The 230686-nt window shown below is 73.4% G+C and carries 201 protein-coding genes, 4 tRNA genes and 2 pseudogenes (2 of these 207 running past the window's edge); 73 read left to right on the top strand and 134 right to left on the bottom strand.

Annotated features, from left to right (window positions below; all coding sequences use genetic code 11):
- The 18 genes from rplB to AC24HA_RS06030 all read right to left on the bottom strand — a co-directional run.
- Positions 1-620: the 5' portion of a 50S ribosomal protein L2 gene (gene rplB, locus AC24HA_RS06115; protein WP_425708334.1), read on the bottom strand. The gene continues 217 nt to the left of window position 1, outside the view; the window shows 620 of its 837 coding nt (coding positions 1-620); it begins with the start codon at positions 618-620; the stop codon falls past the left edge of the window.
- A 34-nt stretch (positions 621-654) separates the two neighbouring features.
- The gene (gene rplW, locus AC24HA_RS06110) at positions 655-960 is read right to left on the bottom strand and encodes a 50S ribosomal protein L23 (protein ID WP_425708335.1); all 306 of its coding nucleotides are present in this window, start codon (positions 958-960) and stop codon (positions 655-657) included.
- Positions 957-1601: a 50S ribosomal protein L4 gene (gene rplD / locus AC24HA_RS06105; RefSeq protein WP_425708336.1), complete on the bottom strand. Its 645-nt coding sequence runs from the start codon at positions 1599-1601 to the stop codon at positions 957-959. Before rplD ends, rplW begins: the two co-directional genes overlap by 4 nt.
- Positions 1602-1603: 2 nt before the next feature.
- The gene (rplC, locus tag AC24HA_RS06100; protein WP_425708337.1) at positions 1604-2272 is read right to left on the bottom strand and encodes a 50S ribosomal protein L3; all 669 of its coding nucleotides are present in this window, start codon (positions 2270-2272) and stop codon (positions 1604-1606) included.
- An 11-nt stretch (positions 2273-2283) separates the two neighbouring features.
- Positions 2284-2592, bottom strand: coding sequence for a 30S ribosomal protein S10 (gene rpsJ / locus AC24HA_RS06095; protein ID WP_425708338.1), 309 nt, complete (start codon positions 2590-2592; stop codon positions 2284-2286).
- A 638-nt stretch (positions 2593-3230) separates the two neighbouring features.
- Complete coding sequence (gene tuf, locus AC24HA_RS06090) at positions 3231-4424, bottom strand: elongation factor Tu (RefSeq protein WP_425708339.1); 1194 nt, start codon at positions 4422-4424, stop codon at positions 3231-3233.
- A gap of 119 nt (positions 4425-4543) precedes the next feature.
- Positions 4544-6658, bottom strand: a complete 2115-nt coding sequence (gene fusA / locus AC24HA_RS06085) for an elongation factor G (RefSeq protein WP_425708340.1) — start codon at positions 6656-6658, stop codon at positions 4544-4546.
- Positions 6659-6730: 72 nt separating this feature from the next.
- The gene (rpsG, locus tag AC24HA_RS06080) at positions 6731-7201 is read right to left on the bottom strand and encodes a 30S ribosomal protein S7 (RefSeq protein WP_425708341.1); all 471 of its coding nucleotides are present in this window, start codon (positions 7199-7201) and stop codon (positions 6731-6733) included.
- Entirely contained in the window at positions 7201-7575 is a 375-nt protein-coding gene (rpsL, locus tag AC24HA_RS06075; RefSeq protein WP_425708342.1) for a 30S ribosomal protein S12, read from the bottom strand. The genes rpsG and rpsL overlap by 1 nt, the downstream gene beginning before the upstream one ends.
- A 382-nt stretch (positions 7576-7957) precedes the next feature.
- The gene (locus AC24HA_RS06070; protein WP_425708343.1) at positions 7958-11854 is read right to left on the bottom strand and encodes a DNA-directed RNA polymerase subunit beta'; all 3897 of its coding nucleotides are present in this window, start codon (positions 11852-11854) and stop codon (positions 7958-7960) included.
- A gap of 58 nt (positions 11855-11912) precedes the next feature.
- Positions 11913-15410: a DNA-directed RNA polymerase subunit beta gene (gene rpoB, locus AC24HA_RS06065; RefSeq protein ID WP_425708344.1), complete on the bottom strand. Its 3498-nt coding sequence runs from the start codon at positions 15408-15410 to the stop codon at positions 11913-11915.
- Positions 15411-15837: 427 nt separating this feature from the next.
- A complete protein-coding gene (gene rplL / locus AC24HA_RS06060; protein WP_425708345.1) occupies positions 15838-16233 on the bottom strand; it encodes a 50S ribosomal protein L7/L12 in 396 nt (131 codons plus the stop codon).
- 63 nt (positions 16234-16296) lie between these two features.
- The gene (gene rplJ, locus AC24HA_RS06055) at positions 16297-16821 is read right to left on the bottom strand and encodes a 50S ribosomal protein L10 (RefSeq protein WP_425708346.1); all 525 of its coding nucleotides are present in this window, start codon (positions 16819-16821) and stop codon (positions 16297-16299) included.
- A 297-nt stretch (positions 16822-17118) separates the two neighbouring features.
- Positions 17119-17835 (bottom strand): 50S ribosomal protein L1, encoded by a 717-nt coding sequence (gene rplA / locus AC24HA_RS06050; protein WP_425708347.1) that lies wholly within the window; start codon positions 17833-17835, stop codon positions 17119-17121.
- A 92-nt stretch (positions 17836-17927) separates the two neighbouring features.
- A complete protein-coding gene (gene rplK, locus AC24HA_RS06045; RefSeq protein ID WP_425708348.1) occupies positions 17928-18359 on the bottom strand; it encodes a 50S ribosomal protein L11 in 432 nt (143 codons plus the stop codon).
- A gap of 55 nt (positions 18360-18414) precedes the next feature.
- Complete coding sequence (nusG, locus tag AC24HA_RS06040) at positions 18415-19230, bottom strand: transcription termination/antitermination protein NusG (RefSeq protein WP_425708349.1); 816 nt, start codon at positions 19228-19230, stop codon at positions 18415-18417.
- An 81-nt stretch (positions 19231-19311) separates the two neighbouring features.
- A complete protein-coding gene (gene secE / locus AC24HA_RS06035; RefSeq protein WP_425708350.1) occupies positions 19312-19563 on the bottom strand; it encodes a preprotein translocase subunit SecE in 252 nt (83 codons plus the stop codon).
- A 112-nt stretch (positions 19564-19675) separates the two neighbouring features.
- A tRNA-Trp gene (locus AC24HA_RS06030) sits at positions 19676-19748 on the bottom strand.
- A gap of 189 nt (positions 19749-19937) precedes the next feature.
- On the opposite strand from AC24HA_RS06030, the gene AC24HA_RS06025 reads away from it, so the two are divergent.
- The 3 genes from AC24HA_RS06025 (at position 19938) to AC24HA_RS06015 (ending at position 23676) form a co-directional block, all read left to right on the top strand.
- Positions 19938-21158: a pyridoxal phosphate-dependent aminotransferase gene (locus AC24HA_RS06025; protein ID WP_425708351.1), complete on the top strand. Its 1221-nt coding sequence runs from the start codon at positions 19938-19940 to the stop codon at positions 21156-21158.
- Between the two features lie 182 nt (positions 21159-21340).
- Entirely contained in the window at positions 21341-23002 is a 1662-nt protein-coding gene (locus tag AC24HA_RS06020; RefSeq protein ID WP_425708352.1) for a sensor histidine kinase, read from the top strand.
- Positions 23002-23676 (top strand): response regulator transcription factor, encoded by a 675-nt coding sequence (locus AC24HA_RS06015; protein ID WP_425708353.1) that lies wholly within the window; start codon positions 23002-23004, stop codon positions 23674-23676. Before AC24HA_RS06020 ends, AC24HA_RS06015 begins: the two co-directional genes overlap by 1 nt.
- Positions 23677-23758: 82 nt before the next feature.
- Here AC24HA_RS06015 and AC24HA_RS06010 read toward each other — a convergent pair whose 3' ends face one another.
- Together AC24HA_RS06010 and AC24HA_RS06005 are read right to left on the bottom strand one after the other, a co-directional pair.
- On the bottom strand, positions 23759-24202 hold the full coding sequence (locus AC24HA_RS06010; protein ID WP_425708354.1) for a hypothetical protein: 444 nt from the start codon (positions 24200-24202) through the stop codon (positions 23759-23761).
- Positions 24203-24367: 165 nt separating this feature from the next.
- Entirely contained in the window at positions 24368-25663 is a 1296-nt protein-coding gene (locus AC24HA_RS06005) for a phosphotransferase family protein (protein WP_425708355.1), read from the bottom strand.
- A 97-nt stretch (positions 25664-25760) separates the two neighbouring features.
- On the opposite strand from AC24HA_RS06005, the gene AC24HA_RS06000 reads away from it, so the two are divergent.
- Genes AC24HA_RS06000 through AC24HA_RS05990 form a run of 3 tightly spaced genes read left to right on the top strand, consistent with a single transcriptional unit; the run spans position 25761 to position 28542 of the window.
- Entirely contained in the window at positions 25761-26783 is a 1023-nt protein-coding gene (locus AC24HA_RS06000) for an adenosine deaminase (protein WP_425708356.1), read from the top strand.
- Entirely contained in the window at positions 26780-27766 is a 987-nt protein-coding gene (locus AC24HA_RS05995) for an alpha/beta fold hydrolase (RefSeq protein ID WP_425708357.1), read from the top strand. The genes AC24HA_RS06000 and AC24HA_RS05995 overlap by 4 nt, the downstream gene beginning before the upstream one ends.
- Positions 27763-28542 (top strand): esterase/lipase family protein, encoded by a 780-nt coding sequence (locus tag AC24HA_RS05990; protein ID WP_425708358.1) that lies wholly within the window; start codon positions 27763-27765, stop codon positions 28540-28542. Before AC24HA_RS05995 ends, AC24HA_RS05990 begins: the two co-directional genes overlap by 4 nt.
- 31 nt (positions 28543-28573) lie before the next feature.
- Here the strand turns inward: AC24HA_RS05990 and AC24HA_RS05985 are convergent, their stop codons facing one another.
- The 8 genes from AC24HA_RS05985 to AC24HA_RS05950 form a co-directional block, all read right to left on the bottom strand.
- On the bottom strand, positions 28574-29707 hold the full coding sequence (locus AC24HA_RS05985; protein WP_425708359.1) for a hypothetical protein: 1134 nt from the start codon (positions 29705-29707) through the stop codon (positions 28574-28576).
- 65 nt (positions 29708-29772) lie between these two features.
- Entirely contained in the window at positions 29773-30969 is a 1197-nt protein-coding gene (locus AC24HA_RS05980) for a UDP-N-acetylmuramate dehydrogenase (RefSeq protein ID WP_425708360.1), read from the bottom strand.
- On the bottom strand, positions 30966-31394 hold the full coding sequence (locus AC24HA_RS05975; protein ID WP_425708361.1) for a MaoC/PaaZ C-terminal domain-containing protein: 429 nt from the start codon (positions 31392-31394) through the stop codon (positions 30966-30968). The genes AC24HA_RS05980 and AC24HA_RS05975 overlap by 4 nt, the downstream gene beginning before the upstream one ends.
- Entirely contained in the window at positions 31391-31864 is a 474-nt protein-coding gene (locus tag AC24HA_RS05970; protein ID WP_425708362.1) for an FAS1-like dehydratase domain-containing protein, read from the bottom strand. Before AC24HA_RS05970 ends, AC24HA_RS05975 begins: the two co-directional genes overlap by 4 nt.
- Positions 31865-31907: 43 nt before the next feature.
- Complete coding sequence (rpmG, locus tag AC24HA_RS05965) at positions 31908-32078, bottom strand: 50S ribosomal protein L33 (RefSeq protein ID WP_425708363.1); 171 nt, start codon at positions 32076-32078, stop codon at positions 31908-31910.
- A gap of 56 nt (positions 32079-32134) precedes the next feature.
- Positions 32135-32208: transfer RNA gene (locus AC24HA_RS05960), tRNA-Met, on the bottom strand.
- A gap of 53 nt (positions 32209-32261) precedes the next feature.
- Positions 32262-32334 (bottom strand) — tRNA-Thr (locus AC24HA_RS05955).
- A gap of 174 nt (positions 32335-32508) precedes the next feature.
- Positions 32509-32589: transfer RNA gene (locus AC24HA_RS05950), tRNA-Tyr, on the bottom strand.
- Between the two features lie 126 nt (positions 32590-32715).
- On the opposite strand from AC24HA_RS05950, the gene AC24HA_RS05945 reads away from it, so the two are divergent.
- The gene (locus tag AC24HA_RS05945; protein ID WP_425708364.1) at positions 32716-33213 is read left to right on the top strand and encodes a YajQ family cyclic di-GMP-binding protein; all 498 of its coding nucleotides are present in this window, start codon (positions 32716-32718) and stop codon (positions 33211-33213) included.
- A gap of 30 nt (positions 33214-33243) precedes the next feature.
- Here AC24HA_RS05945 and AC24HA_RS05940 read toward each other — a convergent pair whose 3' ends face one another.
- The 3 genes from AC24HA_RS05940 to AC24HA_RS05930 all read right to left on the bottom strand — a co-directional run bounded on the left by AC24HA_RS05940 (position 33244) and on the right by AC24HA_RS05930 (position 36609).
- Complete coding sequence (locus AC24HA_RS05940) at positions 33244-33963, bottom strand: SDR family NAD(P)-dependent oxidoreductase (RefSeq protein WP_425708365.1); 720 nt, start codon at positions 33961-33963, stop codon at positions 33244-33246.
- A gap of 136 nt (positions 33964-34099) precedes the next feature.
- Positions 34100-35170 (bottom strand): CNNM domain-containing protein, encoded by a 1071-nt coding sequence (locus AC24HA_RS05935; RefSeq protein ID WP_425708366.1) that lies wholly within the window; start codon positions 35168-35170, stop codon positions 34100-34102.
- Positions 35167-36609, bottom strand: coding sequence for a hemolysin family protein (locus AC24HA_RS05930; protein ID WP_425708367.1), 1443 nt, complete (start codon positions 36607-36609; stop codon positions 35167-35169). Before AC24HA_RS05930 ends, AC24HA_RS05935 begins: the two co-directional genes overlap by 4 nt.
- Before the next feature lie 190 nt (positions 36610-36799).
- Here AC24HA_RS05930 and AC24HA_RS05925 point away from each other — a divergent pair, with 190 nt between their 5' ends.
- Positions 36800-37558 (top strand): hypothetical protein, encoded by a 759-nt coding sequence (locus AC24HA_RS05925; RefSeq protein ID WP_425708368.1) that lies wholly within the window; start codon positions 36800-36802, stop codon positions 37556-37558.
- A 54-nt stretch (positions 37559-37612) separates the two neighbouring features.
- Here AC24HA_RS05925 and AC24HA_RS05920 read toward each other — a convergent pair whose 3' ends face one another.
- The 4 genes from AC24HA_RS05920 to eccD all read right to left on the bottom strand — a co-directional run bounded on the left by AC24HA_RS05920 (position 37613) and on the right by eccD (position 43269).
- Positions 37613-39013: an FAD-dependent oxidoreductase gene (locus AC24HA_RS05920; RefSeq protein WP_425708369.1), complete on the bottom strand. Its 1401-nt coding sequence runs from the start codon at positions 39011-39013 to the stop codon at positions 37613-37615.
- Between the two features lie 81 nt (positions 39014-39094).
- Positions 39095-40483: a S8 family serine peptidase gene (locus tag AC24HA_RS05915; protein ID WP_425708370.1), complete on the bottom strand. Its 1389-nt coding sequence runs from the start codon at positions 40481-40483 to the stop codon at positions 39095-39097.
- Complete coding sequence (eccB, locus tag AC24HA_RS05910; RefSeq protein WP_425708371.1) at positions 40480-41928, bottom strand: type VII secretion protein EccB; 1449 nt, start codon at positions 41926-41928, stop codon at positions 40480-40482. Before eccB ends, AC24HA_RS05915 begins: the two co-directional genes overlap by 4 nt.
- Positions 41929-43269, bottom strand: coding sequence for a type VII secretion integral membrane protein EccD (eccD, locus tag AC24HA_RS05905; RefSeq protein ID WP_425708372.1), 1341 nt, complete (start codon positions 43267-43269; stop codon positions 41929-41931).
- A 382-nt stretch (positions 43270-43651) separates the two neighbouring features.
- On the opposite strand from eccD, the gene AC24HA_RS05900 reads away from it, so the two are divergent.
- From AC24HA_RS05900 to AC24HA_RS05875, 6 genes are all read left to right on the top strand, one after another.
- Positions 43652-43951 carry a WXG100 family type VII secretion target gene (locus tag AC24HA_RS05900; protein WP_425708373.1) on the top strand — a complete coding sequence of 100 codons (300 nt, stop codon included), beginning with the start codon at positions 43652-43654 and terminating at the stop codon, positions 43949-43951.
- 35 nt (positions 43952-43986) lie between these two features.
- Positions 43987-44283 carry a WXG100 family type VII secretion target gene (locus tag AC24HA_RS05895; RefSeq protein ID WP_425708374.1) on the top strand — a complete coding sequence of 99 codons (297 nt, stop codon included), beginning with the start codon at positions 43987-43989 and terminating at the stop codon, positions 44281-44283.
- Positions 44284-44419: 136 nt separating this feature from the next.
- Positions 44420-44797 (top strand): hypothetical protein, encoded by a 378-nt coding sequence (locus AC24HA_RS05890; RefSeq protein ID WP_425708375.1) that lies wholly within the window; start codon positions 44420-44422, stop codon positions 44795-44797.
- A gap of 30 nt (positions 44798-44827) precedes the next feature.
- Positions 44828-46708, top strand: coding sequence for a hypothetical protein (locus tag AC24HA_RS05885; RefSeq protein ID WP_425708376.1), 1881 nt, complete (start codon positions 44828-44830; stop codon positions 46706-46708).
- A gap of 76 nt (positions 46709-46784) precedes the next feature.
- A complete protein-coding gene (locus AC24HA_RS05880) occupies positions 46785-47141 on the top strand; it encodes a hypothetical protein (RefSeq protein ID WP_425708377.1) in 357 nt (118 codons plus the stop codon).
- A gap of 36 nt (positions 47142-47177) precedes the next feature.
- Positions 47178-48038, top strand: a complete 861-nt coding sequence (locus tag AC24HA_RS05875) for a hypothetical protein (RefSeq protein WP_425708378.1) — start codon at positions 47178-47180, stop codon at positions 48036-48038.
- On the opposite strand, the gene AC24HA_RS05870 is transcribed toward AC24HA_RS05875, so the two are convergent.
- A protein-coding gene (locus AC24HA_RS05870; RefSeq protein WP_425708379.1) for an IS3 family transposase occupies positions 47983-49169 on the bottom strand; the annotation gives its coding sequence in 2 pieces (ribosomal slippage) (positions 47983-48890 and positions 48890-49169; 1188 coding nt in all). The genes AC24HA_RS05875 and AC24HA_RS05870 overlap by 56 nt on opposite strands.
- Positions 49170-50358: 1189 nt before the next feature.
- Here AC24HA_RS05870 and AC24HA_RS05865 point away from each other — a divergent pair.
- The 3 genes from AC24HA_RS05865 (at position 50359) to AC24HA_RS05855 (ending at position 52241) form a co-directional block, all read left to right on the top strand.
- On the top strand, positions 50359-50589 hold the full coding sequence (locus AC24HA_RS05865; RefSeq protein ID WP_425709126.1) for a hypothetical protein: 231 nt from the start codon (positions 50359-50361) through the stop codon (positions 50587-50589).
- Positions 50590-50729: 140 nt separating this feature from the next.
- Positions 50730-51038: a hypothetical protein gene (locus tag AC24HA_RS05860; protein ID WP_425709127.1), complete on the top strand. Its 309-nt coding sequence runs from the start codon at positions 50730-50732 to the stop codon at positions 51036-51038.
- A gap of 63 nt (positions 51039-51101) precedes the next feature.
- Positions 51102-52241, top strand: a complete 1140-nt coding sequence (locus tag AC24HA_RS05855) for a hypothetical protein (RefSeq protein WP_425709128.1) — start codon at positions 51102-51104, stop codon at positions 52239-52241.
- Positions 52242-52370: 129 nt separating this feature from the next.
- On the opposite strand, the gene AC24HA_RS05850 is transcribed toward AC24HA_RS05855, so the two are convergent.
- Positions 52371-52859: an RDD family protein gene (locus AC24HA_RS05850; protein WP_487563589.1), complete on the bottom strand. Its 489-nt coding sequence runs from the start codon at positions 52857-52859 to the stop codon at positions 52371-52373.
- A 1448-nt stretch (positions 52860-54307) separates the two neighbouring features.
- Positions 54308-55687, bottom strand: a complete 1380-nt coding sequence (locus tag AC24HA_RS05845; RefSeq protein WP_425709129.1) for a hypothetical protein — start codon at positions 55685-55687, stop codon at positions 54308-54310.
- Between the two features lie 202 nt (positions 55688-55889).
- Between AC24HA_RS05845 and eccCa the strand changes: the two genes are divergently transcribed.
- The 3 genes from eccCa to AC24HA_RS05830 all read left to right on the top strand — a co-directional run bounded on the left by eccCa (position 55890) and on the right by AC24HA_RS05830 (position 62476).
- Complete coding sequence (eccCa, locus tag AC24HA_RS05840; RefSeq protein ID WP_425709130.1) at positions 55890-59978, top strand: type VII secretion protein EccCa; 4089 nt, start codon at positions 55890-55892, stop codon at positions 59976-59978.
- Positions 59979-60098: 120 nt separating this feature from the next.
- Positions 60099-61490, top strand: a complete 1392-nt coding sequence (locus AC24HA_RS05835; RefSeq protein ID WP_425709131.1) for a mannitol dehydrogenase family protein — start codon at positions 60099-60101, stop codon at positions 61488-61490.
- Positions 61487-62476, top strand: a complete 990-nt coding sequence (locus tag AC24HA_RS05830) for a carbohydrate kinase family protein (protein ID WP_425709132.1) — start codon at positions 61487-61489, stop codon at positions 62474-62476. Before AC24HA_RS05835 ends, AC24HA_RS05830 begins: the two co-directional genes overlap by 4 nt.
- A gap of 154 nt (positions 62477-62630) precedes the next feature.
- On the opposite strand, the gene AC24HA_RS05825 is transcribed toward AC24HA_RS05830, so the two are convergent.
- The 5 genes from AC24HA_RS05825 to AC24HA_RS05805 are packed head-to-tail and all read right to left on the bottom strand — an operon-like array spanning position 62631 to position 69824.
- Entirely contained in the window at positions 62631-64661 is a 2031-nt protein-coding gene (locus AC24HA_RS05825; protein ID WP_425709133.1) for a thioredoxin domain-containing protein, read from the bottom strand.
- Positions 64662-64684: 23 nt separating this feature from the next.
- Entirely contained in the window at positions 64685-66274 is a 1590-nt protein-coding gene (gene nikE / locus AC24HA_RS05820) for a nickel ABC transporter ATP-binding protein NikE (RefSeq protein ID WP_425709134.1), read from the bottom strand.
- On the bottom strand, positions 66271-67137 hold the full coding sequence (locus AC24HA_RS05815) for an ABC transporter permease (protein ID WP_425709135.1): 867 nt from the start codon (positions 67135-67137) through the stop codon (positions 66271-66273). Before AC24HA_RS05815 ends, nikE begins: the two co-directional genes overlap by 4 nt.
- Positions 67127-68194, bottom strand: coding sequence for an ABC transporter permease (locus AC24HA_RS05810; protein WP_425709136.1), 1068 nt, complete (start codon positions 68192-68194; stop codon positions 67127-67129). The genes AC24HA_RS05815 and AC24HA_RS05810 overlap by 11 nt, the downstream gene beginning before the upstream one ends.
- Before the next feature lie 4 nt (positions 68195-68198).
- Positions 68199-69824, bottom strand: a complete 1626-nt coding sequence (locus tag AC24HA_RS05805; protein WP_425709137.1) for an ABC transporter substrate-binding protein — start codon at positions 69822-69824, stop codon at positions 68199-68201.
- Positions 69825-70052: 228 nt separating this feature from the next.
- Between AC24HA_RS05805 and AC24HA_RS05800 the strand changes: the two genes are divergently transcribed.
- Positions 70053-70949, top strand: coding sequence for an ABC transporter substrate-binding protein (locus AC24HA_RS05800; RefSeq protein ID WP_425709138.1), 897 nt, complete (start codon positions 70053-70055; stop codon positions 70947-70949).
- 41 nt (positions 70950-70990) lie between these two features.
- The gene (locus AC24HA_RS05795; RefSeq protein ID WP_425709139.1) at positions 70991-72574 is read left to right on the top strand and encodes an MFS transporter; all 1584 of its coding nucleotides are present in this window, start codon (positions 70991-70993) and stop codon (positions 72572-72574) included.
- Here AC24HA_RS05795 and AC24HA_RS05790 read toward each other — a convergent pair.
- The 19 genes from AC24HA_RS05790 to AC24HA_RS05700 all read right to left on the bottom strand — a co-directional run bounded on the left by AC24HA_RS05790 (position 72484) and on the right by AC24HA_RS05700 (position 93434).
- Positions 72484-72927, bottom strand: coding sequence for an OsmC family protein (locus AC24HA_RS05790; protein ID WP_425709140.1), 444 nt, complete (start codon positions 72925-72927; stop codon positions 72484-72486). The genes AC24HA_RS05795 and AC24HA_RS05790 overlap by 91 nt on opposite strands.
- A 139-nt stretch (positions 72928-73066) precedes the next feature.
- Positions 73067-73399 carry a transposase gene (locus AC24HA_RS05785; RefSeq protein WP_425709141.1) on the bottom strand — a complete coding sequence of 111 codons (333 nt, stop codon included), beginning with the start codon at positions 73397-73399 and terminating at the stop codon, positions 73067-73069.
- Positions 73400-73638: 239 nt separating this feature from the next.
- A complete protein-coding gene (locus AC24HA_RS05780; RefSeq protein ID WP_425709142.1) occupies positions 73639-74634 on the bottom strand; it encodes a polyprenyl synthetase family protein in 996 nt (331 codons plus the stop codon).
- On the bottom strand, positions 74631-76220 hold the full coding sequence (nuoN, locus tag AC24HA_RS05775; protein ID WP_425709143.1) for an NADH-quinone oxidoreductase subunit NuoN: 1590 nt from the start codon (positions 76218-76220) through the stop codon (positions 74631-74633). The genes AC24HA_RS05780 and nuoN overlap by 4 nt, the downstream gene beginning before the upstream one ends.
- On the bottom strand, positions 76217-77875 hold the full coding sequence (locus AC24HA_RS05770; protein ID WP_487563614.1) for a complex I subunit 4 family protein: 1659 nt from the start codon (positions 77873-77875) through the stop codon (positions 76217-76219). The genes nuoN and AC24HA_RS05770 overlap by 4 nt, the downstream gene beginning before the upstream one ends.
- Before the next feature lie 75 nt (positions 77876-77950).
- Complete coding sequence (gene nuoL, locus AC24HA_RS05765; protein ID WP_425709145.1) at positions 77951-79918, bottom strand: NADH-quinone oxidoreductase subunit L; 1968 nt, start codon at positions 79916-79918, stop codon at positions 77951-77953.
- Between the two features lie 11 nt (positions 79919-79929).
- A complete protein-coding gene (gene nuoK, locus AC24HA_RS05760) occupies positions 79930-80229 on the bottom strand; it encodes an NADH-quinone oxidoreductase subunit NuoK (RefSeq protein WP_425709146.1) in 300 nt (99 codons plus the stop codon).
- Entirely contained in the window at positions 80226-81218 is a 993-nt protein-coding gene (locus tag AC24HA_RS05755; protein ID WP_425709147.1) for an NADH-quinone oxidoreductase subunit J, read from the bottom strand. The genes nuoK and AC24HA_RS05755 overlap by 4 nt, the downstream gene beginning before the upstream one ends.
- Complete coding sequence (nuoI, locus tag AC24HA_RS05750; RefSeq protein WP_425709148.1) at positions 81215-81937, bottom strand: NADH-quinone oxidoreductase subunit NuoI; 723 nt, start codon at positions 81935-81937, stop codon at positions 81215-81217. The genes AC24HA_RS05755 and nuoI overlap by 4 nt, the downstream gene beginning before the upstream one ends.
- 1 nt (position 81938) lies before the next feature.
- Positions 81939-83303, bottom strand: a complete 1365-nt coding sequence (gene nuoH / locus AC24HA_RS05745; RefSeq protein WP_425709149.1) for an NADH-quinone oxidoreductase subunit NuoH — start codon at positions 83301-83303, stop codon at positions 81939-81941.
- An 11-nt stretch (positions 83304-83314) separates the two neighbouring features.
- Positions 83315-85918 carry an NADH-quinone oxidoreductase subunit G gene (locus AC24HA_RS05740; protein ID WP_425709150.1) on the bottom strand — a complete coding sequence of 868 codons (2604 nt, stop codon included), beginning with the start codon at positions 85916-85918 and terminating at the stop codon, positions 83315-83317.
- On the bottom strand, positions 85915-87240 hold the full coding sequence (nuoF, locus tag AC24HA_RS05735) for an NADH-quinone oxidoreductase subunit NuoF (protein ID WP_425709151.1): 1326 nt from the start codon (positions 87238-87240) through the stop codon (positions 85915-85917). Before nuoF ends, AC24HA_RS05740 begins: the two co-directional genes overlap by 4 nt.
- Positions 87237-88052 carry an NADH-quinone oxidoreductase subunit NuoE gene (nuoE, locus tag AC24HA_RS05730; protein ID WP_425709152.1) on the bottom strand — a complete coding sequence of 272 codons (816 nt, stop codon included), beginning with the start codon at positions 88050-88052 and terminating at the stop codon, positions 87237-87239. Before nuoE ends, nuoF begins: the two co-directional genes overlap by 4 nt.
- Positions 88049-89392 carry an NADH-quinone oxidoreductase subunit D gene (locus AC24HA_RS05725; RefSeq protein WP_425709153.1) on the bottom strand — a complete coding sequence of 448 codons (1344 nt, stop codon included), beginning with the start codon at positions 89390-89392 and terminating at the stop codon, positions 88049-88051. The genes nuoE and AC24HA_RS05725 overlap by 4 nt, the downstream gene beginning before the upstream one ends.
- Positions 89392-90111 carry an NADH-quinone oxidoreductase subunit C gene (locus tag AC24HA_RS05720; RefSeq protein ID WP_425709154.1) on the bottom strand — a complete coding sequence of 240 codons (720 nt, stop codon included), beginning with the start codon at positions 90109-90111 and terminating at the stop codon, positions 89392-89394. The genes AC24HA_RS05725 and AC24HA_RS05720 overlap by 1 nt, the downstream gene beginning before the upstream one ends.
- Positions 90108-90662 carry a NuoB/complex I 20 kDa subunit family protein gene (locus tag AC24HA_RS05715; RefSeq protein WP_425709155.1) on the bottom strand — a complete coding sequence of 185 codons (555 nt, stop codon included), beginning with the start codon at positions 90660-90662 and terminating at the stop codon, positions 90108-90110. The genes AC24HA_RS05720 and AC24HA_RS05715 overlap by 4 nt, the downstream gene beginning before the upstream one ends.
- A gap of 64 nt (positions 90663-90726) precedes the next feature.
- The gene (locus AC24HA_RS05710; protein ID WP_425709156.1) at positions 90727-91089 is read right to left on the bottom strand and encodes an NADH-quinone oxidoreductase subunit A; all 363 of its coding nucleotides are present in this window, start codon (positions 91087-91089) and stop codon (positions 90727-90729) included.
- 157 nt (positions 91090-91246) lie between these two features.
- Positions 91247-92545: a geranylgeranyl reductase family protein gene (locus AC24HA_RS05705; RefSeq protein ID WP_425709157.1), complete on the bottom strand. Its 1299-nt coding sequence runs from the start codon at positions 92543-92545 to the stop codon at positions 91247-91249.
- Between the two features lie 193 nt (positions 92546-92738).
- Positions 92739-93434 (bottom strand): demethylmenaquinone methyltransferase, encoded by a 696-nt coding sequence (locus AC24HA_RS05700; RefSeq protein WP_425709158.1) that lies wholly within the window; start codon positions 93432-93434, stop codon positions 92739-92741.
- 162 nt (positions 93435-93596) lie between these two features.
- On the opposite strand from AC24HA_RS05700, the gene AC24HA_RS05695 reads away from it, so the two are divergent.
- Positions 93597-93776, top strand: a complete 180-nt coding sequence (locus tag AC24HA_RS05695; RefSeq protein WP_425709159.1) for a hypothetical protein — start codon at positions 93597-93599, stop codon at positions 93774-93776.
- A gap of 9 nt (positions 93777-93785) precedes the next feature.
- On the top strand, positions 93786-94115 hold the full coding sequence (locus tag AC24HA_RS05690; RefSeq protein WP_425709160.1) for a hypothetical protein: 330 nt from the start codon (positions 93786-93788) through the stop codon (positions 94113-94115).
- Positions 94116-94148: 33 nt separating this feature from the next.
- On the opposite strand, the gene AC24HA_RS05685 is transcribed toward AC24HA_RS05690, so the two are convergent.
- The 7 genes from AC24HA_RS05685 to AC24HA_RS05655 form a co-directional block, all read right to left on the bottom strand.
- Complete coding sequence (locus AC24HA_RS05685; protein ID WP_425709161.1) at positions 94149-95453, bottom strand: S1C family serine protease; 1305 nt, start codon at positions 95451-95453, stop codon at positions 94149-94151.
- A gap of 143 nt (positions 95454-95596) precedes the next feature.
- A complete protein-coding gene (locus tag AC24HA_RS05680) occupies positions 95597-96631 on the bottom strand; it encodes an isochorismate synthase (protein WP_425709162.1) in 1035 nt (344 codons plus the stop codon).
- Between the two features lie 353 nt (positions 96632-96984).
- Positions 96985-98004, bottom strand: coding sequence for an ABC transporter substrate-binding protein (locus AC24HA_RS05675; protein ID WP_425709163.1), 1020 nt, complete (start codon positions 98002-98004; stop codon positions 96985-96987).
- 28 nt (positions 98005-98032) lie between these two features.
- Positions 98033-98947 (bottom strand): ABC transporter permease, encoded by a 915-nt coding sequence (locus AC24HA_RS05670; protein WP_425709164.1) that lies wholly within the window; start codon positions 98945-98947, stop codon positions 98033-98035.
- Positions 98944-99723, bottom strand: a complete 780-nt coding sequence (locus AC24HA_RS05665; RefSeq protein WP_425709165.1) for an ABC transporter ATP-binding protein — start codon at positions 99721-99723, stop codon at positions 98944-98946. Before AC24HA_RS05665 ends, AC24HA_RS05670 begins: the two co-directional genes overlap by 4 nt.
- Entirely contained in the window at positions 99720-100583 is an 864-nt protein-coding gene (locus AC24HA_RS05660) for an NAD-dependent epimerase/dehydratase family protein (protein ID WP_425709166.1), read from the bottom strand. Before AC24HA_RS05660 ends, AC24HA_RS05665 begins: the two co-directional genes overlap by 4 nt.
- A gap of 28 nt (positions 100584-100611) precedes the next feature.
- On the bottom strand, positions 100612-101856 hold the full coding sequence (locus AC24HA_RS05655) for an FAD-dependent oxidoreductase (RefSeq protein WP_425709167.1): 1245 nt from the start codon (positions 101854-101856) through the stop codon (positions 100612-100614).
- Positions 101857-101979: 123 nt separating this feature from the next.
- Here AC24HA_RS05655 and AC24HA_RS05650 point away from each other — a divergent pair, with 123 nt between their 5' ends.
- A complete protein-coding gene (locus AC24HA_RS05650) occupies positions 101980-102855 on the top strand; it encodes a LysR family transcriptional regulator (protein WP_425709168.1) in 876 nt (291 codons plus the stop codon).
- On the opposite strand, the gene menD is transcribed toward AC24HA_RS05650, so the two are convergent.
- Both menD and AC24HA_RS05640 read right to left on the bottom strand, forming a co-directional pair.
- On the bottom strand, positions 102852-104570 hold the full coding sequence (gene menD, locus AC24HA_RS05645) for a 2-succinyl-5-enolpyruvyl-6-hydroxy-3-cyclohexene-1-carboxylic-acid synthase (RefSeq protein ID WP_425709169.1): 1719 nt from the start codon (positions 104568-104570) through the stop codon (positions 102852-102854). The two genes, AC24HA_RS05650 and menD, sit on opposite strands and share 4 nt — an antisense overlap.
- Entirely contained in the window at positions 104567-105559 is a 993-nt protein-coding gene (locus AC24HA_RS05640; RefSeq protein WP_425709170.1) for an o-succinylbenzoate synthase, read from the bottom strand. The genes menD and AC24HA_RS05640 overlap by 4 nt, the downstream gene beginning before the upstream one ends.
- 108 nt (positions 105560-105667) lie before the next feature.
- Here AC24HA_RS05640 and AC24HA_RS05635 point away from each other — a divergent pair, with 108 nt between their 5' ends.
- From AC24HA_RS05635 to AC24HA_RS05625, 3 genes are all read left to right on the top strand, one after another.
- Positions 105668-106636, top strand: a complete 969-nt coding sequence (locus AC24HA_RS05635; protein ID WP_425709171.1) for a 1,4-dihydroxy-2-naphthoyl-CoA synthase — start codon at positions 105668-105670, stop codon at positions 106634-106636.
- 61 nt (positions 106637-106697) lie between these two features.
- A complete protein-coding gene (locus AC24HA_RS05630; RefSeq protein WP_425709172.1) occupies positions 106698-107996 on the top strand; it encodes an AMP-binding protein in 1299 nt (432 codons plus the stop codon).
- Between the two features lie 50 nt (positions 107997-108046).
- The gene (locus tag AC24HA_RS05625) at positions 108047-108919 is read left to right on the top strand and encodes a 1,4-dihydroxy-2-naphthoate polyprenyltransferase (protein ID WP_425709173.1); all 873 of its coding nucleotides are present in this window, start codon (positions 108047-108049) and stop codon (positions 108917-108919) included.
- A 46-nt stretch (positions 108920-108965) separates the two neighbouring features.
- Here AC24HA_RS05625 and AC24HA_RS05620 read toward each other — a convergent pair whose 3' ends face one another.
- Complete coding sequence (locus AC24HA_RS05620) at positions 108966-109970, bottom strand: cation diffusion facilitator family transporter (protein WP_425709174.1); 1005 nt, start codon at positions 109968-109970, stop codon at positions 108966-108968.
- A 164-nt stretch (positions 109971-110134) separates the two neighbouring features.
- Between AC24HA_RS05620 and AC24HA_RS05615 the strand changes: the two genes are divergently transcribed.
- Positions 110135-111025: a hypothetical protein gene (locus AC24HA_RS05615; RefSeq protein WP_425709175.1), complete on the top strand. Its 891-nt coding sequence runs from the start codon at positions 110135-110137 to the stop codon at positions 111023-111025.
- A 24-nt stretch (positions 111026-111049) separates the two neighbouring features.
- Here AC24HA_RS05615 and AC24HA_RS05610 read toward each other — a convergent pair whose 3' ends face one another.
- Together AC24HA_RS05610 and AC24HA_RS05605 are read right to left on the bottom strand one after the other, a co-directional pair.
- Complete coding sequence (locus tag AC24HA_RS05610; RefSeq protein ID WP_487563613.1) at positions 111050-111262, bottom strand: Trm112 family protein; 213 nt, start codon at positions 111260-111262, stop codon at positions 111050-111052.
- 86 nt (positions 111263-111348) lie between these two features.
- The gene (locus AC24HA_RS05605; protein WP_425709177.1) at positions 111349-111792 is read right to left on the bottom strand and encodes a DUF3499 domain-containing protein; all 444 of its coding nucleotides are present in this window, start codon (positions 111790-111792) and stop codon (positions 111349-111351) included.
- Between the two features lie 173 nt (positions 111793-111965).
- On the opposite strand from AC24HA_RS05605, the gene AC24HA_RS05600 reads away from it, so the two are divergent.
- Positions 111966-112406 (top strand): metallopeptidase family protein, encoded by a 441-nt coding sequence (locus AC24HA_RS05600; protein ID WP_463649166.1) that lies wholly within the window; start codon positions 111966-111968, stop codon positions 112404-112406.
- 46 nt (positions 112407-112452) lie between these two features.
- On the opposite strand, the gene AC24HA_RS05595 is transcribed toward AC24HA_RS05600, so the two are convergent.
- From AC24HA_RS05595 to AC24HA_RS05585, 3 genes are read right to left on the bottom strand one after another with little or no spacing between them, the layout of a single operon-like run.
- Positions 112453-114018, bottom strand: coding sequence for a DUF5719 family protein (locus tag AC24HA_RS05595; RefSeq protein ID WP_425709179.1), 1566 nt, complete (start codon positions 114016-114018; stop codon positions 112453-112455).
- On the bottom strand, positions 114015-117644 hold the full coding sequence (locus AC24HA_RS05590; protein WP_425709180.1) for a glycosyltransferase: 3630 nt from the start codon (positions 117642-117644) through the stop codon (positions 114015-114017). Before AC24HA_RS05590 ends, AC24HA_RS05595 begins: the two co-directional genes overlap by 4 nt.
- A 3-nt stretch (positions 117645-117647) precedes the next feature.
- The gene (locus AC24HA_RS05585; protein ID WP_425709181.1) at positions 117648-117959 is read right to left on the bottom strand and encodes a WhiB family transcriptional regulator; all 312 of its coding nucleotides are present in this window, start codon (positions 117957-117959) and stop codon (positions 117648-117650) included.
- A gap of 127 nt (positions 117960-118086) precedes the next feature.
- Here AC24HA_RS05585 and AC24HA_RS05580 point away from each other — a divergent pair, with 127 nt between their 5' ends.
- The 3 genes from AC24HA_RS05580 to AC24HA_RS05570 all read left to right on the top strand — a co-directional run bounded on the left by AC24HA_RS05580 (position 118087) and on the right by AC24HA_RS05570 (position 120588).
- Positions 118087-118785 carry a TIGR03089 family protein gene (locus AC24HA_RS05580; RefSeq protein ID WP_425709182.1) on the top strand — a complete coding sequence of 233 codons (699 nt, stop codon included), beginning with the start codon at positions 118087-118089 and terminating at the stop codon, positions 118783-118785.
- Between the two features lie 4 nt (positions 118786-118789).
- Positions 118790-119659: a glucose-1-phosphate thymidylyltransferase RfbA gene (gene rfbA / locus AC24HA_RS05575; protein ID WP_425709183.1), complete on the top strand. Its 870-nt coding sequence runs from the start codon at positions 118790-118792 to the stop codon at positions 119657-119659.
- Positions 119660-119751: 92 nt separating this feature from the next.
- Entirely contained in the window at positions 119752-120588 is an 837-nt protein-coding gene (locus tag AC24HA_RS05570; protein ID WP_425709184.1) for a hypothetical protein, read from the top strand.
- A gap of 24 nt (positions 120589-120612) precedes the next feature.
- Here the strand turns inward: AC24HA_RS05570 and AC24HA_RS05565 are convergent, their stop codons facing one another.
- Both AC24HA_RS05565 and rfbD read right to left on the bottom strand, forming a co-directional pair.
- Positions 120613-121029 carry a hypothetical protein gene (locus AC24HA_RS05565; RefSeq protein WP_425709185.1) on the bottom strand — a complete coding sequence of 139 codons (417 nt, stop codon included), beginning with the start codon at positions 121027-121029 and terminating at the stop codon, positions 120613-120615.
- Between the two features lie 15 nt (positions 121030-121044).
- Positions 121045-121893 carry a dTDP-4-dehydrorhamnose reductase gene (gene rfbD, locus AC24HA_RS05560; protein ID WP_425709186.1) on the bottom strand — a complete coding sequence of 283 codons (849 nt, stop codon included), beginning with the start codon at positions 121891-121893 and terminating at the stop codon, positions 121045-121047.
- Between the two features lie 133 nt (positions 121894-122026).
- Between rfbD and rfbC the strand changes: the two genes are divergently transcribed.
- On the top strand, positions 122027-122641 hold the full coding sequence (gene rfbC, locus AC24HA_RS05555) for a dTDP-4-dehydrorhamnose 3,5-epimerase (RefSeq protein WP_425709187.1): 615 nt from the start codon (positions 122027-122029) through the stop codon (positions 122639-122641).
- On the top strand, positions 122638-123594 hold the full coding sequence (locus AC24HA_RS05550) for a glycosyltransferase family 2 protein (RefSeq protein ID WP_425709188.1): 957 nt from the start codon (positions 122638-122640) through the stop codon (positions 123592-123594). Before rfbC ends, AC24HA_RS05550 begins: the two co-directional genes overlap by 4 nt.
- A gap of 67 nt (positions 123595-123661) precedes the next feature.
- Here the strand turns inward: AC24HA_RS05550 and AC24HA_RS05545 are convergent, their stop codons facing one another.
- Entirely contained in the window at positions 123662-124963 is a 1302-nt protein-coding gene (locus AC24HA_RS05545) for an Rv1352/Rv1906c domain-containing protein (protein WP_425709189.1), read from the bottom strand.
- 173 nt (positions 124964-125136) lie between these two features.
- On the opposite strand from AC24HA_RS05545, the gene AC24HA_RS05540 reads away from it, so the two are divergent.
- On the top strand, positions 125137-127203 hold the full coding sequence (locus AC24HA_RS05540) for a SpoIID/LytB domain-containing protein (RefSeq protein ID WP_425709190.1): 2067 nt from the start codon (positions 125137-125139) through the stop codon (positions 127201-127203).
- Between the two features lie 36 nt (positions 127204-127239).
- On the opposite strand, the gene AC24HA_RS05535 is transcribed toward AC24HA_RS05540, so the two are convergent.
- Genes AC24HA_RS05535 through AC24HA_RS05525 form a run of 3 tightly spaced genes read right to left on the bottom strand, consistent with a single transcriptional unit; the run spans position 127240 to position 130600 of the window.
- Positions 127240-128223 (bottom strand): lysylphosphatidylglycerol synthase domain-containing protein, encoded by a 984-nt coding sequence (locus AC24HA_RS05535; RefSeq protein ID WP_425709191.1) that lies wholly within the window; start codon positions 128221-128223, stop codon positions 127240-127242.
- A complete protein-coding gene (locus AC24HA_RS05530) occupies positions 128220-129320 on the bottom strand; it encodes a glycosyltransferase family 4 protein (protein WP_425709192.1) in 1101 nt (366 codons plus the stop codon). Before AC24HA_RS05530 ends, AC24HA_RS05535 begins: the two co-directional genes overlap by 4 nt.
- Entirely contained in the window at positions 129317-130600 is a 1284-nt protein-coding gene (locus AC24HA_RS05525; protein ID WP_425709193.1) for a glycosyltransferase family 2 protein, read from the bottom strand. Before AC24HA_RS05525 ends, AC24HA_RS05530 begins: the two co-directional genes overlap by 4 nt.
- A gap of 150 nt (positions 130601-130750) precedes the next feature.
- Here AC24HA_RS05525 and AC24HA_RS05520 point away from each other — a divergent pair, with 150 nt between their 5' ends.
- Together AC24HA_RS05520 and AC24HA_RS05515 are read left to right on the top strand one after the other, a co-directional pair.
- Positions 130751-132118, top strand: a complete 1368-nt coding sequence (locus AC24HA_RS05520) for a hypothetical protein (RefSeq protein ID WP_425709194.1) — start codon at positions 130751-130753, stop codon at positions 132116-132118.
- Positions 132115-133359, top strand: a pseudogene (locus AC24HA_RS05515) (glycosyltransferase family 39 protein); the annotation flags it as partial. The gene AC24HA_RS05520 and the pseudogene AC24HA_RS05515, both read left to right, overlap by 4 nt.
- 462 nt (positions 133360-133821) lie before the next feature.
- Here AC24HA_RS05515 and AC24HA_RS05510 read toward each other — a convergent pair.
- On the bottom strand, positions 133822-136518 hold the full coding sequence (locus AC24HA_RS05510) for a glycosyltransferase (protein WP_425709195.1): 2697 nt from the start codon (positions 136516-136518) through the stop codon (positions 133822-133824).
- Between the two features lie 60 nt (positions 136519-136578).
- Between AC24HA_RS05510 and AC24HA_RS05505 the strand changes: the two genes are divergently transcribed.
- A complete protein-coding gene (locus tag AC24HA_RS05505) occupies positions 136579-136968 on the top strand; it encodes a hypothetical protein (RefSeq protein WP_425709196.1) in 390 nt (129 codons plus the stop codon).
- Complete coding sequence (locus AC24HA_RS05500; RefSeq protein ID WP_425709197.1) at positions 136965-138605, top strand: glycosyltransferase family 2 protein; 1641 nt, start codon at positions 136965-136967, stop codon at positions 138603-138605. Before AC24HA_RS05505 ends, AC24HA_RS05500 begins: the two co-directional genes overlap by 4 nt.
- Positions 138606-138614: 9 nt before the next feature.
- On the opposite strand, the gene AC24HA_RS05495 is transcribed toward AC24HA_RS05500, so the two are convergent.
- The 6 genes from AC24HA_RS05495 to AC24HA_RS05470 all read right to left on the bottom strand — a co-directional run bounded on the left by AC24HA_RS05495 (position 138615) and on the right by AC24HA_RS05470 (position 147563).
- Entirely contained in the window at positions 138615-139775 is a 1161-nt protein-coding gene (locus AC24HA_RS05495) for a calcium:cation antiporter (RefSeq protein WP_425709198.1), read from the bottom strand.
- Between the two features lie 342 nt (positions 139776-140117).
- A complete protein-coding gene (locus tag AC24HA_RS05490; RefSeq protein ID WP_425709199.1) occupies positions 140118-141482 on the bottom strand; it encodes a glycosyltransferase family 4 protein in 1365 nt (454 codons plus the stop codon).
- Entirely contained in the window at positions 141479-142861 is a 1383-nt protein-coding gene (locus tag AC24HA_RS05485; protein ID WP_425709200.1) for an ABC transporter ATP-binding protein, read from the bottom strand. The genes AC24HA_RS05490 and AC24HA_RS05485 overlap by 4 nt, the downstream gene beginning before the upstream one ends.
- The gene (locus AC24HA_RS05480; RefSeq protein ID WP_425709201.1) at positions 142858-143691 is read right to left on the bottom strand and encodes an ABC transporter permease; all 834 of its coding nucleotides are present in this window, start codon (positions 143689-143691) and stop codon (positions 142858-142860) included. Before AC24HA_RS05480 ends, AC24HA_RS05485 begins: the two co-directional genes overlap by 4 nt.
- A 171-nt stretch (positions 143692-143862) precedes the next feature.
- Positions 143863-145056, bottom strand: a complete 1194-nt coding sequence (locus AC24HA_RS05475; protein WP_425709202.1) for a C40 family peptidase — start codon at positions 145054-145056, stop codon at positions 143863-143865.
- A 338-nt stretch (positions 145057-145394) separates the two neighbouring features.
- Complete coding sequence (locus AC24HA_RS05470; RefSeq protein ID WP_425709203.1) at positions 145395-147563, bottom strand: N-acetylmuramoyl-L-alanine amidase; 2169 nt, start codon at positions 147561-147563, stop codon at positions 145395-145397.
- 70 nt (positions 147564-147633) lie between these two features.
- Here AC24HA_RS05470 and AC24HA_RS05465 point away from each other — a divergent pair, with 70 nt between their 5' ends.
- Both AC24HA_RS05465 and rfbB read left to right on the top strand, forming a co-directional pair.
- A complete protein-coding gene (locus AC24HA_RS05465; protein ID WP_425709204.1) occupies positions 147634-148956 on the top strand; it encodes a UDP-glucose dehydrogenase family protein in 1323 nt (440 codons plus the stop codon).
- Positions 148957-148985: 29 nt separating this feature from the next.
- On the top strand, positions 148986-149978 hold the full coding sequence (gene rfbB, locus AC24HA_RS05460; RefSeq protein WP_425709205.1) for a dTDP-glucose 4,6-dehydratase: 993 nt from the start codon (positions 148986-148988) through the stop codon (positions 149976-149978).
- 159 nt (positions 149979-150137) lie between these two features.
- On the opposite strand, the gene AC24HA_RS05455 is transcribed toward rfbB, so the two are convergent.
- The 9 genes from AC24HA_RS05455 to AC24HA_RS05415 form a co-directional block, all read right to left on the bottom strand.
- A complete protein-coding gene (locus AC24HA_RS05455; RefSeq protein ID WP_425709206.1) occupies positions 150138-150887 on the bottom strand; it encodes a hypothetical protein in 750 nt (249 codons plus the stop codon).
- Positions 150888-151429: 542 nt separating this feature from the next.
- Complete coding sequence (locus AC24HA_RS05450) at positions 151430-152326, bottom strand: glycosyltransferase (protein WP_425709207.1); 897 nt, start codon at positions 152324-152326, stop codon at positions 151430-151432.
- On the bottom strand, positions 152311-153300 hold the full coding sequence (galE, locus tag AC24HA_RS05445) for a UDP-glucose 4-epimerase GalE (protein WP_425709208.1): 990 nt from the start codon (positions 153298-153300) through the stop codon (positions 152311-152313). The genes AC24HA_RS05450 and galE overlap by 16 nt, the downstream gene beginning before the upstream one ends.
- Positions 153301-153364: 64 nt before the next feature.
- Positions 153365-155554, bottom strand: coding sequence for a DUF6541 family protein (locus AC24HA_RS05440; RefSeq protein ID WP_425709209.1), 2190 nt, complete (start codon positions 155552-155554; stop codon positions 153365-153367).
- The gene (locus AC24HA_RS05435) at positions 155551-157644 is read right to left on the bottom strand and encodes a DUF6541 family protein (RefSeq protein ID WP_425709210.1); all 2094 of its coding nucleotides are present in this window, start codon (positions 157642-157644) and stop codon (positions 155551-155553) included. Before AC24HA_RS05435 ends, AC24HA_RS05440 begins: the two co-directional genes overlap by 4 nt.
- A 99-nt stretch (positions 157645-157743) precedes the next feature.
- Positions 157744-159774, bottom strand: a complete 2031-nt coding sequence (locus tag AC24HA_RS05430) for a DUF6541 family protein (RefSeq protein WP_425709211.1) — start codon at positions 159772-159774, stop codon at positions 157744-157746.
- Positions 159775-161070, bottom strand: coding sequence for a nucleotide sugar dehydrogenase (locus AC24HA_RS05425; RefSeq protein ID WP_425709212.1), 1296 nt, complete (start codon positions 161068-161070; stop codon positions 159775-159777). It abuts the gene before it with no gap.
- Between the two features lie 56 nt (positions 161071-161126).
- Positions 161127-162266 carry a glycosyltransferase gene (locus tag AC24HA_RS05420; RefSeq protein WP_425709213.1) on the bottom strand — a complete coding sequence of 380 codons (1140 nt, stop codon included), beginning with the start codon at positions 162264-162266 and terminating at the stop codon, positions 161127-161129.
- Complete coding sequence (locus tag AC24HA_RS05415; RefSeq protein WP_425709214.1) at positions 162263-163372, bottom strand: glycosyltransferase; 1110 nt, start codon at positions 163370-163372, stop codon at positions 162263-162265. The genes AC24HA_RS05420 and AC24HA_RS05415 overlap by 4 nt, the downstream gene beginning before the upstream one ends.
- 32 nt (positions 163373-163404) lie before the next feature.
- On the opposite strand from AC24HA_RS05415, the gene wecB reads away from it, so the two are divergent.
- Both wecB and AC24HA_RS05405 read left to right on the top strand, forming a co-directional pair.
- Positions 163405-164469 (top strand): non-hydrolyzing UDP-N-acetylglucosamine 2-epimerase, encoded by a 1065-nt coding sequence (gene wecB, locus AC24HA_RS05410; RefSeq protein ID WP_425709215.1) that lies wholly within the window; start codon positions 163405-163407, stop codon positions 164467-164469.
- Between the two features lie 12 nt (positions 164470-164481).
- Positions 164482-164859 carry a hypothetical protein gene (locus AC24HA_RS05405; protein WP_425709216.1) on the top strand — a complete coding sequence of 126 codons (378 nt, stop codon included), beginning with the start codon at positions 164482-164484 and terminating at the stop codon, positions 164857-164859.
- A gap of 1 nt (position 164860) precedes the next feature.
- Here the strand turns inward: AC24HA_RS05405 and AC24HA_RS05400 are convergent, their stop codons facing one another.
- From AC24HA_RS05400 to AC24HA_RS05390, 3 genes are all read right to left on the bottom strand, one after another.
- Positions 164861-165211, bottom strand: coding sequence for a hypothetical protein (locus AC24HA_RS05400; RefSeq protein WP_425709217.1), 351 nt, complete (start codon positions 165209-165211; stop codon positions 164861-164863).
- A 371-nt stretch (positions 165212-165582) separates the two neighbouring features.
- Positions 165583-166059: an anthrone oxygenase family protein gene (locus tag AC24HA_RS05395; RefSeq protein WP_425709218.1), complete on the bottom strand. Its 477-nt coding sequence runs from the start codon at positions 166057-166059 to the stop codon at positions 165583-165585.
- Entirely contained in the window at positions 166056-166922 is an 867-nt protein-coding gene (locus AC24HA_RS05390) for an NmrA family NAD(P)-binding protein (RefSeq protein WP_425709219.1), read from the bottom strand. Before AC24HA_RS05390 ends, AC24HA_RS05395 begins: the two co-directional genes overlap by 4 nt.
- Before the next feature lie 161 nt (positions 166923-167083).
- Between AC24HA_RS05390 and AC24HA_RS05385 the strand changes: the two genes are divergently transcribed.
- Positions 167084-168064 (top strand): AraC family transcriptional regulator, encoded by a 981-nt coding sequence (locus AC24HA_RS05385; protein WP_425709220.1) that lies wholly within the window; start codon positions 167084-167086, stop codon positions 168062-168064.
- A 135-nt stretch (positions 168065-168199) separates the two neighbouring features.
- On the opposite strand, the gene AC24HA_RS05380 is transcribed toward AC24HA_RS05385, so the two are convergent.
- Positions 168200-169285, bottom strand: a complete 1086-nt coding sequence (locus AC24HA_RS05380; RefSeq protein WP_425709221.1) for an acyltransferase family protein — start codon at positions 169283-169285, stop codon at positions 168200-168202.
- Positions 169286-169571: 286 nt separating this feature from the next.
- Between AC24HA_RS05380 and AC24HA_RS05375 the strand changes: the two genes are divergently transcribed.
- The 4 genes from AC24HA_RS05375 to AC24HA_RS05360 all read left to right on the top strand — a co-directional run bounded on the left by AC24HA_RS05375 (position 169572) and on the right by AC24HA_RS05360 (position 172250).
- Positions 169572-169742, top strand: a complete 171-nt coding sequence (locus tag AC24HA_RS05375) for a hypothetical protein (RefSeq protein WP_425709222.1) — start codon at positions 169572-169574, stop codon at positions 169740-169742.
- 254 nt (positions 169743-169996) lie between these two features.
- Positions 169997-170440 (top strand): helix-turn-helix domain-containing protein, encoded by a 444-nt coding sequence (locus tag AC24HA_RS05370; RefSeq protein WP_425709224.1) that lies wholly within the window; start codon positions 169997-169999, stop codon positions 170438-170440.
- Complete coding sequence (locus AC24HA_RS05365) at positions 170437-170775, top strand: HepT-like ribonuclease domain-containing protein (protein WP_425709225.1); 339 nt, start codon at positions 170437-170439, stop codon at positions 170773-170775. Before AC24HA_RS05370 ends, AC24HA_RS05365 begins: the two co-directional genes overlap by 4 nt.
- A 182-nt stretch (positions 170776-170957) precedes the next feature.
- A complete protein-coding gene (locus tag AC24HA_RS05360; RefSeq protein WP_425709226.1) occupies positions 170958-172250 on the top strand; it encodes a DDE-type integrase/transposase/recombinase in 1293 nt (430 codons plus the stop codon).
- 121 nt (positions 172251-172371) lie between these two features.
- On the opposite strand, the gene gcl is transcribed toward AC24HA_RS05360, so the two are convergent.
- From gcl to AC24HA_RS05335, 5 genes are all read right to left on the bottom strand, one after another.
- Positions 172372-174147: a glyoxylate carboligase gene (gcl, locus tag AC24HA_RS05355; protein WP_425709227.1), complete on the bottom strand. Its 1776-nt coding sequence runs from the start codon at positions 174145-174147 to the stop codon at positions 172372-172374.
- 25 nt (positions 174148-174172) lie between these two features.
- Positions 174173-175051, bottom strand: a complete 879-nt coding sequence (locus AC24HA_RS05350) for a 2-hydroxy-3-oxopropionate reductase (protein WP_425709228.1) — start codon at positions 175049-175051, stop codon at positions 174173-174175.
- Positions 175052-175083: 32 nt separating this feature from the next.
- Positions 175084-175896 (bottom strand): hydroxypyruvate isomerase family protein, encoded by an 813-nt coding sequence (locus AC24HA_RS05345; protein WP_425709229.1) that lies wholly within the window; start codon positions 175894-175896, stop codon positions 175084-175086.
- Positions 175897-175974: 78 nt separating this feature from the next.
- On the bottom strand, positions 175975-176742 hold the full coding sequence (locus AC24HA_RS05340; RefSeq protein WP_425709230.1) for an IclR family transcriptional regulator: 768 nt from the start codon (positions 176740-176742) through the stop codon (positions 175975-175977).
- Positions 176743-176753: 11 nt separating this feature from the next.
- Positions 176754-178025 (bottom strand): DUF6986 family protein, encoded by a 1272-nt coding sequence (locus tag AC24HA_RS05335; RefSeq protein WP_425709231.1) that lies wholly within the window; start codon positions 178023-178025, stop codon positions 176754-176756.
- A 116-nt stretch (positions 178026-178141) separates the two neighbouring features.
- On the opposite strand from AC24HA_RS05335, the gene AC24HA_RS05330 reads away from it, so the two are divergent.
- Entirely contained in the window at positions 178142-178897 is a 756-nt protein-coding gene (locus tag AC24HA_RS05330; RefSeq protein WP_487563612.1) for an IclR family transcriptional regulator, read from the top strand.
- Between the two features lie 12 nt (positions 178898-178909).
- The gene (locus AC24HA_RS05325) at positions 178910-179395 is read left to right on the top strand and encodes a SufE family protein (protein WP_425709233.1); all 486 of its coding nucleotides are present in this window, start codon (positions 178910-178912) and stop codon (positions 179393-179395) included.
- A 29-nt stretch (positions 179396-179424) separates the two neighbouring features.
- Here the strand turns inward: AC24HA_RS05325 and AC24HA_RS05320 are convergent, their stop codons facing one another.
- Positions 179425-181020 carry a nucleobase:cation symporter-2 family protein gene (locus AC24HA_RS05320; protein WP_425709234.1) on the bottom strand — a complete coding sequence of 532 codons (1596 nt, stop codon included), beginning with the start codon at positions 181018-181020 and terminating at the stop codon, positions 179425-179427.
- A gap of 49 nt (positions 181021-181069) precedes the next feature.
- Positions 181070-182011, bottom strand: a complete 942-nt coding sequence (gene pucL, locus AC24HA_RS05315) for a factor-independent urate hydroxylase (protein WP_425709235.1) — start codon at positions 182009-182011, stop codon at positions 181070-181072.
- Between the two features lie 269 nt (positions 182012-182280).
- Between pucL and AC24HA_RS05310 the strand changes: the two genes are divergently transcribed.
- The 4 genes from AC24HA_RS05310 (at position 182281) to AC24HA_RS05295 (ending at position 187343) form a co-directional block, all read left to right on the top strand.
- Complete coding sequence (locus tag AC24HA_RS05310) at positions 182281-182784, top strand: nucleoside deaminase (RefSeq protein ID WP_425709236.1); 504 nt, start codon at positions 182281-182283, stop codon at positions 182782-182784.
- 264 nt (positions 182785-183048) lie between these two features.
- The gene (guaD, locus tag AC24HA_RS05305; protein WP_425709237.1) at positions 183049-184347 is read left to right on the top strand and encodes a guanine deaminase; all 1299 of its coding nucleotides are present in this window, start codon (positions 183049-183051) and stop codon (positions 184345-184347) included.
- A gap of 70 nt (positions 184348-184417) precedes the next feature.
- Entirely contained in the window at positions 184418-185881 is a 1464-nt protein-coding gene (locus AC24HA_RS05300; protein ID WP_425709238.1) for an NCS2 family permease, read from the top strand.
- A 109-nt stretch (positions 185882-185990) separates the two neighbouring features.
- Positions 185991-187343, top strand: coding sequence for an 8-oxoguanine deaminase (locus AC24HA_RS05295; protein WP_425709239.1), 1353 nt, complete (start codon positions 185991-185993; stop codon positions 187341-187343).
- A 58-nt stretch (positions 187344-187401) separates the two neighbouring features.
- Here AC24HA_RS05295 and AC24HA_RS05290 read toward each other — a convergent pair whose 3' ends face one another.
- Together AC24HA_RS05290 and AC24HA_RS05285 are read right to left on the bottom strand one after the other, a co-directional pair.
- Positions 187402-188781, bottom strand: coding sequence for an HNH endonuclease (locus AC24HA_RS05290; RefSeq protein ID WP_487563611.1), 1380 nt, complete (start codon positions 188779-188781; stop codon positions 187402-187404).
- The gene (locus tag AC24HA_RS05285; RefSeq protein WP_425709241.1) at positions 188733-189056 is read right to left on the bottom strand and encodes a hypothetical protein; all 324 of its coding nucleotides are present in this window, start codon (positions 189054-189056) and stop codon (positions 188733-188735) included. Before AC24HA_RS05285 ends, AC24HA_RS05290 begins: the two co-directional genes overlap by 49 nt.
- Before the next feature lie 180 nt (positions 189057-189236).
- Here AC24HA_RS05285 and AC24HA_RS05280 point away from each other — a divergent pair.
- Positions 189237-189422, top strand: a pseudogene (locus tag AC24HA_RS05280) (O-methyltransferase); the annotation flags it as partial.
- Here AC24HA_RS05280 and xdhC read toward each other — a convergent pair.
- The 5 genes from xdhC to uraD form a co-directional block, all read right to left on the bottom strand.
- Positions 189400-190296, bottom strand: a complete 897-nt coding sequence (xdhC, locus tag AC24HA_RS05275) for a xanthine dehydrogenase accessory protein XdhC (RefSeq protein WP_425709243.1) — start codon at positions 190294-190296, stop codon at positions 189400-189402. The pseudogene AC24HA_RS05280 and the gene xdhC sit on opposite strands and share 23 nt — an antisense overlap.
- Positions 190296-192788, bottom strand: coding sequence for a xanthine dehydrogenase molybdopterin binding subunit (gene xdhB / locus AC24HA_RS05270; RefSeq protein ID WP_425709244.1), 2493 nt, complete (start codon positions 192786-192788; stop codon positions 190296-190298). The genes xdhC and xdhB overlap by 1 nt, the downstream gene beginning before the upstream one ends.
- Positions 192785-194380, bottom strand: a complete 1596-nt coding sequence (locus AC24HA_RS05265) for a xanthine dehydrogenase small subunit (protein ID WP_425709245.1) — start codon at positions 194378-194380, stop codon at positions 192785-192787. Before AC24HA_RS05265 ends, xdhB begins: the two co-directional genes overlap by 4 nt.
- A 230-nt stretch (positions 194381-194610) precedes the next feature.
- Positions 194611-194949, bottom strand: coding sequence for a hydroxyisourate hydrolase (gene uraH / locus AC24HA_RS05260; protein WP_425709246.1), 339 nt, complete (start codon positions 194947-194949; stop codon positions 194611-194613).
- Positions 194946-195443: a 2-oxo-4-hydroxy-4-carboxy-5-ureidoimidazoline decarboxylase gene (gene uraD, locus AC24HA_RS05255; RefSeq protein WP_425709247.1), complete on the bottom strand. Its 498-nt coding sequence runs from the start codon at positions 195441-195443 to the stop codon at positions 194946-194948. Before uraD ends, uraH begins: the two co-directional genes overlap by 4 nt.
- 164 nt (positions 195444-195607) lie before the next feature.
- On the opposite strand from uraD, the gene AC24HA_RS05250 reads away from it, so the two are divergent.
- Positions 195608-196465 carry a bifunctional allantoicase/(S)-ureidoglycine aminohydrolase gene (locus AC24HA_RS05250; RefSeq protein WP_425709248.1) on the top strand — a complete coding sequence of 286 codons (858 nt, stop codon included), beginning with the start codon at positions 195608-195610 and terminating at the stop codon, positions 196463-196465.
- A gap of 3 nt (positions 196466-196468) precedes the next feature.
- Here the strand turns inward: AC24HA_RS05250 and allB are convergent, their stop codons facing one another.
- Complete coding sequence (gene allB / locus AC24HA_RS05245; protein ID WP_425709249.1) at positions 196469-197953, bottom strand: allantoinase AllB; 1485 nt, start codon at positions 197951-197953, stop codon at positions 196469-196471.
- Between the two features lie 200 nt (positions 197954-198153).
- Here allB and AC24HA_RS05240 point away from each other — a divergent pair, with 200 nt between their 5' ends.
- Positions 198154-198744, top strand: a complete 591-nt coding sequence (locus tag AC24HA_RS05240; protein ID WP_425709250.1) for a hypothetical protein — start codon at positions 198154-198156, stop codon at positions 198742-198744.
- A 50-nt stretch (positions 198745-198794) separates the two neighbouring features.
- Positions 198795-199883, top strand: a complete 1089-nt coding sequence (locus AC24HA_RS05235; protein WP_425709251.1) for an acyltransferase family protein — start codon at positions 198795-198797, stop codon at positions 199881-199883.
- Here AC24HA_RS05235 and AC24HA_RS05230 read toward each other — a convergent pair.
- Positions 199864-201021 carry a glycosyltransferase family protein gene (locus tag AC24HA_RS05230; RefSeq protein WP_425709252.1) on the bottom strand — a complete coding sequence of 386 codons (1158 nt, stop codon included), beginning with the start codon at positions 201019-201021 and terminating at the stop codon, positions 199864-199866. The genes AC24HA_RS05235 and AC24HA_RS05230 overlap by 20 nt on opposite strands.
- Before the next feature lie 49 nt (positions 201022-201070).
- Here AC24HA_RS05230 and AC24HA_RS05225 point away from each other — a divergent pair, with 49 nt between their 5' ends.
- The 3 genes from AC24HA_RS05225 to AC24HA_RS05215 are packed head-to-tail and all read left to right on the top strand — an operon-like array spanning position 201071 to position 203004.
- On the top strand, positions 201071-202267 hold the full coding sequence (locus tag AC24HA_RS05225) for a hypothetical protein (protein WP_425709253.1): 1197 nt from the start codon (positions 201071-201073) through the stop codon (positions 202265-202267).
- A gap of 30 nt (positions 202268-202297) precedes the next feature.
- On the top strand, positions 202298-202564 hold the full coding sequence (locus AC24HA_RS05220; RefSeq protein WP_425709254.1) for a hypothetical protein: 267 nt from the start codon (positions 202298-202300) through the stop codon (positions 202562-202564).
- Positions 202561-203004, top strand: a complete 444-nt coding sequence (locus tag AC24HA_RS05215; protein ID WP_425709255.1) for a type II toxin-antitoxin system VapC family toxin — start codon at positions 202561-202563, stop codon at positions 203002-203004. The genes AC24HA_RS05220 and AC24HA_RS05215 overlap by 4 nt, the downstream gene beginning before the upstream one ends.
- On the opposite strand, the gene AC24HA_RS05210 is transcribed toward AC24HA_RS05215, so the two are convergent.
- Together AC24HA_RS05210 and AC24HA_RS05205 are read right to left on the bottom strand one after the other, a co-directional pair.
- Complete coding sequence (locus AC24HA_RS05210) at positions 203001-204125, bottom strand: glycosyltransferase family protein (RefSeq protein WP_425709256.1); 1125 nt, start codon at positions 204123-204125, stop codon at positions 203001-203003. The two genes, AC24HA_RS05215 and AC24HA_RS05210, sit on opposite strands and share 4 nt — an antisense overlap.
- 46 nt (positions 204126-204171) lie before the next feature.
- Positions 204172-205947: an ABC transporter ATP-binding protein gene (locus AC24HA_RS05205; RefSeq protein ID WP_425709257.1), complete on the bottom strand. Its 1776-nt coding sequence runs from the start codon at positions 205945-205947 to the stop codon at positions 204172-204174.
- Positions 205948-206104: 157 nt separating this feature from the next.
- Here AC24HA_RS05205 and AC24HA_RS05200 point away from each other — a divergent pair, with 157 nt between their 5' ends.
- The 3 genes from AC24HA_RS05200 to AC24HA_RS05190 all read left to right on the top strand — a co-directional run bounded on the left by AC24HA_RS05200 (position 206105) and on the right by AC24HA_RS05190 (position 210499).
- Positions 206105-208072: a glycosyltransferase gene (locus tag AC24HA_RS05200; RefSeq protein ID WP_425709258.1), complete on the top strand. Its 1968-nt coding sequence runs from the start codon at positions 206105-206107 to the stop codon at positions 208070-208072.
- Positions 208069-209310: an acyltransferase family protein gene (locus tag AC24HA_RS05195; RefSeq protein WP_425709259.1), complete on the top strand. Its 1242-nt coding sequence runs from the start codon at positions 208069-208071 to the stop codon at positions 209308-209310. Before AC24HA_RS05200 ends, AC24HA_RS05195 begins: the two co-directional genes overlap by 4 nt.
- A 154-nt stretch (positions 209311-209464) precedes the next feature.
- Positions 209465-210499 carry a hypothetical protein gene (locus AC24HA_RS05190; RefSeq protein WP_487563588.1) on the top strand — a complete coding sequence of 345 codons (1035 nt, stop codon included), beginning with the start codon at positions 209465-209467 and terminating at the stop codon, positions 210497-210499.
- A gap of 25 nt (positions 210500-210524) precedes the next feature.
- Here AC24HA_RS05190 and AC24HA_RS05185 read toward each other — a convergent pair whose 3' ends face one another.
- The 4 genes from AC24HA_RS05185 to AC24HA_RS05170 form a co-directional block, all read right to left on the bottom strand.
- Positions 210525-211718: a glycosyltransferase gene (locus tag AC24HA_RS05185; protein ID WP_425709261.1), complete on the bottom strand. Its 1194-nt coding sequence runs from the start codon at positions 211716-211718 to the stop codon at positions 210525-210527.
- Positions 211719-212100: 382 nt separating this feature from the next.
- Entirely contained in the window at positions 212101-213108 is a 1008-nt protein-coding gene (locus tag AC24HA_RS05180) for a Gfo/Idh/MocA family protein (protein ID WP_425709262.1), read from the bottom strand.
- Positions 213109-213113: 5 nt separating this feature from the next.
- Positions 213114-214220, bottom strand: coding sequence for a DegT/DnrJ/EryC1/StrS family aminotransferase (locus AC24HA_RS05175; RefSeq protein ID WP_425709283.1), 1107 nt, complete (start codon positions 214218-214220; stop codon positions 213114-213116).
- A gap of 14 nt (positions 214221-214234) precedes the next feature.
- Entirely contained in the window at positions 214235-214834 is a 600-nt protein-coding gene (locus AC24HA_RS05170; protein WP_425709263.1) for an acyltransferase, read from the bottom strand.
- Positions 214835-214938: 104 nt separating this feature from the next.
- On the opposite strand from AC24HA_RS05170, the gene AC24HA_RS05165 reads away from it, so the two are divergent.
- The 5 genes from AC24HA_RS05165 to AC24HA_RS05145 all read left to right on the top strand — a co-directional run bounded on the left by AC24HA_RS05165 (position 214939) and on the right by AC24HA_RS05145 (position 220307).
- Positions 214939-215631, top strand: a complete 693-nt coding sequence (locus AC24HA_RS05165; RefSeq protein WP_425709264.1) for a glycosyltransferase family 2 protein — start codon at positions 214939-214941, stop codon at positions 215629-215631.
- Positions 215631-216089, top strand: coding sequence for a DUF2304 domain-containing protein (locus tag AC24HA_RS05160; RefSeq protein ID WP_425709265.1), 459 nt, complete (start codon positions 215631-215633; stop codon positions 216087-216089). The genes AC24HA_RS05165 and AC24HA_RS05160 overlap by 1 nt, the downstream gene beginning before the upstream one ends.
- A 135-nt stretch (positions 216090-216224) precedes the next feature.
- Complete coding sequence (locus tag AC24HA_RS05155; protein WP_425709266.1) at positions 216225-217610, top strand: LCP family protein; 1386 nt, start codon at positions 216225-216227, stop codon at positions 217608-217610.
- 91 nt (positions 217611-217701) lie between these two features.
- The gene (locus AC24HA_RS05150) at positions 217702-219099 is read left to right on the top strand and encodes an LCP family protein (RefSeq protein WP_487563587.1); all 1398 of its coding nucleotides are present in this window, start codon (positions 217702-217704) and stop codon (positions 219097-219099) included.
- Positions 219100-219143: 44 nt separating this feature from the next.
- On the top strand, positions 219144-220307 hold the full coding sequence (locus AC24HA_RS05145; protein WP_425709268.1) for a hypothetical protein: 1164 nt from the start codon (positions 219144-219146) through the stop codon (positions 220305-220307).
- 3 nt (positions 220308-220310) lie between these two features.
- Here AC24HA_RS05145 and purE read toward each other — a convergent pair whose 3' ends face one another.
- Both purE and AC24HA_RS05135 read right to left on the bottom strand, forming a co-directional pair.
- Entirely contained in the window at positions 220311-220838 is a 528-nt protein-coding gene (purE, locus tag AC24HA_RS05140) for a 5-(carboxyamino)imidazole ribonucleotide mutase (RefSeq protein ID WP_425709269.1), read from the bottom strand.
- A 109-nt stretch (positions 220839-220947) separates the two neighbouring features.
- Entirely contained in the window at positions 220948-222126 is a 1179-nt protein-coding gene (locus tag AC24HA_RS05135) for a 5-(carboxyamino)imidazole ribonucleotide synthase (RefSeq protein WP_425709270.1), read from the bottom strand.
- A 76-nt stretch (positions 222127-222202) separates the two neighbouring features.
- On the opposite strand from AC24HA_RS05135, the gene AC24HA_RS05130 reads away from it, so the two are divergent.
- Positions 222203-222820 (top strand): GtrA family protein, encoded by a 618-nt coding sequence (locus tag AC24HA_RS05130; protein ID WP_425709271.1) that lies wholly within the window; start codon positions 222203-222205, stop codon positions 222818-222820.
- Here AC24HA_RS05130 and AC24HA_RS05125 read toward each other — a convergent pair.
- The 5 genes from AC24HA_RS05125 to AC24HA_RS05105 all read right to left on the bottom strand — a co-directional run bounded on the left by AC24HA_RS05125 (position 222710) and on the right by AC24HA_RS05105 (position 227670).
- Positions 222710-223420 carry a lysoplasmalogenase family protein gene (locus tag AC24HA_RS05125; protein WP_425709272.1) on the bottom strand — a complete coding sequence of 237 codons (711 nt, stop codon included), beginning with the start codon at positions 223418-223420 and terminating at the stop codon, positions 222710-222712. The two genes, AC24HA_RS05130 and AC24HA_RS05125, sit on opposite strands and share 111 nt — an antisense overlap.
- Complete coding sequence (locus AC24HA_RS05120) at positions 223417-224739, bottom strand: sensor histidine kinase (RefSeq protein ID WP_425709273.1); 1323 nt, start codon at positions 224737-224739, stop codon at positions 223417-223419. Before AC24HA_RS05120 ends, AC24HA_RS05125 begins: the two co-directional genes overlap by 4 nt.
- A 1-nt stretch (position 224740) precedes the next feature.
- Entirely contained in the window at positions 224741-225427 is a 687-nt protein-coding gene (locus AC24HA_RS05115; RefSeq protein ID WP_425709274.1) for a response regulator transcription factor, read from the bottom strand.
- 100 nt (positions 225428-225527) lie between these two features.
- Entirely contained in the window at positions 225528-226592 is a 1065-nt protein-coding gene (locus tag AC24HA_RS05110; protein ID WP_425709275.1) for an adenylate/guanylate cyclase domain-containing protein, read from the bottom strand.
- 208 nt (positions 226593-226800) lie between these two features.
- Positions 226801-227670, bottom strand: a complete 870-nt coding sequence (locus tag AC24HA_RS05105; RefSeq protein WP_425709276.1) for a biotin--[acetyl-CoA-carboxylase] ligase — start codon at positions 227668-227670, stop codon at positions 226801-226803.
- A 198-nt stretch (positions 227671-227868) separates the two neighbouring features.
- Between AC24HA_RS05105 and AC24HA_RS05100 the strand changes: the two genes are divergently transcribed.
- Entirely contained in the window at positions 227869-229470 is a 1602-nt protein-coding gene (locus AC24HA_RS05100; protein WP_425709277.1) for an acyl-CoA carboxylase subunit beta, read from the top strand.
- Complete coding sequence (locus AC24HA_RS05095) at positions 229467-229817, top strand: acyl-CoA carboxylase epsilon subunit (RefSeq protein WP_425709278.1); 351 nt, start codon at positions 229467-229469, stop codon at positions 229815-229817. Before AC24HA_RS05100 ends, AC24HA_RS05095 begins: the two co-directional genes overlap by 4 nt.
- On the opposite strand, the gene AC24HA_RS05090 is transcribed toward AC24HA_RS05095, so the two are convergent.
- A complete protein-coding gene (locus AC24HA_RS05090) occupies positions 229808-230452 on the bottom strand; it encodes a hypothetical protein (protein WP_425709279.1) in 645 nt (214 codons plus the stop codon). The two genes, AC24HA_RS05095 and AC24HA_RS05090, sit on opposite strands and share 10 nt — an antisense overlap.
- 88 nt (positions 230453-230540) lie before the next feature.
- Positions 230541-230686 carry the 3' portion of a hypothetical protein gene (locus AC24HA_RS05085; protein ID WP_425709280.1) on the bottom strand. It continues 928 nt past the right edge of the window, so the window shows 146 of its 1074 coding nt (coding positions 929-1074); its start codon lies off the right edge, out of view; its stop codon occupies positions 230541-230543.

The raw sequence follows: 230686 nt of genomic DNA, 5'->3' as shown, positions 1-230686 counted from the left end.
CCCCAGCTGATGTTGGACTGCTCGGCGTTGCCGACCTCCCCGATCGTGGCGCGGCAGCGGATGTCGACCTGACGGATCTCGCCGGACGGCATGCGCAGCGAGGCGTAGATCCCCTCCTTGGCGAGCAGCTGGACCGACGAGCCGGCCGAGCGCGCGATCTTCGCGCCGCCGCCGGGGCGGAGCTCGATCGCGTGCACCGTGGTGCCGACCGGGATGTTGCGCAGCTGCATGGAGCTGCCGGGCTTGATGTCCGCGCCCGGGCCCGACTCGACGAGGTCGCCCTGCGACAGGCGGGTCGGCGCGAGGATGTAGCGCTTGTCGCCGTCCGCGTAGTGGAGCAGCGCGATGCGCGCCGTCCGGTTCGGGTCGTACTCGATGTGCGCGACCTTGGCGGGCACGCCGTCCTTGTCGTGGCGACGGAAGTCGATGACCCGGTAGGCGCGCTTGTGGCCGCCACCCTTGTGCCGGGTGGTGATCTTGCCCGAGGAGTTGCGTCCCCCGGACTTGCTCAGCGGGCGGACGAGCGACTTCTCCGGAGTGGAGCGCGTGATCTCGACGAAGTCGGCCACGCTGGAGCCGCGACGGCCCGGCGTGGTCGGCTTGTACTTACGGATTCCCATGTTCTGGTTCCCTCGATCCCAATCCGACCGGCGGTCAGCCGGCCACCTCACCGAAGATGTCGATGGTCCCGGACCGCAGGGTGACGATGGCGCGCTTGGTGTCCTTGCGCTTGCCCGTGCCGGTCCGCGTCCGGCGCGTCTTGCCCTTGCGGTTGATCGTGTTGACCGCGCTGACCTTCACGTCGAAGATCTGCTCGATCGCCTGCTTGATCTCGGTCTTGTTCGAGCGGGGGTCCACCTCGAAGGTGTACTTCCCCTGGTCGATGAGGTTGTAGCTCTTCTCCGACACGATGGGCCGGACGATGATGTCGCGCGGGTTCTTGACGGTCTCGAGGCTCACTTCGACTCCTCCTCGTCCGCGCGCCCGCCGACGAGGACGTCGAGTGCCGCGGAGGTGAACACGACGTCGTCGTTGACGAGGACGTCGTACGTGTTGAGCTGGTCGACCCACAGCACGTGGACCTCGGCGAGGTTGCGCACGGAGAGCGCGGCGACCTCGTCGGAGCGCGTGAGCACCACGAGGGCGCGACGCGTGCCGGTCAGGCCGGCGATGGTGGCTCGCGCGGCGGAGGTCGACGGGGTGTCGCCCTCGACGAGCGAGGAGACCACGTGGACGCGGCCGGCACGGGCGCGGTCGGACAGGGCGCCGCGCAGGGCGGCGGCCTTCATCTTCTTCGGGGTGCGCTGGCTGTAGTCGCGCGGCTGCGGGCCGTGGACGACGCCACCGCCGGCGAACTGCGGCGCGCGGATCGAACCCTGGCGGGCGCGACCGGTGCCCTTCTGCTTGTAGGGCTTCTTGCCACCGCCGCGGACGTCGCCGCGGGTCTTGGTGGCGTGCGTGCCCTGGCGGGCCGCCGCGAGCTGGGCGACGACGACCTGGTGCATGAGGGCCGTGTTGGCCTGGACGTCGAAGACCTCGGCCGGGAGGTCCGCGGTGCCGGTCTTCTTGCCGGTGGCGTCGTGGACGTCGATCGCGGTCATGGTCAGGCCCCCTTCGCGGCGGAGCGGACGACGACGAGGCCGCCCTTCGGGCCGGGGACCGCGCCGGCGATGAGCAGCACGCCGTGCTCGAGGTCCACGGCGTGGACGGTGAGGTTCTGGACGGTGCGACGGGCGACACCCATGCGGCCGGCCATCTTCTGGCCGCGGAACACGCGGCCGGGTGTCGCGGCACCGCCGATCGAGCCGGGCTTGCGGTGGTTGCGGTGCGCACCGTGCGAGGCGGAGACACCGGCGAAGCCGTGCCGCTTCATGACGCCGGCGAGGCCCTTGCCCTTGGTGGTGCCGACGACGTCGACGCGCTGGCCGGTCTCGAAGGTGGAGCCGTCGAGCTCCTGACCGACCGTGTACTCCTCGGCGTCGGCCGTGCGGAGCTCGGTGACGTGGCGGCGCGGGGTGACGCCGGCGGCGTCGAAGCGCTTGCGCAGCGGCTGGGTCACGCGTCGCGGGTCGATCTCGCCGTACGCGATCTGGACGGCGGTGTAGCCGTCGCGCTCCGGCGTGCGGATCTGGGTCACGACGTTGGTGTCCACCTTGACGGCGGTCACGGGGACGAGGAGCCCGTCCTCGTCCCACACCTGGGTCATGCCGAGCTTGGTGCCGAGGAGACCCTTGACGGTGGCCCCGGCGGTCTGCTGGGAAGTGGTGGTCATGGCGTCGGTCCTCAGAGCTTGATCTCGATGTTGACGTCCGCGGGCAGGTCGAGACGCATGAGCGAGTCGACGGCCTTCGGCGTCGGGTCGATGATGTCGATGAGCCGCTTGTGCGTGCGCATCTCGAAGTGGTCGCGGCTGTCCTTGTACTTGTGGGGCGACCGAATGACGACGAAGACGTTCTTCTCCGTCGGCAGCGGCACCGGGCCCACGACCGTCGCACCAGCGCGCGTCACCGTGTCGACGATCTTGCGCGCCGAGCTGTCGATGACCTCGTGGTCGTAGGACTTGAGCCGGATGCGGATCTTCTGTCCCGCCATGGCGTCGTCATACCTCTCTCGTACCCTTGCTTCGGCCGACCCCCGCGCCCGGGCGTGTCGCGTTCTGCGCACGTCCGGCCCGAGCGACCCTTGTGGGCCTGACCGTTGGATGCTTGCCGTCGCGGGCCTCCCGCCCACGCCCCGCCCCCACGAACGATGTCCGTGACGGCCGGCCTGCGGCTGACCGGGCTGACCCGGGCTCCGCAACGTCTGCCCGCCGCTGGTTGGAGTGCCTGCGGCGGTCGGCACGCGCACGAGCGCGCACCGGTGTCCGGCCGTCAACGTTACCAGCGCCGACCCGCAGGTCGGAAGCCCGGGCGGGTGCTCGGCCGTGTGAGGCTCCGCACCCGGTGCGCCGGCGGCGGCCCTGCGGCGCCGATCCCCCGTGGCCCACCTCGCCCGGTGCGCGTCGAGGTGGACCCGTGGCCCTCGACCTGGACCGTGCCGCGGTCCAGCTCGGCAGAGCGCGGTCCGGCTCGGCAGCCATCGGTCCAGCTCGGCAGAGCGCGGTCCAACTCGGCAGCGTGCGGTCCAGGCCGCGCCTCCACCGTCCGCGCACGCTCTGCGGGCATGCGGAAGGGCCCGCCACCCGGAGGGGTGGCGGGCCCTGCCCTGCTACCGGCGCGTGCCGGCTGCGATCACTTGAGGATCTTGACGACCCGGCCCGAGCCGACGGTGCGGCCACCCTCGCGGATGGCGAAGCCGAGGCCCTCCTCCATGGCGATGGGCTGGATGAGGTCGACCGTCATCTCCGTGTTGTCGCCGGGCATGACCATCTCGGTGCCCTCGGGCAGCTGGATGACGCCGGTGACGTCGGTGGTGCGGAAGTAGAACTGCGGGCGGTAGTTCGAGTAGAAGGGGTTGTGACGACCACCCTCGTCCTTGCCCAGGATGTAGACCTGCGCCTCGAACTGCGTGTGCGGCGTGATCGACCCGGGCTTGCAGACGACCTGGCCACGCTCGACGTCCTCGCGCTTGGTGCCGCGCAGGAGGAGGCCGACGTTCTCGCCGGCGTCGGCGGTGTCGAGCAGCTTGCGGAACATCTCGATGCCCGTGACCGTCGTGGTCTGCTTCTGCTCCTGGATGCCGACGATCTCGACGTCCTCGTTGACCTTGAGCTGGCCACGCTCGACACGACCGGTGACGACCGTGCCACGACCGGTGATCGTGAAGACGTCCTCGATCGGCATGAGGAAGGGCTTCTCGATGTCACGGACCGGGTCCGGGACGTTCTCGTCGACGGCGGCCATGAGGTCCTGCACCGACTTGACCCACTGCTCGTCACCCTCGAGCGCCTTGAGCGCCGAGACGCGCACCACGGGGGCGTCGTCGCCGGGGAACTCCTGGTCCGTGAGGAGCTCGCGGACCTCCATCTCGACGAGCTCGAGGAGGTCCTCGTCGTCGACCATGTCGGACTTGTTGAGCGCCACGAGGAGGTAGGGCACGCCGACCTGACGGGCGAGCAGCACGTGCTCGCGGGTCTGGGCCATCGGGCCGTCGGTCGCCGCGACCACGAGGATCGCGCCGTCCATCTGCGCAGCACCGGTGATCATGTTCTTCACGTAGTCGGCGTGACCAGGGGCGTCGACGTGCGCGTAGTGGCGCTTCTCCGTCTGGTACTCGACGTGGGAGACGTTGATCGTGATGCCGCGCTGACGCTCCTCGGGAGCGTTGTCGACCTGATCGAACGGCGTGAAGTCGTTGAGGTCGGGGTACTGGTCCGCCAGAACCTTCGAGATCGCCGCGGTCAGCGTCGTCTTGCCGTGGTCGACGTGACCGATCGTGCCGATGTTGACGTGCGGCTTGGTCCGCTCGAACTTGGCCTTAGCCACTGTGGTGTCCTCCTGGGACTCGGGTAGTTGTCTGTCTGGCGAGAACCGGATGCCCACGCCAGGGGCAGATGGATCCTACGGGTCGGTTGGGATTGGTGCTGGGGTGCGGCCCGTGGGACCTACTCGCCCCGCGTCTTCTTGATGATCTCCTCAGCGACGTTCCGAGGAACCTCGGCGTAGCTGTGGAACTGCATCGAGTACACCGCGCGGCCCTGGGTCTTCGACCGAAGGTCACCGACGTACCCGAACATCTCGGAGAGCGGCACGAGCGCCCGGACGACCTTGACGCCGGTGGCGTCCTCCATCGACTGGATCATGCCACGCCGCGAGTTGATGTCGCCGACGACGTCGCCCATGTACTCCGCGGGCGTACGCACCTCGACGTCCATCGTCGGCTCGAGAAGGACGGGGTCCGCCTTCTTCACGCCCTCCTTGAGGACCATCGAGCCGGCAATCTTGAAGGCCATCTCCGAGGAGTCGACGTCGTGGTACGCGCCGTCCAGGAGGGTGGCCTTGATGCCGACCAGCGGGTAGCCCGCGACGACACCGCCCTGCATCGCGTCCTGGATACCGGCGTCGACCGACGGGATGTACTCCCGCGGCACGCGGCCACCCGTGACGGCGTTGGAGAACTCGTAGAGCTCCCCGTCCTCGGTGTCCAGCGGCTCGAAGGACACCTGGACCTTCGCGAACTGGCCGGAGCCACCGGTCTGCTTCTTGTGCGTGTAGTCGACCTTCTCCACCGCGCGGCGGATGGTCTCGCGGTAGGCGACCATCGGCGCACCGACGTTGGCCTCCACGCGGAACTCGCGCTTCATGCGGTCGACGAGGATGTCGAGGTGCAGCTCGCCCATGCCGCCGATGACCGTCTGACCGGTCTCGTCGTCGAGGCGGACCGTGAACGTCGGGTCCTCCTCGGCGAGCTTCTGGATCGCCGTGCCCAGCTTCTCCTGGTCACCCTTGGTCTTCGGCTCGATCGCCACGTGGATGACCGGCTCCGGGAAGCTCATGGACTCGAGCACGACCGGGTCGTTCATGTCGGAGAGCGTGTCGCCCGTCGTCGTGTCCTTCAGACCGATGACGGCGTAGATGTGGCCGGCACCGATCTCCTCGACCGGGTTCTCCTTGTTGGCGTGCATCTGGAAGATCTTCCCGATGCGCTCCTTCTTGCCCTTGGTCGAGTTGAGCACCGCGGACCCGGAGTTGATCGTCCCCGAGTACACCCGGATGTAGGTGAGCCGGCCGAAGAACGGGTGGACGGCGATCTTGAACGCGAGGGCGGAGAACGGCTCCGTGGAGTCCGCGTGCCGCTCGATGACGACGTTCTCGTCCTTGGGGTCGACGCCCGGGATCGCCGGGACGTCGAGCGGGCTGGGGAGGTAGTCGACGACCGCGTCGAGCATCGGCTGCACGCCGCGGTTCTTGAAAGCCGAGCCGCACAGGACCGGGTAGACCTCCGAGCTGACCGTCAGCTTGCGGATGCCCGCCTTGATCTCCTCGACCGTCAGCTCCTCGCCCTCGAAGTACTTCTCCATGAGGGCCTCGTCGGCCTCGGCCACCGTCTCGATGAGCTGGGTGCGGTACTCCTCCGCGCGCTCCTTGAGGTCGGCCGGGATCTCGTGCACCTCGTACTTGGCGCCGAGCGTCGTGTCGCCCTTGGAGTCCGCGGGCCACACCAGGGCGCGCATCTGGACGAGGTCCACGACACCGGTGAAGTCGCTCTCCGCGCCGATCGGCAGCTGGAGCACGAGCGGCTTCGCGCCGAGGCGCTTGACGATCGTGTCGACGGTGAAGTAGAAGTCCGCGCCGAGCTTGTCCATCTTGTTGACGAAGCAGATGCGGGGGACGTCGTACTTGTCCGCCTGGCGCCACACGGTCTCCGACTGGGGCTCGACACCCTCCTTGCCGTCGAAGACGGCGACCGCACCGTCGAGGACGCGCAGCGAGCGCTCGACCTCGACCGTGAAGTCGACGTGCCCCGGGGTGTCGATGATGTTGATCTGGTTGGTCTCCCAGAAGCACGTCACGGCGGCGGACGTGATGGTGATGCCGCGCTCCTGCTCCTGGTCCATCCAGTCGGTCGTCGACGCGCCGTCGTGGGTCTCACCGAGCTTGTGGTTGACGCCCGTGTAGAACAGGATCCGCTCGGTCGTCGTCGTCTTGCCGGCGTCGATGTGCGCCATGATGCCGATGTTGCGGACCTTCGTGAGGTCGGTCATGACGTCAGTTGCCACGTCGGGTTTCTCCTCGTGAGTCTCGGTGTCGGTCGGATGCGGGGCGCGGCCGGACGTGCCGGCCGCGCTCGATCACCAGCGGTAGTGCGCGAAGGCGCGGTTGGCCTCGGCCATCTTGTGGATGTCCTCGCGGCGCTTGACCGCGGCACCGAGCCCGTTCGAGGCGTCGAGGATCTCGTTCATCAGGCGCTCGGTCATCGTCTTCTCGCGGCGGGCGCGCGCGTAGTCGACGAGCCAGCGCAGCGCCAGCGTGGTGGACCGGGAGGGACGGACCTCGACCGGCACCTGGTAGGTGGAGCCACCCACGCGGCGCGAACGGACCTCGAGCGAGGGCCGCACGTTGTCCAGGGCGCGCTTGAGGACGGCCGTCGGGTCGCCCTCGGTCTTCCCGCGGACGCCCTCGAGGGCGCCGTAGACGATCCGCTCGGCGGTGGACTTCTTGCCGTCCAGCAGCACGCGGTTGACGAGCTGGGTGACGATCGTCGAGCCGTAGACCGGGTCGACGACGACGGGACGCTTCGGGGCAGGACCCTTGCGAGGCATTACTTCTTCTCCTTCTTGGCGCCGTAGCGGCTCCGGGCCTGCTTGCGGTTCTTCACGCCCTGCGTGTCGAGCGCGCCGCGCACGATCTTGTAGCGGACACCGGGCAGGTCCTTCACACGACCGCCGCGCACGAGCACCATCGAGTGCTCCTGGAGGTTGTGCCCGACGCCCGGGATGTAGGCGGTGACCTCGATGCCGCTCGAGAGACGGACGCGCGCCACCTTCCGCAGTGCCGAGTTCGGCTTCTTCGGGGTGGTCGTGTACACGCGGGTGCACACGCCACGACGCTGCGGGCTCCCCTTGAGGGCCGGCGTGCTCGAGGAGCTCGACTTGACCGACCGGCCCTTGCGGACCAGCTGCTGGATCGTGGGCACTACTTCTCCGTCTCGTTGCTGCAATCGGTGCGACTGCCTCGGATCGATCTGATCTCTGCACCCCGCGCTCGGGCGTGGCGCACCTGCGTGACGCCGACCGGCCCCGGAGGGCCGTGGTGACGTCGCGGGCGGTCCGCCTCTGGTCGTCCGCCGCCGGCCGCTGGTCGAGGACCGGGGCAGGTGACGTGCGCGCAAGGGCCCGATCGGTCCGGGCACCGCCGTCCAGAGTAGCGGCCGCCAGTTTCTGGCGTCAAAGGACCGGGGTCGCCGAAGTGGTGTGATGTGACACGTCGACGCCTTCCGGGGCGCCGCCGGCCCCGACGGCGATGCGTCGGGGCCGGCGGCAGGGTGCTGCGGACGGGGGAGCGCCGCTCCCCCGTGGTCAGCGGAACTCGGGGTAGGTCTCGCCGCCGTAGGCGGAGAAGTCGATGTCGTCCAGCAGCACGGGCTCGCCCGCACGGCTGCCGACGAAGTCGAGCTCGGAGTAACCCAGCTCGGTGAAGGCCATCTGACGCGCCTCCTCGGTGGGCTCCACGACGACGTCGTGGTAGCGCGGCAGACCCGTCCCCGCGGGGATGAGCTTGCCGAGGATGACGTTCTCCTTCAGGCCGAGCAGCGGGTCGCGACGGCCGCTCATCGCCGCCTCGGTGAGCACCTTGGTGGTCTCCTGGAAGGAGGCCGCAGAGAGCCACGAGTCGGTCGCGAGCGACGCCTTGGTGATGCCCATGAGCTCGGGCCGGCCGGCTGCCGGCTTCCCGCCCTCGGAGACGACGCGACGGTTCTCGTCGTTGAACGCGGTCCGGTCGATGAGCTCGCCCGGCAGCAGCCGGGTCTCGCCCGAGTCCAGCACGGTCACGCGACGCAGCATCTGCCGCACGATGACCTCGATGTGCTTGTCGTGGATGTCCACGCCCTGCGAGCGGTAGACCTCCTGGACCTGCGCGACGAGGTGCTCCTGGGTCCGGCGCGGGCCCAGGATGCGCAGCACGGCCTTCGGGTCGACCGCGCCGAACACCAGCTGGTCGCCGACGGCGATGTGCTGCCCGTCCTCGACGAGGAGGCGCGACCGCTTGGACACGGGGTAGACCACGTCCTCCTGACCGTCGTCACGGGTGACGCGGAGCGAGCGCCCCTTGTCGGTGTCCTCGACGGTCACGCGGCCGGCGGCCTCGGAGATCGGGGCCTCACCCTTGGGGGTGCGGGCCTCGAAGAGCTCCTGGACACGGGGCAGACCCTGGGTGATGTCGTCCGCCGACGCCGCACCACCGGTGTGGAAGGTGCGCATCGTCAGCTGGGTACCGGGCTCGCCGATCGACTGCGCCGCGATGATGCCGACGGCCTCGCCGATGTCCACGAGCTTGCCCGTGGCCAGCGACCGGCCGTAGCACTTCTGGCAGGTCCCGACCCTCGACTCGCACGTGAGCACGGACCGGACCTTGACCTCGGTGACGCCGGCGGCGACGAGCTGGTCGATGAGCACGTCACCGACGTCGTCGCCCGCCGAGGCCAGCACGGTGCCCTCGGCGTCGACGACGTCGGCCGCCAGGGACCGGGCGTACGCCGAGGTCTCGACGCTCTCGTCGAGGACGATGCCCTCCCCCGACGCCGACGGGACGCCGATCGTCACGGGCAGCCCGCCACGGGTCCCGCAGTCGGCCTCACGGACGATGACGTCCTGCGAGACGTCGACGAGACGACGCGTGAGGTAGCCCGAGTCCGCGGTGCGCAGCGCGGTGTCCGCAAGACCCTTGCGCGCACCGTGGGTGGCGATGAAGTACTCGAGGACGGACAGGCCCTCGCGGTAGTTCGACTTGATCGGGCGCGGGATGATCTCGCCCTTCGGGTCGGCCACGAGACCGCGCATGCCGGCGATCTGACGGACCTGCATCCAGTTGCCTCGCGCACCCGAGGACACCATGCGGAACACGGTGTTGTCCTTGGGGAAGTTCGCGCGCATGGCGTCGGCGACCGCGTCGGTGGCCTCGCCCCAGATGTCGATCAGCTCCTGGCGCCGCTCGTCGTCGGTGATCAGACCCATGTCGTACTGGTCCTGGATCGCCTCGGCCTTGCGCTCGTGCTCCTCGAGGATCCCCGCCTTGGCCTCGGGGGCCACGACGTCGGAGATCGCGATGGTCACGCCCGAGCGGGACGCCCAGCGGAAGCCCGCCTCCTTGAGCGCGTCGAGGCTCGCGGCCACGTCGACCTTGGGGTACCGCTCCGCCAGGTCGTTGACCAGGCGGCCGAGCCGCTTCTTGTCCACGACCTCGTCGATGAACGGGTAGTCCACCGGCAGCAGCTCGTTGAACAGCGTGCGACCGAGTGTAGTGCGCAGCACGACGGGCTCGCCGGCGGCGGCGCTCGCGGCCTGCTCGTGCCCCTCGGGCAGGACCAGGTCGGTGAACCGGATCGAGATCTTCGCGCCGAGATCGAGCTCGCCGTTGTCCATCGCGAGGATGGCCTCGGACACCGAGGAGAAGTACCGGTCTGCGCCGGTGCCCTCGTCGAGCTCGGTCGTGAGGTGGAACAGGCCGATGATCATGTCCTGGCTGGGCATGGTCACCGGACGGCCGTCCGACGGCTTGAGGATGTTGTTGCTCGAGAGCATGAGGATCCGCGCCTCGGCCTGCGACTCGGCCGACAGCGGCAGGTGGACCGCCATCTGGTCGCCGTCGAAGTCCGCGTTGAACGCGCCGCACACGAGGGGGTGGAGCTGGATCGCCTTGCCCTCGACGAGCTGCGGCTCGAACGCCTGGATACCGAGGCGGTGCAGGGTCGGCGCGCGGTTGAGCAGCACGGGGTGCTCACGGATGACCTCGTCGAGGACGTCCCACACCTGCGTGCGCTGGCGCTCGACCATGCGCTTGGCCGCCTTGATGTTCTGGGCGTGGTTGAGCTCGACCAGCCGCTTCATGACGAACGGCTTGAACAGCTCGAGCGCCATCTGCTTGGGCAGACCGCACTGGTGGAGCTTCAGCGTCGGGCCGACGACGATGACGCTGCGGCCCGAGTAGTCCACGCGCTTGCCGAGCAGGTTCTGCCGGAACCGGCCCTGCTTGCCCTTGAGCATGTCGGAGATCGACTTCAGCGCACGGTTGCCGGGGCCCGTGACCGGGCGGCCGCGACGGCCGTTGTCGAAGAGCGCGTCCACCGACTCCTGGAGCATGCGCTTCTCGTTGTTGACGATGATCTCCGGCGCGCCCAGGTCGAGCAGCCGCTTGAGGCGGTTGTTCCGGTTGATGACGCGGCGGTAGAGGTCGTTGAGGTCCGACGTGGCGAACCGGCCGCCGTCGAGCTGGACCATGGGACGCAGGTCCGGCGGGATGACCGGCACGCAGTCGAGCACCATGCCCAGCGGCGAGTTGCCGGTGGTGAGGAACGCGTTGACGACCTTGAGGCGCTTGAGCGCGCGGGTCTTGCGCTGACCGGTGCCGGTCGCGATGGTCTCGCGCAGCGACTCGGCCTCGGCCTCGAGGTCGAAGGTCTCCAGGCGCTTCTGGATCGCCGTGGCGCCCATAGAGCCCTTGAAGTAGATGCCGAAGCGGGCGTTCATCTCGCGGTAGAGCGACTCGTCGCCCTCGAGGTCGCCGACCGAGAGCGCCTTGAAGCGGTCCCAGACCTTCTCGAGCCGCTCGATCTCACCGTCGCCCTTGCGCCGGATCTGGTTCGCCTCGCGCTCGGCCGACTTGCGGACCTTGTCGCGGGCCGAGGAGTCCGTGCCGGCGGCCTCGAGCTCGGCCAGGTCGGCCTCGAGCTTCTGCCGGCGCTGCTCGACCGCGAGGTCGCGCGCCTTGCTCAGCTCGGACTTCTCCAGGTCGATCTCGTTCTGGAGGGTGCTCTGGTCCTCGTGCCGGCCGTCCTCGTCGACCTCGGTGATCATGTACGCCGCGAAGTAGATGACCTTCTCGAGGTCCTTCGGGGCGAGGTCGAGGAGGTAGCCCAGGCGCGACGGGACGCCCTTGAAGTACCAGATGTGCGTGACCGGGGCCGCCAGCTCGATGTGGCCCATCCGCTCGCGGCGGACCTTCGAGCGGGTGACCTCGACGCCGCAGCGCTCACAGATGATGCCCTTGTAGCGCACGCGCTTGTACTTGCCGCAGTTGCACTCCCAGTCCCGGGTGGGACCGAAGATCTTCTCGCAGAACAGGCCGTCCTTCTCCGGCTTGAGCGTGCGGTAGTTGATCGTCTCCGGCTTCTTGACCTCGCCGTGCGACCACTCGCGCACATCGCCGGCGGTGGCCAGGGAGATGTGGAGCTGGTCAAACAGATTGACGTCGAGCAACGTGTCCTACTTCCTTCGTTCAGGTAGCGCTCGTGTTCGAATGCCGCTGCGCGGCGGGTCAGAGCTCGTCGACGCTCGAGGCGTCCGGGCGGCGGGAGAGGTCGATGCCCAGCTCCTCGGCCGCGCGGTACACCTCGTCGTCGGAGTCCTTGAGGTCGATGAGCGTCCCGGAGGAGTCCAGGGCCTCGACGTTCAGGCACAGCGAGCGCATCTCCTGGATGAGCACACGGAACGACTCCGGGATGCCCGGCTCGGGGATGTTCTCGCCCTTGACGATGGCCTCGTAGACCTTCACGCGTCCCGTGACGTCGTCGGACTTGATGGTCAGCAGCTCCTGCAGGGCGTGCGCGGCGCCGTACGCCTCGAGCGCCCACACCTCCATCTCGCCGAACCGCTGGCCGCCGAACTGGGCCTTACCGCCCAGGGGCTGCTGCGTGATCATCGAGTACGGACCGGTCGACCGGGCGTGGATCTTGTCGTCGACCAGGTGGTGCAGCTTGAGGATGTACATGTATCCGACCGAGATCGGGTGCGGGAACGGCTCGCCCGACCGGCCGTCGAACAGCTGCGCCTTGCCGTCTGCCCCGACCACGCGGTCGCCGTCGCGGCCCACCAGGGTGTGCCCGAGGATGCCCTCGAGCTCGTCCTGCTGCAGGCCGTCGAACACCGGGGTCGCCACGGTCGAGCCGGGCTCGGCGCGGTGCACGTGCTCGGGCAGGTTCTTCGTCCACTCCTCGGCCGCCTTGACGGCCTCGGTGATGTCCCAGCCGTTGGCCGCGGCCCAGCCCAGGTGGAGCTCGAGGACCTGGCCCACGTTCATACGGCCGGGGACGCCGAGCGGGTTGAGGATGACGTCGACCGGGGTGCCGTCGGGCAGGAACGGCATGTCCTCGACGGGCAGGATCTTGGAGATGACGCCCTTGTTGCCGTGCCGGCCGGCGAGCTTGTCGCCGTCGGTGATCTTGCGGCGCTGCGCGATGTAGACGCGCACCTGCTGCTTGACGCCCGGGGGCAGCTCGTCGTCGTCCTCGGTGAACTCCCGCACGCCGATGACGATGCCGGACTCGCCGTGGGGCACCTTGAGCGAGGTGTCGCGCACCTCGCGCGCCTTCTCGCCGAAGATCGCGCGCAGGAGTCGCTCCTCGGACGTCAGCTCGGTCTCACCCTTGGGCGTGACCTTGCCGACGAGGACGTCACCGGCGCTGACCTCGGCACCGATACGGATGATGCCGCGCTCGTCGAGGTCCGCGAGGATCTCCTCGGAGACGTTGGGGAGGTCACGGGTGATCTCCTCGGCGCCGAGCTTGGTCTCGCGGGCGTCGACCTCGTGCTCCTCGATGTGGATCGAGGTGAGCATGTCGTCGGTGACGACACGCTGCGACATGATGATCGCGTCCTCGTAGTTGTAGCCCTCCCAGGACATGAACGCGACGAGGAGGTTGCGGCCGAGCGCGAGCTCGCCCTCGTCGGTCGAGGGGCCGTCGGCCAGCACGGATCCGACCTCGACCCGGTCGCCCTCGTCGACCAGCACGCGCTGGTTGTAGGAATTGCCCTGGTTGGACCGGTTGAACTTCATGATGCGGTGCGTGTAGCTGCCGCCGTCGTCGTCGAGGACGACCACCGAGTCGGCCGAGACCTCGGTGACGACGCCGGCCACCTGCGCGGTGACGACGTCGCCCGCGTCGACCGCCGCCCGACGCTCCATGCCGGTGCCCACGAGCGGGGCCTCGGCGCGGATGAGCGGGACGGCCTGACGCTGCATGTTGGCGCCCATGAGCGCGCGGTTGGCGTCGTCGTGCTCGAGGAACGGGATCATCGCCGTGCCGACGGAGACCATCTGCCGCGCCGAGACGTCCATGAACGCGATCTCGGCGGGCTCGATGAGCGCCGGCTCGCCGCCGGGGGTGCGGCACAGGACGCGCTCCTCGACGAAGGTGCCGTCCTCGTTCAGCGGGGCCGACGCCTGGGCGATCGTGTGGCGGTCCTCGTCGTCGGCCGTGACGTACTCGATCTCGCCGGTGACCCGGCCGTCGACCACCTGGCGGTACGGGGTCTCCACGAACCCGAACGGGTTGATGCGCGCGAACGTCGCCAGCGAGCCGATGAGGCCGATGTTCGGCCCCTCAGGGGTCTCGATCGGGCACATGCGGCCGTAGTGCGAGGGGTGGACGTCACGGACCTCCATGCCGGCGCGGTCACGCGACAGGCCGCCGGGGCCCAGCGCCGAGAGACGGCGCTTGTGGGTCAGGCCCGAGAGCGGGTTGTTCTGGTCCATGAACTGCGACAGCTGGCTGGTGCCGAAGAACTCCTTGATGGAGGCGACCACCGGCCGGATGTTGATGAGCGTCTGCGGCGTGATGGCCTCGACGTCCTGCGTGGTCATGCGCTCGCGCACGACGCGCTCCATCCGGGACAGGCCCGTACGGACCTGGTTCTGGATGAGCTCGCCGACGGCGCGGATGCGACGGTTGCCGAAGTGGTCGATGTCGTCGGTCTCGACCCGGACGTCGACCTTCTCGCCGTCCCGGGTGCCGGGCAGCGTCTCCTCACCCTTGTGCAGGGCGAGGATGAACCGGATCGTGGAGACGATGTCCTGGACGCGCAGGAGCGACTCCCCCGCCGGCGTCGTCATGCCGAGCTTCTTGTTGATCTTGTAGCGGCCGACCTTGGCCAGGTCGTAGCGCTTGTGCGCGAAGTAGTAGGAGTCCAGCAGGTTGCGGCCGGCCTCGACCGTGGGCGGCTCGCCCGGACGGATCTTGCGGTAGATGTCCAGCAGCGCCTCGTCCTGGGTCTTGACCGTGTCCTTCTCGAGGGACTCCAGCAGGACGGGGTAGTCCTCGAAGTGGCCGCGGATCTCGGACTCGGTGAGCCCCAGGGCCCGCAGGAACACCGTGACGGACTGCTTGCGCTTGCGGTCGATGCGCACGCCGATGGCGTCCCGCTTGTCGATCTCGAGCTCGAGCCACGCGCCGCGGGACGGGATGACCTTCGCGGTGAAGATGTCCTTGTCCGAGGTCTTGTCCGGCGTGCGCTCGAAGTAGACGCCCGGCGAGCGGACGAGCTGGCTGACGACGACGCGCTCGGTGCCGTTGATGATGAAGGTGCCGCGGTCGGTCATGAGAGGGAAGTCGCCCATGAACACGGTCTGCGACTTGATCTCACCGGTCGTGTTGTTCATGAACTCCGCCGTGACGAACAGCGGAGCGGCGTAGGTGAGGTCCTTCTCCTTGCACTCCTCGGCGGTGTACTTCGCGGGCTCGAAGCGGTGGTCCCGGAACGACAGGGACATCGACTCGGAGAAGTCCTCGATCGGCGAGATCTCCTCGAAGATCTCCTCCAGGCCCGAGATGGTGTGGCTCGACCCGGCCGGGTCGGCCTCGGAGCGGGCCCGCCAGGCGTCATTGCCCAGGAGCCAGTCGAAGCTCTCGGTCTGCAGGCCGAGCAGGTCGGGCGCCTGCATCGGCTCGTAGATCTTGGCGAACGACAGCCTGGGCGACGCGAGGCGCTTCGCGACGAGGTCGGCGGACGGGGCGGCAGAGGTGCGCGAGGCAGCCAAAGGGGGTCCTTCCCTGCGGAGAGGTGTGCACGCGGCGCGTGTCGACTTCGTGCCCGTTCCCCGGGAGGATCACGCCTGGTGGCGCGGCTCGAGATGTCCGGAGCACATCGGTGCTCGGGTGGGTGGAGGCAGGGCAGGCGTCGGCTAACGCAAGTGTCCACCTTACACACGGCGCAGCGCCCCGTCCAGGTGCGCGCACCCGCAGGTGCCCGTGATCCCGCACTCACCCAGGTGAGTCCGTGAGACCCGTCGCAGCGACCCTGCTGCGTCGGACCGGCCGTCGGCCGCGTCCAGTGTAGGGCACGCGCGCCCGCTCCGTCCCTGGAACGCGCACGAAGGGTTCCCGGAACAGGTCCGGGGCCGGGACCCGTGCGGGTCCCGGCCCCGGGCCGGTCGTTCTGCGCGCCCCCTTCTCAGAGGGCGGCGATCACTTGACGGTGACGGTGGCGCCGGCCGCCTCGATCTGCTCCTTGGCCTTGTCGGCGGCGTCCTTGTCGACGCCCTCGAGGATGGCCTTCGGGGCTGCGTCGACCAGGTCCTTGGCCTCCTTGAGACCGAGGGACGTGAGCGCGCGCACCTCCTTGATGACCGCGACCTTCTTGTCGCCGACGGACTCGAGCACGACGTCGAACGAGTCCTGCTCGGCCGCGTCGTCGCCGCCCTCGCCGCCGCCGGCGGCGGCGGGCGCAGCGCCCGCGACGGCGACCGGGGCCGCCGCGACGACGTCGAAGGTCTCCTCGAACTGCTTGACGAACTCGGACAGCTCGATGAGCGTGAGCTCCTTGAACGCCTCGATGAGCTCGTCGGTGGTGAGCTTGGCCATGGTGGCTTTCCTTCCGTTTCGGTCCTGCTACGCGAGCAGAGGTGGGGTGTACTGCCGGGCCGGTCAGGCCTCGGCGGCTGCCTGCTTCTCGCGCAGGGCGTCGATGGTGCGGGCGGCCTGGGTGGCCGGCGCGGTGAACATGTAGGCCGCCTGGAACAGCGCGGCCTTGAAGGCACCGGCCGCCTTGCCCAGGAGGACCTCGCGGGACTCGAGGTTCGCGAGCGTGCGGACGTCGTCCGCCGAGAGCTGGACGCCGTCGAGGACACCGCCCTTGATGGCGAGCTGCTCGTTGTCCTTGGCGAAGTCGCGCAGGGCCTTGGCGGCCTCCGAGACCTCACCGTGGACGAAGGCGATCGCCGTCGGCCCCGTGAGGGACTCGCGGTCGATCTCGATGTCGGCCTTCTCGGCCGCGATCGCCGCGAGGGTGTTCTTCGCGACGACGTAACGGGCCGTGCCCGCGAGCGAGCGGCGCAGCTCCATGAGCTGGGAGACCGACAGGCCGCGGTACTCGGTGAGCAGCACGGCCTGAGCCTCGCGGAAGCCCGTCTCGAGCTCGGCGATGGCCTCGGTCTTGTCCGGCCTTGCCATGAGCCCTCCTTCCGATGTGGGACCGGCGGGTGCCCACACGGACGAAGAAGAGCCCCGTGCGCGGACGGCACGGGGCTCGGTGGCATCGGTGTGATGCTTCGGCTCGTAGCTCGCCTGCGCAGGCTCCACCCGGGTGGACTTCGGCGCGGGACACGAGTCCCGCACGACCGACGGTCTGTGGCGGGTCCATCGTAGCGGGCGGCGCCCTCCGGCGGACCCCCGCCCGGCGTGTGCCTGCTCACGCAAGCGGGCCCGGCACCCAGGTGGGTGCCGGGCCCGCGGTGCGTCAGGCTGCGGTCAGGACGCGTCCTCGCTGGTGAGGTTGCGCGTCTTGGTGGCGTCGAGCGGGATGCCCGGGCCCATCGTCGTGCTCATCGTCGCCCGCGAGATGTACCGGCCCTTCGAGCTGCCCGGCTTGAGCCGCAGGATCTCCTCCTGCGCGGCCGCGTAGTTCTCCACCAGCTTCGTCTCGTCGAACGAGGCCTTGCCGATGACGAAGTGCAGGTTCGCGTGCTTGTCGACGCGGAACTCGATCCGGCCGCCCTTGATGTCGTTCACCGCCTTGGCCACGTCCATCGTCACGGTGCCGGTCTTCGGGTTCGGCATGAGGCCACGGGGACCGAGCACGCGGCCGAGCCGGCCGACCTTGCCCATGAGGTCAGGGGTGGCGATCGCCGAGTCGAAGCCGGTGTAGCCGCCCGCGACCTTCTCGATGAGCTCGTCGCCGCCGACCTCGTCGGCACCCGCGTCGATGGCCTGCTGCGCACGGTCGCCGACGGCGAAGACCAGGACCCGGGCGGTCTTGCCGGTTCCGTGCGGGAGGTTGACGGTGCCGCGGACCATCTGGTCCGCCTTGCGGGGGTCGACGCCGAGGCGGAAGACGACCTCGACGGTCTGGTCGAACGTCGTGGTGGCGCCCTCCTTGGCCAGGCGGACCGCCTGGAGCGGGGCGTAGAGCTCGCCGTCGTGGATCTTCTCGGCGGCCTTGCGGTAGGTCTTGCTGCGCGTGGTCATTCTGCTTCTCCTGTGCTGGGTTCGAGCAGTCGTGGTCGGTCGGGCCCACGCCGGGCCCTGCCACTGCGCCGCGGTCGCGGCGCCTGCGGGGGTCAGCCGTCGACGGTGATCCCCATGGAGCGGGCGGTGCCCGCGATGATCTTCTCGGCGGCCTCGACGTCGTTCGCGTTGAGGTCCTCCGCCTTGGTGCGCGCGATCTCCTGGACCTGCTCGCGGGAGATCGTGGCGACCTTGTCGGTGTGCGGGGTCGAGGAGCCCTTCTGCACGCCGGCGGCCTTCTTGATGAGCTCCGCGGCGGGCGGCGTCTTCGTGACGAAGGTGAAGGAACGGTCCTCGTAGACGGTGATCTCGACGGGGACGACGTTCCCACGCTGCGACTCGGTCGCGGCGTTGTACGCCTTGCAGAACTCCATGATGTTGACGCCGTGCTGACCCAGGGCGGGTCCGATCGGCGGTGCGGGGGTGGCTGCTCCGGCCTGGATCTGGAGCTTGATGTAGCCGGAGATCTTCTTCTTGGGAGGCATTCGGGTCCTTCGATGGATGGAACGTAGGTCCGCGGCGGCGACCGCGGTCCGTCCCCTAGGCCTTGGTGACCTGGGAGAACGAGAGCTCGACCGGGGTCTCCCGGCCGAAGATGCTGACGAGCACCTGCAGCTTCCGGCTCTCCACGTGGATCTCGGAGATGGTGGCCGGCAGGGTCTCGAACGGACCGTCGGTGACGGTGACCGTCTCGCCGATCTCGTAGTCGACGACGACGGGGGCCGCCTCGCCGCCCTGGGGCTGCGGCGCCTCGCCGTCGGCCTCCGCGGCGCCCGCGGCGACCTGCGGGGGCGAGACGTTGAGCATGGAGATGGCCTCGTCGAGCGTGAGCGGCATCGGGTCGTGGGCGTTGCCGACGAACCCCGTGACGCCCGGCGTGTGTCGCACGACGCCCCACGACTCGTCGGTCAGCTCCATGCGCACCAGCGTGTAGCCGGGGATGCGCACGCGGTTGACCATCTTGCGCTGGCCGTTCTTGATCTCGGCCACGTCCTCGGTCGGCACCTCGACCTGGAAGATGTACTCCTCCATGTTCTGGGTCGTCAGCCGGTGCTCGAGGTTGGCCTTCACGCGCTTCTCGAAGCCTGCGTAGGTGTGGACGACGTACCAGTCGCCGGGCAGCATCCGCATCTCGAGCCGGAACGCGGCCTCGGGGTCGAGCTCGGGCTCGGCGTCGTCGGCCTGGTCCGCGCCGTCGACGGGCTCGTCGGTGGCGCCGGGGGCGTCGTCCCCCGCGGTGGGGGCGTCCGCCTCGGCTCCTGCGTCGGCGCCGTCAGGGGTCGACGCGGCGGCCTCGGCGTCCACGCCCAGGTCGTCGGTCGACGTGCTGTCGTCGCCATGGAAGTCCACAGACACGAGGGAACATCCTCCTTGGATGTGTCGGTCGCGCGACCGGTCGGTCGCACGGGTTCACGGCCCGAGGGCCCTGGTCTCGGCTCAGCCGAACGTCCACAGGGCGAGCTGGCCGAACACGAGGTCCAGCACTCCGACGATGGCCATCATCACGAGGACGAAGACGACGACGACGAAGAAGTACGTGATGAGCTCGCGCCGGGTGGGGCGCACCACCTTGCGGATCTCGGCGAAGACCTGCCGGATGAAGCGCGCGATGCGTGCGAACAGCCCGCGCCGGGGCTCGACCTCCGCCTTGCGTCCGGAGCCGCCCTCGGCGGCCGTCGTCTCGCTCACGTCAACACTGTCCCTCGCCTGTCGCCGGTGGCCCGCTCCCGGCACGGGTGCGGGCGCGCCCACCATCGGTGGGTCGGGCCCGACGGCTGTCGTTCTCCTGCGCCGTCAGGTGCAGGGCAGGAGGGACTCGAACCCTCAACCGCCGGTTTTGGAGACCGGTGCGCTGCCAATTGCGCCACTGCCCTTCGGCGGCGACCCACCACCGTGCGGGCACGGGGAAGTCTGCGGGTCTGACGCCGCCGATGGACCATAGTACGCACCGCCCAGGGCATGGTCGACCGTGGTGCGGAAGGTCACGCGTCACACCCGGCGTCGCGCGACCCCGACGACCGGGTCCCGGACGGGGAGGGACGCCGGGCGCGGACCGTGCCACGATGGTTGTCGTGACGACGACAGCCGACTCCCGTCCCCGCATCTCCGCCCGACTCGCCGGCATCGCCGAGTCCGCGACGCTCGCCGTCGACGCCAAGGCCAAGGCGCTCAAGGCCGAGGGCCGGCCCGTCATCGGCCTCGGCGCCGGCGAGCCGGACTTCCCGACGCCGGACTACATCGTCGAGGCGGCGGTCGCGGCGGCCAAGGACCCGGTCAACCACCGGTACTCCCCCGCGGGTGGCCTGCCCGCGCTCAAGGAGGCGATCGCGGCCAAGACGCTGCGCGACTCCGGCTACCCGATCGACCCGAGCAGCGTGCTCGTGACCAACGGAGGCAAGCAGGCCGTCTTCCAGGCGTTCGCCGCGGTGCTGGACCCGGGCGACGAGGTGCTGCTCCCCTCGCCGTACTGGACCACCTACCCGGAGGCGATCTCGCTGGCGGGCGGCGTGGCCGTGCCGGTGTTCGCCGGTGCCGAGCGCAGCTACAAGGTCGACGTCGACCTCCTCGAGGCCGCCCGCTCGGCGCGCACGAAGGTCCTCGTGCTCTGCTCGCCGTCGAACCCGACCGGCACGGTCTACTCCCGCGAGGAGACCGAGCGCATCGGCCGCTGGGCGCTCGAGCACGGCATCTGGGTGATCACCGATGAGATCTACGAGCACCTCGTGTACGGCGACGCCGAGTTCACGCCCGTCCTGGGCGTCGTCCCCGAGCTCGCCGACACCACCATCGTGCTCAACGGGGTCGCCAAGACGTACGCGATGACCGGATGGCGCGTGGGCTGGCTCGTCGGACCGGCCGACGTCGTGAAGGCCGCGACGAACTTCCAGTCGCACCTGACCTCGAACGTGGCCAACGTCAGCCAGCGCGCCGCCGTCGCCGCCGTGTCCGGCGACCTCACCGCGGTGGCGGAGATGCGGATGGCGTTCGACCGGCGTCGCCGGCTGGTCGTCGACCTCCTGCGGGCGATCGACGGGATCGAGGTGCCGGAGCCGAAGGGCGCGTTCTACGCCTACCCCTCGGTCGAGGGGCTCCTCGGCCGCACGTTCCGCGGCCGGACCCCGCAGACCTCCGCCGAGCTCGCCTCGCTCATCCTCGAGGAGGTCGAGGTCGCGGTCGTGCCGGGCGAGGCCTTCGGCCCGTCGGGGTTCCTCCGGCTGAGCTACGCCACGTCCGACGAGAACCTCACCGAGGCGCTCGGACGCATGGCGGAGCTGCTCCGCTGAACGGAGCACCCCGAGGACGAGGTGGCCACGGGCCCGGCGCGACGGCGCCGGGCCCGTGCCCGTCCCGGGAGCCGGCGCAAGGCGCTGAGAGTCCCGCAGCCCGTGTCTCATCTCCGCCTCATCCCGGCCACGGACACTAGCGTGGGCAGGGCCGCGACGGGCGGCCCGGAGGAGGCTGGGACGTGGACGGACGCAGGAGCGGCACCGCCGGGCCCGCCCGCGCGCCCGCGCGCGACGCCGCGCCGTCGGCCCCCACGCCCGAGGCGGCGGTGCACGAGGAGGCCCCCGACCCCGGAGCGGCCACGCCGACGCAGGCGGACCGCCCGTGGTACCGCCGCAGCACGGTGCGGGCCAAGATCATCCGGACGGTCCTGCTGCTCACCGGCCTCACGCTCGTGGTCGTCGGCAGCACCGCGGTGTGGCTGGAACGGGGCCGGGCCATCGACTCGGTCGACGCGACGCTCCAGCGCACCACCCAGGAGATGGCCGCGCTGCTGAGCGAGGGCGAGGCCGTGAGCGCCGCCGACGGCATCTCCGGCGCGGTCTGGACGGCGATGTCCTCGGAGGTCCCGGCGGACAACGAGGGGGCCATGGGATTCGTCGGCACGGACGCGCGCTGGTGGCAGCCCGGCGGCCTGGACATGGGCGCGGACGACGAGCTCATCGCCGCCCTCACCGCTGCGGTCGAGGACGGGCGAGGGACCATCAGCTCGGTCTCGACGTCGATGGCGACCTACCGGTACGCGATGCTGCCCGTGTCGATCGACCCCGAGGGCAGCCCACCGGGCGCGCCGACGTCGGGCGCCGTGGTCATCGCATTCGACATGGACGCCGAGCTCGCCCCGGTGTGGGCGTCGGCCCGCACCTACCTCGTCGTCTCCGTCGTGTCGATGCTGGTGGTCGGGGTCGTCGCCTGGGTGGTGTCGGGCCGGCTCCTCTCCCCGTTGCGGGAGCTGCGCTCGACCGCGGAGCGCATCACCGAGACCGACCTGTCGGGCCGGATCCAGGCGGAGGGGTCCGACGACGTCGCCGACCTCGCCCGGACGGTCAACGCGATGCTCGCCCGCCTCGAGGGTTCGTTCCGTTCCCAGCGCCGGCTGCTGGACGACGCCGGGCACGAGCTGCGCACTCCGATCACCATCGTCCGTGGGCACCTCGAGCTGATGAACCCCGACGACGCCGACGATGCCCGCCAGACCCGCGAGCTGACGATCTCCGAGCTCGACCGCATGCACCGCCTGGCCGACGACCTCGTCATGCTCGCCAAGGCGGACGCACCGACGTTCGTCCAGCCGGGCCCGACCGACCTGGGGCCGATGCTCGACAACGTGCTGGACCAGATCCGTCAGCTCGGCGAGCGCCGGTTCGTCATCGACGCGCGGCTCGAGGCCGAGGCGGTCGTCGACGGTCAGCGGCTCACGCAGGCCCTCATCCAGCTCGCCGCGAACGCGGTGAAGTTCTCCGCGGCCGGCTCGACGGTCGCGCTCGGTTCGGCGACCGAGTCCGGGCGGCTCCACCTGTGGGTGCGCGACGAGGGCCGCGGCATCGCCCCGGAGGACCAGCGCCGCATCTTCGAGCGGTTCGCCCGCACGAACCGGCCCGGGGAGGAGCGCACGGACGGCAGCGGGCTCGGTCTCGCCATCGTCAGCGCGATCGCCGAGGCGCACGGCGGGCGCGTGGACGTCGCCTCGGAGCCGGGCCGTGGGTCCACGTTCGTGCTCGACCTCCCGGCCCGCGCGCTCGAGCTCGACCTGGACGTCGACCTGGACGCACCGCAGGAGGCCGGTGAGCCCGGCCGGGCCCGGGTCAGCACCACGGAGACAGCTCGCGAAGGGAGCAGGTAGTGGCACAGATCCTCATCATCGAGGACGAGGCGGGCATCGCCTCGTTCGTCACGAAGGGCCTGACGGCTGCCGGGCACCAGCCGACGGCGGTCACCACCGGCAGGGCCGGGCTCGACCACGTCCGCACCGGCGGGTACGACCTCGTCATCCTCGACATCGGCCTGCCGGACGTCGACGGCTTCGAGGTGCTGCAGACCCTGCGCGGCGAGGGGCACACCCTGCCCGTCATCATGCTGACGGCACGCTCGTCGGTCGACGACACGGTGACCGGGCTGGAGTCCGGTGCCGACGACTACATGCCCAAGCCGTTCCGGTTCGAGGAGCTCCTGGCCCGCGTACGCCTCCGGCTGCGCTCGGCCCAGACGGCCTCGTCCGGGGCCGACCCGACCCACCTCCAGGTCGACGACCTCACCCTGGACGTGCGCACGCGGCAGGCCACGGTCGCGGGACGCACCGTCGACCTGTCCGCCCGCGAGTTCGCCCTGCTCGAGACCTTCCTGCTGCACCCCGGCCAGGTGCTCTCCCGCGAGCAGATCCTCTCGCGCGTGTGGGGCTACGACTTCGACCCGGGGTCCAACGTGGTCGACGTCTACGTGCGCTACCTGCGCAAGAAGATCGGTGCGGAGCGCATCCAGACGGTCCCGCGGATGGGCTACCGGCTCGTCACCGGCTGACCGGGCCGCTCGGCTCCTGGCATCGACCCGCGCCGGCCGACCGCGGTCCTCGCCGGTCGACGTCCGTCCTCGCCGCCGGGCGTCAGTCGTCGGGGCTCTCGGCGCTCTCGGGGCTGTCGGGCGAGTCCGGGCTCTCGACCGGGGCCGGAGCGGGCGCCGGCACGGGTGCCGGGGCAGGCGCGGGTGCAGGCGGCGGAGCCGGTGCGGGCGCGGGCGCGGGGGGCGGCTCGGGCGAGGCGGCCGAGACGGAGCTGCGCTCCGGCGGCACCGTCGTCGCCTCCTCCGTGGGCGAGGCCGGCTCGGTGGTGGGCTCCTCGGCCCCGTCCGTGGTCGACTCCCCCGTCCCGTCCGTCGTGGACTCCCCGGTCCCGTCGCTGCTCGACTCCGACGGCGAGACGCGGGCCGGGGGGATCCGCACGGAGTCCAGCTCCACGTCCTCGGCCTCGGCACCGGCCAGGACGGTCCCTCCGACGACGGCGACGGCCGACAGCGACCCGACCGCGATCCACGACGCCTTCGTGCGCATCCGTGCTCGTCCCTTCCGGTGCTCGACGGTCGGCGGCAGGTCGCCCGCCGACCCGACCATCCTCGTCGCGGGCGGTGAGGTCGTGCCCAGCGGCGGATGAGAGGACTCTCATCCACGGCGACCGGGGGCGTCGGACGACCGGCCCCGGACCGGCGTCCCGGCTGGTCAGCCGACGGGCGGCGGCACGACGAAGGGGCCGGTCACGCGGCCGGCGGTGAAGTCTCGCGCGCGGGCCAACCAGGCCTCCGCGGTGACGAGCCGCCCCTCGGCGTCGGCCCGCCACCTCCCGTCGGCCCGCTTGGCCCCCGCCACCAGCGACAGGGTGACGCCGGCGGCCCGGGTGCAGACCTGGACGGGATCGACCATCTGCTCGCAGAGCTGCGTCCAGCGCGCGAGCACGTGCGGGACCGCCGGGTACCGGTCGGGCGCGAGGTGGACGAGGACCGAGACGTGGCCCAGCAGGCAGGCGAGGTCGTCGCTGCGGTGGCCGGGCCCGAGAGAGTCGACGTCGAGCAGGCTCGAGACCGCGGTGATCCCCTCCCGGGGGTCCATGAGCACGTTGGCCTCGTAGAAGTCCCCGTGCACGGGCACGACGGGCTGCGGCGGACCGGCGTGGAGGAGCTGGTCGATACCGGCGGCGAGCGCCCTCGTGCGCGCCTCGGCCTCGGGGACGACGGTCGCCGCCGCGTGGGCGTAGTGGTTCGCCCGCTCGGACCAGGCCGAGCGGCGGGCCAGCTGGAGGGCCGCGGGCGGCAGGGTGTCGAGCGTGCGCACGAGGGCGTGCAGCACGGCGTCGGTCTCGTGCCCCGGACCGCGGTGCAGCACGCGCGCGAGCGACTCCCCCTGCCCCTCGGCGAGGACGGCGAGCCCGGCCGGCTCCTCCGCGACCACCGCCGGCGCGGGCACCCCAGCGGAGGTGAGCATCCGGTGGCGCCCGACGAGGTCCGCGAGCGAGACCGGCCGGACCACCTTGACGTAGTGGACGCGCCCGGAGGCGCCCGTCGCGCGCAGGACCGCGCGGCGCGTGGGTCGATAGGCGACGAGCTCGAGCGTGACCTGCTCACCGAGCCGCTGGGACATCTTCGCGGAGTCGCACGCGGTGGCCAGCGCGGGCAGCTCCGGGTCGGCCGGGTGCCGCCACAGGTGGACCACCGGGCCACGGCCGTCCGGCGGCTCGAGACGGACGAGCCCGGGCCCCGCCGCGCGGGTGAGACGTGCGGTGGTCGCGCACAGGTACTCCTCCGTGCGCTTGCGCGACCCGTCGGCGGCGGTCCGCTCGACCGTGGCGGTGTAGCCGACCGTCACGCCCGCGCCCGGGCGGTGGTGGACGGTGTGCACGGCCCACTCCACGAGCCTGCCGTCGTCGGGCACGAGGGCGGACGTGAGGACGTCACCGGCGTCGGGCCCCGTCAGCAGGGCGACGTCGGCCGGCTCCCTCATCGCCGCCGCCGAGATGCTCATGACGAAATAAGATCACACGCGCGCGGCCCGTGCGCCATCGAGGCGCCCGAGCCGCTCCCGGCCCGCGTCCGACCCCCTGTCCTGGCATGATGTCCCGATGCGCGACCTGGGCCGGCTCCCCAAGGCCCACCTGCACCTGCACTTCACCGGCTCCATGCGCGTGTCCACGCTGCTCGACCTCGCCGAGGACGAGGGCGTCCGGCTCCCCGCGAACCTCACGGACGACGTCGCGCTGCGCGTCCCCGCCGACAAGCGCGGCTGGTTCCGGTTCCAGCGGTCCTACGACACCGCGCGCGCCGTCGTCCGGTCCGAGGCCGCGATGCGCCGGATCGTCGCGGAGGCCGCCGCCGACGACGCCGCCGAGGGCTCGCGCAGGCTGGAGATCCAGGTCGACCCCACGAGCTACGCCCCGTACGTGGGCGGTCTCACGCCCGCCCTCGAGATCGTGCTCGACGAGGCCGCCGCGGCGTCCCGGGCGACGGGCGTCCAGGTGGCCGTCATCGTCGCCGCGTCCCGCACCCGGCACCCGCTCGACGCCCGCACGCTGGCCCGTCTCGCGGCCCTCCACGCGGGGGACGGCCCGGGTCAGGTCGTCGGGTTCGGCCTGAGCAACGACGAGCGCCGCGGCACGACCTCCGACTGGGCGGCGGCCTTCCGCATCGCCCGCCAGGCCGGTCTCGCGGCGATGCCGCACGGCGGCGAGCTCCTCGGGCCCGACCACGTGGCCGACGTCGTCACGCACCTGCGGCCCGACCGGCTCGGGCACGGCGTGCGGCTCGCCGAGTCCCCCGACCTCCTCGCCCGGGTGGTCGACGCGGGGATCGCCCTCGAGGTGTGCCCCGCCTCCAACGTCTCGCTCGGGGTGTACCCGACCGCCGCCGACGTGCCGCTGCGGAGCCTGCTCGACTCCGGCGCCACGCTGGCTCTCGGTGCCGACGACCCCCTGCTGTTCCTCTCCCGCCTCACCGACCAGTACGTCGCCGCCCGCGAGGTCCACGGCCTCGGCGACGCCGAGATCGCCGGCCTCGCCAAGGGCTCGCTGCGCGCGTCCCGGGCCCACCGTCGCGACGTCGCACGCTGGGTCGCCGAGGTCGACGAGTGGCTCGCGGAGCCCGCGTGACCGCTCGACTGCGGTGGTGGCGACGCCTCACGCTCGCCGTCGCCGACCTCGTCTCGCCGCCCGCCGGCCGGCAGGTGCGGCTGCGTCCCGGGTCGCGGCGCACGGTCGCCCGGCTCTCGCGCACCGCCACGTCGATGCGGCTCCTCGACGGGACGTTCGTCCGCGTCCATCGCGTCGGCGCACCCGGCGCCGGCGCCGAGCACGAGAACCCCGACGTCCCCGGCGACGGCCGGGTGACGTTCGTGCTCCTGCACGGCGTGGGACTCTCCTCGATCTACCTGCTTCCGCTGGCCGAGGACCTCGCGGAGCACGGCGAGGTCCTCCTCGTCGACCTGCCCGGCTTCGGCGACGTCCCGCCGCCGGCGACGACGCTCGGCATCGCCGGCCTCGCCGAGGTCGTCGAGGACGTGCTGGCCGCCGGCGGGGTGCACGACCCGGTCCTCGTCGGCCACTCGATGGGCGCCCAGGTCGCGGTGGAGATGATGGCCCGGCAGCCGGACGCCCTGCGCCGGGCCGTGCTCGTAGCGCCGCCCGTCAACGCCGCGGAGCGCCGCCCGCTCACCCAGCTGTGGCGGTACCTGCAGTCGGCGGTCCACGAGACGCACCGGCTCCGGCTGCTCGCCACCCGCTCCTACCTCACGGCGACCACCCGCTGGGTGGCGGACATCCTGCCCGAGGTGATGGGCTACCGGATCGAGGACCGGCTCGCGCTCGCGGGACCGTCGGCACGGGTGACGATCCTGCACGGTGAGCACGACCGCCTCGTGCCCGAGACCTGGGCCGGGGAGCTCGCCGGGCGCGTGCGGAGCTGCACGGTGGCACTCGTCCCGGGTGCGGCACACTCGGTGGTCGTCGAGGACCACCCTGCCGTCGTACGCGCCGCCCTGACCCACCTCGCCGACGACGAACGGCACGGGCCGGGCTCCGCCGTCCCGCCCGGCTCCCCCTCCGACGACGGGCACGGCCTGTCCGACGGGCCGTGACGCGGCGGCGGCACCCTCGGACCGGGGAGCACCTGCGGCGCGCCGCGGAGCTTGCCACCCGGCCGCTCGCGCACGGCCTGGACTACGCGTGGGTGGCCGCGACCGCGGCGACCTCCGCGCGCGGCATGCTCAGGCGCGACGGCTGGCGCCCGGCCCTGCACGCCTCCCCCGACGGCGTCGACGACGCCGGTGCCGCCCCCGTCATCCTTCTTCCCGGGGTCTACGAGTCGTGGCACATGCTGGCCCGGGTCGGGCGCGCGCTGGCCGGTGCGCGGCACCCGGTGGGCGTCGTCCCGGACCTCGGCCTCAACGCCCGCACCGTGGCCGACGGCGCGGCCGCCACGACCGCGTTCCTGGCCGGGCTCGACCTCACCGGGGTGGTGCTCGTCGCCCACAGCAAGGGCGGGCTCGTCGGCAAGGCGGCGATGCTCGGGCCCGAGGGGCACCGGGTGGCGGGGATGGTCGCGATCGCCACGCCGTGGCGCGGCTCGAGGTGGGCGCAGGCGTTCCCGCCGCGCTCCGTCGTCGGCGGCCTGCGGCCCTCGGCGCCGGACCTCGTGAGCCTCGCCCGCCGCACGGAGGTCGACGCGCGGATCGTCTCCCTCGCCCCCGCGTGGGATCCGCACGTGCCGGGTGGCTCGTACCTGCATGGGGCGACGAACGTCCGACTGGCCGAGCGCGGGCACTTCCGCCCGCTCGGGTCCCCGGCGGTCCACGCCCTCGTCGCCCGGCACGTGGCCCGGCTGTCCGGGCGCCCCGCCGCGCGCCCGGACTGACCAGGTCCGCGGACGAGCGTAGGCCGGGCCGTCAGGCCGCTCGCCGCAGCTTCCCGCCGCGCCGCTCGCACCGGTCCCGCAGCTGATCGAGGTCGACGCCCGGGTCCAGCTCGCGGGCGTTGAGGACCACGTCGAGCGGGCCCGCCGAGGCTCCCGCGTACTCGGTGAGCGCCCAGTCGATCGCCCCGAGGATCGTGGAGTGGGGATTCCCGAACACGCCCCCGCCGATGAGCGTGAGCACCACGCGACGCCGCCCGGTGGCGGCCGCCGCGAGCAGCGTCCCCAGGTAGGCGGCACGCAGCAGCGTCCGGGCGACGTCGAGCAGCGCACCGGTCGGCGGACGGCCGTCGCCGTAGAGGCCGGAGGCGAGCGTGGAGGTGCACACCTGCGCGATGCGCGTCCCTGGGGGCACCGACCCACGCCAGCTCGCGCCGAGAGCCACCTCGACGTCGTCGTGCACGCCGACCCGGATGTCCTCACGGCGCTCCGCGAGCGCACGGACCACGGCGTCGACGTCGGCCAGGTCACCTGGCCGCAGGTATCCGCCGACGGCGCGACCGATGCGCGCGGGCAGCGCGTCGGCGAGAAGCTCGACCTGACGGTCGTCCGTCTGAACGAAGGTGCCGCCGGCGCCGTCCGGGGCGGCGTGGTGCCGCAGGAGGGCACCGGGGAAGGCCCCGATCGCGGCGCGGGGGCCCTGCGTGGGGTCGGAGAGGTACTCGGGGACCGGGACGAGCCTCGGTGACGGGGCCTCGAGGCAGTTGAGCTGGGAGGCGACCTGGAACAGCGTGTCCCGCGCGGCGAACGCCTGCAACGCACCGATGTCCGTGAGCGGGTGGGCGCCGACGAGCACCGAGAGGGTCGCTCCGGCCGGAGCGTCCCCCGGATCGTCCGTCGGTGCCGCGGCGGCGGCAGCGCGCAGCTCGGCGAGGGTCGGCGTGGTGAACCGGCCGGCCCGCCAGGTGCGGGGCCCGACGACGAGGTCGTACCCGCCGTCGGGTGTCCGCCGCAGCGAGGCGCTGCCGTCTCGCAACGCACGGTCGGCCCGGCCGACCACATCGGCGTCGCCCCGACCGAGCGTGGCGGCCACGGCTGTGCCAGCGGCTTCGATCTCCGCCCGTGTGCCGCGCAGGAGGGTGTCAAGGAGGTCGGGGACGGCGGTCACGGGTGCCTCCGGGGCAGACGTTCGGGCGGGAAGGGGGCCAGTGGTGGGCTCGGGCGCGGAGCAGGTCAGAGCTCGACGCCGAGGAGCACCGGTTCGGGGACGAGCTCGACCCCGTAGGCCGCCCGCACGCCGTCGCGGACCTCGCGGGCGAGCGCGACGACGTCGGACGCCCGCGCGCCGCCCCGGTTGGTCAGGGCGAGCGCGTGCCGGCTGGAGATCGCCGCCGGTCCGGGCATGCCGTGCCCCTTGTGGAACCCGGCATGGTCGATGAGCCAGGCGGCCGAGGTCTTCACCCACGTCGCGCCCGACCCGTCCGGCGCGGGCGCGTCGAACCGCGGCGCGGCCTGCGGCAGCTCCGCGGCCCGGTCGGGCGGCAGGATCGGGTTGGTGAAGAAGGACCCGGCGGACCAGGTGTCGTGGTCATCGGCCTCCAGCACCATGCCCTTGCCGCGGCGCAGCTCGAGCACGGCGGCACGGACGTCGGTCGAGGGGGCACGCTGCCCGATCTCGACGCCGAGCGTGCGGGCGAGCTCGGCGTACCGCACGGGCGCGGACATCACGCTCGCCGGGGTCTGGAAGGAGACCGACAGGACGACCCAGCGACCGGTCGGGCCCCAGGTGCGGCCTCCCCCGGCGCCGGTGTCGGTGAGGGAACGCTTGAGGACCGAGGTGCGGTAGCCCAGGCCGAGGTCCATGAGGGCGAGCGTGCGCGGCCGCCCCGCGAGGCGGTCCCACGCCCGCACGTGCGAGAGCACGCCCGCGACCTCCTGCCCGTAGGCGCCCACGTTCTGCACGGGGGTCGCCCCGGTGGAGCCGGGGATCCCGGACAGGGCCTCGAGGCCCGAGGCACCGTCGGCCACCGCGCGGGCCACGACGTCGTCCCACACGGCGCCGGCCGGCGCCGTGAACTGCCCGCCGCCGCACCCCTGGACGCTGTCCACGTCGAGCTCACGGCGCGTGTCGCGCACGACGATCCCGTCGAACCCGGCGTCGCCGACGAGCAGGTTGGAGCCGCCGCCCAGCACGAGCAGCGGTGTCCCGTCCGCGTCGGCCGCCCGCACCGCGTCGACGATCTCGGCCTCGGACCCGGCGTCGACGAGCGTCCCGATCGGGCCGCCGACCCGCAGGGTGGTCGCCTCGGCGAACGTGGTCGGCGCGATCGCGTCGGCCCCCGGCGTGGGGCCGGGGGGTGTCGCCGTGGCCGGCGGCGTCGTCGTGCCCGCGGCCGTCGGGCCGGCGCCGCGCCCGCGAACCTCGCTCACACGGACCTCGCGAGGTCGACGAGCACGCGGGCGCGCGTGAGGACGGCGACCCCCTCGTGGCGCACGTCGACGTCGACTCGCACCGTTGTGCCCTCGACCTGGCCGGCTACGCCCGTCACCTCGAGCTCTGTCCCGCCGCCCGCCGGGACCACGACGGGGCGGGCGAACCGCGTCTGGACGTCGAGGACGGCTCCCGGGCCGCCCGCCCAGGTCTCGACGAGCGCGGCGGCGATGCCGAGCGTGGCCATCCCGTGCGCGATGACGCCGGGCAGGTCGACGGACGCTGCCACGGCGTCGTCGTGGTGGATGGGGTTGAAGTCCCCCGACGCGCCGGCGTAGCGGACCAGGGTGGTGCGGGTGACCGGCACGGTCTCCCGCAGGACCTCCTCGCCGACCTCGGGCACGGGGCGGGGCGCGGCGCTCATGCGTCGCCCCGCACGGCGAGGGTGGACGTGACGGTGGCGACGGGGGCCTCGGTGCCCGCCTCGGCGATCTCGGCCCGGGTCGTCACGAGCGTGAGGGCCCCGCGGGCGAGGATCCGTTCGACGAGGACGCTGGTCCGCAGCCGGTCCCCCGCGACGATCGGCCGGTGGTGGGTGATCCGCTCGTCGGCGTGGACCACGCGGGAGAAGTCGATGCCCGACTCCGGGGACGCGACGTAGGACTGCTCGGCGCGCTGCGCGAGCACGACCGCGAAGGTCGGCGGTGCCACGACGCCCGCGTAGCCGGCGGCGCGGGCCGCCTCGTCATCGGTGTGCAGCGGGTGCGTCGCACCGGTCGCCTCGGCCATCTCGACGATCTTCGCCTCGGACACGACGTAGGTCTCGGTCGGGGCATAGGTGCGCCCCGCGAGCGTCGGGTCGACGCCGGCGGGGCGCGGTGGGGTCTCGGTCATCCATCCAGGTTAGCCGCGGGCGGTGACGTCGTCCCCCCAGGGATCAGCGGGTCTCGCGGTGACCGGTCTTCGTGTTGCAGCGCGGGCAGAACTTCTGCAGCTCGAGGCGGTCCGGGGTGTTCCGCTTGTTCTTCTTGGTGATGTAGTTCCGGCCCTTGCAGTTCTCGCAGGCCAGGGTGATCTTGGGGCGGATGTCCGCCGACTTGGTGGCCATGATGTCCTCGTTCCTGTCGCTGAGCCCACCACCGCCGATGTGCGGTGCGGGCGCGGTAGCGGGAGGGGGGCTCGAACCCCCGACCTCACGATTATGAGTCGTGCGCTCTGACCAGCTGAGCTACCCCGCCACGCGGCCACGAACGGCGTCCACGCGCGGGCGCAGGCTGTATCCGTGAACCAGAGCCCCGAAAGGGAATCGAACCCTTGACCTTCTCCTTACCATGGAGACGCTCTGCCGACTGAGCTATCGGGGCGTGCCCGACGACAAGCTCATCGAGGCAGCGCGGACGAGCCTACAACGCGGCGACGGCGCCGGGCCAACCACGAGGGCCCGGGCACGCGGTGAGTGTGCTCACAGGCCCCGCTCACCGGCGTCGCCGCGCCGCACGACGACGAAGGCCGGACCCGCATGCGGGTCCGGCCGGTCGTGGCGAGTGCAGGATTCGAACCTGCGAAGCTTGCGCGGCTGATTTACAGTCAGCTCCCTTTGGCCGCTCGGGCAACTCGCCGGGCATCCCTCAACGGGTGCGGATGGCACGATATCAACATCCGGGCGCAGGTCCGTAGCCACCTGGGCGAGTCCTGCGTCACCCACCGCCCCGCCAGCGGGGCCCGTCTACCAGCCGGAGGCTCACATGGCCGACTCCTCGTTCGACATCGTGTCCAAGGTCGACCGCCAGGAGGTCGACAACGCGGTCAACCAGGCACGCAAGGAGATCGGCCAGCGCTACGACTTCCGCGGCGTCGGCGCCGACGTCACGCTCAAGGGCGATGTCGTGTCGATGGCCGCCAACACGGCCGAGCGCGTGCTCGCGGTCCTCGACGTGCTCGAGACCAAGCTCGTGCGCCGCGGCGTCTCGCTCAAGGCCCTCGACCTCGGCGAGAAGGAGCCCGTGCAGTCCGGCAAGGAGTTCCGCCTCGCCGGCCCGCTGAAGGAGGGGCTGGACCAGGACGTCGCGAAGAAGATCACCAGGCTGATCCGCGACGAGGGGCCCAAGGGCGTGAAGGCCAACATCACCGGTGACGAGATCCGCGTGAGCAGCAAGTCGCGCGACGACCTCCAGTCCGTCATCGCCCTGCTCAAGCGCGCCGACGACATCGACGCCGCGCTCCAGTACGTCAACTACCGCTGACCCGGGCAGAACCCCGCCGAGCAGCCCCGGTCAGGCCGGGTCGCCGAGCAGCCTCTCCAGCGCGTCGACCGTCTCGACCTCGACGACGGTGTCGCCGACAGCGGGGGTGGCGATGACGTGGGCGACCGCACGGCCCGCCTGGTCGGCGGTCAGCCACTCCTTCTTCCCCTTCGTGCGGGAGCGCGTGACGACCGGCCCCAGCAGGAGGGACGACGCACGTGGCGACCCGCCCGCCTCGGCGCTGACCACCTGCCGGAGCATGAGCTGGGCGGCACCCGCCATGCTCACCGGCCCGGCGGTCGCCGCCGCCTCTCGCGCGGCGGTGCCGGTGATGAACGTGTAGGTACCGTCGGCGGGCAGGGCGCGCACGAGTGCCCGGGCGAGCGCGACGTGCGTGGTGACCGTGCTGACGAAGTCCCGCCGCCAGGTCTCCTCGGTCAGCTCCCAGACATGCTCACCCTGGTGCCAGCCGCCGATCGCGGCGACGACGTCGGTGACGCCGCGATCGGCGACCCGTGCGGCGAGCGCCTCCGCGTCCTCGAACGACTCGTACGGGTGGTCGACGAGCAGGAGCCGCGTCGCCAGGTCGGCACCGATCAGGTCACGGAGCTCGGCGAGCCGCCCCGGACGGGCACTCGGCACGACGACGCGCGCGCCGGCCGTGAGCAGGGCCCGGACGATCCCCTCTCCGACGTTGCCGGTGCCCCCGGCGACGAGGACGACGCGTGCGGACAGGTCGTGGGCAGTCATGGCAGCCTCCCAGGTGCGCCGGGACGGCGGCGCAGACCAGACGATACGCCGACGCCGCACGGCGTCCGCCGCCGGCCGGTACCCGCCGCACGGGCCGGCCCACCCGGCCGGCCCACCCGGCGGGCGCACCCGCCACTCAGGGTCGGTCGCCGATCGACCCCGCGCCCGTGTCCGGGCGCGCCCCCGAGGACTCCGCCGAACGCGGTTCCCCGGACAGCGCGAGCAGCCGCGGCAGCAGGTCGGCGAGCGTGACGACGCCGACCCGCCCGTCCTCGCCGGTGACGAGCGCGATGTGGTGCCGGCCGACGCGCATGAGGTGCGTGGCCTCGGTCAGCGGTGTGTCCGCGGCGATTCCGAGGAGCGGCCGCACGTACGGCGCGACGGGCGCGTCCGGGCCGGGCGCGAGCAGGGTGTCGCGCACGTGCAGCACCCCCGTGTACCGGCCGGCGGTGCCGATGATGAGCCGCAGGTGTCCCGAGCTGCGGGCGAGGTCGCGTGCCTGCCCGGCCGTCGCGTCGGGCGCGAGCGCGGTGACCTCTCCGCCGTCGAGAAGGTCCGCCATCGTCGCGGCCCTCAGGTCGAGCACCCGGGAGAGCGACGCGTAGGAGAGCGGGTCGAGCGCCCCGACCTCGGCCGAGTGCTCGACGAGGTGACGCAGCGCGTCGGGGTCCTGCCCGGTGTTGACCTCGTCCACGGGCTCCACGCCGAGGCGCCGCACGATCCCGTTGGCCTGGCCGTTGAGCATGCGCAGCAACGGGCGGGTGACCCAGAGAAATCCGCGCATGGGGATCGCGAGCAGCATCGCCGACCGCTCCGGGTGGGCGATCGCCCAGGACTTCGGCGCCATCTCACCGACCACGAGGTGGATGAACGTGACGACGACGAGGGCAGCGACGAACGCGGCGATGTCGGCGGCCACGTACGGCATGCCCGTGACCTCCAGCAGCGGCGTCAGCGCGTGGTGGACGGCCGGCTTCGTGATCGCACCGAGCGCGAGGGTGCAGACCGTGATGCCGAGCTGCGAGCCCGCGAGGAGCAGCGTGAGCTCCGCGCCGCTGCGCAGGGCCGCCCGCGCGGACCTCGAGGTGGGCGCGAGCTCCTCGATGCGATGCCGCTTGGCGGAGACGAGGGCGAACTCGGTCGCCACGAAGAACGCGCTGGCGGCGACGAGCGCGACCGTCACCGCGACCACGACGAGCGGGCTCATGACTGCTCCTCGCCGTCGTCGGTCCGGTGGGTCCCACGGGGCGCGTCGCGCCCGGTACGTCCCTCGCCGAGGAGCGCCTCGTCATCCGGGGTCGGCAGGCTGAGCGTGAGTCGCAGCCGGCTCGGGACCCACTGGTCCACCTCGAGGACCTCCGCGTGGAGCACGCCCGGCCGCGGGTCGTCGGTGCGCGCGAACTCGCCGGGGTCGATGGGCAGCTCCACGTCGAACGCGTCGCCGACCTCGGGCAGGCCGTCCGCCAGGTCGATGGCCAGCCCGGCGATCGTCTCGTAGTCCCCCTCGGGGATCGTCACCCCCAGCGCGCGGCCGACCTCGTCGAGATGGACGGCGCCAGGGGCCTCCCACTCCCCCTCGTGCCGGCCGGCGGCGACCTCCTGCGGGGCGGGGTCGTGCTCGTCGGCGATCTCGCCGACAACCTCCTCGGCGAGGTCCTCGAGCGTGAGCACGCCGGTGAAGCCGCCGTACTCGTCGACCACGCAGGCGATCCGCCCGCCGTGCCCGAGGTCCTCCATCGCCGAGGTGAGCGAGGCCAGGTGGGACACGACGAGCGGCTCGCGCATGATCGCGGTGATCGGCGCATCGTCCGGCAGGTCCGTGCCGAGCAGGTCGTTGAGGTCGACCACGCCGAGGACCTGCTCTGAGTCCTCGGCGAGCACGGGATAGCGCGTGTGCCCGCCCGCCATCACCTCGCGCAGCTCCCCGACGCTGAGGGAGTCACGGACGACGTCGACCTGCGCGCGCGGGATCATCGCGTGCTCGACGTCGCGCTCGGGAAAGTCCAGCACGCGGTCCAGCAGCGTCGACATCGCGGGCGAGAGCGTGGCCGCCTCCCGGGACTCGGCGACGATGCTGCGCAGGTCCCGGGCGGTCGCCGAGTGCTCGACGTCGTGCACCGGCTCGATCCTCAGCAGCCGCAGCAGCAGGTTGGAGGCCTGGTCGAAGATCGTGATGAGCCACCCGAGCAGGCGCAGGTACCAGGTGGTCGACAGCGCGAGCCGCTCGGCCACCGGTCCCGGCGCGGCGATCGCCAGGTTCTTCGGCACGAGCTCGCCGAAGAGCATCTGGACGAACGTGGACACCACGAGCGCGACGCCGGTGCCGAGCGCGAGCGCGAGCGCCATCTGCAGACCGGCCGAACCGAGCAGGTCGCCGACCGCCTGCCCGACCAGCGGTTCGGCGACGTACCCGACGAGCAGCCCGGTCACGGTGATGCCGAGCTGGGCGCCGGAGAGCATGAACGAGGTGCGCCGGGTGATCTGGAGGGTGCGCCGTGCCGCCGCGTCACCGGCCTCGGCCCGTGCGGCGAGAGCCGACCGGTCGACGGTGATGTAGGCGAACTCCTGGGCCACGAAGTACGCCGTGGCGGCGGTGATGACGACGATGACGACCAGTCCGACGCCGATCGAGACCACCGGGTTCACTCCGCTCCCCCCGGGCGCAGGCGGGCAGGGGGCGCGGGGCTGGTACTTCGGCCGGGCATCGGTGTCCTCGGGTCGGGGCGGAGCGGGTGGGAGGCAGGCTACTAGGACGAGCACCCCTCGTCGCACGCCCGGTGCACGGAGCCCCTCCCGACGCGCGTCGGGCACGGCGGCGCCGACCTACTCTGGGTGCGTGCCCCACGATCCCTCGAGCTACGGCGCCGCTCCCCGCCCCGGCCGCCGGTCGACGGACCCCTACTCGAGCGACCTGGAGTCGATGCGCACGGCCGCCGACCACTCCCCCTGGGCCCCGGTCGCCACCGCCGCCGACCACGCGCACCCTCGCGCGGCCCCCGGGGTGGGGCGTCACGCTCCCGCGACGTCGTGGACCTCGCTCCGGCCGAAGGTCGGTGCCACGCTGCACGGTCTCGTGCGGATCGGACGCTGGCTCATGGTGCCCCTGATCGTGATGTTCGTCGTCGGCGTCGTCCTGCACTCGCGGATGAGCGACGGAGCGACGGACGTGCCGCTGGACGGGACACCGGTGACGATCGAGGTCGAGCGCGGCTCCGACGTCTGGCTGTGGGCACCCGAGCAGGCCCCGGCCGTGAGCTGTGCCGGCACGGACTCCGCGGGGCTCGGCCTCGACCCGCGCTGGCTCCTGCGACAGCTGACGAACGACGACCACGTGTCGACCCACGTCATGCCCAGCGGGTCGACCGGCACGTTCGAGATCGTGTGCGAGCCCGCCGAGGAGACCACCCAGGCCGCACCGCAGGCGACGGAGCACGCCCGCGTGGCACCGGCGCCGTCCCCCCGTGCCCTCGCCGCCTTCTACCTGCTCGCGCGCGCGAGCACCCTGGGGACCGTCGTCGTCGCCGCCGCTACCGCCGTCCTGTGGATCGTCTGGGGGATCCTGCGCGCGGCCCGCGTCCTGCCCCGGCTGCGCTGACTCCGGGTACCTGACGACGCCGGCCCGGGCCGGACCGGCTCAGCCCGGACCGGCTCAGACCAGCGGGCCGACGTCGTCGTGCCCGCGGGCGATCTTGGTCATCGCCTCGCGGGCGACCACCTTGACGCGCTCGCGCACGTGGGCGTCGGTCTCGCCGAGGCGCCGCTCGAAGGCGTCCAGCGTCTCCCAGCCGACCCAGTCGGTCCAGGGCACGCCCGCGGCGTCGAGCTCGGCGGTCAGGCCCTCGCGGCCCGCGCGCTCCGGGCCGGCGCCGACGACCCCGGCCCGGGCGTCCTCCACCACGTGGCCGATCGTCTGCTGCGCGTCGGACTTGGTCGAGCCGATGAGGCCGACGGGTCCGCGCTTGATCCAGCCCGTGACGTAGACCCCCTGGACGGTCTCGCCGTCCTCGCCCAGCACGCGGCCCTCGACGTTGGGGATGATCCCGCCGCGCACGTCGAACGGGAGGCCGTCGATCGGGGCCGAGTAGTAGCCGACCGCGCGGTAGACGGCCTGCACGGGCGTCTCGACGAGCCGGCCGGTCCCGCGGACCGAGCCGTCACCGGTGAGCTCGGTGCGCTCGGTGCGCAGGGCGGTGACCCCGTCCTCGGGCGAGCCGAGGACGGCCGCCGGGGAGTGGAACAGGTGCAGGTGGATGCGGCGCGAGGCGGTGAGCGTCGAGGGGTCGCGCATCGCGAGGTCCATCAGCGTGTTGACGACCTGCTTGGTCTGGTTCGAGGAGCGGATCGCCTCCTCCGAGCCCTCGTCGAAGTGGAAGTCCTCCTCGTCGACGAGCAGGTCGACGTCGGGCACCTTGGCGAGCTCGCGCAGCTCGAGCGGCGTGAACTTCACCTGGGCGGGCCCGCGGCGGCCGAACAGGTGGACGTCCGTGACGGGCGATGCCTCCAGGCCGGCGACGACGTTGGCCGGCACCTCGGTGCTCATCAGGTCCTTCGGGTGCTTGGCCAGGATCCGTGCGACGTCGAGCGCGACGTTGCCGACCCCGAGGACGGCGATCTCGCGCGCCTGGAGCGGCCACGTGCGCGGCACGTCCGGGTGGCCGTCGTACCAGGAGACGAAGTCTGCGGCGCCGTGGACCCCGGGCAGGTCGACGCCCGGGATGTCGAGCGGGACGTCGGCGTCGGCGCCGGTGGAGACGATGACGATGTCGTAGAGCTCGCGCAGCCGCTCCAGGCTCACGTCGCGGCCCACGGCCACGTTGCCCAGGAGGCGCACGTCGCCGCGCGAGAGTACCTTCTCCAGGGCCCGGATGATGGCCTTGATGCGAGGGTGGTCGGGCGCGACGCCGTATCGCACGAGCCCGAAGGGGGCCGGGAGCCGTTCGATGAGGTCGATGCGGACGTCCAGCCCCGAGGCGGAGAGGATGTCGGCGGCGTAGGTGCCGGCGGGTCCGGCCCCGACCAGGGCCACGTGCAGGGGGCGTGCGGCGGTCACTGCGTCCTCTCGGCGGGCGGGATAGGTCCGCGGGCCAGTCTACGGCGGCGGCGCCCGCGGCGAACGGCGGTCCGCGTGAGGTCAGCCGCGCCGGCGGGGCGCCTTGGCGAGCAGACCGGCCCCGCCGACGACGACGAACGCCCCGAACACCCACCACGCCGCGGTGCCCCGGACGGCCTCGAGCGGGTCCTCGGGCCGCTCGGGCACCGCGACGAAGGTCGGTGCGTCGACCGACGGCGCCTCGTGGACCGGGCTCGGCGGCCCCGGGGCTGCGCCGTCGTCGACGAACGACAGCGCGTCGTAGGGCGCCACGCTGCCCCAGCCGAGGAGGTCGTCGCGCTCGCCGGGGACCGTGCGCACGGCGGTGACCATGAGCCGGTGGGCCCACTGCGCCGGCGTCTCGTCGGGGTACATCGAGGCGACCAGCGCGGCGGAGGCGGCGACGTACGCCGTCGCCCAGCTCGAGGCGGCCTCGCCGCCGCCACCGGTGTAGCACTCCTCGCCGGTGACGTACGCGTAGTAGGCGGGGTCGCCGGGCGCCGCGATCTCGACGTGCTCGCCGGGGATGGAGTCGTCGGTCGCCTCGCCCTCGATCGTGGTCGCCGTCACCGCCAGGGCGCCGGGGTAGGCGGCGGGGTAGCGCGGTCCCGGCGTGTCGTCGTCGGCGGTCCGCGCGTTCCCGGCGCTCGCCACGACGAGGGAGCCCGCCGCGCTCGCGTGCTCGACGGCCTCCCGGAGCTCGGGGACGTCTGTGGGGAGGGACATCGAGACCGAGATGATCTGCGCGCCCTGGTCGGCGGCCCAGCGGATGCCCTCGGCCATGCGCCCGACGTCCGTGCCGTAGCCGGCCTCGATGAGCTCGTCGTCCTCGGTGGTGACGTAGACGCGCACGGGCAGGATCTGGGCCTCGGGAGCCAGGCCGACCACGTGGGTGCCCTCGGGGTCGCGCGCGGCGATGAGGCTGGCCGCGGCGGTGCCGTGGAAGTGGAAGTCGGTCCGGCCGTCCGAGCTCGACAGGGGCGGGCCCTCGGTGACGGTCTCCGAGCCGGGCACGGTGCCCATGGAGTCCAGGCCCGGCAGCACGGCCTCGTCCGCCGGCAGATGCGGCTCGCTGGGCGCGACCCCGGAGTCGACGACGGCGACGGTCACGCCCTCGCCGCGGGACAGCTCCCACGCCTCCTCGACGCCGAGGGCCGGGAGCACCGGCGAGGGCTCGGTCGGTATCTCCTCGGGGGTGCAGGCGTCGGGCAGCTCGGCCCGCCAGACCGGTCCGATCCGGGCCCGGGACGGGTCGACCGTTGTCGCCTGCACCTGGCCGGCCCGGCCCGGCGACGCCTCGGCGGGCGCGCCCGGGGCGCCGGAGACCAGGAGCGGGGTGGCGAGCACGGCGGCGCCCGCCAGGACCGCCGCCAGCGCACCTCCGGGCCGATCGCCACGACGCCCCCGCCCGTGCGCGTGCCGACCGGTCACGAGCCGTCGCTCTCGGTCTCGCCGCCGGAGGGCGCCTCGGTCCCGGTGCCGGCCCCGCTCTCGGACTCGTCGCCGGGTCCGCCGAGCGCGGGCAGGTCCAGCGGCTGCAGCCCCGGTCCCTGCGGGAAGAGCCGCACCCACGGGCTCGGAACGGTCGTCCGGTCCTCCAGCTCGTAGCCGAGCATGCCGAGCGTCTCGCCGCGGGCCCCGAGCAGCGGGTAGGCCCGGCCGGTCTCGTCGATGAAGAAGTCGGCCGTGAGGAGGCCGCCGCCGCTGCCGGAGACGAGCGCGCCGGCGCCGCCCTCGACCGTGACGGTGTCGTCGGCGACCTCGGGGATGTCGTGGCCCGCGACGAGCGCGGAGGAGTCGGACTCGTCCATCGCTCCGGCGACGAGGCGGGCACAGGGGGTCGCACCGTCGGTCGCGGTCACGGCGCCCGCGATCTCGTCCGGCCAGTCGGCGGGGTCGGCGTCGTCACCGGAGGGCATCTGACCGAGGTCTCCGGCGCTGACCGCGATGGCCTCGCTCTCGAGGTGTTCGCCGTCGCCCAGCCGGTACATCTGGTAGCCGACGTCGCTCAGTGGGTGGAGCTCCCCCGACGCGCCAAGGATGTAGTACGAGACGTCGTCGCCCTCGCCCATGGAGACGGCCTGTCCGGCGGGGACGTCCTCCAGGCCCGGGAGGGGCTCCGGCATCGGCTCGCCCGCCCCGCTCGTGGCGAGCGGCTCCAGCGGGGCGCCGAGGGCGAAGAGCTCGAGCCAGGCGGCGGACGTCTCGGGGACCGGCGCCGCGTCGAGCCGGAGCGCGCGGACGATCTGCTGCTCGTGCTCGGCGTCGATCGCGTGCCGCGTGGCGCCGGAGACGAGCCACAGCGTGCCCTCGACGCGCACGACGATCGCCTGGTCCGGCGCGGGCTCGGCGGAGACCTGGGTGCCGTCCGTGTCGATCGTGGGGCGACCCAGCGCGGTCCACGACGCGCCCGAGGACGTGACGCACGAGAGCCACTCGTCGTTGACGAGGTCGCCCGGGTCCGGGAGCGAGTCCGGGGCGTCCGGGATGCCGACGGTCGGGCCGCGCGTGACGCCGGCGACCTCCTCCTGGGACAGCGTCTGGACCGTCATCTCGCCCGCACCGAGCACGAGACGTGCGGAGGCCGTGTTGAGCACCGGGTACATCACGCCCGAGGACGTGACGTAGCGGGAGCCGTCCTCCTCGACGACGACGAGCGAGCCGTCCTCCCACCCCTCCGGCTCCCCCGGGGCGAGCCACCGCGAGACGAAACCGCCCGCGAGGATGATCCCGACGAGCACCAGGCCCCCGACGACGCCGCGCCACGGCTTGCCGGGCTCGAGCTCGCGGCCGTCGGGCGCCCCCGAGACGAAGGAGGTGACGAGGCGCTGCCGGTTGAACCGCTGCGCGTCGAGGATGTCCTTGTTGGAGGCCATCTACACCACGCCCGAGGCGAACGCGGCCAGCGGCAGGACGGCGAGCACGCAGATCACCTCGAGGGTGTCGCCCACGCGCTGCAGGCCGGGCCGCGGCCCGGGGCTGAGGACGGCCATGCCGACGATCCCCACCGTGAGCGCGGCGACGGCGATCGCGACCGCCAGCCACCAGGTCGGGTGGACGACGACGACGGCGAGACCCGCCACCGCGGCACCGACGACCCCCGTGGAGGTCATGACGACGACGTCGCGCCGCGCATAGATCTCGCGCACGCCGAGGACGAACGCCACGCACACGACGAGGACCAGCGCGGTGCCCCAGATCCCGGTCGCCACCGCATGGGGCGTGGCGAGCAGGATGGCCGCCGCCCCGGAGAGCCGCATCGCGAGGAGCAGCCGCGAGCCGCGCAGGAACTCCGAGCGGACGCGGGCGGCACGGATCTCCTGCCGTTCGGCGTCGAGCTCGGCCTGGTTGCGGGGCACGGTCACGCGGATGCCGGTCATCGACAGGGCGATCCAGGGTGCCGAGGACAGCACGATGCCGGACACGGCGACGATCCCGGCGGCCACCTGGCCGGTGCCCAGGTCGGTCACCAGCGGCAGCCCGCCGAGCGCGAGGAGCACCAGGCCGACGAGGATCGGGACCGCCGCGTACTCGCGCACCGACCCGAGGAACGGCAGGGCGAGCGCCCCGACGGCGAGGACGCCGAGCCCACCGAAGGCGAGCGGCTCGCCGACCATCGGTCCCACGCCGAGGGCGAGGCCGCTCGTCAGCGCGAGCACCGCCGTCGAGCCGAGCATCGTCATGCTGGCGGCGGTCCTGCGCAGGGCGGCCAGCACGCCGGTGACGCCCAGCGAGAGCGCAGCGGCGGCCCCCGCGACCACGGGAACCAGGAGGGAGGAGTCGTCGGCGGTGAGCAGCACGACGCTGCCGGTGACGACGAGGACGAGGGTCGCCACCAGCGTCATCCGTGCGGAGTCCGCCGGGGTCCATGCCCGGTGCTGGTCCTCCACGGCGTCGGAGACGGCCTCGACGAGATCGTCGTACACGCGGCCGGAGCTGCCGGCGTCGCGCGCGACGAGAGCGAGCAGGGCGCCGTCCTCGACGCCCTGGGCCGCGAGCGACTGGTCGGGCGCGAGCTCCGTGCCGTCCGTGCGGGTGAGGCGGTAGCCGGTCACGGCGGCGCGGACCTCGAGCATCCCCAGGCGGCGGGCCAGTCCCGGCACGATCTCGGCCACGGGGACGGAGCCCGGGAGCGCGAGGTCCGTGCGGTCGTCGCCCTCGACGAGAGTCACCCGGACCACGGTGCCGACGGCGCGGCGGCTGACTGCCTGGCTCACGCGGTGCCCTCCCTCGACGCGGTGTCGTCGCGCCCCGCCCCGGGAACGCCTGCACGAGGATATCCGCAGCCGGCCACAAGCACGGCCGCGCACCGCGGTCGTCGGTCACGCCCGGCACGGCCCACGTGACCGGACGGTGACGTCCGGGTGACCGTCCGGCAACGTCCCTGGCGGGTCGCCGAACACCGCACGAACACTGGTCCCCGACCAGGCTGTATGCGTGGGGAGGTCTCCCCGAGCGGGACCGTTCCCGGCCGAGCGCCGTGGCCGTAACGTGATGGTTGTCGTCGAGAGCGGGTCTCCCGGATCGGCGGACGTCAGGCCCCGCGGGGCACCGGGTCCACCAGCGGCCCGTCCACGAGAGATTCAGCAGGAGGACACCATGGGAGCAGTAGAGGCAGGCGAGGGCGCACTCGAGACGGCCGCGTCCCGCGTCGACGAGACGAAGACCGCCGTCGACGGCGAGTTCACCAGGCTCGGTTCGCAGATTCAGAGCATCGGCGCTCAGTGGACCGGTTCGGCGGCCACCGCGTTCCACCGGGCCATGCAGCGCTGGAACGAGGAGGCGCGGCACACCAACGAGGTGCTCACCACCCTCTCCGAGAACCTGCGCGGCACGCAGTCGTCGTTCACCGCCCAGGACGAAGAGGGCAGCGTCAACTTCGGCCAGCTGCTCGGCTGACCCGACCTACCACCTGAGAATTGGGAGTTATCCAGATGAACGACATCCGCGTCACCCACGCCGCCCTCGACACCGGGGCCGCCGACATCAGCTCGGCCGGCCAGCGCATCCGCCAGCACCTGGACGACCTGCACAGCGGCACCGCCGACCTGCGCGAGCGCTTCCACGGTGAGGCCCGCCAGGCCTGGGACACCGCCAAGCACCACTGGGACCAGAACATGGAGGACGTCGACTCCATCCTCATGCTCATCGAGTCCCTCGTCCTGCGCAGCCGCGGCAACTTCGCCGACGCCGACCGGATCGCTGCCAACAACTTCGGCGGCAACGTCTGACACACGCAAGCCTCGGTCGCACCGGGACCCCTCGGTCCCGGTGCCTCCGTGGCTCTCGTGCGTCGGCACCGCAGGTACCGAGCCACCGAGCGCCCAGCCCGGTGCGGCAGAGAGATGATCTGGAGGATCCCCCGAGATGAACATCGTGCTGGAGCCCGAGGTGCTCCGAGCTCGCGTCACCTACCTCGACACCGTCGTGACGCAGCTCGCCAAGATCAACGACGAGATGAACAGCGACGGGGTCGATCAGCGGAACATGTGGTCGGAGCTGGCCACGGTCAGCCGGATCGGCTCCCCGCTCGCGACGGCGACCTTCGCGCTCGCCCGCGGGATCAACGACCTGCTCCTCAGCACCGAGGACATCCGGCAGGCGCTCGTGCGCGCCGCCGAGAACCTGGAGGAGACCGACGACGGCCTCATGGCGGACCTGGAGGCCATCGGCGAGCAGATCGACGAGGCCGCCCCCCCGCCCCCGCCCGGACCGCACGGCGGCCCCTACCCGATTCCGGTCTGACCCGAGCCAGGACGATCGAGAGCTGACGAGATGAACTACCACAAGACCGAGCCGACGATGCTCACCGAGACGCTCGCCCGGATCGACGACCTCCAGAAGAGCGGGCTGCAGGGCATCGAGCGGAACTTCACCAGCTACGCGGACCGCCTCGACGACCTCGCCTACGAGATCCGCTCCCGACGTGCGGAGCTCGGTATCGAGGGCGAGGCCGGGGATGCCGCGGGGCAGGGGTTCGACGAGCTGGAGTCCTGGGCGCGCCACCGCGCGGCGGAGTCCGAGGAGATCGGCACCGCCCTGGCGGCGGCGCGGACTGCCGGGGACGAGGCACAGGGCACCTACACGACGGAGGCCAGCTCCTGGTCGAACAACTCCGAGCGTGACCGCTGGGACGAGATGGACGAGAACGAGCAGCGCGAGCTCATCCAGCGCTACGACCGTCCCGCCGGCGAGACGATCGAGTCGCTCGACTACCGCATCGAGGACGCCATCGACCTGATCCCGGAGATCACGCCGGCGACCGGGACGCCCTTCAAGGACCGCGGCTACTCGCCCGACCGCGGCGGCACCGACGTCAACCGCTCGGGCGCGCCGCTGCCCGGTGGCGGCGGCGGCAACGTGCCCGGACCGGGCGGCGGACCCGGCGGGCACCAGCCCCCGGGGAACTACCTGCCGCCCGGGGTCATCCGGCCGCCGAGCCCGGACCCACCTGTCATGCCGCCGCCGTACGACCCGTGGGAGCCGCCCATCATCGGCCCCGAGCCTCCGGTGCTGCCCGACCCTCCGGGTCCGCGCGTCCCCGAGGTCCCCACGCTTCCGGACCCGGACCCGCCGAACGTCGACGCGCCGATGCCGACGCCGGCGCCGCCCCTGCCGTCGCCCGGCCCGGCGCCGGTGCCGAACCCGGTGCTGCCCGGACCTGCTCCGGTGCCGCCGCCCGGTGGCGGCGGTATGCCGATCCCGCCGCCCATCACGCCCGGCATGCCCGGTCCAGGTGGCGGCGGGCGTGCCCCCGGCATTCCCGGCGGCACGCCCGGCAGGCCCCCGATCCACACCATCGGTGGCCCGGGCGCCGGTCGCCCCGGCGGTGGTGCCCGCCCGATCGGCACTGGCACCGGCGCGGGCGGCCGTGGCATGCCCGGACGTCCCGGGGCGGTGGCGGGCATGCCGCCCGCCGGTCGCGGTGGAGCGGTCGCCGGTCGAGGCGGTCCCGGGGGTGCGCGCGGCGGAGCCGCCGGGACCCCCGGCCGTGCCGGCATGGTCGGTGCGCCTCCCGGAGGAGGAGCGCGCGGCGCTGCTCGCCCGGGCGTGGCCGGAGCGCCTGCCCGCGGCGCAGGAGCGCCCGGACGCGCGGGAGCCGGGGCTGCCGGTCGCACAGGCGGAGCCGGCCGGCCGGGCACGGTCGGCGCAGCTGGTCACGCACCCGGTGCCGCCGGTCGTCCTGGCGCCGCAGGTGCTGCTGGCCGTCCCGGTGCGGCCGCAGGTGCCGCAGGTCGCGGCGCGGGTGCACCCGGTGCGCGAGGTGCCGGTCGTCCCGGCACCGTGGGCGCCACCGGACGCGGCGCAGCCACGGGCACATCGGCGCCCGGACGCGGCGCGGCGGCCGGTGCGGCGGCCCCCGGTCGGGGCGGAGCCCGCCCGGGTGCTCCGGCGGCCGGCCGTTCGGGCGCAGGCGCTGCCTCGCGCGGCGGTTCAGCAGGCGCGGCCCGTGGTCCGATGGGCGGGATGCTCGCCGGACGGCCGGGAGCCAAGGACAAGGAGCGCAAGGAGAACGAGGTCGAGCACATGGACCTCGTCGACCAGCTCGAGACCGAGTCGGCACCCGCGACGGCGGCCGGCGCAGGCAAGGGCACGCGCTCGGACGCCCGGTCCGCACCCACGCTCGGCGTCGAGACCGAGAACGACGACTGGTGACCCATCGGGTCGGCGCGCCTCACGGGGCGCGCCGACCCGGCACGACGACGTCGGCTGATCAGCGGGAGGGACGACGATGGCGATCGAGCTGCAGCCGGAGGTGCTCGCGGCGCGCGTCCGGCTGCTCTCGACCACCGTCGAGGAGGTCGAGGAGATCCGGTCCGAGGCCTGGAACGGGCGCTTCGACCACAAGTCGGGGTGGTCCGACCTCTCGACCATCAACCGGATCAGCGACCGGGTCTCGGAGCGGATGTACGACGTCGGGATGGGGATGACGCGGCTGCTCCAGGACCTCGAGGGTCTGGCTCGCGCGCTCGAGGACTCGGCGGCGCTGATCCATGGGGTCGACGAGGAGACCACCGACCTGCTGACGAAGACCCGCGAGCGGCTGAGCGACATGGAGCTCGGCAACTTCAACGACCAGGACGACTGACACGAGACCGCGCAGGGGAAGGACGGCAGGCGCACCATGACGGACGAACCGACCTCGCTGACCGAGACCCTGCGGAAGATCTCGCCGTTCCAGGCGCAGCCCATCAACAGCTACACGACGACGCTCACGGGGATCGCCGAGCGTCTGCGCGGTCTCGCCGACGACCTCGCCGCCGCGTCCGGCAACCTGGGCATCGAGGGGCAGGCCGGGGACGACGCGGTCCTCGCGTTCCAGCGGGTCCAGGGCTGGGCGGAGCATCGGGCCGGGGAGGTCGACGCGATCGCGGCGGCGGTGGACTACGCCCGCGAGGCCGGCGGCTCCACCCAGACCTACTACTTCGACCTCAACGAGAGCTACACCGCGGCGCACGAGGGCGGCAACTGGGACGACTCCCGGCGGCAGGAGTACAACACCGCCGCCGGTGAGGCCATCGAGTCGCTCGACTACCAGGTCGAGGACGCCATCGCCATGCTCCCGGACATCGCCGACGGCACCGGAGACGTGCCCGGCGGCAGCGGCACGGACGTGCCCGGGGGCGGCAGTGACCTTCCCGACGGCGGCACGGGAGGTGACGGCGGCACCGGTGGAAGCGGAGGAGGTGGCGGAGGCGGCGGATCGCCTCGGCTGCCCGATCCTCCTCGCCCGCCCGATCGGCCGGACGACCCGCCCTACCACCCTCCGTACCCGCCGGACCGGCCGGAGCCGCCGTACCCACCGGACCGGCCCGACCCGCCATACCCACCGGACCGGCCCGACCCGCCATACCCACCGGACCGGCCCGACCCGCCATACCCGCCGGACCGGCCCGACGGGTCTGCTGAAGGTTTCGTTGACTTCGGGGTTAGGCCGCCAGCGCGACGGCCTGGTGGTGGACGAGTTCGTATTCAACCGGAGTGAGCTTGCCGAGTCGACGTTGCCGTCGGCGACGGTGGTAGGTCCGTTCGATCCAGTGCACGATCGCGAGCCGGAGCTCGTCGCGGGTGGCCCATCGCTTCCGGTCGAGCACGTTGTTCTGCAGCGTGGCGAAGAAGCTTTCCATCGCCGCGTTGTCCCCGGCAGCCCCGACCCGGCCCATGGAACCGATGAGGCCGCGATGCTTGAGAGCGAGCTGAAATTTCCGGGAACGAAACTGCGAGCCTCTGTCACTGTGGACGATGCAGCCAGCCACCGCGGCCGCTCCCTGGCGGCGCGCGACCGCGTCTCGTACGGCTGCTACGGCCAGGTCGGATGTCATGCGGGCATCGAGGGCGTAGCCGACGATTCTCCCCGAGCAGGCGTCCTTGACGGCACAGAGGTAGACCTTGCCCTCACCGGTGCGATGCTCGGTGATATCGGTCAACCACTTCGCATTGACGCTCTCGGCGGTGAAGTCCCGCTCGAGCAGGTCATCGCATACCGGCGGGCCGGGCCTGCCGTAGCGCTTCTTCCGTCGCACTGTGGCAGAGAAGAGCCGCTGCTGGGAGCACAGCCGCCATACGCGCCGCTCCGAGACCACGTGACCGGCGGCCTGGAGCTCGTCGGCGATGAACCGGTGCCCGAACTCCGGATCGTCGGCGTGGATGTCGTAGGCCGCATTGAGCAGATACGCCTCGTCGACGTCCCGAGCACTGACAGGGTTCGCGCGCCACTGGTAGAACCCCTGCTTGGAGAAGCCGAGCACCCGGCAGGTCACCGCGACCGGGATTCCGGCAGCAGCAAGGTCAAGGACCAGCGGGTAGATCATTTTGGGCGCGACTGCCCAGGACCGAGATTGGCCCGCGAGAGATACGCGGTCGCCTTGCGCAGGACCTCGTTCTCCTGCTCCAGCTCCCGGATCCGTTTCAGCATCCGCGTCTGCTCACCACCGTCCCCGGCGCTCTGCCCGCGAGCTGGCTCGAAGCCGCGTTCTCGCAGGCGAGACTCGTTGACCCAGGCCTGCAGCGCCGACTTCGACATCCCGAGGTCGTGACAGACCTGCTTCTGAGTCATTCCCTGATCCAGCAGCTCCAACGCGCTGGCCTTGAGCTCTTCTGAGTAGATCTTCGGCACGAGGACCATCCTCTCCGCTCCGCAGAGCAGTCAGGAAGTCAACCGAACCCTCAGCAGACCCGACCCGCCATACCGACCGGACCGGCCCGACCCGCCGTACCCGCCAGACCGGCCGTACCCACCGGACCGGCCCGACCCGCGGGACCCGCCGTCGTTCTACCGGCCGCCGCTTCCCCCGATCCCCGACCCCGGCCCTCCGTCCGTCGACTCTCAGCTGCCCACGTTGCCGCCGCCGGGCGCGGGCCCGGGCGTCGGGGGTCCCGGCGCGCTGCCGGGCGCCCCCGGTGCCGGTCCCGGCGTCGGTGGTCCCGGCGCGCTACCCGGAGCCCCCGGCGCGGGTGGCTCGCCCGGCATGGTGGGTCCGATGATGGGTGGCGCCGGCATGGGCGGCGCTGCTGCACGTGGCGGCGGTCGCGCAGGAGCTGGACGCGCAGGCGCAGGCTCAGCCGGAGCCGCCGGTCGACCTGGCATGGTCGGTCCGATGATGGGCGGCGCCGGCGCGGCCGGGAGCCGTGGCGGCGGTCGCGCAGGAGCTGGACGCGCTGGCGTCGGCCGGGCCGGAGCCGGTGCCCGTCCGGGCATGGCCGGTCCGCTCGTCGGCGGGACGGGTGCCGCAGGCGGTCGCGGTTCAGCCGGCCGCGGGGCGGCCCGTCCAGGCGTCTCCGGACGCACCGGCGCCACACGCGCGGCGGCACCCGACTCCGGACGTCCAGGGGCCGCAGACCGAGCAGGGGCAGGAGGCGCAGGCCGCGCGGGTGCCGGCGCCGCCGGGCGCGCCGGTATGGCCGGCCCCCTCGTGGGCGGGGTCGGCGCAGCGGGCGCGGCAGGTCGCGGTGGCGCGGGCCGTGCCGCCTCCGCGGGTGCAGGACGAGGCGGACGCTCGGGGGGAGCAGTCCCCGGTGCGACGGCTGGCCGCGGCCGGGGCGATGGGCGACGCTCGGAGGGACGGACCGGCGAGGCCGATCACATGGACCTCGTCGACCAGCCGGGCACGGAGGCGACGCCCATGGGCGGCCCCGCCGGCCGAGGAGGCCGCCGGGGCGAGTCTCGACCGGCGCCCCGTCTGCGGACTCCCGACGAGTCCGACGAGTGGTGAGACGACGACACGAATGACGACCGACAACCGGGGCGCATCGCCGCCGTAGCCGGCCGGGCGCTCCACGGCCCGAGGGGGGACGAGATAAACCAGGTGGAGCTGGATCCGGACGTGCTCGAGGCGCGGGTACGTCTGCTCGCGACCACGGTCGACGACATCGCGGGGCTCAGGCAGCGCGTGAGCGACGAGATCAACCAGCAGGCCGCCAGCTGGGGCGAGCTCCCCGGCCCCACGCGCATGAGGTTCGCCGTGGTGCAGGAGCTCAACGACGTCTCCGGCAGCATGACGATCCTGCTGACACAGCTCGAGGAGCTCGCGCGGTAGCTGACCGAGTCCGCGTCGCGCATCCAGGACGTCGACGAGGAGGTCTCCACACTGCTCGCCTCGACCCGCTCCCAGCTCGAGGGGCTCGACCTGCCCCGTGTCTCCGCCGCCGTGCAGGCCTGACGAGGAAAGGACGCAGCATGCCGAACGACTACATGGCCCCCACGTTCCTCACCGAGAACATGCGGCGGATCGAGACCTTTCAGGAACCGGCCGTCCTCGGCCTCCCCGAGGGCCTGGACGGCATCGCCCAGGAGCTCGTCAGGGTGGCCGACGACCTGCGCGGCTCGCAGGGCGAGCTCGGCATCACCGGTGACGCCGGAGACTCCGCCGTCGAGGTGTTCTCCCGGGTGGAGCGCTGGGCCCGGCACCGCTCGGGGGAGGTCTGGGAGGTGAGCTCGGCGGTCGAGCACGCGCGCAGCGGCGCCGACACGGCGAGGAGGACGTAAGAGGACACGTACGCGCGATGGGAGCAGGACCGCGCGAGCGGCGACTACGACGAGTTCGACACCATGCGCTACGACTCTCACGCGAGCGGCGCGCTGTGGGATCTCGAGTACCGGGTGCGCGAGGCCACCGAGATGATGCCGGAGATCACCGCCGGCGGCGAGCCATGGCGTGAGGACGCGGGCGGCCAGGTCCGCGCTCGGACGGCGAACGGCCCGAACGTCATTCCGCCGCCACCACCGGAGGGCACGGCGATCGGCGTGCACACTCCGCCGCCCGAGGTGACCGGTGTTCCCCGATACAACTCCCTTCCGCCGGAGCCGGAGCAGCACAGGATCGTCACGAGCCCGCGCCGTCCGACGCCCGACACCAACACCCCCGACTGGTACGTGCGTCCCGCCCCGCGGTTCGGCGACACTTTTCCGCGGCCGGGAGGCCCCGGCTGGTGGGACGCACCGGACACGCAGATCCCGACGATGGACCTGCCGGGCGGCCCCGGCGGGACCCTCATAGGTGAGCCGTCCGTCGACGCCGCCCCGCCCGGAGGGACAGGCGGTCCCGGCGGACCCGGCACGGCGCCCGGCGGACCCGGCGGCCCCGTGAGCTCCGGACCCGTGGTCGGCGGTCCCGGCGGAGGGGGTGCGCCCGGTGCGGGCGGCGCGCCCGGCGCGGGCGCAGCATCGGGGACCGGCGGCATCCCGGGCGGCGCGGGCGCACCCGGTGGGGCCGGCGGCGTCGGTGGTGGCGCGGTGGCACCCGTCGGCGGTGTCGCCGGTGTGCCTGGCGGCGGCTCCGGCGGCGCGAGCGCGGCGGGGCACCCGGGCGGCGCGGTACGCCCGAGCCCCGGTCCCGGTCCCGCCGGCGCGGGCGGCGCTCCGTCCGGCGTCGTCGGCTCCGCTCCCGCCGGCGGTACGCCCACGTCCGGGAGCGGTGGGGCAGGCGCGGGCGCCGGTGGACGGCCGCCGATGATGGGCGGCATGCCCATGGGCGGGATGGTCGCCGGCGGTCGCAAGTCGGACCGACGCAGGAAGCGCACGGACGAGGAGGACCCGGCCGAGGAGCTCGCGCCGAGCCCGGAGCAGGAGCCCGCCGGGCCGACCGTGATCGCCCGGCCCGAGGGGGCCAAGGGCAGCGACCGCGCCGCCGCCCGACCCGCGCCGGACCAGCTCCGCAAGGGGGACGACCGGAGGACGGACGAGTGGTGACCGGACTCGTCTGACGTCCCCTGCTTCGGGCAGGAGGCGACGACGAGGCCCCGACGACCGCGCCGGTCGTCGGGGCCTCGTCACGTCCAACCTGAGGTCAGCCCCGCCGCCGGCGGGTCCGGCGCCGGGTCAGGCCCGGCGCGTGCCCGAGCCGTGGCGGGGGTCGTCACCGAGCCGGGTGACCTCACGCCCGAGGTCGATCCGGTCCGCGGGGAGCGGCGCCATCGTCGCCCGCACCCGTCGCGCGCCGTCCGGGTCCTTGGCGTCCTCCCGCGCGATCCGCCTGGTGGGCAGGATGCGGGAGCTCCCGACGCGGTCGTGCCAGGCGCGGCCGCGCTTCTGGGGATCGAACAGACCGGACAGCGCCAGCACGAGTCCGCCGACGACGGTGAGGTGCGCCCCGCCGAGGACACCGGAGCGCGCGGCCTCGCGGGCCAGGCCCGGGGCGAGGTGGTTCGTGCGTCGTGCGGCGCGCAGCCCGAGCACGAGCCCGCCGGGCGTGATCCCGGTGCGCGCACGGAGCAGGACGACCAGGGCCGCGAGCTCGACGACCGCGAGGACGGTGAGCACGATCGACGAGCTGAGGAACCAGACGCCGACGGCCGGACCGACGATCACGACCAGGGTGATCAGGTAGGACGCCAGCTGGAGGAGCGGACCGGTGGTGGGGCGCCCGTCGACGAACCGGCTCCGGTCCGCGCCGGACCCGCCGGTCAGGTGTCCGCTGCGGGACGAGGCCTCGTCGGGGGCACCCTCGGGACGTCGCCGGCGACGGCGGTCCCGGTCCCCCGTAGCTCCATGGTCCGCCGGCCACGGACCCGCGGGCCGGGAGCCCCCACCGCGGGCGGGGGCCGGCGCCGGCGGTGACGACGCGGCAGACGGTGCCACCGCGGCCGATGCACGCCGGTCGGGGGCGACCGGTGCGGTGGCAGCAGCCGGTGCGGTCCCGACGGAGGTTGGTCCTGCACCGTGTGTCCCCGCGTCGCGCTCCCCCGCCTGCGGTGCCTGCCCGCCCCGGTGCGGTCCGGTCCCGGGCCCGGAGGGCGCCGACGGCGCGGCGGCGTCCGGGCCGAAACGGGCGGCCCAGTCGGTCCCGCCCGCCTCGGGCGCGGACGCCCCCCACGGTGCCGGTGCGGAGCCGGCAATCGGAGCGCCCGCGGCGGCGGGGCCGGTCGGAGGCACCGACGCGGGTATAGGTCCGCTCGTGGGTGCGGAGCCGGTCGTGGGTGCGGAGCCGGTCGTCGGCCCGTCGCCCCGGGTCGGGGCGGGGCGCCGACCGGCGGGGGTCGGCAGGGCGGCCCGCGGGCCGTCCGGCCCGGCCACCTGCGCACCGACGGGTCCCGACGCCCCGGGCGCCGGTCGATCGGCGGGTGCTGCCGGCTGCGTGCCGGGCATCGGTCCGGCGCCCTGGTCGGGACGGGCGGCCGTGCGCCGCTGCACGCGCAGCGTCTGGCGATCCCGGTAAGGATCGGCGTCGGGCCGGGCCTCCTCCCGTGCCGTCGCAGGAGGCTGCTGAGCTCCCGTCGCCCCGGCCGCCGACGCGGCGCCGGCGCGGGTCGTCACGGGTGGCAGACCCGCGCGGGCGCGGTCGCCGGTCGTCCGGCCTACGGTGCCGGTCGACGCCGACGAACCCTGTGTCGGAGCGGGCGAGCCCGACTGTGCGGCGCCCTGCCCGGAGCCCTGGCCCGTGGCCGGCCCGCCGGCCAGCGGAGAGCCGCTGCGGGGAGCCCGCCGGCCGCCGCCCGACCCGACGATCGGGCCCGACGCGCCGGTCCCACCCTGCGCGCCAGGCGCCGGGCGGGAACCGCCGCCGGGCGCCGGGCGTGAGCCGGCTCCGGGGGCCGGGCGGGAACCGCCGCCGGGCGCCGGGCGGGAACCCGCCGCGGACCGCGAACCGGCCCGGCCGGCAGGACGGCCCCCGCCTCGGGGTGCGGTACCCTGCTCGCCCGTCGCCCCGCGATCCTGGGTGGGAGCCACCTCCTCCGGTAGCCCGGCCTCCGGTGGTCGCCCCTGGGGAGCCGGCTCCCTGCGGTCGCGCCGCCGCGGTCGTCGGTCGTCGCTCTCCGTCACAGTCCCACCTGCCTCACCCAGTGGATGGCTCCCGCGGCCACGACCCCGGCCGGCAGGGCGAAGTGCGTGGCCAGCCCCTGGACGATGTCGCCCAGGCGGGCGAGCGCCACGTTGCTCATGCCGTACGCGACGGCGATCGCGAGCCCGGCCACGGCGAGCGCGGCGAGCACCGCCACGATGCCCACGGTCAGCGCCTCCGCGCGGCCGCCCGCCACGGCCGCCCACCCGATCTGACCGATGACGACGAATGCGGCCAGGCGCGGCAGGACGCGCACGGTGCGGGCCCGGGCGCCGCGGGGCACGAGCAGCAGGGACAGCACGAGCAGGACGACCGCCACGAGCGCGGCCCAGCCCCGGATCCCGCCCATCGGCACGATCGCGAGCACGGAGGGCGCGAGGACGGCCGCGAGCAGCGACATCAGCACGACGACCAGGTCCTGGCGCACCCGTGCCGTCGACACCACCCGGCGCACCCGCGGGGCCGTGACCTCGGCGGGCGCGCGGGGCGCCGCCTGGCGCACGCCGGTGGCGTCGCGGGAGACGTGCTCGAGGTCGACGAGCTGGTCGTCGGGGACGTCGATCGCGAGGTCCGGCATGGCGAGCAGGAGGGGCGGGACCGCGCCGACGACGAGCGCCCCCACGACCGACATGCCGGTGTCGATCTGCAGGGTGGCCAGCGCGGCGGCCGCGGCCGCGAGCCACACGGTGGCGATGAGCGCCGCGGAGGAGGCCGTCCGGTCGCGCCGCCGCTCGGCCACGCCGGCGCGCAGCGCGAGCGCGGCCCCGGCCACGGCGGGTGCCACGACGAGCGCGAGCCGCAGCTGGGCGGGCCCGCCTGACGGGACGACGAGGACCCCGGCGGCCACGGACACCAGCGAGAGCGCCGCCAGGTCGACGAGCACCGTGCCCTCCCGCGCGCGCCGCAGGGCCAGCCCGAGGGCGGCCACTCCGAGCAGGGCGACGACGGTGCCGCGCCACCAGGTGGGCAGGGGGTCGCCGGTCCCCCACCAGGCGGAGCCGACCAGCAGCAGGACCCCGCCGACGGCGAGGACCGCGGCGGCGGCGATGACGGCGAAGGAGTCGGCGCCGTCGGGCAGGGTGCGGGAGCGTCCGAGCTCGTCGGCCTCGATCGAGGCGCCCGCGGAGCCGCGGGTCACGGTGAGGAGCACGCCGTCGGGGACGTCGACGCCGATGACGTCCTCGCCGGCGACCCGCCAGCCGGAGGAGTCGGTGACGAGCACGGACCGGGAGCGGGCGTCGACGCGCAGGCGGCGCAGGACGTCGGCGACCGTGGCGCCGTCGGGGACCGCCACGTCCCGCACGACGGGACCGAGGACCACGGTGGCATGCACGCGCGGCTCGGCCGTCGTGGTCATCCGTTCCCCTCCCCGTCCGGCGGGCCCGATCTCGGCGGCCGGACCGCCCGGTGGGGGCTGCCGCATGCCGCCCCAGACCATATATTAGGGGCGGCTCCGGACGGTTCGTCCGGCCGCGCGCAGGGGCTGGGTCCCCGGGGCGTCGCGGTCCAGCCCCGGCGAGGTGCGCGCCTCGGTCCGGCGATCGACGTGGAGGAAGTCCGTGGTCCGTCCGTCCACCAAGGCGCCGCCACCCCCGCCGCAGAGCGAGGAGACGCTGCAGGTGCCGCCCGAGCTCCCCGAGCCCGAGGGCATGCAGAACATCCTCATGATGGTCGTCCCCATGATCGGCTCGATGGGGATGATGGGCGTGATGATGTTCGGGGGCGGCTCGGGCAACCAGCGGATGGTCCTCATGGGCGGCGCCATGATGCTGGCGATGGTGCTCATGGTCGCGATGAACATCATCCGGCAGCGCAACCAGCACAAGAAGGCGGTGATGGACTCCCGCCGGGAGTACCTGGCCTACCTCACGGACCTGCGCAAGAAGGTGCGCACCGCCGCGAAGATGCAGCTGGACTACTCCGCCTGGCGCATGCCCGACCCGCGCTCGCTCGCGGCCGTCGGCGAGGAGGGCTCCCGCACGTGGGAGCGCAGCCCCGACGACGAGGACTTCCTGCTCACCCGCATCGGCTCGGCCACGCAGCCGCTGTCCCTGGACCTGAAGTCGCCCGAGATCCCCACGCTCGCCAAGCTCGACCCGGTCACCGCCTCGGCCGCGCACCGGTTCCTCGTCACGCACCGCGAGGTCAGCGGCCTCCCGCTCGGCATGGACCTCCAGGCCTTCGCCCGTATCGAGGTCGCCGGCTCCGAGGACGCCGCCCGGTCGCTCGCGCGCGGCGTCATCACGCACCTGGCGACCTTCGTCTCGCCGGAGGACCTGCGGATCGCCGTCATCGCGTCCGAGGAGGCGCTGCCCGAGTGGGAGTGGATCAAGTGGCTCCCCCACGCGCTCTCCCCGCGCGTGAGCGACGCCGTCGGCCCGGCCCGCATGCTCACCACGTCGCTCGCCCACCTGGCCGACCTGCTGCCGGCCGGCATCGCCGAGCGGCCCCGGTTCGGCCTGTCGGGCGGCGACCCGGAGCTGCCGCACGTCCTCGTCGTCGTCGACGGCGGAGACGTGCCGGCGGTCAACCCCGTCCTCACGCCCGACGGCGTCATGGGCGTCACCGTCCTCGACCTGCCCGAGACGTGGGAGGCACTCGTCTCCCCGTCGACGCTGAGGCTGCTGCTGCACGACGCCGTCGACGAGGGCCCGTTGGCCGGCGCCACCCCGGTGGAGATCCTCCAGGTCGGCGCGGAGCCGCAGATCGGGATCGCCGACCAGCTCGGCGTCCCCGGAGCGGAGGCGGCCGCCCGCCGCCTCACCGCCCGGCTCGCGTCGATCCGGTCGGGACAGATCCAGGCGGACCCCACGGAGGACGGCGAGGCGGCCGCCGAGGTCTCCGCCGAGCTCACCGACCTGCTCGGCCTGGGCGACGTCCGGGACCTCGACGTCGCGCAGGCCTGGCGTCCGCGCCTGCCGCGCGACCGCCTCCGGGTGCCGATCGGGCTGACCCCCGAGGGCCGCGTGGTCCAGCTCGACATCAAGGAGTCCGCCCAGCAGGGCATGGGCCCGCACGGCCTCATCATCGGCGCGACCGGCTCGGGCAAGTCCGAGGTGCTGCGCACCCTGGTGCTGGCGCTGACGATGACCCACAGCTCCGAGGCGCTCAACCTCGTGCTCGTCGACTTCAAGGGTGGCGCGACGTTCGCCGGCATGGCCGACATGCCGCACGTGTCCGCGATCATCACGAACCTCGGCGAGGAGCTCACTCTCGTCGACCGCATGGAGGACGCCCTGCGCGGCGAGATGGTCCGCCGTCAGGAGCTCCTGCGCGCGGCCGGGAACTTCGCCAACGTCACCGACTACGAGAAGGCCCGCGCGAACGGCCGGACCGACCTCGAGCCGCTGCCCGCGCTGATGATCATCTGCGACGAGTTCTCCGAGCTGCTCTCCGCCAAGCCGGAGTTCGCCGAGCTCTTCGTCGCGATCGGACGGCTGGGCCGCTCGCTGTCGATGCACCTCCTGCTGTCCTCGCAGCGGCTCGAGGAGGGCCGCCTGCGCGGCCTGGAGTCGCACCTGTCCTACCGGATCGGTCTGCGCACGTTCTCGGCGCAGGAGTCCCGCACGGTGCTCGGCGTAACCGACGCGTACGACCTCCCGCCGATGCCCGGCGTCGGGTACCTCAAGCCCGACACGACGACGATGATCCGGTTCCGCGCGGCCTACGTCTCCGGTGCACCGCCCGTGCGGCGCCGCCGCAAGCGCTCCGAGGGCGGCGGGGCTCAGCAGCAGGTCGAGCAGATCGACATCGACATCTCCCCCTACACGGCCGCGCCGGTGCTCGGCGAGAGCCCCGAGGAGCTGCAGCGCAGGCTCGAGGCCGCTGACGACGCGGACCGGGAGATCGAGGAGCGCCAGGCCGCCGAGGCAGAGAAGAAGGCCGAGGAGGAGCGCAAGAACCAGCCCTCGACCTTCGACATCGGCGTGAGCCGCATGGAGGGCCAGGGGCCGCCCGCGCATGTCGTCTGGCTGCCACCGCTCGACGTCCCGCAGACCTTCGACGAGCTGATGCCCGACCTCACGGTCACCCCCGAGCTGGGCCTGCACTCGCCGCGCTGGCGCGACGCGGGCGCACTCACGCTCCCGCTCGGCGTGGTGGACAAGCCGCTCGAGCAGCGCCGCGAGGACCTCGTCTTCGACCTGTCCGGCGCCGGCGGGCACATGGCGATCGTCGGCGGGCCCCGCACGGGCAAGTCGACGGCCGCGCGCTCGATCGTCACCTCGATCGCGCTGACGAGGACGCCGCTGGAGGCGCAGATCTACGTCCTCGACTTCGGCGGCGGCACGTTCGCCGCCATGACCGACCTCGCCCACGTCGCGGGCGTGGCCACCCGCGGGGAGCCCGACGTGGTGCGCCGGATCGTCGCCGAGATGCGTCAGCTGGTCGACGAGCGCGAGGCCTTCTTCCGGGCGAACAAGATCGATTCGATCGAGACCTACCGGATCCGCCGCGCCGAGGGCCGGGTCGACGACGGCTACGGCGACATCTTCCTCGTCGTGGACGGCTGGCCGACGATCAAGGCCGACTTCGACGACCTCGAGATCCCGCTCCAGCAGCTGGCCGGGCGCGGGCTGACCTTCGGGTTCCACATCATCGGCACCGCGAACCGGTGGATGGACTTCCGCATGCAGCTCAAGGACATGATCGGCTCGAGGCTCGAGCTCCGCCTCGGTGACGCCCTGGACTCCGACGTGGACCGGAAGCTGGCGAAGAACATCCCCAACCGTCCGGGCCGGGGCCTGGCGAAGTCCAAGCACCACATCCTCACGGCGCTGCCCCGGGTCGACGGCGACGGCGACTCCGGCACCCTCGGCGCCGGTGTCGACGACATGGTGCGGCGCGTCAACGAGAGCTGGACCGGGCGGCGCGGGCCGAAGCTGCGGCTGCTGCCCGAGCTGATCTCGCTCGACGAGATCCGCGCCCAGGCCACCGAGCAGGAGCTGGCCGGCGGCATCCTCCTCGGCGTCGACGAGGCCCGGCTCGCGCCGGTCGTCCTCGACCCGTCGGCCGAGCCGCTCATGTTCCTCCTCGGCGACTCCAAGTCCGGGAAGTCGACGTTCCTGCGGGCCGTCGCCGCGGAGATCGCGCGACTCAACGGCCCCAAGGAGGCGCAGATCATCGCCGTCGACCTGCGCCGCGCGCTGCTCGGCGAGCTGCCGGAGAAGCACCTCGGGCTCTACCTGTCCACGCACGAGATGGCGACGACCGAGCTCAAGGGCCTGGCCGGGTTCCTCAAGGGGCGCCTGCCCGGACCGGACGTCACGCCGGACCAGCTGCGCAGCCGGTCGTGGTGGTCGGGCTCGGAGGTCTACATCCTCGTGGACGACTACGACCTGGTGAACACCTCGGCGGGCAACCCGCTCTCCGCGCTGCAGCCGCTCATGGCGCAGGCGAAGGACATCGGCCTGCACGTGGTGATCACGCGCCGCATCGGTGGTGCCTCGCGGGCGATGTTCGAGCCGGTCATGCAGACGATGACCGACCTCGCGGCCCCCGCCTACCTGCTGTCCGGCAACCCCGACGACGGGCCGGTCATCGGGCGCATCCGCGCGAAGAAGACGAACGCAGGACGCGCGCAGATGATCACCCGCGACCGCGGCAACGAGGTCGGCCAGCTCGCCTGGTTGCCGAAGATCCACGGGTAGTTCCGGCACGGCCCGGGGCGGACGCCGGGGTGGGCGACGCCCACCCTCCGGCGTAGGGTGACGTGGGACACTGATCGTGAGCTCGTCGGGCGCGGCCCGACGACGGACGGGGGGCCCACCATGACCACACCGACCTCACCCGCGTACGACCGCAGCGGCCTCACCACGGGGATCGTGCACTTCGGGATCGGGAACTTCCACCGCTCGCACCAGGCGATGTACGTCGACCGGCTCCTCGAGGCGGGCGACGGCGACGGATGGGCGATCTGCGGCGTCGGCCTGTTCCCCGGTGACAAGGCGATGCGCGACGACCTCGCCGCCCAGGACTTCACCTACACCCTCGTCCTGCGCGACTCGCGGGAGCCGCTCGAGGCGCGGACGATCGGCTCGATCGTCGACTTCGTCTACGCACCCGACGACCCGGACGCGCTCGTCGAGCGCCTCGCGTCGCCGGAGACGAGGATCGTCAGCCTGACGATCACCGAGGGCGGGTACGGCGAGCACCCGGACCCGTCCGGCACACCGACCGCGTTCGACTACATCGTCGACGCCCTCGCGCTGCGTCGTGAGCGCGGCACGGAGCCGTTCACGGTGGTCAGCTGCGACAACATCGAGTCCAACGGCGTCGTCGCGCGCCGCAGCGTCCTCGGGCATGCCTACGCCCGCGGCGGGGACCTGGCCGGCTGGATCGAGGACAACGTCGCGTTCCCGGGCAGCATGGTCGACCGGATCACGCCGGTGACCACGGACGAGGACCGCGCGATGGTCGAGCGCGAGCTCGGCGTGCAGGACCGGCGGCCGGTGGTCGGCGAGCCGTTCGTCCAGTGGGTGCTCGAGGACCGTTTCCCCGCCGGCCGCCCCGACCTCGGCTCGGTGGGCGTCCAGCTCGTCGACGACGTCGTGCCCTACGAGCGGATGAAGCTGCGCATCCTCAACGCCACCCACCAGCTCCTGGGGTTCACCGGCCTGCTCGCCGGGCACCGCTACGTGCACGAGGCGGCGACCGACGACGTGCTCGGGCGCCTCGCGGCCGCCTACATCGCCGACGAGGCCCGGCCCACCGTCGGCGAGGTCGAGGGGATCGACCTGGCGGACTACCAGGACACCATCCTCGAGCGGTTCGGGAACGAGGCCATCGCCGACACGCTCGTGCGGATCGCCACCGACGGGTCCGACCGCATCCACAAGTTCGTGGTCCCGGTGGTCGAGGACCTCATCGCCCAGGACCTGCCGGTGCGCGCGACGGCGTTCACCCTCGCCGCGAGCGCGGTGGTCGCGGGCACGCCCGAGCTGACCGAGCAGGTGACGGACCGGCAGCGCGACCGGCTCGACGCCGCGGCCGAGCGACTCGGCGCGGACACCGGCACCTACCTCGACGACGAGGACCTCTTCGGCCGGATCGGCGCCGACGCCCGGTTCCGGGAAGCCTTCGTGGCCGCCCACGACGCCATCGTCGCCGACGGCGTCCTCGCCGCGGCCCAGGCGCTGCTCGACGGGACGGGCGACGCGTGAGCGGGGACGGCCCCGCCGCGGGGGCCGACGGCGCGCCCGCCGTCGGATCCACCGCCGGGCAGCGCGTGCTCGTCGTCGGTGAGGCCCTCGTCGACGTCTTCCCCGACGAGCCCGGGGGGCCCGCGCGAGCGAGCGGCCGCGTCCCCGGGGGAAGCCCCGCGAACATGGCGGTCGGGCTGGCCCGGCTCGGCCTGCCCGTCGCCCTGCTCACCCACCTCGGCGACGACGAGGACGGCGCACTCGTGCTCGAGCACCTCACCGACGCCGGGGTCGAGGTCCTCGACGGCTCCGTCGTCGAGGGGCGCACGTCGACGGCGGTCGCCACCGTCGACGAGGCGGGCGTGCCGGCCTACGAGTTCGACGTCGCCTGGCAGCTGCCCGACGTGGCCACGATCGAGATCCCCGAGGCCGTCCACGTGGGCTCCTACGCGGCGTTCGTCGAGCCCGGCGCCACGCGCGTGCGGGAGGTCGCCGCCCGTGCCGCCGCCGAGGGGGCGATCGTCTCGTTCGACCCGAACATCCGCGCCGCGCTGCTCCCGCCGTTGGCGCAGGTCCAGCAGGGCTACGACGCGCTCGCCGCGCATGCGAGCGTCGTCAAGATCTCCGACGAGGACGCCGAGTGGCTCTTCCCGGACCTCACCGACGAGGAGGTCGTCGCGCACACGCTCGCCCTCGGACCGCGGCTCGTCGTGCTCACGCTCGGTGCCGAGGGGGCGATCCTCGCCGACCAGGCACGGTCGGTCCGGGTCCCGCGCGCGCAGGTGGACGTGGTCGACACCGTCGGCGCCGGGGACAGCTACATGGCCGCGCTCATCGACTCGCTGCTCACGCTGCCGGGCGGAGCCGGACCGGTGGGCGGCGACGGTGCGGGCGATGAGCCGCTCGACCTGGAGCGGATCGGCCGGCGCAGCGCCGCGGCCTCGGGGATCACGGTGAGCCGCCGGGGCGCCGACCTGCCGACGGCCGCCGAGCTCGATCAGGCCTGACCGGGAGAGGTCGCAACCCCGGCTTCCCCTCGTCGAGGTCGTGCCTCAGGTGGCGAGGTCGTGCGTCGCAGGCACGACCTCGCCACACCGGGCACGACCTCGACGTCGAGCGGGGATGACGCGGTCCGGCATGCCCGTCCCGTACGTCGCCCCGTCAGCGCCGGAGCAACGCTTCCAGCTCGGCGGCCGTGGAGACGGGGCGGTCGCAGACGTGACCGCGGCACACGTAGGCCGCCGGCTCCCCGCCCACCAGGCCCCGCCCGGCGAGCAGCGGGATCCCGTCGGTGTCCGGCTCCCCCACCGCGAGCACCAGGCCGGGGGAGGTCGCCGCGCGGACCACGGCCTCGAGCTCGTCGCGCCGGGCCCGCCCCGGCCCGGTGTCCGGTCCGACGACGGCCACCTCGAGCGGACCGGCCGCCAGCGCCTCGGCCACGGCGAGGCTCCACCCGGCGAACCGCGGCACCTCGAGTGCGAGCGCACCGGCCGAGGCGAGCGCGGCCTCGGCGGCGGCGCGGTGCCGGGTCGACGCGGTGAGCGCCGCGTACGTGAGCAGGGCCCCGGCGAGGGCGGACGTCCCGGACGGCTCGGCGTTGTCGGTGACGTCCCGGGGCCGGGTGATGAGCTTCTCCGCGTCGACGGCGACGTCGTGGAAGCCCCCGCCGTCGGGGTCGGCGAACACCTCGAGCGCGGTGTCCAGCAGGTCGCCCGCCGCCCGGAGCCACCGCGGGTCGGCGTCGACCTGGTGCAGCGCGAGGAGGCCCTGCGCGACGTTGCCGTGGTCGACCGCCAGGCCCGCCGCGTCTCCCACGACACCGTCGCGGGAGACCCGGCGCAGGCGGCCGTCGACCAGGTGGACGCGCAGCAGCAGGTCGGCGCACTCCTGCGCCGCACTCACGTAGCGCGGGTCGCCGAGGTCGCTCCCTGCGCGGGCGAGGGCGCCGATCGCGAGTCCGTTCCAGGCGGCGACGACCTTGTCGTCGCGCGCGGGCTGGGGGCGCGCCGACCGGGCCCGGAGGAGCCGGAGCCGGACGTCGGACCACCAGTCGTCGTCCGGGTCCTGCAGGAGCCTCAGGGTGGACGCCCCGGCCTCGAACGTGCCGTCCTCCGTGACGCCGAGCAGGGCGGCCGCGCGGGCCCCGTCGTCGTCGCCGAGAACGTCGACGAGCTGGGCGGGCGTCCACACGTACGTCAGCCCCTCCTCCCCCGCCGTGTCCGCGTCGAGCGCCGAGGCGAACCCGCCCTCGTCGGTGCGCAGGTCCCGCAGCAGGAAGTCGGCCATGCCCCTGGCGACCCGCTCCGCGAGGCGGGCCACGGCGTCGTCGGGGGTGGACCGCGCGAGGTGGAGGTAGACGCCGAGGAGCTGGGCGTTGTCGTAGAGCATCTTCTCGAAGTGCGGCACCGTCCAGGCGGCGTCGACGGCGTAGCGCGCGAACCCGCCGGCGAGCTGGTCGTGGATCCCGCCGCGGGCCATCGCGACGCAGGTCGAGCCGGCGATGCGCAGCGCACGGCTGCCCGCCGGGCCGGCGCTCGTCCCGTCGGGGCTCGTCCGGTCGTGGTGGCGCAGCAGGTGCTCGAGCACCATCGACGGCGGGAACTTCGGGGCCGTGCCGAACCCGCCGTGGCGCTCGTCGTGGTCTTTCGACAACGCCTCGACGGCGGCGGCGAGAGCGTCCTCGTCGAGGGCGTGCGGCTCCGTGGGGGCGCCGAGCTGCTCGAGCGCGTCGGTGAGCGCGGCCGAGACGTCGGCGATCTCGCCCCGGCGGCCGGTCCACGCCTCGGCCGCGGCCGCGAGAAGCCGCAGGAGCTGCTCGCGCGGGTAGTAGGTGCCGCAGTGGAACGGCTCGCCGTCGGGGGTGATCAGGCAGGTCATCGGCCAGCCGCCCCGCCCGGTGGTCATGGTGGTGGCGGCCATGTAGACGGCGTCGACGTCGGGGCGCTCCTCGCGGTCCACCTTGACCGCGACGTACCCGGCGTCGATCGCGGCGGCGACCTCCTCGTCCTCGAAGGACTCGTGGGCCATGACGTGGCACCAGTGGCAGGCGGCGTAGCCGACGCTCAGCAGGATCGGCACGTCGCGGCGGCGGGCCTCCGCGAACGCGGGCTCGCCCCACTCCCACCAGTCGACCGGGTTGTCGGCGTGCTGGAGGAGGTAGGGACTGGTGGCCGAGGCGAGGCGGTTGGCCATGTGTCGATCCTCCCTCATCCGGCTCAGACGGTCACCAGGTCGCGGGTGTAGGAGTCGGCCGGTGTGGTGACCACGTCGCCCACGGGCCCGGCCTCGACGACGCGCCCGCCGCGCAGCACCATCACCTGGTCGGCGAGCTCGGTGACGACCCCGAGGTCGTGCGTGACGAGGAAGTAGGTGAGGTCGAGCTCGCGCTGGAGCCGGCCCAGGAGCGCTATCACCTGGGACTGGACGGTGGCGTCGAGGGCGGACACCGGCTCGTCCAGGACCAGGAGCCGGGGGCTCAGCGCGAGCGCCCGGGCGATCGCGACGCGCTGGCGCTGGCCCCCGGAGAGCTCAGCGGGACGGCGGTCGGCCAGCGTCGACGGGAGCTGCACGAGCTCGAGCAGCTCCTCGGCACGGCGTCGGCGCGAGCGCCTGCCGCCCTCGCCGTGCGCCGCCAGCGGCTCGGCGACGACCTGAGCGAGGGTGAGCCGGGGACTGAGCGACTCGAAGGGGCTCTGGTAGACGACCTGCATCTGCCGGCGCAGGTCGCGCAGCTCGCGCCGGCCCAGGCTCCCGACCTCGTGGCCCAGGACCCGGACGCTTCCCGCGCTGGGGCGCTCGAGCCCGAGGATCATCCGACCCGTCGTCGTCTTCCCGGAGCCCGACTCGCCGACGACCGCGAGGGTCTGCCCGACCGGCAGGGTGAGCGAGACGTCGTCGACGGCGAGCGTGGAGCCGAACCACTTCGAGACTCCGTCCATCCGCACGGCCGGCTCAGCGCCCTCCACGACGGTCGGCAGCGGCCGGTGGACCTGGGCGTCGTACGCCTCGGCGATGCTCACGACCTCCCCGCCGCGGATCCGCACCGAGCTGTCGAGCAGCTCCCGGGTGTAGGCCCGGTCGGGAGCGGCGAACACGTCCGCCACCGGGCCGCTCTCGACGAGCGTGCCGCGCCGCAGGACGTGCACGTGCTGCGCGTACCGACGGGCGACGGCCAGGTCGTGCGTGATGAGAAGGACCGTCGTACCGTGCCGGGCACGGATCGACTCCATGCGCTCCAGCACGGCGCGTGCCACGAGGGCGTCGAGCGCACTGGTCGGCTCGTCGGCGACGACCAGCTCGGGCCGCTGCGAGAAGGCCATGGCCACGAGGATCCGCTGGCGCATCCCGCCCGAGAGCTCGTGCGGGTACCGCTCGAGCAGCGCCTCGGGGTCGGGCAGCCCCAGGTCGGCGAGGTCCTGGAGGACCTGGGCCTCGTCGACGCGCCGACCGGCCAGGGTGAAGGTCTCGCGCAGCTGAGCACCCACGGTCCTGGTCGGGTTGAGGGAGGCCACGGGGTCCTGGGGGACGAACCCGATGCTCCGGCCGCGCAGGGAGCGCAGCTCGCGCCGGCCGATCCGCAGCACGTCCTGACCCTCGAGCGTCACCCGGCCACGGGCCTCGGCGGTCCGTGGCAGGAGACGGACGATCGAGTGCGCCAGCGTGGACTTGCCCGACCCGGACTCGCCGACGACCGCGGTGACCTCCCCGCGCGGCAGGTGCAGCGAGACTGAGTCGAGGGCGGGCGTCGATCGCGGGTCGGCGCCGTAGGTGACGGTGAGGTTCTCGACGGTCAGCGTGTCGGTCATGCGTCCTCCTGGAGGAGATGGGCGATCCGGCTGAGCAGGATCGCGGTGAGTGCGAGGGCGAGGCCGGGCAGGATCGCCACCCACCACGCGTGGACGAGCAGTCGCTGCCCCTCGGAGATGAGGACCCCCCACTCGGGCGACGGCGGTGCCTCGCCGAACCCGAGGTAGCTGAGCGAGCCGATGGCGAGCAGGGCGAGCGCGAAGTTCAGTGCCGTGTACGCCATGAGCGGCGGCGCGATCCGCGGGACGATGTGCTGCGTGATCACGCGCAACGGGCGTGCGCCGAGACCTACGGCCGCCTCGACGTAGGTCAGCGTGCGCGCCTGGATGACCTGGCCGCGCACGAGCCGGGCGAACCCGGGGGCCTCGGCGATCCCGACGGCGATGCCCGCGATGAGCGCCCCGCGGCCGAACGCGGTGATGACGGCGAGCGAGAGCAGGATGGACGGCACGGCGAGGACGGACTCGCTGACGACACCGAGCACCCGGTCGGCGACGCCGCCCGGGCGCACGCCCGAGACGACCCCGACCAGGACCCCCGCACCCAGGGCGACCGCGATGGCCACGGCGCCCGCGAACATCGAGATCTGCAGACCGTGCAGGATGCGCGAGAGCAGGTCACGCCCGACCTCGTCGGTGCCGAGGAGGAAGGACGCGCCGGGCGGCTCGAGCGAGGGCCCCGCGAGCTCGAGCGGGTCGTAGGGGGCGAGCGCCGCGGGGAACAGGGCGATCAGGACGACGGCGCCCAGCAGACCGAGGAGGACGACGAGCTCCGGGGACCGGCGCCGCCTGCGGTGGGATCCGACCCTGGTGGGTCCGGGTGCGGCGTGGGGTCCGGGTGCGGCGGTGGGGTCAGCGGACATCGTCCTGGCCTCCTCGGAACGGTCCGGCGCTACGACGCAGTCGTGGGTCGACGAGCGGGAAGAGGAGGTCGACCAGCGCGTTGACCACCACGTAGACGATCGCGAGCAGCACCACCATGCCGAGGACGACCGTGAGATCGACGGCGCTCACCGAGTCCACGATGAGGCGCCCCAGACCGTTCCTCGAGAAGACGGTCTCCACGACGACGGTGCCGCCGAGCAGGGACGCCACCCTCAGGCCGAGGACCGTGAGGAAGGGCAGGGCGGCGTTGCGCAGGCAGTGCCGCAGCACGGTGTACCACCGCGAGGCCCCCTTCGCCGGAGCGGTGACCGCGGCGTACGTGGTGCCGAGCTCGGCGCGCAGCGAGCTGATGAGGACCTGCGCGAGCTGCGAGGCGCCGAGCAGGCCGATGACAGTGGCGGGAAGCACGAGCGAGGCCGCCCCGTCGCTGCCCGAGGACGGGAACCAGCCCAGCAGGATCGCGAAGACGTAGATGAGCAGGATGCCGACCCAGAAGACCGGCAGGCTCGCGTACGCCGCCGGGACCATGGCGACCACCGAGCGCAACCGACGGCTCTGCGGCGCCACCGCGACGACGGCCAGCGCGAGACCGGCCGCGACGGAGATGACGAGCGAGAGCCCCGCGAGGAGCGCCGTGGGCGGGAGTGCCTGCCCGATGAGGCGGGTGACCGGCTCGCCGGTGACGAGCGAGTCACCCAGGTCGCCGGAGAACAGGCCGACCAGCCCCGTGACGTACTGCGCGGGCAGCGAGGCCTCGAGGCCGAGCTCCTCGCGCAGCGGGCCGATCTCGACCGACGAGAGCTCAGCCGTCCCGACCGCGTCGGCCGAGCCGATCCGGCTGAGGACCGCGTCGCCCGGGAGGACGAACAGCAGGCCGAAAGCGAGCGTGTAGGCCACGAGCACCACCACGACCGCTCGCAGGACCTTGCCCACGACCAGCCGCAGGGTCCTGCGCCCCTCGCGCGGGTCCTCGGGCGGACGCGGCCGGGGCCGGACCTCCTGCAGCACCTCCTCCTGGAGGTCGGTGGCACTCACCGGGTCACTCCTCGATCCAGGCGTTGACCAGCAGCGGCATGTGGCTGGCCTCGAAGGTCGGCAGAGCAAGCTCGTTGCGGTAGGCCAGCGGCTGGACGAAGTCGTACAGCGGGATGAAGTACCCGCGGTCGAGCACGAGCTCGGCGGCCTCGGTGACGAGCGGCCGGCGCTCCTCCTGCCCGGGCGTGGAGAGGATCTCGCCGAACAGGGCGTCGAGCTCCTCGTCGTTCCCCGCGAAGTTCGTGCGCAGCACCTCGGGGTCGGGACGACCGGCGAGCTGCCAGGAGAAGGCGTAGTCGCCGGAGGCGATGCGCTGGTTGAGATCCGGTGTGGTGAGACTGCCGAAGGTGAGCTCCACCCCGATCTGCGCCCACTGGGACTGCAGCACGGCGAGGTTGGGCTCGTGGGAGATGGTCGAGCCCGTGTAGATGAGGTCGAAGCTCAGTCGCTCACCGTCGCGCTCCCGGACGCCGTCCTCGGCGGGCAGCCACCCGGCCTCGTCGAGGAGATCCTCGGCGCGGGCGACGTCGGTGACGATGTGGTCGGACAGGTCCTCCCAGTAGGGGTTGGTCGCGCTCAGCACGCTCGAGGCCGGGACGTCGATCGCGGACGCCCGCTCGAGGATCGCGTCCCGGTCGACCGCGAGGCTCAGTGCCTCGCGGACCTCGGGCTCGTCCAGGCCGGGGTGCTCGGTGTTGGCGACGAGGCCGATCGCGCCGCTGGGCAGGGGCTCGGTACGGATCGTCACGTCCGGGTTGGTCGAGAGCTCGGTCTTGTCGGCCGGCTCCGTGTTGTGCAGGAGCGTCAGGCCGCCGGCCCGGAGCTCGGAGGCGGCGATGCTGTTGTCGCTGATGTGGTGGACCTCGATCGCGTCCAGGTGGGCGGCCCCCTGGTTCGGGAACGACTCGGGTGCCCACGCGTAGTCGTCGCGGCGCTCCAGCACGTATCCCTCGTTCGCGCGCACGTCGGTCGCGACGAACGGCCCGGAGCCGACGACGGTCAGCCCCTCCTGCCGCTCCTCGAAGGTCCGGGCCGACGTCTCCGGCGCGACGATCCCGAGCGCGCTGGTCGAGGCGGCCTGCAGGAACGAGGAGTTCGGGCTCTCGAACCGGAACTCGACCTCGTACTCGCTCGGGGTGACGATCTCGCCGAGGTCACCGATCCATGAGTTGGCGACGGCGAAGCTCGCCCCGGCGTCGACGATCGACCGGTAGCTCGCGGCCACGGCCTCGGCGTCGAGCTCCTCGCCGTTGCTGAAGGTGACGTCCTCACGCAGCGTGAACGTGTAGACCGTGGCGTCGTCGTTGACGGTCCAGTCCGTCGCGAGCCACGGCTCGAAGTCACCGTCGGCGTCGTGCAGGACGAGGGAGTCGACCGTCTGGCGCAGCGGTACGGCCAGGCCATAGCCGGTCGCGGTCGCGGGGTCGATCGAGCTCCCGCCGCCCGGCCCGGGAGCTGCTCGGTAGTGGAGCGTGCCGCCGTTCACGGGCTCCCCGTCGATGTCGGCGGCCTCGCCGCTGCCCGCGCCGCTCGCCGCCGCGCAGGCCGAGAGCAGCATGGCGGCGCCGGCGACAGCCGGCAGGGCCTTCGGGACAGCGGCGGAGCGCCGGACTCTGGTCGTTCGTGCCATGGGGTCGTTCCTCTCGGTGGGCGGGCCGATCGCGCGATGCGGGCGGTCGGCCGACAGTCGCCGTACACGAGGGACGCTAAAGATCTACATAGAACTTCTATCGCAAGAACCCTCTGGTTCTCGCATATTGAGATTTCAACCATGGCACGATGTTCGCTTCGTCGAGTTATCTACCGTCCATCCCGAGCGTCCATATAGAACGTTCACCGACGACCATTGAGGTGAGACATGAGCACGATCAAGATCGAGACGCACGCCGCCGTCTTCTACCTGCCCTACTTCGTGGCGAGGGACAAGGGCTACTTCGCGGACGAGGGCCTCGACGTCGAGCTGGTCCCGAAGCCGGCGCCGCCGGAGGACGGCCTCGAGCTCATCGAGGAGCCTGCGGCTCAGGACTCGTTCCACACCTTCACGCTGTTCGAGTCCGGCACGACCCAGCTGTACAACGCGTGCGAGTGGGGGCAGCTCCGCCGCTCCCAGGACAGCAACCGCGGAGGCCGGGTGGTCGCCCGGCGCGCGGCCGTCGCGAGCCAGGCGATCGTCGTGCGCGGCGACTCGCCCCACAACGTGCCCACCGACCTCGCCGGGGTGCCCGTCGGGGTCAACTTCCACCACGGCTCGCACTACCTGGTGCTCCAGACGCTGGAGGGCTTCCTGCCCCGCACGGACATCAAGCTCCTCGGCGTCAAGGGCAAGAGTCGCCTCGACGCCCTCGCCGACGGGGACATCGAGGCGGTGGCGCTCATGGAGCCGTGGATCAGCGTCGCGGAGAAGCGCGGGTACAAGGTGCTCGCCGAGGCCCACTACTTCGGCGCCGAGGTCGCGGACGACGCGATCTCCCCCGACGACTTCGACCGGATCAACCGGGCCGTGAGCCGTGCCGTCGACACGATCCACGACGACATCCGGCCGTTCCTGCACTACTTCATCGAGCAGGCGGCGGGCGTGGAGGATCTGCGCCCCGAGGACCTGCGGCCGAGCCGGCTGCGCTACATCCACCCCGGGCCGTACCCGGAGGAGGACTACCACCGCATCCTCGACTGGATCGCGAGCTGGGGACTGATCCGCGCCGACGCCGAGTACGAGAAGCTGGTCGACAGCTCGAAGTTCGTCGACCTGCGGTGACCGGGCGCGCGACGGCGCCGCGGGGGCCGGCGCCGTCGCCCGTGCCCGTACGCGACCGTGTCCTCATCCTGTTCTGCGGGTTCACGGCCGGGATGCTGCTCCTGGACCTGCACAAGATCTCGATCGCGATCCCGTCGATCGACGCGGCCCTCGATCCCGGCCCGGTCCGGCTCCAGCTCGTCTCGGCCGCGTACGTCGTCCTCTTCGCCGTCACGCTCGTCCCGGCCGGGCGTCTCGGGGACCACGGATGGCGCCGCCGACTTGCGCTCATCGGCCTCTACGGATACCTCGTCTCGAGCGTGGTGTGCACGATCGCGCCGAACGCCGACACGGTCATCGTCGGACGCGCCCTGCTCGGGGTCTCGGCGGGTCTGCTGATGCCGCAGATGATGGGCATCGTCCAGGGGCGGTTCACCGGACCGGCCCGCGCACGAGCCTTCGGCGTGTACGGCGTGTGCGTCGCCTGCGCGACGGCGCTCGGCCCCAGCGTGGGTGGGCTCTTCCTGCTTCCCGGCATGTTCGGGTGGCGCGGCGTGTTCGCGATGAACCTCCCGGTCGGCCTCGTCCTCGTCCTTGCCGCGCACCTCCTGCTCAGCGCCGTCGACCAGCCCCGCCCGACGAGGCGCCGGCCCGATCTCGATCACGGTGGTGTCGTCCTGCTGTCCGGCGCCCTGGTCGGTTTCCTCCTCCCTGTCGTCCTCACGACGGGGCGTCCGGTCGACTCGCCCGGGCGCTGGCTGCTCCTCGTCCCGGCCGCCGCGCTGGCGACCACGTTCGTCCTGCGCACCCGTACGCGGGCCGCCGCAGGCCGCTCCCCCCTCATCAGTCCCGCGCTGCTCGCGCTGCCGTCGTTCCGCAACGGCGTGCTCATCTCGGCCACGTGGTTCGCCGCGGTGCCGGGCGCCTCGCTGGCCCTGACGATCTACCTGCAGCAGGTCGAGCACCTCAGCCCCCTGCTCGCGGGGCTCGTCCTGCTGCCCGCCGCCGTCGGCTCCGCGGTGGGCGCGGACATCGGCGGTCGCACCGTCACGCGGTGGGGCCGCCGGCTCACCGCGCTCGGCATGACGCTGACGCTCCTCGCCATGGCCGCCGTCGTGGTGCTCCTGCACGGCGACCTGCCGGGTACCGCCCTGCTCGCCGCGGTGTCGGCCCTCCAGCTGGTCTCCGGCGTGGGCACGGGCATGGTCGTCTCGCCGAATCACGCCCAGATGCTCGCCGACGTCCCACCGGCCCAGGGCAGCGCAGCCGGAGCCGTCGGACAGCTGGGCCAGCGGGTGGCGAACAGCTTCGGCGTGGCGGCCGCGTCGGTCGCCTACTTCACCGTGATCTACGGCGGCGGGTGGAGCGTGTCCGACGCTCCTCCCGCCGCCCACCTCGGCGCGACCCTCCGGGCGACTGCCGTGGCGATGTGCTTCCTGCTCGCCTCCCTCGCGGTCGCACTGGTCGACCTCCGTCGGCAGCGCGCCGGCGATGCTGGCCGCGCCGCCCTCGCCATCCGCGGCGACCGTCCGGCCGGTCGGGCGGGTCAGGCGGGTCAGGCGGCCATCGCGGAGGCGGGCACGGACCGGATCTCGACGTCGAGGACCGTCTCGACCGCGGGCAGGATGCGGCAGCCCTCCCGGTAGCGCTCGACCAGAGCGGCCGTGTCGATCTCGTCGAGTCCCGCCACGACGACCTCGACGAGGAGCCGGCCGGCCTTGATGCGCCCGCGGTGATAGCGCGTCGTGCGAGCGCGGACCTGGACCGAGAGGTCGTCCTCGGGATCGGCGTCGGGGCTTGCCCCGCTGCGCAGCGTGTTGACGAGGTTGACCGTGAGTGCCGAGACGAGCAGGTCGAGCGGCCCCGGCGCCCTGCCCGGGCCCCCGGTGGCCACCGACCCGTCGGCCAGCAGGGCGAAGCCCTCGCCCTGCACGGTGAACCGGCCACGGACGGCGGTGGTACACACGGTCACGGCACTGGAGTAGTCGAGTCCGGACATCGGTGCTCCTCACGCTCGGGTCGGGCGGTTCACCGGCAGTCTGCTCCGACGCGTGCCGCCCCCACCCGGACATGCCCCCGCAGGTCCAGATGCCGGGACGCCGGCGTGAGGGAGGCGCGGGAGGGTCACCGACGGGCGGTCAGCGCCGGGCGATCTCGGCGGCGAAGATCGCCGAGGCCCGTTTGAGGATCTCGATCTCCTCCTCGGCCCGTGCGAGCGCCCCCTCCAGCTCCGCGACACGTGCGACGAGATCCTCCTTGGGGGCCTGCCGCCACCGTGCCCGCGAGCTCGCGTCGAACATGCCGTCGTCGAGCCGCTTGGCCCACAGACGAAGGGACTGCTCCCCCACCTCGAACTCCTCCGCCACCTCGCGGAAGATCGCCCTGTTGCCCGGCTCGGCCTCGCGCCGTTCGACCACGCGGCGTACGGCTGCCTCGCGCAGCTCGTCGCTGTACTTCTTCTCGAACGGCATGGGGCCCCTTCATCCGGTCAGACCGTTGATCCCCCATTGTGGCGGAAGAGCGGGGTCTGGATCGGCAGACGCACGACAGAGCAGGTGCGGACCTCGACCGCCTGACCGAGGTCGAGCTCGGCGAACCGGAGCCGCGGCGCCGGGGGTCCCGGCGCGACAGCGGCGGGCAGCACCGCGCTCACCATCACGCGCGGCGAGCAGAACCGCGCTCATTCGTGGAGCAGAAGTCCGCTCGCTCGTCAGGAGATGCGGTCGACGAGCATCGTGGCGAGGTCGGTGAGGGCGTCCTTCACCTCGCCGTCGGGCAGGACCGCGAGCTCGGCGACGGCGTCGTCGGCCCAGCGCCGCGCGATCGCGCGGGACTCCGCCATGACCTCGTGCGCGCGCAGGGCCTCGACCGCGGCGGCGAGCTCGGCGTCGCCGGACAGGTCGCCGTCGAGCAGGGCCAGGGCCCGCTCCCCCGCCGGGTCGAGCGTGCCGGCCGCGCGCCGTGCGCGCAGGAGCAGTACCGGCATCGTCGCGACGCCCTCGCGAAGGTCGGTGCCGGGGACCTTGCCGGACTCCGCCGTGTCGGAGGCGACGTCGATGACGTCGTCGGCGAGCTGGAACGCCACGCCGACCTTCTCCCCGAAGGTCGACACGGCGTCGGCCAGGTGCGCCTCCGCACCGGAGAAACGCGCGCCGTAGAAGGCGGAGGCCGCGATGAGCGATCCCGTCTTGTCCGCGAGCACCCTCAGGTAGTGCTCGATCTCGTCCGACCCCTCGTCGGGGCCCACGGTCTCGTGGAGCTGCCCGAGGCAGAGGCGCTCGAACGTGGCCGCGTGCAGCATGACCGCCTCGGCGCCGAGGGAAGCCACGAGGGAGGACGCCCGGGCGAACAGCAGGTCCCCGGTGAGGACGGCGACGTTGTTGCCCCAGACCACGTGCGCGGCGGGCACCCCGCGGCGCACCTCGGCCGAGTCCATGATGTCGTCGTGGTAGAGCGTGGCCAGGTGGGTGAGCTCGACCGCGACGGCCGCGCGGACGACCTCGTCGCCGACGCCCGACCCGAGCTGGGCGGTGACGATCGTGAGCAGCGGGCGCAGGCGCTTGCCCCCGGCGTCGGACAGGTGGGCGGCCGGCTCCTCGGTCAGCCGGTCGGCGCCGCGCACGGCCGCCGCCAGGCGCTCCTCGACCTCGGTCAGGGCGGGGTCGACCTGATCGAGGCGGGCGGAGAGGAGCTCGAGCCGGGTCACAGGACGAAGACCGCCGCGTCGGTCAGGAGCTCGAGCACCGGACCAGGGTAGACGCCGAGCGCGATCGTGGCGACGGCGCACACGACGACGGCGACGATCGTCAGGCCCTCGGAGGACACGACCGTCACGCCCTGCTCCTTGGGCTCCTCGAAGAACATGAGCTGGACGAGGCGGAAGTAGAAGAACGCGGTAGCGGCCGACGCCAGGACGGCGAGCACCACGAGGATCGCCCCGCCGCCCGCGATTCCGGCGCTGAACACGGCGAACTTCCCGACGAAGCCGGCGGTGAGGGGGATGCCCGCGAAGGACAGCAGGAAGACGAGCATGGCCACCGCGAGCGCCGGTCGGCGCCGCCCGATGCCGGCCCACTGCTCGATGTGCGTGGCCTCGCCGGTGACGGAGCCGGAGGCGTCGGTCTCGCGCACGAGGGTGACGAGGCCGAACGCGCCGACGGTCGCGACACCGTAGGCGAGCAGGTAGAAGATCACCGAGCCGATGCCCTGGGTCGTCAGCGAGAAGACGCCGATGAGGACGAAGCCCGCGTGGGCGATCGAGCTGTAGGCGAGCATCCGCTTGATGTCGGTCTGGATGACACCCAGCACGGTGCCCACGAGCATCGTGAGGATGACGATCGTCCACACGACCGGCTCGAGGTCCCAGCCGAGCCCTGGGGCCACGACGTAGACGAACCGGAGCATCGCGCCGAACGCGGCGATCTTGGTGGCCGCGGCCATGAACCCCGTGACGGGGGTCGGTGCGCCGGTGTAGACGTCCGGCGTCCACGCGTGGAACGGCACGGCCCCGACCTTGAACAGCAGGCCGACGAGCACGAGCACGACGCCGGGCAGGAGCAGCGAGTCCAGCCCCGGCGTGGCCGGGACGGCCGCGGCGATGTCCGTGAGGCGCAGCGAGCCCGCGAACCCGTAGAGCAGCGCGATGCCCATGAGGAAGAACGCCGACGCGAACGCCCCGAGGATGAAGTACTTGATCGCGGCCTCCTGGGACAGGAGACGTCGACGACGCGCGGTCGCGGCCAGCACGTACAACGGCAGGGAGAGGACCTCGAGGGCCACGAAGAGCGTGATGAGGTCCCCGGCCGCCGGGAAGACCATCATGCCGGTCAGCGAGAAGAGCGTGAGCGGGAAGATCTCCGTCTGCGTGAGCCCGGCCCGGGTGGCGGCCTCGCTCTCGGCCGATCCCGGGCGGGCCGCAGCCTGCGGGGTGAAGGCGCCGTCCCGGACCTCCGTGCGGTCCGCCATCACCAGCAGGGCGAGCAGCGAGCTGACGAGCAGCACGGCCTGGATCGCCAGCGACGGCAGGTCCTCGACGTATGCGCCGCCGGTGACGACCTCGGTGGGGGCCTCGGCGCCGTGGACGCTCGCGAGCCGCCACACGACGGCGACGAGCCCCGCGGCGACCGCGAGCAGCGCGAACGGCACCTGCACGGTGCGCCGCACCGTGCGCGGGAGGAACGCCTCGAGCAGGACGCCGACGACGGCCGCCCCGCCGACGATGAGCACCGGGACGAGCGGCGCCCAGGCGATGGTGGGTGCGACGAAGGCGGTCGCGGACAGGGCGGCGGTCACAGGGCGCTCCCCACGGTCGTGATCGGGCTGGGCTGGGAGGCGGTGTCACCGGCGTCGTCGGCGAGGACGACGGTCTGCTCCGCGACGGGCCGGACGAGCTCGACCACCGGCGCCGGGAAGAGTCCCAGGGCGAGGACCGCGGCGACGAGCAGGCCCATCACCGTGCGCTCACGGCCGTCGAGGTCGGGCAGCGCGAGCGGCCGAGGGGGTGCGTCGTCGTCGGGCGCCGCGCTCGCGGTCGAACCGGTGTCGCTCGCGGCCGTCCCGGTGCCGGCCGCGCCGCTCGAAGGCGCGGCGTTCCCCGAGGCGGCCCCGACGGTCGCCGTCGCCCGGGCGGGCGTCGCGGCCAGCGGTGCGGGGCCGGTGAAGATGCGCTGGTAGGGCATGAGCACGTACAGGGCGGCGAGGACGACGCCCAGGACGGCGAACGCCGCGGCGACCCAGCTGACCTCGAACGTGCCGAGGAGGACCATGTACTCGCCCCAGAACCCGGACAGGCCGGGCAGGGCGATCGAGGCCAGGCCCATGACGAGCCACGTGCCGGCGAGGACCGGGACCACGCGCTGGTAGCCGCCGAAGGCGCCGATGCGCTGCGTCCCCCCGCGGCGCACGAGGTACTCCGAGCCGAGGAACATGCCGGCCGTGGACAGGCCGTGGGCGACCATGTAGAACATCGCGCCGGTGAGGGCCAGCTCGGAGCCGACGAAGACGCCGAGCACGATGAAGCCGAAGTGCGACACGGACGTGAACGCGACCAGACGCATGACGTCCTGCTGGCCGATCGCGAGGAACGCGCCGTAGAGCACCGAGATCACGGCGAGCACGATCATCACCGGGGCGGCCCAGGCCACCTGCTCGGGGAAGATCGTCAGCAGCAGCGTGATCATGCCGAACGTGCCGACCTTGTCCATGACGCCGACGAGGAGCGTGGACACGCCGCCCGGGGACTGCTCGGCGGCGTCGGGCAGCCACGTGTGCACCGGCACCATCGGCGCCTTGATGGCGAAGGCCACGAGGAACGCGAGGAAGATCAGGCGCGCCGCCCAGTCGGACGAGCCGGCCATCGTGCCGGCGAGGTTCTCCACGAGGAAGCCCTCGGGTCCGCCGGGGCCCTCGAGGTACAGGGCCACGACGCCGGCGAGCATGATCAGCCCGCCCGCGAGGGAGTACAGGAGGAACTTGATCGCGGCGGCGCGGCGGCGGGGCCCGCCGTACATGCCGATGAGCAGGAAGATCGGCAGGAGCATCGCCTCGAACAGGACGTAGAAGAGGAAGACGTCCCGCGCGGCGAAGACGGCGAGCAGGATCCCCTCCAGGACGAGGACGAGCCCGACGTAGGTCGAGGTACGACGCTCGGTGGTCGCCTCGTCGTCGCCCGCGCGGACGGGGACGCCGGAGATGAGGACGACCGGCACGAGGAACGCCGTGAGCAGGACCATCGTCAGGCCGAGCCCGTCGATGCCCAGCGCATAGGAGGCGCCGATCTGCGGGATCCAGGCGACCTGCTCGGTGAGCTGGTGCTCACCGGCGGCGCCGAGGTCGAAGTCCGTCACGACGGCGGCGATCGCGCCGAGCAGGACGAGCAGGCTGACGCCGAGCCCGACCGGCCGGGCGACCCGGCGCAGCGCGGGGACGAAGAGCAGCGCGCCGGCCATCACCGGGACGGCGACGAGCAGCGTGAGCCACGGGAGAGTTGCGGTGTTCACAGGTTCTGTTCCTCTTCCCTCGGCCTAGAGCCGCCAGGCCAGGACGGCGAGCAGGGCGAGCACGGTGCCGGCCATCATCAGTGCGGCGTAGCTGCGGACGAATCCGTTCTGGAGCTTGCCGAGCAGGCGACCGAGGCCGGCCGTGGCGCCGCCGGTGCCCATGACGGCGCCGTCGACGGCCAGCTGGTCGACCTCGACGAGGCCGCGCGTGAGCTGCTGGCCCGGGCGCATGAAGATCCCCTCGTTGACGGCGTCCTGGTACAGGTCGTTGCGGGCGGCGGTGACGAGCACGTTGCCGGCCGGTGCCACCGCGGGGACCTCGCGGCGGGCGTACATCGCCCACGCCACGAGCGCGCCGAGAACGACGATCGCGATGGTCGCGCCCATGATGACGGGGACCGCGAGGACGGGGGCGTCGTGCTCGTGGTGGCCGGTGACCGGCTCGAGCCAGCCGACGAGCCCGCCGCCGAGCTGGAGCGCGAACCCCAGGCCGACCGAGCCGATCGCGAGGACGATCATCGGCACGGTCATGAGCAGCGGCGACTCGTGGGGGTGGACCTCCGAGCCCTCCTCCGCCGTCGTCCAGCGCTTCTTGCCGTGGAAGGTCATGAAGAACAGCCGCGACATGTAGAAGGCGGTGATCCCGGCGCCGATCAGGGCGACGAGGCCGAAGACCCAGGGCTCCCAGCCGGCGTGGCCGGCCTGCGGGACGAAGGCGGTCTCGATGATCTTGTCCTTCGACCAGAAGCCGGAGAACGGCGGGATGCCGAGGATCGCGAGCCAGCCCAGGCCGAAGGTGGCCCACGTGATCGGCATGACCTTCGACAGGCCGCCGAACCGGCGCATGTCGACCTGGTCGTTCATGCCGTGCATGACGGAGCCGGCGCCGAGGAACATGCCGGCCTTGAAGAAGCCGTGCGTGACGAGGTGGAAGATCGCGAACGCGTAGCCGATCGGGCCCAGCCCTGCGGCGAGGATCATGTAGCCGATCTGGGACATCGTCGAGGCGGCGAGGACCTTCTTCAGGTCGTCCTTCGCGCAGCCGACGATCGCGCCGAACAGCAGCGTGACCGCGCCGACGATCGCGACGACCATCCGGGCGTCGGGCGTGAGGTCGAAGATCGGGCCCGAGCGCACCACGAGGTACACACCGGCGGTGACCATCGTGGCGGCGTGGATGAGCGCGGAGACCGGGGTCGGGCCGGCCATCGCGTCGCCGAGCCAGGCCTGCAGCGGGAACTGCGCCGACTTGCCGCACGCGGCGAGCAGGAGGAGCAGGCCGATCACGGTGAGCACCGCGGTGGAGGCGCCCGGGGCGGCCTCGGCGACCCCGGCGAAGCTCACGGTGCCCAGGCCGGCGAACATCGCGCCCATCGCCAGCAGGAGCCCCATGTCCCCCACGCGGTTCATGACGAACGCCTTCTTCGCCGCGACCGCGTACTCGGGGACCTGGTTCCAGAACCCGATGAGCAGGTAGGACGCGAGACCCACGCCCTCCCAGCCGATGAACAGCACGAGGTAGCTGTCGCCGAGGACGAGCAGCAGCATCGCCGCGACGAAGAGGTTGAGGTAGGCGAAGAACCGGCGGCGGTCGCGGTCGTGCGACATGTAGGCGACCGCGTAGACGTGGATGAGCGTGCCGACCAGCGTGACGAGCAGGACGAACGTCATCGACAGCGGGTCGACGCGCATGCCGAGCGAGACGTCGAACGTCCCGGCCGGCAGCAGGTCGTACAGGTGGAGGTCCATGACGCGGTCGGACGCCTGGCGGCCGACCATGTCGACGGCGATCCAGGCGGCGACGACGAAGGACGCGGCCGAGGCGGCGACGCCGAGCCAGTGGCCCCAGGCGTCGGCGGCGCGGCCCGCGAGCAGCAGGACGGCGGCGCCGACGAGCGGGACGGCGACGAGCAGCCAGGCCAGGTTCGCCGGGCCGTCGGCGGCCACGGGCGCGGCGACCTCGGTGACGGCGTGAAGGGTGGGGACGTTCACTCCTGCTCCCTTCAGCTCTTCATGAGGTTGACGTCGTCGACCGAGGCGGTGCGACGGGTGCGGAACACGGACACGATGATCGCCAGGCCGACGACGACCTCGGCCGCGGCGACGACCATGACGAAGAAGGCCGCGACCTGGCCGCTCAGGTCGCCGTGCACGCGGGCGAACGTGATGAGCACGAGGTTGGCCGAGTTGAGCATGAGCTCGACGCCCATGAGCTGGACGATCGCGTTGCGGCGCACGAGCACCGCGGTGGCGCCGACGGCGAAGAGGATGCCGGCGAGCACCACGTAGTTCATCGGGTTCATCGGTCGTCCTCGGCGGTCGTCTCGGTTCTCGGTGCGGCCTCGCGCGCGGCGCGGCGGCGGGCGGCGACCTCGCGGCCGGGCGAGCCGGGCACGAGCGGGGTCGGGGCCGGCTCGCCGGGCATCGAGGGCAGGCCGGCGCGCGTGACGCCACGGGTGGCCTCGCCGCCGTGCAGGCCGCGAGCCGGCTCGGTGCGCGCGCGGGCGACGGCGGCGACCGTCTCGGGGCTGACCTCGCCGATGGTGCGCTCCTGGCCGCGGACGCGCAGCACGCGCGGCACCGACTCGACGATCGGCTCGCCGGTGGCGGACAGGGCGGGCAGGTCGGCGGCGTTCGACCGCGCGTAGACGCCGGGGGTGGGCAGCTGGCCGAGCCGGCCGCCCTCCTCCTTGAACGTCTTCATCTTGGCGGCCTCGACCTCGACCTGCGTGACCTTCGGGGACAGTCGCTCGCGGTGGGTGAGCACGACCGCGCCGAGCGCGGCCGTGATGAGCAGCGCGCCGGTGAGCTCCATCGTCAGCACGAAGTCGCCGAACAGGACGCGGGCGACACCGACCGGGTTGGAGTCGGCGTTGGCGGCCGCCAGGCCGGCGGGCTCGGTCAGGCCCACCGCCTGCAGCGCGACACCGACGAGGACCGCGATCAGTCCGAGGCCCGCGACGACGGCCACCCACCGCTGGTGCGCGATCGTCTCGTGCAGGGAGTCCGCGGCGTCGACGCCGACGAGCATGAGCACGAAGAGGAACAGCATCATGATCGCGCCGGTGTACACGACGACCTGGACGACGCCGAGGAACGGCGCCCCCTGCGCGACGTACATCACCGCGAGGCAGAGCATGACGAGGATGAGCGACACGGCGGCATAGACCGCTCGCCGGGCGAAGATCAGGCCCGTCGAGGCGATCACCATGACCGTGGCGAGCACCCAGAACAGGGCGGTCTCGCCGGTGCCGATCTCCCCGGGCACCGTCATGACGGGGGTGGTGCTCATCGCTCGCTCCCCCTCGCGGCGCCGGCGGACGCGGCCTCGCGCGCCGAGGCGAGCGTGGGGTCGTCCGGACGGTGGGTCTCGACCCACTCGACCTGCTCGGCCGTGGGGCCGGTGACCTCGCCACGGTAGTAGTCGGCGTCCGTGGCGCCGGAGACCATCGGGTGCGGGGCGGCGAGCATCCCGTCGGCCATGGGGGCCAGCAGGTCACCCTTCTCGTAGATGAGGCCCTCCCGGGTGGGTCCGGCGAGCTCGAAGTCGTTGGACATCGTCAGTGCACGGGTCGGGCAGGCCTCGATGCAGTACCCGCAGAAGATGCAGCGCAGGTAGTTGATCTGGTAGACGCGGCCGTAGCGCTCGCCGGGCGAGAACTGTCCCTCGGGGCCGTTGGCGCCGGCCTCGACGTAGATGGCGTCGGCGGGGCACGCCCACGCGCACAGCTCGCAGCCGATGCACTTCTCGAGGCCGTCGGCGTACCGGTTGAGCAGGTGCCGGCCGTGGTAGCGGGGCTGCGTCGGCGGCTTCTCGAACGGGTACTGGACGGTGCGCGAGGGTCGGAACATCGACGAGATCGTCACGCCGAACCCGGCGACGGGCGCGAGCAGGGACCCGATCGGGCCCGGCTCGTCGGGGGCGAGGCGGATCTCCTCCTCGCCGTTGCGCACGACGACGTCGTCCGCCGTGATCCGGCCTCTCGGCTCGGGGCGCTTCTCGTCAGCCATGTCAGGCCTCCTCGGTGGTGGCGTCGGGGGCGGTCTCGTTCGCGGCGGCGCTCGCCCGTGCGCTGCTGGCCACGACGGGCTCACCGGCCTGGGCGGCGCGCCGACGGTCCGCCCGCGGCGACGGCGGCAGCGTCTGCCCGGGCAGCGGCGGGACGGGGAAGCCCCCGGCGAACGCGTCGAACGGCTCGGGCTCGTCCGGCTCGGGCTCGGGCTCCTTCTTCTCCGGGAGGAGGAAGGTGACGATCATGACGACGAGGAGCAGGCCCGCGATGACGGCGAGCAGCTGCCACAGCTCGAGGTCGGAGAACTGGCGCACGCCCTGGATGATCGTCACGGCGACCAGCCAGACGAGCGCGGCCGGGATGAGGATCTTCCAGCCGAGGTTCATCAGCTGGTCGTAGCGCACGCGCAGGAGCGTGCCGCGCATCCAGATCATGACGAACATGCACGCCCAGACCTTGAGCCAGAAGACGAGGAACCCGACGACCGGGGCGGCCCACCACACGATGTGGTCCGAGAGGAACGGGATCCGCCAGCCACCGAGGAACAGCGTCGTGGCCACCGCCGAGACGTTGAACATGTTGACGTACTCGGCGAGGTAGAACCACGCGAACTTCATCGAGGAGAACTCGATGGAGTGGCCGGCGACCAGCTCGCCCTCGGCCTCGGGGAGGTCGAACGGCAGGCGGTTGACCTCGGCGACCATCGAGATCACGTAGATGACGAACGCGGGCAGCAGGGAGATCGCCCACCACACGTTGGTCTGGGCGTCGACGATCTGGGACGTGGCCATCGAGCCGGACACGAGGAAGACCGAGACGAGCGCGAGCCCCATGGAGAGCTCGTAGGAGATGACCTGGGCCGAGGAGCGCACGGCGCCGAGCAGCGGGTAGGTCGAGTTCGACGACCAGCCGCCGAGCACGATGCCGTACACGCCGAGCGCGGTGATCGCGAGGATGTAGAGCACGGCGACCGGCATGTCGGTCAGCTGCATCGGCGTCCACCACGTGGGGTCCGCGCCGTTGGTGATGGCCGGGCCCATGGGGATGACCGCGAGGACCATGAACGCGCAGAACGCGGCGATGCCGGGCGCGAGCATGTACAGCACCCGGTCGGCGCCCTTGAGCTGGATGTCCTCCTTGAGGACGAGCTTGATCGCGTCGGCGACCGCCTGGAACAGACCGAACGGGCCGAGGACGTTGGGGCCCTCACGGGTCTGCATCTTGCCCAGCCCGCGGCGCTCGACCCACAGCGCCATGAGGACGCCGGTGAGCAGCAGGGCGACGATGATGACGGCCTTGATGAGGGAGATCCACCAGGTGTCGTGGCTGAAGTCCGCCGTCGGCAGCGCCGATGCGGTGGACATGACCGGGGCGATCACTGCTGGACCTCCGTGCTGGTGACGGTGACGACGCTGCCCGCGCCGGCCCCGGTCTGCGCCCGCACGGCGCTGCCCGGGGAGTTCTCGGGGACCCACACCACGCCGTCGACCATGCGGGTGACGGTCAGCGGGAGGGTGAGCGAGCCGGTCGGGCCGGTCACGCGGACGCGGCCGCCGTCGACGGCGCCGACCGCACGTGCCGTGGCCGGGGAGAGCCGGACGACCGGCCGGTGCGCGGTGCCGGCGAGGTGCGGCTCGCCGTCCTGGCCGCGGCCGGCGTCGAGCTGGAGCTTCCAGGTCGCGAGGACCGCCTCGCCCGGCCCGGGGGCGGGCACCTGGGCCGGCGCCTCGGTGGGCTCGGCGACCGGCCCGTCCCACGGGTCGAGCTCGGCGAGCTCGGCGTGGAGCTCGGCGAGGGTGGCCAGGCCGAGGTCGCGGCCCATCTCCCGGGCGAGGTCGGCGAGCACGAGCCGGTCCGGCAGCGCGTGGGAGGCGAGCACCTGGCCGAACGGCCGCACGCGTCCCTCCCAGCTGACGAACGAGCCGGCCTTCTCCACCGGCGGCGCGACGGGCAGGACGACGTCGGCGAGCTCGGAGATCGCGTTGCGCCGGACCTCGAGCTGGACCAGCACGTCGACCTGGCCGACGGCGCGCAGCGCGGCGGCGGGGTCCATCATGTCCAGCGTCTCGACGCCGCCCACGAGCAGCCCCGTCAGCTCGCCGGAGGCGGCCGCGAGCAGGATCTCGCGGTGCGAACGGCCGGGCGCGTCCGGGAGGGAGTCGATCCCCCACACGGCGCCGGCGTCCGCGCGCGCGGCCGGGTCGACCACCGGGCGGCCGCCCGGCAGGAGGTTCGGCAGCAGACCGGCGTCGACGGCGCCGCGCTCGCCGGCGCGCCGGGGCACCCAGGCGAGGCGGGCACCGGTCCGGTCGGCGAGGCGCTGGGCCGCGGTGAGCGCGCCCGGCAGGGCCGCCGCGCGCTCACCGACGAGGATGACGGCACCGGGGGCGGAGAGCTCCTCGACCAGCTCGGCGCCCAGGGAGTCGAGCGCCGTGGCCTCGCCGCCGGGGGCGACCTCGACGACGTCGGCGCGCATCTTGGTGGTGCCGCGCGTGGCCATCGGGGCCAGCGTCGTCACCCGGGTGGTGCCGGCGAGGACGCCCTTGCGCAGGCGGAGGAAGATCGTGCCGCACTCCTCCTCCGGCTCGAGCGCCACGAGCAGGACGCGTCCCGCCCGCTGGAGGTCGGAGTAGGTGACCCCCAGCCCGGTCGCCGCCACGTGGGTACCGAGGAAGTCGGCCTCCTCGGCGCTGTGCGGGCGGGCCCGGTGGTCGACGTCGTTGGTCCGCAGCACCGTGCGGGCGAACTTCGACCAGGCGTAGGAGTCCTCGAGGGTGAGGCGGCCGCCGGGCAGCACGCCGACGCCGCCGGCCGCGGCGGCGCGCGCCAGCTCGGAGCCGGCGACCGACAGGGCCTCGGACCAGCTGGTCTCGTGCAGCTCGCCGGTGGCCTGGTCGCGCACGAGGGGCATCCGCAGGCGGTCCGGCGCGTCCTGCCAGTGGTAGGCGAACCGGTCCTTGTCGGTGATCCACTCCTCGTTGACCTCGGGGTCGTTGCCCGCGAGGCGGCGCACGACGGCGCCGCGGCGATGGTCGATCCGGATCGCCGAGCCGCCGGCGTCGTGCTCGGCGACGGACGGCGTGGAGACGAGGTCGAAGGGGCGCGACCGGAACCGGTACATCGCCGACGTCAGGGCGCCGACGGGGCAGATCTGGATGGTGTTGCCCGAGAAGTAGGACGTGAACGGGCGGCCGGAGGTGTCGGCCTCCGCGGCGCCCATGGGCGCCGTCGCGTGGCCGGAGGTGAGACCGGCGACGCCGTCGGGCCCCGCGAAGGGGACGCCGGTCGCGTCCGGGAGGCCGTCGTCGGCGAAGTCGAGGACGTCGGCGTCGAAGCCACCGACCTGGGAGCCGTTGAGCGCGTGGACCTCGCGCCCGGGGGTGCCGCCGCCACGGCCCTGGAGCGCGATGAAGGCGTCGCCGGCGATCTCGGAGGAGAACCGGGTGCAGCGCTGGCACAGGATGCACCGGTCGCGGTCCAGCAGGATCTGCGTGGAGATGGCGATCGGCTTGGGGAACGTCCGCTTGACGTCGACGAACCGGCTCTCGGCGCGGCCGTTGCTCATCGCCTGGTTCTGCAGGGGGCACTCGCCGCCCTTGTCGCACACCGGGCAGTCCAGCGGGTGGTTGATGAGGAGGAACTCCATGATGCCGTGCTGGGCCTTGTCGGCCACCTCGGACGTGTGCTGCGTGGCCACGACCATGCCCGGCGTGAGCTCCATCGTGCAGGACGTCTGCGGCTTGGGCATCGCCTTGAGGTTGCCCTCGCGGTCCGGGCTGGAGACGTCGACGAGGCACTGGCGGCAGGCGCCGGCGGGCTTGAGCAGCGGGTGGTCGCAGAACCTCGGCACCTGGATGCCGACCTGCTCGGCGGCCCGGATGATGAGCGTGCCCTTGGGCACGGACACCTCGCGGCCGTCGATCGTCGCCGTGACGAGCTCGGGGGCCGCGGGCGCGGCCTGCTCCTGCGTCTGGGTCATCGCACACCTGCCTCGTGGAAGATCGCCGACGCCTCGTAGGGGAAGAGCTCCCGTGCGGGCGTGTGGCAGCCGGCCTCGAACTCCTCGCGGAAGTGCTGGATGCCGGACTGGATGGGGGTCGCCGAGGCGTCGCCGAGCGCGCAGAACGAGCGACCCGCGATGTTGGCGGACACCTCGAGGAGGAGGTCGACGTCGGAGGGCAGCCCGCGGCCGTCCTCGAGGCGGTGCATGACCTGCTTCATCCAGAACGTGCCCTCGCGGCAGGGCGTGCACTTGCCGCAGGACTCGTGCTGGTAGAAGTCGGTCCACCTCGAGATGACCCGGACGACCGAGACCGTCTCGTCGAACACCATGAGGGCACGGGTGGCGAGCATCGACCCGGCGGCGCCGACCGACTCGTAGTCGAGCGGGACGTCGAGGTGCTCGTCGGTGAGGATCGGCGTCGAGGAACCACCGGGCGTCCAGAACTTCAGCCGGTGGCCGTCGCGGACCCCGCCGGCCATCTCGACGAGCTCGCGCATGGTGATGCCGAACGGTGCCTCGAACTGGCCGGGGTTGTTCACGTGCCCCGAGACGGAGAACAGGCCGTGGCCGGCCGACTTGTCGGTGCCCATGGCGGTGAACCAGTCCTGGCCGCGGGAGAGGATGCCGGGCACGGACGCGATCGACTCGACGTTGTTGACGACCGTCGGGCGGGCGTAGAGACCGGCGACGGCGGGGAACGGCGGCTTGAGGCGCGGCTGGCCGCGCAGGCCCTCGAGGGAGTCCAGCAGCGCCGTCTCCTCGCCGCAGATGTAGGCGCCGGCGCCGGCGTGCACGGTGATCTCGAGGTGGTAGTCGCCGTCGGGGCCGAGCCCGGTGCCGATGAGCCCGGCCTCGCGGGCCTCCCGGACCGCGGCGAGGAGGCGCCGGTAGACGTGCACGGTCTCGCCCCGCAGGTAGACGAACGCGTGGTGGCCGCCGATGGCGTAGCTGGTGATGGCCATGCCCTCGATGAGGGAGTGCGGGTTGGCCAGGAGCAGCGGGATGTCCTTGCAGGTCCCGGGCTCGGACTCGTCGGCGTTGACGACGAGGTAGCGCGGTCCGCCGTCGGCGGGCGGGAGGAAGGACCACTTGAGGCCGGTGGGGAAGCCGGCGCCGCCGCGGCCGCGCAGGCCGGAGCCCTTGACGAGGTCGACGACGTCGCCGGGCGCCATCGTCAGGGCCTTCTCCCACCCCTCGTACCCGCCGTGGTCGCGGTAGGTGCCCAGGGTCCAGGAGCGCGGGGCGTCCCAGATGTCGGAGAGGACCGGCGTGAGGGTGCCGGGGCTGGTGAGTGTCACTTGTCCTCCTCGGAGACCGCGCGGCGGGCCGCGCCTGGGTCGGACTCGCCGGACGTGGGCACCTGGTGGGCGGCGCTCGAGCCCGTGTCACCGACGGGTGCGGCGCCCGCGGCCTCGGCCAGCGGGGCGTGCCGGTCGGCCTCGTGGCCCTCGTGCGGGGACGTCCAGCCGTTGGCGCGCGCGATGCGCAGCCCGAGCAGGCTCGCCTCGCCGGCACCCGGGCCCTCGTCCGCCCGGCCGTCCTCGAACCCCGCGAGCACGCGGGAGATCTCCTTGAACGTGCCGACCGTGGTGGCGCCGCGCGTGGGGTGGACCGGGCGTCCGGCGGCGATCTCGTCGACGAGCTGCGTGGCCGAGGTCGGGGTCTGGTTGTCGAAGAACTCCCAGTTGACCATCACGACCGGCGCGTAGTCGCACGCCGCGTTGCACTCGAGCTGCTCGAGGGTGATCCGGCCGTCGGCGGTGGTCTCGTCGTGGCCGACCCCGAGGTGGTCGGAGAGCGTCTCGAAGATCTGGTCGCCCCCCATGACGGCGCACAGCGCGTTCGTGCAGACGCCGACGTTGTACTCGCCGTTGGGGTGGCGCTTGTACTGGCTGTAGAACGTGGCGACGGCGGAGACCTCGGCGCGGGTGATCCCCAGCGCCTCGGCGCACGCGGCGATGCCCCGGGCGGAGACGTAGCCGTCGACGGACTGCACGAGGTGCAGCATCGGCAGCAGGGCCGAGCGGGGCTGCGGGTAGCGGGCGACGATCTCCGCGAAGTCGGCCTTCAGCGACGTGGCGAGCTCGGGCGCGTAGGTCTGCTCGGTCATCGGTCCACTCCTCCGAGGACGGGGTCGAGCGAGGCGAGGATGACGACGACGTCCGCCAGCTGGCCGCCCTCGCTCATGAGCGCCATCGACTGCAGGTTGGAGAAGGACGGGTCGCGGAAGTGCGCCCGGTAGGGGCGGGTGCCGCCGTCGGAGACGAGGTGGACCCCCATCACGCCCTTCGCGTGCTCGATCGCCACGTGCGCCTGGCCGGGCGGCACCCGGAAGCCCTCGGTGACGAGCTTGAAGTGGTGGATGAGGGACTCCATCGACTCGCCCATGATGTGGCGGATGTGGTCCAGGGAGTTGCCCTGGCCGTCGGTGCCGACGGAGAGCTGGGCCGGCCAGGCGATCTTCTTGTCCGCGACCATGACCGGCTGCCCCGCGGAGGCCTCGAGGCGGTCGAGCACCTGCACGATGATCCGCAGCGACTCGAAGCACTCGTCGAAGCGCACCGCCACGCGGTTGTAGGCGTCGGACCGGTCCCGGGTGATGACGTTGAACTCGTAGGTCTCGTACCCGCAGTACGGGTCGGTGCGCCGCAGGTCCATCGGGAGGCCGGCGGCGCGCAGGCAGGGTCCGGTGAGCCCCAGGGCAAGGGCCCCGGGCAGCGAGATGACGCCGACCCCGACGTGCCGCATCTTGTAGATGGGGTTCTCCATCGCCAGCGTCATCATCTCGACGACGGACAGCCGGATGTCGGCGAGCCGCTCACGGACGAACTCCACGGTGCCGGGCGGGATGTCCTGCGCGACGCCCCCGGGGCGGATGTAGGCGTGGTTCATCCGCAGGCCGGAGATGCGCTCGAAGATGTCGAGGACGTTCTCGCGGCCCCGGAAGCCCAGGGTCATGAGCGTGGTGGCGCCGAGCTCGTTGCCGGCGGTGCCCAGCGCGATGAGGTGGGAGCTGATCCGGTTGAGCTCCATGAGGAGCACGCGGATCTGGTTGGCCCGCTCGGGGATCTGGTCGGTGATGCCGAGGAGCTTCTCGACGCCGAGGCAGTACCCGACCTCCTGGAAGAACGGCGCCACGTAGTCCATGCGCGTGCAGAAGGTCACGCCCTGGGTCCAGGTGCGGAACTCCATGTTCTTCTCGATGCCGGTGTGCAGGTAGCCGAGGCCGACCCGCACCTCGTGCACCGTCTCGCCGTCGATCTCGAGGATGAGGCGGAGCACGCCGTGCGTGGAGGGGTGGACGGGCCCCATGTTGACGACGATGCGCTCCTCGCCGAGGCGCTCGGCCTCGGCGGCGATGTCGGACCAGTCGCCGCCGTCGGCGACGAAGTCCGGCTCCTCGTCCGCGAGCGCGGGCCCGGGGGCGCTGGGCATGGTGGGGGCGGACATCAGCTGTACGACCTCCGGGTGTCGGGCGGCGGGACGGTGGCGCCCTTGTACTCCACAGGGATGCCGCCGAGGGGGTAGTCCTTGCGCTGGGGGTGCCCGACCCAGTCGTCGGGCATGAGGATCCGCGAGAGCGCGGGGTGGCCGTCGAACACGATGCCGAACAGGTCGAACGTCTCGCGCTCGTGCCAGTCGTTGCCCGGGTAGACGCCGACGACCGACGGGATGTGCGGGTGGGCGTCGGGGCAGGTGACCTCGAGGACGAGCTGGCGGGTGTGCGTGATGGACAGCAGGTGGTAGGAGGCGTGCAGCTCGCGCCCGGTGTGCTCGGGGAAGTGGACGCCGGAGACGCCCAGGCACAGCTCGAAGCGCAGGTCCTGGTCGTCGCGCAGCGCTCGGGCCACGGCCACGAGGTGCTCCGCGGCGATGTGCAGGGTGAGCTCGGAGCGGTCGACGACGACGCGCTCGATCGCGGCGTCGGGGTCGATGCCCTGCTCGGTGAGCACCTCGCGGAGCACGTCGACGACCTCGTCGAACCAGCCGCCGTACGGGCGCTCGGCGTGCGGTGGCTCGGTGACGGCGACGACGAGCCCGCCGAAGCCGGAGGTGTCGCCGGAGCCCTGGACGCCGAACTGGCCGCGGCGCACCGCCACGACGTCGAGCTCGGTCCGGCCCTGCGGGTCGGGTGCGGCGATGTCGCCGCCGGCGTCGGTCCCGCTCACGCCAGCTGCCCCTTCATCTCGTGGGTGGGGGTCGCGCCGAGGGCGGCCTGCTCGGCCGCGCGGGCGGCCTCGACCCGGTTGACGCCCAGCGGCGCGTGCTTGATCTGCTTGCGCAGCTCGAGGATCGCGTTGATGAGCATCTCCGGCCGCGGCGGGCAGCCGGGCAGGTAGATGTCGACCGGGAGGACGTGGTCGACGCCCTGGACGATCGCGTAGTTGTTGAACATCCCGCCCGAGGAGGCGCACACGCCCATGGAGATCACCCACTTGGGGTCGGACATCTGGTCGTAGACGTTGCGGATGACGGGGGCCATCTTGTGGCTCACGCGCCCCGACACGATCATCACGTCGGCGTGCCGGGGCGAGGCGCGGAAGACCTCCATGCCGAAGCGCGCCATGTCGAAGCGCGGCGTGCCGGCGGCCATCATCTCGATCGCGCAGCAGGCCAGTCCCATCGTGACCGGCCACTGGGAGTTCGACCGGGCGAAACCGGCGACGGCCTCGACGGTGGTGAGACCGAAGCCTGCGGGGAGCTTCTCTTCGATGCCCATGAGCAGTCCTTTCGGGAGGAGGGTGGCGGGGGGCGGGCGGGTGTGCCGAACGGTCAGCGGTCGGTCAGTCCCACTCCAGTCCCCCGCGCCGCCACTCGTAGATGTAGGGCACAGTGATCAGCGCGATGAACACGAGCATCGCGACGAGACCGAAGGCGGCCAGCTCGGTGAAGGCCACCGCCCACGGGTAGAGGAAGACCACCTCGATGTCGAAGATGATGAACGTCATCGCGATGAGGTAGTACTTCACCGGGAAGCGGCCGGCCGAGGGGGCGCGGGGCGTGGGGTCGACCCCGCACTCGTAGTTGGCGACCTTGACCCGGTTGTAGCTCTTCGGGCCGATGATCGCGCTGGCGCCGAGTCCGCCGAGGGCCAGGGCCACCGCGACCACCATCATGATGAGCAGCGGCACGTAGGGGTTGGTCATACGTCCTCCGTCGACGTCCTCGGGGCGGCGGTCCAGCCGTCGCGCGGTGTCCTCGGCCGCGCACGCCGTTCCCCGCTTCCAGGGTAGACGTTCGCGTGTCGCGTCCCGACACGTCCGGCATCGGCGCGGGCGCGGACGAACAGGTCTCGAGGAGTGGTCATGACGCGGGTGCCGCCTTCGCGAGGGCGGCGATGAGGCGGTCCATCCAGTCCCCGCCGCGCGGGTCGTAGCCGTCCGCGAGCAGCTTCATGACGAACTGCATGAGCACGGGGCGCGGCAGCCCGTACTTCACGCACGCCCGCATGATGCGCGGGTGGCTGATGACGTGGGCGAAGCCCCGGCCGAGGGTGAAGTAGCCGCCGAGCTCCTCGCGCATGATGCGCGGGTAGGTGCGCAGGGCCTTGACGCGCTCGTACTCGGAGGTGCGGGCGAGCGCCTGCCCCATGACGTCGGCGGCGACCCGGCCGGACTGCAGCGCGTAGGCGATGCCCTCGCCGTTGAACGGGGAGACCATCCCGCCGGCGTCGCCGAGCAGCAGGAGCCCGTTCGCGTAGTGGGGCGTGCGGTTGAACGCCATGGGCAGGGCGGCACTGCGCAGCTCGCCGACCTGGTTGTCGGGGGTGAAGCCCCACTCCTCGGGGACGTTGCGCATCCACGTGGCGAACAACCCCTTGTAGTCGAGCCGCGTGGGCGCGGCCGTGGGCGACAGGGTGCCGAGGCCGACGTTCGCGGTGCCGTCGCCGAGGGCGAAGATCCAGCCGTAGCCGGGCTGGAGGTTCGACTCCCCCGGCTTCCCGTCCCACAGCTCGAGGAACGACTCCATCATCGGGTCGTCGTGCCGCGGGGTGCGGAAGTACGTGCGGATCGCGACGCCCATCGGGCGGCCGGCGTCCTTCTCGATGCCGACGGCGGTGGCGAGGCGGGCCGAGACCCCGCCGGCGTCGACGACGAGGGGGGCGCGGTAGGTGACCTCCTCGCCGGTCCGGCGGCCGCGCTCGTCGACGGGCCGGGCGGTGACGCCGACGACCCGCCCGGTGCGCTCGTGCCGGACCGCGCCCGTGACCGAGACGCCCTCGCGCAGGTCGGCGCCGGAGGCCTGGGCGTGCCGCGCGAGCGTCTCGTCCAGCCCGGTGCGCGCCCGGGCGAGCCCGTAGGAGGGCATCGAGGCCAGCTCCGGCCACGGGATCTCGATGCGGTGGCCCGCCCCGGACGTGCGCAGCCCGTAGTTGCGGATCCAGCCGTCCTCCTCGCGCGTGGGCACGCCCATACGGATGAGCTCGGCGACCGCGCGGGGGGTCAGGCCGTCGCCGCAGACCTTGTCCCGTGGGAAGCGAGCCTTCTCGAGGACGACGACCCGGTGCCCCTGCTGCGCCATGTAGTGCCCGACGCTCGCGCCCGCCGGACCGGCGCCGACCACGAGGACGTCAGCCTCGTCGACGACTGGTGCGGGAGGCACGGTCGAGCTCCTTCGTTCGCGTGGTGGGGCGGTCCGCCCGAAGAATCGTAGCCCTGGAGCGGGAGCCGTTCGGCACCCCCGGGGTGATCCTCGTCGCGCCGCAGATTGCCCGGAATTCCGGGACATTCACCGCACGTAATAGGTGGGTCGTCGGTCCGTCGCCCGGCCCTGCGTGGGGCCCTCCGCGCGCGGCCTACCCGGCCCGGCGTGCGCGGTGGACGGCGACGATGCCGCCGGACAGGTCCCGGTGCTGCACCCCGGTCCAGCCCGCCGCGCGGATCGCGTCCGAGACGCCGGCCTGGTCGGGCCAGTCCTCGATGGACTCGGCGAGGTAGGCGTAGGCGGGGTTGTTCGACGACGACAGGCGTGCGATCCGCGGCAGCGCCTGGGTGAGGAAGAACCGGTACGTCATCCGCCACGGCGCCCACGTCGGCGTGGAGAACTCGGTGACGACCAGCCGCCCGCCCGGGCGGGTCACGCGCAGCATCTCCCGCAGGCCGGCCGCGTGGTCGACGACGTTGCGCAGCCCGTAGGAGATGGTCACCGCGTCGAAGGAGGCGTCCTCGAACGGGAGCGCGGTGGCGTCGCCCGCGACGAACGCGAGGTCCGGGCGCCGCCGCTTGCCCACCGACATCATCCCGGTGGAGAAGTCGCAGGCGACGACGTCGACGCCCCGGTCGGCGAGCTCGGCCGACGACGTGCCGGTCCCGGCGGCGAGGTCGAGCACCCGGTCCCCCGGCCCGGCGTCGAGCGCGCGTCTCGACGCGGCCCGCCAGATGCGGACCTGCCCGAGGGTGAGCACGTCGTTGGTGAGGTCGTAGCGCTGCGCGACGTCGTCGAACATCCCCGCGACCTCACGGGGGTCCTTGTCCAGGCCGGCTCGGTTCACGGGCGTCAGTCTCGCAGGTGCGGGGGGCACTGCTGCGAGGACGTCGGGCGGGACCGACCGGGACACGCCATACTCGTGCACGGAAGAGACGAGGACGTCCGCACATCCGAGGATCCGACCGGGACGTTCTCGGCACCGACCACCCTCTGGACAGAGCTGTGCATGGATCCGATCACGAGCATTCTCCTCGCCGTCGCCGCCCTGTTCGTCTGGGCCTACGTGACGTACGTCGTCGTGCGGAGCGCGGTGCGGGACGGCCTCCGCGATCACGTTCGCCTCCAGCGGGAGTACGCGGACGGGGACGCCGGGCCGAGCACCGCCGACCCGAGCTCGACGACGTAGGGCGCCGACGTGTCCGACAAGTGGCAGGTTGCGCCGATCAGGCGACCGCTGCCAGTCGTTCTCGTAGCCGGGCTCGCACTGGTGGTCGCGGGCTGCGGGACCCTCCTGTTCCGCCTGCTCCGGCCCGTCAGCTTTGGTTGGACGAGGTCCCCGCCGGTGGCGCCGGAGTTCACGCCGCACATGCTCGTGCTGGACGCCGCCAATGTGCTCGCGGCCCTCGCTGTCCTCGTCGGGGTCGCCCTGGTCGCCGGCGTCGCCGGCCACCGCGTCGATCGCCCCCTCATGCACGTCGAGTGGGCGCAAGGATGCACGCGCACAGCCCGAAAAGTGCACCTCTGAGCCCACTCGACGGCACCCCGAGTCGCCCGGACGCTACCCGGCGGGGCTCGACGCGAGGGCGACCTCGACCTCGGACTCCTCCTCGTCACGGACGACCGTGAGGACGACCTCGTCGCCGCCGACGTGCTCCCGCACCATCGCCGTGAGCGCCTCGGCCGAGCCGACCGGGGCACCGTCGAGGGCCGTGACGACGTCGCCCTCGCGCAGCCCGGCCGCCGCGGCCGGGCTGCCGGGCTCGACGGCCCGGACGGCGGCACCGGCACGGACCTCGCCGCCGGCGGCCGCCTCGCCGTCCTCGAGGCCGACACCGAGGAACGCGTGGTCGGCGCTGCCGTCGGAGATGAGCTCGCCGGCCACGCGCGAGGCGAGGTCCACGGGGATGGCGAAGCCGACGCCGATGCTGCCCGACTGCTCGCCCGACCCGGACATCGTGGCGATCGAGCTCGTGATGCCGACGACCCGACCCTCCGAGTCGAAGAGCGGACCACCGGAGTTGCCCGGGTTGACCGCGGCGTCGACCTGGACGGCGGCGGTGACGGCGGCCTCGCCCGAGCCGTCCGAGGTGGCGACCGGACGGTCGAGGGCGGAGACGATGCCGGTCGTCGCGGTCGAGCGCAGGCCGAGCGGGTTGCCGACGGCCAGCACCGAGTCGCCGACCGCGAGGTCCGCGTCGGAGCCGAACGTGGCGGGGGTCAGGTCCTCCGGCGGGTCGGCGATCGTGAGGACGGCCAGGTCGGAGGACTCGTCGGTGCCGGCCACCTCGGCCTCGAGCAGGCGGCCGTCGTCGAGGGTGAGGGCGACGGTGCGCGCGCCGGCGACGACGTGGGCGTTGGTCAGCACGTGACCCTGGTCGTCGATGATCACCCCGGACCCCGTGCCGGAGCCCCGCTCGGTCTCGACCGAGACGGCGACGACCGACGGGGTCACCTCGGCGACCACGTCGCTCCAGCCGGCGTCGCTCGACGCGCTGGCGGGCAGGGCGGCACCGGTCTGCCCGGAGCCGTCCGCGGTGGTGGCGCCCGAGCCGTCCGCGGGATCGGCCCCGGCACCCCGGTCCACGGCGGCCTGCGCCGCGACGAGCGCCGCCGCCGGCCCGGCGTCGTCCGTGGCGCGGGTGAGCGCGACGGTGGTCCCGGAGGCGAGCACGCCGGCGAGGACGGCCGCGAGGACGACGTGCCTCGAGCCGGTCGGGCGTGCGGCGGGCGCGCCCACAGTCCCGGGCCGGCTCGCCGGCGCGGGCGCGACGCTCGCCGAGGCGGGGTCGGCCGCGGGCGGCGAGGTCGGCGAGGCGACCCACCGGGTCCGCGGGTCGTTCGGCGGCAGGTGCTGCTCGGTCATGGCGTGCTCCTCATGCTCTTCCGTGGGGACGAGGTACACGCAACACGGCCCGGCTCGACGCCCGCCGGGGATCACCTGCCCGCCGGCTGGACGCCCGCGGGCGAACCTGGGAACGCGCTGGGTGTCCGGAGTGCTCGTAGGCGTCAGTGGCGGGCAGCGGCGGCTTCGAGGGCCTCCCGCATGGGACGCAGCTTGCCCACGGTTTCGGCGAGCTCGTCCTCGGGGTCGGCGCCCGCGACGATGCCGCCGCCGGCGAACAGGCGGATCGAGTGGTCCTCGACCTGACCGCAACGGAGCGCGAGCCCGATCTCGCCGTCGCCGTCGGCGTCGATCCAGCCGACCGGACCGGCGTACCGGCCGCGGTCGTGCGCCTCGCGGCGGGCGATGATCGCCATTGCCGTATCGCGTGGGGTGCCGGCAACGGCGGCCGTCGGATGGATGGCGGCGACGATGCCGAGCAGGCCGAGGTCGGAGCTGGGGCGCCCCGCGACGTCCGTGGCCAGGTGGTAGATGTTCGGCTGCTCGAGGACGAACGGGGCGGGATCCCGCTCCTCGAGCTCGAGGACGGCGGCGAGCCCCTCCACGACGGAACGGGCCGCGTGCGCATGCTCCTCGGCGAACCGCCGAGAGGTGCTGATCTCGGCGACCAGGTCCGTGTCGGGTCGGCTCCCGCGCGGGAGCGAACCCGCGAGAACGCGCGATCGCACGCGCTCACCCGTCCGGGCGGCAAGCAACTCGGGTGTCGCTCCTACGAGGCCGCCGACGACGAACGTCCAGGCGTCCGGGTAGGCCTCGGCGAGGCGCGCCGGAAGCGCGTTGAGCACCTCGGGCGACTCGTGCCGAACCAGCGCACGCGAGGTGACGACCTTTCGCACGTCTCCCCCGGCGATGTCCGTGAGCACCTGCTTCACGAGATCGACGTAGCGGGCCTCGTCCATGCCGGGGTCGATGTCCGGGTCGCCCACACCGTCGACCTGTGCACATGACCCGGCCGGTTCGAGCTCACGCGCAGCGTGCAGGACCCCGGCACACTCGGCATCGGCGTCGAGCGCCTCGCCCACAGATGCCAGGTTCACTGTCTGGCGCCAGGTTATTGCGCGGTCCCCGATGCGCACGACGTCCGCCGGTACGTGAAGGATCGACGAGGTCGGCGAGCTGTCGGAGAAGGTCGAGGCCACGAAGGCGACCGGAGTGTGGCCACCGGAAGCGCTGACGTCGAGAGCCCGCCAGAGGGCCTCCAGTCGCGCGAGACGATCGGGGCCGGTGAGGCCGACACGAACTCCCCCGCGAGCCACGAGGCCTCGGCCCTCGCGAAGCCAGATCGCCGCCTGTCGGACACCCCCGGGTGCGAGCGCCTCCTCGAGCGGCGCACCAACCGTGCTGGCCGGATAATCCGTAGGCGTGTGATCCATGCGTGGTTCCCTCTCGCGTCGAGCCTCGCTGCCCCGGTTGCTCCGGCCCGGGATGACCGGGGCGGGCGGCTCTCACCCGCCCCGGTCGGTTCTGATCAGACGTTGCCGACCGACGGCTGCTACTCGGTCGGCGCGTTCTCTGCGAACCGCGTATCGACGAGGTCCTCGAGCGGGACATCGTTGTCGAAGTCGAACAGGCCTGCCGCTCGGAACGCCTCCTGCTGGAGCTGGAGCTGCTCGGTGGCGGGCGCGAGGTCCGGCTCCCACACATAGGACGGGTTGGCCTCCAGTACCTCGAGGTCCTGGCCCGTGGCGTCGGCGAGGATCTGGAGGATCTCAGGGTCGTACGGGTCGTCCTGGAGGTCGAGGGAGCCGCGGACGAGCGCGTCGAAGAACGGCTGCGCGAGGTCCGAGTCGATGAACTCCTCGTTGTAGATGACACCGGAGGCGATGGTTCCGGCCGGCGGGAGTGCGAACTGCTCCGCGGTGCCGTCCTCCTCCATCGCGGTGGTGAAGGGGGCAGGTGGCATCGCCGCATCCGCCTGGCCGTTCGTCAGGGCTCCCGCCATGTCGCCGAAGCCCACGTTAAGGACCTCGATGTCGTTAAGTGTGAGGTCGGCCTCGAGGAGAACCGCCGCGAACTGGTACGCGCCGGCACCCCCAAGGCCGCCCGACAGTGCGACGGTGCGTCCCTCGAGGTCGGAGATCTCACTGATCTCGCCGGACTCGACGAGGTCGGTAGCCACCATGAGCGCGGTGGGCGAGTTGTCGGGCTCACCACCGCCACCTCCCATGGAGCCGACCACGCGGATCTCCAGCTCGTCATTGACCGCTGAGAACAGGCCCGAACCGAAGCCTGCGATGAGGACATCGGCCTGGCCGGCGGCGGTAAGCGGGATGGCGTCCTGACCAGCCTGGACCGTGTCGAGCGACAGCTCGATGCCGGCCTCCTCGAAGTAACCACGTTCGTCCGCCACGTACAGGGGCGCGAACAGCGTCGACGGCACATGAATGACGTCGACCGTCTCGAGTCCTTCGGCATCGCCGCCGTCACCATCGTCATCGGCCCCTCCGCACGCTCCGAGCGTGAGGGCAAGTCCCGCCGCGGCTGCGGCGGCGATCGGGGTCTGTCGTCTCATCTTCTCTCCTTGTGGGTGAACGAACCGGTCACCGGTTCGAGCGACGACTCCGTCGTCGTCCTGCGCCGTCGCGCCGCCACGGCACGGCAAGACGCTCGACGACGTTGACCACGAGCGTGACCAACGCGCCCAGCAGCGCCACGGCAACGAGACCGACGTACATCTTCTCCGGCTGGAACAGCTGCCAGGAGTTCCAGATCAGGTAGCCCAGACCGGAGTCCGAGGCCACGAACTCGACCGCGGTCACGATGACCACGCCGAGGCCGGCAGCCACCCGGAACCCCGTGAACACAGCCGGAAGGATGCCCGGCAGGATCACGTGCACGAGCCGCTTGGTACCCACGGCGCCATAGGCGGTCGCCGCCTCCTGGACCTTGGCGTCGAGCTGACGGATTCCACCCTGGGTGTTGATCTGGAGGACGAAGAACACCGTCACCGCGACCGCGATGATCCGGGAGGTGTCGTTGAGCCCGAAGATGAGGAAGAGCAGCGGCAGGATCGCGATCTTCGGGAGTGCGTACAACGCCGAGAACAGGGGGCCGAATGCCGCGTTGGCCGCCCGTGACATTCCGAGCAGCATGCCGACGACCACGCCGAGGAAGCCGCCGGCGACGTAGCCCGTGGCGAACCGGTAGACGGTGACGGCGATGTGATCGCCCAGCTCGCCCGAGGCGAGCATCTCCCAGGTTCGACGGAACACCTCGCTCGGCGCCGAGAAGAGGCGTGCATCGATCGCGCCCGTCCGCGCGCCCCACTCCCACAGTGCCAGCAGCAGGATGGGCGTACCGATCGAAAGCACGAGGTCGCGGGCACGCAGCCGCTTCGCACGGGCCGCTTCGGCCCGCGCGGCCTGCTCGACGACGGAGTCGTCGATGCGTCGTTCGCCGTCGGCACCTCGGTGGCGGTTGTCCGTCTCGGCCGTCCGCGCGGTTCCGGTGCTCATACGCCGGCCCCCTCGCTCGCCATGACCTCATCACGCAGGTCGTTCCAGATGCCGTAGCGCAGCTCGGCGAAGTCTGCCGTGGCCTCGAGCCCCATCGTGCGGGGCCGCTCGAACGGGACGGCGATCTCGCGGCGGATGCGCCCGGGACGGGCGGACATCATCACGACGCGGTCGCCGAGGAGGATGGCTTCCTCGATGGAGTGCGTGACGAGGACGACCGTCTTGCGCTCCTTCTCCCACAGATCGATGAGGAGCTCCTGCATGAGCTGCCGCGTCTGGGCGTCCAGGGCACCGAGCGGCTCATCCATGAGAAGGAGGTCGGAACCCGTGGCGAAGGCACGGGCGATGGCGGTGCGCTGCCGCATGCCACCGGACAGGTTGTGCGGATAGGCGTCCTCGAAATCGCTCAGCCCGACAGCGTGGATCCACTCGCGGGCGGTGGCGATGCGGCTCGCCCGCCCCACACCGTTCATGCGCAGACCGAAAGCCACGTTCTCGAGAACCGTGTACCAGGGGAAGACGCCATGCTCCTGGAACACAAAGGCTGGCCGGTCGGGCGTCGCCATGGCGACCTCGCCCGCGGTCGCGGTCTCGAGGCCGCCGATGATGCGCAGGAGCGTCGACTTGCCGCACCCGGACGGGCCAAGGATGCAGACGAACTCACCCTCGTCGACGTTCAGGGCAACGTGGTCGAGCGCCACGGTCGTGCCGGCGGCCGAAAAGAAGACCTTGGAGATGTCGCGCGCCTGAATCGCGCTGGAGCCTGGGGAAGTCACTGGGCCTCCGGGTAGGTGGTTGAGCCGGACGCGCGCGGCGGCTCCGGTGAGCAGAATTCTCCACCGAGCAGATGGAGCCAGCCGGCGGACTGATCGTGCTCGACGGGGGTCTCGAGCACTCGGTCACGGTATTCCTCGGCGTCGTCCTGCGGCGTGAAGCCGATGCGTGCGGCGCCAGTGGAGCTCACATACCGGCCTGAGTTGGCGGAGACCCCGAAGACAGTGGTGCAGCCGACGACCTGGGCCGCGACCGACGCGAGCACGAGCCGGCCGGCATCGGCGGGCGAGAGCCATGTCCGCAAGTGCCGCCTTCCGGTCGGCTCCGCCTGCCTGCTGGCGATGCGCAGGAGGACGACCTCGAGTCTCCACCGGTCCGCGTACATCGAACCGAGCGCCTCGACCGCTGCCTTCGAGGCGCCGTAAAAGGTGTTCGGACGCACGGCGACATCGTCGGGGACACGGTCCTCCTCCGGGACGTGCGTGAGATCGAGCCCGGTGGCCACGTCGGGGGCCGGCACGAATCCGACGGCGTGGATCGAGCTTGCGAGGACAGCGCGGCGCACGCCGATGAGCCGTGCCGCCTCGAGGGCGACCTGGGTGCCGCGCACGTTGACGTCCCACAGCCGGTCGGGGTCGTCCTCGAGCGGGATGCCGGCGAGGTGGACGAGTGCGTCGGCGCCCGCGATCGCCGCGCGCATCTCGGCGAGGTCGGTGACATCTGCCCGGAACGGCACGAGGCCGGGCCGAGCGTTCGGCGGCGCGAGATCGACCGCCACGACCTCATGCCCCGCCTCGAGCAGCGCGGGAATGACGTCGGCGGCCAGGGAGCCCCCGGCTCCGGTCAGGACGATGCGGCTCATGGCGCGCCTCCTCTCGTCGGTGCGGACGTCACAGAAGCGCCCTCTGCTCCGCGAGCACCGACCGGGTCCACGCGACGTCCCGACCCCGGCCGTCGGCATAACCGGCAGCGGCGATGCCGGCAGCGTGGCCCGTACCGAACGAGGTGCCCATGACGCGCACCGACCCGAAGGCGTGCGGGTCGGCCGAGACGATACGACCGCCGAGGAATAGGCCCTCATGACTGGCGGATGCGACCGCGCCGTACTGGATGTCGAAGTGTCCGCGGTCGGCGACGCGCTCGTAGCGTGTGACTCCCGGCTCGAGGTGGAGCTCCATCGGCCAGCCGCCGCGAGCCACCGCCGTGTCGGGGTAGCGAGCGCCGGTCCGGACGTCGTCGGCGGTCACGGTGGTAGTACCTGCTCCGCGACGTGCCTCGCGGATGCCGATCTGTGGGCCGGTGGACAGCAGGTGCGCGTCTGACCAGCCGGGAATGCCCTCGCGCAGTGCACGTAGGTAGTGCCAGCTCTCCGCACGGCTCTCGATCTCGGCCCGGGTGAGGTCGCGCGGGTCGAGTGCGTCGACAACCTGGTCGGCGAGGAGGAGCATGACGTCGCCGACCACGGGGGTGCGCACGGCGATCCCGCTCGTCCGGTCGATTGGCGCCCCGGTGCGCTCGATGTATGCGCCGACAGCGGCGTCGAGCACCGACGGTGTGATCTCCGGACCGCCGTCGGCGATGCCCCCGATCCGCATGACCTGCGTCGCAGCCTGTCGGTCCGCGACGGCGGAGACCTCCATCGTGGCGCCGAGCTGGCCTGCGAGGGCGCCGTCGCCGGAGCAGTCGACGACTGCGCGCGCGACGACCGTGTCGACACCTCCGCGGTGCAGGAGGTCGAGCTCGAAGGGACCCTCGGCGGCGCCCCGCGCGCCGGCCAGCGTGGTGTGCAGCAGGAGGTCGACGTCGGAGTCCAGCACGAGCTCGTCGTAGACCCGCTTCATCGTCTCGAGGTCGAGCAGCACGATGGTGTTGCCCGTGGAGCTGACGGTGTGGACCTTGTACAGGTCCTGGGCGGCGAGCCGGTCAAGGACGTCCTGACCGATACCGGCGACCACCTGGCGACGCTGCTGGTCGAAGAAGCCACAGTGAGTAAGGACGCTCGAGACAGTGGCCGCGCCGCCGAGGTAGCCGTAGCGTTCGACGAGCAAGGTGCGGGCCCCCGTACGGGACGCTCCGACGGCAGCCGCGATCCCAGCTGCTCCACCGCCGACGACGACGACGTCGTACTCCACCATGCACGCTCCCTTGCGTCCGTCGGCCACCCGGGCGAGTGCCGACAGACAGGCTCACACGGTTGGTCGGCAACCGGAATTGCCTCCTCCCCTCGTGGCCATGCCCAGGAGGCATAGGTTAGGAACGTGGAGCTTCGTCACCTGTCGTACTTCGCGGCCTGCGCCGAGACCGGGTCGATGTCCCGCGCGGCCACACGTCTGGCGATCACCCAACCCTCGCTCTCGAGGCAGGTCCGCAACCTCGAGCGCGAGCTCGGCACTCAGCTTCTTCGTCGCAGCTCTCGCGGGGTGACGACGACAGCAGCCGGCGAGCGCCTCCTACGGCACTACCGCCGAGTCTCAGCGGACATTGCTCGGATCCCCGACGTGATGGCAGCCGCGGCCGCCGAGCGAGAGACTGTGCGGGTAGGGATGCCCCCGAGTCTGCCCACCAGCTGGTTCACCGAGGTCATAGGGGACCTCCGCGAGCATCATCCGCACATCGACCTCGACCTCGTCGACCTCTTCACCCCGGAGCAGGAGCGAGCCCTGAAGGAGGGGCGTCTCGACGTCGGGATACTGCACCATGACGCGGGCGGGCTCGTCACTCGCGAAGTGCTTCGGCAGCAGCTCGGTGTCGCCGTGCGGCCTGAGCTGGCCAGCGAGGTGCGCTCGCTGGCCGACATGCATGGTCGCCGGGTGCTGGGCCATGAGTCGTGGGAGAACTCCGGCCAGTGGCGGGACCTCGTCGCCGCAGCGGCCGCGGTAAGTGCTGCGGTGGACTGGCGGTTCCGCCGGTTCAGCGAACACGTCGAACTCGTCGCCCACGCTGCCAGGGCGGATGGGCTCCTTGTTACGCGGGACACCGCGCAACGCTTCGTTCCGTCCTGGCCGTGGGTAGCGATCAGCACGGGTGCGCTCGAGCTGACGAGCTGGGTGGCGTACTCGAGCGGAGCAAGCGAGGCGACCCTCGCCGTCGCTGCTGCGATCTCGGCACGGCCTTACGAGAAGCCGGTTCCCTAGATGAGCGACCGCGCCCGGGACGTCTCGGCGCGGCGCTCGCCGATCCGCACGTGGACGACCGACCGGCCCAGGATCGGCGCCGCGAGGACCGCCTGGAGCTCGTCGAGCGTGCGCGGGGCCCGGTAGTCGGCGCCGTACCCGCGCGCGAGGGCCTCGAGGTCGGCAAGCTGGGGCGTGGTGAACAGGCGCGCGAAGCCGTCCGGGGAGGCGTCCGCGTGGCCGAGCAGCGCGAAGATCGCGCCGCCCGAGTCGTCGGCGACGACGACCTGGACGTCGACGTCGTCCTCGAGGGCGCCGAGCAGGAGCCCGCCGACGTCGTGGAGGAGGGTGAGGTCGCCGAGCAGGACCCGCACCGGTCGGCCCGTGCCGCGCGCGAGGCCGACGGCGGTGGAGATCGTGCCGTCGATGCCGGCCAGGCCGCGGTTGGACAGCACGTGCGGGACCGGGTCCATCCAGGGCTGGCCCACGAGGTCGATGTCGCGGACCACGCGGGAGGCGCCGAGCACGAGCGTGCCCGAGTGCCGGGCGGCGCCGGCGACGACGGCCGCGGTGGCGAGCGCGTCCAGCGTCCCGTCGTCGGGCGGGCCGGCGGCGGGGTGGGCCAGGCGGGCGACGACCGAGCGCCCGGCGTCGAGCCAGAGGTCGAGCCAGGCCTGCTCGTCGGGGCCCGGCTGCCCCTCGACGTCGAACCCGGCGGCGACCGTGCGGGCGGTGCCCGCGGCGTCGGGCCAGCGTCCGGACGGCGAGGCGACGACGAGCTCGAGGTCCTCGCGGGCGAGCAGGCGGGTGACGGGCCGGGACAGGGTGGGGTGGCCGGCGACGACGACGCGCTGGACGCGGCCGCCGAGCTGGGCGAGGTCGAGCAGCTCGCGGTAGGCGCTGACGGCGCACCGGCCGCCGCGCGAGCCGGACGTCGGCTCGGCGAGCAGGGGCCAGCCGCCGCGCTCGGCGAGCCTGCGTGCCTCCGGGCCGGCGCCGTCGCCCGCGACGACGACGGTGCGCGGTCCGCGCCCGAGCGGCACCGACGAACGTGCGTGGTCCGGACGGGCGACCGGCCGGACCGCGGGCGCCTGGCCGGGCACCCAGGTGCGCTCGGGCGCAAGGGGCTCGCGGAAGCCGAGGTTGAGCTGGACCGGTCCCGGTTCCCGCGTCCGGGCGCCGGTGGCGGCGGCGAGCGCGCGCGCCACGTGCTGGGTGAGCGGCGGGCCGGCCGGCGCGTCCGCCGGGACGTCGACGAGGTGGCGCAGGGCGGGACCGAAGAGCCCCACCTGGTCGGTGGTCTGGTTGGCGCCGGTGCCGCGCAGCTCGTGCGGGCGGTCGGCGGTGAGCAGGACGAGCGGGACGCCGGCGGCATCGGCCTCGAGGACGGCCGGGTGGAGGTTGGCGACCGCGGTGCCGGAGGTCGTGACGACGGCGACGGGCCGCCGGGCACGTGCCGGCTCGAGCCCCGCCGGCGCCTCGAGCTCGCCGGCGCGGGACAGGCCGAGCGCGACGAACGCGGCGACGCGCTCGTCGACGCGCACGGTGAGCCGGAGCCAGCCGGCCCGTTCGGCGGAGTGCAGCGCGTGGGCGAGCGGCGCGGAGCGCGAGCCGGGGGCGAGGACGACGTCGCGCACCCCACCGGCGACGAGCGCCCGGACGACGTCCCGGGCGACGAGGTGGGCGGACGCCTCCGGCGGCTGGTCCCGCTCCCCCTCGGCCCCGGTCGCGCTCATCGGGTCGCCGCCGTCACGTGGGCGGTCACGTCGGCGAGCCGGGCGAGCCAGCGCTCCTCGGTCCCGGGCTCCGCGGCGGGGACGGCGTCGGGCTCGACTTCGCGCACCGGGAGCAGGCCGCCGGTGGGCAGGAGCGGCGCGGTGGTGACGTCGTCCTCGAGGAGGTGGCCGGTGGCGAGGCCGGCGGCCAGGGGGACACCGTCGAGGGTGTTCTCCGGCAGGGCGGCGGCGAGCGCCACGCCGGCCGCGAGGCCGACGGAGGACTCCAGGGCGGAGGAGACGACGACGGGCAGCCCGGCCTCCTCGGCGAGGCGCAGGCAGGCCCGCACGCCGCCGAGCGGCTGGACCTTGAGGACGAGGACGTCGGCGGCGCCGGCGCGGGCCACCCGCAGCGGGTCCTCGGCGCGGCGCACGGACTCGTCGGCGGCGATCCGCACGCCCGAGCGGCGGCGCACCACGGCAAGGTCCTCGACGCCGGCGACCGGCTGCTCGGCGTACTGCAGGCCGCCCGCCGCGCGGTCGAGCAGGGCGAGCCGGGCCAGGGCGGTGTCGACGTCCCAGCCGGCGTTGGCGTCGATGCGGACGTGGCCGCCGGGGCCGAGGGCCTCGCGGACGGCGGCGATCCGCTCGATCTCCTCGGCGAGCGTCTGGCCGGGCTCGGCGACCTTGATCTTCGCCGTCGTGCACCCGCCGGAGGCGGCGACGATCGCGGCCGCCTGCTCGGGACCGACGGCGGGGACGGTGACGTTGACCGGGACGTGGCTGCGCGACGCGTCCGGGTACCCGTGGTCGGCGGCCTCGAGGGCGGCGGCCAGCCACGGGGCGGAGGTGGCGTCGTCGTAGTCCCAGAAGGGCGAGAACTCCCCCCAGCCGGCGTCCCCGCGCAGGAGCAGCCCGTCGCGGCGCGTGATGCCCCGGAACCGGGTGCGCAGCGCCGTCGAGTACACGGCGCGCGCGGCGGGGCGCTCCGGATCGGCGGGTCGGGACACCGGCCCAGCGTAACCGCGCGCCGACCGCCAGGCCGGGCGACGCGGGCGCGCGGCGACCAGGGGTCGCGGCGTCGCGGACGTGGGTGCGCGCCGGGCTACCGTGGCCGGGTGAGCGAGATCCCCACGCAGGTGTCCGAGACCTTCGACCCGCAGGCCTGGCGGGACGTCGAGGGGTGGTCGGGCACGGACGTCACGTACCACCGGGGCGTCGACCGCTCCGGTGGCGCCGAGCGGGACCTGCCGGTGGTGCGCATCGCTCTCAGCAGGCCCGAGCTGCGCAACGCGTTCCGGCCCCGCACCGTCGACGAGCTGTTCCGGGCGCTCGACCACGCGCGGCTGACCACCGACGTGGGCACGGTGATCCTCACCGGCAACGGTCCCTCGCCCAAGGACGGCGGCTGGGCGTTCTGCTCCGGCGGCGACCAGCGCATCCGCGGCGCGGACGGGTACCGGTACGAGGTCGACGAGGCCGACCCCCTCGCGGAGGCCGCCGCGCGGCGCGAGCAGGTCGACCCGGCCCGCGCCGGTCGGCTGCACATCCTCGAGGTCCAACGGCTCATGCGCACGATGCCCAAGGTCGTCGTGGCCGCGGTGCCCGGATGGGCCGCCGGCGGCGGGCACTCCCTCGTCATGGTCTGCGACCTCGCGGTCGCCTCGCTCGAGCACGCCCGGTTCAAGCAGACCGACGCGGACGTCGGGAGCTTCGACGCCGGCTACGGCTCGACGCTGCTGGCCCGCCAGGCCGGCGACAAGCGGGCCCGGGAGATCTTCTTCCTCGCCCGCGAGTACTCGGCCGAGGACGCCGAGCGCTGGGGCGTGGTCAACGAGGCCGTCCCCCACGCCGAGCTCGAGGCCAAGGCCCTGGAGTACGCGCGGATCATCGCGACGAAGTCCCCGCAGGCGATCCGCATGTTGAAGTTCGCCTTCAACCTCGCCGACGACGGCCTCGCCGGCCAGCAGGTGTTCGCGGGCGAGGCCACGCGGCTGGCCTACGGCGGCGCGGAGGCCCAGGAGGGCCGGGACGCGTTCGTCGAGAAGCGCGACCCGGACTGGTCGGGCTTCTCCTACCCCGTCTGACGCGCGGCCCGCCGCCCGGCCCCGTCGATCCCGCACCGCGCGGCCCGCCTACGCTGACCGCATGGAGAGCGTCGAGGTGCTGCCCGGCGGCACGCGACCGGGCGACGTCGCGGCCCTGTACGAGGCACTCGCGAGGCGGCTCGACGGCGCCGACCTCCCCCCGCTGCTGCCGGTCGCCCCGGGCACGGACCCCGTTCGGGCGCGCGCCGACCTCGCCGAGAACCTCGAGCGGCCCGTGCCCGACGGCACCGTCGCCCTGCTGCGCACCTCCGGCTCGACGACCGGCCAGGGGCACGTCGTGGCGCTGACCGCCGACGCGCTCGCCGCCTCCGCCCGCGCCACGCACGAGCGGCTCGGCGGTCCGGGCCGCTGGATCCTCGCCGTCCCCGCCCAGCACGTCGCGGGCCTGCAGATCCTCACGCGCTCCGCCGTCGCGGGCCTCGACCCGCTGGTGCTCGACACCGCCGACGGGTTCGACCCGGCCGCGCTCGCCGACCTCGCCCGGCAGGCCGACGACGACGGCGCCCCCGGGAGGGGCCCGCGCACCTACCTCTCCCTGGTACCGACCCAGCTCGTGCGCGCGCTGGCCGCCGGGGCGGAGGTGACCGGCGCGCTGGCACGGCTGGACGCGGTCCTCGTCGGCGGCGCGGCCCTGGCGCCCGCCGCCCTGCGCGCCGCGACGGACGCCGGGATCACGGTGGTGCGCACCTACGGGATGACGGAGACGGGCGGCGGCTGCGTCTACGACGGCAGACCGCTGCGCGGCGTGCGGGCCGAGGTCGACGACGAGTCACGCATCTGGCTCTCCGGCCCCGTCCTCGCCCACGGCTACCTCGACGACGCGGCCGCCGACGCGCGCACCTTCGTGGGCGGCCGGCTGCGGACCACGGACGCCGGACGGCTCGACGACGACGGCACGCTCGAGGTCCTCGGCCGCCTCGACGACGCCGTGACGTCCGGCGGCGTCACCGTTGCGCCCCTGGCGGTCGAGCGCCGGCTCGGCGAGCTGGAGGACCTCGCCGAGTCCGCGGTCGTCGGCGTCCCGCACCCCGAGTGGGGGGAGCTCGTCGTGGCCGTCGTCGTGCTCGCCGGGAACCGCGGGTCGGGACCGACGAGCGTGCCCGAGCTGCTCGCCGTCGCCCGGGCGCGGACGGCCGACCTGAGCCCCGCCCACGCGCCGCGCGCGCTCGTCGTCGTCGACCGCCTGCCGCTGCGCGGCCCCGGCAAGGTCGACCGGCGTGCCGTCACCGCGGTGGCCTCGCGCGCGCTCGGACTCGGGGCAGACACCGCGAGCGGCAGCCACGCGGACGTGACCGTGTCCGGCGTCGCCCGCTACAAGCCGCGTCCCGCGCTGGGCTAATCTCGCCCGGGCGGTCGGGACGTGTCCGGCGCCCGGGAGCAGGAGGTGTCATGGCGAGCGTCGCCGACTGGATCGAGGGCGCCCGTCCGCGGACCCTCCCGGCGGCCGTGGCCCCGGTGCTGCTCGGGACGGGGGCCGCCGCGCAGGTCGGCGCCGCCTCGCTCCCCCGGGCCCTGCTCGCCGCCGGCGTGGCCCTCGCCCTCCAGGTCGGCGTCAACTACGCCAACGACTACTCCGACGGCGTGCGAGGCACCGACGAGTTCCGCACCGGGCCGCAGCGGCTCACCGGCGGCGGGCTCGCCGCGCCGGGCAGGGTGCGGGCGGCCGCACTGGCGAGCCTCGGCGTCGCGGGCGTGCTCGGGCTGGTGCTCGTGGCGCTCGCCGGCCAGTGGTGGCTGCTCGCGGTCGGCGCCCTGTGCGTCCTCGCCGCCTGGGGATACACCGGCGGCGCCCGACCCTACGGGTACCTGGGGCTCGGCGAGGTCTTCGTCTTCGTGTTCTTCGGGCTCGTGGCCACGCTCGGCACCACCTGGACGCAGGCCGCCACGCTGCCGTGGACGGCCTGGGTGGCCGCCGTCGGCGTCGGGCTGATCGCCTGCGCCCTGCTCATGGTCAACAACATCCGCGACATCCCCACCGACGTCCCCGCCGGGAAGCGGACGGTCGCGGTGCGGCTCGGGGACCGGCGCGCGCGGCGGACCTACGTGGCGATGGTGGCGCTCCCGCTCGCGCTCGGTGCGGCGTGCGCGATCGCGGCGCCCTGGTCGCTGCTCGTCCTCGCGCTGGTGCCCCTGGCGTGGCGCTGCTGCGCGCCGGTGCTGCGCGGGGCTGCCGGCCGGGACCTCGTCGTGGTCCTGCGGGACACGGGCCTCCTCGAGCTGGGCTACGGCCTGCTGCTCGGCGCGGGCCTCGCGCTCGCCTGACCAGTGGGGCCTCCCGGCCGCCCGTGCGCGCGACGCCCGGGCGCCGTCACTCCTGCTCGGCGGCGTGCCCCTGCGCGGCCGGCGGCTCCGGCGCGGGGTCGACCTCCCAGGTCTCCCGGTCGTGGGCGGGCGACCGGCCGTCCTCGAACGGCGCGGGCTCGACGTAGATCTGCAGGCGCAGCGGCACCGAGGCTCGCGCCCGGGCCTCGACGGCGTCGACGGCCCGCGCGACGTCGGCGGCGGTCTCGGCGGCGGGGACCGCGACCTTGGCGGCGACGAGGACCTCGTCGGGCCCGATGTGCAGGGTGCGCATGTGGATGACGCGCTCGATGTCCTCGCCGTCGACGAGCGCGCGCTCCAGGGCGGCCTGGTGCTCGGGGAGCGCGGACTCGCCGATGAGCATGGAGATCATCTCGCGGGCGAGGAAGACGGCGATGACGACGAGCAGGACGCCGATGGCGCCCGACCCGAGGGCGTCCCACCGGCCGTCGTCGGTCACGAGGGTCATGCTGACGCCGAAGAGCCCGAACACGAGGCCCAGGAGCGCGCCGGTGTCCTCGAGGATGATCGTCGGGATCTCCGGGGACCGGGACTCCTTGAGGTAGCGGAACCACGAGCGGTCGCCCTTGACCGCGGCGCCCTCCTTCAGGGCGGTCCGCAGCGCGAAGCTCTCGAGGACCACGGCCAGGACGAGCACGACGATCGGCACCCACTGCCAGTCCGTGATGGGGTGCGGGTCGGAGAACTTGTGCCACGCCTCGTAGATGGCGAACAGACCACCGAGCGTGAACAGGACGATCGAGACGACGAACGCCGCCACGTAGCGCACGCGCCCGTAGCCGAACTGGTGGACCTCGGAGGCCTTCCTCGTCGCCCGCCGCCCGCCGAGCAGCAGGAGCGCCTGGTTGGAGGAGTCGGCGACCGAGTGGACGCCCTCGGCGAGCATCGAGCTCGAGCCGGTGAGCAGCCACCCGAGGAACTTCGCCACGGCGATGCCGAGGTTCGCGACGAGCGCGGTGACGATGGACTTCATGCCGGATCCTGCGGCCATGGTCGTCCGTTCGTGGCTGGGCGTGTCGCCGAGACGGCACCGAGCGGCACGAGTGTAGGACTCCGTCGCGCCACCGCCGCACAGGGTGCGAGCCTGGTCACATGGGCTGAACTCCCCGGCCGTCACGCTCGACTCGACGGTGCACCGTCCAGCATGGTATGCGCATGCGCTCCATGCCGCGGGTCGTCGTCGTGCCTGCGGGCATGCTTGCGCTCGCCCTGACGCTCGGCGCCTGCTCGGACGGGCCGTCGGTCAGCTCGCAGGCTCCCTACGCGCCGCCGCCCGCCACCTCTGCCCCCTCGGGCCCGGACGACGTCCCGAGCGACGAGGCCGACCCCGGCACCGGCGAGGAGACCCCCTCGGAGGGTCCCTCCGACGACACGGCCGAGGACCCCTCCGAGCAGGAGAGCGGCACCGTCCGGCCCTCGGACGACCCCGACGACACCGACGAGGACCCGACCGGCGGCGCGGCTCCCACCGAGAGCCCGACGACGCCGCCGCCCGCGCCCGACGAGCCGACGGAGCCCACCACCGAGACCCCGACGACCGGGGACCCGGACGACCCCGACGACGCCCGCCCCGGCGGGGACGACATCCGTGCGGCCGCGGACGCCGCCCGGAACGTCTACCCGGGCTCGGTCCTCATCTCCGTCGTCCACCTCGACGACAACTCCGGGCAGACACCGCCGCCGGACACCGGATTCGTCGTCGTCCTCGTCGCCGGCCCCGACCGGGTCGAGGTCACCCTCGATGCCGGGTACCGCGTGACCGGGGAGAACGCGACTCCCGCGGACGACGCGCTCCTCGCGCTCTCGCAGGAGAGCGTCATCGACGCCGGCCGCGCCATCGACCGGGCCGCCGCCCAGGGGATCCTCGACGGCAAGGTCGTGCGGAGCATCGAGCTCGTCGACTTCTCCGGCTCCCTGACCTGGGACATCCACGTCTTCGGCACGTCGGAGCGCGTGGCCTCCATCGACGCCGGCGGTGGCGACAGCGAGTCGTCGTCGCAGGAGAGCGTCACGACCGACCCCGCGGCCGAGAGCACGACCGACTGACGCTCGGGCGGGCCGGCGATCGGTCTACGGACGCAGTGCCCGCGCCTCGCCCTCGAGCAGCACCGGGACGCCGTCGCGCACCGGGTACGCCAGGCCCGAGTCGGCCGAGCGCAGCTCCGGGGTGCCGTCCGGGGCGACGTCGTCGGTGAGCTCGCCCCCGCTGACGGGACACCTCAGCAGCGCCCGCACCCACGGCTCGAGCCCTCCGCGGCCGACGGACGCGCCGTCGGCGCGCACCGCGCGGACGGGCTCCTCGGGGCCGGCGTGCTCGTCCTGGACGACGGGCGCGTCCGCGCGGGCGTGGCGCGGGCCCTGGTCCTCGCTCATCTCGGCTCACTCTCGTCCGTGGTGGTGTCGTCGCCGCCGCGCAGGAGGCGCAGGTGCCCGCGGCGGGTGATCTCGTGCTCGCGCGCGGGCGGCTCGCCCGTCACCGGGGCCGGCGTCCCGCGGCGCACGGCGACGGCCCGCTCGGCCGGCCGGTGCTCGCGCGGCCCGCGCCTCGCGGCGGCCCGGACGGCGTCGGCGAGGGCCTCGATGTCGTCCGACGACGGCGGGGCGGCCTCGAAGGACGTGCTCAGCCGGACGACGTCCCAGCCGCGCGGCACGGACAGCCGACCGGCGTGCACGTCGCACAGGTCGTAGGCGTGGGGCTCCGGCGTGGCCGAGAGCGGGCCGAGCACGGCGGTGGAGTCGGCGTAGACGTAGGTGAGGGTGGCCGCGGCCGAGCGGGTGCACGACGGCTTGGTGCACTGGCGGACGGCTCTCACACCGGTCGACGCTACCTGGTCCGGGGCGCCGGGCGCGGGCGGGCGCGGCGTTCCCTGCGCCACTGTCCCCGTGCCGGCCCGCCCGTACCGACCTGCCCGTACCACCGCGTCGCGGCGCGCCGACCTAGGATCGAGGCGTGCCCGAGTCGACGAGCCCTCCGGCGGGCCCGCAGCTGCCTGCGCTCCCCGCGCGCCGCGACGGCCGGCGCCGGGACCGCCACGGCAGGGGGCCGCGCGGCCCCCTGCTGCCGTGGCAGCTGCCGGGCTGGCGCACCCGCGCCGACCGGTTCGACGACCTCCTGCTCGACGCCGTCGAACGCCTGGAGGCGGGCTGGGCGGACGAGCTCGCGGGCGTGGAGATCGCGGTGGAGGACGTGCCGCCGTCGGACCCGGCGCCGTGGGAGCACCGGGCGATCGCCCTGGGTCGTTACTACCCCGGCGACCGGGCCGCCGGTCTGCCCCGCCGGATCGTCGTCTACCGGCGCCCGGTGGAGTCGCGCGCGGCCGACGCGCAGGACCTGGGCGACCTCGTCACCGCCGCGCTGGTCGAGCAGGTCGCCGCGATGCTCGGCCGTTCGCCCGGCGAGATCGATCCGGACCAGCCGGGCACCTGACGCCCCGGTTCCCGGCCCGGCCGCCGGGGCGGCGCCGGCGGCGGCGTCACCGCAGGAGGACGTCGACCTGTCCGGCCGCGCGCGCGTCGGGGACGGCGCCCAGCACGCCGACGAGGCGGCCCGTGGGCACCTCGGCGTCGAGGAGCACGGCCGAGAGCACGCCCCCGACGTCGGCCGGGTCGTCCGCCGGGTCCTCCCCCGCGGCGCCGACGGGCTCGGCCGTGACGCGCACGGCCGTGGCGCCCTCGGGGGCGGGCAGGAGCTCCGTGGTGCCCGCGGCGACCTCGACCTCCTCGCCCCGCCCCGTACGGGCGAGGTCCCGCACCGAGACGCGCTGCGGAGCGTCGCCGGGGTTCGTCACGGCCACGCGGGACCGCACGTCGAGCGCCGCGTCCGGCAGGACGTGCTCCGCCGAGCGCGCCGGCTCCCCGGCACCGGTCCAGGCGAGATCGACCGCGAGGTCCCCGCTGCCCTCCGGCGCGGTGGCCTCCTGGGCGGTGACGGCAGCAGCGGCGACGGCGCCGTCGGCACGCACGCGCACCCCGTGGATCCCGTCCTCCACGCCGGTGAGTGGGACGTCGAGGACCACGCCCGGGTCGAGGACGACCTCCTCGGCCCCGCCGAGCGGCGCCCAGCCGCCGGCGGTGGTGAGCTCGATCGAGGCGGTGACCTGCTCGTCGTCGGGGTTGACGAGGCGGACGCTCCCCACGGCCCCCGGGGCCACCTCCACGGCCGGGACGAGGACCTCGTCGTCGGGCCCCGCGCCCGCGGTGACGATGTCGAGCCCGGCCGACGCCAGCCCCTGCGTGCGCAGGTCCTCCAGCGAGGCGACGACGCGGCCCCCTCGCCCGTCGACGCGCAGGGCGAGCGCCGGGGTCTCGACGGAGGCCTCGACGGGCACGGCGACGGTCGACCGCGCCGGGACGACGAGGTCGCTCAGCGCGGGTGCGTCGACGACCCCGACGGCCGTGTGGACCGTGACGTCCGCCGTCACCGGCACGGGTCCCGGGTTGGTGAGGCTGAGTCGCGCCGTCGACCCGAGCTCCGTGGAGCCGCCGACGAGCCAGGCGGACGACGCGGGGGCCTGGCAGGTCGACGCGGCGATCCCGCGCAGGTCGCCGGCGTCGGTGCGCACGACCACGGCACCGCCGCCGCTGCCCGGCACGGTCTCCCCGTCCTCCTCGACGGGGGCGATCGTGAGGACGCCGGGGTCCGCCGACGCGGTGGCCAGGGTGCGCACGGCGGAGTCGCCGGCGGCCACCTGGTCGAGCTCGACCTCCTCGCCGGCGCCGGAGTCCTGCGCCCACCACGCGCGGGCGACCGGGGCCCCGCCCACCGTCCAGGCGTGGAGCTGGGTGGTCGAGCGCACCGTGCGGTCGCCCTCGTCCTGCTCGGGGTCGGCGGGCCCGGTGTCCTCGGTCGTGGGCACGGGCACGGGTGCGCACACGAGCGGGGTCTCGGCCGCCGGCAGCGCCACGGTCGTCGCCCCTGGCGCCTCCTGGTCGGGCACCGGCAGGACGCTGCCCGACCACAGCGCGCCCGCCGTCAGGCCCAGCACGGCCACGGCTCCGACGGCGGCGCCCGTGGCCCGCACGGCTGTCCCTCGGCTCACCACTCCTCCTCCCGGCGCACGCGCATGGGCAGCGCGAGGAGCGCCACGACCCCCAGCACGACCGCCTGGCCCGCACCCATCCACACCGACCACGACTCCCGGTGCGTGACGACCAGCTCCCCACCCGCGCCGGCCGGCACGGTGAACGCCTGGAACCCCTCCCGCTCGACCGGGGCGAGCGGGGCTCCGTCGAGGGTGGCCTCCCAGCCCTCGTCCGCGGTCTCGGCGAGCACGAGCACGCGCTCGGCCTGACCGGCGTCGATCGTCGTGGTCACGTCGATCGCCTCGGCCGCCACGTCGGTGACGGCACCGCCGGCGTCCAGCCCCGACGGGCCGTCCACGGCCGTGTCCGCAGCCGTGCCTGCCTCGGGCCCGCTCTCCTCGACGAGCCGGGCCCGCGCGACCGACGTGGCGCTTCCCTCCACCGCCGGGTCGCGGGACAGGCGCAGCACGGCGCCGGAGTCGTCGTCGGTGATGACCTCGAGACCGGGCACGGACTGCAGGCGGGCGACGAGCGCCGCGCGGTCCGCGTCGGTGCCGCCCGGGAGCGGCTCCGGGTCCACGACGACGACGCCGACGGCGTGGTGGGACAGCTCCTCGACCGCGCCGGGCCGGCCGCCGTCGGTGAGCAGGGCGACGGCGCGCGCGAGGTCCTGCTCGAGCGCCCCGGTCGCGGTCCCGAGCCGGACGGCGGCGGCCGCGTCCGCCTGGCGCCTGCCGTCGCCGCGCCAGACCTCGGCGGCGACCTCGTCGCTGCCGGCGCGCAGGTGGAGCACCCGCGAGCGCTGGCCGGAGCTCTGCTGCTCGACCGACAGCGCCGGGACGGCGCTCCCGGCGCGGGGGGCGAGCTCGCTCCAGGTGCGCGACGACGCCACCCACGTGCCCACCGAGGCGAGTGGGACGAGCACGAGCGCGACGGCGCCGAGTGCTGCGAGGCCCTGGCGCAGACCGAGCTCGGTGCCGGAGAGGGCTTCCGGGATGCCGTCTGCCGCGGCGGCCACGGCGATCAGGAGGCCGAGCAGCGCCAGCGAGACGCCGGGCCCGGCCCACCCGGTGAGCGCGGCGCCGTCGGCGACGCCGCCCGGGACGCGGGTGGTCGCGGCGGCGGTGGCGAGGCCGACCGCCGCGACGAGCCAGCCGGCGCGGACCGCCCGGGCCCGGCCCAGGCGTAGCAGGGCGAGCAGGGCGAGGACGAGCAGGACCGCGCCGGGCACGAGCATCAGCAGGTCGCGCCACGGCAGGTCGAGCAGACCGGGCAGATCGGCGAGCGCGGTCGGCGCTCCGCCCGGCAGGTCCCGCGGCAGGCCGAGCAGGGCGAGCCAGGTGGGTCCGGGGTCGGACGGCAGGCCGTGGCCGGGGTCCGCGACGGCGACGGCGAGCGGGCCGCGCTCGAGCGCGGTGACGATCGTCGGCGCGAGCAGGGCCAGCGCCGGCACGGGCACGAGCAGGAGGAGCCCCCGGCGGCGCGGGACGAGCGGGGCCAGCAGGATCAGGGTGAGCGCCGCGGCGGGCAGGAGGATCGGCGCCCCGGCGCTCGCGAGCGCGAGCGCGAGCCCGGCACCCGCGGCGCCCGTGATCGCTCCCGCCCGGGTGGTGCGGCGGCTGCGGGCGGGGGGTGCGTCGTCGTGCAGGGGTGCGCCGTCGTCCCGGCGGGCGTCGACCATGCCGGAGCGGACGACGTCGCGGCGCCGCACACCGGCGATCCACGTGATGCCCAGGGCGACGAGCGGGAGGACGACGTGGGCGAGCACCGCGCCGAGCCGCCCCTGCCCGAGCGCGAGCCACAGCGTCGGTGCGGCGGCCCAGGCCAGGGCGGCCACGGCGCGCACGAGGAGGGAGCGGGTCGCGGCGCCGGCGGCGGCCCAGGCCGTGAGAGCGGCGGCGGGCACGGCCAGCAGCACGGTCAGGGTGGCGACCCAGGCCGGCGAGAGCCCGACGAGGCCGACCACCCAGGCGGCCGCGGCGACGACGGCGGCCAGCGGGTCGGCCGGGCCGGGTGCGCCGACCCCGGCGTCGACCCAGGTCGAGCGCGCGGTCGTCCACAGCTCGCCGGCGGACCGGCCCAGGTGGGCGAGCGCCCCGCCGACGGGCTGGCCGCCCCCCACGAGCGGCAGCACGAACGGCAGCGCGACGGTGAGCGCGACGACCAGCACCAGGCCGAGGGTGACCCGGCGCCTGCGGCCGAGCTCGGCGCGCTCGGCCAGCTCGAGCTCCGAGGGCGCCTCGGCGAGCCGGCGGGCGGTCGTCATCTGGCGCCGGACGGCGCGGCGGGCGGAGCGCACGTCGCCCGGGGAGGCCTCGAGCTCGCGCAGCGCGGCGCGCGACCCCCGGCCGGCGGCGGCTATCCGGCGCCGGCCGGCGGACACCCTGCCGAGACGCCCGAGCAGCCTGGTGACGGAGGAGAGCTCCGCGAGCGCCAGCGGGGTGTCCTTGCCGAGCAGTCGCCACACGGCGCGCAGCGGGCCGAGGAGGACGTACCCGAGGGCGAGCAGCGGCCATGCGCCGCGGGCGGCGAGGAGCGCGTTGTAGAGCTGGGCGGTGCGGCGGGCGGAGAAGGAGCGGGCCGGGTGTCCGCGGCGGGCGCCGGCTCCGGCGGCGCCGGCCTCGTCCGGCCCGCCGGTCCCGGCGGCGTCCAGATCGGCGTCCTCGGCCGGGAGGTCCTCGGCCGCGGCGTCGTCGGCCGACCCGGGTGCCGCGACCCGCACCCCGCCGTGAGCGGCGTCGCGCAGCCCCAGGTAGGTGGCTCGACGGTGCAGCACGTGGGCCGTGGGCTCGACGACGACCCGGTAGCCGGCGGCACGCACGCGGCGTGACAGCTCGAGGCCGTCCCCGAACGGGCCGAGCGCCGGGTCGGTGCCGCCGAGCCGGTCCCACACCTCGGAGCCGACGAGCATGCCGGCGGTGCCGACGGCGAGGACGTCCTGGCGGTGGTCGTGCTGACCCTGGTCGATCTCGCGCGGCTCGATGTCCGAGACCCGTCGGGCGCGACGGGTCGCCTGCACCCCGACCTCCAGGAGGCGGCCCGGATCGTCCCAGTCGACCTGCTTGGCGCCGACCACGGCGAGCGAGCGGCCCGCCTCGGCGGCCCGGAGCTGGCGGTCCAGGGCGCGGGGCGCGGGCGCGGAGTCGTCGTGCAGCAGCCACAGCCAGTCGGGGTGCGTCGCGGCACCCGGGTCGAGCACGCCGTCGGTGACGGCACGCATCTCCCCCGTCGTCACCGGCGAGATCTCGCCCGTGGCGGCGCGGAAGCTCGAGCCGGTGGTCGGGGCGGCGCCGGACCCGTTCTCCTTCCGGCCGGCCCGGCGCGCGGCGCGCTCGACGAGCCGGCCGTAGGCGTCCAGCCCGGCGCTGACGGCCGCCCCGAAGGTCTCGGCCTCCGGGGCGGTGACCAGCCGGACGCGCGTGGCGTCCTCGAGCCCCGAGCGGTGGACGACCTCGAGGAGCGGCTCGCCGGTGCCGATGTCCCGGCCCGGGGCGGCCACGTCGACGACGAGGACCACCTCGGGGTGGTGGGACTGCCCGGCGACGGCCGAGAGAGTCTGCTCAAGGTAGGGAGTCACCCCGCAGGTGACGACCACGGCGAGCGTCGTCGCGCGCGCGGGTGCTGCGGTGGGGCGCTCGACCACCTGCTAGACGGCGAGGCGCTTGACGCGGCGGCGCTCGCGCTCCGAGAGCCCGCCCCAGATGCCGAACCGCTCGTCGTTCTCCAGCGCGTACTCCAGGCACTCGGCGCGCACGTCGCACGACGAGCACACCCGCTTGGCCTCCCGGGTCGACCCACCCTTCTCGGGGAAGAACGCCTCGGGGTCGGTCTGCGCGCAGAGCGCGCGGTCCTGCCAGGACAGGGGGCCCTCGCCCCCGGTGTCGAGGTGCTCGAGCCCGGAGAGGTCGGTGTCCTCCCAGGACGTGGTCAAGGGTCCGTCACCCAGGATGTTCCACATGATCGTCAATGCTCCTGTCGCCGCCGTTGGCGTGAATTACACCCGTGTCATCCGTGCACAGTCAAGGGGAGGGAGCAGGATCACGGCGCGTCGCCCGGCGTGTCGCCCGCCGACGTAGCCTGGTCAAGTGCACGATGCCCTGCTGGTCGACGACCACCTCGCCTCGCTCGGGGCGGCGCCCGCCCTCACCGCCTACGGCCCCGAGGGGCGGCTCGAGGTCTCCGGCCGCGTCGCCCGCCAGTGGGCCCAGAAGATCGGGGGCCTCCTGCGCGACGAGCTGGACGCCGAGCCCGGCGACTCCCTGACGATCGACCTCCCGCCGTCGTGGCGTGCGCCCCTGTGGACGCTCGGCGCCCTCCTGGTGGGTGTCACCCCCGACCTGACCGGCGGCGGATCCGTGCCCGGCACCACCGGTACCGTGGGCTCCCTGGGCGTCGTCACCCACGATCCCACGTCGGCCCTGGCCGGTGGGGCCGGGGTCCTCGCGCTCGCCGCGCCGTCGCTGGCGATGCGGTGGCCGGGCGACCTGCCCTCCGGGAGCCTCGACGCCGCCGCGGAGACCCTCGCCCAGCCCGACGAGCTCGTCCTCCCGCCGTCCCCCGTCGAGGACGACCCGACGCTGGCTCGGGGCCTCGACGTCGGGCGTGGCCTGGCCGCCGGGGCACGTCTCGCGCGCGTGGCGACCGGGACCGCCGAGGACGTCCCGTGGGTGCTCGGCACCTGGCTCGCCCGCGGTTCCGCGGTCCTCCTGGCGCCGGGGACGCACGCCGAGGAGGCGGCGCGACTCGCCGAGGTGGAGCGGGCGAGCCTGGAGGCGGCAGACTAGGGCGATGCGCGGAATCATCCTGGCCGGCGGCGCCGGCACCCGGCTGCACCCCGTCACCATCGGCGTGAGCAAGCAGATGGTGCCGGTCTACGACAAGCCGATGATCTACTACCCGCTCACCACGCTCATGCTGGCGGGGATCCAGGACATCCTCGTCATCACCACCCCGCACGACCGGGCCCAGTTCGAGCGCCTGCTCGGCGACGGCTCGCAGTTCGGGATCAACCTCGACTACGTGGTCCAGGAGGAGCCCAACGGCCTGGCACAGGCGTTCGTCCTCGGCGCCGACCACGTCGGCACCGACCACGCGGCGCTCGTCCTGGGGGACAACATCTTCTACGGCCCGGGCATGGGCACCCGGCTGCGCCGCAACACCGAGGTCGACGGCGGGGCGGTGTTCGCCTACCACGTGGCCGACCCGACGGCGTACGGGGTCGTCGAGTTCGACGAGGACCGCCGGGCCGTCTCCATCGAGGAGAAGCCGGCGCGGCCGCGCAGCTCCTTCGCCGTGCCGGGCCTGTACTTCTACGACAACGACGTGCTGGAGATCGCGAAGAACCTCGAGCCGTCCGCCCGCGGCGAGTACGAGATCACGGACGTCAACCGCACCTACCTCGAGGCCGGCCGCCTGTCGGTGGAGGTCCTGCCGCGCGGCACCGCCTGGCTCGACACGGGCACGTTCGACTCCCTCGCGGACGCGACCGCGTTCGTCCGCACCGTGGAGGCCCGGCAGGGGCTCAAGGTCGGCTGCCCGGAGGAGGTCGCCTGGCGCATGGGCTTCCTCACCGACGACGAGCTGCGCGAGCGCGCTGAGCCGCTGCGCAAGTCCGGCTACGGGGAGTACCTGCTCGGCATCATCGAGCGCGGTCGCTGAGGTACCGGCGCCGGGGCGGCGGACGACACGCCTGACGCGCCTCTCCCCCGGTTGTCATGACTTTCTCATGACGTCGTGCTGGGATGTCGTTCATGGTGACGACGCCTGCGGGACACCTCGAGGCTGCGGCGCCCTCGCCGACGCGCGTCCCTTCCGCCGATCCGCACGGCGTCGACGAGGTGCGTGGCCCCGCCGGCGCCGCGGCGCAGGACCCGACCGACCTCGTCGTCCCGCCGTGGCGACGTGTCGCCGTGGCGATCTCCGTGGTCTCCGTCCTGGTGACGATCGCCAGCTACATCCCCACGCGGTGGACCCGGGGCGGGCTGTTCTACGGCGGCGGCGAGTGGCACCACATCTTCGACGTCGCACTCGAGAGCTCGGTGGCCACCACCTGGTCGACGATGCTCATGACGGCGGGCGCCGTGCTGTGCGGGGTGTGCGCCTGGCTGGTGCGCCGGCAGCGCACCGGGGCCGCCTGGCCCTGGGGGCTGCTCGCGCTCGGGCTCGCCGCGTTCGCCGTGGACGAGGCCTCGAGCCTGCACGAGCGGCTGCCCCTGGTCGTCGACCGGATCGGCATCGACGCCTCGCTGAACTACGTCTGGCTCGTGCTCGGGATCCCGCTGGCGATCGCCGTCGTCGCAGGGGTGGTCGTGTGCGGCCTGCGGCTGCCGCGGACCGCCCGCCGCCTGATGGTCACCGGCATCCTCGTGTTCTTCGCGGGCGCGATCGGCGTGGAGATGCTCACCGGGGAGCTCGTCACGCTCGCGCCGGACGTCCACAACCGTTACCTGTCCGAGCTCATCCACACCGAGGAGCTGCTCGAGCTGATCGGCATCGGCATCGCCGCCTGCGCGCCGCTCAGCGCGCTGCGGGTCACGCCCCGCCGCGCTGACCCGGGCGAGCTGCGGCTCGTCGTCGTCGGGCGCTGACGGCCCTCTGCGCGGGAGCGCGCATCATTGCTGCGCGACCACGCCCACGTCGAGCTGCCCCGGAAAGTCCTCGAACCAGCTCCCGGGCTCGACACTGCAGCGCAGACGGACCGTCATGCCGTGCGCGTCGAGGTTCGCCGGGTGCCCCGGGTGGGCGTCGCAGGGCGGCACAGGGACCCCGTACAGCTCGCCCTCGTCCAGGTAGTTCTGCACGTCGTCGAAGATCGTGGCTGCCGCGTGGCTCGCCGACATGCTCCCGACCAGACTCCGCACGTACTCGAATGGGGCGTCGAGGCGCGGTCCTCCTACGGCGACCCGCACGTCCGGATGGTCACCGGGCGTCGGACCCGCGGCGGACACGGCCACGGTCACACCGACCGAGCGGAACGCCCAGGTCAGGCACACCTCGAGCAGCGCCGTCACCGCCGGGTCGGCGGTCACGCGCCGGGGCACGGCTCAGGCCCCGAGGACCTCGGGGGCGGCCGCACGCCAGCGGTCCGCCCAGTCGCCGATCGGCTCCACGCCGGCGGCCCGCACCGTCTCGTGCCCGAGCACCGAGTACGCGGGGCGCGGCGCCTTCGCGGGGAACGCGTCCGACGACGTCTCCCCCACCATCGCCGGGTCCTTCCCCAGCGCCTCGACGACGAGCCGCGTGAAGCCGTGCCAGCTCACCTGGCCCGAGCTCGTCGCGTGGTACGTGCCCGGCGCGGCGTCGGCGGTGCCGAGCCGGTGGACGAGGTCGGCGACGTCGAGGGTCCAGGTCGGCTGGCCGACCTGGTCGGTGACGACCGACAGCGAGTCGCGCTCGCGGGCCAGGCGCGCCATCGTCCGTGGGAAGCACGACCCGCCCGCGCCGTAGAGCCACGCGGTGCGCACGATCAGCGCGCGCGGGTCCTCGGCGCGCACGGCCCACTCCCCCGCGGCCTTCGTCCGGCCGTAGGCGGAGGCCGGCGCCATGGGCGCGTCGGCCGGGTACGGGGCGCTCGCGACGCCGTCGAACACGTAGTCGGTGGACACCTGGACGGTGCGGGCGCCGGCAGCGGCGGCGGCGCGGGCGACCAGCTGCGGGCCGACCGCGTTGAGCCGGAAGGCCGCGGGCTCGGCGTCCTCGGCGTCGTCCACGGCGGTCCAGGCCGCGCAGTTGACCACCGTGTCGACGTCCCGCACGACCTCGGCCACCAGCGTCGGGTCCGTGATGTCGAGGCCGTCGCGGCCGAGCGGCGTGACGTCCTCGCCCCGCTCGCGCAGCAGGCGGACGAGATCCTGGCCGAGCATCCCGGCCGCCCCGGTGACCATCCAGCGCACGTCGTGCCTCCCTCGGCCCGCCCGGCCCCTCCGCGCGTCGACCACGGCCAGGGTAGTGGCGCGCCGGGCGACTAGGCTGGCCCGGCACGCGGCCCGGCCGGGCCCACCACCCGCGCGACGGAAGGACTTGGCGATGGAGATCCGCGAGCTGAAGGTCGACGGCGCCTACGAGATCACGCCGAAGCAGTTCACCGACCCACGCGGGACCTTCTTCGAGGCCTACAAGGCCAGCGCGTTCGAGGAGGTCGTGGGGCACCGCCTCGAGCTCGCCCAGACCAACAGCTCGGTGTCCTCCGCCGGCGTGCTGCGCGGCATCCACTTCGCGCAGCTGCCACCGTCGCAGGCCAAGTACGTGTGGTGCCCGCGCGGGGCGCTCCTCGACGTCGTCGTCGACATCCGGGTCGGCTCGCCCACGTACGGGCAGTGGGACTCGGTCCTGCTCGACGACGTCGACCGGCGCGCCATCTACGTGGGCGAGGGGCTGGGCCACGCGTTCTGCTCGCTCGAGGTCGGCTCGACCGCCGTGTACATGTGCTCGACCCAGTACGCTCCGGGCCGCGAGCACGGCATCCACCCGCTCGACCCGGAGATCGGCATCGAGTGGCCCACCACGGACCGCGCCGGGAACCCGATGGAGCTCCTGCTCTCGGACAAGGACTCGGCGGCGCCCACCCTCGAGGAGGTCGCCGAGCAGGGGCTGCTGCCCACGGCCCAGGAGGCGGCCGACTTCTACGCGAGCCTGAGGTGAGCGCCGGGCCGGTGCGCCCTGGGGGCGACACCCCGGCCCCGACGTCGACCGCGGTGTGCGCCGTCGTCGTCACCTACTCCCCCGACCTCGACCGGCTCGACCCGCTGGTCGCCGGGCTCGGCGAGCAGTGCGCGAGTGTCGTCGTCGTCGACAACGGTCCGGGCGGGTCGGGACTCGCGGACCTGTGCGAGCGTCGCGGCGCCGAGCTCGTCGCGCTCGGCGGGAACACCGGGATCGCGCACGCGCAGAACGTCGGGATCGAGCGGGCGGTGTCGGCCGGGGCCACGCACGTGCTGCTCAGCGACCAGGACTCCCTGCCCGCGCCGGACATGGTCCCCGAGCTGCTCGCCGGCCTCGAGCGCGGGGCGGAGCAGGGGCGGGGGCCCGTCGGGGCGGTGGGGCCGGTAGCGGGCGACGTGCGGTCCGCCTCCGAGGAGCTGGTGTACGTCCCGCGCCGGTGGGGGCCCCGGCGTGCGCTGCCGACGGACGTGGACGACGACGGCCTGATCGACGCCGCCTTCCTCATCGCGTCGGGGTGTCTGCTGCCGGCGGCCGCGCTGCACGACGTGGGGGCGATGAACGACGACTGGTTCATCGACCACGTCGACCTCGAGTGGGGCCTGCGCGCCCGGCGGGCGGGCTACCGGCTGCTCGCCGTGACGTCCGCGCGGCTCGACCACTCGCTCGGGGACAGCCTGGTCAAGCTCCCGGGTCGCGCCCAGGAGGTGCACGTGCACTCCGCCTTCCGCACCTACTTCCTCGCCCGAAACACGGTGCTGCTCCTGCGCTCCGGGCTGCTGCCGCCGGCGTGGGCGGTCGGCTACGCGGTGTGGCTGGGCAAGTACGTCGCGTTCAACTCCCTGGTCGTCCCTGGCCGGATCGACCGGTTTCGGAGGATGATGCGCGGTGTGGCCGACGGAGTGCTCGGCCGCACCGGTCCCGCTCCGACGTAGTTCGGCGCGGGCGGCAGCCTGACACCGACGCCCGCGCCCGCGCCCGCGCTCGCGCTCGCGCTCGCGGTCACCCGATACGCGTCCAGGTGCCGCAGCCGCTGGTCACGAAACCCTGGTCGCTGGACCGGATGGTGGCGGTCTGGGCACCGTTTCCTCCACCCCACCCGAGCTGTTCGTCCCACTCTCCGCTGAAACCGGCTCGCCGTTCCCAGAAGCAGTACTCGCCCCCGGAAGTACGGTACGTACCGGGTGCGATGTGCTCGCCGACGACGTAGTGGCCGTCACCGAAACGAGTCGCCGGGCTCGCCGGATATGTCTGACCGACCGGCACCCATGTACCGCACCAGTCGCTCTCGAAGCCGACGTCGGCGGACTCGATCCTGACGATCGGACGAGCTACGCCCAAGCCGTTGACAATGATGTCGGAGTCCGAGCCGGAGAATCCGCTGAGCCGCGCCCAGTAGCAGCTGCCGTCCGTCGACGTCGAGCGGTAGGTCCCTGGCGCCACGCCGTTGCGGCCGACCGAGTGCGTGCCGTCCCCGAACGTGCGCGCCCCCGCCGATGGAGGCGTCGAGGACGCTGCTGCGCGCCGGACGCCGAGGGTGTCGGTGCCGTCGCCGTTCCAGTCTCCGACGAGAGTGACGTCGGTGGTGCGGCCATAGACGAGCGTCAGGTCGGCCGCGCCAGCCGAGATCGAGTTCTTGACGAAGTATTCCGCACCTCGACGCACCGCGAACGTGTCCCTACGGTCGCCATCCCAGTCGCCCACGTACACGGCGTCCCCCGGCCTGCCGTAGACGACCTGGTCGTCGGCCCAGCCGTCGGCGAGCTCGTTGCGCACGAAGTACTCGGCGCCACGACGGACCGCGAAGGTATCCGTTCCGTTACCGTCCCAGTCACCGACGAGGACCGTGTCGCTCGACCGGCCGTACATGAAGATCCGGTCGGCGGCACCGCCGGCCAGCTCGTTGCGCACGTGGTACTCGGCGCCACGACGGACCGCGAAGGTGTCCGTGCCGTTGCCGTCCCAGTCACCCATGAGGACCGTGTCCCCCGGGCGCCCGTACGTGACCTGGACGTCGGCCGGGCCGCTCGAGTTGGTGTTCCTGAAGTGGAAGGTCGCGCCTCGACGGATCGCCAAGGTGTCCGTGCCGTTGCCGTCCCAGTCACCGACGTACACCTCGTCGCTCGCTGCGCCGTAGGTGAAGCTGATGTTGGCGGTCGCTGTCCACTGGTCGTTGAGGAAGTACTCCTGGCCGGAGCCGCCGACATCGCCACCCTTGGCGACCGCCGGTGCACCTGCGCCCACGAGGCCGGCACCGGCCAGCATCGCCACCGCGGCGGCCGAGGCCACCGTTCTCCATCTCATGTCAGACGACTCCGATCTCGGTGCGGCGACCCGACGTCGCCGGACGGTAGGAGAGTATGGGCGAACACTGACATCCGGACGAGTTTCACGGAACCGTTGGACAGGGCGCCACGGTGGGAGACAATCCTGCAGGTGACGCCCGACCGGTCGTCCCGCTCGTTGAGGAGCTCACGATGTCCTTCCCCCGTCGTCGCCGTGCCACCGCGTGGCTCGCGCTCGCCACCGCGGGCGCGCTGCTCGCCCTCCCGTCCGCCGCCGTCGCGACGCCCGACCCCGTAGAACCGGTCGGCGTCGCCACCACCGACGGGGCTGCCTCGCCCGACGGCGTGGGGTCGCCCGACGGCGTGGGCGCGCCCGACGCCGGCGCCCTGCCCGACGCGTCCGCCGACGCGAGCACCACCGCCACCGAGGTCTACCCGCGCCCGGCCGACGGCACCTGGGAGATCGAGGGCCACGGCTGGGGCCACGGCATCGGGATGTCCCAGTGGGGCGCCCAGGGTGCGGCCCTCCAGGGCGTCTCCAGCTCCTCGATCCTCGCCTTCTACTATCCCGGTACCCGGCAGGCGAACATCGGTGACCCCACGATGCGCATCCGGCTCCTCGGACTCTCGGGGCGCACCTCGATGACGGCCTGGGCGCCGTCCGGTCAGACCCTGCGCGCCACCGCCGGCGGCGCGAACCTCGGCGTGCCGACCGGCGGGCGGCTCACCGTCACCCGAACGTCGACCGGGTTCCGCCTCGAGCACCGGGCCACCCGGGGCGGCAGCGTGGGCTGGTCGACGACCACGCCGACTCCGGTCACGCTCGCCACGAACGACGGCGTGGTGCTGGGAACCTCGACGACCGGCGGCGGCACCTGGTACCGCGGCCAGGCCGCCGTGCAGCCGACGTCCGCCACCCTCGACGTCGTCAACCACGTGCCCATGGAGGACTACCTGCGCTCCGTGGTGCCCCGCGAGTCGCCGGCCTCCTGGCACCCCGCCGCGCTCGAGGCCCAGTCGGTGGCCGCCCGCACGTACGCCCGGCACGAGACGCGTGGCGGCGGCACGTACGACCTGTGCGACACGACGTCCTGCCAGGTCTACGCCGGCCGCGCCGCGGTGACGGCCACCGGCGGGGTCACCGGCCACGAGCACCCGCGCACTGACGCCGCGATCGCCTCCACCCGCGGCCGGATCCTCGAGGGTCAGACGACGCCCGGGGGCGCGTGGGGCCCCGCCTTCACGCAGTTCTCCTCCTCCAACGGCGGCTACTCGGTGGCGGGCTCGCGCCCCTACCTCGTCGCCCGGCCGGACCCGTGGTCCGGCACCGCGCCGGGCGACCCGGTGACCAGCTGGTCGACCACGCTGGCCGCGACCGACGTCGACGCCCGGTGTGCCGCGGGCGGCCGGGTGGAGGCCCTGGTGGTCACGGCGCGCGACGGCCGGGGTGACCTCGGCGGGCGCATCACCGGCCTGCGGCTGGACTGCACGACCGGCAGCGTCGACGTCAGCACGGAGTTCGCCCGCCGCCTCGGGATGCGCTCGAGCTGGTGGCGCCCCGTCCCCGAGGAGCACCCGTCGGTGTTCTTCCTCAACGACGCCTGGAGCGCGTGGGCGAACCACGAGGTCCCCCTGGGCGCGGCCACGTCCTCCCCGCTCGCGGGCGACTGGGACGGCGACCGCACCGACACGGTCGGCGTGCGGGACGGCAACCGCCTCACCCTGGCGGACGACCACACCGGCGTCGGCACGACCGTCCTCGACTACGGCCGCGCCGACGACGCGCTGCTCGTGGGCGACTGGGACGGCGACGGTGTCGACAGCTTCGGCGTGCGCCGCGGCTTCACGTACTTCCTGCGTGACGCGCTGACCTCCGGGGTCGCGGACACCGTGGTGGACTACGGCCGCGCGGGCGACGAGGTGTTCGTCGGCGACTGGGACGGGGACGGCGTCGACACCCTGGCCGTGCGGCGCGGGAACCGGTTCTTCATCGCGAACTCCCTCGCCTCTGGCCCCGCCGACCGCGAGCTGACCTACGGCCGGGCCGGCGACGTGGTGCTCGTGGGCGACTGGGACGGCGACGGGATCGACACGCTCGCGGTCCGCCGCGGCAACACCTACCTCGTGCGCAACGAGCTGACCACCGGCGTCGCGGACATCGAGCTCGACTACGGGCGGGCGAGCGACTCGGTCGTGGTCGGCGACTGGGACGGCGACTCCGAGGACACCCTCGGCGTGCACCGCGTCGAGACCTGGTAACCGGGGGCCCCGCGCCGCTGCGCCGCCGCACCCGCCTCAGCGCTCGGTGGGGCTCTCCGGCGGGACCGGCCCGGCCTCGTCCACCGGCACCTGCGCCGCGTCGTCGGGGGCTCGGCGCCTGACGAGTACCCCCGTGCCGAGGCCGAGCCCGAGGTCGACGACGGTGAGCAGGACGCGGGACATGAGCACGGTGACGAGCACGCCGCCGGAGCTCAGCAGCCCCGCGAGCATGATGCCGAGGATGCTCTCGCGCACGCCCACCCCGGCGGGCACGACGACGACGAGGAACCCCACCACCCAGGCCAGCGCGTAGCCGCTGACGGCGCGCGCGAACGTCCCCGGGGTCGGGTCCAGCCCGACGGCGGTGGCGATGAGCCAGACCTGCGTGCCCGCGAGCAGCCAGCCGACGACCGCCCAGAAGGACGCCTTGAGCACGCCGCCCGCCGAGAGCGGGTGCTCGAGCGGAGGTCGGCGGATGAGCCGCAGGGCGACGCCGAGGATCCTGTTGAGCACGGGCGGGAGCAGCACGACGACGAACACCGGCAGGAACCAGACGACCCAGCCGACCTCGGAGCGCACCGCGGGGTCGAAGGCCACGGCCCCGGCGGCCAGGGCCAGGCCCGTGACGATGGAGACCAGCAGGGAGACGACCATGCCGGACACCGAGCGGCGCCGCGGGATGTCGATGTCCTTGCCCATCTCGGCGGCGGCGACGATGTTCCACACGCCTCCGGGCAGGTACTTGCCGACCTGCGAGACGAAGAACAGGCGCGCCGCGGGCGCGAGCCCGAGTCGCGAGCCGAGGTCGATCAGCACCTCGCGCCAGGAGAGCATCGTGGCCACGACGTAGGTGATCGAGACGAGCAGGCTGACCCCGATGATCCACCAGGGCATCTGGCTCAGAGCGTCGCTGACGAGGTCCCACTGGTTGGCGACCGCGAGCACGGCCGCCCCGATGGCGGCCACGAGGAACAGTCCGCGCACCCACGGGGACCGCAGCGCCGCGAGGATCTTCTTCACGCGGTCAGCACGTCCCACAGGGGCCCGACGACGGCGGACGGCGTGAGGTCGCGGGCGCGCTCGCTCGCCCACGCGCGCAGGTCGGCGACCGCCGCCGGGTCGTCGATCAGGGCGCCGAGCGCGTCGGCGAGCGCGGCCGGGTCGCCGGGCGGGACGAGGAGGGCGGCGTCGCCGAGGAACCGGCGCTGCGGCGGGGTGTCGGAGGTGACGACGGCGCAGCCGGCCGCCAGGGACTGGTAGACCTTGTTGGGCACGACCCGCAGGCCCTTGTCGGTGTCACCGAAGATGCCGAGCCCGATGTCGTGGGCGGCGACGAGGTCCGGCAGCTTCTCGGGCGCGACCCAGTCGAGCCACTCGATCCCGGGAACGCCGGCGAGGACGGCACGGGCCTCGGCGTGGTCCTGGCCCGTGCCGACCATCGTCACCCGCAGCTCCGTGCCGCGCCGGTGCAGCTCGGCGAGCGCCCGGGCGATCGTCACAGTCCCCTGGAGCGGGGTGAACAGGCCGTAGAACGCGATGCTCGGGGTCCCGCCGGAGGAGCCGGCACGGTTCCGGCCGGCCTCGGCCCAGGCGTCCGGGGCGCCGACGGGGACGACGACGGTGCGCTCGCGCACGGCGGGGGCCGCGAGCTCGGCGTGCTCCTCCGTGTCGACGACGACGACGTCCGCCGCGCCGGTGGCGACCCGGTCGAGGGCGGTGAGCGCCCCGCCGCGCAGCCGGCCGTCGACGCCGCGGTCGCGGGCGGTGCTCGCGGCGAAGATGAGGTGGTCGAGCACGAGGGTCGCCCGGGGGAACAGCGCCCGCGCGAGCAGCACGTCGAAGTGACCGAGATACCCGACGACGACGACGTCGGGCGCACGCTCGCCCGCGAACGCGAAGGAGCCGTCGACGAGTCCGGCCCAGCGGGAGGCCAGGCGGGCCGCGAGCCGGGGCAGCAGCCACGGCCGGCGGAGCATGTCGACCCGGTCGGCCGTGCTCAGCCCGAGCGGGCGGTCGAGCTCGCGGACCGTCGCGCCGCGCTCGGCGAGTCCCTGCAGGAGGACCCCGGCGCGGGGATGGACGGACGTGTCGTACGTGCCGAAGCCGAGGACCCTCACCGGCCCGGACGCCCCTGGGACAGCTCCTCCGGCGTCACCTGGTAGTCGTGGCCGTTCGCACGTGCCGGTCCGGCGCCGATGTCCGTCGGGACGCCGTTGCGGTCGACGCCGGGCGCCACACCCACGGGGCGCGCGTCCGCCCGGGGGGCGGTGTCCGCGGAGGGCGCGACCTCACCGAGGCGCTCGCGCCTGCCGGTAGCACCGGACCCGATGTCTGCCCGGCCGCGGACCTCCGCCGAGCCGACCGGCATCGACGACGGGTCGGGTCGCCCGTCGAGCACGACCGACGGCCCGTCCGTCACGGCGGTCGGCCGCTGGCCGAGCCGGGCCGCGATCGCGTTCTCGGAGTACTGCAGCGACTTCACGCGCTCCAGGCTCTCCTCCATGAGCACGCGGTTGGTCCGCAGCAGGTCGGCGATGACGGACAGGGCGATGCTCAGCAGGGCCCCGACGAGGGCCGCCGTGCCGAAGATCAGGGACTGGACGTGCCCCCCGGCGTCGCCCATGAGGAACAGGACGAGGAACCGGACGAACGGCACGAGCCCGGCGATGAGCAGGATCGCACCGACGGTGCCGAGGATCGCGTGCGGCTTGAACATGAGGTACGAGCGGACGATCGCCGTGCCCGACTTGAACATGTGCTGCCAGATGTTCTTGAACAGCCGGGACTCACGGGTCTTGGGGTTCGTGGCGATGGCCACCGAGGCGATCCGCAGGCGCTTGTTTCCCGCCTGGATGATCGTCTCCATGCAGTAGGAGAACTGCGTGACGACGTTGAGCCGGATGAGCGACTCCTTGGAGTACGCCCGGAACCCGGAGGCGGCGTCCGGCAGCTTCGTGCCGGCGGCGAGGTTGACGACGTCGGAGCCGACCTTCTGCATCGCCTTCTTGAACGGTGAGAAGTGGGCGATCGTCGCGGTCTGCCGGTCGCCGATGACGATGTCCGCCTCGTTGTGGACGATCGGCTGGACGAGCTCGCCGATGACCTCCTGCGGGTACTGGTTGTCGCCGTCGGTGTTGACGACGATGTCCGCACCGTGCGCGAGCGCGTAGTCGACGCCGTCCCGGAAGGAGCGGGCCAGTCCCTGGTTGCGGGCGTGTCGCACGAAGTGCGTGACGCCGAGGTTGCGCGCGACCTCGACGGTGCGGTCCGTCGACCCGTCGTCGACGACGAGGATGTGGACCTCGTCGATCCCCGGGATCTCCCGCGGGATCGTGGCCAGGACGAGCGGGAGGGTCTCCTCCTCGTTCAGGCACGGGATCTGGACGAACAGCTTCATGGGTACCTCGGGTGTCGGTCGCGGCGCATCCGCGGCTGCCCCGCGAGGCAGCGGTCGGGCTGGCCCGGAACGACGCCAGGGTACCGTAGGGGCCGCGCGAGGCCGGGACGACCCCTCGGCGTGAAGGGGAGATCACTGGTGGCGCGAGACGTGGATGACAGGGGTGCCGAGGAGCCGGCTACGGACAGCCGTCCCTGGACCGCCCGCCTGCGGCCCGAGCTGCCCTGGGCCGGCGGCGTCGGCGTTCTCGCCCTGCTCATGAGCCTGACGGCGATCTTCTTCGGCACCTCCCTGTCGGCCCTCGACGAGCAAACGCACCTGGACTACGCCTACCAGGTGGCGCACGGCAACCTCCCGGCCGACGGCGACCGGCTCTCCGACTACGTCCTCGACCAGTGGTCGTGCCGCGGCCAGTCCAACCTTCCGGACCTGCCCTCCTGCGAGGACGCGCTCGCCGACGAGGTCGAACCCACCGAGTACCCGGCGCTGGGCCAGAACTACAACTCCTTCCACCCGCCCGCCTACTACGTCACACCCGCGGCCACCGGACTGGTCGCCGAGGCGGTCGGGCTGGAGTTCTCCACCGGCGCCCGGCTCGCCAACGCCCTGTGGCTGGCCGCCGGCGTCGTCGCCGTCTACGCGGCCCTGCGCACGTGGCGACTGCCGAGACCCTGGGCCTTCTCCGCGTCGGCGCTGCTGCTGGCCTTCGAGCCCGTCATCGTCTCCGGCTGGCAGGTGACGAACGACGGACCGGCCATGCTCGTCGGCGCCGGCGCCCTGTGGGTACTCGGCCGGTGGGCGCTCCACGGCCGCATCGGCTGGCTGTGGCCCACGCTCGTCGCGCTGCTGGCGGCGAGCACCAAGGTGATGAGCGCGGTCGGGCTCCTCGCCGTCGTCGGGCTCATCGGCCTCATGGCCGTGGCGGACGTGCGGCGCCGCGACTGGCGCACCCTCGGCCGACGGGCGGCCACCGTCCTCTCCCCGATCGCCGTCGTCGGCGCGTGCATGCTCGCCTGGTCCCGCTTCCAGGACGGGCGCGGCTCGCAGGCCTGGGACAACCCGCTGTACGGGATCAGCACCCGGCCGGTCGAGGGCAGCCCGTGGGACGAGACCGTGCCGACGCTGCTCGACGCGTTCGGGCTCGTGAAGTCCTCCCAGTTCCCCGGCGAGCTCACCGGCTGGCAGCTCGACACCGTCACCGCCGTGTGGTGGGTGCTGCTCACCGCCGCACCGTTCATGGCGATCGTGGCCTTCGGCACAGGACGCGCCGAGCGCCTCCTCGGCCTCGCCGCCGTCGCGGGGACCGTCGGGGCGGGCATCATCGTCCAGGCGCAGGAGGTGATCACCTCCGACCACGCCTTCCGGCTCATCTCGGGCCGGTACGCGATCACGCTGCTGCCGATCACCGTGGCAGCGTTCGCGGTGTCGCTGCACCACCGGCGGCTGGCCACGGCCCTGCACGTGGCCGTCGGGCTCTCCGTCGGCATCATGTGGCTCTCGCTTGGAGGAGTTCTATGACCACCACCCCGCGTCGGCGTCCGAAGGACGTCTTCACCGTCGCGGTGGTCGCCGTCACCCTCCTCGTGGCCGGCATCGGTGCGCTGTGGGCCGTGCTCACGCCCGGGTTCCGTGCTCCCGACGAGCCGCAGCACGTCAACACGGTCCTGCGCCTGGCGGACGGCGGCGGGTGGCCCGCGCCCGGCGAGCAGACGTTCCTCCAGGGCATGCATGTCGCCGCGGACGAGGCGGGCTGGGTCGACACCGGGCTGGAGCTCATCCGGCAGAACTCCCACTCGCACCCGGGGGCGTCCGTCAGCACCGGCCAGGAGCCGTTCGTGCTCCTTGTCCCGGACCCCGTCGATGTCGAGGACCGCACGGTCATCCTCGACGTCGACAACCGCGTCACCCTGTTCGAGCAGGTCGACCAGATGACGCAGCACCCGCCCGGCTACTACGCGCTCGCCGCCGGCTACCTCACGGTCCTGGGCGCCGACGGGTGGACGTGGGACAGCCAGCTCCTCGCGCTGCGGCTCCTCGACGTCGTGCTCATGTCCGGGATCGTCCCGCTCGCGGTGGTCGCGGCCCGGCGGCTCGGGGCCTCCCGGTCGGCCTCGCTGGTCGGCGCGTTCGCCGTCACGGCCCCCTCCCAGCTGCTGTTCGTCGGCTCCGCCGTGACGAACGACGCCCTGCTCAACCTGTGCGGCGCCGGCGTCCTCGCGCTCAGCGCCGTGGTGCTCACGAGCCGCTGGGACTGGCGCCACGTGCTCGGCCTGGGCGCCGTGCTCGGCGCGGGCCTGATGACGAAGGGCTTCATGCTCGGGTTCATCCCGATCGTGGCGCTGGCGTTCCTGCTGTCCACCGGCACGGACCGGGCGCTCGGGCGGAGGGCGCTCGCGGCGTTCTGGTCGCTGGCGGTGGCCTTCGTCATCGGCGGCTGGTGGTGGCTGAAGAACCTGGTGGTGCACGGGACGTTCCAGCCCGACGGCTATCCGGGGCGCGAGCCGCTGGACGACACATCCCACCTCGGCCTCAACCTGTGGGACTTCGCGATCGGCGCCGAGCGCAGCATCGTCAACAGCTCGTGGGGCAACTACGGCTGGCTCGAGTCCCCGCTGCCGGAGTGGTTCCAGCACGTGCTCAGCTACGTGACGATCGCGCTGGTCGTGGTCGGTGTCGTCCTCGCGGGCCGGTTCCGGCGCCACCTGCTCGTCCTGGTCGCGGCGAGCGTCGGCGTGCTCGGTGTCGTCCTGTACGGGGCGCTCAACGAGTACTACTCCACCGGGCTGCACGCCGGCCTGCAGGGCCGCTACCTGTACGTCGCAGTCGTCGGGCTGATCGTGGCCGTGACGATCGTCCTCGAGCGCACGACCCGGGGCCTGGCCGTCCGCCCGATGGTCGCGGCCCGCGTCGGCGCCGCGCTCGTGTGCCTCGCCCTCGCCGTCTACGGCCTGTGGTTCGGGTTCAGCGCGTTCTACGTCGAGTTCTACGAGACGTTCTCCACCGGCCTGAGCCGGTGGAACAACTGGAGCCACGTGGGCGTGCCGAAGCTGTTCGCGCTCACGGCCGCGACCCTCGCGGCCGCGCTCGGCTCGCTGCTGCTCCTCGGGGTGCAGGCCGCGCGCGACGCGCGCGACGGCGTGGCCGGCCCCGGCCTGGTCGGCTCGGCGGAACCAGCCGGCCTGGCGGCCCCGGAGGCCGGCTCCGCGGACGGTCCCGCGGGCTCAGCGACCGAGCCTGCCGCGAACCTTCCCGACCCCGCGGCGCAGGACCTCGCGGGTGCCGGCGTCGCGCTGGACGCGACGGGCGGAGCCGAGCAGACGGACGGCCCTGCTCCCGGCGAGCGCCGCGGGGACGCGTAGCCCCGAGCGCGGCAGCGCGTACGGCTCCACGTGGGCGCCGGCCGCGTCGAACGGCTCGTCGTCGGTGACCGGCTTCCACCCGACCGACTCGCGCGGACCGTCCGAGCGCACCCGTGCCGCGGCGTCGACGAGGAGGTCGAGGTAGGTGCGCCCCTGGACGTGCGGCGACCAGGCGAGCAGGGCCTCGCGGCGGGCGCGGGCGCCGATCCGGCGCCGCAGGGCCGGGTCCGTGACGAGCGCGTCGAGGGCCGCGGTCCAGCCGTCGACGTCGCCCGGGAGGAACCCGGTGATGCCGTCGGTCACGGACTCGCGGAACGGCTGCGTCGGCGACGCGACGACCGGCGTCTCCACGAGGGCGGACTCGAGCCACTTGATCGCCGACTTCGCCTCGTTGAAGATCGACCCGGGCGTGAGCGGGGCGAGGCTGACATCGACGTCGCGCAGCAGGCCCGGCAGGTCGTACCAGGGGACGAACGGCAGGCGCCGCACGCGCTCGGCGTGGGCGGCGAGCGCCCCGGTGGGCCGCAGGTGGCCGCCGAGCCACAGCTCGACGGACGGGTGGCGCTCGAGGATGTCGATGACGGCGGGCTCGACCATCGCCCAGTCGGCGTCGTGGGTGGTGGTGCCCGAGAAGTAGCCGATGCGGACCGGCCCCTCGGTGCGCTCGCGGCGCAGCGCCCGGTCCGAGCGGCGGGCGAGCAGGGTGCCGACGCCGTTGGGGAACCGGTAGGACGGCATGGTCGTCACCGCGGTGGCGTGCTCGCACAGCGTCTGCGTGGAGCCGACGTAGGCGTCGGCGAGCTCCATCGAGGTGCGGTAGCGGCGCACGCCGCGCCACCACAGGGCGAGCTCGTCGGCGGGCATGCCCTCCAGCCCGTCAACCTGGCCCTCGAGCGCGGGGTCGAAGATGAGGTCGTCGATGTCGAACAGGACCGGGACTGCGCGGGGCCGTGCCCGGACCTGGGCCACCAGGTCCACGATCTGGTCGGTCGCCGGCACGCGGTAGAGGACGAGGGCGTCGCAGCGGCGCGCCTCCTCGATCAGGCGGGGGTCGCGGTAGTGGCGCACCCGCGCGGAGACGCCGTGCAGCCCGAGCGCCTCGGCGGCGAGCTGGGTGCGGTACCGCTGGGGCGCCCCCTGGATGCCACTGACGAACAGGACGCGGCGCATGAGGGCGTGCTCGGCGTCCCGCGCCCCCGAGTCCGCCGTCGCCGAGAGTGCGGTTCTCGGTCCTCGAGCGTGCGGTTCGTCGTCGGGCACGTGGGCCTCCTCCCCCGGCGACGCCGGCGACACACCCGGCGACGCCGCCTCCGCCGTCCCGGCCGGCTTCCCGCACATCGCCGCGTAGCGCGCGATGAGGCCGTCGACCTGGTCGGACAGGGCGAGGACCGGGCTCGCCGATCCCTGCCCCGTGCGGGCACGGGCGCGGGCGGGGTCGGCCACGAGGCCGCGCAGCCGGGCGAGCAGCGTGTCCTCGTCGCCGGCGGGGACGATCCACCCGTTGACGTCCTCCGCGACGGCCTCCTCCGGCCCGAGGGTGTCGGTCGCGAGGACCGCGAGGCCGGCCCCGAGCGCCTCGCGGGTGAGGATCGAGTGGGACTCGCGCATGATCGAGGGCAGCACGAGGACGTCGGCGCCGGCGAGCACCCCGGCGCGGTCCTCGGGGGCGAACGGGGGGCGCAGCCGGATCTGCGGCGGCACGGGGCCGCCGGCGTCGGCGTCGGCGCGAGTGCCGTACATGTCGAGGGTCCACCCAGCCCCAGGGTCCTCGGCGGCGAGGCGGCGGGCGGCAGACAGCAGGAGCGGCCCGCCCTTGACGGCGTCGTTCCCGCCGGCGAAGAGCAGGCGCAGCGGCCCGTCGCCCGTCCGCGGCTCCGGCGCCGGGTCGCCCGCGCCGACGCCCTCGCCGACGCCGGGCAGCCCGTTCTCGTCGACCTCGAGCAGCTCGGGGGCCACGCCGTTGGCGAGGAACGTGGCGGCGGCCGAGGCCGACGGGGCGAGCACGACGTCGGCGTGGGCGAGCTCGGGGGCCAGCGCCGCGAGGCGGGCGTCGGCGTCGTCGCGGCCCCGCTCGCACCGGCACACCCCGCAGCCGACGACCAGCGAGCACGGCCTCAGGTCGCGGTCGACGAGGAACTGGCGCGTGCACTGCCACCACCAGTCGTGCGCCGTGACGACGACCGCCGCGCCCGACTCCTTGGCCGCCCGGACGAGCGAGCCGCCCAGGGTCTGCAGGGAGTGCAGGTGCACGACGTCGGGCCGCACCTGCTCGAGCCAGCCACGGAAGTCGGCCTCGACGGCGGGGTTGGCCCAGTTCTTCCGGTCCGACCAGGAGGTGTAGGGGTGGGTCTCGATCCAGCGCACCCGCACCGTGCCGTGCTCGCCGGTGTCGGTATCGTCCCAGGTCGACAGGGCGCGTCGGGAGTCGTCGAGGTGCCCGGCGTAGACGTGCGCCTCGTGCCCGGCGGCGGCGAGCGCCCGCGCGATGCGCCGCGGGACCAGCGTGCCGCCGGAGACGAAGTTCGGCGGGTAGTGGGCCGAGACCTGGGCGACGCGCATGATCTCGATCCTAGGCAGGGGTGCGGGCGGCGGCCGGACCGGCGCACTAGCGTGTGGCGCATGGCCGAGACCCCTTCCACCTGGCTCGACGACCTCGCCGCGACGGACGCCGAGCTGCACGCCTCGCTCGCCGGACGCATCGAGCTCCTCGGCCGGGACGCCTGGTCGCGCCGCACGATCGAGGCCGAGGCCGCGCTCGGGCAGGCCCGCGCGACGATCACCCTCCAGGACCGGCTCCTGCGCGACCTCGCCGCTCGGCACGTCGAGCTCGAGGACGACATCCGCGAGCTCCAGAACCCCGGGTCGACGGCTATGCCGGGGGATGCCGCGGCGCCGTCGCGGGCCCGCCGGTTCGTCGCCTCCGTGCCGGGCCGGGCGAAGGTCGCCGTCACCGATCCGGCGCGGGCGCTGCGCGCGGTCCGCCGCCGGCTGCCCGGCGGCGCCGCGTGACCGGGACGGACAGCCCCGGGCCGGACGGCAGCACGACGATCCCCGACGGCGACGCCACCGCCGACGCGCCCCCGCCGCGGATCTCGCTCCTCGTCCTGCCCGGCACCGAGGACGAGCTGATCCACACCCGAGCCTCGCTCGAGGCGCAGAGCGAGGGACCGTGGGAGCTGTTGGAGACCGGCCCCGCCGCCGACGCCCCGGCGAACACGGACACCGCCGACGACACGATCGGCGCCGACGACGAGGACGCTCCCCCACTGCCTCCTCGCCACCCCGACCTGCCGGCCGCGGCCGCGGCGGCCCGCGGTGAGTGGATCGGTGTCCTCGGCGCCGGTGACTCCCTCGAGCCGGGCGTGCTCGCCACCATCCTCTCGGCGATCGACGCGGCGCCGGACGTCCGCGTGGTCCACGCTGACGAGCGCCTCCCTGACGGCCGCACCCACGCCAAGCCCTCCTGGATGCCCCGGGCGCTCGAACAGCTCGACGTCCTCGGCCGCCTCACCCTCGTCCGCGCCGACCTCATGGCCGAGGTCGGGGGCCTCACCGACGAGGAGGCCGCCGAGTGGGACCTCCACCTGCGCCTCGCCGAGCACCTCGGCGCGGGCGACCCGCTCGCGCCGAGCCCCGACGTCCTCCACCTGCCGCTGACCTCCCTCGCCCGGGCCACGGACCCGGCCGACCTCCTCGACGCCGGCGCGGCCGCCGTCGAGCGGTCGCTGGCCAGGCGTGGCTCGTCCGCCGTCGTGGTGCGTCCGCACGCGACCGCGCCGGACAGCACCGACGAGCAGGCGCCCGTCGACACGGCGCCGGCCCCCCCGCCGTCGGACCACCTCGTCCTCGAGCGCCCGCTGCCCCGCACGCCGCGCGTGTCCGTCGTGATCCCCACCGGCGGCGGGCACCGCGAGACGCCCGCGGGCACGGTCCGTTCGGTCGACGTCGTCCTGGAGACGCTCCTGGCACGCACCGACTATCCCGACTACGACGTCGTCGTCGTGACCTCCGAGGGGACCGAGGCAGGCGTCGCGGAGGACTGCCGCGCCCTGGATCCGCGCGTCTCGGTGGTCGAGGCCGGCGGGCCGTTCAACTTCTCGCGCTCGATCAACGCAGGCGTCGGCGCGGCGAGCGGCGAGCTCGTCCTCCTGCTCAACGACGACGCCGAGATCGTCGACCCCACCTGGCTGCGCGACCTCGTGGCGATCGGGCTCGAGGACGGGATCGGCGCCGTCGGCGCGCGCCTGCTCTACGGGGACGGCACCATCCAGCACGCCGGGATCGTCATGAGCGCCGACCGCACGCCGTCGCACCTGCTCGCCCACGAGCCCGACGGCGTCCCGCGCCTCGGGGTGGGCAGCGCGGACCTCGAGCACCTCGCCGTCACGGCGGCCTGCCTGCTCACGCCGCGGGCGGCGTTCGAGCAGGTCGGCGGCCTGTCGGAGGAGCTCCCGCTCAGCTACAACGACGTGGACTACTGCCTCAAGCTGCGCACGGTCGGCCTGCGGACGGTGTGCGCCGGGGGCGTGCGCGTGATCCACCACGAGTCCGTCACGCGCGACGCGACCGTGACCGACCGCGAGCACGCCGCGGTCACGTGGTGGTCCGGGATCACGGCGCTCGACCCCTGGTACTGGGGCGTGTGACCAGGCGCGTCACGCGAAGACGGCCAGCACGTAGACCGCGAAGAGCACGAGGTGGGCCGCGCCGTGCATCGCGGTGACGCGCCGCCCGGAGAACGTCGTGACCGACAGCGCCAGCGCGACGCCGACCAGCAGGAGGTTCGCCGGCGACTCTGCGAGCACCACCTGCTGCCCCGTGACCGCGCCGATGACGAGGACCGCCGGGATCGTCAGCCCGACCGTGGACACCAGCGCGCCGTGGCAGAGGTTGCTCACGCGCTGCACCTCGCCGGCGAGCGCCGCTCGGACCGAGGTGATCGACTCCGGGAGGAACACGATGCAGGCGATGAGCAGTCCGGACAGGGCGACGGGCGCGCCGAGGCGGCCCAGGCCGTCGTCGAGGAGCGCCGCCATGTCGTGCGAGAGCAGGACGATCGGCAGGACGGTGACGACGAGCAGCGCGAACCGCAGGAGGATCTCGGTGCGGTGCGCGGCGAAGGTCTCGGCCAGGTTCGACGGTCCGCCGGCGTCCCGGTGCGCGCCGGCGTCCCGGTCCGCCCCGGGCCGTACGCGGGGGTCGACCTCCCGGAAGTCGTTCGCCTGCGCACCCGTCTGGCGCCAGAGGAAGAACGCGTAGAGCACCACCGTCAGCCCGACGACGACCACCGCCTGTCCGCCGGTGTACGACCCGCCGTCGCCGATCGTCGCCGGCAGGGCGAACGCCAGTGCCGCGAGGACCACGAGCATCGCCAGGTACGCGGACGTCCCCGTCCGGTTGTGCTCGAGGTCCCCGTGCCTCAGCCCGCCGGCGAGCAGGGACAGCCCGACGACGGCGCACAGGATGATCATCGCCACCGCCATGACGGAGTCGCGGGCGATCGTCGTGTGGTCGCCGGGGCCGAGCATGACGGCCGAGATGAGCACGACCTCGATGACGACGATCGACAGCGTGAGGACGAGCGAGCCGTACGGGTCGCCGAGGCGCCGGGCGAGGTGCTCGGCCTCCCGGACCACGCCGAACGCGCACAGGAGGATGACGCCGACGATCGCCGCAAGCGCGCCGGCGAGCAGCGGGGCGGGGACGGGTGGCTCGAGCAGGGGGCCGGCGAGCGCGAGAGCGACGACGGCGAACCACCCGATCGCGAGGCGCCCGATGGCGGTGGGGGTGAGGACCGTCCGGACCGTGGTGGACATCAGCTGATCTGTCCCGTTCCACGGGGCCGTCCCCGTGCCGTGCGACACCGACGGGCCGTCCCGTCCGTGGCCGTGCCTGCGCACGCACCGGGCAGGTTACGACACTCCCGCGGAGGTGTCCGTATCGCCGGTCACCACCGGCTGCGCGCAGGTACGGCCTCAGCGCCATGCGCCCAGCCCCCGGGCCCGGGCCCCGGGCCCCGGCGCCGAGTTCGGTGATCCGCCCATGAGGTAGGGGATCCGATCCCCGCACTCGTCGGCAGACCCCCGCACTGGTCGGAAGCGAGCCGCCGGATCCCCTCACTCGTCGGAAGCGAGCCGCCGGAGCCGCTCCCGCTCCCGCTACCGCCCGAGGCGCCGCCGGACCTTCCGTGCCACGCCGCCCACTCCGTCGCGGCGCAGCGTCCGCCACGCTCCCCCGGCGTCGGCACGAAGCCTGGTGGCCCGCGAGACCTGCCCGGGCTCCACTCCGGCGGCCCGCTCGGCCGCGAGCCGCTCAGCGTCCGCGGAACGGCGCGGGTCCCGGCAGAACTCCACGAGCGGGGCGAGCGCGTGCTCCCACGTCTGTGCCTCGGCCACCCGCCCGACGGCGGCGCGCACCTCGGCCGCGCGCGCCTCGTCGGTCAGCAGCCCGCTCAGGGCGTCCGCGAGCGCGCCCACGTCCTCGGCCGGCACCGCGGCGCCGAGATCCTCGGCGGTGACGAGCGCCCCGAAGTGGTCGCCGTCGGTGCACACGATCGGCAGGCCCGCCCACAGGTAGTCGAGGATGCGGGTGCGGAAGCTGAACGCGGTCTCGACGTGGTCGAAGTGCGCGGAGACGCCGACGTCGGCGTCGAGCAGGTAGTCGGCGCGCCGCTCGTAGGGCACCCAGTCCTCGTTGAAGAACACGTGGCGGCCGCTGAGCCCGAGCTCGTCGGACAGCTCGCGGGTGCGGACGGCCATCGCCATCTCGGGCACGTCCGGGTTGGGGTGCTTCATCCCGAGGAAGTACAGCCTGACGTTCGGCACGGCCTCGCGCACGCGGTCCACCGCCCGGATGACGGTGAGCGGGTCGAACCAGTTGTAGACGCCGCCGCCCCACAGGATCACCGGATCGTCGGCCGCGATACCGTCGACCGCTCCCTTGATGCCGTGCGCGCGCTGCACGGGGGCCGCGGCGTCCATGCCGAACGGGACGACGGTGATGAGGGAGCGCAGGGAGGTGTCGGCGTCGTAGGTGTCGGGGTTGACGCGGCCGGCGGCCGCGAGGTGGCCGATCCACAGGTCGCGCTGCTTGTCCGACGCGCACAGGAACAGGTCCCCGCGCCGCGCCTGGGCGCCGAGCTCGGTGAGCGCGCGGGCGAGCGCCGCGTGCCGCTCGGCTGCGGGCCGGAAGCGCTCGACCTCGAGGGACTCCAGGTGGAACGGGTCGTAGAGGTCGACGACGAGGACCACGCCCGAGTCCTGCAGCCAGTCGAACGTGGAGACGACATACCCCTGGACGACGACGACGTCGGCCGCCTCGACCTCGGCGCGGAAGCCCTCGACGGTGGTCCGCGCCGTCTCGAACCCCTCGCCCTCGCGCGAGCACCCGCCGAACGTGAGGAGACGGACGTCGTGCTCGCGGCCCAGCGCGCGGGCGATCTCGAACGCCCGGATCGCGGGGCCGGCCATCCGCTCGGCGAGAGTGTCCAGGGTGACGACGAGGATGCGTCGGCGCTCGGTCATCGCGTCTCTCCGCTCTCTCGGGCCCCGTGCGCGGGCAGGTCGGGGGTCGGGTCGACCGATTCCATGGGCACGACCGGCGACGGCCCGCTCGACCCCGACGGCCCGCTCGACCCGGACGGCCCGCTCGACCCGGACGGCCCGCTCGACCCGGACGGCTCAAGCGGCTCCGGAGCCCCGTCGGGGACCCGCCAGCCCGAGTCGGACTGGATGTAGCCGCCCCACCAGCGCTCGGCGCCGTTCTCGACGACGAACCGGGCGGAGTCGCGCACCTGGTCGTAGGTGTGCTGCGTCGTCGAGTCGGTCAGCGAGGTGACGACCACGTAGCCGCCGGGCGCGAACGCCACGCGTGGCGCCACGCAGTCGATGACGCCGCGGCCGCGCACGGTCCCCAGGCGCGGGCCGTGGTCGAAGGTGTTCGACGCCCACAGGTACGTACCGTCGGTGTGCTCGACCCCGATGCCCATGACGGGGTCGGTGACGGGCTCGTGCGCGTCGTAGTGGACCCGGACGGTCATGTCCTCGCCCTGCTTGACGGGGCTGCCCGGGCCACCGGGCCCGAAGACCTCGACCTCCTCGATGGTCAGCTCGCCGGAACCCCAGTGGGTGCGGCCGTGCTCGTCGAGCCGGGTCGAGGCGTGCGTGGAGTCGAGGTAGCGCTCGAGCACGTGGGAGGCCGGGCCGACGGCGCGCAGCTCGCCGTGGTCGAGCCACGCGGCCTGGTCGGCCATGGTGCGCAGGGTGGGCATCGAGTGCGAGACGACCACGACGGTGCGGCCCTCCCGGCGGAACTGCGCGAACTTCGCGGCGCACTTCTCCTGGAAGGCGGCGTCGCCGACGGCGAGGACCTCGTCGACGACGAGGATCTCGGGGTCGACGTGGATCGCCACGGAGAACCCGAGCCGGACGTACATGCCCGAGGAGTAGTTCTTCACCGGCTGGTCGATGAACTGCTCGACGCCGGAGAACTCGACGATGTCGTCGAACTTCTTGTCGATCTCCGGCCTCTTCATCCCCAGGATCGAGCCGTTGAGGTAGATGTTGTCCCGCCCGGACAGCTCGGGGTGGAAACCGGAGCCGACCTCGAGGAGCGCGGCCATCCGTCCGCGGGCGGTGATGCTCCCCGACGTCGGGTAGAGGATCTTCGCCAGGCACTTGAGCAGGGTGGACTTGCCCGAGCCGTTGTCGCCGACGAGCGCGAACGTCGACGCCTCGGGGATCTCCAGCGAGACGTCCTTCAGCGCCCAGAAGTCCTCGTGGACGGAGCGCCGGCGGCGCATGACGGCGGCCTTCAGCGTCTGGTTGCGCTCGTGGTACACGCGGAACCTCTTCGAGACGTCGTCGACGGTGATCGCGGCGGCGCCGCCGGTCGGGATGCTCACAGGGCCTCGGCCAGTCCCTTCTCGTGCCGGGAGAACAGGTGCGCGCCGACGACGAAGGCGCCGACGGCCCAGGCCAGGACCACCAGCGTGGTACTCAGCTCCGGCAGGCGGTTGTCGTACAGGAGGTTGCGGAAGACCTCGGCGAACTGGACCAGGGGGTTGAGCAGGTAGAGGTCGAGGATCGACACGGGCCCGACCAGGTCGCCGATCCGGTCCGACTGCTCGGCCACGAGGCGCACCGGGTAGACGATCGGCGTGAGGTAGAACCACATCTGGAACAGGATCGTCACGAAGTGCTGGGTGTCCCGGAAGTAGACGTTGGCGATCGACGCCAGCAGCCCGGCGCCCGTCGCGAAGACGGCGAAGACCCCCATCGCGAGGATCACGAGCGGCAGGAGCGGCAGCGGGTTCGCGCCGACGACGAGCAGCACGACCGTGAGGACACCCATCTCGATCGACCAGGTGAACATCCACGACGCCACGGTGGACACGATGAGGGCGCCGCGGGGGAAGTGGACCTTCTTGATGAGGTTCTCGTTGCCGACGAGCGCGTTCATCGAGCCGGTGACGACGTTGGTGAAGAACGTCCACGGCAGGAGCATGCACAGCAGCCAGATGGCGAAGATGTTCAGTCCGGACGGGTCGCCCGGGTCCGGCTGGATGCGGATGATGAAGGCGAAGACGACCGTGTAGATCGCCATGGCGGCGAGCGGGTTGGCCAGCGACCACAGCTGGCCGAGCGCCGTCCGGCTGTACTTGCCCTTGACCTCTCGCATCGTGAGGTTGACCAGCAGCTCCCTCGAGCCGCGCAGGTCGGTCAGGAACCGCACGTGCGTCCGTCCTCCCGTGGTGCCGCCGGTGCTCCGCGGGCGCGGGGCACCGACCAGGGTAGACCAGCGCCCCGCCGCACGGCTGCGACGGGGCGGAGGTCCGGTCGGGCGCCCGCGGGCGGCGGCGGCGCGCCCCGGGCGTCGGGCCCGCGGGTCAGGAGCGCAGGGCGGTCAGGAGGGCAGGACGCGCAGGTAGACCGGCTCGCCGCCGACCCACGAGTTCGGCCCCTCCCGGGTACCCATGTTCGGGTTCCAGGCGGCGACGTTCTGGCCGTCGCCGAGGTTGATGGCGACGTGGCCGGGCCACCAGATGAGGTCGCCCGGGCGCGCCTCGCTCGCGGGCACCTGCTCGTAGTGCGCGAAGGCGCCCCACATGGTGGTCCGCGGGATGGTGACGCCGAGCTGGGCGTACACGTAGTGGGCGAACCCGATGCAGTCCCAGCCCGCGGGCGTGGTGCCGCCCCAGCGGTACGGGGCGCCGATGTAGGAGCGCGCGATGTCGACGACGCGGTCGCCCCGCCAGTCGGTGGCGGGTGCCTCCTCGCGCTCCTCGCTGCGCGACGGCGGTGCGGCGGTGCGGGTGTCCCGGCGCACGCCGAGCGTGTCGACGCCGTCGCCGTCCCAGTCGCCCACCATGACGACGTCGTCGGTGCGGCCGTAGCTAACGACCTGCTCCGCGACGCCGTTGCTCAGCGAGTTGCGCAGGTGGTACTGCACGCCGCGCCGCACACCCAGGCCGTCGACCCGGTCACCGTTCCAGTCGCCGACGACGACCTGGTCGTCGGACCGCCCGTAGTCGACCACCGCGTCCGCGACACCCGTGGTGAGGGTGTTGCGCAGGAAGTACTGGTTGCCGCGGCGCACGGCGATCGAGTCCACGCCGTCGCCGTTGAAGTCGCCCACGAGCACGTCGTCGCCCGCGCGGCCGTAGTGCACGACCTGGTCGGCCGGGCCGGAGGTCACGGAGTTGCGGATGTGGAACTGGTTCCCGCGGCGCACGGCGAGGGTGTCGACGCCGTCGCCGTCCCAGTCGCCGACGAACACCTCGTCACCCGCGCGGCCGTAGTAGATCGTCGTGTGGGCGGGACGGGAGGTGTTCGACGTCGTGACGGCGAACTCCGCACCACGGCGCACCACCACGGTGTCGACCCCGTTGCCGGTGAAGTCGCCGACGTACGCCGCGCCGTCGGGGTGGCCGAACGTCATCGTCACGGCGGTGGTCCCGGGCGTGGAGCCGCTGAGGTGGTACTCGGCGCCGCTGCCGCCGATGTCGCCGCCGGCTGCCCCGGTCGCTGCGGGGGCCAGGACGACGGCGGCTGCCATCACGGTCACGGTGGCTGCGGTGAGCCGGCTCGACGTTCGCACCAGAGACACTCCTCGTTCCGGCGACCTCGTCCGGGGCGGACGTGGTTCACGCAGTGGCGGTCCGGGCACGGATCTGGTCGTCCGGCTCGGCATGGGGGGATTTCGAACGTGACCCTACGGTGATACTTCCGTGACTGGTGGTGTTCGTGAGGAGGATCACGAAAAAGTATCGGCGTGTCACGCGGCGGACACTCCGATCCGCGGTAATGGACCTCCACTACACCACCGGGGCTCATGAGGCAAATGGGACTCGTGTGGGAGGCGCGGACCCACCGCGAACGACGACGGCGGCCCGGCAGGAGCTGCCGGGCCGCCGTCGTCGCGGGAGGGGCTGCGCGTCAGCGCACCACCCCGAGGGTGTCGGTGCCGTTGCGGTCCCAGTCGCCGACGACGACCCGGTCGGTGGCCCGTCCGAACGTCACGGTGCGGTCCGCCGTGCCGGAGGTCAGGGCGTTGCGCATGAAGTACTGCGCGCCGCGGCGCACCGTGAACGTGTCCGTCCCGTTGCCGTCCCAGTCGCCGACGACGACCTGGTCGCCGGCCCGGCCGTAGTCCAGGACCGTCGAGGCGGGGCCGGCAGCCAACCCGTTGGTGAGGAAGTACCGGTTGCCCCGGCGCACGGCGAACGTGTCGCGGCCGTTGCCGGTCCAGTCGCCCACGAGGAGCTCGTCCCCGACCCGGCCGTAGGCGAACTCGACGTGCGCGGCCCCGGACCGGAGGTCGTTTCGCAGGTAGAGCACGTTGCCGCGGCGCACGCCGAGGGTGTCGACGCCGTCGCGGTCCCAGTCGCCCACGAGGAGCTCGTCGCCCGGTCGGCCGTAGTCGAGGACGATGTCCGGGACCGGGTCGTGGCCGTTGGTCAGCTCGATAGTGCTTCCGTGCCGGACACCGACCGTGTCCCGGCCGTTGCCGGTCCAGTCGCCGACGAGCACCTCGAGCCCGCGCTCGCCGAACTCGAACTCGACGTCCGCGGTCGTGGACCACGAGTTCGACAGGAAGAACCGGTTGCCCACCATGTCGCGGATCTCCGCGATCATGCCTGGCAGGGCCGCCGCCACGTAGGGGCCCGGGCAGATGGTGCGGGTCTGGTAGGCGACGTCGCGGTGGCCCATGATCGCCGGCATCGGCTGGCCGGCGTAGGCATAGGCCGTGCCGCGCGAGGTGATGCCGGTCGGGGCGTCGACGTCGACCCCGGCGAGCGAGAAGCGCCATGCGATGACGTCGCGGACGGCGTCCATGGCCGCCTGCGGCGCGGGGCCGTAGCTGAAGTCGCCCATGATCGAGACGCCGACCGTGTTCTGGTTGGCCGGAGCCGCGTGCGCGCCGATGGTCATCCGGTCGGGCGCTGCCGCGAGCGAGCCGGTCCGCCCCTCGTAGGTCCGGCCCCAGCGGTCGACGAGGAAGTTGTAGCCGATGTCCCCCCAGCCGCGGGTCTGCGCGTGGTAGTAGTAGATGCTCCGCACCACGCCCGGCGCCTCGGCGTACGTGTACGTGTTCGTCCCTGCCGTGTGGTGGACGACCGCCGCACGCAGCTCGGCGTACACGGGCGGCCAGAAGAAGTGGGCCGGGTCGGCGCCCCATCCGGCGCGGGAGATGATCGCGGGCCGGGACGCGATGACGTCCGGCTGGGCGAGCGCGTCCGGGGCGCTCTGCGCGTCCGGGGCACTCTGCGCGTCCGGCGAACCCTGCGCGTCCGGGGTGCCCGGCAGGCTCTGCGCGGAGGCGGGCGCGCCCGAGACGGACTGCTCCTCGACGGCGACGGTCGGCGTGCCCGGGCCCCCCGGGGCGAGCTCGACGGCGCCGTCCACGTCGGTCGGGACGAGCGTGAGCCGCAGGTCGGCGGGCAGCTCGCCCGAGCCCGGGTCGACCTGCACCTGGACGCCGTCGGACTCGGTCGTGAGGAACGGCTCCGTGCCGCCGGGCAGCGTGTCGTCACCCGGCGACTCCGGCTCGAGGTCGGACCACGAGGACCACTCGCCGCCCGCCCGCGTACGGACGTAGATCGAGGCGTCCTGGGCGATCATCTCGCCCGCTGCCCACGTGACGCCGGCCAGGTTGAAGCCCTCGGTGTCGAGCTCCTCGGTGAGGACGCTGAGCTCCCCGGCCTCCTGCGCGCCGACCACCTCGGCGTCGACGGCGTTGGGGGCGGCGCCGCCGGGCAGCGCGCTCGCGGACACGCGGCCGGGGTCCGCCACGCCCGCCTCGGCGGAGGCCGTGGGTGCACCGGAGTCGTCGGTCAGGGTGAGCACCTGCAGCGGCGTCGGGTCGGAGCCGGCGGCCGGGGAGCCCTCCGGCGTCTCGCCCTGCGGCGTCTCGCCCTGCGGCGTCTCGGCGCCCGGGGCAGTGGTGGCGGGCGCGGCGGGCGCGTCCGTGGTGGAGTCGTCGGGCTCGGCGACGGCGGGGCTCAGGATCGCCGGCACGCTCAGGGCGGTGACCAGGGCGGACGCGAGCACCGCCCGTCGTGGTCGTCGGAGGAAGTGGACGGCTGGGCGCTGCGCAGCAGACATCGGTACGACACCTCGGGGGAAGGACGGGGTGGAATATGGCGGTTGCCGCGCGCGACGGTACCGTGCAGACATGAGAATGTCTGTAGTCGGAACGGGTTATCTCGGCGCCGTGCACGCAGCCTGCATGGCGAGCCTGGGGCACGAGGTGGTCGGCCTCGACGTCGACGAGGCGAAGGTCGCGCTGCTCTCCTCGGGCCAGGCTCCGTTCCACGAGCCGGGCTTCGACGAGCTGCTCAAGGAGCAGGTGGACTCGGGTCGGCTGACCTTCACGACCGACCCGGCCGAGGTCGCGGGCGCCCTGGTCCACTTCATCGGCGTGGGCACGCCCCAGGTCGAGGGTGGCTACGCCGCGGACCTCACCTACGTCGACGCCGCCGTCGCCTCGCTGCTGCCGCACCTCGGGCCGGTCGACGGGCGTCGTCCCCTGGTCGTCGGGAAGTCGACCGTGCCGGTGGGCACCGCCGAGCGGCTCGCCGCCCAGGTCGAGCCCGCGGGTGGCCTGCTCGTGTGGAACCCGGAGTTCCTGCGCGAGGGCTTCGCGGTGCAGGACACGATCGATCCGGACCGGATCGTCTACGGCCTGTCGAAGGACGAGTCCGACGCCGCCGAGGCCAAGGCCGTCCTCGACGAGGTCTACGCCGAGCTTCTCGCCCGCGACATCCCGCTGGTCGTCACCGACTACGCCACCGCCGAGCTCGTCAAGGTGGCCGCCAACTCCTTCCTCGCCACGAAGATCTCGTTCATCAACGCGATGGCCGAGCTGTGCACGGCGACCGGGGCGGACGTCTCCACGCTCGCCGAGGCCATCGGGCACGACGACCGGATCGGGAAGAAGTTCCTGCGCGCCGGGATCGGGTTCGGTGGGGGCTGCCTGCCCAAGGACATCCGGGCGTTCATGGCCCGCGCGGGCGAGCTCGGGGCCGACCAGGCGCTGACGTTCCTGCGCGAGGTCGACCTCATCAACGATCGCACGCGGCTGCACGCGGTGGACCTGGCGCGCCGCGCGGTCGGCGGCAGGCTGCGGCACAAGACGGTCGCCGTGCTCGGCGCGGCGTTCAAGCCCGACAGCGACGACATGCGCAACTCCCCCGCCCTGGACATCGCCCGCCGGGTCCACGACGAGGGCGCCCACGTCAAGGTCACGGACCCCGCCGCGGGACCGGTGCTGCGCAAGCGCGGCACGCGGCTGGAGGTCGTGGACTCCGCCCGCGAGGCCGCCGACGGTGCCGACGTCGTCATGCTGCTCACCGAGTGGAAGCAGTTCAAGGAGCTCGATCCCGACGAGCTCGCCGAGGTCGCCCCCGCGCGGATCATCGTCGACGGCCGTAACGCCCTGGACCCGGCCCGCTGGCGCGCCGCCGGCTGGACGTACTACGGCATCGGTCGTCCCTGACCGCCCGCCACCGAAGATCAGGAGAGACCATGCAGATCCTCGTCACCGGCGGAGCCGGCTTCATCGGCGCGAACTTCGTGCGCAGCACCGTCGCCGAGCGGCCCGACGCCGAGATCACCGTCCTCGACAAGCTCACCTACGCGGGCCACACCGCCTCCCTCGCCGGGGTCGAGCGGACCCGTCTGGTCACGGGCGACATCGCCGACCGGGACACGGTCGACCCGCTCGTGGCGGAGGCCGACCTGGTGGTGCACTTCGCCGCCGAATCGCACAACGACAACTCGCTCGGCGACCCGAGCCCGTTCGTCACCACCAACCTCGTGGGCACGTTCCAGCTGCTCGAGGCCGTGCGTCGCCACGGTGTGCGCCTGCACCACATCTCGACCGACGAGGTGTACGGCGACCTCGAGCTGGACGACCCTGAGCGCTTCGTCGAGAGCACCCCGTACAACCCGTCCTCCCCGTACTCGGCGACGAAGGCGGGCTCGGACCTGCTCGTGCGCGCCTGGGTACGCTCCTTCGGCATCACCGCGACGATCTCGAACTGCTCGAACAACTACGGGCCCTACCAGCACGTCGAGAAGTTCATCCCCCGCCAGATCACCAACCTCATCGACGACGTGCGCCCACGCCTGTACGGCGCGGGGGCCAACGTGCGCGACTGGATCCACGTCGACGACCACAACGCGGCCGTGTGGACGATCATCGAGAAGGGCACCCCCGGGGAGACCTACCTCATCGGGGCCGACGGCGAACGGTCGAACAAGGAGGTCGTCGAGCTCATCCTCACGCAGATGGGCCGCGACTCCGGCGACTACGACCACGTCACCGACCGGCCCGGGCACGACCTGCGCTACGCCATCGACTCCACCCGGCTGCGCACCGAGCTCGGCTGGGAGCCGCGGTTCACGAGCTTCGAGGAGGGGCTGCGCGCCACGATCGACTGGTACCGGGACAACGAGGACTGGTGGCGGCCGCAGAAGGCGGCGGTCGAGGCGAGGTACGCGGCGCAGGGCCACTGACCGCGACCTCCCGACGAGTGAGGGGATACTTCCTCACGAATGAGGGGAGTCTTCCTCACGGTCGACGCAGCCGGACCGTTGCTTCGGCCGGCTCCGCGGCGCACCACGCGTGGGAGACCGCTCGGTCCCGTGTGGTTCGAGCTCGACGACGCGCGTTGGTCAGTCCTGGCGGAGGACGATCGGTTCGGGAGCCGTCCACCGCGTACGAGCAAGCTGGGACCGGCGCGGTAGTAGATCGGCGACGGGTTCGAGCGGATGCTCGAGCGAGTGCCGGAGCGTCGCTCTGATGCGTCGAACTGCGTCGGTCGCCGAGATGCCGTCGTCGCGATCGAACCGGACGACATCGTGACCGAGCGCGGTGATGGCGCGCTCACGGCGCTCCTGCTCGTGGAGCACGGTCCGTCGCTCGAGCCCGGTCATGCCGAACTTGCCCTCGCCGTCGTACTCCTGGTGGGACCATCGCGGAGATCCGTCCGGCAGGAGCCCGTCTCGGAGGGCCAGGTCGGTGAAGTAGGTGGTGCCGGGCACGACGACGGGGCACTGGGCGACGACGTCCCGACGCCCCCAGGTGAGGACCACCCATCGCAACCACGTCTCGCGCGCGGACTCGGACCACGCGACGGACCAGTCGATCACGCTCCGTGCGGACCGGGCGCCGCGGGCGCGCACCGGGAGGTTCTCGAGGCGGCGACGCCACCGGGTGCGGATCGCTCGGGCGCGACTCTCGGTCCCGGCCCGGTCGAAGCGGTCGACGGCGCTGCCGAGGGCGAGGGCGTGGTCGGCGCTGACGAGCGCATCGAGCGGGACGGTGAACCGGGACAGGTCGATGATCGTGCGGTCCATCGAGGTGACAGGTACGCCGTCGATCTCGACGATGTCCTCGTCGGGCAGCGGAAGGGTGTGCCGCACATGGTCCGGAGTGTCCCGGGTGCTCGTGTGACTCGGCGCGGTGAGCTCCGGGAGGACCGGGAACGAGCGGATGCGTAGACCGTGGAGAAGGGCGGCCGACGTGTGACTCAGGGCGTGCCTCGTCGTGGTGCGCCGGCTGACGGCGACTGCTCGTGCGGCGATGATCGAGGCGCGGCGTTCGTACGTCGGTTGGTCCTCCGGGAGGTCGACCGCCGTCGCGCGTCGGACCAGGAGGCGCTCATGGCCTGGCTCCGGCGGAGCCAGGGTGGAGCCGATCCGGTGCCGATGCTCGGAGAGCAGGGTCGGGAGATGGAGACCGCGTCTGTCGTCGAAGAAGGGCACGGCGAGACACTTGCGCGCACGGGCCACCTGCTGCCCGCCCGTGCCTCGTGGCTGTGGACGGACATGCGTCGGGCGGGCCTGAGGAGCTGGCGCGACGTGAGGCCGGTCAACGGGTGCGCCGAGCCCAGCGACCGATCAATGACCGAAGAACCCCCCTCATTCGTGAGGAGAACTCCCCTCATTCGTCACGAAGAATCCCCTCACTCGCCGGAGTGGCGGGTGAGGAGGCGGGCGCGGGCCCGCAGGCCGCCCGCGAGGGCGGACCGGACCGGCAGCTGCCACCAGGCGTCGTACCGGGCGCGCAGGTAGCGCTCCGCGCTGCGGTGGTGCGCGCGCACCATCGGGGCCGGTCGCTCGCGCCAGCTCGCGCCCTGGTCGTGGACGACCTGCGCGGACGGGACGTAGACGTTGTCCCAGCCGGCCCGTGCGAGCCGGTCCCCGAGGTCGGTGTCCTCGAAGAACATGAAGTAGCCCTCGTCGAAGCCGCCGACTGCGTCGAACGCGGAGCGCCGCAGCAGCAGGCACGCGCCGGAGAGCCAGCCGACGGCGCGTTCCTCGCGCGCCCCCATCCCCGAGCGCTGCTGGTACCGCGCGGTGAACGGGTTGCCCGGCCAGATCGGCGCGAGCACGGCGTGACCGCCACCCACCACGAGGCTCGGCAGCGCGCGCGCCGACGCGTAGACCGTCCCGTCGAGGTTGAGGATCGTCGGCCCGAGCGCTCCCGCGCGGGCGTGGCGCTCCCCCGCCTCCAGCAGCGTGTCGAGCGAGCCCGCGCGCCACTCGACGTCGGTGTTGACGACGACCAGCCACGGCTCGACGCCCCCGCGCGCGCCGAGGTTGGCCGCCGTCCCGTACCCGAGGTTGGCGCCCGGACGAACGACCTCGGCGCCGTGGGCCGCCGCGACCTCGTCGACGGCCTCGTGGGCCCGCCCGTTGTCGACGATCGTCAGGCGCACGCGCGCGGCGGTGGCGTCCGCGAGCGTGGCGGCAAAGGTCGCGAGCTCGCGCCGATCCGGGTTGTAGGCGATCGTCACGACGTGGACGTCGGCCGCGGCCTCCCGGCCGCCGGGCCGGCCGGCGTTCACCGGCTCCGCCACGCCTTCCAGGCCGAGTCGACCATGTCGACCAGGCCGAGCTCGGCGGTGAAGCCGAGGAGCTCGCGGGCCAGCGTCACGTCGGCCACGGACCGCGGCGGGTCGCCCGGGCGTCGCGGGACGACCACGGGCTGCGTCTCGTCACCCGTGACGGCGCGCACCGCGGCGAGCACCTCGCGCACGGAGCTGCCCACCCCCGTGCCCACGTTGACCACCGTCGGCGAGGCGGGCTCCCCCGCCGCGCGCCGCTCGTCGGCCCCGACGAGGTGGTCGAGCGCGAGGAGGTGGGCGCGGGCCAGGTCGACGACGTGCACGTAGTCCCGCACGCACGTGCCGTCCGGCGTGGGGTAGTCGTCCCCAAAGATCCGCGGCGGCTCGCCCGCGTCGAGCCGCTCGAGGACCATGGGGATGAGGTTCTGGACCGCGGTGTCGCCGAGCAGCGGCCCGGCGGCGCCGGCGGCGTTGAAGTAGCGCAGCGACATCGGGTCGAGCGTGCCCGCGGCGGCGGCGTCGTCGAGGATCTGCTCCCCGACGAGCTTGGTGCGGCCGTACGGGCTCAGCGCCTGGGTGGGGGCGGTCTCGGTGAGCAGGTCGTCCTCGGAGATGCCGTACACCGACGCCGACGACGAGAAGACGATCCGTCGGCAGCCGCTGGACTCCATCGCGCGCACGACGGTCAGCAGTCCGCCGACGTTCTGCGTCCAGTACCAGGTCGGCCGCTCGACGGACTCCCCCACCTGCTTGCGGCCGGCGAAGTGCACGACGGCGTCGATCGTCCGCTCCGCCATGACCTTGGCGAGGAGCTCCTCGGACCCGTCGGCGGCGAGGTCGAGCGTGACGAGGGTGACGCCGTCGATCCGCTCGGCGACGCCGGTGCTCAGGTCGTCGACGACGAGGACCTCCTCACCGCGCTCCCGGAGCTGGGCAACCACGTGCCCGCCGATGTAGCCGGCACCGCCGGTGATGAGGACAGCCATGGCGTCAGGCTATCCGCGCCGACGCCCCGCGCGGAGCAGGCGCATGCGTGTGGCAGGGCCCGGTTCAGTCGCAGGCCGTGATCTCCCACAGCTCGCCCAGCCCACCGGTGTCGAGCAGCTCGAACCCCTCGCCGGGGCGGAAGGTGAACAGCGTGGCGTCGCCCAGCGGCGCCATCTGGTGCCAGGGCTCGGGGCCGGTGTCCCGCGTGTTCGTGTAGAAGTGGGTGACGCCGAGGCGCTCGACGGCCGCGCACACCGCCGGGTCGGTGCCGATCTCGTCGATGCCCGCCTGCAGCAGCCGGCCGTCCGCGGAGCGGGGGCCGGCCAGGTGCGGGTAGACGACGTCCACACCGCCCAGCGAGTACACATAGGGCGTCCCCCGGAACCGGGCCCCGAGGACGACGGCGTCGTCCGGCAGCTCCTCCCCCGCGCGCCGGAAGAGCTCAAGCTCGGCGTCGTTCGCGAGCATCCGGAACGGGAGGTGATCGGGCACGAAGCTCTCGACCGCGTGGTACGTACGCAGGGTGTTGCGCAGGCCGTCGGAGGCGAGCACCATCGCGAGGACGGCCACGCCCGCCACGACCGCCTCGCGGAGCGGCGCACCCTGCCGGAGCGGCGCACCCTGCCGGACCGACGCTCCCTGCCCGGCGAGCGCCGACTCCCGCGGGCGGATCCCGCGCACCACCTCGACGCCGTCACGCACGAGCACGGCGAGCGCCGCCGCGGCCAGCGGCGCGGCGCAGACGATCACGAGCGCGTCGAGCCGCATGGTCTCCGAGTACCAGACCCCCGTCGCCCAGTGCAGCGTATGGTCCGCGGGCCCCCAGGAGATCGCGGTCAGCGCGACGCTCGTGACGAGCCCGACGGCGATCCACCGTCCGCGGTGCAGCCACCACACGAGGGCGGCGCCGCCGATCGCGAGGCCGGCGACGACGACCTGGACCACGGTCGCGACCCCGCCGAGGTCGTACCCGCCGAAGGACCGCAGGGGTCGGTCGACGAGCAGGGAGGTGAGGATCCACCGGTAGCCGTCGTCGCCCTCGCGCTCGAAGGCCTGCACCGAGTCGACGACCTCGCCGGCGAGCAGCGGGACCGAGGCGAGGACGGCGAGCCCCAGGGCGCACCACGCGGCGACGGCGAGCGGGAGGCGCGCGCCGGTGTGCCGCAGGCGCCGGAACGCCCCTGCAGCCGTGGCGACGAGCAGCGGGGCGACGAGCAGGAGCGTGGAGAACCAGACGGACCCGTGGACCAGCGCGAGGCCGAACGCCGCCACCGCCGCCGGGAGGGCGGGTGCGGCGGTCGCACGCAGGTCGGGCAAGTTACGCACAGCGAGGACGACGAGGGTGAGGAGGCCGGGCAGCAGGACGTGGGCGTACGTGTAGGGGAACTGGCCCATCTGCGTGATGAGCCCGACGGGCAGCGCGAGGAAGGAGTGCGCGAGCGCGGGCACGACGGCGGCCGCGACGGGCAGGCGCGGCCAGGTCGCCCGCACGAGGCCGGTGATCGACAGCGTCCACAGCACGCCGACGACGAGGATCGAGGCGTTGACCGCGGCCGGGACCGGTCCGAGGAACGGCACGACGGCGACGATCCCGTGCCAGCCGGCCGGGTAGAACGGTGCGTACCCGTAGTCGTAGAGCGAGGCCAGCCCACCGAAGGAGGACGCGTCGCCGTGCTCGCGGACCGCCTGGATCGCGCTGAGGTGGAACACCCCGTCCCACACCTGGCTCGGCCGTTCGGGCACGCCGATGCCGCGGGCCATCGCCAGGACGTACAGGCCGGTGGCGACGGCCGCCACGCCGGCAAGGAGCAGCAGGTGCGGGCGTGCCAGGGGCGCCGGCTGCAGGAGCACACCACGCGCCGGCGCCGCGACGGTCGCGCCGCCCCGCCCGGGACGGGCTCGCCGGGCCACGGGAGGCGTGCGCAGCCCGCGGGCCTCGGGTGCGGGCCCCGCCCGCTCGGTCTCCTCGGCGTCGCCCGCACCGCGCCACGGCGCCGTGCCGAACAGGTGCCCCAGGCCCGCGCACGCGGCGACGGCGAGGAGCAGCCCCAGCGCGAGGGTGCCAAGGTTCCAGGGCACGCCGGCGGCTCCGAGCAGGACCGCCCACCCGGCCGACAGGGCGATCGTCAGGGTGGCGGCGGGGCCGAGAGCGACGATCCCGCGCAGGCCGAGGAGTCGCAGCAGCAGCCACCCGGGGGCCACCATGAGCACCGTCATGGCGATCAGCCCGGGCAGCGTCTGCGCCCAGCTCATCCGCCGCCGCCGGTACCCGCCGGGTCGTCGCAGTAGGTGAGGCGCCAGATCGACGTGGTCCCGGCGCTGTCGACGAGCTCGAAGCCCTCGGCGGGCTGCACGTAGGCCAACCCCTCGGTCCGGTAGGAGTACTTCTGCTGGTCCTCCTGGGGGCCGCGCGGGTCCGTGTCGGTGTAGACGTGGGTGACGCCGAGGTCGCGGACGATCTCGCAGATCTCGGGATCGGTGTAGATGTCGTCGAAGCTCGTCCCCAGGGTGGTCAGCTCCTCGCTGTCCCACTGGCCGAGCTGACGGTAGAGCACGTTGACGCCGCCGAGCGAGTAGAGGTAGCCGGCGCCGGAGAAGGGGTCGCCGATGACGACGGCGTCGTCGGGCAGCACGTCGCCCGCGCGGGTGACGAGGTCGATCTCCTCCTGGCTGAGCATGGTGCCCCAGGCGATGCGGTCGGGGACGTAGGCGTTGACGATGTTCTGCGTCCTCAGGTCGGCTCGCAGGCCGCCGGTGACGAGCACGACGAGGCCGAGGACGGCCACGAGCGCGACGAGCACGGGCCGCGGCTCCGTGGTCCGCGCGGTGGCCGGCTCCGGCGCGTCGTCGTCCCGGAGGTCCTCCACCGCCTCGTCCCTGCCGGTCACCGAGGCCCACAGCGCAGCCAGGGAGCGCGCGACGACGGAGGCGCCGAGCGCCGCGAGCGGCACGGCCATGAGGCCGACGAGAACGACCACCCGGCTCGGCTGCGTGTACCAGAACCCGCCGATCGCGCGCAGCGGGTTGTCCTCCGGGCCGGCGGTCAGCAGGGTGAGCACGACGGCGCACGCCCAGCCCACGGCGACCCAGCGGCCCGATCGCAGGCCGAACGCGGCGACGACGCCGACCACGGTCAGGGCGGTGACGGCGACCTGCCCGACGGACTGTGTCCAGTCGTAGCTGTAGACCATCGGGTTGTCGATGAGCAGCTGGCCGGCGACGGGCCAGTAGGAGTCCTGTCCGCCGCGCTCGAAGCCGAGCACCATGTCGAGAACCGGGAATACGGTCAGGGCGACCACGACGGCGACCAGCCCGGCGGCGAGGACACCGAGCGTGATGTACACGGGTCTGCGGTGGCCGGCGAGCCACGCGTGCCTCGACGCCCGGTAGATGCCCACCGCCACGAGCGGCCCGGCGAGCAGGATCATCGTGAACGCCGCGGACCCGTGCGTGAGGCCGACCCCGAGGAAGCCGACGAGGGCGGGCACGGCGAGCGCCGCCGTCGGGCCGGCGTGCGGCAGCTGCCGCACCGCGAGGGCGACGAGCGCGAGCAGGCCGGGCATGCCGACGTGGGCCGCCGCGTACGGCCACAGCGAGACGACCCCGAGCAGCACGACGGGCGTCGTGACGAAGGAGGCCGCCACCAGCGGGGCGGCGACGGCCGCCGCCGGTCGGTGCGGCCACACGGCGCGGGCGAGGGCGGCGCTCGACAGCAGCCAGATCGGGCCCATGACGAACGAGGAGGCGTTGGCCGCCGTCGACGGGAGGTCGAACCCGGGCGAGACGGCGACGAACCCGTGCCAGACGGCCGGGTAGAAGGGGCTCGTCAGCTCGTCGTACATGGGGGCGAGCCCGCCGAGGACCGAGGCGTTGCCGGTGTCGGCGATCGTACGGATCGCGCCGAGGTGGAAGACGCCGTCCCAGGTCTGGACGGGCTGGCCGGGTGCGACCATGCCGCGGGCAAGGCTCACGCAGTGGACGATCGTGCCGACGACGACCATGGCGGCAAGGACCGCGGTCGCGGTGCGCCCCAGCGCGGCGGGCTGGACGATCGGCCGGGCCCGCGGGCCCCGGACCCACGGTGCGGTACCGAGGCCGTGCCCGATGGCTGCGGCGGCTCCGACGCAGAGGAGCAGCCCGATCGCCTGGGTGCCCGTCGTGTACGGGACGCCGACGAGGTCGAAGATGATGCCCAGACCGGCGGCCGCGGAGATCGTGAGGACGGCGCCGCCCCCGACGGCGAGTAGGCCCCGGACGCCGACGGCGAGGAGCATGAGGGCGCCGGGCAGGATCGACGTCACCAGCATGAGGGTCGTCGGCGCCGCGAACTGTGCCCAGGTCATCGCTCTCCTATCCGGTCGGCCTCGCCATTGTGGGGCGCGGCGCCCACGCGGACGGGCCGGGGTCCGGTCGCCTTGATCACACCGCCCGCCGTCCGGGGATCACTCGCAGGCGGCGATCTCCATGAGCCGGGCGTCCTCGTGGGCGGCGACCGTGCGCAGCGTTCCGTCGGGCAGGCTGAGCGGGTCCGGGTAGCTCCAGCCCAGGAGCATGTGGCCCGGGGTGTCGAGGTAGACGTGGGTGACGCCGAGCTCGGCGACCCGTTCGCAGACGCCCGGGTCCTCCCCCAGCCGCTCGAGGTCGTACAGGAGCTCGTCGGCCGGGTCCCCGGCCACCGGGTACAGCGGCCGGGGCACGACGTCCCAGCCGGCGAGCGCGGGGGCGAGGACGGCGCCGCTCGCGGGTGCGCCGAGCACCCGGGCCCCCTCGGGCAGCTCGCCGGCGAGCGACCGGAGCCACGCGGCCTCCCCCACGCCCATCGAGTACGGCCGGTCCGGGACCGCCTGGCGTGGCCCCTGACGCACGGTCTCGGCGGACACCGGCGCGTGCAGGCCCCCCGTCCCGAGCACGACGGCGGCGGTGACCGCGGTCAGGGACAGGGCCGCGACGGCCGGGGCGGTCACCTCGCTCTGCGGCCATGCCGACCCGTGCCCACCCGCACCGGGGCCGTCCGACCCCCTGGCGACGAGCCGCCGGACGATCGCGACGAGGCCGGCCCCGCCGGCGCCGGCGAGCACCGCCATCGGAGCGACGAGGAGGGCCTCGAGCCGGTCGTAGTCCTTGTACCAGAGCGCCGTGAGGTCGCGCAGCGGCCCGTCGGGGCCGGCGGCGAGGACCCGCAGGACGAGCAGGAGCACCGCCGTCGCGACGATCCACCGGCCCCGCACGTGCTGCACGAGGACGAGCAGGCCGAGGGCGGCCAGCGCCGTGAGCACCCAGGCCGGGTCCTGGACCCCGGTCAGCGGCGGCACCGGGACCGCGTACTGCAGGGTCTGGGTCACCTCGCCGCGCTGGTCGAGCGAGATCCGCTCGAAGTCGCCCATCGAGGACAGGAGCGGCACGGTGGTCACCGCGATCCAGGCGAGCGCGGCGACGAGCAGCGGGAGCGCGACCACGGCGAGGCCGGAGCCGACCCGGTGCGGGGCGGGTCCGCGACCGATCCCGCGGGCGAGCAGCGCCATGCCCCACGCGGTGGCGCCCACGACGACGACGGCCGGCGCCGAGCCGTGGGCGAGCGTGGCGCCGAGCCCGGCCACGCCGAACGCCACCCAGGCGCGCGCGTCGCGTGGGCGGTCCGCGCAGCGCAGGCCCAGGACGAGGGCCGGCAGCGTGAGGACCAACGACAGTGCCCATGGCCACTGGCCGTGGAAGTGCATGGAGTAGTAGGGGAAGGCGACGGACGCGGATGCGACGACGACGGCGAGGCCGGCGGCGTAGGGCACGCGCGGAGCGGCGGCCCTGGCGAGGGCGGCGACACCCAGGAGGAACGACCAGGCGACGACGAGCACGACGACGTGGGACGCGACCACGGGGTCGGACGCGAGAGCCGGCAGCGCCACGAGGCCGTGCCACAGCGAGGGGTAGTAGACGCCGCTCTCGCCGGGGAAGAGCGCGTCCAGGCCGCCCAGCGGGAACGGGCTGCCGTCCCCGGAGGCGACCAGGGCGGTCGCGGAGTAGTGGAAGATCGCGTCGCGGTGCTCGATCGGCTGCCCGATGCCGAGTCCGCCGAGCCCGGAGGACACCACCGCCAGCAGGACGACGAGTGCGCCGACGAGCGCGAGGCCGGTGACGAGGCGGTCCCCTCGGCCGAGGTCCGGATCGGGGTCGGCCGCCCCGCGCGGCACTGCCGAGGTCCTGCGGCGTCGTCGTCGCACGCCCGAGGCGACGGCGGCGATCGTGACGGCGAGCAGGACGACCGCGGTCGTCGCCGTCCACGGCAGACCGAGCGGGGGCACGAGCAGCGTGAGCACGCCGACGACCCCCGCCGTCAGCGGCAGCGCCGCGGCGAGGAGCGTGAGTCGGCGCAGCCCCAGCCACGCGTGGCCGATCGCGAGGCCGGGGCCGAGCAGAGCGAGGAGCGCGAGCGCCGAGGTCCCGGCGATCCCTCCCAGCGTGGCTCCGCTGGGGTCCAACTACTGCCCGCCGCCCACCGTCACGCGAGGGGTCCCGGCCCACAGCGCGGGGTCGGTGACGTTGCGGCCGTCGGCGAGGATCCGCACGCCCGGCAGGTCCGCCGGGGTCAGCTCCTTGTACTCGGCGTGGTCCGCCTGGACGACGGCGGCGTCGACGGCCTCGCCCAGGTGGAAGGGGGTCCAGCCGAAGCCGGCCAGCTCCTCGTCGGTGTACATCGGGTCGTGGACGCCCACCTCGGCGCCGCGGGCGCGCAGCTCGGTGACGGTCTCGAAGACGCCGGAGAACGCGGTCTCCTTCACGCCGCCGCGGTAGCTCGCGCCGAGGACGGCGACGCGGCGGCCCGTGAGGTCGCCGAGCATGGACTCCAGGCGACCTACGACGTAGGCGGGCATCGAGGCGTTGAGTTGGCGGGCGGTGCGCACGATGGTGGCGTCGGCGTCGGTCGACAGGTACAGGCGGGGGTAGACGGGGATGCAGTGGCCGCCGACGGCGATGCCCGGGCGGTGGATGTGGCTGAACGGCTGGGAGTTGCACGCCTCGATGACCGTCATGACGTCGATGCCGACCGTGTCGGCGTAGCGGGCGAACTGGTTGGCCAGGCCGATGTTGACGTCGCGGTAGGTCGTCTCCGCGAGCTTGGCCATCTCGGCGGCCTCCGCCCCGCCCATGTCCCACACGCCGTTGGGACGCGCGAGGTCGGGACGCTCGTCGAAGGTGAGGACGGCCTCGTAGAACTCGATGGCGCGGCGCGTGCCCTCCTCGCTCAGGCCGCCGACGAGCTTGGGGTAGCGGCGCAGGTCCTCGAACACGCGGCCGGTGAGCACGCGCTCGGGGCTGAACACGAGGTGGAAGTCGGTGCCCTCGGTGAGGCCGGAGATCTCCTCGATGAGCGGCTTCCACCGGTTGCGGGTGGTGCCGACCGGGAGCGTGGTCTCGTAGGAGATGAGCGTGCCGGGGGTGAGGTGCTCGGCCAGCGAGCGCGTCGCGGCGTCCATCCAGTCGAAGTCGGGCTCCCACGTGGCGTCGTCGACGAACAGCGGGACGACGAGCACGATCGCGTCGGCGCCGGGGATCGCCTCGGCGTAGTCGGTGGTGGCCCTCAGGCGGCCGGCCGGGACGAGCTCGGTGAGCTTGTCCTGGAGGTGGGCCTCGCCCGGGAAGGGCTCGCGCGCGGCGTTGACCGCGTCGACGGTGGTGGAGCTGATGTCGACGCCGATCACCTCGTGCCCCGCGTCGGCGAACTGCACGGCGAGCGGCAGCCCGATCTTTCCCAGGGCGACGACGGCGATGCGCATGAGGGTCCTCTCGAGTCGGTGCGGCGAGGCTCCCATGGTAGGCGCCTCGCGCGGGGTCAGCCCCGCCGGTCGAGCCCCGCGAGGTCGGTGGCGACCGTGCGGGCCCGGGCGGCCCACGTGTGCTCGTGGCGGGCCTCGCGGACGTGCGCGGCGACGGCGTCGACCTCACCGCGGTGGTCGCGCAGGCGGGCGAGCACCCGCGCGAGATCCTCGGCGTCGTAGTCCGCCGTCCAGCCCAGGTCGCCGCCGCGGACCGTGCGGCCGGCGAGCGTGCCCGTGGTGGCGAGCACCGGCTTGCCGTGGCCGATGTACTCGTAGAGCTTGACCGGGGCGGCGAAGTCCCGGTACTCGGACGGCTCGACGACGATCGAGCACAGGTCCGCCCGGCCGAACAGCGGCAGGAGCCCGTCGCCGCGCTCGTGGACGACCTCGACCCGGTCGCCGAGCAGGTCGGCGTACTCGCTGCGGGCCGCGTCCCAGGAGTCCTGCGGCGTGCACAGCAGGAGGTGGACGCCGTCGGTGTCCCGCACCGCGCGGAGCAGCTCGTGCATCCGGTAGTAGGAGGTGACGTTGCCGACGTAGAGGATCGTCAGCGGGCCGTCGGTGCGCGGGACGTCGCGGATCGCGCCGCCCGGCGGCAGCGGCGCCATCTGCTCGGGGCGCAGGTGCGGGACGTGCTCGGCGATCTCCCGCGAGGGCACGTAGACCCTGTCGAGCAGCCGGCGGTAGGCGCGCAGCTCGGCGTGGTAGAGCGTGCGGGTCCCGGCCGCGACGACCGGGTGTACGCGCTCCGTGTACTCGGGGTAGCGCCAGTAGATGTCCCGGTAGAACACGCTCGTCGGCACGCCGTGGCGCCGCAGCAGCCGGGCGAGCCGCAGGTCGACGACGGGGTGGGTCGGCAGGTGGTGCGGCTCGGTCAGCACGGTCGGCATCGTCGAGGACTCGCCGTAGGCGAGGTCGACCCGCAGCCCGCCCCTGAGCCGCCGGGCGAGATCGCGCACGGCGGCCGCGCGCTCCTTGCCGTGCCCGGTCACCTCGATCACGTCGTACCCCAGCTCGCGGAACGCACCGAGCATGCGCACCGGACGGATGCCGGAGCCCGACGTCGACCCCTCGCCGAGCGGGTAGGGCGCGTGGAAGACCATCGTCCGGCCGGCGCCGGGCAGCTCGGAGGTCATCGGGCCGCCCGTGCTCATCGGCCGGCGCGGACGTCCGCCGCGAGGGCGTGCGCGCCCGCGTAGCCCGCCGCGACGGTGGGCACGGAGAACCGCTCCCCGATCGTCGCGGCGACCTCGGCCGCCGTGAGGTCGGCCGTGCGGTCGTGGACATCGAGGACCGCGTCCGCGTAGGCGCCCGCCTCCTGGCGGTCCACCAGCGCCCCTACGCGCGGGTCGATGTACTCCCCCTGCCCGCCGGTCGAGCCGACCACGACGGGGCGGCCCGCGACGAGGGCCTCGGCGCAGGAGACGAAGAAGTTGTCCCCGCGGGTCGGGCCGAGGAACAGGTCGGCGGCGGCGAGCTGCTCGAGCACGCCGTCCCGGTCGAGGGTGCCGGTGAGGTGGATCCGCTCGGCCACGCCGACCTCGTCGGCGCGGTCGCGGACCGCTCCGGTCAGCGGACCGTCGCCGACGAGCGTGAGGTGCGCGGGGTGCCCACGCCGGCCGAGCTCGGCGACGACGTCGACGGCGAGCAGGGGGTCCTTGCGCTCGACGAGCCCGCCGACGCTGACCAGCCGCAGCTCGCCGTCCGGTGCGGGCCGACCGGGCACGTCGGCGAGCGGCGGCACGATGCAGGGCACGACGACGGTGGGTGCCTCGCCCCGCACGGCGCGGATCGGGCGGGCGAGGAAGTCGCAGACGGCGGTGACGACGTCGGGCCTGCCCAGAAGGCTGCGCACGAGCGGGAGCACGGCGCGGGTGCCGAGCCCGAGGTTCTCCGGGCTGGTGAGGCCGGAGTAGTGCTCGGTGTGGACCCAGGGCGCGCGCGGGCGGCCGACCGAGAACGGCAGGAGCGCGGAGATCGCGGTGGTGTGGACGACGTCGGCGCCGTCGAGGACGGACGGCAGCGCGGCCGCGACCTGGGCGATCTGGTCGGGGCGCGAGGGGGTCATCGGCAGCCGCAGCACCTTGAGGCCCTCGTGGCGCACGTGCCGGGTGCCGTCGTCCTGGTGCGCGGGCACGAGGTGGACGACGTCGACCGTGTCGCCGCGCGAGGCCATCGCGTGCGCGTCGCGCACGACGAACGACCCCGAGCTCGGGGCAAGGGAGGTGGGGAACCAGGTGGTGACCACGACGACGCGCATGACTCGAAACTACCCGGCTACGCTCGGTAACCGTGAAGATCCTCTCCGTCGTCGGTGCCCGCCCCCAGTTCGTCAAGCTCGCCCCGATCGCGCACGAGTGCGCACGCCGCGGGGTCGAGCACGTCATCGCGCACACGGGCCAGCACTACGACCCGCTGCTGTCCGACGTCTTCTTCTCCGAGCTGGAGATCCCGGCGCCGGACGTCCACCTCGGGGTCGGGTCAGGCAGCCACGGTCAGCAGACCGGAGCGATGCTCGCCGCGATGGACGAGGTCCTCACCGAGCACCGCCCCGACTGGGTCCTCGTCTACGGCGACACGAACTCCACGCTCGCCGGCGCCGTCTCGGCCGCGAAGCTGCACGTGCCGATCGCCCACCTCGAGGCGGGGCTGCGCTCGTTCAACCGGCGCATGCCCGAGGAGATCAACCGCGTGCTCACCGACCACGCGGCCGACCTCCTGCTCGCGCCGACCCAGGTGGCCGCCGGCCACCTGGCCGGCGAGGGCCTGGCGGAGCGGACCGTGGTGGTCGGCGACGTGATGACCGACGTGCTGCTCGCGACGCGCGCCGCCGTCGGCGACGCCCGGCCCGCGGCCCTGGCCGAGGAGGGGCTCGACGACGGCGGCTTCTACCTGGCGACGATCCACCGCGCGGAGTCCACCGACGACCCCGAGCGGCTGCGGGCGATCGTGGCGTCGCTCGCCGGTCTCGACGCGCCGGTCCTGCTGCTCGCGCACCCGCGCCTGGTGGCGAAGGCCGAGGCTGCCGGCATCGACCTGTCCGTCGGGTCGCTGCGCACGCGCACCCCGCTCGGGTACCGCGACCTCGTGGCCGTGGCCGACCGGGCGCGCGGCGTGGTCACCGACTCCGGCGGGCTGCAGAAGGAGGCATTCCTCCTGCGCACCCCGTGCACCACGGTGCGGACCGAGACCGAGTGGGTCGAGACCGTCGAGCTCGGCTGGAACGTGCTCGTCGAGCCGGGCGACGCCCTGCTCGCCGCCGCGACCCGCCCCCGCCCGGCGGACACGGACGCCACCCCGTACGGCGACGGCGATGCCGCCGCTCGCGTGCTCGACGCGCTGACCGCGCCCCGCTGACAGGAGACCGCCATGACCACCGGGAACGACCCGCTCGACAACTGGGGCCCCGACGCGCCCGTCCACCGCGAGACGCCCGCAGCCGCACCACCCGGTGCCGGTGCACGTCCCGGAGCCGTGCCTGGCGCCAGGCCCGGCGCGGGTCCGTCGCTCGAGGCCCGCAGGCGCTCGCGTCTCGTCGTCGTGTCGACGATGGCGGTCACCGACCTCGCCATCGTCCTGGTCGGCCTGCTGTTCTTCGAACCGCCGACGCAGTGGGTGGTCGTCGCGGTCGGCGTCCTCGGCCTCGGCGTGGCCGCGTACATGTGGAACATGCTCGGCAGGCAGATCCGGGGGCTCGAGGAGGACGAGCGCGAGCGCGGCGCGAACCCGCACTACCCGGACGCCTGATCTACAGAGTGCTGCAGGCCTCCCGGTAGGCCACGACCGAGTCGTCGACCGTCTGCCAGTCGCCGATGATCGCCGCGTTCGAGGACTCTTCGGCGGCGCTCGCCAGCTCGGCGTACCGGTCGTCGTCCGAGCCCGCGGCCTGAGCGAGCGACGACATGGCCTCGAACCGGAAGAGCGCTGCAGGACCGCCGGAGAAGTGCTGTTCCGCGTCGAAGCTCTCCGGAAGGGTGTCGACGATCTCGCACGCTCGTCGTGCGTCGACCTCCGCGCTCGCCCCGGTCTCCCCCGGCGCGTCCGACCCCTCCCCGGCGAACGCGAACCACCCACCGGCGAGACCACCGACCAGGCCCACGAGGGCCCCGACGGCCAGTCCGGCCGGGAACCGTCGATCTCGGTGGCCGAGGGAGCGTGACCCCTCCGGCTCGGCATGGTCGATGGTCCGGTCCTCGCTCGACGTCGTCGTGGCAGTCGCTCCTCACCTCGGTCCGCCGCACCCTGCACGTCGATGTGCACAGTCATCGCCCCTGCTCGACGCTCTGCCGGTCTGATGCACCGTCGGACGTACCGCCCGTCGGCGCTCCTCGCGGGAGGGTCGTGCGCAGGGACAAGTCGAACGTATCCCCCCACGGGGGGGTGCCAGCGATCAGGGATGATGTGACGGAGTCGTGACCTCCACCGCGGCCTCCACACCTGCCGGTCCGGTCGGCGACACCCCCTGGTCGCCTAGCCCGACGACGCGGCCCCCGCGCCGACCGCGACGGCGAGCAACGCCGTCGCCGCCGTACCGGTGAGCGTCCGCAGCGCGTTCCACCGCCGCCACGGCCGCTCGAACGCGGCACGCGCGGCGGTGAGTTGCGCGGGGCCGCCCCCGGACGCCCGGTCGAGCGCGACGTTGAGGGGCACGTTGCGCGCGAGGGTGATCGCCAGCGTCGCCGCCGTCGCCACCAGGCCCGCGAGGAGCCAGGGCGACGCGGGGCGCGCAACGGTGGCCGCCACGGTCGCGAGCGGCGTGCCGACGAGCACAAGTCCGAACAACGGGTTCTGGATCGCCCGGTTGATCGAGCGCATCGCGGCGACGAACCCGGCGTCGTCGACCCGGGCCAGGCCCGGCATCACCGCGCAGGTGAACCCGAGGAACAGGCCGGCCGTCAACCCGTTGCCCACCGTGGCGGCGGCGAGCGCGGCGGAGCCGGCGCTCACGGGACGGCCACCCCGACGAGCGCGTCGATCGTCGCCCCGACCGGAGTCGTCACCCGGACCGTGCGGTCGCCGCGCGGCGCGAGCAGACCTGCCGCGTCGGCCCTGTAGAGCTCGGCGAGGCTACGTGCCACGTGCGGTGCGAACCCGGCGCCCTCGAGGGTGTCCGCCCAGGCGGACTCGGGCACGACGGCGACGTGCAGGTCGCGCCCGAGGACTCGACCCAGCTCAGCGGCGACCTCCCGCTCGGTGACCTCGGGCCCGAGCACGTCGACCACCTCGCTCGCCCCGATCGGCACCCGCAGGAGGTCGGCGGCGACCGCCCCGACGTCAGACGTCGCCCCCATCGGCACGGGCACGTCCGCCGAGCACGCGAGAACGGGGTACACCCCCTCGGCGCGGGCGACCCCGAGGACGTCGGCGACCTTCTCCTGGAAGTGCCCGGATCGCATCGCCGTGAGGATCGTCGCCCCGCGCAGTGCCTCCTCCAGGCGGTGCAGCCCGGCGATCGGCCCGGTCCCCGAGCAGAGGTCGGCGACGCCGGAGGAGAGCATGACGACGCGGGGCACGTCGGCGTCGGTGACGGCACCGGCGATCGAGCGGACGAACGCGTCGGCGTGTCGGTCGAGGTCGTCGGCCCCCAGGTCGAACGGCAGGAGGACGAACATCGCGTCCGCGCCGCGCAGGGCGTCGGTCAGGCCGGCGCGCTCCGCGAGGTCGACGAGCCGGGCCTCGGCCCCCGCGGCGCGCCAGCGCGCAGCATCGGGCTCTCGGCGGACGAGCACCCGCACCTCCTCCCCCGCCTCGAGCAGGCGGTGCGCGGCCGCTCCTCCGACGTGTCCGGTGGCTCCGGCGATGACATACATGGCGTGCTCCCTCGTGGTGGTCGGCGCCCCGGCGCTCCCGGGACGGCGACCTCGACGCTAGGGGCCGACATATGGCGTTCCCAGCCCAGTTCCGCCCGTTTCCTTGCCCGATCGTCCGGATCCGCCCACGGCCCCAGGCGGAATGCGCAAGGATCGACACCATGACGACGCGGCCCTGGGAGACGCATGACCGGCTGGCGCGCGCTCTCCAGACGCTGCGGATGCGCGGCCTGCTCTACACGCGCTCCGACCTGACCGCACCCTGGGCGCTACGGATGCCGACGGTCCCCGACTCGCTCAGCTTCCACGTGGTCACCTCGGGGGCGTGCCGGCTCGAGGTCGAGAGCGGCGAGACGGTCGAGCTCGCGGCCGGGGACCTGGCGCTCGTCCCGCACGGCCGGGGGCACGTGGTGGCCGGGGTCGACGGCGCGGACGGCACGCGTGGCGCCGGCACGCCGCGGGCCGTCGAGGAACTCCCGCAGCGCTGGCTCGGCGAGCACTACTCGGTCCTCGAGCACGGCGGGGGCGGCGCGCGCACGCAGCTGGTCTGCGGGATCGTCGCCTTCGACGAGCCCGCCGCGCGCGAGCTCGCCCGACGGCTGCCGGCCGTCCTCGTCACCGAGGGGGACGCCTCACCGATCGGGTCGGCAATCCGCGACACGCTGCGCCTCATGGTCGACGAGCTCACCCACCCGCGCCCGGGCGGCGAGGCCGTGGCGACCCGGCTCGCCGACATCCTCGTGGTCCAGGTGATCCGGGACTGGCTCGCACGCGACGACGCCGCCCGCGACGGCTGGCTCACCGCGCTGCAGGACGAACGGATCGGGCGAGCCCTCGACGCGGTCCACGCCGAGCCCGGCGGCCACTGGAGCGTGGAGCGGCTCGCACGCACGGCGACGATGTCCCGGTCGACGTTCGCCGCACGGTTCGCCGAGCTCGTGGGCGAGACCCCGAACGGCTACGTCACGCGGTGGCGGATGCGGATCGCCCAGGAGCGCCTGGCCTCGGGCACGGCGACGGCCTCGCAGGTCGCGGCGGAGCTCGGCTACCGGTCCGACGCGGCGTTCAGCCGGGCGTTCGTCCGCACGGTCGGGCAGACGCCGGGCTCGGTCCGGACCGCCGCGCGAGCGTCCTCGTCCTGACCGGCAGAGGATCCTCGTCCTGACCGACCCAGGCGTGCCCTCTGCATCAGCCGGCGGAAGAGCCAGGTCTGTCGCGAGCGCTCCGCTCGGATCGCTCGGCCTTGGCCTCGCCCGGGTCAGGCGGGTTGGCACGCGTCACGTCCGGGCCTGCCGCGACGACGCGAGTCGACCGGTCGGACCCCCGCTGCCCCCGTCACCGCGCACCAGGCGGCGCAGCCACCGCGGCTCGGCCAGGATCCCGTCGAACGGCAGCCTGTCGCACACGACGTGGAGCAGCGCGCACAGGGCGACCACCACGATCACGAGGAGGACGAGGAAGAGGAGGTCGGCGTGGTCGTAGGGCTCGGCGTAGCGCCGCGCCGTCCCGACCACCTTCCACCGCGCCAGGACGAGCAGGGGCATGTGGGCGACATAGATCGCCAGCGTGCGCCGCCCCAGCCAGTTCCACATGCGGGCCCCGGGGAGGCGGGTGAGGACGATGCCCAGGAGCGCGACCGCGGGGAGGCCGAGGAACGTCAGCAGGTGCTCGTCGAGACGGTCGGTCGTCAGCACGAGTCCCCGCTCGGTGCGGGCGAGCGCAAGGGGGACGAAGATCAGAGCCGAGATCGCGCCCGCCCCGACCAGCCATCGCTGCCGGACCCGCAGGGCGGGGGCGACGAGGAAGCCGAGGAGGTAGAAGGGCGCGTAGGAGAAGAACTTCTCCGTCTGCCCGCCGAGCTCCGGGTAGACGGGGGTGAGCAGCATCGCGGCCGCCACGGCGACGATGAGGACGGGGTGGGAGCGCAGGAGTCGCGCCACCACGGTCATGACGGCGAGGCCCCAGATGAACCACAGGTAGTCCTCCGGGATCATCACCTGGGCGAGCAACCACCGCGCCGGTCCCGCCGGCATGGCCTGGTCGATCCCGACGCGCCAGGATGCCAGGACGACCTCGACGAGCAGCCAGACGCCGAGGATCCACACCATGGGAACGATGCGGGTGCCGATCACCGTCCGCCACGGACGCGCGGCGGCGTGGCTGAAGAGCGCCCCGGAGAGGAAGAACAGGGCGGGGATGCGGATGAGCTGCGCCACGCGCACCGAGGGCGCGATCTCGGTGACCGGCATGTCGGCGCGGCCCAAGAACATCAGCGCGTGGCCGACGACGACGAGGATGACGAGGAAGCCCCGCGAGGCGTCGATCCACGCGACCCGGCCGGCTGTCCCGACGCCCCCGCTCACGCGGCGACCACGGTGCGCTGGTCCCTGGACCGCCCCTGGTGGGGGCTGAGGATCGCCCACGGGCTCCGGACAGCACTTCGCATCGGGTCGAGACTAGCCGAGGTCCGACGGCGCGCCCCGTGCCGTACTCGGGCGAGAACTCCCCGTCCGGACGGTGCCGCGGACGATCGCGATCCGCGACGATCGTGGCATCCGTCCGCCCGCACGCCGCCCGTGAGGACCGCAGCGCCATGATCCCCGCCCCGTCCTCGCACGCCGGGCCCCGCGCACGAACGACACGGGCCCCGTGAGCCGTACCCGGCGTCGCGCCCGCACCCGGGCCGCAGCCGTACGGTCCACCGCCGGCGTGACCGGTCCGGGCGGGATCGACATCCCCTGGGAGGAGATCAGGGGTGTGCGCGTGGGCGCCCTCCCGGTCAAGCACGGCGCCGACGTCGTCGAGGTCGCCGGCATCTGACTCCTCAGCAACCTGGGCCGGTCCGGGCGCCAGGGGCAGCACCTCGCAAACCGCGCGGTGACGGGCTCGGTCCGTCACGCCCGCCGGTGGTGGTCCTCGTCGACCACTCCGCCGAGCGTCTCGGCATCGTCGTCCGCGTCCTCGCCGAGGAGCTGGGTCGGCGCGGGCTCGGTCTCTACCAGATGTGACGACGAGAGAGCGGCGCGCTGACCATGAGGCATCGCCATGGGTATATCGCACGATATAGTCGGGTCATGGCGAACTCGGTGCGAGAGCTTCGTGAGGCTGCCGGCCTCAGTCAGGTCGAGCTGGCGCACCGGTCCGGGGTGGCCCAACCGAACATTGCCGCCTACGAGGCCGGAAGGCGCAAGATCTCGACAGCGATGCTGGACCGACTGCGAGCGGCAGTGCGGCCCCTGCCACGCGACGCGCTCGCCGCGCACCGCACGGGACTGTTGAGCCTCGCCGCTCGGTACGGCCTCAGCAACGTCCGCGTCTTCGGCTCCGCCGCACGCCGGGCCGACAGCCCGGGTAGCGACCTGGACATCCTGGTCACGCGGACGCCGGGCACGGGACTGCTCACGATCACGGCATTCGCATCAGAGGCGAGCGAGCTTCTCGGTGTCGAGGTCGACGTGGTCACGGACGGCGGTCTGCGTGCGGACCACGAGATTCTGGCGACGGCTGTCGCGGTATGAACGAACGGGACGCCAGGGCGCTGAGGGAGATCGTCCGCCTGTGCGGCGTCGGCGCCAATCTCGTGGTGCGCGGCCACGAGTGGTACCGCACCGACCCTGACAACGTCCCGGGCCTGGCGGCGGAGTCGCTGATCATCAAGATCGGCGAGAACGTCGCGCGCCTGAGTACCGACACCGCTGACCGGCATCCAGAGGTGCCGTGGTCACACATCAAGCGGATGCGGGACCGATTGGCGCATCACTATGAGGGCACCGACTACGGAGCGGTCTGGGACACGCTCGTCGTCGATCTGCCGACCATCAACAGATACATCCGGTCGCTCGACGTCGGCTGACGATCGACGGACCACACATCCGTCTCCGGTCGGTCGGCGCGCCGCCCGACGACGAGAGAGCGGCAATCGGTCTCGACATAGAGACTGTGAAGTCTCCAGACATCGGTGACGTTTGTGTCTCAGGACATCGGTGACGGTATGTCTGGACTTGGTGGTGACACTTCGGGTGCCGGGATGGGCCGATGGGTCAGAACCAGGAGATCAGCAGCACGGTGCGGTACGCCATCACGCAGTGGCCGACGAAGGCGCCGCGGGGCGCGGTCACGGAGTTCTGTCAGCGCCACGGGATCAGTCGGAAATCGTTCTACGCGATCCGTTCCCGAGCGGCCAAGGAAGGCCCGGTCGCGGCGTGGAAGCCGCGCTCGCGCCGGCCCCATCGCTCGCCTGCTACGACGTCCGCAGAGGTCATTGAACAGGCGCTGAACGTGCGACGTGATCTGGAAGCGGAGGGCTGGGACTACGGGCCGATCAGCGTGATGGACAAGATGATCGAGCTTGGCCTCACGGCCCCGTCCAGGGCGACGCTGGCCCGGATCTTCCTCGCTGCCGGGGCGGTGGAGCCCGAGCCGCGTAAACGTCCCCGCGCAGCGTCTCGCCGGTTCGTCTACCCAGCACCGAACGCGATGTGGCAGCTCGATGGTTTTGAGTACCCGTTGGCCTACGGAGACCAGGCCACGATCTTGCAGGTCATCGATGACCACTCCCGCAAGATCCTGGCCTCGAGGGCCGCCCCCTCGGAGAACTCCACCGACGTGCTGGCCGTGGTCCGTACCGCGATCAGCAGACACGGCGTGCCCCAGCGGTTCCTGACCGACAACGGTCTCGCGCTGAACCCGACCCGCCGTAAGGTCCGTGGCCAGCTCGTGGACTACCTCCACGGGCTCGGCGTCAATGCCATCGCCAGCCGACCCGGTCGACCGACCACAGCCGGTAAGAGCGAACGACACCACCAGACCGCCGCGAAGTGGTTGGACAAACAAGAGCTCGCTGTCGGCCTGCCCGCGCTGCAGGAACTGCTCGATGAGTTCGAGGAGCGCTACAACACCGAGCGCCCCAACCAGGCACTGCAGGGACGGATCACCCCCGAGCGTGCCTGGCAGGCCACCGCGAAAGCACCCGAGCCCGAACCGCCCGAGGTCTCGCTGCCCGAGCCCCCACCGCTACGCAACGCGACAGGAACGGCCACCCGACAGGTCACCGCTGCGGGCAACGTCCAAGTCATCGGCACCCAGTTCCAAGTCGGCAAGCACCGCGCCGGACAGACCGTGCACATCGTCTGGGACGTCAAGACCGTGGAGTGCTTCGAGGACACCGGCGAAAGCATCCAGACCTACCCCCGGCCCGCTCCTAGGACCCGGTACGTCGGCAACGGCAAACCCCGCGGATTCCTCGCCACCCAGCCCAACCGTCACCGAAGTCCCGAGACACCAACTGTCACCGAAGTCCTGAGACACCAACTGTCACCGAAGTCCTGAGACAAGAACCGTCACCGAAGTCCTGAGACATCACAGTCTCGACATAGAGACAGATTGCCGCTCGCTCGCCAGGATGATCGGCCCTCACCCGCCGGGCCGGAGCCGGCAGGCAGGGTGGACGTCAGTCGAGCAGGGCGGTCGCCGTGGGCGAGTCCGTGGCCGACAGCGAGAGCTCCTCGAACTCGTTGACGCCGTCGAGCTCGGCCCCCATGGAGATGTTGGTGACGCGCTCGAGGATGACCTCGACGACCACCGGCACCTGCGACTCCTCGGCCATCCCCTGCGCCTTGACGAACGCCTGCTCGAGGTCGTCCGGGTCCGTCACCCGGAGTGCCTTGCAGCCCAGGCCCTCGGCCACCTTGACGTGGTCGACGCCGTACTCCGCCACCTCGGCGGAGTTGATGTTCTCGAAGGCCAGGGACACGTGGTAGTCCATGTCGAACGCGCGCTGCGACTGGCGGATGAGCCCCAGGTAGGCGTTGTTGACGACCACGTGGACGTACGGCAGGTGGTGCTGCGCGCCCACCGCGAGCTCCTCGAGCATGAACTGGAAGTCGTAGTCGCCCGACAGCGCGACGACCTTCGTCGTCGGGCGGGCGGCGGCGACGCCGAGGGCGGCGGGGCCAGTCCAGCCGAGTGGGCCGGCCTGGCCGGCATTGATCCAGTGCCGCGAGGCGTAGGTGTGGAGGAACTGGGCGCCGGCGATCTGCGACAGGCCGATCGTCGACACGTAGACGGTGTCCCGGTCGAACGCCCGGTTCATCTCCTGGTACACGCGCTGCGGCTTGATGGGCGTCTCCGGGAAGTTCGTCTTGCGCTGGAGGGAGCCCTTGCGCTGCTGCGTGTCGGCGACCCACGCCGCGTAGTCCGGCAGCGAGCCGGCGGCCCTGCGCTCCTTGGCGATCTCGACCGCGCTGCGCAGGAAGGCCCCGGCGTCGGACGTGATGCCGTAGTCGGGCGCGAAGACGCGGCCGATCTGCGTCGGCTCGATGTCGACGTGGACGAACGTGCGACCGCGGCGGTAGACCTCGAGGCCGCCGGTGTGCCGGTTGGCCCACCGGTTGCCGACCCCGAGGACGAAGTCGGACTCGAGGAAGGTCGCGTTGGCGTAGCGGTGCGAGGTCTGGATGCCCGCCATGCCCGCGGACAGCGGGTGGTCGTCCGCGATGGCGCCCCACCCCATGAGGGTGGAGACGACCGGGATGTTCAGCGTCTCGGCGAGATCGACGAGCTCCGCCTCGGCGCCGGCGTTGACGATGCCCCCGCCCGCGACCACGAGCGGCCGCTCGGCGGCCTGCAGCATGTCCAGCGCCTTGGCCACCTGGCGGTGGGTGGCGGCGGGCTGCTGCACGGGCAGCGGCTCGTAGGTGTCCGGGTCGAACTCGATCTCGGCGAGCTGGACGTCGAGCGGGAGGTCGATGAGCACCGGGCCCGGACGACCGGAGCGCATGAGCTGGAACGCCTTGGCGAACACGCCGGGGACCTGTGCGGCCTCGAGGACGGTCTTCGCCATCTTCGTCACCGGTGCGGCGATCGAGGCGATGTCGACCGCCTGGAAGTCCTCCTTGTCGAGCTTCGCGACGGGCGCCTGGCCGGTGAGGCACAGGATCGGCACCGAGTCGGCCCACGCGGCGTACAGGCCGGTGATCATGTCGGTGCCGGCCGGGCCGGAGGTGCCGATGCAGACGCCGATGTTGCCGCGCTCGGCGCGGGTGTAGCCGTCGGCCATGTGCGAGGCGCCCTCGACGTGGCGGGCCAGGACGTGGTGGATGCCGCCGTGCTTGCGCATGGCGTCGTACAGCGGGTTGATGGCGGCGCCCGGGAGGCCGAAGGCCTGGGTGGCGTTCTCCTTCTCGAGGATGGCCACCGCGGCGTCGACCGCTCTCATTCGAGGCATGACGTTCTCCTTGTGGTTCGGTGGGTCACTCGCGCCCGGACAGGCGGGCGATGGTCTGGAAGAGGCCGGAGTGGTCGAGCTGGCCGTCCCCGGCGGCCCGGGCGGCGGCCATGAGCTGGCCGACGAGCGCGCCGACGGGGGCGACGACGCCCTCCTCGCGCGCGGCGGACGTGAAGATGCCCAGGTCCTTGTGGTGCAGGTCGATCCGGAAGCCGGGATCGAAGGAGCGGTCGAGGATCTTCTGCGCCTTCTGGTCGAGCACGGCCGAGCCGGCGAGCCCGCCGCCCAGCACCTCGATCGCGGCCGTCGTGTCGACGCCGTAGGCCTCGAGGAAGACGACGGCCTCGGCCAGCAGCGCGATGTTGCCGGCGACGATGAGCTGGTTGGCCGCCTTGACGGTCTGGCCGGAACCGGACGGTCCGACGTGGACGATCGTCTTGCCCACGACGTCGAAGACCTCCTTGGCGGCGGCGAAGTCCTCGTCCGCACCGCCCACCATGATCGACAGCGCCGCGTTCTTCGCGCCGGCCTCGCCGCCGGACACCGGGGCGTCGAGGAGGCGGATGCCCTTCTCGCGGGCCGCCTCGGCGAGCTCGACGGTGACGTCGGGGCGGATCGAGGAGAAGTCGATGACGAGAGTGCCCTGCGCGGCGTTGGCGTACACGCCGTCCTCGCCGGTGAGGACGTCCGTCACGTCGGGCGAGTCCGGGACCATGACGGCGACGACGTCGGCGCCGGTCACGGCCTCTGCCACCGAGGAGGCGGCGGTGCCGCCGGCCTCGACGAGGGGGGCGGTCTTGTCGGGGGTGCGGTTGTAGCCCCGCACGTCGTGCCCGGCGTTCTGCAGGTGGACGGCCATCGGGCTGCCCATGATGCCGAGGCCGATGAAGGCGATGGTGCTCATTGGTCTCTCCCCTTGTCGGAGGTGGTGGGTGGTCAGGCGGAGCGCTGCTCGCGCGGGAGCCAGGCGAACGGGTCGGCGTCGGAGGTCTTGTACTCCAGCCCGACCGGGCCGGCGTAGCCGGTGGCGCGGATGTCGTCGATCCAGCGCGTGATCGGCAGCTCGCCGCTGCCGGGGGCGCCGCGCCCGGGGGCGTCGGCGATCTGGACGTGGGCGACGCGGTCCGCGTACCGGGCGATCTCGGCGTCCACGTCGGCCCCGTTGACGGCCAGGTGGTACACGTCGAGGAGGAGGCCGAGGTTGGTCGCGCCGTGCTCGTCGCGCACCCGGTCGAGGACGCCCACGACGTCGGCGGACGTCTTCAGCGGGTAGGCGTCCGCGCCGGAGACGGGCTCGAGGAGGACGGTGCCGCCGATGCGGTCGACGGCCCGGGCGGCCAGGGCGAGGTTCTCGGCGCCGAGGTCGTCCTGGGCCGCCGGGTCCTCGCCATCGACCCGGTTGCCGTACAGCGCGTTGAAGGCGCGGCAGCCGGTGCGCTCGCCGATCGTGGTGACGACGTCGAGGTTCGCGCGCAGCTCGTCCGAGCGCGCGGGCCAGGAGATCAGGCCACGGTCGCCGCCGGGCATGTCGCCGGCGTTGAAGTTGAGGCCCGTGAGCTGCACGCCGGCGTCGGCGAGCGCGCGGACGAGCTCGTCGACCTCGGCCTGGTCGGGGGTCGAGGTGGGGAACGGCCACCACAGCTCGACGCCGGTGAAGCCGGCGGCCCGCGCGGCGGCCGGACGCTCGAGGAGCGGCAGGTCGGTGAGCAGGATCGAGCAGTTGACGGTGTACAGGACGTCGTCGGCCATCAGGTTCCTTTTCCGCTTTGTGGATGTTTACTTCCTGATGTCGAAAACGCTAGCAGGGCGCCCGAGGGTGGTCAACCGTCAGTGCACGGCTCCGGTGAGCTCGGGGCTCAGCGCGCGCGCTAGCTGCTCGGCCGCGTCGTGGAGCAGCGGCACGGCCCGCCGCCCGAAGGCGTCGTCGACCCGGGAGGTGGGACCCGAGACCGAGATGCCGCAGCGCACGTGGTCCCCCGGCACGGCCACGGCGTAGCAGCGCACGCCGATCTCCTGCTCCTCGTCGTCGACGGAGTAGCCCTGCGCCCGCACCACGTCGAGGCGCTCGACGAGCTCCTCGAGCGTCGCGGACGCCCGTTCCGTCGGCCGGTCGATCTGCCGGCCGACCACGCGCTCGACCTCGTCGTCCGGCATCGTCGCCAGGATCGCCTTCCCGACCCCGGTCGCGTGGGCGAGCGCGCGGCGCCCGACCTCGGTGAACATCCGCATCGACCGGGTGGACTGCACCTGGCCGACGTACACGATCGTCTGGCCGTCGAGCGTGGCCATGTTCGCGCTCTCCCCCAGCTCCTCCGCGATCCGTTGGAGCACCGGCCGCCCGACCGCGCCGAGCCGCCGGTTCGCCGCCTCGCCGAGCGGGACCAGCCGGGCACCGAGCGTGTACCGGCGGTCCGGCGACTGGCGCACGTAGCCGAGCCCGACCATGGTGCGCAGGAACCGGTGGATCGTCGGGAGCGGCAGGTCGGCGGCGGCCGAGAGCTCGCTGATCGTCGCCTCGCCGCCCGCCGCCGCGATGAGCTCCAGCACGTGGAAGGCGCGCTCGACGGACTGCACCCCGCCGCTCCGGGTCGTCATGCCGCGCCGCCTCAGTTCCGCCGGCCCGGCGGGCGGCCGGCGAGCGCGTCGACCTCGCCCACGCCGGCGCCGACGGACCCCTCGACCTCGGCGGCCGATATCGCGCCGCAGTCGAGGCCGCGGGCGAGGAACCACGCCAGCGCGCGCGCCGTCGCGGGCTCGTCCATCACGGCGCCCTCCTCCTTCGAGAGGTAGGCGCGCAGGCGCTGCGCCGCGGACAGGAATCCCTCGCGGTAGTAGGCGTAGGTCACGGCGAACCGTCCCGGCAGGTGCCCGGGGTGCATGTCCCAGCCCTGGTGGTAGCCGCGCTCGAGCGAGCGGCGCACGAGACGGCCGTGCAGGGACCACGCCGCGCGCACCTGGTCCGCGTCGCCGACGGGCAGGACGTTGGTCGAGCCGTCCGAGAGCCGCACGCCGGTGCCGGCCGCGGCCAGCTGCATGACCGCCTTCGCGTGGTCCGCCGCCGGGTGCTCCATCGACTGGTAGCGGGCGGCGATGCCGAGCGAGGCGGAGTAGTCGTACGTCCCATAGTGCAGCCCGGTCACGCGCGGCGCGCCGGCGTGGATCATCCGCGCCACCAGCGCCGTGCCGTCCGCGCCGAGGACCGCCTGCGGCGTCTCGACCTGGATCTCGAACCGCAGGCGGCCGGCGGGCAGGCCGTGGACCGCCTCGAGCCGCTCGCACAGCACCACCATCGCCTCGACCTGCTCGACCGACGTGACCTTCGGCAGCGTGAGGACGAACCCGTCCGGGAGCGGGCCGGACGACGCGAGCTCGCCGACCACGAGATCGAGGGTGCGCACGCCGCGCGCCCTCGTCGCGCGCTCGAGGCACTTGAAGCGGATGCCGACGAACGGGGTGGACGTCCCGGCGTCGATCTCGGCGCGCACCGCGCGGGCGGCCGCGAGCGCGTCGTCGTCCTCGGCGTCGCCGTGATCCCCGTACCCGTCCTCGAGGTCGATGCGCAGGTCCTCGACCGGCTCGGTGGCCAGCTTGTCCGTCACCAGGGCGCCGACGCTCTCGCGCAGCTCGTCGGGCACGCCGACGGCGGCGAGCAGCTCTGCCGTCCCGCCTCCGCGCTCGATCACCTCGAGCGCCTGGCCGCCCCACTCGTGCGCGAGCCCGGCGCGAAACCGGTGCGCCGGCACGTACACGGTGTGCACCGGCTGGCGCGTGCCGTCGTCGCCCGGGTAGTCCGCCTCGAGGCGCTCGTCGGCTCCGTCGAGCATCGCGTCGACCTCGGCGAGGGTCTCCGGCGCCAGGGAGGGGCTCGAGCTGGTCATGGTTGCACTCCGATCGTTCGGACGGTGAGTTCCGTCATATGGAAGTATGGAGAGGTCGACGGGCGGTGCGGCAGCCCCGGCCCGTCCTCGGCAGCACCCTCACAGACCAGGAAGAGATGATGGCCTCCAGCTCCGGCGTCCAGTCCGTGGACCGCGCGATCGACCTCCTCGAGCTCCTCACGGACCTGGGGGGTGACGCGGCGCTGAGCGAGCTCGCCGAGGCCTCCGAGCTGCCCCTGCCCACCATCCACCGCATCCTGCGCACGATGGTCGACCGTGGGTACGCCCGGCAGCTGGCCTCGCGGCGCTACACGCTGGGCCCGCGCCTCATCCGGCTCGGCGAGAGCGCAGGCCGGCAGTTCGGCGTCGGCGCCCGCCCCCACCTCGAGCGGGTGGCGCGCGAGCTCGGCGAGAGCGCCAACCTCGCGATGATCGATCGGGACATGGCCGTGTACGTCGCCCAGGCGGCCTCCTCGCGCTCGATGCGGACGTTCACGGAGGTGGGCCGCCGCGTGTACTGCCACTGCACGGGCGTGGGGAAGATGGTCCTCTCGGAGCTCCCCGAGGTGACGGTGCGCGAGATCGTCGGCCGCGTGGGCATGCCCTCGCACACGGAACGCTCGATCGAGTCGCTCGAGGATCTGCTCGTCGAGCTCGACACGATCCGCGACCGCGGCTACTCGATCGACGACGAGGAGCAGGAGGCCGGCGTGCGCTGCTACGCCGTCTCCGTACCAGGGGCACCGACGCCGACCGCGCTGTCCGTCTCGGGTCCGGCACCCCGGGTGACCGACGACTTCGGCCGCCGGGCGGTACCGATCCTGCACGAGGTCGCCGCGGCGATCGCCACCGACCTGCTCCCGTCGGCCTGACGGAGGGGCACGATGACCGACGACGACCTGCACGACCTGCGTCCGGCACTCGCGGACATCGCCCGCGACCTGGGTGCGCTCCCCGCACCCGAACGGGTCCAGCTGCTCGTCGAGCTGGGCGACGACCTCCCGGAGCTCCCCCAGCGGCTCCGCGACCACCCCGAGCTGCTCGAGGCCGTCCGCGAGTGCCAGGCCCCGGTCTTCGTGCGCGCCGAGGTGGCAGGCACCGGGACGGACGCCCCGGTGACGATCCACGTCTCCGCCGCGCCGCAGGCCCCGGTGACGCGGGGCTTCGCTGGCATCGTCACCGCGGGGCTCGCCGGTGCGACCGCGGGCGAGGTGCTGGCCGTGCCCGCGGACCTGCCCTCCCGGCTGGCGCTGGCCGACGTCGTCAGCCCGCTCCGGCTCCAGGGGATGGCGGGACTGCTCACCCGGGTCCGCCGGCAGGTGGCCGAGGCGGCCGGGCTGCACCGGCCGGCCGACGGCACCGACGGGTGACCCCCGGCCCGTGACCGACCGGCGCCCGGTCATCGTCGCGGTTCGTCCCGCAGGTGCGGCCACGCGAGCTCAGCGTCGCTCGCCCGGTCGGCCTCGCGGTCGATCGCCGAGGCGGAGCCGGAACGCCGCCCGTGCCCGGACCGCCGGCGTACGGTCCGTTCCGCCTGCTCCCGCGCCTCATGCTCGGCCTTCCTGCGCCGGTCGAGCTGCGCGAAGTAGGCCGAGCGCCGCTCCTGGACGTCGCCGGCGACGTTGGCTCGGGCGGTCGAGCCGGCCGTGAACACCGAGGGGTCCTCGCGCCGGCCCCAGCGGAACTCGTTGAAGAAGAGGTTGAGGATGACCGCGACGATCGCGGCCGCGCTGATGCCCGAGTGGAAGATCATGCCCACCCAGGTGGGGAAGTCGTCGTAGAAGCTGGGCATCGCGATCGGGATGACACCGAAGGCGAGCGCCGTCGCGACGAGGGTGAGGTTGAGGTTGCCGTCGTACTTCACCTTCGACAGCGTCCGGATGCCCGCGACCGCGACCGAGCCGAAGAGCACGACCCCGGCGCCTCCCAGGACCGGGTTGGGGATGGCGGCGACGACTCGGCCGAGCAGCGGCACGAGCCCGAACAGCACGAGCACGCCACCACCGGCGGCGACGGCGAACCGGCTCTTGATGCCCGTGATCGCGACGAGCCCGACGTTCTGGGAGAAGGTCGTCACCGGGAAGGTGTTGAGCACCGGCGCGACGACGGTCGTGATCATGTCCGAGCGCAGGCCGTCACCGACGCGGCGTGAGTCGGCCTTGGTGTCGATGATCTCGCCGACCGCGAGGATGTCCGCCACGGTCTCGGTCATCGCGATGAAGATGACGACGGTCATCGAGATGATGGCCCCGACCTCGAACGTCGGCATGCCGAAGTGGAACAGCGAGGGCAGCGCGAAGGTGTCGCCGTCCCCGACCGCCGAGAAGTCAGCCATCCCGATGGCGGCGGCGAAGGCCGTACCGATGACGAGCCCGAGCAGGATCGACAGCCGGGAAAGGGTGCCCGAGGCGAACCTGCTGAGCACGAGGATGACGATGAGCGTGAACATCGCCAGCCCGATGTTGCCCGCGGAGCCCCAGTCCGGGTCTGCGTCGCTGCTGCCCATCATCCAGCCGGCCGCCACCGGGAACAGGGAGATCCCGATGGTGGTGATGATCGTGCCCGTGACGACCGGCGGGAAGAATCGGACCACCTGGGAGAAGAACGGTGAGACCGCCAGGCCGATCGCGCCCGCGACGAGCACGGAGCCGAAGATGGTCGTGATGCTCCCGCCGCCGGTGACGATGGTGACCATCGTCGAGACGGAGACGAACGAGATCCCCTGGACGACCGGCAGCTGCGAGCCGAAGAACGGCAGGCCGAGCGTCTGCAGGAGCGTGCCGAGACCGCTGACGAGCAGTCCCGCGGAGATGAGGATCCCCATGTCGGTGGCGCTCAGGCCGGCGGCCTGGCCGACGATGATCGGCGGCGCGACGATGCCGCCGAGCATGGTCATCACGTGCTGCAGGCCGTAGAGGATCGTCCGGCCTGCCGGGTAGGTCTCGTCCTCGGGGCGTTCGCCCTTCACCAGCTCTTCTGGCGTTGTCGTACTCATCCTGGCTCCCTTGCTCAGGTGGTGGGTCGCTGCGTGACGCCGGCGGGCGTCAGCAGAATCCGGCCGAGGTGGACCAGGCGCGCGGCTCGGGGGCGACCCCGTCGCGGCGGACCTCGGCCTCGATGAGGCCGTAGGGGCGGTCGGCGGCATAGAAGACCTCGTTCGGGTTGTCGAGCCCGTACTGGTCCAGGTCCACGAGGAAGTGGTGGAGGTTCGGCATGGAGAAGCGGAACTCCGCGATCTCCGGGTGCGCCTCGAGCGCACGCCTGCCCATCTCGAACAGGGTCTGCTGGAGCGCGAGCGAGTGGACGTCGGCGAAGGTCTCGAGCAGGATGCGGCGCACGTCGTCGTAGACGGCGTTGAAGTCGATCGCGGTGTCGAGGTAGCGCCACTTCGCGGTCACCGAGGTCGCGAGCACGCGGTCGGTCGTCTCGACGAGCGAGGTGAAGCGGTCGCGCGGGAAGCCGTGGAACTCCGACCCGGTCGACTTGAGCACCGCCAGGTCCTCCAGGCCGGCCACGACGAACGTGTCCGCGCCGTCGCGCTGGACGAGGGCGGTCCGGGTCTCGACGTCGGTGCGGACGAAGGAGTGGTTGTGCTCACCGTCGGTGGAGTTCCGGTCCAGCGAGGTGGGGATGTGCTCCCACGTGTGCTCCTTGACGAGCCAGCGCCCGCCGGAGACCCAGTCGAAGGAGCTGGTGAAGTGCTCGGCCAGGCGCAGGCCGAACGCCTCGGGCGAGCCGATGCCGTCGCGGGCCAGGCCGAAGACCGTGTTCTTCTGGGTGTCGGTGGCCACGACGGGGCTGTTGTCGCCCTCGGTGTGGGCCACGGTGAAGTCGCCGCGGAGCTGGGAGGTCACCGACAGGTCGGTGATGCAGTGGCGCGCCTCCTGGCGGTCGACCTTGACGAGGCGGACCTCGGCCTTGCCGTACTGGTTCTCACCCAGGACGATCCGACCGGTGTCCGTGGTGGCGGTGGTGCTCTCGGTCATGCCCAGCTCCCTCGATGGTGCGTGCGGTGCCGTCCGGGCGGCGGTCGACCGGACGCGATCCACCCGCGCGTCGCGTCCGGGCGAAGATCGTCGGTGTCGGGCGGCCCCGCTGACGACAATGTCATTTTCATGTGGCGGAATAACTAGTCCACCATGCGGCATCAACCTACGGGGGTGCCGGGGGCGTGTCAAGACCGCGGGCAAGGGCTCCTCGAGGGCCGTTACGGTGGCGGACGACGCCCCTACCGACCGCCGCGAAGGAGCCAGACATGACGTCGCCCAGGGCGAACGCCCCGGCCACCCCCGAGGACCTGCGCCGGCTGCGCGAGGCCGTCGACCGGTCCGCCGCGGCCCGCGCGGACGGCCGGCACCCGTTCGCCGCGACCGTCGTCGCCGCCGACGGCCGGCCCCTCGCCGAGGCCGCGAACCGCTCGACCGGCCCGGACGGGGACCCGACGCAGCACGCCGAGCTGCTCGCCGTCGCCTCGGCCGCCCGCGCGGTGGGCCCCGAGGGCATGCGCGGCAGCACGCTGTACACGAGCGCCGAGCCGTGCGCCATGTGCGCCGGGGCGGCCTACTGGACCGGGATCGACCGCGTGGTCTACGCGCTGAGCGAGTCCCGCCTGCTCGAGCTGACCGGGTCCCATCCGGAGAACCCGACGCTCGACCTGCCCTGCCGCGAGGTCTTCGCGCGCGGCCAGCGGGAGGTCGCCGTCTCGGGCCCCCACCTCGAGGACGAGGCCGCCCGGGCGCACGCGGGATTCTGGTCCTGACAAGACGCGGACGCGACCACCGATCGCTTCCGCGTTCCGAAAGTTCCCTTCCATAACCTCTTGCGTGTCGAGCGCCGCCCCGCTAACGTCCCTGCACGACGCGTCGTTGTTCCCGGCATGGATAACCATCGGCGCGGTGCAGACCTCAACCGTGCCGCTGCTGCAGCCTCCGCCCTCGGGTGACGCCGGCTGCGTACAGGAGCGAATGGCGATGGCGCCGACACGACACTCCCCTGCCTGCCTCGACCACGAGGCGGTGCGCACGTGACGATCTACCGCGCACTGGTCCTCGACACCCCGGGCGACCCGACCGCGACCGACCGACCCGCCGAGCTGCGCTCCCACGAGGACTGCGCGCTCGTCGTCGAGGGCGGCACGATCGTCGCCCGCACCGACTACGCGACCGCGCGGGCCGAGCACCCCGAGCACGACGTCGTCGACATCCGTGACGGCGTGCTGCTGCCCGGACTGGTCGACACCCACGTCCACTACCCGCAGGTACGGGCCATCGGCGGCCTCGGGATGCCGCTGCTCGACTGGCTCGATGCCTGCGCGCTGCCCGAGGAGGCCCGGCTCTCCGACCCGACGTACGCCCGCGGGGTCGCCCGGGACTTCGTCGACGGCCTGCTCGGTGCGGGCACGACGACGGCGCTCGTGTTCGGCTCCCACTTCGAGGGCGCGGTGGACGCCCTGTTCACCGAGGCCGAGGCGACGGGGCTGCGCGTCACCTCCGGGCTCGTCGTGTCGGACCGGACGCTGCCGGGCGAGCTCCTGACGACCCCCGAGGAGTCGCTCGCGGCCGGGCGGCGCCTCGCGGAGCGCTGGCACGGACGGGGACGTCTGCGGTACGCGGTCACGCCCAGGTTCGCCCTCTCGACGACGGACGAGATGCTCGCCGCGTGCGGGGAGCTCCTCGGTGACGACACGTGGTTCACGACGCACGTCAACGAGAACGTCCAGGAGATCGCCGACGTCCGCGAGCTGTTCCCCGACGCCCGGCACTACGTGGACACCTACGACCAGCACGGTCTCATCGGCGAGCGCTCGGTGTTCGCCCACAACGTCCACCCGACGCCGCACGGCCTCGAGGTGCTCGGCGCGGCGGGAGCCGCAGTGGCCCACTGCCCCACCTCCAACGCGGCGCTCGGCAGCGGGCTCTTCCCGCTGCGCGCGCACCTCGCGGCGGGCGTGCGCGTGGCGCTGGGCTCCGACGTCGGGGCCGGGACCGGTTTCAGCCTCCTCAAGGAGGGGCTGCAGGCCTACTTCGCGCAGCAGCTGCTCGGGGCGGACGGCGTGCCGCTCGCGGCCCCGGACCTGCTGCACCTCGCCACGCGCTCGGGAGCCACCGCGCTCGGCCTGGACGAGAGCGTCGGCGACCTGTCGGTCGGCAAGCAGCTCGACGCCGTGCTGCTGCGGCCCGGCCCGCGTGGCGCCCTGCGCACCGCGCTGCGCCACGCGAGCGACCCGACCGATGCGCTGGCGAAGATCTTCGCCCTCGGCACCCCTGCCGACATCGACACCGTGTGGATCGGCGGCGACGTCGCCGACGGTCCCCGCGCCTGACCCGCACGTCACCGCAGCAGCCACCCCGTCCGCAGTCCTCAGCGCGACACGTACGCCCATGGAGGCCCGCATGACCAGCAAGAAGGACGCGAGGTCCGACCGGACCCGCAGCGCCACACGCGACCACGCCGACGCGACGACGCGTCCGGCCGACGTCGCGGACAGTCCCGAGAAGCCCGCACCCAAGGGATGGCTCGACCGGTGGTTCGGCATCACCGCCTCGGGTTCGACGATCCCGCGCGAGCTGCGCGCGGGCCTCGTCACGTTCCTCACGATGAGCTACATCCTCTTCGTCAACCCCGAGGTGCTCGGGGCGGCGATCGACATCCCGAACGGGCAGGTCCAGCTCCTCATGACCACGGCGATGGCCGCCGCCATCGGCTGTCTGCTCATGGGGGTGATCGCGCGGTACCCGTTCGCTCAGGCACCCGGCATGGGTCTCAACGCCTTCTTCTCCTTCACCGTGGTGCTGGGGATGGGCGTGGAGTGGCAGACCGCGCTCGGCGCAGTGTTCATCTCCGGCATCCTCTTCGTGGTGCTCAGCGTCGTCGGCGCCCGCAAGGCGATCGTCATGGCGATCCCCATGAGCCTCAAGCTCGCCATCATGGCCGGCATCGGCTGCTTCCTCGCTTTCCTCGGGCTGCGCAACGCCGGCCTCGTCATCACCGACGAGGCCACGCTCGTCACCCTCGGCGACCTCACCGCGCCGGACGCCTGGATCGCCGTCGTCGGGCTGCTCATCACCGCCGTCCTGCTGCAGCTGCGGATCAAGGGCGCGCTCCTGTGGGGCATCATCGCCTCCGCGATCATCGCGATCATCTCCCGCGCCGAGGTCTACTCGTCCGCCGACGGCACGCCGCAGGCGTTCCAGGGCTTCACCGACGGCATCGTCGCCGCTCCGGTGTGGCCCTCCGACCTCGTCGGACAGCTCGACATCGCCGGCGCCATCGGGATCGGGCTGTTCAGCGTCGTGTTCACGTTCTTCTTCGTCGACTTCTTCGACGCGACCGGGACCCTGACCGGTCTCGCGCAGAAGTCCGGCCACCTCTCGGAGACCGGCGACATGCCGCGGGCGAAGACGGCCTTCTCGATGGACGGACTGGCCACGATGGTCGGCGCGACGCTCGGCACGTCGACCGTGAGTGCCTACGTCGAGAGCGCGTCCGGCATCCAGGACGGCGGGCGCACCGGCGTCAGCTCGTCGTTCACCGGAATCCTGTTCGCCGCCTCGATGCTGCTGTGGCCGGTCATGGGCGCCGTCCCCGGCGCCGCCACCGCACCGATCCTCGTCCTCGTCGGCGCGATGATGATGGACGGGATCCGGCACATCGACTGGGACGAGATCGCCGAGGGCGTGCCCTCCTTCCTCACGATCATCGTCATGCCGCTGACGTTCTCGATCGCCAACGGCGTGAGCATCGGCGTCATCAGCTACTGCGCGATCCAGATGTTCACCGGCGGCATCCGCAAGGTGCACCCGGTGCTCTACGTCGTCGCCATCCTGCTCGCCGTGAGATACGTCTTCTTCGTCTAGGCACCAGCGCACCGACCGTCCAGGTGCCGAGCTCGGCACCTGGACGGTCGAGGCGTTCCAGCCGCACCACCCGCAACGAGCACCCCCCGCATCGAGACTGGAGCACCACGTGAGCATCTGGATCAAGAACCCGCTCGCCACCCACACCGGCACGCCGGACGATGCCGGGGGCGGCCTCGTCGTCGACCCCACCACCGGCACGGTCCTCGAGCTCGTCCCGTCCGGCGGGGCACCGACGATCGAGCCGCAGCAGGTGGTGGACGCGAGCGAGCACGTCGTCGTGCCCGGTCTGATCAACACGCACCACCACTTCTACCAGACGCTCACGCGGGCCTGGGGGCCGGTCGCCGACGTCCCGCTGTTCCCCTGGCTCGTCAACCTCTACCCCGTCTGGGCCCGGCTGCACCCCCGGGCGCTCGAGCTGGCGACGACGGTCGCCATGGCCGAGCTCCTGCGCTCGGGATGCACGACGGCGGCCGACCACCACTACATCTTCCCCGGCGGGCTCGAGGACGCCGTCGACATCCAGGCGGAGGTGACGCGGCGGCTCGGCATGCGCGCGATGCTCACGCGCGGCTCGATGACGCTCGGCGAGCGGGACGGTGGCCTCCCGCCGCAGTCCGTCGTCGAGGACCCGGACACGATCCTCGCCGACTCCCAGCGGCTCATCGACACCCACCACGAGCGCGGCGACGGCGCGCAGGTGCAGATCGCCCTCGCGCCGTGCTCGCCGTTCTCCGTGACAACGTCGATCATGCGCGACAGCGCCGATCTCGCGGAGCGCAACGACGTCCGGCTGCACACGCATCTCGCCGAGACCGACGACGAGCAGGACTTCTGCCTCGAGCGGTTCGGGATGCGCACGGTCGACTACCTCGAGTCCGTCGGGTGGCTGACGGACCGCACGTGGCTCGCGCACGGCATCCATTTCGACGACGACGAGATCGCCCGCCTCGGGTCTGCCGGCACCGCGGTGGCTCACTGCCCGTCGTCCAACATGCGGCTCGCCTCCGGCGTGTGCCGGGGAGTCGAGCTCGAGGACGCCGGCGCACCGCTCGGCGTCGGGGTCGACGGGTCCGCGTCGAACGACGGGTCGAACATGATCTCCGAGGTGCGGCAGGCGATGTACCTGCAGCGGCTCTACTACGGCGCCGACCGGGTGACCGTGCGCCGTGCCCTGGACTGGGCGACGCAGGGGTCGGCGCGTGCGCTGGGCCGCACCGACATCGGCGTGCTCGCGCCGGGCAAGCAGGCGGACCTGGCGATGTTCCGGCAGGACGACCTGCAGTTCTCCGGCAGCCATGACCCGCTCTCCGCACTCCTGCTGTGCGGGACCGAGCGTGCGGACCGCGTGATGGTCGGCGGGCAGTGGCGGGTCGAGGGCGGCCAGGTCGTCGGGCTCGACGTGCCCGCGCTCGTCGCCGAGCACTCGGCGGCCGCCCGGGCGCTCGTGGCCGGGTAGGCGCGAGGAGACGCATGAGCGCGCCCACTCTGCGCACCGGGCGTCGCGTCATCCCTGGTCACCCGACGTCGCCGAGGTCCCGGCCGTCGGGGTCAGGATCCGGATCGGGGTCCGGGTCCGGGTCCGGGACGTCGTTCACATCGAGGCGGGATCGGGCACGCGGTTCGATGGACGAACGGTCCGGCGGATCGTGGCCGACGACGACGTCGTGCTGGCCCTGCTCACCATTGGGCGCGGCGACAGGCTTGCCATCAGGTACGTACCGCTGCGCGGGGACCCATGAGCACGGTGGGCCGTGCTCGCGGTGCGGGTCCCGCACGGCTCGGAGATCGCCGCCGGCGCCTGTGCGCATGAGCACCACCCCCTCCGGCGGCTCGGCCGGTGCGGCCAGATGTGTGGGCGCGGCCCGGTACTCGTGCCCCGTCGGGGTACGCACGGTCAGCGAGGTCGCGGTCGTGGTGTGCGACCAGCCCAGCAGCTCCTTGATGAGGTTGCAGCGCTGACACAGGCCCGATGCGTTGTCCAGACTCGTCGCCCCGCCCTCGGACCAGCGCATCGCATGGTCGATCTGCCGCAAAGGTGCGCCACAGTACGGGTTACGACAGTCGTCGTCGCGCAGCAGCACCATCCGCCGTAGCCGGCGGCTGAAGATCCGGGATCGGGCGTCCATCTTCGTGATCAGTCCCGTGGCCGGCTCGGTCCAGATCCGACGCAGGTCCACGTCCCGGGCGCTGGCCTCTGTGAGCATGTCCCGCGCCACCCGGGCCGGGATCGGTCCCTGGCCGGGCATCCAGGCAGGCTCGTCGCCGCCGACGAGGGTCTGGTCGGTCATCACAAGAGTCAGATCGACGTCCCGCGGCGCCGAGGCGCCCACACCGGTGACCCGCTCGACGAGCAGATCGGCCACCAGCTGTCCGCGGGTCCGGCCGTCCGCGGAGGACCTGGCGGAGGCGGCATCGGCAACGGCGGCCCCGTCATCAGGAATCGCGCCGGCATCACCCTGCCCTGCGAGGACCTGATCGGCCTCCTGGACCAACGAGTCGTGGACGCGGCGCCCCTCGGCCACGGGCAGATGCGCGGTCAGGAAACACATCCCCGGTTCGGTGGCAGGACGTATCGTCACCCGGCGCGAGCGCCGCGCCTCCTCCGCCCGCCTGGCGGCGGCCTCCCCGTCCAACCGGTGAGCGATGCGCCGGGCCCGGTACCGCACCTGCCGGTCCGACAGCGAGTCCAGGACCGGCGCCAGCTCCTCATCGGCCACCCGCCGATCGGCCGGCTCCAGGTCCACCAGCTCCGCGACCAGCAGGTGGGCCCGAGTCTCGCTGAGGCGCCCGGACTCCATGAGCGCCAGCGCATGGGGCATGTCGTCGACGATCACCCGACCGGCCTTCAACCGCCGCTGCCCGGTCGACGGCGACTCGCGCCGTGCCAGCGCCACCTCCTCGGCGAGCCCCACCCCTGCCGCGCCCGCGGGACACCGTTGACGTCCTCACGGGTGCGGCGCAGCACTTCGACCACCGCTGTGGCCCGCACCTGCACCGCTGCGGCCGCTGCCTTGAGCCCCTCCGCGGCCGCGATCACCTCGATCGCGGCGGCCTCGGTGGTGATCTCGACCCCGGTCAGCGCCTCGGTCACCACACGCATGCCCGCGGCCGTGGGGACGACGTCGGCCACCAGCTCCCGCTGCATGGCGCCCCACCACTGCGTGTCCACGTCGCCCTCCCCTCGCACCGTCGCGTTCGGTATCGATCTACTCCGGACGCTACCGACGACCAGCGACAACGAACAGCGACCAACTCCACTGTTGGGGATGAACGTGCACCAATGATGCCTGTGGATACCTCGCGGCACGATGCACGTGCGGCCCGGGCGGATGTCGAACGCGCGGGAGTCGCCGACAAGCCGAGCAATCCGATCCATCTCGAGGCGGCGCTGCGGCTCACCCGTCCTGGTGCCGTCATCGTCATCGACAACGTGGTGCGGGACGGAGCGGTGGTCGACCCCTCCCTCGAAGCGACCGCCGTTCAGACGGTCGGCGTCAAGGGCTGGGACGGACTCATCGTCCTTCGACGGCGGTAGGCATCGGGCTCGTCCCGTCGACGTCGGTCGTGGTCCATTCGCGAGGGACGACGGTCCCGCTCCCCCAGCCGCGCGCGATCTCGCCGCCCTCGAGGACCTGCACGAGGGACGCGGCCACGCTGATGGCGATGACCTCGGGAGTCTTGCCCGAGATGCCGGGGCTCCCGATGGGGCTGTGGATCGACTCGATCGCGGCGGCGTCGTGGCCGGCCTCGCCCAGCCGCTTCCGGAAGCGCAGCCACTTGGCGCGCGACCCGATGAGGCCGACGCTGCCCAGGTCGCCGCGCGTGATGGCAGCGTCGCAGAGGAACAGGTCTTCGGAGTGGTCGTGACTCATGATCATCACGTGGGAGCCCGCGGGCAGCCCGCGCAGGACGACCTCGGGCGCCGGCGCGTGGTGACGGTGGACGGTGGCGCTCCCGACGACGTCGGCGAGCCGCTCGGCGTCGACCATCTCCGCCCGGCTGTCCACGAGGTGGAGCGAGACGGGCAGACGCGCGAGGATCCGTCCGAGCTCCAGGCCGACGTGCCCGAGGCCGAACACGGCGATCGAGGGTCGGGCGACGAACGGCTCGAGCAGCACGGTGACGTCGCCGCCGCAGCACTGGGTGCCGTGCGCGTTGTCGGCGTGCTCGTTGAGCCCGAACGACATCTGCTCGGGCGCGGTCAGGCCCTCGACGATGACCTCGCGGCCACGCTCGACGACGCTCGCCTCGAGGTTGCCCCCACCGACGCTGCCCCAGGTCCCGTCGACGCCGACCACCATCTTGGCGCCCGACTCGCGCGGGGCGTGCCCGCGCACCGTGAGCACGGTGGCGAGCACGCCGGGCCGCCCCTCCTCGCGGAGGAGCTGCAGCGCGGCGAGCCAGTCCATCAGGCCCCCGCGACCGGGACCGGTGTCGCGCCCGGGCGAGAGGTGTCGCTCCGGGTCGCGGCGCCGTTGGTCTCGGCACCGTTCGTCTCGGCACCGTTCGCGTCGGCGCCGTGGTGCACTCCGGCCGTGGCCGGGGATCCCGGGACGCCGTCGACGTCGTCGCCGGGTGCTCGGGCGGCCTCGATCGCCCAGTAGACGGCCTCGGGGGTCGCGGGGCTCGCGAGCCGCACCTCGCGGCCGCCCGGGCCGAATGCGGCCACCGCCTCGCGCAGCGCCTCGCGCACCGCGAACGCGAGCAGCAGCGGCGGCTCGCCGACGGCCTTGGAGCCGTAGACCACCCCGGTCTCCTCCGCGCGCTCGAGGAAGTGCACGTTGAGCTCCTCGGGCATCTCGGAGAAGCTCGGCAGCTTGTACGTGCTCGCGGCCTGGGTGGCGAGCCGGCCACGCCTGTCGGAGTCCGACTGGTCCCAGACCAGCTCCTCCTGCGTGAGCCAGCCGACGCCCTGGACGTAGCCGCCCTCGACCTGCCCGACGTCGACGAGCGGGGAGAGGCTGTCCCCGACGTCGTGCACGATGTCGGTGCGCAGGAAGCGGTAGGCGCCGTCGAAGCCGTCGACCTCGACCTCGGAGACGGCCACGCCGTAGGCGAAGTACCGGAAGGGCTCACCCTGGAACGTCTTGGCGTCCCAGTGCAGGCCGGGCGTGCGGAAGTAGCCGGCCGCGAACAGCGGCACGCGCTGGAAGTACGCCTTGTGGGCCAGCTCGGCGAACGTCAGCTCGGCGTCGCCCACGCCCAGCGCGGTGACCCGGCTGCCGGAGAACCGCACGTCCTCGGGGTGGCAGTTGAACTGCCGGGCAGCGACCTCGGCCATGTTGCCGCGGATCTGCTCGCAGGCGTTCTTCACCGCACCGCCGTTGAGGTCGGCGCCGGTGCTGGCCGCCGTCGCAGAGGTGTTGGGCACCTTGTCGGTGCGGGTCGGTGCGAGCCGCACGTCCTCGAGGTTGACACCCAGGGCGGTGGCGGCGACCTGCCGCATCTTCGTGTGCAGCCCCTGCCCCATCTCGGTGCCGCCGTGGTTGATGAGCACCGAGCCGTCCTTGTACACGTGCACGAGCGCCCCCGCCTGGTTGAAGGCCGTGAGGTTGAACGAGATGCCGAACTTCACCGGAGTCATCGCGATCGCCCGCTTGGTGAACCGGTGGCTCGCGTTGAACTCGGCCACGCGGGCCGTCCGCTCGGCGTGGTCGGAGGAGTCGAGCGCCTGCTGCCACAGGGCCTCGAGCCGCTCGGCGTGCCGCACGGGCATCCCGTAGGGCGTGGACTGGCCGGGCGCGTAGAAGTTCCGGCGGCGCAGCTCGCCCGGCTCGATGCCCAGCAGCGGGGCGCACCGGCCGAGGATGTCCTCCATGACGAGCGCGCCCTGCGGGCCGCCGAAGCCGCGGAACGCGGTGTTCGACTGCTTGTGGGTCTGCGCGATGCGCCCGTGGATGCGGGCGTCGGGGATGAAGTAGGCGTTGTCGATGTGGCACAGCGCCCGGGCGAGGACCGGCTCGGACAGGTCGAGGGACCATCCGCCGTCGGCCGTGAGGGTGGCGTCCAGCCCCACGATCCTGCCGTCCTCGTCGAACCCGATGTCCCACGTGGCGTGGAAGCCGTGCCGCTTGCCGGTCATCGTCAGGTCCTGCGTGCGGGTGTAGCGCACGCGCACCGGACGGCCCGTGAGCACGGCGCCGAGGGCGGCGACGGCGGCCGGCCCGTTGGCCTGGGCCTCCTTGCCGCCGAAACCGCCGCCCATCCGCAGGCTCTGGACGGTCACGGCGTGGTTGTGCAGGCCGAGGACGTGGGCGATGATCTCCTGCGTCTCCGAGGGGTGCTGGGTGGAGGACTGGACGAAGACCTGCCCGCCCTCGTCGACCTTGGCGAGCGCGGCCTGCGTCTCGAGGTAGAAGTGCTCCTGGCCGGCGAACTCGAACTCGCCGGAGAAGCGGTGGGCCGCGGTCGCGAGGGCCGACTCGGCGTCGCCGCGGACGATCGTCGGCCGCGAGCCCTGGAACGACTCCGTGGCGATGGCCTCCGTCAGGCTGAGCGTGGAGGGCAGCGGCTCGTAGTCGACCTCGACGGCCTCGGCGCCGAGCCGGGCCGCCTCGAGGGTCTCGCCGAGCACCCAGCACACGGCGTGCCCGTGGTGCATGACCTCCGGCGGGAACAGGGGCTCGTCGGCCTTCGTACCGGCGTCGTTGGTGCCGGGGACGTCGTCCGCCGTGAGCACCCGCACGACGCCGGGGACGTCGTAGGCGGGCTCGGGCCGCAGGGACGTGATGCGCGCGTGCGCGTGCGGTGCCTGCACCGGCCAGGCGTGCAGGACGCCGTGCGTGGAGACCGTGAGGTCGTCCGTGTACAGGGCGGTCCCGGTGACGTGCTGGGACGCGCTCTCGTGCGGGACGCTGCGGCCGACAACCGGGTTGACGGGACGCTCGGACAGAGCACTCATCGGGCCACCTCCAGGACCTCGGACGGGCTGTTCTCGACATAGAAGCGGCACAGGGCCTGACCGAGCATCGCGCTGCGGTAGCGCGAGCTCGCACGGTGGTCGTCCATCGGCGTGCCCTCGCCGGACATCACCTGGGCCGCGGCGGAGACGGTCTCCTCGCTCCACGGTCGGCCCCGCAGCGCGTCCTCGGTGGCGAGCGCCCGGACCGGGGTGGCGGCGATGCCGCCGACGCCGATGCGGATGTCCGACACGAGGCCGTCCTCGATCCGGGCGGCGATCGCGACGGCGACGCTCGAGATGTCGTCGAAGCGCCGCTTGGCGATCTTGTAGAAGGCGGTGGTCGGCGCGAGCGACAGCGGGATCCGCACCGCCTTGATGATCTCGCCGGGCTCACGCACCGTCTGGCGGTACCCGGTGAAGTACTCGGCCAGGTCGACCACGCGCTCGCCGCCGCGGGAGGCCAGCACGAGGGAGGCGCCGAGCGCGAGCAGCGCCGGCGGCGCGTCGCCGATGGGCGAGCCGGTGCCGAGGTTGCCGCCGAACGTGGCGCCGTTGCGGATGAGGCGCGAGGCGAACAGCGGGAAGAGCTCGGCCAGGACCGGGATCTCGCCGTCGAGCTCGCGCTCGACCTCCGAGAGCGTGAGGGCCGCCCCGATCTCGACGTGGTCCGGGGTCCGGGTGAGGTCGCGCAGCTCGGCGAGCCGGTCGACCGCGAGCAGCACCGGCGGGCGCGTGTGCCGGAGGTTGAGCTCGACGCCGACGTCGGTCGCCCCGGCCACGATCTGCGCGTCCGGCTGCTCGGCGAGCCGGTCGAGGAGGTCGGTCAGGGTCGCGGGCCGGTGGAACTCGGCCTCGCCCGCGGCGTAGGCCGTGGCGCGGGCCGCGGGCCCGGCGGCGTCGAGGCGCTGCGCGAGCGGGTCCTCCGACTCCGGGGAGCCCAGCGCGTAGGCGGCGTCGCGGATCGGCCGGTAGCCGGTGCAGCGGCAGAGGTTGCCGGACAGGGAGTGGATGTCGAAGCCGTTGGGGCCCGTCTCGTGGGCGTGGGCGTCGCTGGTGTCGGCGGGCACCGCGGCGGTCTCCACGACCGTCGTCGCACCGGCCGGCGTCGATCCCGTGACGGTCCCGACGCTCCCGTCCGTGCCGTCGGAGCCTGCGGCGAGGTTGACCTCGGCGTCGGCCGGTGCACCGGTGCGCTCGGGGCGGTAGTACTCCGCGGCCATCGAGCAGATGAACCCGGGCGTGCAGTAGCCGCACTGCGACCCGCCGCGGTCGGCCATCTCGCGCTGGACGGGGTGCAGGTCCTCGACGGCGCAGGCGCCCTCGGCGGTGCCCAGGCCCTCGCTCGTGACGATCTCCTGGCCGTCGAAGGCCAGCGCCGGCGGGAGGCAGGCGTTGACGGAGGTCCACCGGGTGCGGTCCTCGCCGTCCGGGCGGGCCACGAGTACCGCGCACGCGCCGCACTCACCCTCGGCGCACCCCTCCTTCGCCCCGGTCAGGCCGAGCGAGCGCAGCCAGTCGAGGAGGTTCGTGTGCACGGGGGCGCCGTCGATCTCGCGGTCCTCACCGTTGACGTTCACCGTGATGCGGGCCATTGCTCACTTCCTTGTCGAGCTGCAGCGTCGTGCGTGGGGAGTGCGCATCCCCGGCCGAACGGCCGTCGCGTCCGCGTACGGGGCCTCACGACATCCCCGGCGCGTGCGGTCGACACTACTCTCGCGACACCCGGTCGGCAAGATTCTGGAAGATTAATTTCGTATCGTGAAGTTCAACACGATGGTTGAAATCGCGCGGGTGAGGCGCGCGCGGGGGCCCGTCGGACCGCTCAGCTGCCGCGGTAGGTCGAGTAGGCGAACGGGCTGAGCAGGCAGGGCACGTGGTAGTGGTCGCGACCGGCCTCGACGAAGAAGTCGATCGTCACCGACGGGAAGAACGTCTCCCGACCCTGGGCTCGGAAGTAGTCGCCCGAGGCGAACGAGATGCGGTAGGTGCCCGCCTCGAGCGCCTCGGGGCCGAGGTCGCCGATGCGGCCGTCCTCGTTCGTCGTGCCGCTCGCCACGTCGGTGGCGGCGTCGCCGTCGAGGCGCTGCAGGCGAACGGCGATGCCGGCGGCCGGGACCCCGGTGACGGCGTCGAGGACGTGGGTGGTGACGTGCGAGGTCATGACAGTTCTCCCTGGAGTCGAAGGACGGCGATCTCGCGCAGCTGCTCGGCGGCGACGCGACGTTCGGTGGCGGGGTCGTTGGTCAGGCGCTGCTCGAGGGCGGCGAGGATCTCCTCGGCGTCCCGGCCGGCGGCGCGGATGAGGAAGACGTGGCCGAACCGCTCCTCGTAGGCGAGGTTGCCGGCGCGGAGCCGCTCGGCGACGGAGGCGTCCCCGGCGTCGACCCCGGACTGCTCGCGCGCGGAGTGGGCCGCGTCGGCGTCGTCACCGCTCGCCCGCTCGCCGATGCGCGGGTGGCGGGCCAGGGCGCCGTCGACCTCGCCGTCGGTCCACGGGTCGGCGGCGGTCCGGGCGGCGTGCAGCACGTCGTCGGCACCCGCGTACGGGCGGCCGGCGACGATCTCGTCGGCCCAGCGCGGCACGCGCACGCAGGCCAGGAGCGTCTCGCGGGCGGCGTCCGCGTCGTCGTTGAAGGTGCTCAGGGTGGTCGTCATGCGGCTACCTCGTGATAGTTTCGGATAGCGGAATACAACTTCCGACTATTGCAACGTATGGGCACCGGATCGGCGCTGTCAACAACGATCCTCGCCGATCCGGGGGGCGGACGCCCGCGGGCCCGTGGCAGCATGCCGAGAGAGCCGACCCGGAAGGATCACCGATGACCGAGCCGACGTACTGGGCCACCCACGGCGGCCACCCGCCGCAGACCGACCTGCTCACCGACCGCGCCATGTTCCGCGAGGCGTACGCCGTCATCCCGCGCGGCACCCAGCGGGACATCGTCACCTCGAACCTGCCGCACTGGAGCGGCACCCGGCTGTGGGTCCTCGCGCGCCCGCTGACCGGGTTCGCCGAGACGTTCTCGCAGTACCTCATGGAGGTCTCCCCCGGCGGCGGGTCGCAGCGCCCCGAGGAGGACCCGGACGCCGAGGCCGTCCTGTTCGTCATGGAGGGCGAGCTCACGCTGACCCTGGGCGAGTCCGCGGGCGAGGCAGCCGGAGAGCACCACATGACGCCGGGCGGCTACGCGTTCGTCGCCCCCGGGGAGACCTGGACGGTGGCCAACGACGCCGCGGAGCCCGTGCGGTTCATGTGGATCCGCAAGTCCTACCAGCGGGTCGACGGCGTCGACGTGCCCGAGTCGTTCGTGACCAACGAGCGCGACGTCGAGCCCACCCCGATGCCGGACACCGAGGGCAGGTGGGCCACGACGCGCTTCGTCGACCCGACCGACGTCCGCCACGACATGCACGTGACGATCGTGACGTTCCTGCCTGGCGGCATCATCCCGTTCGCCGAGACCCACGTGATGGAGCACGGGCTGTACGTGCTCCAGGGACAGGCCGTGTACCGCCTCAACGAGGACTGGGTCGAGGTCCAGGAGGGCGACTTCATGTGGCTGCGCGCCTTCTGCCCCCAGGCCTGCTACGCGGGCGGGCCCGCCCCGTTCCGCTACCTGCTCTACAAGGACGTCAACCGGCACGTCCCGCTCGGCCTGGGCGGCATGCACCGGTAGGCGTCAGTCGGCCCCGCGGCGCAGCAGCCGGCCCCGCGGGGTCTCGGCGTCGACCTCGGTTCCGCGCACGAACGTGCGGCGCACCTGGCCGGCGAGCTCCTTGCCGTCGTAGGCGGAGATCGGATTGCGGTGGCGCAGCTCCTTGGCGACCACGACGAACTCCTCGTCCGGTGCGAGCACCGCGAGGTCGGCGTCCTGCCCGGGGGCGATGCGCCCCTTGCGCACCAGGCCCAGCCGGTCCGCGGGGCGGGAGGACATCCACTCGACGACCCGCTCGAGGGCGATGCCCCGGCGGCGGGCCTCGGTCCACACGATCGGCAGCCCGAGCTGGACCGAGGAGATCCCGCCCCACGCGACGGCGAAGTCGCCGCGCTCGAGATCCTTGAGCTCGACGGTCGAGGGCGAGTGGTCGCTGGCCACGTAGTCGATCGTGCCGTCGAGCAGCCCCTCCCAGAGGAGCTCCCGGTTGCTCTCCTCGCGGATCGGCGGGCAGCACTTGTGCGTGGTGGCGCCGTCCGCGACCTCCTCGGCGCTCAGGGCCAGGTAGTGCGGGCAGGTCTCGGCGGTGATGTCGACGCCGTCGGCCTTCGCGCTGCGCAGCATCGGCAGGGCGTCGGAGGAGGACAGGTGCAGGACGTGGCTGCGGCCGCCGGTCCAGCGGGTGCGCTCGACGAGCTGGGCGATCGCCAGGTTCTCGGCGCCGCGCGGGCGGGACGCGAGGAAGCTGCCGTAGCCGGCGCCCGCGGCGGCGGGTGCCCGGCCGATCGAGCGGTCGTCCTCGGCGTGGACGATCATCATCGCGCCGAGGCGGGTCAGCTCGGTGAGGTGCTCCTCGAGCTCGTCGGCCTCGAGGTGGGGGAACTCGTCCACGCCCGAGCCGGACAGGAAGCACTTGAAGCCGAACACGCCGTCCTCGTGCAGGTCCGCGAGGTCCGGCACGTTGCCGGGGACGGCGCCGCCCCAGAAGCCGACGTCGACGAAGACCTGCGGCGCCGCGACGAGGCGCTTGTACTCCAGCGCCGGCCGGTTGACGGTCGACGGGATCGAGTTCAGCGGCATGTCGACGATCGTGGTGACGCCGCCGGCGGCAGCGGCGCGGGTCGCGCTCGCGAAGCCCTCCCACTCGGTGCGGCCGGGCTCGTTGACGTGGACGTGGGCGTCCACGAGGCCGGGCAGGAGGACCTCGTCGTCCGCCAGCTCGATCACGGTGTCGCCGACCAGGCCGGCGCCGAGGGGCTCGACGGCCACGATGCGCCCGTCCCGCACCGCGACCTCGCGCGAGGCGAACCCGTCCGGGCCGTGCACGCGGCGCCCGCGCACGACGAGGTCCGCCGTGCCGTCCTCGCGCCTGCCGGCCGGGCCGTCCTCGCGCGCAGCCGCCTGGCCGTGCTCGGCGAGGTACTCGCGGATCTGGGCGCGGACCCGCTCCGGGTCGTTGACGTCGGCGATGCCGCGCCGGGGCGGGGCGGAGGTCGTCTCGTCGGTCATCTGATCTCCCTCGATCGCTCGGCGGGGCCGTCAACCGACCGCTCCGCGGCTTCCTGCCGGTCCGCCATCATCGCACGCATGGATTCCACTTCGTGAGATCCACCTTCTGCACAACGGAAGCGTAGGCCGACGCAGGAGCGCCGGTCAATCGCCGCGCGACTACCCTCGCACTGCAAGCCCGACGCAGCCCGAGGAGCAGCATGTCGATCGACCCCACCACCCCGGACGCCGGACGGGCCACGGACGTCCTCGCCCGGTTCGTCGCCGACGACGGCGAGCGCCGCAGGAAGGTGCGCCGCCAGCTCCTCGTCCTGCTCGGCTTCACGGCGCTGGCCGTCGTGTGCATCGCCGGCCTCGTCTCCGGGGAGGTCACGCGCCGACTGTTCGCGATCCTCCTGCTCGGCGCGGTCGGCGTGATCGGCGCGGGCGGGACGCTGGTGGCCCTCGTGCGGCTGCGCAACGACCGGCGCACCGGCGAGGACGCGATCGACCTCCTCGTGGAGGACTCCGGCCTCGTCGGTCCGGGCGGCCTGGCGGTCCCGTGGTCCGAGGTGGCCGGCGTCGAGATGTCCGCCGCCGGCGTCGTGCGGATCCTGCTCACCGATCCGCGCACCACCCTGGAACGGACGACGACGCCGCGCCAGGCGGCGGCGGTGCGCACCTCCGACGGCGCGCCGCACGTCCTCGTCGAGCTCGGTGCGCGCGACGCGGACGAGCTCGCCCACCTCCGGGCGGTGCTCGACGCCGAGCTGGCCCCGCGCGGTCAGCGGGTCGGGGAGATCGCCGGCTGACGACCGGAACGACCGAGGCGGCCCCGAGCGACCCTCTACCCTCGGGGACGATGCCGGACCGACCGCCCTCCCCCACCACACCCCGCACGGGCGCCCCGACCCAGGAACGGCTGCACTGGGTCGACGCCGCCAAGGCCGCGGCGATCATCCTCGTCGTCGCCTACCACCTCGGGGGCGCGGGCATGGACCGGCTGCTCCCGAACCCGGACGGCTTCGGCTCGGTGTTCTGGACCCGGGCGAACGACGTGCTCCTGCCGATGCGCATGCCGCTCTTCTTCCTCACCGCAGGCCTCCTCGCGCACCGCGCCGTCCGACGGCCCTGGCCGGTGGTCGCCCGCAGCCGGGTCCTCGTGCTGCTGTGGCCCTACGTGCTGTGGAGCCTGGCGTTCGCCTCCTTCGCCGGCTTCGCCTACCAGCCCGCCGCGCCCGAGGCCTACGCGCTCGACCGGCTCAAGGCGATCCCGTTCGCCGGCACCGCCTACTGGTTCCTCGCCGTGCTCGTCGTGTTCTTCGTGACGGCCAAGCTCCTGCGCCGGTGGCCGGCCGTGGTGCTCGGCCTCACGCTCGTGCTCGCCGCCACGGCCCCCTACCTGGAGCCGGTCATCGAGGAGTCGGTGCCGTCGCTGGCCACCTACGCGGTCGTACGGGTGGCCCGGTACGCGTTCTGGTACTTCCTCGGCTGCTACGCGTTCTCTGCCGTCAAGCGGCTCTCCGAGCTCCCGCCGTGGCCCGTGCTGCTGATCGGCGGGTCCGCCTTCACCGGGCTGACCGCCGTCGCCCTCCTCGCCGGCCTCGACCGGCCGCTGGCGTTCCCGCTGTCCGTCGCCGGGCTGGCCGCGGCGGTCGGCGGCTCGGTCCTGGCCGTGCGCAGCGGCCGGGTGCGGACCGTCTCGCGCTACATCGCCGGGAGAACGCTGCCGATCTACCTCGTGCACCCGGTACTCATCAACCTCGTGGTGCTGGCGGCGTTGCTCCTCGGCGGCCCGCTCCCCCCGAACGACGCGTTGGCGACCTGGCTGACGCCCGTGCTGGTGGCCGTGAGCGTCGCCGTGTCCGTCGTCGTCTACGACGCGGCGATGCGCACGCCCCTGCGGGTCCTCTTCCAGCCGCCGGAGCGGCTCACGGCCGTCCGCGCGTGACGAGCGCGGCGACGGCGTCCGACCACGCGGTCATCTGGTTCTCGGCCCCCAGCTCCCGCGCGGCAGCGGCGGAGCCGGCCTTCCAGCGGGCCACCTCGTCCGCGTCGAGCCGGTCGAGCAGGGCGGTGAGGTCGGCCTCGGTGTACCCCTCGGTCACCGCGCCCAGGCCGTGGCCGTGCACGAGGGCGGCCATCTCGGGGTTCGGCCCCACGACGATGCCGAGACGGGCCTGGACGAAGTCGAAGAACTTGTTCGGCAGCGTCCACTCGAGGTTGAAGGTCACCGGTGGGACGAGGAACAGCCCGACGTCGTAGCCCGCGAGGGTCTCGACGAGCCCGTCGGCCGGGACGGCGTCGTGCAGGGTGACGCGGTCCGAGGTCTCGGCGAGGGCCGCGAGCTCGGCGAGGTAGGTGGGATCGGACGGCATGAGGTAGAGGTCGAGCGTGGCCCCGGAGGTCGAGGCCGTCACGGCGCGCATCATCACCTCGATGGCCCGCACCCGCGTCGCCCCGCCGGAGTGGACGAGGCGCACCGGGGTACCGACCGGCGTCGGGCTCGCGTCCCGGAAGGGGGCGGCGTTGACGACGACGCCGGCGTCGACGCCGTACTCCCGCGCGTACTCCTCGGCCAGGCCGCGACCGACCGTGGTGACGGAGTCGCACAGGGGCAGGAAGGTCCGGATCAGCCACCGGTAGTAGGGCGCGACGAACAGCTTCCAGCGCGGGGACGCCTCGTGCTGGCGCGGCGCGTACTCGTGGAGGTCGGCGTGGACGCCGGCGTTCGGCCGCAGCGCGAGCGCGAGCGGCACGGTGTCGGCGTCGTTGGCGACGACGACGTCGAAGAACCCGGCCGGCAGCTGGTCCCGCAGGTAGGAATTGACCGAGTTCCGTCGGTAGACGGCGGCGAACCGCCGCTGCATGAGCAGCGCCCGGTCCTTGTGCCAGGCGACGAGATCGTCGGGGATGCGGACGTGGGCCGCCACCCCGTCCGGCTCCGGGCCGTAGCCGCACGACGTGACGTCGTAGGTCCGCGCGAGCAGCCGGATCTGCCGCAGCAGCCGGGCGTCGGAGACCAGGGTCGAGTACGAGATCACGAGCACCGACGGTCGCGGGTCCGGCGCGGGGGCGGCATGCGTCATGGCGCCCATGTTCCCACCCGTGGCCCGGGTCGACCGGCACACTGTCGGCATGAGCCCCAGCCTGCGTGACGTCGTGGCCGCCGGCGTGCGGCGCCTCCCGACCGACCGGCGCGAGGCGGTGGAGCGACGCCTGTTCGTCCGTGAGCTCCGCGCGGCCGGCGACCTCGTCCCCTTCCTCCCGGAGGAGCGCCAGGCCGGCCTGCTCGTCGGGCCGACGAACACGGCGGGCCAGGGCTTCCTGTGGGCGCGCGCGGTCGAGGCGCACCTCGCGGGCGTCGCCGCGCGGTCGGTGACGCTGCAGCGGCCCGGCGGAGTCGACCGGTTCTCCTACCCGGCCGACGTCCGGCTGCCGCTCGCGCTGCGCCCGGGACGAGCGGCCTGGCGCGACGGGGTGCTCGCGCGCTTCAGCCACGTCCTGCTCGAGACCGGTTACTCCCCCACCGCGATGACGACGGCGGTGGCGGACGGGGCGGAGATCGCCGCCTACCGGGCGGCCGGCGTGGCACCTGCCGTGGTCCTCCACGGCTCCGAGATCCGGGACCCGGTCCGCCACGCCGAGCTCTACCCGACGAGCCCCTACCGGTCGGCGGTCACGGTCGACGACGACGCGCTGGACCGGATCCGTGCCGCGCAACGGCTCCTCGAGGTCGAGGACCTGCCGATCTTCGTCTCGACGCCGGACCTGCTCGACCTCGCCCCCGGCGCCACGCTGCTGCCGGTCGTCGTCGACGTCGAGGGGTTCGGCGCCCCGCACACGGTGCCGGCGCTCGGCCACCAGCGGCCGATCGTGGTGCACGCGCCGTCGAACCCGGCGCTCAAGGGGACGGCCGTCATCGAGCCGGAGCTCGAGCGGCTCGACGCCGCCGGGCGGATCACCTACCGGCGGCTCGAGGGGGTGGTGCACGAGCAGATGCCGGAGTTCGTCGCCGGCGCGGACATCGTGGTCGACCAGATCCTCCTCGGGGCGGTCGGCGCGCTCGCAGCGGAGGCGATGGCGGCGGGGCGTCTCGTCGTCGGGCACGTGCACGAGCGGGTCCGGTCCCGGCTCGACGGCGAGCTGCCGGTCATCGACGCCACCCCGGAGACCTTCGCGGAGGTGATGGAGGAGATCCTGCGGGATCGCGACCGGTTCACCGAGGTCGCGGCGACCGGCCCGTCATGGGCTCGGACGCACCACGACGGGCGGGCGTCAGCGGCCGCGCTGGCGCCGTTCCTCGGGGTCGCGGAGACCTGGTCCGGTCGATAGCATCAAACCCAAGACTGCTATCATCATGGCATGAAGCAGATCATCACCCGGCTCGACGAGCCGCTGGCCGATGCGGTCAAGGCACACGCCGCCATGACCGGTGAGTCCGTCAACGCATTCGTCACCCGGCTGCTTCGGGCTGCCGTCGACGGCCGACAGGCGTGGAAGGACGAGGCGATCGCTGCCGGACGGTTGACGTCCCGCGCCGCACGACCCGCACCGCACCCCCAACTGGAGGTCTCCACGCCTCCCGGGTACGCGTCGGATCTCGTGTCCGCGGAACGCGACGAGCGGTGATCATCTACATCGACACCAGCGCGCTCGCCCGGGTCTATCTGGGCGACCAGTCCGACTCCGCCCGACTGACACAGGTCGTGTATGAGCACGAGGACCCGGTGATCACCAGCGAGCTGACGGACGTCGAGATCGCGAGCGCGTTCGCACGGGCGACTCGGCAAGGCACGATCGACGCATCCACGGCAGCCACCCTGATGGATCGATATGCCGCCGACACATCCGACATCGGACCCGTCGGTGTCGTCGCCCTGGATGGCGCCACGCTCGCCCTCGCGCAGCGGTATGTCCTCAGCACACCGGTGCGTTCCCTGGATGCGATCCACTTGGCCGCATGTGCGCAGTTCCGCGAGTCAACGCCGGACGAGGTGCGTCTGCTCTCACGCGACCGCCGGCAGAACGACGCGGCCCAAGCGATCGGCATCGCCCTGGCCGACGTCTAGCCTGCCAGCAGCTTCTCGATCGCGGCACCCCACTTCTCGACCTCGGCCTCCGCGGCGAGGTCCTGCGCCACGGCGTGGCTCGCGGCCTTGAATCGCGCGACCTCGTCCCGGTCGAGCCCGGCGAGCGTCGCCTCGATGTCGTCGACCGCGAACCCGCCGGTGACGACGCCGAGGCCGTGCGTCCGGGTGAGCTCCGCCATCTCCGGGCTCGGGCCGGTGACGATGCCGAGCCGCGCCTGCACGAAGTCGAAGAACTTGTTCGGCAACGTCCACTCGAGGTTGAACGTCACGGGAGGCACGACAAAGATACCGGCGTCGTAGCGGTTGAGAGTCTCGACGAGCTCCGCGTACGGGACCGGATCGAGGATGCGGACGTTGCTCGTGGCGGCCGCGAGCTCCTCTAGCTCGGCCAGGTGCGTGGGGTCGGACTTCATGAGGTACATGTCGAGCTCGACGACGTCGGAGGCCCGACCCGCTGCCTCGATCGTCAGTTCGAGGTGCCTGCGCCGCAGCGAGACTCCCGAGTGCACCAGGCGGATCCGCTCACCGACGGTCCCGGGCTCCAGGTCGTAGTAGGGCGTCGCGTTCGTCACCACCTCGACGTCCATCCCGGTGATCCGCTGGTACTCCCGCGCGAGACCGCCGGAGACGGTAGAGAGCGAACGGCACCGGGGCAGGTACCGCTTGCAGAGCGAGAGGTAGTACGGCCCGATCCGGCGGCGCCAGGCGTCCTGCTCCTCGCGCCAGCGCGGGAAGTACTCGTGCATGTCGGCGTGGACCCCGAACCGCGGGCGCGTGCCGAGCGCGACCGGAACGGCCTCGAAGTCGTTGGCGAGGGCGATGTCGAACTCCCTGCCCTTGAGCAGCTCGCGCGCCTTGCGCATACCGCGCTGCGCCCACAGCGCGAGCCGGTAGATGCGCGAGGTGATGAGGCGGCCGTCGAGCTTGTTCGTGTGGGTGAGCGGCAGTTCGATGTGCTCGGCCACGCCCTCGGGCGCCGGCCCGAACCCGCACGTCGTCACCTCGTATCGGTCCGCGAAGTAGCTGACCTGTTTGAGGACGCGGGGGTCGGTCGCGATCTTCGAGAACGAGATGATGAGCATCCGCGTCGGCTGGGTCATGGGCGCGATTGTTCCATCCGGCGCAGCCCGGTCGCGCCGCGCCCGACTACGCCAGGCCCGCGAGGTTGGCCTGGTGCGCGAACTCGGGGTGCGCGGCGACGACCTCCTCGAACGTGCCGCGCGCGGCGATCGTGCCCCCGGTCATGAAGCAGACCTCATCGGCGTGCCGGATGGTCGACAGCCGGTGGGCGACGGTGACGACCGTGACCTCGCCGTGCAGCTCGCGCAGGGCGTGGGTGACGGCCTCCTCCGTGGCGGTGTCGAGCGCGGAGGTGGCCTCGTCCATGACGAGCACGAGCGGGTCGGTGTAGAGGGCGCGGGCGATGCCCAGGCGCTGGCGCTGGCCCCCGGAGAACGCGAGCCCGCGCTCGCCGACCAGCGTGTCGAGGCCGCCGCGCTCCTCGACGGCGTCGAGCAGCTGGGCGCGACGCAGGCACTCGCGCACGCGATCCTCGTCGATCGTCGAGCCCCAGGCCAGCGCGACGTTCTGCGCGATCGACCCGTTGAACAGGGAGACGTCCTGGGGGACGTAGCCCACGCGGGAGCGCCAGTCCGCGAGCACGTCGTCGAGATCCTGGTCGCCGATGAGCATCGTTCCCTCCTGCGGGACGAGCAGCCCGAGCAGGATGTCGACGAGCGTGGACTTGCCCGCGCCGGACGAGCCTGCGAGCGCCACGTGCGTGCCCATGCGGATCGTCAGGTCGATGTCGTGGACCGCCGGCGCCTGCGAGGTCGGGTAGGTGAAGCCGACGCCGTCGAGCACCAGCTGGCGCGGCTCCCCGACGATCGGCTCGCGGCCCACCGTCTCGGCGTCGCGGATGAACTTCTCCGAGGCCCGGATGTCGTAGATGACCCGCTTCGCGTGCGGGAGCGTCGTCGAGGTCTGGGTGAGGATCGCCTGCATGCGCGTGATCGCGGGGATCATCCGGAACCCGGCGACACCGAACATCGCCACGGCCGCGAACGCCTCGGTCGCGCCGCCCTGCCAGTAGCCCACGCCGCCGACGAGCACGAACCCGCCGACGAGGGCGACCTCGAGGACGTACTTCGGCGCCTGGCCGAGGAACTGGCTGTTGGACCGCGCGCGTACGGCGTGCTTCCGGTTGTCCCACACGACGTCGGCGACCTCGGAGGTCTTGTCCCGCAGGACGATCTCCTTGAGCGTGGCCACCATCTCGGTCATCAGGCGGGCAGTCTTCAGCGAGTAGTCCCGGTTGACCCGCCCCGCTACGAGGGCCTTCGGGTTGACCACGAGGTAGAGCAGCGCGGCGAGCGCCCCGAGGTAGACGACCGTGATCGCCGCGATCATCGGTTCGGCGACGACGAGAACGAGCAGCACGGCCGCCGTGGTGGCGAGCTCGGTGGGCAGGCTGGCCACCGGCAGGAGCAGGCCGGAGGTCGTGTTGGCGATCCCGACGTCGGCCATGCGCACGAGCTCGGCGGAGTTGCGGGAGAGCCGGTCCGTCCACGGCGAGTGGAGGTAGGCACGGAAGAGCCGGTCGCCGATCTCCATCTCGTACTCGGCGAACTTGCGGGTGGCGACCCAGCGCATGGCCAGGGAGGCGATGGACTTGGCCGAGATGAGCAGGCATACCGCGAGGAGCACCCAGATGTAGTCGTCGGTGCCGATCTCCCCGATGAGCGGCAGGCTCACCGGCTGGCCCGACACCATCGGCGCCATGACGAGGGCGAGGATGCCGAGCGCGACGACGTCGAGGAGCGCGAGCATCGCCGTGACGACCGAGTACATGAGCAGGTAGCGCCGGGCGCCGGACGGAAGCATCGGCAGCAGCGTCCGCGTCGTCCTCAGTAGATCCTTCACCCGTGCTCCTGCTGCTCGTCGTCCGGGCGCCGTGGGCGGCCGCGGGTCGCACCGGCCGGCGCGTGCCGTTCATCGTGCCACGCGGCGCCGGGCACCGTCCGAGGACCCCCCGGTGCCCTCCACCACGCTCGGCCGTCGTCGTCCCTATCCTTGCCGGGTGCGTCCACACCTGCTCTACGTCGCCTGGGGCTTCCCGCCCTGCCGGGGGTCCGGCGTCTACCGGGCGCTGGCCACCGCCAACGCGTTCGCCGACGCCGGCTGGGACGTCACCGTCCTCACCGCGCCGCGCGAGCTGTTCACCGAGCTGTTCGGGGCGGACACCTCGCTGGAGGACCGCGTGCACCCGGCGATCCGCGTGCTGCGCGTGCGCCAGGAGCTGGCCCACATCGAGACCGACCTCGCCCGGTACTCGCGGGGACGGGTGGCCTCGGAGCCGGCGTGGTTCTCCGCGTTCATGCGGGCCTCGGAGGCCGGCTTCCCCGAGCGCGTCTACGGTGGCTGGGCGGGCAACCTGCGCGCCGCCGCCGAGCAGGTGCACGAACGCCACCCGGTCGACCTCGTGCTCGGCACGTCCAACCCCCACGTCGACTTCGTCCCGGGTGAGCACCTCGCGCGCCGGTTCGACGTGCCCTACGTCCTCGACTACCGCGACGGCTGGGCCCTCGACGTCACCACCGGGCGGCGCGTGTCCGGGGAGCGGTCGCGGGCCTGGCGCACCGAGCGCGAGCTGCTGCTCGGCGCCGAGGAGGCGTGGTTCGTCAACGCCCCGATCCGCGACTGGTACGACGCCACGGTGCCGGAGGTCGCGGACCGCACCCACGTCGTCGCCAACGGGTACGACGGAGACCTCGGTGAGGAGATCGACGCGCTGCGCGTGACGGCCGCCCCCGACGACTCCGCGCCGCTGACGTTCGGCTACCTCGGGACGCTCTACGGGTCGGTGCCCGTGCGCGAGCTGCTCGAGGGGTGGCGTGCGGCGCGGTCGCGGGACGAGGACGTGGCTCGGGCACGGCTCGTGCTGCGGGGCCATGTCGGCCACCAGGGTGCGCCGGACGAGCGGACCCTGGCGATGCTCGCCGAGTTCGCCGGGGACGGGGTCGAGCACGGCGGGCCCGTGCCGCGGGCCGAGGTCGCGCAGGTCTACGCGGGCTTCGACGTGCTCGCCCTGCCCCTCATCCCGGGGCGGTACGTCACCAGCGGGAAGGTCTTCGAGCACGCGGCGACCGGGCTGCCGGTCGTGTCGGTGCACGGCCCGGAGTCGGCGGCGTCCTCCGTGCTCGAGGGGCATCCCGCGTGGGTGCTGACGGAGTCGATGTCCGCCGACGACGTCGCGGACGCGCTCGTGGCTGGCGCTGCGCTCGCGCGCTCGGCGACCCCGGCCTCCGTGGCGGCGACCCGGGACTGGGCACGGCGGTATGCGCGCGAGGAGCAGCTCGCGCCGCGCGTGGCCGAGCTCGGGGACATCGTCGCTCGCCGCGCGGCCGAGCTCGGCCTGCCCGTCCCAGAGGTGGCTGCGCACGAGGTCCCGGCACGCGTGCTGCCCGATAACACCGAGGCCGTGGAGTCGGCTGCGGCGTCGGGCGCCGACGATGCCGACGTCGCTGCCCCGCGGCGGTTCGTCCTCGTCGTGGGCTCCGAGGATCCGGCCGACGAGGTGCTGGCGCGGTCGGCCGGCGCCGGGGACCTGGCCGAACGACTGGGGAGCCCGGAGTCGCCGGCACACGTCACGCTCGTGTGCCGCACGGCGCCACGCACGCCGGTGGCGGGTGTCGCCGTCGTGCACGTCATCGCCGAGGACCGATCGCCGCTCGCGGCGATCGCGCGCTCCGGGAGGTACCGGGCGATCGATGCGGCCGCCAGACGCTCGGTGCCCGGTCGGCTGCTCGCGACGCTCAGCCCGCTGGACGACACCCGTACCGTGTGGCGCGCCGCCCGGTCCGACGCCACGGCGGAGGCGCTGGCCGGCCAGGCGGGCGTGGCCGTCGCCGTCGACCTGCCCGCCGTTCGGACGGCCTGGTCGTGGCTGAGGCGCGGGGTCGTCCCCGCCGCCGTGCACGGCGTCGCGGCGGCCGAGCGGCTGGTCCGGCGCGAGCCGCCGGCGGGAGACGCGGGGTCACGGGGGTGAGTGACCGCCGCGGGGCGGGCGGCGATGGCACGATGACCGGCGAGGGCCCGGGGTCCGGCGCGGTGCCCACTGCTCGACGGAGCGGGGCACCACGCGGACGGTGGACCGAGCCCGGCGTACCCGGCACGCTCCCCCGCCTCGACTCGCTCACCGCGCTGCGCTGGTGGGCCGCGCTGGCCGTGTTCGCGCACCACATGACGAATTTCGCGCCGCTCCCGATCGCCGGTCCGCTCAGCCTCGGCGCCCAGGGCGTGGCGTTCTTCTTCGTGCTGTCGGGCTTCGTGCTCACGTGGTCGGCGCGCCCCGGCACCCGCGTCTCGACCTTCTACTGGCGCAGGTTCGCCCGGATCTGGCCGGCGCACATGGTGGCGCTCCTGCTCGCGGTGCCGGTGTTCGTCGGGCCACCCGCGGACGTCGAGGAGAGCTGGGTCCGGCCCCTGTCGGCGGTGCTGCTGCTCTCGGTGGTGCTGCTGCACGGCTGGTCGGCGAACAACGAGGTGGTGTTCTCGGGCAACCCGGCGTCGTGGACGCTGTCGCTCGAGGCGTTCTTCTACGCCACGCACCCGTGGCTCGACCGCCTGCTCGGCCGGACCGGGCGCCGTGCGGCCCTGGCGGTGCTGCTCGTGATCCCGGTGACCGCCGCCGTGCTGTACATCGCGCGCTCCGAGATCGACGCGCTCGCCCATCTGCCGCGTCCAGTGCTGCGGCTGTGGGAGTTCTGCCTCGGGATGGCGCTCGCGCACGCCGTGCGGCTCGGCTGGCGGCCGCGGCTCCCGGTGCCGGTGGTGCTCGGGCTGCTGCTCGTGGTCTGCGCGGGGGTTTTCCTCGGCCCGCTGCGCGCGCCGGGCGTGTGGGAGGCGCTGCGCCTCGGTCCGTTGTCGCCGGTGATGATCCCCGCGGCGTGCGGGATCGTCATCCTCGCCTACGCGGTGCGGGAGCTGCGCGGTCGCGCGGACGGGTCGGGGCGCGGTGCGCCCGCCGGCTGGCTCGTGCGGCTCGGCGAGTGGAGCTTCGCCTTCTACCTCCTGCACGCGACGCTGATCTACGCGTGCCGCGGGTGGTTCGGGCTGCAGCCGATGGGGTGGGCGAACCTCGGTGTGTACGCGGCCGTGCTCGTGCCCGCGATCGCCGGCGCGTGGGCGCTGCACGCCTGGGTCGAGAAGCCGATCGAGCGGCGGATGCGGCGGTGGAAGGACCGGCGGGACCGTGAGCGTGAGGCGCGGGCCCGGGAGCGATAGGCACGCGCGCACAAGCTCGTCACGGTTCGCTCTCAGGTCGGCCCCGGTCGCTGTGCTCCCTACGCGGGTTCCGTACAGTGGCCGTCACGACGATTCCCGGCTTGAGGGGCTGGCACGCGCGATGAGGCGAACCGGACAGACACTTGCTGCGACCGTGCTTGCGGTCGGAGCCGCCACCGCGGTGCTGACGAGCTCGGCCGCCGCCGTGCCCGACCGGCCCGACGGCATCTCCGATGCCGCCTGGGAGGACATCCAGGCTCAGATCGCGCGCGGCGAGATCGAGCCCGGTGAGCTCGACGACCGGATCGCGATGCAGGAGCGTGCCGCACCCGTGATCACCTCGATCGCCACCCGCCACGCTGACACCTTCACCGTCTCCGAGCTCCGGGACGATGCCACCGCGCACCTGTACTTCACCGGCGAAGTCCCGGCCGACGTCGTCGAGGAACTGGCGGCCGAGCCCGGGATGTTCGCCCACGGCGGGGCGGCGTACGACGCCGAGGCCGCCGAGTCGGTCACCGTCGCCGTGCACATGGCGCTGTCCGAGCACCTCGCGCCCGGGATCGGTATATCGACAGTGGCGGACCCGGTCTCGGGCGAGATCAGCGTCGAGGTCTCGACCCAGGAGGCGGCCGACGCGCTCGAGGAGCTCCTGACGTCCGGGGCTCTCGACCTCGACGAGTCGCTGCTCGGGGCCGCGAGCGTCGACGAGGCCGAGGTCCTCGACTCGATCGTCGTCGAGGTCGGTGCGTCCGGCGGCGGGGACGACCTCGTCCTCCAGAGAGAGGACGACCGCTTCCGGTTCGCCGCCGGCGACGTCTGGGGCGAGACCGACCAGTTCTCGATCGCGACGCTGCCGGAGACCGTGACCCTGGCCCTCACGGGGACCGACGACATGTTCTACGGCACGCTCGAGGTCGAGGACGGGTGCCTCGTCGTCGTCAGCACCGGCAGCACCGATCTCACGCGCCTGGCGGTCCTCGCTGAAGGAGCTGAACCCGTGAGCGATGACGAGGGGAACCTCGCTGTACGCCTGGACGACGGCTCCATCGCTGTACTCGGCACCGAGTACGCGGTAGACAAGGGCCAGATCGGCGCGATCCCCGCCCTGTTCGGCGACTCGGCACCGGCCTGCGACGGTGGCCAGACCGAGGCGATGTACATCAACGGCGGCGACCTGCCCGACTGACCGGCGCAAAGGGACGGCAGCGCACCTACGCGCGGATCGCGCCCAGCACGACCTCCGCCGCCGCGCGCCCGGCCGCCGCCGACGACGCGTTCTCCGCCACCCAGGCGGCCAACCGTTCGGCGTCCCGCGGCCCTCGCTCGCCGGTCAGGGCGGCGACCATCGCCCGTGCGACGTCGTCGGCGTCGTGCTCGACCGCCCAGCCCAGGCGGCTCTCGGCGATGTCCGCCCGAGCCGGGCCGGGGCCCGCGTAGATCACCGGGACGCCGGACGCCCACGCGGCGTATGCCTTCGTGGGGTAGGCGAGGTCGTAGCCGATGCCGGGCCGGATCGACACGAGCGCCGCCTGCGCGCCCCGCTGCCAGCGCGCCGCCTCCGCCTGCCCGACGAGCCCGCGCAGCTCGACCGTCCCCCGCGGCAGGCGGGCGGCCAGGCGCTCGAGCTCCGGCCACGCGCTGCCCTGACCGATCAACACCACGCGCGCGTCCGGCACCTGCTCAAGGACCTGCGGCAGCGCGCGCAGGAACACGTCCGCGCCCTGCCACTCCGAGGCCGTGCCCGCGTAGAGCAGGTACGGGCGGGGGTCGTCGTCGTCGGGCATCGGTCCGGTCGGCGTGAACGTCTCGGTGTCCGCTCCCCCGCGCACGACGACGACGCCGCGGGCGCCGAGCTCCTCCGCCCGGGCGGCGACGTCGTCGGACACCGCGATGGTCGCCGCCGCGCCGGCGAGGACGGCGGACTCCGAGCGCCGCAGCACCTCGACGATCGCGCGGGGGGCACCCGTGGACGTCGCGGCGTCGGACCAGATGTCGGGGACGTAGGCCACGTACGGCCTCCTGCGGAGCGTGGCCACCGCCCGGACCACGAGCCCGGTGGTGGGCGGCGGCTCGACGACGTAGACGTCCGGGACGGGGTCCGCGAGGAGTCGGGCGGCGAGCGGGACGTCGAAGGACAGGTAGGGGACGTAGCCGCGGAGGTAGCCGTCGGCGTCGCGCAGGACCGGCGCGCGGGAGACGCGGGTGCCGGCGTGGTCAGCGATCGTGGCACCCGCCGGTGGCTGCGCGGTGAGGACGCGGGTGGCTGCGCCGGCGTCGCGCAGGCCGCGGGCGAGGGCGGCCAGGCGGAACGACGCGGCGGCCGGCTCGGGGTCCCAGATGCGGGACGCGACGGTCACGCGCGGGCGGCGGGCGTGGCTCTCCGAGGGACGGCGCGCGGCTGGCATGGGATCCATTGTGTCCGAGGTGGGCGGGGCGGAAGTGGGCGAGGCGGAGATGCGCCGAGGACGCGGTCAACCTGCCGAGGACGCGGTCGACGTGCCGAGTGGCCCCCCGCCGCCCGCGCCCTCGACGCGCAACCCGTGCCCTCGACGGCGGTCCGCGTCCTCGGCGCCTTGACGGTGAAGGGTGTCGTCGACCTCACCGTCCGACGCCCAGCCCACACACGGTGCGCCGACCCTGCCGACGGCGTCGGTGGGTTCGACACTCGACCGGTGGGTTCGACACTCGACCTGTGCGCTCGACCCGAAGGCGCGAGGTCGATGGACAGCACGCGGGGCCGACCATCCGTGGTCGGCCCCGCGCGGCGCCAGGTCGTCGACGCAGCGGTTACAGCTGGACGGCCTGGCCGTCGGCGGCCGCGGACAGGATCGCCTCGACCACCTCGAGCGTGTGCACGCCCTCGGCCATCGACACCACCTCGTCAGACACGCCGCGCACGGCGTCCCGGAACCGCTCCTGCTCCACCCGCAGCGGCTCGCGCTTCGGGATCGCGTAGGTCGTGATGTCACCCTCGGACACACCCCGGAAGGCCGCGACGGCGTCCCACTCGGTCGGGACGGTGCCGTTGGCGTAGAACGTGAGGTCGATGTTGAGGGTGTCGGCGACGAGCGCCCCCCGCTCACCGGTGACCACCGTGCGCCGCTCCTTGAACGGCGAGAGCCAGTTGACCGTGTGGCCGACCATCGTGCCGTCGGCCAGCTGTCCCGTCGCCACGACCATGTCCTCGAACTCGCGCCCCGAACGGTGCGTCGTGCGCGCGTAGATCGAGCTGTACGGGGAGCCGGCGACGAACGCGGCCAGGTCGACGTCGTGGGTGGCGAGGTCCTTGACCACCCCGACGTCCGAGATGCGCGCCGGGAACGGCCCCTGCCGGAACGTCTGGATCTGGTAGATCTCCCCCAGGAACCCCTCGGCAAGCTTGTCCCGCAGGGCGACGATCGCGGGGTTGCAGCGCTCGACGTACCCCACGGCCCCGGTCAGCCCGGCCTCCTCGAAGGCCTGGGCCACGCGCCGGCCCGCGGCCACGTCGTGCGCGATGGGCTTCTCGACCATCGTGTGGACGCCGGCCTCGGCCAGGCGCAGCGCGACCTCCTCGTGGTACACCGTGGGCACGGCCACCATGGCGGCCTCGATGCCGGCGTCGATCAACCACTCGACGTCGGACCCCACCTCGAGCGCCCCGGCGACCCCGAAGCGGTCCCCGCCCGGGTCGGCCACGGCCACGAGGTCCATGCCCTCGGTCTCGCGGATCACGCGGGCGTGGTGGCGCCCCATCGAGCCGAGCCCGATGAGCCCCACCCGCAGCGGCGCGCCGGAAGCAAAGTCCTCAGCCATCGCGATCACGCCCCCGCCGTCGTCACGGCCGCCACGGCGGCGACGATCCGGTCGAGGTCACCCTGCTCGAGCGAGGGGTGCACCGGCAGGGAGATCACCTGCTGCGCGGCGCGCTCCGTCTCGGGCAGCTCGAGGTCCGGCGCGAACACGGCCAGCGACTCGAGGCGGTGGTTGGGGATCGGGTAGTACACGCCGCTGCCCACCCGGTACTCCTCGCGCAGCGCGGTGACGATGCGGTCGCGCTCGGCGCCGCCGTCGCCCTCGACGGGTATCCGAACCGTGTACTGGTGGTAGACGTGCTCCGCACCGTCGGCGACGGGGGGCACCACCACGCCGGACAGGTTCGCGTCGAGGAACGCCGCGTTCGCGCGCCGCTGCTCCGTCCAGCCGAGCACCCGGCCGAGCTGGACCCGCCCGATCGCGGCGTGCACGTCGGTCATGCGGGTGTTGAAACCGATGACCTCGTTGGCGTACTGCTTCTCCATGCCCTGGTTGCGCAGGAGGCGCACCCGGCGCGCAAGGGTCTCGTCCCCCGTCGTCACCATGCCGCCCTCGGCGGAGGTCATGTTCTTGGTGGGGTAGAGCGAGAACGCGGCGAACGCCCCGAAGGTGCCGACCTGGCGCCCGCCGAGCGTGGCGGCGTGGGCCTGCGCGGCGTCCTCGAAGATCTGCAGGTCGAACTCGTCGGCGATGGCCTGGAGCGCGTCCATGTTCGCGGGGTGCCCGTAGAGGTGGACGGGCATGATGCCGCGGGTGCGCTCGGTCACCGAGGCCCGCACGGACTCCGGGTCGAGGCAGAAGTGGTCCGGCTCGATGTCGGCGAACACCGGCGTGGCGCCGGTCAGGGCCACCGAGTTTCCCGTCGCCGCGAACGTGAAGGACGGGACGATGACCTCGTCGCCCTCGCCGATCCCGGCCGCGACCAGGCCCATGTGCAGGGCCGACGTCCCCGAGTTCACGGCCACCGCCTCGCGCCCCTGCGCCAGCACGGAGGCGAACTCCTCCTCGAAGGCCTTGACCTCTGGCCCCTGGGCGATCATGCCGCCGGCGAGCACGCGGTCGACCGCCGCCCGCTCGTCGTCGCCGATGATGGGCCTCGCCGGCGGGATCATGGGCAGCTCGTCGTTCACGCGTTCTCCTCCGTCTCGGTCAGCACGCCGTCGGTCAGGGCGTACCGCTGCCCACTGATCGGGCAGCGCCATTGTTCCCCGTCCGGCACCAGTCTGGCGCCCGAACGTCCTACCCAACCGATCTGCTTGGCAGGTACGCCGGCCACGAGCGCGTACGGGGCGACGTCCTTGGTCACGACCGCGCCGGCCGCCACGGTGGCCCAGGCGCCGACCGTCACGGGTGCCACGCACACCGCGCGGGCACCGATCGCGGCGCCCTCCTCGATGGTCACGCCCACGGCCTCCCAGTCGGAGGCGGACTTCAGCGAGCCGTCCGGGTTGATCGCGCGGGGGTAGGTGTCGTTGGTGAGCACGGCGGCGGGGCCGACGAACACGCCGTCAGCGAGCCGCGCGGGCTCGTAGACGAGCGCGTAGTTCTGGACCTTGCAGTGCCGTCCCATCTCCACGCCGGTGCCGATGTAGGCACCGCGCCCGACGACGCACCCCTCCCCCAGCATGGCGTCCTCTCGCACCTGCGCGAGGTGCCAGACGGAGCTGCCGTCGCCGATGCGGGCGGTGGTCGCCACGTCGGCGGAGTCCACGATCCGTGCGGTCATGCGCTGCCCTTCGCTCCCCGGGCCGCGCACCGCCCGCACCGACCGCTCCCGCGACCGGCCCGCGCACGGCACGCTGCCCTGCTGTCGTCCACGAGCCTGCGACAATGCGGCCCATGCCCATGGTGCCACCCGTGGACGACGCCTGGCTCGTCATCCCCGTCTACAACGAGGCGTCCGTCATCGGCCGCGTCGTGTCGGAGGCGCGCGAGACGTTCCCGCACATCGTGTGCGTCGACGACGCCTCGACGGACGGCTCCGGGTCGGCGGCCGCCGCGGCCGGCGCCCTCGTGGTCACCCACCCGTTCAACCTCGGCCAGGGCGCCGCGCTCCAGACGGGCATCGAGTACGTCGTCACCCGCACGGACGCGCGCTACCTCGTCACCTTCGACGCCGACGGGCAGCACCGCGTCGTCGACGCCGTCCAGATGGTCGAGCGGGCGCGCGCCGAGGACCTGGCGGTCGTCTTCGGCTCGCGCTTCCTCGACGACCGCACCAAGCCCGGGTTCCTCAAGCGCATCGTCCTCAAGACCGCGGTCTGGGTGACGAACCAGTCCACCGGGATGCGCCTGACCGACGCCCACAACGGGCTGCGCGTCATCCGCCGCGACGCCGCACGGCGCGTCGACCTCAAGCAGAACCGGATGGCGCACGCCACCGAGATCGTCCTCGAGCTCGGCCGCACCGGCCTGCCGTGGGCGGAGCACCCGATCGAGATCGTCTACACCGACTACTCCAAGGCCAAGGGACAGTCGTTGCTCAACTCCGTCAACATCCTCTGGGAGCTGGTGATCCGCTGATGCCCGTCTCCGGGGACACCCGCCTCATCCAGATCCTGCTGCTGGTCGCCGTCGTCGCCTTCACGGTGCTGCTCACCCGCTCGACGGCGGGCTCCCGCCACCAGGCGATCCGCCGGCTCGGGCTGCTCGGCTTCATGGTGCTCGCCGCCCTGTCGGTCCTGTTCCCGTCGTGGGTCTCGCAGGCGGCCCGGTTCGTCGGGGTCGGTCGTGGCACGGACCTCGTGCTGTACGTGCTGGTCGTCATGTTCTTCGGGTACGTCGTGGTCACCGCCCGCGGGCACGCGCGCCGCGACCGGCAGACGACGATCCTCGCCCGCAGGCTCGCCATCCGGGAGGCCGACGACGACGCACGGCGGGCCGCGCGGGACGACGCCCCTGCCGGGCCCGTGCCCGGACCCGGGGCAGGCACCGGCCCCGCCGACGACGACCGGCCGGGCGCGGACGACGCCGCCGGGTAGCGGCCCGCACCGCGCCACCTGCGACGAGACACCGGCCACAGCGCGGACCGAGCACCAGCGGCAGGACAGAACTACCCGCCGCCGTGCCGCAGACGAAGGCCCACGCCGGGGCCGCCTGCCCGTATCGTGAACGCGATGCCGACCGACGCTCAGGACGGCGCGGCGGATCCGGAGCTGCCGCGCGACGAGCCCTACCGACCCCGGCACCGCAAGCCTGCCCCCGCGCGGGCCAGGCGCCGCCGTGGACCGATCATCGCGGGCGCCGCGGCGGCCGTCGTCGCGGTGGGCATCGGGGCCGTCGCCGCGATGTACAACGACCTCCAGGGCAACATCACCACCGAGGACGTCGACCACCTGCTCGACGACGACGAGCGCCCGACCGTCCACGAGGACCCGGACGACCCCAACGCCGGCCAGGCGATGAACATCCTCGTCATGGGGTCCGACACCCGCGAGGGGGACAACGCCGCTCAGGGCGGCGAGGCCGACGTCGAGGGCATGCGCTCGGACACCACGATGATCCTGCACATCTCCTCGGACCGCGAACGGGTCGACGTCGTCTCGATCCCGCGCGACACCCTGGTCGACATCCCCTCCTGCACGCTCGAGGACGGCACCGAGACCGAGCCGGCCGAGCAGGCCATCTTCAACTCCGCCTTCCACACCGGCGGCCAGCACGGTGACGTCAGCGCCGCCGCCGCCTGCACGATCGCCACCGTCGAGGAGCTGACCGACGTCCGCATCGACGACTACATGGTCGTCGACTTCGCCGGGTTCATCGGCGTCGTCGAGGCCCTGGACGGGGTGCCGATGTACGTCGACGAGGAGATCGCCGACCCGGCCGCCGGCCTCGAGCTCGAGCAGGGCTGCCAGATCCTCGACGGCGAGGAGGCGCTCGGCTACGCGCGCGCCCGCCAGACGCTCGGCGACGGCTCCGACATCTCCCGCATCGGCCGTCAGCAGCAGCTCGTGAGCGCCATCGCCCGCGACGTCCTGTCGAGTCGCGTGCTGTTCGACCTGCCGCGCCTGTACTCGGTGCTCGACGCCGGCACCCAGACGCTCACCACCTCCCCGGAGTTCGGCAGCATCCGGAACCTCGCCGGGCTCGCCGTGTCGCTGCGTGGCCTCGAGGGCGAGAACATCGGGTTCCTCACGATGCCCTGGGAGCCCGCGGGCTACCGCGTGACGGCGACCGAGGAGGCCGAGGACGTCTGGGCCGCCCTGCGCGAGGACGAGCCCGTCACGAACGCCACCGTGGCGGCGGACCCCGAGCTCGGCGGCGGGGCCGAGGAGTCCGAGTCCGGCGAGGCGGCGTCCGACGGCGCGGCGCCCGAGGACACCGGCACGGCGATCGGCACCGGCGGCGAGATCGCCCAGGAGGCCCGCGACGCGGCCCGGGCCGAGGCCTCCCCGGAGGTTCCCACCGACGAGTCCGACGGCCTCGGCACGCCCGACGACGCGGCGCCGCCCGCGCCGACCGACGAGCCGGAAGCTGCCCCCCTGCCCCCGTGCACACGCTGACCGCCACCCGCCTCCCTCGGGGTGGTGCCACGGTTCCGGGCCTCCCCGCGCGTACGGTGCCTCTCGCTGGACGGACGACCGGGGGGACACGATGAACGACGACGACCTTCCTCCGTCGTTCGCGCCCAGGAGCAAGCGTCGCCCAGCACGCCCGCGCGAGCAGCCGGAGGCGACCCGGCAGGTCGACGGCGCCGGGCGCCCGCCCGCTCCCCCGCGCCAGCCCACGGCCGATCGGTTCGACCGTCGACGCCCCCGGCCCGCTCCGACGGGCTCGCCGCGCCGCGCCCCCAGCGACCGCGCCGGCATCCCCGCGCGCGACGAGATCGGCGCCACCCGCACCGTGCCCGCCGCCGGGCGCGAGGCGCCCGGGCGTCCCTCGGCACCGCCGCCGGCCTACGCACCACCGTCGTACCGGCCGGCCTTTCACGGGGCGACCGACCCACGCCGCCCCGGGCCGGGCGAGGCACCGCCCCGGTACCCCGAAGATCCGGGACAGGCGCCTCCGCCACCCCCGCCGGGCCGCCCGCCGCGGCAGCGCCGGCGTCGCCGCCGGCCGGGCCGCGTCGTCGCGCTCTTCCTCGTTCTCCTCCTGGTCCTGGTGATCGCCTGGCCGGTCGGGCTCGCGATCTGGGCGGACGGACGCATCTCGCACACGGCCGCGCTGTCGGGCGCCGAGGACACCACCGGCACCACCTACCTCCTCGCGGGCACCGACTCCCGCGGCGGGGCGATCGACGACGGTGTGGAGGGCTCCCGCTCGGACTCGATCCTCGTGCTGCACGATCCCGAGTCGGGCACGCCCTCGCTGATCTCGCTGCCGCGCGACACCCTCGTCGAGATCCCCGGCCACGGCGACAACAAGCTCAACGCCGCCTACTCGCTCGGCGGCCCGGAGCTGCTCGTGGAGACCGTCGAGGGCCTCATGGAGCTCACCGTCGACCACTACGTCGAGATCGGCATGTCCGGGCTGTCGGAGATCGTCGACTCCGTCGGCGGGGTCGAGCTGTGCCTCGACTACGACGTCGAGGACGACTTCTCCGGTCTCAGCTGGCAGGCGGGCTGCCACGTCTCCGACGGCGAGACCGCCCTCGCCTTCGCCCGGATGCGCTACTCCGACCCCACCGGGGACATCGGCCGCGGCATGCGCCAGCGCCAGGTGATCGGCGCCATCGCCGACTCCGTGGCCACCCCCGGCACCCTGCTCGACCCGCGCAGGCACGTCTCGCTCGCCCGCACGGGCACCGACGTGCTCGTCACGGACGAGGAGACCGGCATCGTCGACCTGGGCGGAATGGCGCTGGCGTTCCGCAGCGCCTCGGGCGGCGGGTTCGTCGGCGCACCGCCCGTCGCCGACCCCGCCTACCGCGCCGGCGGGCTGGGGGCGACCGTGCTGCTCGACGCCGACGCGCTGCCCGCGTGGCTGGAGTCCGTGCGGGAGGGGACGATCAGCCCGTCCGACCAGGAGCAGACGGACCCCGCGGGCGGATAGCGTCAGGGGTGCGCGACGCCCGGCTCGCGCGAGGAAGGACTGAGATGACCACCGACCCGCACGAGGGCCCCGCCCCCGGGCGTCCCACCCCCGACGACGACGCCCGCCTGAGCGAGGAGGTCGACCGCGCCGGGCACCTGCTCGACGCCGGCGACCACGCCGGAGCCGTCACCGCGCTGGGCGACGTCCTCGGCTGGGCCGAGTCCGTGTACGGCCCCGGCGACCCCGACGTGCTGCTCGTCCGGGGTGAGCTGGGTGGTGCGCTCGGGCGGCTCGGCCGGCACTACGAGGCCGTCGACGTCCTCGGTCCGGGGGTCGTCCTCGCGCGCGAGCTGGGACCCGAGGACGCCGAGACCCGCGCCGGGCTCGTCACGGCCCTCATCTCCGCGCTCGAGGCCTCGGGCCGCGGCCACGAGACGCCGTCCCTCGAGCACGAGCTCGCTCAGGTCGGCGGGCCGGACGCCGGGTCCGACGCCGGGTCGGACACCGGGTCGCACGAGCAGACGGACGAGCAGGGGGCCGACGCGGAGGCCCCCCTGGCCGACGACCTGCGCCGGGCCGCGACCGACGGCGCCGGGGTCGACGACGCCGAGGCACTCGTGGCCCGGGCCGACACCCCGGCCGATCGGCAGCTGCTGCCCGACGCGCTGCTCGTCCTCGCCGAGGCCCGCACGCGCGCGGAGGACCCCGAGGGCGCCGTGGACGCGTACGCCCGCCGCGCGGAGGTCGTCGCCGCGCTCGACGGTCCGACGTCGGGCACCGCGCTGCGGGCCGGCGCCCGGCACGTGACGGCGCTCGTCGAGGCCGGTCGCCTGGACGAGGCGCTCGACGCGAACATGTTCCTCGGCCGGGACGCCCGCCGCTACCGCCCCGACGACCTCGAGCTCGCGGACGTCGCGACCGCCCGCAGCGCGGACCTGCTCGCGGCCAAGGGCAGGTTCGAGGAGGCCCGCCAGGTGTTCGCCGAGCTCGTCGCGCTGCGCACCGGGCGGCCCGACGTCGGCCCGGAGCACCTGTCCACGCTCGACGCGCGCCATCGCGAGGCGTGGGCGACCCTCGAGGTCGATCCCGCCCGGGCGCTCGAGCAGTTCGAGGCACTGACGGCGGACCTCGAGCGGCTCGTGCCCCCCGACCACCCGCTCGTCGGGCAGGCCGCCAACGGCACCGAGGAGGCTCGGGGCGACCTCGCGGCGGGCCCGCAGGCGTAGCTCCTAGGCCCGGTCCTCGCCCTGCTCGGCGGTCAGGGAGGCCCGCAGCCGCACTCCCCTGGCGCGCGCGGAGTCGGCGAGGTCGGCCTGGAGATCGACCATCCGTTCGCGGAGCTCCTCGGCGCGCGCGCCCTCGCCGGCCCCGAGGATCCGGGCGGCGAGCAGGCCGGCGTTACGGGCCCCGCCGATCGAGACCGTCGCGACGGGCACGCCCGCCGGCATCTGGACGATCGACAGCAGGGAGTCCATGCCGTCGAGGTGAGCCAGCGGCACGGGGACCCCGATCACCGGCAGCGGCGTGACGGCGGCGAGCATCCCGGGCAGGTGCGCGGCCCCGCCCGCGCCGGCCACGATCACGCGCAGCCCGCGCCGGGCCGCGGTGCGCCCGTACTCGATCATCTCGTCCGGCATGCGGTGCGCGGAGACGACGTCGACCTCGTGGGTCACGCCGAGCTCGTCGAGCGCGACCGCCGCGGCCGACATCACGCGCCAGTCCGAGTCCGACCCCATGACGATCCCGACCTCGACCATGCTCACTCCCCGGTCCCGTGACGGCCGGCGGCTCCGGCCCGCGGCCATCCTCCCACCGCGGCCGGCCCCGGCGGCGCGTCCCGACCACTGCGTGGCCGCCTGCGCCGGCTCAGCCGCGGTGGAGCAGGTCGACGGCGGCACGGGCGGACACGAGCAGCGCCTCGTGCCGCTCGCCGACCTCGGTGACGTGCCCGAGCTTGCGGCCGGGGCGCACCTCCTTGCCGTAGAGGTGCACCTTCGCGCGCGGGTGCCCGGCCAGCACCGCCGGGTACGCGGCGGCCGGGTCGGGCCGCTCGGCGCCGAGCAGGTTGACCATGACCGCGGCGGGGGCGAGCGCCGACGGATCGCCCAGCGGAAGGTCGAGGACCGCCCGCAGGTGCTGCTCGAACTGGCTGGTCACGGCGCCGTCGATCGTCCAGTGCCCCGAGTTGTGGGGGCGCATGGCGAGCTCGTTGACGAGCAGCCGCTCGCCGCCGCCCTCGACCGGTGCCACGAACAGCTCGACGGCGAGGACCCCGGTCACGCCGAGGCCGGTCGCGACGCGCTCGGCGATGGCACGGCCCTGCTCCGCAAGCTCCGCGGGCAGCCCGGGGGCTGGGGCGAGGACCTCGGCGCACACCCCACCGCGCTGCCGCGTCTCGACCACCGGCCAGCTGCGCACGTCACCGGGCCCACCGGACCCGCCGGGCGCGTCGCCACCCGGCCGGCGCGCGGTCAGCGCCGCGAGCTCGCGGACGAACGGCACCTTCTCCTCGACGAGGAGCCGCCTGCCGGGCGCGAGGTCGTCGAGCCAGTCCGCGACGTCGTCGGGGGTGGCGACGACCCGCACGCCCTTGCCGTCGTAGCCCCCGCGGGCGGTCTTGACGACGACCGGCCCGCCGGCCTCGGCGATCGCGGCGGCGACCCCGGCGGCGTCGGCGGCGGTCGTCCACCAGGGCCACGGGACGCCGAGCTCACCGAGCCGCTCGCGCATGGCGATCTTGTCCTGCGCGTGCAGCAGGGCGGCGGGACCGGGCCGCACCGGCACGCCCGAGGCAGCGACCGCGTCCAGCACCTCGGCGGGCACGTGCTCGTGCTCGAACGTGAGGACGTCCGCACCCTCGACGAGGCGCCGCACGGCCTGAAGGTCGTCGGCCCGGCCGACGACCGAGTCCGGTACCACCTGCGCGGTCGGCGCGTCGGCCGACTCGACGAGGACCCGTAGGTGCACGTCGAGGGCGAGCGCCGCCGGTGCCATCATGCGGGCGAGCTGCCCACCGCCGATCACGGCCACGGTCCGTCTGGTCACGAGGATCCACCCTAGACGGTGCGAACTCCCCCACCCCGACCCCACCGGCGCGGCCCACCCGACCTAGGGTTGTCCGGTGCGACGCCTCATCGACCTGCTCCTGCGCGGCCAGACCTGGCGCCAGTGGTGGATCGAGCTGATCCGGTTCTGCACCGTGGGCCTGTCGGCGTTCGTCGTCGACATCGGCCTGTTCAACCTGCTGCGCTTCGGCCCCGGCGAGCTCCTCGGCGACCGGCCGCTGACCGCGAAGGTCGTCTCGGTGTCCGTGTCGATCGTCGTGGCGTGGATCGGCAACCGCCTGTGGACGTTCCGGGAGAAGCGCCGCGCGGCCGCCCACCGCGAGGCCCTGATGTTCGTGCTGGTCAACATCGGCGGGATGCTCGTGGCCGTGGGCTGCCTGGCGTTCTCCCACTACGTGCTGGGGCTGACCTCGCCGCTCGCGGACAACATCTCCGCCAACGGGGTCGGTCTCGTCCTCGGCACCGCGTTCCGTTACGTCTGCTACCGGTACGTCGTCTTCACCGAGGACCACACGGCCGACGGCCCTCCCGACACCACCACCCCCGACGACGAGGCGGTCGCCTCAGCGGCCGGCCCGCTCCCGCCCCTGCACGCGCACGACCCCCGCGGCGAGCAGCACCTGCGCGGCGACGTAGGTGGCCATCACCCACATGCCGTGGCCCGGAAGGTCTAGTCCGGCGAACGTGCGCAGGGCGAGCAGCGAGTCGGAGACGATGTACACGAGGGCGCCGACGGCGGCGGCCGTCCCGAGGGCCGGGGCCAGCAGCGCCGTCCCGATGATCGCCGCCGCGTAGGCCACGACGGCCGGCAGGAGGCTGCCGGCGCCCTGCGCGCAGAGGATGACGAGCACGACCCCGTACCCGAGGAACGGCAGCACGAGCGCGGGCGAGCTCCACACGGGTGTGCTCCGGCGCCGCGGCCACAGCGCGATGAGCCAGCACACGTGGGCCAGGAGGAACAGGACGAGCATCGCCTCGAAGCCCCCGACGTCCAGGAACCGGGGCACGAGGTCGCCGCCCCAGGACAGGGCGAGGGCGGCGAGCGCCCAGGAGGTCGTGCGCGACCGGGGCGCCGGGGTCAGGGCGAGGACGGCGAGCAGCAGGGGCGGAAGGATGAGCGGCTGGGTGACCTCCCGCAGGATCGCCGGGCCGGTCAGCTGGGCGACCAGGTGGACGAGCGTGACGACGACCAGGACCACCGTGGCGACCATCGCCGTGGTGACCGCCGCGGGCGACGGGCCGCGACGTCGTCCCGTCGGCGCGGGGACGGTCACCGCCTCCCTCGCCGGCGCCCGACCGAGACGAGCGCGCCCTGCGGGAGCACGGCCTCCGGCGTGAGCTCGCGCGGGACGGCGTGCACGAACACCCGGAAGATCGGCGGGCGGCGCTGCGTGAGCTCGAGCCGTCCGCCGTCCGCCGCGACGAGCTCGCGCGCGAGCGCCAGCCCGAGGCCCGTGCCGGCACCGCCGGAGACGTGCTTGGTGAAGATCTCGGGGGCCAGCTCGTCGGTGACCCCCTCACCCTGGTCCGCAACGTCGATGAACACTCCCTTGGCGCCCGAGGCCGAGCGGGTGGTGATCGTCGTCGTCCCGGCCCCGTACTTCAGCGAGTTCTCGATGAGCGTGGCGAGCACCTGGGACAGGGAGCCGGGCGTGACGAGGACCGGCATGTCGACGTCGTCGGAGAAGGTGAGCTCGCGGCCGGCGGCCACGAACGTCTGGTGCCACTCCTCGTCCTGCTGGGCGAAGATCTCGTCGAGGTTGACGACCTCGGTCGAGCCGCCGCCTGCCGAGCGCGACGTCCTCAGGAGGTCGTCGACGACCCCGGTGAGCCGTTCGACCTGCTCGAGCGACCGGCGCGCCTCCTCGCGGACCTCCTCCTGCTCGGCGGTCATCTCGATCTCCTCGAGGCGCATGGACAGGGCGGTCAGCGGCGTGCGCAGCTGGTGGGAGGCGTCCGCGGCGAACTGGCGCTCGGCGGCGAGTCGGCCCGCCATCCGGTCCGAGGTTCGCACGAGCTCGGCGGAGACGAGGTCGATCTCCTCGATGCCGGAGACCTGGATGCGCGGACGCACCTGGCCCGAACCGATCTGCTCGGCGGAGGCGGCCAGGTAGATGAGCGGCGCGGACAGGCGGCGGGCGAGCCGGGAGCCGATCGCGACGGCGATGCCCAGCGCCATCATCGACGTGACCGCGATGATGCCGACGACCTGCAGGACCCGGAACCACACGTGGGCGATGGCGATCTCCATGATCACCTCGGCGCCGGACGGGGTCCGGCTCACCGACCGCATGACGTCACCCTCGATGTCCGGCCCCGCACGATAGATCTCACCGTCGGGGCTGCGCACGACGATGTTCGCCTCGATGTTGCTGTCCCCGCCCACCCAGGCGATGAGCATGTCGTTGTCGAGCCCCTCGTCCGTGGCGATCCGGCGCTCGACCGACCGGGACAGCGAGGAGTTGCGCAGGTCGAGGGTCGCGCGCTGGTCGCCCCAGATCATCGCCCCCCCGAAGACCGCCAGCGGCGCGCCGACGACCACGACGGCCACCGTCACCGCCACGACGATCATGCGGATCGCGCGGCGGCGCACATCACCCTCCGGATGTCTCGAACCGGAAGCCGATGGCGCGCACCGTGGTGATGTACCGCGGCTGGTCGGCCGAGTCGCCGAGCTTGCGGCGCAACCAGGAGACGTGCATGTCGAGGGTCTTGGTGGAACCCGTGGGGTCGGTCCCCCAGACCTCCTGCATGATCGCCTCGCGCGTGACGACGGACCCGGCGTCGCGCACCAGCACGCGCAGGAGCTCGAACTCCTTGGCGGTCAGGTGCATCTCGCGGGTCCCGCGGAAGGCGCGGTGGGCGGCGACGTCGACCCGGACGTCCTGCGCGACCAGCTCGTCCTCCTCGGTGATGTCCCCGCCGGCACGGCGCAGGAGTGCCCGCACGCGGGCGAGGAGCTCGGCGAGGCGGAAGGGCTTGGTGACGTAGTCGTCGGCCCCCGCGTCGAGCCCGACGACGAGGTCGACCTCGTCGGCCCGGGCGGTGAGCACGAGGATCGGCACGGTCAGCCCGCGCGAGCGGATGGCACGTGCGACGTCGAGTCCGTCCATGTCCGGCAGCCCGAGGTCGAGGACGACGAGGTCGGCGCCCTGCCCCACGTCCTCCAGGGCCGCCCCACCGGTGGTGTGGGAGCGGACCTCGTAGCCCTCCCGGCCGAGGGCGCGGGCGAGCGGTTCGGCGATCGCAGGGTCGTCCTCGACGAGCAGCACGTCAGTCACATCGACATCGTAGGCGTAATCGTCAACGTTTGGTCAAGTCGACGGGTCACGGGCCTTCCGCGAGGTCGCGGCGACGGCGCCGAGGAGCCCGGGAAACCGGTCAGGGAGCGGCGCGGACGAGCTCGACGGGCGAGACCTGGCCGATCCCCTCCAGCCCGGCGGCCGGCAGCGGCACCATCCGGAACGTGCCGACGCGGTCCCGCGCGGAGAGCTCGTCGGCGGTGGCGGAGTCCATGAGGACGGAGCCCGCGGGGGCGACGTCGACGAGGCGCGAGGCGAGGTTGACGCTGGGGCCGAAGATGTCCCCGAACCGGGAGACGACCTCGCCCCACACGAGCGAGGCCCGCACCGGCAGCATCCGCTCCTTGGCGGTGAGCGCGGCGATGAGGTCGACGCACACCTCGGCGGCGAGCACGAGGTCGTCGGCGACGTACAGCACGGCGTCGCCGATCGTCTTGACGATGCGGGCACCGGCGGAGGTGATGACGTCCCGGGACGTGTACTCGAAGGTCTGCACGAGGTCCGCGAGCGCCGCCGAGCCCAGCTCGGTCGACCGGCGCGTGTACGCGACCATGTCGACGAACCCCAGCGCGCGCGTGAGCGGGTAGCGGTCGGCGCCGCCGGGGCCGAGGTCGGCGCTCGGCTCACGGGTGGCGACCTCCGCCTCGGTACGACGCAGGAGCGCGGCCAGCTGGCGTCGCCAGGCATAGGTCAGCTGCTTCTCCAGCACCTCCGTGTGGCCGCCGACACGGTCGAGGAACAGGCGCCGGGCGCTCGTGTCGTCGATGCCGAGCTGCCGCGAGAGGCCCTCGACGAGCGCCTCGGTCTGCCACAGGACGAGGCGGTCGGTCGTGTGGGACTGCGCGCGCAGCAGCGAGATCGCGGTCGACATGTCGATGCGGCCCTCGTCGAGCTGGCTGGCCATCGAGCGCAGGGCCGAGACGTCGGAGTCCGTGAAGACCACGTGGTTCTCCCCCACGTTGGGGAACCCCATGGCGCGCCAGAACGTGTGGGCGAGCTCGAGCGACGTGCCGGCCCGCTCGGCGAGCTCGCGGATCGTGTAGACGGCGTCGGAGCCGACGAGCGCGCGGACCCGCTCGTCGACGGTCCCGGCGTCGACGCCCGCGACGGCGGTCGCGACGTCGGCATCCGGTTCGGGAGGCACGTCGGGGACGGTGTCCGCGCCCTGCCCGGGGCGCGCGCGGCACCCACCGTCGACAGGGCCGACGGCAGGTCGACCCTCCGGCGTGTGCTGCATCACAGAGCGATGGTAGTGGGTGAGGGCGGTCCGTGGGTGGGACTCTCGTCCCGGGTGGCGCTCCGGCCCCGCGGGCCGCCGCTCGCCGGGGCGGGTGCGGGACGGGAGCGGGGCATCAGCCGGACAGGCGGGTCTCGTCGTCGAGGACGGTCCCGTCCCCGGCCGTGCCGTCCCCCGCGGGCACCGCCGGTTCGGTCTGGACGAACCTCAGGTGCGTGACGTCGCCCGTGACGAGCACGTGCTCCACGCCCGAGCGGTCGATCACGACGAGCGCGCCGGTCGGGTCGAGCCGGCCGGCGGTGCCGACGATCTCGGTGTCGTCGGGCAGGGTCACGCGCACTCGCTTGCCGAGAGTGACCGTCCCCTCGGCGACCTCCTCCGCGAGGGCGGCCGCGTCGGCGTCCCCACCGGCGGCGACGAGCCGGTCCACGAGGCCCGGCAGATGGGCCCCGAGGGCCTCGAGCACCTGGGCGGGCGTGACGTCGATGCCGACGTCGCCCAGGCCGGCCCCCCACGCGACCGGGGCGCTGCCGGGGGCGACGTTGATGCCGATCCCGACGACGATCGCGCGGGTGCGCGGACTGACCTCGACGAGGATGCCGGCCACCTTGCGACTGCGGCCCCAGCCGTCGAGGGGCTCGGTCCCGGCGCCGAGGAGCACGACGTCGTTCGGCCACTTGGTCGCCGCCGGCGCCCCGAGGTCGGTGAGCGCCCGGCGTACGGCGAGCGCGACCACGAGCGGGATCCAGGTGGTCCGTACCGGCGGCAGGTCCACGCGCAGGACCACCGAGGCGGTCAGCGCGTCGCCGGCCCCCGTGCCGGTCAGCCACTCGCGACCGGCCCTCCCGCGCCCGGCGGTCTGGCGCTGGGCGACGAGCACCGACAGGTGCGGCCACTCGTCCGGGTCGGTGTCCGCCAGCGCAAGGGCGTCGGCGTTGGTCGAGCCGGTCGAGGGAAGCTCGACGACGCGGCTGAAGGGGCTCATGGGCGAAGCCAACCACGTGTCGCGCCCCGCGCGCGGCTGCGCCACCACGAGAACTCGCGAGTCGGCGTCCAGATCGCTCCGGGCGGCGTCGAGGCGGTGCGGAGGCACCAGGCTGGAGACGGCTCGGGACGCTGCCCGGACCGCTCCGGACGACGCACCTCGTCGAGGCCTGCCCCGCAAGCATCTAGGCTGCCACGGGTGAGCGACGCCAGACCCGACACCGCCGGCACCCGGGCCAAGATCGACGACCTCGCACGCCGCCGTGCCGAGGAGATCGACACCGTGACGGAGGCCGGCGCGGCCAAGCAGTCAGCCCGCGGCAAGCGCAGCGCGCGCGAGCGCATCGAGGCGCTGCTCGACGTCGGCAGCTTCACGGAGCTCGACGCGTTCACGACCCTGCGGTCCACCGCGTTCGGGCTGGACAAGAAGCGGGTGGCGGGCGACGGCGTGATCACCGGCCACGGCACGATCGACGGCCGGCAGGTCTGCGTCTACAGCCAGGACTTCACCGTCCTCGGCGGCTCCCTCGGTGAGGTGCACGGCCAGAAGATCGCCAAGGTCATGGACCTCGCGCTGCGCACCGGAGTACCGATCATCGGGATCTCCGACGGCGGCGGTGCACGCATCCAGGAGGGCGTCGCGGCGCTCACCCAGTTCGCGGAGATCTTCCGCCGCAACGTCGCGGCCTCCGGCGTCATCCCCCAGATCTCGCTCATCCTCGGCCCGAGCGCCGGCGGCGCCGTGTACTCCCCCGCGCTGACGGACTTCATCGTCATGGCCGAGGGCACGTCGAACATGTTCATCACCGGTCCGGACGTCATCCGCTCGGTCACGGGCGAGGACGTCGGGTTCGAGGAGCTCGGCGGGGCCTCGACGCACTCCACCCGCTCCGGCGTGGCGCACTACGCGGCCAGCGACGAGGACGACGCGATCGACTACGTCCGCGCCCTGCTCTCCTTCCTCCCGAGCAACAACCTCTCCGAGCCGCCGACCTGGCCGCCGGCGGACGGCGAGGACTCCGCGGAGATCGTTGCGATCGACCACGAGCTCGACGACCTCGTGCCCGACTCGGACAACCAGCCCTACGACATGCACACGGTGATCGAGCACGTCGTCGACTACGGCGAGTCGCTCGAGGTCTCCGCGGCGTTCGCGCCCAACATCATCACCGCGTTCGGCCACGTCGAGGGCCGCCCGGTGGGGATCATCGCCAACCAGCCGAGCTCGATGGCCGGCACGCTGGACATCGACGCCGCGGAGAAGGCCGCCCGGTTCCTGCGCACGTGCGACGCGTTCAACGTCCCCATCCTCACGTTCGTCGACGTCCCCGGGTTCCTCCCGGGCACCGACCAGGAGTGGCAGGGCATCATCCGGCGCGGCGCCAAGCTCATCTACGCCTACGCCGAGGCGACGGTCCCGCTCGTCACGGTCATCACGCGCAAGGCCTACGGGGGTGCCTACATCGTCATGGGCTCCAAGCAGCTCGGGGCCGACATCAACCTCGCCTGGCCGACGGCGCAGATCGCGGTCATGGGCGCCGGCGGCGCGGTCAACATCCTCCATCGCTCCGCGCTGCGGAAGGTCGACGAGGAGGGCGGCGACGTCGAGGCGGAGCGGGCGCGCCTGACCGGCGAGTACGAGGACGCGCTCATCAACCCGTGGGAGGCCGCGCAGCGCGGCGACGTCGACGCGGTCATCGCCCCGCACGAGACGCGCTCCCAGGTGGTCCGCGCGCTGCGTGCGCTGCGGACGAAGCGGGCGTCCGGTCCGGCGAAGAAGCACGGGAACATCCCGCTGTGACGAACCTCGGCGACGCGCGGGACTGGACCGGCCCAGAGGGGGACGACGAGCTGGTCGCCGCACACGAGCGTCCCGGCGAGGCGCGCCCTTCGGTGTCCGACGTCGAGGCCCTCGCGGCGCTGCGGGTGCTGTCCGGCACGCCCGACGAGGACGAGCTCGCCGCGCTGCTGGCCGGACTGGCCACCGCGCGGGCGCTGGCGCGGACGGAGGGCGCGCCGGGGAGCGGAGAGGCCGACGGTCCCGAGCGCGGTCCCTCCGGCGCGGGATCGGCGTGGACCGACCACGCCCACCGGCTCGGCGTGCGCAGCGTGGGCGCCGGCGCCTGGCGGTGGTCCGCTCAGCGGTAGCCGGGCGCCGCCGATCCAGGCGCTCCGGTGTGCGGCCCCCACCCGTACTGCCGGGCGAACGCCGCCGTCAGCTGGGCAAGGCTCGGGGCGCGCACGGCCGTGGCGAGCTCGTGCAGGAGCCGCGCGTCGGGCTCAGGCATGGTCCGCGCGACCATCCGCATCCGGAAGGGCCGGGCCGCCTGGGTGCCGGACCGCAGGGTCACGTAGATCATCGTGTCGACCGACGGGAGGCCCTCGGCCGGCGGGCGCGACCGCGGGTCCGGGCGCACACCCCGCCGCCTCCGGTACTCGATGAAGCCGACGTCGGCGACGTCGTCGAACGAGGCGTGCTCGCCGCGCACCGTGACGGTCCGGGCACCGCGGTCGTAGCTGATCCTCCGCACGAGCGGCCGGGCGAGGAGCGCGTAGCTGGCGGCGAAGACGAGCACGCACAGGCCGACAGCGACGAGCGCCATCTCGTGCGAGGCCGCGCGCCTCGCGGCCCCCTCCGCCCGGAAGACGCCGTAGCCGAGCACCGCGAACGGCGCCGCGTACAGCAGGCAGCGCCAGACGAACCCCCACAGCGCGGGCCGCGGGATCGAGACCGCACCGGAGCGGGCGACCGCGCCGGGTCCGTGGGCGGACCACCGGCTCATGGCGTCACCCGGGACCGAGGTTCTGGCACGAGGGCCACGGTAGCTGCGGGCCGGAGCGGACCGACCCGCCCGGCGGGCCCAGGCCTGGTCACCCTGCGGTCGTGCCGTTCCCGTGCGCCTGCGCGTGCCGCTCCCACACGCGGCGCAGGCCGGGGTCGGCCTCGAGCTGCCGTTCCCGGTCGGCCGGGCGGGCGGCGGCGAGCTGCTCGATCATCTGCCGCGCACCCGCCGGGT

Source organism: Georgenia sp. Z1491, from assembly GCF_057652395.1.
The sequence above is the reverse complement of the archived record's forward strand: the minus strand, read 5'-3'. Positions and strand labels throughout refer to the sequence as shown.

Bases quoted from the DNA above. Each gene is read 5' to 3' on its own strand.
- rplD (WP_425708336.1), bottom strand. From the start codon at position 1,601: ATGACCGCGATCGACGTCCACGACGCCACCGGCAAGAAGACCGGCACC.
- rplC (WP_425708337.1), bottom strand. From the start codon at position 2,272: ATGACCACCACTTCCCAGCAGACCGCCGGGGCCACCGTCAAGGGTCTC.
- rpsJ (WP_425708338.1), bottom strand. From the start codon at position 2,592: ATGGCGGGACAGAAGATCCGCATCCGGCTCAAGTCCTACGACCACGAG.
- rpsG (WP_425708341.1), bottom strand. From the start codon at position 7,201: ATGCCTCGCAAGGGTCCTGCCCCGAAGCGTCCCGTCGTCGTCGACCCG.
- rplL (WP_425708345.1), bottom strand. From the start codon at position 16,233: ATGGCCAAGCTCACCACCGACGAGCTCATCGAGGCGTTCAAGGAGCTC.
- rplJ (WP_425708346.1), bottom strand. From the start codon at position 16,821: ATGGCAAGGCCGGACAAGACCGAGGCCATCGCCGAGCTCGAGACGGGC.
- rplA (WP_425708347.1), bottom strand. From the start codon at position 17,835: ATGACCACGCGCAGCAAGACCTACCGCAAGGCCGCCGAGAAGATCCAC.
- rplK (WP_425708348.1), bottom strand. From the start codon at position 18,359: ATGCCTCCCAAGAAGAAGATCTCCGGCTACATCAAGCTCCAGATCCAG.
- AC24HA_RS06025 (WP_425708351.1), top strand. From the start codon at position 19,938: ATGGTTGTCGTGACGACGACAGCCGACTCCCGTCCCCGCATCTCCGCC.
- AC24HA_RS06010 (WP_425708354.1), bottom strand. From the start codon at position 24,202: ATGCGCACGAAGGCGTCGTGGATCGCGGTCGGGTCGCTGTCGGCCGTC.
- AC24HA_RS06005 (WP_425708355.1), bottom strand. From the start codon at position 25,663: ATGAGCATCTCGGCGGCGGCGATGAGGGAGCCGGCCGACGTCGCCCTG.
- AC24HA_RS06000 (WP_425708356.1), top strand. From the start codon at position 25,761: ATGCGCGACCTGGGCCGGCTCCCCAAGGCCCACCTGCACCTGCACTTC.
- AC24HA_RS05975 (WP_425708361.1), bottom strand. From the start codon at position 31,394: ATGAGCGCCGCGCCCCGCCCCGTGCCCGAGGTCGGCGAGGAGGTCCTG.
- AC24HA_RS05970 (WP_425708362.1), bottom strand. From the start codon at position 31,864: ATGACCGAGACCCCACCGCGCCCCGCCGGCGTCGACCCGACGCTCGCG.
- rpmG (WP_425708363.1), bottom strand. From the start codon at position 32,078: ATGGCCACCAAGTCGGCGGACATCCGCCCCAAGATCACCCTGGCCTGC.
- AC24HA_RS05945 (WP_425708364.1), top strand. From the start codon at position 32,716: ATGGCCGACTCCTCGTTCGACATCGTGTCCAAGGTCGACCGCCAGGAG.
- AC24HA_RS05940 (WP_425708365.1), bottom strand. From the start codon at position 33,963: ATGACTGCCCACGACCTGTCCGCACGCGTCGTCCTCGTCGCCGGGGGC.
- AC24HA_RS05935 (WP_425708366.1), bottom strand. From the start codon at position 35,170: ATGAGCCCGCTCGTCGTGGTCGCGGTGACGGTCGCGCTCGTCGCCGCC.
- eccB (WP_425708371.1), bottom strand. From the start codon at position 41,928: ATGGCCTCCAACAAGGACATCCTCGACGCGCAGCGGTTCAACCGGCAG.
- AC24HA_RS05900 (WP_425708373.1), top strand. From the start codon at position 43,652: ATGGGAGCAGTAGAGGCAGGCGAGGGCGCACTCGAGACGGCCGCGTCC.
- AC24HA_RS05895 (WP_425708374.1), top strand. From the start codon at position 43,987: ATGAACGACATCCGCGTCACCCACGCCGCCCTCGACACCGGGGCCGCC.
- AC24HA_RS05890 (WP_425708375.1), top strand. From the start codon at position 44,420: ATGAACATCGTGCTGGAGCCCGAGGTGCTCCGAGCTCGCGTCACCTAC.
- AC24HA_RS05885 (WP_425708376.1), top strand. From the start codon at position 44,828: ATGAACTACCACAAGACCGAGCCGACGATGCTCACCGAGACGCTCGCC.
- AC24HA_RS05880 (WP_425708377.1), top strand. From the start codon at position 46,785: ATGGCGATCGAGCTGCAGCCGGAGGTGCTCGCGGCGCGCGTCCGGCTG.
- AC24HA_RS05875 (WP_425708378.1), top strand. From the start codon at position 47,178: ATGACGGACGAACCGACCTCGCTGACCGAGACCCTGCGGAAGATCTCG.
- AC24HA_RS05860 (WP_425709127.1), top strand. From the start codon at position 50,730: ATGCCGAACGACTACATGGCCCCCACGTTCCTCACCGAGAACATGCGG.
- AC24HA_RS05855 (WP_425709128.1), top strand. From the start codon at position 51,102: ATGCGCTACGACTCTCACGCGAGCGGCGCGCTGTGGGATCTCGAGTAC.
- AC24HA_RS05845 (WP_425709129.1), bottom strand. From the start codon at position 55,687: ATGACCACGACGGCCGAGCCGCGCGTGCATGCCACCGTGGTCCTCGGT.
- AC24HA_RS05835 (WP_425709131.1), top strand. From the start codon at position 60,099: ATGACCACACCGACCTCACCCGCGTACGACCGCAGCGGCCTCACCACG.
- AC24HA_RS05825 (WP_425709133.1), bottom strand. From the start codon at position 64,661: ATGGCCAACCGCCTCGCCTCGGCCACCAGTCCCTACCTCCTCCAGCAC.
- nikE (WP_425709134.1), bottom strand. From the start codon at position 66,274: ATGACCGACACGCTGACCGTCGAGAACCTCACCGTCACCTACGGCGCC.
- AC24HA_RS05815 (WP_425709135.1), bottom strand. From the start codon at position 67,137: ATGTCCGCTGACCCCACCGCCGCACCCGGACCCCACGCCGCACCCGGA.
- AC24HA_RS05805 (WP_425709137.1), bottom strand. From the start codon at position 69,824: ATGGCACGAACGACCAGAGTCCGGCGCTCCGCCGCTGTCCCGAAGGCC.
- AC24HA_RS05800 (WP_425709138.1), top strand. From the start codon at position 70,053: ATGAGCACGATCAAGATCGAGACGCACGCCGCCGTCTTCTACCTGCCC.
- AC24HA_RS05790 (WP_425709140.1), bottom strand. From the start codon at position 72,927: ATGTCCGGACTCGACTACTCCAGTGCCGTGACCGTGTGTACCACCGCC.
- AC24HA_RS05785 (WP_425709141.1), bottom strand. From the start codon at position 73,399: ATGCCGTTCGAGAAGAAGTACAGCGACGAGCTGCGCGAGGCAGCCGTA.
- AC24HA_RS05770 (WP_487563614.1), bottom strand. From the start codon at position 77,875: ATGGCCGGCGCGCTGCTCTTCGTCCCCGCGCTGCGCCGGGTCGCCCGG.
- nuoK (WP_425709146.1), bottom strand. From the start codon at position 80,229: ATGAACCCGATGAACTACGTGGTGCTCGCCGGCATCCTCTTCGCCGTC.
- AC24HA_RS05755 (WP_425709147.1), bottom strand. From the start codon at position 81,218: ATGAGCACCACCCCCGTCATGACGGTGCCCGGGGAGATCGGCACCGGC.
- nuoI (WP_425709148.1), bottom strand. From the start codon at position 81,937: ATGGCTGACGAGAAGCGCCCCGAGCCGAGAGGCCGGATCACGGCGGAC.
- nuoH (WP_425709149.1), bottom strand. From the start codon at position 83,303: ATGTCCACCGCATCGGCGCTGCCGACGGCGGACTTCAGCCACGACACC.
- AC24HA_RS05740 (WP_425709150.1), bottom strand. From the start codon at position 85,918: ATGACCCAGACGCAGGAGCAGGCCGCGCCCGCGGCCCCCGAGCTCGTC.
- nuoE (WP_425709152.1), bottom strand. From the start codon at position 88,052: ATGACCGAGCAGACCTACGCGCCCGAGCTCGCCACGTCGCTGAAGGCC.
- AC24HA_RS05725 (WP_425709153.1), bottom strand. From the start codon at position 89,392: ATGTCCGCCCCCACCATGCCCAGCGCCCCCGGGCCCGCGCTCGCGGAC.
- AC24HA_RS05715 (WP_425709155.1), bottom strand. From the start codon at position 90,662: ATGGGCATCGAAGAGAAGCTCCCCGCAGGCTTCGGTCTCACCACCGTC.
- AC24HA_RS05710 (WP_425709156.1), bottom strand. From the start codon at position 91,089: ATGACCAACCCCTACGTGCCGCTGCTCATCATGATGGTGGTCGCGGTG.
- AC24HA_RS05695 (WP_425709159.1), top strand. From the start codon at position 93,597: ATGGATCCGATCACGAGCATTCTCCTCGCCGTCGCCGCCCTGTTCGTC.
- AC24HA_RS05685 (WP_425709161.1), bottom strand. From the start codon at position 95,453: ATGACCGAGCAGCACCTGCCGCCGAACGACCCGCGGACCCGGTGGGTC.
- AC24HA_RS05675 (WP_425709163.1), bottom strand. From the start codon at position 98,004: ATGAGACGACAGACCCCGATCGCCGCCGCAGCCGCGGCGGGACTTGCC.
- AC24HA_RS05670 (WP_425709164.1), bottom strand. From the start codon at position 98,947: ATGAGCACCGGAACCGCGCGGACGGCCGAGACGGACAACCGCCACCGA.
- AC24HA_RS05660 (WP_425709166.1), bottom strand. From the start codon at position 100,583: ATGAGCCGCATCGTCCTGACCGGAGCCGGGGGCTCCCTGGCCGCCGAC.
- AC24HA_RS05655 (WP_425709167.1), bottom strand. From the start codon at position 101,856: ATGGTGGAGTACGACGTCGTCGTCGTCGGCGGTGGAGCAGCTGGGATC.
- menD (WP_425709169.1), bottom strand. From the start codon at position 104,570: ATGAGCGCGACCGGGGCCGAGGGGGAGCGGGACCAGCCGCCGGAGGCG.
- AC24HA_RS05630 (WP_425709172.1), top strand. From the start codon at position 106,698: ATGGAGAGCGTCGAGGTGCTGCCCGGCGGCACGCGACCGGGCGACGTC.
- AC24HA_RS05625 (WP_425709173.1), top strand. From the start codon at position 108,047: ATGGCGAGCGTCGCCGACTGGATCGAGGGCGCCCGTCCGCGGACCCTC.
- AC24HA_RS05620 (WP_425709174.1), bottom strand. From the start codon at position 109,970: ATGGCCGCAGGATCCGGCATGAAGTCCATCGTCACCGCGCTCGTCGCG.
- AC24HA_RS05615 (WP_425709175.1), top strand. From the start codon at position 110,135: ATGCGCTCCATGCCGCGGGTCGTCGTCGTGCCTGCGGGCATGCTTGCG.
- AC24HA_RS05585 (WP_425709181.1), bottom strand. From the start codon at position 117,959: ATGTGGAACATCCTGGGTGACGGACCCTTGACCACGTCCTGGGAGGAC.
- rfbA (WP_425709183.1), top strand. From the start codon at position 118,790: ATGCGCGGAATCATCCTGGCCGGCGGCGCCGGCACCCGGCTGCACCCC.
- AC24HA_RS05570 (WP_425709184.1), top strand. From the start codon at position 119,752: ATGGTGACGACGCCTGCGGGACACCTCGAGGCTGCGGCGCCCTCGCCG.
- rfbC (WP_425709187.1), top strand. From the start codon at position 122,027: ATGGAGATCCGCGAGCTGAAGGTCGACGGCGCCTACGAGATCACGCCG.
- AC24HA_RS05545 (WP_425709189.1), bottom strand. From the start codon at position 124,963: ATGAGATGGAGAACGGTGGCCTCGGCCGCCGCGGTGGCGATGCTGGCC.
- AC24HA_RS05540 (WP_425709190.1), top strand. From the start codon at position 125,137: ATGTCCTTCCCCCGTCGTCGCCGTGCCACCGCGTGGCTCGCGCTCGCC.
- AC24HA_RS05525 (WP_425709193.1), bottom strand. From the start codon at position 130,600: ATGAAGCTGTTCGTCCAGATCCCGTGCCTGAACGAGGAGGAGACCCTC.
- AC24HA_RS05510 (WP_425709195.1), bottom strand. From the start codon at position 136,518: ATGCGCGTCGCCCAGGTCTCGGCCCACTACCCGCCGAACTTCGTCTCC.
- AC24HA_RS05505 (WP_425709196.1), top strand. From the start codon at position 136,579: ATGGCCGAGACCCCTTCCACCTGGCTCGACGACCTCGCCGCGACGGAC.
- AC24HA_RS05495 (WP_425709198.1), bottom strand. From the start codon at position 139,775: ATGTCCACCACGGTCCGGACGGTCCTCACCCCCACCGCCATCGGGCGC.
- AC24HA_RS05490 (WP_425709199.1), bottom strand. From the start codon at position 141,482: ATGACCGAGCGCCGACGCATCCTCGTCGTCACCCTGGACACTCTCGCC.
- AC24HA_RS05470 (WP_425709203.1), bottom strand. From the start codon at position 147,563: ATGTCTGCTGCGCAGCGCCCAGCCGTCCACTTCCTCCGACGACCACGA.
- AC24HA_RS05465 (WP_425709204.1), top strand. From the start codon at position 147,634: ATGAGAATGTCTGTAGTCGGAACGGGTTATCTCGGCGCCGTGCACGCA.
- rfbB (WP_425709205.1), top strand. From the start codon at position 148,986: ATGCAGATCCTCGTCACCGGCGGAGCCGGCTTCATCGGCGCGAACTTC.
- galE (WP_425709208.1), bottom strand. From the start codon at position 153,300: ATGGCTGTCCTCATCACCGGCGGTGCCGGCTACATCGGCGGGCACGTG.
- AC24HA_RS05440 (WP_425709209.1), bottom strand. From the start codon at position 155,554: ATGAGCTGGGCGCAGACGCTGCCCGGGCTGATCGCCATGACGGTGCTC.
- AC24HA_RS05435 (WP_425709210.1), bottom strand. From the start codon at position 157,644: ATGACCTGGGCACAGTTCGCGGCGCCGACGACCCTCATGCTGGTGACG.
- AC24HA_RS05425 (WP_425709212.1), bottom strand. From the start codon at position 161,070: ATGCGCATCGCCGTCGTCGCCCTGGGAAAGATCGGGCTGCCGCTCGCC.
- AC24HA_RS05420 (WP_425709213.1), bottom strand. From the start codon at position 162,266: ATGAGCACGGGCGGCCCGATGACCTCCGAGCTGCCCGGCGCCGGCCGG.
- AC24HA_RS05415 (WP_425709214.1), bottom strand. From the start codon at position 163,372: ATGCGCGTCGTCGTGGTCACCACCTGGTTCCCCACCTCCCTTGCCCCG.
- AC24HA_RS05405 (WP_425709216.1), top strand. From the start codon at position 164,482: ATGACCACCGGGAACGACCCGCTCGACAACTGGGGCCCCGACGCGCCC.
- AC24HA_RS05390 (WP_425709219.1), bottom strand. From the start codon at position 166,922: ATGTATGTCATCGCCGGAGCCACCGGACACGTCGGAGGAGCGGCCGCG.
- AC24HA_RS05385 (WP_425709220.1), top strand. From the start codon at position 167,084: ATGACGACGCGGCCCTGGGAGACGCATGACCGGCTGGCGCGCGCTCTC.
- AC24HA_RS05370 (WP_425709224.1), top strand. From the start codon at position 169,997: ATGGCGAACTCGGTGCGAGAGCTTCGTGAGGCTGCCGGCCTCAGTCAG.
- AC24HA_RS05365 (WP_425709225.1), top strand. From the start codon at position 170,437: ATGAACGAACGGGACGCCAGGGCGCTGAGGGAGATCGTCCGCCTGTGC.
- AC24HA_RS05360 (WP_425709226.1), top strand. From the start codon at position 170,958: ATGGGTCAGAACCAGGAGATCAGCAGCACGGTGCGGTACGCCATCACG.
- gcl (WP_425709227.1), bottom strand. From the start codon at position 174,147: ATGCCTCGAATGAGAGCGGTCGACGCCGCGGTGGCCATCCTCGAGAAG.
- AC24HA_RS05350 (WP_425709228.1), bottom strand. From the start codon at position 175,051: ATGAGCACCATCGCCTTCATCGGCCTCGGCATCATGGGCAGCCCGATG.
- AC24HA_RS05345 (WP_425709229.1), bottom strand. From the start codon at position 175,896: ATGGCCGACGACGTCCTGTACACCGTCAACTGCTCGATCCTGCTCACC.
- AC24HA_RS05340 (WP_425709230.1), bottom strand. From the start codon at position 176,742: ATGACGACCCGGAGCGGCGGGGTGCAGTCCGTCGAGCGCGCCTTCCAC.
- AC24HA_RS05335 (WP_425709231.1), bottom strand. From the start codon at position 178,025: ATGACCAGCTCGAGCCCCTCCCTGGCGCCGGAGACCCTCGCCGAGGTC.
- AC24HA_RS05330 (WP_487563612.1), top strand. From the start codon at position 178,142: ATGATGGCCTCCAGCTCCGGCGTCCAGTCCGTGGACCGCGCGATCGAC.
- AC24HA_RS05325 (WP_425709233.1), top strand. From the start codon at position 178,910: ATGACCGACGACGACCTGCACGACCTGCGTCCGGCACTCGCGGACATC.
- AC24HA_RS05320 (WP_425709234.1), bottom strand. From the start codon at position 181,020: ATGAGTACGACAACGCCAGAAGAGCTGGTGAAGGGCGAACGCCCCGAG.
- pucL (WP_425709235.1), bottom strand. From the start codon at position 182,011: ATGACCGAGAGCACCACCGCCACCACGGACACCGGTCGGATCGTCCTG.
- AC24HA_RS05310 (WP_425709236.1), top strand. From the start codon at position 182,281: ATGACGTCGCCCAGGGCGAACGCCCCGGCCACCCCCGAGGACCTGCGC.
- AC24HA_RS05300 (WP_425709238.1), top strand. From the start codon at position 184,418: ATGACCAGCAAGAAGGACGCGAGGTCCGACCGGACCCGCAGCGCCACA.
- xdhC (WP_425709243.1), bottom strand. From the start codon at position 190,296: ATGGACTGGCTCGCCGCGCTGCAGCTCCTCCGCGAGGAGGGGCGGCCC.
- xdhB (WP_425709244.1), bottom strand. From the start codon at position 192,788: ATGAGTGCTCTGTCCGAGCGTCCCGTCAACCCGGTTGTCGGCCGCAGC.
- AC24HA_RS05265 (WP_425709245.1), bottom strand. From the start codon at position 194,380: ATGGCCCGCATCACGGTGAACGTCAACGGTGAGGACCGCGAGATCGAC.
- uraH (WP_425709246.1), bottom strand. From the start codon at position 194,949: ATGACCTCGCACGTCACCACCCACGTCCTCGACGCCGTCACCGGGGTC.
- uraD (WP_425709247.1), bottom strand. From the start codon at position 195,443: ATGACGACCACCCTGAGCACCTTCAACGACGACGCGGACGCCGCCCGC.
- AC24HA_RS05250 (WP_425709248.1), top strand. From the start codon at position 195,608: ATGACCGAGCCGACGTACTGGGCCACCCACGGCGGCCACCCGCCGCAG.
- allB (WP_425709249.1), bottom strand. From the start codon at position 197,953: ATGACCGACGAGACGACCTCCGCCCCGCCCCGGCGCGGCATCGCCGAC.
- AC24HA_RS05240 (WP_425709250.1), top strand. From the start codon at position 198,154: ATGTCGATCGACCCCACCACCCCGGACGCCGGACGGGCCACGGACGTC.
- AC24HA_RS05235 (WP_425709251.1), top strand. From the start codon at position 198,795: ATGCCGGACCGACCGCCCTCCCCCACCACACCCCGCACGGGCGCCCCG.
- AC24HA_RS05230 (WP_425709252.1), bottom strand. From the start codon at position 201,021: ATGACGCATGCCGCCCCCGCGCCGGACCCGCGACCGTCGGTGCTCGTG.
- AC24HA_RS05225 (WP_425709253.1), top strand. From the start codon at position 201,071: ATGAGCCCCAGCCTGCGTGACGTCGTGGCCGCCGGCGTGCGGCGCCTC.
- AC24HA_RS05220 (WP_425709254.1), top strand. From the start codon at position 202,298: ATGAAGCAGATCATCACCCGGCTCGACGAGCCGCTGGCCGATGCGGTC.
- AC24HA_RS05210 (WP_425709256.1), bottom strand. From the start codon at position 204,125: ATGACCCAGCCGACGCGGATGCTCATCATCTCGTTCTCGAAGATCGCG.
- AC24HA_RS05185 (WP_425709261.1), bottom strand. From the start codon at position 211,718: ATGCCAGCCGCGCGCCGTCCCTCGGAGAGCCACGCCCGCCGCCCGCGC.
- AC24HA_RS05180 (WP_425709262.1), bottom strand. From the start codon at position 213,108: ATGGCTGAGGACTTTGCTTCCGGCGCGCCGCTGCGGGTGGGGCTCATC.
- AC24HA_RS05175 (WP_425709283.1), bottom strand. From the start codon at position 214,220: ATGATCCCGCCGGCGAGGCCCATCATCGGCGACGACGAGCGGGCGGCG.
- AC24HA_RS05170 (WP_425709263.1), bottom strand. From the start codon at position 214,834: ATGACCGCACGGATCGTGGACTCCGCCGACGTGGCGACCACCGCCCGC.
- AC24HA_RS05165 (WP_425709264.1), top strand. From the start codon at position 214,939: ATGCGGCCCATGCCCATGGTGCCACCCGTGGACGACGCCTGGCTCGTC.
- AC24HA_RS05160 (WP_425709265.1), top strand. From the start codon at position 215,631: ATGCCCGTCTCCGGGGACACCCGCCTCATCCAGATCCTGCTGCTGGTC.
- AC24HA_RS05155 (WP_425709266.1), top strand. From the start codon at position 216,225: ATGCCGACCGACGCTCAGGACGGCGCGGCGGATCCGGAGCTGCCGCGC.
- AC24HA_RS05150 (WP_487563587.1), top strand. From the start codon at position 217,702: ATGAACGACGACGACCTTCCTCCGTCGTTCGCGCCCAGGAGCAAGCGT.
- AC24HA_RS05145 (WP_425709268.1), top strand. From the start codon at position 219,144: ATGACCACCGACCCGCACGAGGGCCCCGCCCCCGGGCGTCCCACCCCC.
- purE (WP_425709269.1), bottom strand. From the start codon at position 220,838: ATGGTCGAGGTCGGGATCGTCATGGGGTCGGACTCGGACTGGCGCGTG.
- AC24HA_RS05105 (WP_425709276.1), bottom strand. From the start codon at position 227,670: ATGAGCCCCTTCAGCCGCGTCGTCGAGCTTCCCTCGACCGGCTCGACC.
- AC24HA_RS05090 (WP_425709279.1), bottom strand. From the start codon at position 230,452: ATGAGCCGGTGGTCCGCCCACGGACCCGGCGCGGTCGCCCGCTCCGGT.